The sequence below is a fragment of the Asticcacaulis sp. AC460 genome, from assembly GCF_000495795.1.
GTDB lineage: Bacteria > Pseudomonadota > Alphaproteobacteria > Caulobacterales > Caulobacteraceae > Asticcacaulis.
This window is the reverse complement of record NZ_AWGD01000003.1, coordinates 1-230686: the sequence shown is the minus strand read 5'-3', so window position 1 is coordinate 230686 and position 230686 is coordinate 1. Positions and strand designations below refer to the sequence as shown.

The window sequence follows — 230686 nt, the reverse complement described above, 5'->3', positions numbered from 1 at the left end:
GGTTGTCGCCGACATAGACGCCGTTGCCGTAGACATTATATTCCGTACCCGGAGCACCGTACTGCAGATAGTATTTGCCGTTGACCTTGTTCATCCAGGCGCCCTCGGTGAATGGCTTGATCGGCGTGCCGTTGGCCAGTGTCCCGCTATGATCCTGGCCGAAACGCTCCCAGCCGTGTTTGTCGGGGTCCAGCCAGATGAACTTGTTGGGCTTGTCCTTATAGGCAAAGGGTTCCGGCGTCATCTCGATGCCGTAGATGGGATAGACGTTGGACGAGCCCCAGTACATGTACCACTTGCCGTCGTCATCGATGAACAGGCCGGGATCCCACGGCGACGGCTGGACCTGGTCGGGCTGGATCTTGTACTCTTCGCCTTCGCCGACGGCGGTCGGCACCGGAGGCGTGCGGCGGACCCAGAAGTCGAGCTTGCCCGAAGCCGGGTCGGTGCTTTTCAGCAGGCCGGAGACGCGGGTGTGCGACTGCATGATGTACAGGGTCTCACCGTCGGAAATCACGGCCGGGGCGACGATGCTCTCGAACGGCCAACGCGACGGTGTGACGAAGTCCCACTGGATCAGGTCGTCCGACTTCCAGTAACCGTCAGCCAGGGTCTGGAACAGGTAGTAGGTCCCCTTGTGCAGGACGATCACCGGATCGGCGCCGGTGCGGTACGAGATCTTCTCGTTCATCTGCTCGAAATTGTAACGGTAATCTATGTCGAGCGGATTGATATAGGTCGTGCGTTCTGTGGCTATGACGGGCTGCGCAGCCAGCAGCAGGGCCGCGAGGGCGGCAGTCGTTCTGAACATGATTTCCTCCGTCTTTTGCGGCTGTCTTAGCCTTCGGAGCAATCCATGTAAACGTTTACTTGTGTTAATCCGCCTTGCTTCCCGGAAAGCCCGGCAGGGCCAGGTCGTAGCGGATGGCGGCCGCGCGCAGGGCAAAGGCGGCGGCGAAACCGGCCAGGGCCGAGGGCCAGAAGGCCAGGCCCAGCCCTTCGGCGATGACGAAAACGATGGCCCCCAAAAGCGCGGCGGTGACATAGATTTCACGCCGCAGCAGCATGTTCGGTTCGCCGGCCAGGACGTCGCGGATAACCCCGCCGAAACAGGTGGTCAGCACGCCCATGACGACCGACGATATCGGGTGAACTCCCAGGGACATGGCCTTGGCGGTGCCGACCACGGCGTAGGCGGCCAGCCCCAGCGCGTCCAGCCACAGCAGGGCGCGAAACCGCCAGCCGCGCTTGCCCAGGCTCCAGACGATGATGGCGGCGGCCAGACAGACGAGAAGATAGCCCGGCCGCTGGACCCAGAAGACCGGCGCCCCGATCAGCAGGTCACGCAGCGTACCGCCGCCGACACCGGTAATGGCGGCGAAAAAGGCGAAGGTGATGATGTCGTGCTTGCGTTCAGCCGCGGCCAACGCGCCGGTTGCCGCGAAAACGGCGACGGCGGCATAGTCCAGCCAGAAGAGGGCAGTCGAGAAGGCGTCCATGGCCGCCTCTTACACGGGCAGCGCGGCGGTTACCAGTGGCCGCGATGACCGCGATGGACGTTGTAATGGCCGTAGTGCGGGCGTGAGGTGAAGTAGACGGTGGCGTAGCCGCGCGGCGCCGGCGGCGGGGCGTAATAGCCGTCGTCGTAGCTGTAGTAGGCGCCCTGATAGCACTGCACGCTGTCGTCACCCAGCGACCGTCCCATCATGCCGCCGACCATCGCGCCACCGATCGTATTGCCACCGCGATCCCAGCGGTGGGACAGGCTGTTGCCGAGCAACCCGCCGGCAATGGCGCCGACGATGGTGCCCGTGGTCCGCGACCGGGCCTTGCGCTGATAGCAATAGCCGTCGGCGCGTTCGCCGTCGTCATAGGCGTCTCGCCGGGCATCGGAACGCCCCTGCGCGTAGGCGCGCGCAGAAGCTTCATCGGCGCGGCCCTGTTCGTAGGCGCGTTGTTCCGCCTCGACTTCGCTGTAAGGCCGGGTTTCGACGGATTGTGCGAGAACAGGCTGGGCCAGCGCAAAGGCGGCGCCGGCAATCAGGGTGGCCTTGGCCAGCACCTTGGTCATGGGTACTCTACTCCGGGAGACGCAACTGAGTAGGTACTAGCAGCTGTCTTATGAACGGCGACTGAACGAATTGTGACCGGTTTGGACGCGGTCAAAGCGACAAGCTGACGCAGCGGCGGGCCGTCGCATGGTGCGCGCCCTATTCCCGTAGTATTTCCATGGACATTCCGGCGTGCCTCAGGAGAATGACCATGACTGCCCCGCTCGTTGACCTCAGTGTCCATCACCAGCCCAAGGGTTTTTCGGACCATTTTGCTTTTGGCTTCACGAAGCTGCTGCGCTTTTGCGCCGACACCTTCTTTGCCAGGCGCTACGGTCACCGCGCGGTGGTCCTGGAAACTGTCGCCGCCGTGCCGGGCATGGTCGGCGCCACCATCACCCACCTGAAGTGCCTGAGGCACATGAAGGACGATAACGGCTGGATCCGTACCCTGATGGAGGAGGCCGAAAACGAGCGGATGCACCTGATGACCTTCATCGAGGTGGCCAAGCCAACCATGTTCGAGCGCTTCGTCATCATCGCGGTGCAGTGGGTCTTTTACATCGCCTTCTTCGCCCTGTACCTGATCTCGGCCAAAACCGCGCACCGCGTCGTCGGCTATTTCGAAGAAGAGGCGGTGATCAGCTATACGCATTACCTGGCCGAAATCGATGAGGGCCGCAGCCGCAACGTGCTGGCGCCCGCGATTGCCAGGCATTACTGGAACCTGCCGGCCGAGGCGACCCTGCGCGATGTGGTGCTGGTGGTGCGGGCGGATGAGGCCCATCACCGCGACGTAAACCACGGCTTCTCGGATGAGATCGCCGGCCGGCCCGTGGATGCGGCGAAGGTTGCGCCCTATCCGGACCATGCGCCAGAGCTGAGCCTGAAGGACGCGGCTTAATTGTTTTGGGGTGCAGGGGTCTGAGACCCCTGCCTCTTCCTGTTGACTTCATGAATGCCAAACGCCACCGCCATGCAGAGCAAGAGACCATACCCACCCAACAGCCCTGTCACCGTGATATAGGTCCAGTTGTTGAAATGCGTGATGCCGGCGGCGAAGTGTGAGGCGACGGTGGCGATCTGCAGCGCCGAGGCAACCAGGGTCCAGATCCGGCGCGACCGGAAGGACAGCGCCATCAGCAGCAGCATCGCCACGATATCGATGACGACGACCGGCAGTTCCGGTCCGCCGTAATTGCCCCATTGATGCAGGGCAAGACTCAGGCACCAGGCCACGAGTACGATGCCGGCGCCGACGCGGTTGGCGCCGTCGCCACGCCACAGCCCCCAGCCGCAGATGATCAGGCACAGGACAAATCCACCCCAGACCCACACGGGATTGCGCTCCTTGAAACGTTTCGCGGCGTAAATGCCGGGTTTCGTGGCGACGCGATAGGGAAATCTAACCGACGGCGCTTTTTACCTCGGCGGCCTGCGCCGTCCGCATCCGGCGGGATTCGCGGTTGATAATACCAACGATCAGACACAGCAACAGGCCGAAGGCCCAGATAGGGCCCAGGGTGTCGGCCACGTCGATGTCGCGGAAGGCATAGACGGCCACCCTGTCGATCATCAGGGCCCCCGCCGGCAATGTCCACAATCGCCGTGACCACAGCGACAGGGCCATCATGGCCAGCATCAGGGTGATATCGACGGGGAAAAGGCTCAGGTCTGGCGTCGGAAAGACCAGGCCCAGGCCGGTGGACGCAAGGGCGAGAACCGCCGCGATCCGCAAAACGGCGTCGCCGCGCCACAGGGCCCAGGCGCAAATTATGGGATACACTGCGAATACCAACAACAGCAACGGTGCCTCCCCTGAAACCGAAGGGCGCTGCAGACACCGTCCGTCCGCGTTGCCGCGAACGGACGGACCGCACCCCCATGCCCCCCAAAGGTCCGCCAAGGGCGCAAAACGCCATCGGCGGAATCCCGAATTCCGGCGTGCCTGAGCTGCCTTGACGTTAACGTCAGTGGGGCAGGGTGCGCATGTTCTGAATGCCGTGCAGCAGGACCATCACCGATCCCAGCAGCGCGCCCGCGACCAGGGGAATCAGGATCGCGGCCAGCAGCATCAGTCCAAGCCATTGCAGATGGCTGAGCCGGCGAAGGCGTTCAGCGAAGGTCTGCGCAGGTGTCTCGGGCGGGCGGACCGGCAAGGGATCCGCCTGAGGTGACACTGACGCATCGGCGGCAGGTTGGTCCATTCTCCCTGAAGGGTATCCTCTCTGAAGGGGGATGGCGGTTCCGCTTTCCTGCGCCATCAGAAAACGCGCGGCTTCGCGGCTGGTGGCTATGCCCAGCCGCCGCCGGCCCTCTTCCATATGGGTCTTGACGGTGCTCTCGCTGATATCGAGGAGGCGCGCAATCTCCTTGGCCTGGTGGTTTTGGCCCACCAGGCGCAGGACCTGCTTCTGACGTTCCGACAGGGTCTCGATGCCCATGTCCCTGACTCCCCGGCGCCTTTAAGTAACGCACGTAGTAACGTACCTGGCCATTTACGCCGGGACGGCGGCCGGCTTCAAGGTGAATGGTGGCGATTTGTGTCCGTCATGAAATTAATCTTCAGATAGTTTTATTAAACTGCAAAACGGGTTATGACGGCGCCCGCATCAGCAGGGGTTACAGGTTTATGTCTCGCGATCGTTTGCCGCCGCTGTCGGCGCTTCGGGTTTTCGAAGCGGCGGCGCGGCACGAAAGCTTCAAACAGGCGGCGGAGGAACTGTTCGTGACGCCGGGCGCCGTGTCGCAACAGATCCGGCTGCTGGAAGACCATGTCGGTGTCGAGTTGTTCGTGCGTGACGGCCGCCGCGTCGTCCTGTCCGATGCCGGTAAGGCCTCGGCCCAGATCCTCAAGGAAGCCTTCGAAAAGATGTTCGAGGCGACCCGCCTGATGAAGTCGGGCACCCAGAAGGGTCGGGTGACGGTTTCGGCTGCCCCCAGCTTTGCCGCCAAGTGGCTGATGCCGCGTCTTTATGAGTTTAGCGCCGCTAACGAGGATATCGATGTCTGGGTCAGCGCCGATATGGCGCCTGTCGATTTCGCCGTCTCCGATATCGACCTGGCCGTGCGTTACGGCAACGGCCACTATAACGGGCTGCATGTCGAACACCTGCTGCCGGAAGCCGTGGTGCCGGTGTGCTCGCCGCTGCTGTTTGAAGCCGCGCCGATGCGCAAGGCCGAAGACCTGGCGCATCACGTCCTGCTGCACGATGTCGGCGCCGAAACCGATCCGTCCTGTCCCGACTGGGCCATGTGGCTGAAGGCGCACGGCGTCGAAGGCGTCGACGCCAGCCGCGGCCCGCGCTTTAACCAGAGCTCCATGGTGATTGAGGCGGCGGTTGCCGGCCGCGGTGTGGCCCTGGCCAAGCGCACGATCGCCGAGGCCGACCTGCAAGCCGGCCGTCTCAAGGTGCTGTTCGACGAAAAGGACAAGCCGCTGGACTACGGCTACTGGCTGGTCTGGCCGCAGACGCGCGAGCCCAGCGCCGGGCAGGTGCGCTTCATGGACTGGTTGCGCGCTCAGGCGAAGGCCAGCGCCGACACGGCGCCTAAGGGTGCCGACGAACGACCGGTCTTCGCGGCGCAGGATATTTGATTCTTTACCCGCTTGCCGGGAGAGATAAAATCAGGCCTTACGCCACCTCATACCACGGCGGGGTCGGCAGACCTTTTTCCTTCAGGAAGGCCGGGTTGAAGATCTTCGAGGCATAACGGTTGCCGTAGTCGCACAGCACCGTGACGATCGTCTTGCCGGGACCCAGGTCCTTCGCCATCTTCATGGCGCCGACCACGTTGAGGGCGGCTGATGTCCCCAAACACAAACCTTCCGTCTGGATCATGTCGTACAGCACCGGCAACCATTCGTCGTCCGCCACCTGGTAGGACCGGTCGATGGTGATGCCTTCCAGGTTGGCGGTGATGCGGCCCTGGCCGATGCCTTCGGTGATCGACGATCCTTCCGACTTCAGCTCGCCAGTAGTAAAATAACTGTAGAGTGCCGCGCCGTACGGATCGGCCAGACCGATCTGAATATTCGGGTCTTGCGCTTTGAAATACAGGCTCAGCCCGCCCAAGGTCCCGCCGGAACCGACCGAACAGATAAAGGCGTCCAGCTTGCCGCCGGGCGTGTCCAGAACTTGGGCCAGGATTTCCGGGCCGGTGCCGTCGATATGGGCCTGGCGGTTGGCGACATTGTCGAACTGGTTGGCCCAGACCGCGCCCAACTCCTGGGCCAGGGTGCCGGAATAACGGACATAGTTGTTGGGGTTGGCATAGGGCACGGCATCGACCTCGATCAGCTCGGCGCCCAACTGGCGGATGGCGTCTTTCTTTTCCTGAGCCTGGGTACGCGGAATGACGATGACGCATTTGTAGCCCAGCGCATTGGCGACCATGGCCAGGCCGATGCCGGTATTGCCGGCGGTGCCTTCGACGATGGTGCCGCCGGGCTTCAGCGTGCCGTTCTTTTCGTGGCCCCGGATGATCCACAAAGCGGCGCGATCCTTGATCGACTGGCCGGGATTCAAAAACTCCGCCTTGCCGTAGATCTCGCAGCCCGTGGCCTCGGAGGCGGCCTTCAGGCGGATCAGGGGGGTGTTGCCGATCAGGTCGACGACGGAAGAAACGGTCTTGGCCATGGCAGGGCTCCGCAGAAAGGTTGCGCTTGCTATCAAATCTGGCGGCGCAACCCAAGCGATGGATTCTAATCGCGAGATTTAGCCCATCTGAGAGTGGAAATAACCCTATCGCCTTTTTATATTGCTCCCGCATAAGGTGGCGAGGTTTCGAGGAGAGTGTGTCATGGTGTTTGTGGGGATCGCGGCGGTCGTCGCTGCCTTGCTGTGGTTGGCCTTTTTCTACACCGTCATCCGCGCCAGCCGTTCGGGTAATGGCCTGCGTGAGGAGTTGCGCGGTATCGTGTTCGACGCCTTTTTCGGCTTCCTGACGTCACGCCTGGGTGGCCAGATCGCGCGCACCATCACCGCCGGCCGCGCCTGAAAGCAGTTGTCATTCCGCCTGCGGGTCCGTAATAGCGGTTTTTTCGCCGCTGCTCAGGATTCCCGATGGCCGTCTTTACGCCTGTTTCCGATGACGATGCCCGGGCCTATCTGCGCGCCTACGATATCGGCGAGCTGATCCATCTCGAAGGCATCGAGGAAGGCGTTTCCAACACCAATTTCAAGGTCGAAACCACGACCGGGCTCTATGCCCTGACTCTGTTCGAGGATGCCACGCCGTGGGACGACCTGCCGTGGTTCATGGATTATACGCTCTATCTCGACCGCAAGGGCTATCCAGCGCCCGGACCGGCCCTGAAGCGTGACGGGTCGAGCCTGGGCGAGATCAATGGCAAACCCTGCGCCCTGATCAAATGGCTGCCCGGCCGCTGGCCGCGCAACCCGGATGTCCGCCACGCCGCCTCGGCCGGTGAATTCCTGGCGCGCCTGCACCTGACCGGTGGCGACTTCCCGCAGATTCGCGGCAACAGCATGGGCATCGACATGTGGCCGCACCTGATCGCGCGCTGCGAGCCCAAGGCCGCGAACTCGCCGCGGGCCCAGGCCATACTGGAGGATTTTCGCGGTGAGTTGATCTGGCTCCAGGCGCATTGGCCGCAGGACCTGCCCAAGGGCGCCATCCATGCCGACTATTTCACCGACAATGTCTTGATGGATGACGACGGACGGGTGACGGGCGTCATCGACTACTATTATGCCTGTACCGATTTTTACGCCTACGATCTGGCGGTGTCGCTGAACGCCTGGGGCTTTACGCCAGGCGGCCAGCCCATGCCGCACATGATCCATGCCTTTGCAGCGGCCTATAACGACCTGCGCCCGCTGTCACCGGCCGAAATCGCTGCCTTGCCGCTGTTCGCGCGCGGTTCGGCCATGCGGTTCACCCTGACACGGCTGTACGACCTGTTGAATCACGATCCGTCCTGGGTGGTTAAGCCCAAGGACCCGGAAGCCTTTTACCGCCGGCTGGATTTCCACCGTTCGGTCTCCGGTGGCGCGGACTACTTTGTCTGACACCCATCACGGACGTCAGTCGCCCTGATCAACCGCTGGAAACTATGCCGTGAAAGCCGTCACGGCCTTCAGGGCTTCTGCCTGGTCGTTGGGGATGGCGGTGATGGTTTCCTTCAGCCCATGCAGACGCGCGATCGCCTCGGGTACCTCGGGCTGGAAGCCCAGGGCGCCGGCGACGAAGTGCGGGAACTTGGCCGGATGGGCGGTGGCCAGCGCAATGTGCGGGCCTGAACCCTTGCGCTTCAGCGCCGCGGCGACGGACACCGCCGTATGCGGGCAGATCACCTTGTTCCAGGTCTTCCAGGCGTGCTGGATGGTGGCGGCGGTCTCGGCCTCGGAAATCGTGCTGGCCGTGACCTCCTTCAGGCAGGCGCCCTGGAGCTCGCTGGACAGGCGGACCTCGCCGCGGGCGGCGAAGGTTTCGAAGAAGCCGCGCGTGCCGGCAGCCGAACGGCCGGCGGCTTCGAAGATCAGGCGTTCGAAGTTCGACGGTGCCTGGACGTCCATGCTGACCGAGGCCGATTCGACGGCCTGGCGGCGGATATATTTGCCGTCGTTGAGCGCCTGGCTCAGGGCATCGTTGCGGTTGACGGCGGCATGCAGGTGGCCGACGTTTCCACCGATCTTGCGTGCCACCCAGCCGGCGAAGGCGTCGCCGAAATTGCCGGTCGGCACCACGAAGTTCGGCCGTTCGGCGCCCGAAGCCGCACTCGCGGCCAGATAGTAGGGCACCTGGCCCAGCAGCCGGCCCCAGTTGATCGAATTGACGCTGGAAATCAGGCCGCGCGCTTTGAGGCTTTCGTCACCCAGCAGCGCCTTGACGATGCGTTGGCAATCATCGAAATCGCCTTCGACGCCGATATTGAGGACGTTATCGGCCTCGACCGTCGTCATCTGCAGGCGCTGGACCGGCGAAACGCGGCCCAGCGGATGGAAAACCACCAGTTTCACCCGCGCCGAACCGGCGAAGGCACGTACGGCAGCCGCGCCCGTATCGCCCGAGGTGGCGGTGACCAGGGTCAGGTGTTCGCCGGTCTGGGCCAGGGCGGCGTCAGTCAGCGGGGCCATCATTTGCATGGCCATGTCTTTGAAGGCCAGGGTCGGGCCGTGATACAGCTCCAGCAGCCAGAGATTGTCCTCCAGCTGAGTCAGCGGCGTCTCACCGTCGCGCAGGAAGGCGGCGCTGGTGCGCTCAGCCGCGGCGCGGACGGCCGCAACCCCCAGGACGTCGACGCCGAACAGGTTGAGCAGTTTTTCGGTCAGGTCGGCATAAGGGCCGGCCGCCGCGGCATTCAGGTCGAAATCGGGGGTGGGATAGGCGGCCGGCACGTACAATCCGCCGTCGGGCGCCAGACCGTCCAGCAGAGCGCCGGCGAAGCTCTTGGGGCCGGTGAATCCGCGCGTACCTATATAGTTCATTTTGTTACCAAATTTCCTTAGCGGAGTTACAACTTGCGGCCCGTTGCGCTTGTGCTACAAGCCGCCCCCGATCACTCCGCTTTACTATCGGGCGGCCTATCATTTTCAGGCAGGCGAGAAAAGAGCCTTCATGTCCGCGAACGCCACAATTCCTGTCCTGCCCGATATTCTGTCCGACGCCCGGCGCATCACCATCAAGGTGGGCTCGTCCCTGATCATCGACGCAAAGTCAGGTGAACCCAATGCCGCCTGGATGGCCGGCCTGGCGGCCGATATCGCTGCGCTGAAGGCCCGTGGTTGCGCCGTCATGCTGGTATCCTCGGGGGCGGTGGCGCTGGGGCGGCGCTATCTGGGTTTGACGCGCGCCAAGCTGAAGCTGGATGAGAAACAGGCGGCGGCGGCGGCGGGGCAACCGCGGCTGATGAGCGCGTGGGAAACCGCCTTTGCCGGCGTGGGGCTGAAGACGGCGCAGGTGCTGCTGACGCGGGAAGATACCGAGAAGCGCCGGCGCTGGCTGAACGCGCGGGCGACCGTGGACACCCTGTTCGACCTGGGCTGCGTGCCGATCGTCAATGAGAACGACACCGTGGTGACCGAAGAGATTCGCTACGGCGACAATGACCGCCTGGCGGCGCGGGCGGCGCAGCTGGTGCGCGCCGAGGCCCTGGTGCTGCTGTCGGATATCGACGGGCTGTACACGGCCGATCCGCGCAAGGATCCGAAGGCGGAACATATCGCCGTGGTCGAAAAGCTGGACGCGCGCATCGAAGCCATGGCCGGCGGGGCCAATGCCCAGGCAGGGGTCGGGACGGGTGGCATGGCGACCAAGATCGCCGCCGCCAAGATCGCGGGATCGGCGGGATGTGCGACCCTGATCGCCCTGGGATCGGCGATCCGGCCTTTATCGGGCCTGGCCGGGCCCATGGGGGCGCGGTTTACGCTGATCAAGCCGCAGGCGTCGCTGTCGGCGGCCTACAAGGCGTGGATTGCCGGCACGGTGGTGCCGGCGGGCAAGCTGATGCTGGACGAAGGTGCGGTGCGGGCGCTGCATAACGGCAAGTCGCTGCTGCCGTCGGGCATTGTCGAGATCATCGGCGGCTTCGACAAGGGCGACACCGTGTCGATCATCTCACCGGCCGGGGTGGAAATGGCGCGCGGTATCGTAAGCTACAATGCCGAGGACATCCGCCAGATCCGCGGCCGGACCAGTAAGGATATCGAGGGGATACTGGGCTATACGTCCGGGGATGAGGTCATCCATAGGGATGATATGGTTCTGGTTTAAGTAAAAATCCTGCCAATCCGCTCGGTTTCCCATGAAACCGTCGCCTTTTTTCGCGTTTGCGGTATAAAGCCCGCAAGAAAAGGACAATCCGATGGCCGACCAATCCCGCACCCAGACCCTCAATGACCTGATGTTCGCCATGGCCGAAAAGGCCAGACAGGGCGCCGAGGCCCTGCGTCTGGCGGGACCAGAGGTGCGCACAAAGGCCATCCTGGAGTCCGCCAAGGCCATCCGTGCCCGTGAAGCCGAAATTCTGGCGGCCAACGACGCCGACCAGGCCGCGGCGCGCGACAAGGGCCTGACCGACGCTATGATCGAGCGGCTGATCCTCAATCCCGCCCGGGTCGAAGCCATGGCCAAGGGCCTGGAGGAGGTCGCGGCCCTGCCGGACCCGGTCGGCCGCGAACTGGCGCGGTGGAGCCGGCCCAACGGGCTGGATATCGCCCGCGTCTCGACCCCGATCGGCGTCATCGCCATCATCTACGAATCGCGCCCCAACGTGACCGCCGATGCGGCTGCCCTGTGCATCCGCTCGTCCAATGCCGCCATCCTACGCACCGGTTCGGAAGCGCTGAACTCTGCCCTGGCCATCTATGCCGCCTTCGAGGACGGCTTCCGCGCCGCCGGCCTGCCGGATTCCTGCGTGCAACTGGTGCCGACTTCCGACCGCGATGCCGTCGGCTTGATCCTGGGCGGACTGGGCGGCGCCATCAACCTGATCATTCCGCGGGGTGGCAAGTCGCTGGTCGCCCGCGTCCAGGCCGAGGCCCGTGCGCCCGTCCTGGCGCACCTGGAAGGGCTGAACCACACCTATGTCCACGCTTCCGCCGACCCGGAAAAAGCGGTGGCGGTGACCCTGAACGCCAAGATGCGCCGCGTGTCGGTGTGCGGCGCGACCGAGACCCTGCTGATCGACCGCGCCGTCGCGACCGACTTGCTGCCGAAGATTGCCGAGGCGCTGGTCGCCAAGGGTTGCGAGCTGCGCGGCGATGATGAAGCCCAGGCCATCTTCGCCATGAATGCCGCGACCGAAGACGACTGGAAGACCGAATACCTGCTGCCGATCCTGGCCGTAAAGGTGGTCGATGGGCTGGACGCCGCCATCGGCCATATCAAGACCTACGGTTCGGGCCACACCGAAGCCATCATCACCGAAGATGCCAGGGCCGCCGAGACCTTCCTGAACGAGGTCGACTCGGCCATCGTCATCTGGAACGCCTCGACGCAATATGCCGACGGCGGCGAGTTCGGGCTGGGCGCCGAGATCGGTATCTCGACCGATCGGCTGCATGCGCGCGGTCCGGTGGGTGCTGAACAACTGACGACTTTCAAATATGTCGTCCGCGGCGAAGGCCAGACACGCCCCTGATCGCCGGTTCAACGCAAAACCTGCGCGTTTTCCGAGCGTTTCACGCTTTCCAGGCGAGTCGTCACAGGACTGTCGTCAAATCGCTTTAAGAGCGCCGTTCTTTCATATTATGGAAGTCGTAACGGACTTCGGATGTAGTCGGGCGGATGGACAAGCGCAAATCGGTTTGGAACGTGGTACCGGCGGGCAGCGTGATCGGCATGATCGCGCTGGTCGGCATTGCCGTGATCCCCGTCCTGCGGCCGTTCCTGATCTATGCCGCCCTGCTGGTGGTCGCCTACACCATGTACAAGTACCTGGTGATCATCGGTGACGCCGAGGGCCGCATCAAAGCCCTCAAGCTTCCCGAGAAGCAGGTCAAGGTCCAGCCGCAAGGACCCAGTTTTCAGGAAGTGTTGCGCGGCATTCCCGATCCGGTGATGATCGTTGCCGGCATCGAGCCCGACGACATTGCCGGGCGCTGGATCGTCTTCGCAAATACCGCGGCGCAGGGATTGTTCCGCATGGACGGCGAGGGCGGGCTGCTGGTCAGCACCATCCGCAATCCCGAAGTGCTGGAATGCGTCGATGAGGCCCTGTTCGGCGGTATTTCGACCTCGACCTTCTACGATCTGGCCGGCGGCGCGCGCGACCAGATCTGGCGCGCCTATGCCAGTCCGCTGCCGGTGAGCGGGCCCCAGCGCCTGGCCCTGCTGACCCTGCGCGACGAGACCGATGCCCGCCGCATGGAGCGCATGCGCGCCGACTTTCTGGCCAACGCTTCGCACGAACTGCGCACGCCCCTGGCCTCGCTGGCCGGGTTTATCGAGACCCTGCGCGGGCCGGCCAAGGACGACGAAAAGGCACGCGAAAAGTTCCTCGACATCATGGCCACCCAGGCCGAGCGCATGCGCCGGCTGATCCAGGACCTGCTGTCGCTGTCGCGTATCGAGCTGAACGAACACGTGCCCCCGTCGGGCGAGGCCGACCTGACCCTGGCCGCGCGCGATGTCGTCGATTCGGTGTCGCTCATGGCGCGCGACAAGGGCGTCCGCCTGATTATCCGGGCCCCCAAGCCGGGGCTCTATCCCATCCTTGGTGACCGTGATCAAATCCTGCAGGTGGTTCAGAACCTGGTCGACAACGCCCTGAAATACGCCACGCCCGGGTCGGAGGTCACGGTCGATATCCGCTATGACCTGAGCCTGGAACAGGCCGTGGCCGGCAGCAATACGGGCGCGGCGCGGCTGGTCCTGCTGCGGCCCGACCGCAATGTTCACGACTTCTACGCCCAGGTCATCGTGCGTGATGGTGGACCAGGGATCCGGCGTGAATTCCTGCCGCGTTTGGCGGAGCGCTTCTACCGTGTCGAAGGCCAGAAGAGCGGCGACAAGCTGGGTACCGGCCTAGGTCTGGCCATCGTCAAGCACATCATCAACCGCCACCGCGGCGGGCTGGTGGTCGAAAGCCAGAGCGCCGGTGCGTCCGATGCCGCCGATGTGCTGGAGCGGACGCCCAACGAAAAGGTGGCCACGCTACCGGCGGCCGCGCCGGAGACCTTCACGGCCTTCAGCGCCTGTTTCCCGCAGGCCCGCGCCTATGGCCTGGGCGCCGACACCCCGCGTCTCGTCATTTCCGACGGCGTTCCGCGCGACCTGAAAGACGCAGTTTAGTCTGTAATCCCAAGGATTTGTCCGTTAACCACGGATTATGACGCACCTGCGGCATCACATAATAAAACTGTCACAAAATTCCCCTAAAGGCCCTATAATTCTTGGTTACACTTCAGGTTTAGGCTGGCGAATCACTCGCGGGGCATAACCGTCCGAATGGAACCAGGATAAGGAATTCTCAGGTGGCACAGTTCAAGATGGGCTCACACATCGTCAAAACCTACCAGGAAGAGCTGGATCAGCTCAGCGCCGAGGTGGTGTTGATGGGCGGCCTGGCCGAGGCCCAGGTGGCCGATGCCGTCGAAGCCGTCGCCCGCCGCGATGTCGGCCTGGCCCAGAGCGTGGTCCAGCGCGACCATAAGCTGGACGAGCTGGAAAAGGACGTCGAGCGCAAGTGCATCCGTCTGATCGCCCTGCGTCAGCCCATGGCCGACGACCTGCGCAAGACCGTGGCTGCCATGAAGCTGGCCACCTCTCTGGAGCGCACTGGGGATCTTGCCAAGAACATCGCCAAGCGCGCCATGGTCATCGCCGAGGCCGAACCGATGACGCCGCTGACCCGCTCGATTGAGCGCATGGGCAAGCTGGTGTCGTCGCGCCTGCGTGACGTGCTGGACGCCTACAAGTCGGGCAAGCTGGACCTGGCCCAGAATGTCTGGGCGTCGGACACCGAGGTCGACGAGCACTACAATTCGCTGTTCCGCGAACTGCTGACCTACATGATGGGCGACCCGCGCACCATCTCGGCCTGCACCCACCTGCTGTTCATGGCCAAGAACCTGGAACGGATCGGCGACCACGCCACCAACATGGCCGAACACATCCATTATGAACTGACGGGCGAAGACTATGTCGAAGACCGCCCCAAAGGTAACACCTTAAATTCCATAGAGTGAGCATGCGCCCCTATATCATTATCGCCGAAGACGAGGACGCGCTGTCGACGCTCCTCCATTACAATCTCGAAAAGGAAGGCTATGAGACCGCCATGGCCGCCGATGGGGACGAGGCGTTGATGATGATCAAGGAGCGTCAGCCCGACCTGCTGGTCTGCGACTGGATGATGCCCAAGGTGTCGGGTATCGAGGTCTGCCGCCGGCTGCGGTCGGCGTCGCCGACGCGCAACCTGCCGATCGTCATGCTGACCGCCCGGTCGGAAGAAAGCGACCGCATCCGCGGGCTGGATACCGGCGCCGACGACTATGTCGTCAAGCCGTTTTCGATGGTCGAATTCCTGGCCCGCATCCGCGCCGTCCTGCGCCGCATCCGGCCGGGCCTCAGCGACGACAAGGTCGAGTTCGGCGAGATCAGTGTCGACCGCCTGTCGCATCGCGTTCAGCGCGGCGGCCGCGACATCCATCTCGGGCCGACGGAATACAAGCTGCTCGACCACTTTATGCAGTACCCCAAGCGGGTCTTCTCGCGTGAGCAACTGCTGGATGCCGTGTGGGGCAATGACGTCTATGTCGAGGCCCGCACGGTCGACGTCCATATCGGCCGCCTGCGCAAGGCGCTGAACAAGGGCGACGAGTACGATCCTATCCGCACGGTTCGCAGCGCCGGCTATTCGTTGGACCTGCAAGGTTGATTTGACGTGAAGTGTGGCGGTGGTAGGTTCCCCGCCATGAAACACGCCCTCCTGCTTCTGGCTTTCGTTGCTGCACCGGCCTTGGCCGCGCCGCCGCTGAACTTCTCCGTCGAGGTGACGAAGGACGACGCGCCCAAGGTCGTGACCGTCCTGGAGCGCCAGTTCGATGTCGGCCAGGGCGCCGGCTGGCATATCCATCACGGAATCGAGATGGTCTATATCGCCGAGGGCGAAGTCGAGATGCGTGTCGGCACGGAAGCGCCGCGGATTTTGCGGGCGGGCGAGAGCGTCCAGATTCCGCGTGAAGTGCCGCATACTGCCACCAATATCGGCAAGGTGCCGGTGAAGCTGATCATCACCTATGTGACAGATTCAGGCTCTGACCTGCGCACGCCGGTCGAGGCGCCGTCGGGGCATTAAACCCGTTACATTCGATACGGGCTTGAAATCCCCGCCAACAGATGTTATCTGCCGCCCTATGACCAGCTACGCCTATGAATCGTATTCTACCATCGCATAGCGTCTCTCGTTGACCGGGAGGCGAGGCCTCTCACGTGTTCGTCCGAACCCCTGGCAGGTCTCTCCTCCAGGGATTTTTTATGCCCGCTGCCGGGCGACCACAAGGATCGAACCCCATGCTGACCTCATCGGTCTTCACCACCTTGGATAGCGAACGTGCGCTGGCTCTGCGCGCTGTCGCGGCCGCATGGGCATTCGCAACCTGACGCTCCGTGTCATTCCGACCCGGAGCCGCTGAAACGGACTCCGGGCTTGATCCTGCATCAACCCGCCGGTCCGTCCGGCGGGTTTTTTCGTTTTCAAGCTGCGCGTCCTCGTGCGGCTCACACAGAATTTGGCGCGCCAAAGCCAACAGCCGCCGGGCCCGGATTGATCACCTGGGTTCGTCGGCGCTCTTAAACAAAGGAAGTAAGCGTGTAATTATGACCAAGGTACATGTGAATGTCGGTACCATCGGCCACGTCGATCACGGCAAGACGACCCTGACCTCGGCCCTGACCCAGGTCCAGGCCCTGCGCCTGGGCGGCAAGGGGCTGTCGTTCGATGAGATCGACCGTGCGCCGGAAGAAAAGGCCCGCGGCATCACCATCAACACCACCCATGTCGAGTACGAGTCCGATGCCCGGCACTATGCCCACATCGACTGTCCCGGCCACGCCGACTATGTGAAGAACATGATCACCGGCGCGTCCCAAATGGATGGGGCGATTCTGCTGGTCGACGCCACCAAGGGCGCCGCGAAGCAGACGATCGAGCACATCCTGCTGGCCCGTCAGGTCGGCGTACGCCACATGATCGTGTTCGTCAACAAGCTCGACGCCCTGGCCGCGGATGAGCGCGACGACATGAAGGCGCTGATCCAGATGGAAACCGAAGCCCTGCTGGAAACGCAAGGCTACGAAGGTACGCCGTTCGTCTTCGGCAGCGCGCTGAAGGCGCTGGAAGCGGTGGCGCGTGGCGATCTGGCCGATCCTGCCGTGACGGGCATTATCGACCTGGTGGCGGCGCTGGACGCCTCGATTCCGGATCCGGTGCGGGACTTCGACAGCCCGTTCCTGATGCCGATCGAAGGCGTGCACACCATCGAAGGCCGCGGCACCGTGGTCTCCGGCCGGGTCGAGCGCGGCGTCATCAAGGTCGGCGACAAGGTCGAGATCGTCGGTCTCGACAATGCCGGCCGCGAAGTCGTGGTCACCGGCACCCAGGCCTTCCGGAAGGATATCCCGGAAGCCCGGGCCGGGATGAATGTCGGCCTGTTGCTGCGGGGTCTGAAGCGTGACGGTGTCGAGCGTGGTCAGGTTCTGTCCGTGCCCGGCGCCATCAAGGCCCATACCCGTGGCAAGGCCCAGATCTTCGTCCTGACCAAGGAGGAAGGCGGCCGGCACACGCCGTTCGCCGGCGGTTACCAGCCGCAGTTCTTCTTCGGCGTGACCGACGTCACCGGCGTCATCAACATCGCCGATGACGGTGTTGTGTCGCCCGGCGATCAGGCTGAGATCAGCTTCGACCTGAAGAAGCCGGTCGGTATCGAAAAGGGCATGCGGTTCGCTATCCGCGAAGGCGGCAAGACCGTCGGCGCGGGTCTGGTGACCGAGGTGTTGGCCTGAAACGAAAGGCCCGGCGTTGGGATTCCAACGCCGGGCGTTTTACGTAGCTGAATTCCGACTTCATAGCCCAACCAAAAACGTCTTCGAGCAGTACTCGCACGTGATGTGCACCATGCCGTCGGGCTCCAGCATCTCGTTCTGCTCTTCCTCCGTGAAGGACTGAACCAGGCCCTCGACGCGCTCCTGCGAACAGCGGCACTGTTTGTGGACCTGCTTCAGAGCACTCAAGCGCACGCCGTCCTCATGGAACAGGCGGTACAACAGCCGGTCGGCCGTGACTTCGAAATCGGTCAGTTCCTCTTCACCCAGGGTCTCGAACAGGGCGCGGATATGCTGGAACGACTCTTTCGTCTCGCCACGCGTCTCGTCGCCGGCGATCGCCTGGATCATGGCGCCGGCGGCACGCCAGCTGCGGCCGTTCATCCCGGTCAGCTCCGTGACGGCCAGCTTGATATGGGTCGGCACCTGTTCCGACTGGGCGAAATAGTGCTCGGCGCACAAGGACAGACTCTCGCCCTCGATCGGCGTGATGCCCTGGTAACGCTCGGCATGGTCTTCCGGGTCCAGCGTCATGATGAAGGTGCCCTTGCCCAGCAAAGTCTCCGCTCCCAGGCTCTGGAAGCTGCCTTCATTCTCCTGGATCAGTACGTCCAGCTCTTCCGGATCATAGCGGCAGAAACCGCGCAGGCCGCCCTTGGTGTCGTAATCGGCCACGACATAGCGTACGGCGCCCGACCCCTGCGCTTGGAGGATCAGCCGGCCCTCGAACTTCAAGGAAGCACCGACCAGGGTCGCCAGCACGCAGGCCTCGCCCAGCAGGTTGGCGATGACCGGAGGGTAGTCATGGCTTTTGAGGATCTGGTCGATGGTATCGCCCAGCCGCACCAGACGCCCGTGAACCGGGTGCGTTTCGATCACGAAACGGGCAGAATAATCAGAGGTCGGTTCCGAGGTATCAGGCATGAACGCAGAGAGTTTTTGTTGCACGTTAAACGACTTTGTCAGGGTCGCCGTCAGATTTAAAGGCAATATGCCGCCCTCGCCAATAAGAAATGACGAATACGCCGATAATAGCGTTGTCTGGAGGACATATTTATCTTATCTGCGGCGCAATTGTTGCGGGCAGGGCGACGATATCGTGCCGCCTTTGCCCCCCATATGGGCGCGTACATCATGAATGCAAGCTTCACCCCGCCGAACCTCGCCACCCTGATCCTGGACTTCGACTCGACCTTCACCTGCGTCGAAGCCCTGGATATCCTGGCCGAACAGCTGGCCCTGGCTGACCCGTCACGCACGGACCTGGCCCTGATCAAGCCGCTGACCGACCAGGCCATGTCGGGCGAGATCGGCTTCTCCGAAGCCCTGCAGCGCCGCATCCAGATTCTGAAACCGACCCGCGACGACATCGCCGCCCTGGCCCAGACCCTGAAGGGCAGGGTGTCGGCCTCGATCACCCGCAACAAGGCGGTGTTCCTGGAACATCCCGGCAAGTTCCGCATCATTTCGGGCGGCTTCCACGACTTTATCGAGCCGGTGGTGGCCGACTTCGGTATTCATCCGGAATACGTCCTGGCGAACCGGCTGATCTGGGATGAAAACGGCGTTGCCATCGGCGTCGACCTGACCAATCCGCTGTCGCAGGATGGCGGCAAGATTGTCGCCGTCAACAATCTCGGCCTGCCGGGCACCATCGTCATGATTGGCGACGGCTGGACCGATTACGAGGTCTATAAGGGCGGCGCGGCCGAGCGCTTCTACGCCTTTGTCGAAAACGTCGCCCGTCCCAAGGTCGTCGCGGCCGCTGAGGGTTGTGAGTCGACCCCGGTCGCGCGCTCGTTCGACGAGGTCCTGCACGCCGAAGGCTATCAGGGCCGCTATTCCTTCCCGCGCTCCAAGCTGAAGGTGCTGCTGCTGGAAAACGTCCACCCGGAAGCCGTCCGCCTGTTCCGTGAGGAAGGTTATGACGTCTCGACCGTCAAGGGCGCTCTGGACGAAGACGACCTGATCCAGGCGATCCAGGGGGTGCACATCCTGGGGCTTCGCTCCAAGACGAACGTGACGGCGAAAGTGCTGGAACATGCCGATAAGCTTCTGGCCGTCGGGGCCTTCTGCATCGGCACCAACCAGATCGACCTGAAGGCCTGCTCGCAGAAGGGTATCGCCGTCTTCAACGCGCCCTATTCCAACACCCGCTCGGTGGTGGAGATGGTGCTGGGCCTGCTGGTGGTTTTGACCCGCGACATTCCGGACAAGTCGGCCGCCATGCACAAGGGCGTGTGGAACAAGTCGGCCACGGGCTCCCACGAAGTCCGCGGCAAGACCCTGGGCATTGTCGGCTATGGCGCTATCGGTTCGCAACTCAGCATCCTGGCGGAAGCCTTCGGCATGCGGGTCATCTATTACGACCTGGCGGAAAAGCTGCTGCTGGGCAATGCCAAGCGCTACCGCTCCTTCGACGCCCTGCTGGCCGAGGCCGATGTCATCTCGCTGCATGTCGACGGCCGGCGCGAGAACAAGAACCTGATTGGCGCCGCCCAGTTCGCGCGCATGAAGGACGGGGTGATCTTCATCAACCTGTCGCGTGGCCACATCGTCGATATCGACGCCTTGGCTGACGCCATGAAATCGGGCAAGGTTTACGGCGCCGCCATTGACGTCTTCCCGGAAGAGCCGCGCACCAATGACGATCCGTTCGACTCGCCGCTGATGGGGTTGAAGAACCTGGTGCTGACGCCGCATATCGGCGGTTCGACCGAAGAAGCCCAGGAAGCCATTGCCGAGTTCGCTTCGGAGCGGTTGCTGAACTTCCTGAACCGCGGCGACACGACCTTCTCGGTCAACATGCCGCATGTTCAGTTGTCGGAAGTCGAGGGCCGTCATCGCTTCCTGCACCTGCATCAGAACGTGCCGGGCGTGTTGGCGGCGATCAACGCCGTCATGGCCAAGTATAATCTGAACGTATTGGCCCAGCACCTGAAGACGACCGAATCCTTGGGTTATGTGATCGTCGACGTCGACAATGGCTATCCCAAGGAAGCCCTGGAAGAGCTGAAGCAGGTTCATGGAACCCTGAAGTTCCGCTCGCTGACCTAGGGTAAAAAATCCCCTCTCCCCGTTTACGGGGAGAGGACGAGAGCGGAACGAAGTGAACGCGATCGGGTGAGGGGCTTTTCTGAAAGTTCAACGGCAACCGAGCCTTCAGAAGAGCCCCTCACCCTAACCTCTCCCCGCAGGCGGGGAGAGGGGCTTACTGCCGCATCTTCCGCGCTCTCAATCAAAATACAGGACGTCGTCGTCCTGGTCGGGGTGGTCTTCCTGGCCGGTCAGGCGCTTCCACGCATCATAGACCTCCTGCGGCACCTTGGCGGGCTTGGCCTCACCGGGCTTCAGGGACGAGACGAACGAGAACTTCAAACCCATGCGGTTGGGCATGGACCACGCCGCCTTGCCGCAGCGCACCGAGTTCTGATCCAGGTCGATCAGCCAGATTTCCGCCGGCAGGTCGCCGATCGCCGCCATCGACACCCGCGCACCCGAAGCCGACTGGTCCATGATGCGGCACGGCACCACCTGATGCGTCGACAGGAAGAGGAGGGCGCCACGGTCATCGCAGTTCGTCCGCGGTTCCGAACGCCGGTCGGCATACTGGTCGGGCGTGATGATCTCGGCTTTGGACGGCCGGTGAGGATCGGACATGGTGAGGCGCTCGGCGAAACTTTGATCGTATGCAGACGGACAGCGGCCGGGATTCAAACGCGGTACGAACTTAACTCATGCACCGGATACGCGAAGGCGGCTCAAGGGACAAAACATTAGGCCCTCATGGTTTATAAAACGTTTGCAAACGCGAAGGCAACCAACGATTTCCGGGGCGGAAATTTCTTTCCCTTGACATTTATCCGCTTTGCCGTCATTAAGCGGCCTTCGCATCTGCGAAAACACCTGCAGCGCCGATTTTGGCGCCCGCTGGCCGCGTGAGGTATGGTCGTTTACGACTACATATCGCCAGCTTTCCAAGGCCGCCTTCAGGGCGCGCCTGCTCCACATTCGAAGTCCGTACACGCACTTGCTTCGTCCCCACCCGACCTGAACAGTTCAGGTCCGGGCATGGACTGTTGTTGCATGCCCGCTTTGTTTGAAAGCACGTTACGTGACCAAATTTTCCGATCTGGGCCTGTCGCCCACCCTTTTGATGACCCTGGAACGCGAAGGCTACGAAAAGCCGACCCCCGTCCAGGCGCAAGCCATTCCCCACCTGCTGAAAGGCCATGACCTGCTGGGTATCGCCCAGACCGGCACCGGCAAGACGGCGGCCTTCGCCCTGCCGATCCTTCAGCACCTGCTGTCCAACCGCAAAATGCCGACGCCGAAGACGGTCCGCGCCCTGATCCTGTCGCCGACGCGCGAACTGGCGTCGCAGATCGCCGAAAGCTTCAAGACCTATTCCAAGGGCATGGGCCTGCAGATCGCGACCATCTACGGCGGCGTCAAGTACGGCCCGCAATACAAGGCCCTGCTGAACGGCCTCGACATCCTGGTCTGCACGCCGGGCCGCCTGATCGACCATATCGAACAGAAGACGGTCGACCTCAGCCAGGTCGAATGCTTCGTCCTCGACGAAGCCGACCAGATGCTGGACCTGGGCTTCGTCAAGCCGATCCGTCAGGTCGCGTCGCGCCTGCCCAAGAAGCGTCAGAACCTGTTCTTCTCAGCCACGATGCCGAAGGAAATCGGCGTCCTGGCGTCCGAACTGCTGACCGACCCCAAGCGCGTCGAAGTCACGCCCGAAGCCACCACGGCCGAGCGCGTGTCGCAGCAGGTCCTGTTCATCGAAGCCCAGCGCAAGCGCGCCCTGCTGTCGGAAATGTACGCCGACGCCGTGCTGGAACGCACCCTGGTCTTCACCCGCACCAAGCGTTCGGCTGACCGCGTTGCCGCCTATCTCCAGGCCGGTGGCGTCGAAGCCGCCGCCATCCACGGCGACAAGAACCAGTCGCAGCGTGAACGCGCCCTGCAGGCCTTCCGCGCCGGCAAGGTCCGCGCCCTGGTCGCCACCGACATCGCCGCCCGCGGCATCGACGTCGACAACGTCTCGCACGTCATCAACTACGAACTGCCCAACGTCGCCGAAGCCTATGTCCACCGCATCGGCCGTACCGCGCGCGCCGGCAAGTCGGGTGTGTCGATCACCCTGTGCGCCGACGATGAGCGTCGCCTGCTGAAGGACATCGAGCGCGTGACGCGTCAGCGCATCCCGTCGTTCGATCGCCGTAAGGACCAGGCCCTGAAGCTGCTGGACGAAGCCATCCTGGCCTCGGGTCAGACCGAAAAGCCGACCACGCCGGACCGTCTGCCCGAACACCGCAAGAAGGGCGACCCCAAGCCCGGCCAGAAGTCGCGTCGCGACGACGGTCCGCGCCACAGCGATCCGGACGCCGAATTCGTCCACAAGCGCAGCCGCAACCGTACCGGTTCCGGAGCCCGTGGCGGTGGCGGTGGCCGTCCGTTCGGCGACAAGAAGCCGTTTACGCCGCGCGATGGCGACGCCAAGCCGTTCGTCCGGGCTGAACCCCGTGCCGACCGCTACGATCCGATGTCCGCCGAACGCGGTCCGATCGCGACGACCTCCAACGCCCCGGCCAAGCCGCAAGGCAAGAAGCCGTTCAAGAAGGATTGGTCCAAGGACGCGCCGCGCGGCGATCGCCGTGAGCATGCACCCCGTGAACATGCTTCCCGTGAACATGCTCCGCGTACGGAAGGTCGTAATGACGGTCGTGGCCCCAAGCCCGCCAATCGCGGCCCCAAGAAGGGCGGCTTCAAGGGTAACACCAACCCCGGTCACTACTCCGAAGCCCCCAAGCCCCGCTCCGAAGGCGCTCAGTTCAAGCGCCGCAGCAAGGGCTAAGCTTCAAGTCTAAGTAAAAAAAGAGCCTCCGGCGGCAAGGGTCCAAGGACCCTTGACCCGGGGGCTTTTTTATTGCCGGAATTTCACAGTTGTGTGATGCCTGCTTTATCCGGTACAAGGTCTTTTCGGGTCGCAGTTGCGGGAACTTTGATGAATCTCAAGGCGAGCGGGATACTTCTCAAGCGCGCCGGCATCGTGCTGGCAGCCCTGTGTGCCGCCCTTGCCGTTTCCGCCGTCGTTTCCCTCACCGCCTGCCAGCCAAAGACCGGCGACACCTCCGTCGAAGCCATCGTCAAAGGGACCGTCGACGACCATTCCTACGCCCAGCCCCAGGTCGCCAGGGTCAATCACGTCGATGTCGACCTGACCGCCGATTTCACCAAAAAGCTGTTCAAGGGCACCGCCACCCTGACCCTGACCACCGAGGCCAATGCCAAGCAGGTCATCCTCGACGTCAAGGCGCTGAATATCGAAAAAGTCACCGACGCCTCGGGTGCGCCGCTGACATACAGCATCGGCAAAGACGATCCGATGATGGGCTCACCGCTCAAAATCGAACTGCCCCAGGGCGCCCAGAAGATCATCGTCCATTACCAGACCACCGCCAACAGCGCCGCGCTGCAATGGCTGGAACCGTCGCAAACCGCCGGCAAGACCAGGCCCTTCCTGTTCAGCCAGGGCCAGGAGATCCGCACCCGCACCTGGATCCCGACCCAGGATTCGCCGGCCATCCGCCAGACCTACACCGCCCGCATCGTCGTGCCGTCGGACCTCAGCGTCGTCATGTCGGCCAAGGCCCTGACGCCGGACGGTGAGGCCGTGCCCGGCCATGCCTCCCAACGCGCCTACCGCTTCGAGATGGACCAACCTATCGCCCCCTACCTGATCGCCATCGCCATCGGTGATATCGGCTTCAAGGAGTTGGGCCCGCGCACCGGCGTCTATGCCGAAAAATCGATGCTGGACAAGTCGGCCTACGAACTGGAGGGCATGGAAGACCTGCTGAAGGCGGCCGAGAAGCTGTATGGCCCCTATCGCTGGGATCGCTACGACGTCCTGGTCCTGCCGCCCAGCTTCCCCTATGGCGGCATGGAAAACCCGCGCGTCACCTTCGCCACCCCGACCATCCTGGCCGGTGACCGCTCGCTGGTGTCGCTGATCGCCCATGAACTGGCCCATTCCTGGTCGGGCAACCTGGTGACCAACGCCACCTGGTCCGATTTCTGGCTGAACGAAGGCTTCACCGTCTATTTCGAGAACCGCATCATGGAGCAGGTCTACGGCAAGGACCGCGCCGACATGCTCAAGGTTCTCGGCTATCAGGACCTGCAAAAGACCCTGGCCGAAACCAAACCCGACTTTACCCGCCTGCATCCCAACCTGAAGGGCGTCGATCCGGCCGACTATTTCTCGGATATTCCGTACGAGAAGGGCGCCGCCTTCCTGCGCATGCTGGAGGCCCATTTCGGCCGCAAGAAGCTGGATGCCTATCTGAAGGGTTATTTCGAGCGTTATGCTTTCGAGAGCATGACGACGGATGCTTTTGTGGCCGACCTGCGGGTCCATCTGCTGAAGAACGACCCGGAACTGGAAAAGCAGCTCAAGATCCAGCAATGGCTGTATGAGCCGGGCTTGCCGGACAATGTCGTGGTGCCGAAATCGGCCCTGCTGGACAAGGTAACGGCCGATGCCGAAGGCTTTGCCGCCGGCGGTGACGCCGCGGCGCTGAGTGTCGCCGATTACGGCACGCTGCAGTGGGTCAACTTCCTGCGCAAGCTGCCGGAGGGTTTGACCATCGAGCAGATGGCGGCGCTGGACGCGCGGTTTGACTTCAGCCACTCGAAGAATTCCGAAATCCTGTTCGAATGGCTGCAGCTATCGATCAAGCACCGCTATGAACCGGCTTTGCCGTATGTCGAAGAGTTCCTGCTGGCCCAGGGGCGTAACAAGTTCTGCAAGCCGCTGTACCAGAGCCTGATGGACCAGCCGGGCTGGGGCGTCGAGATGGCCAAACGCATCTACGCGAAGGCGCGGCCGGGCTATCACGAAATGACCCGCACGAATGTTGACAGGGTCGTGGGCAAACCCTGATCGGCCTGCGTGGCCTCCAGAGCTATCGCATATGGAATTTGTAAGCCGCCTGTTCTGCTAAGATATTGAAGTACATAAATTTCTTATACTCCCCCGTTATACGGGGGAGGTGGCTGCAAGCGACAGCGAGCAGTCGGAGGGGGGATTTCTTGGCGCCAAACCCTACAGAATACGGTTGCAGTTGACAGAAACATTGGCAGGCCCAATCCCCCACCGTCTCTTGATGGAAAACCTTACAGCCGCACCAGACCCACGACCAGTAACGCCAGAAACAGCAGCAGCGAGATCGCCTGCCACAGCTTCTCCGGATTGCGCCGCGCCCAGGTTCACGCTGCGCTGGCCTATGGCCAACAAAAGGGGGAATGCTGCTCCTGCCCCGGTGTTCGCGCTGCGCATGCAGGGCCTCGCCAAAAAGTTCATCGACAATAGAATGGACAGAATCAGATGAGAACTCAGCCTTGCCGTTCATCTTAATCTGCTCTCCGCTCGACACGGAAATGCAGAATCATCTTCCCCATTACGTCATCTTAAAAGGAGGGGATGCGTGAGGGCGGACTCTGTAATCGCCAAGTGTTGCACTTCGTCATAGACACCAGCCGTGAGCTGCCCTCCCAAACCACTGTAATTAATAAAATAGGCAATCGCATCTTGCGGTTGAAGGAAATTCATGAGAGAGTGTTTGAGAATAACGCCTCATGGTTGCTTCGTGGGTACCAATGTCGGGCTAAGCAGAGCTGACCCTAAGCCTATTTTTTCCTACTATTGTGGAGCTCGTCGCATTCTCTTACCGCAAACACGCGACAGTTGACGACTTCCTCGCGGCGAGTCGATCCGCAGGAAGCATCCAAGTTTCGGAAGCGTTATTCACTTTAAAATGTAGGAGACATTATAATGCCATTAGATAAAAATCTCATAGAAAATATGAATTCTACGGGTCGCGAAATATACGTCGCCGACCAAGGAGACGAGTACCTTGGCGCTTTGCGTTGGCTTCCTGGTACTTGGGAAAATACATCCGAATTAAAAGGGCATGGATTCAATATGATCGCCCTTCCATTTATCTCAGACCCTAACAATCCTCGGGAAAATGGCTACAGATTATTGATGAATCAGTATGAAGAAATACTAAGTTTCGAGTTAGTTGATAAAGGTGTGCCAAACCGAGGATCAAAGTCGGTTCGAGATCCAGCAACTGGCCAAATTGTTACTCTTCAAGATGATCAAACGGTCGTTGCTTTGACTTATGAGCAGGTAGTGACCCAAATAGATTTCGAAGATTCTTATCTTGAGAATTTTTCAGGTACCACTTCAAAATTATCCAAAACAAATATATCTGCTGTTTTCAATAAAAATCCGATTCATCACGAGCCTGGTCTTTGGCTTCACATGACGGATAAGAATATTTTCCGGGACAATGGTGTAGAATTGTCCATAGCCCGCATGGGAAGCATTCCTCACGGGAATAGCTTTACTGCAGTTGGCTCTTCGAGAGAAATAAAATGGGAGCAAATTCCGGCCGACCAGAAACCAAATTTGATACCAAATATCAACGGTGTCGTCGTTGGTGGAGGATCAGACCCGGACGAGCGCGCTCTTGATCCCTTATTTAATCCAAATACGGGCGATATTGATATCGATTATTTTGCACCTTACAGGTATTTTCATAATAATCCATTCAAAGGGAGTGTAAATATTGATGGATTTAGCGGATTCGAGCCAGTTGATACGACGTTACTTCTCAGGAACAGTTTCGAAAAAATCCTGGATAAGATCGGTACAATCAAGAATGTTACACGTCTCCACGTGGATTCCACTATTGATCACGCTGGAATAAACAGGGTAGCGAATCCCAGCATAGGTAATACGCCATTCATTACTCGGCAGTCCGACGCCACAGCTATGAATTGTACATTTATTATTTATGAAATTGAAGATTCATCGACAGGAAATTTGCGCTATTTCTTGCAATATGCTCAAAACGTTATCCTAGACTTCATCGGACGGCCTGATGGACATCCAGGCAGGGCCAGATGGCCACACGTATCCATAAACACATTGGAGCGTGTATCCGGGGCAAGCCCAAAAGCGATTATGAAGGCTTTTTCGTCGCGACCGGAGTAATCGCCGCCGCGATGGGGGAATACGGTTGAGGGAATAAGGGGAATACGGTGGCGGGAGCTCCTGTAGCCCGAAAATAACGGTAATATGATACCAAATGCGAATATAATTTGGCGTACTGTTTCTGTATTTTATATCATGTCACCGTTATTCCTAGAAAGCGTCTGGAGGAAAAGGGCATTATCCCACAACTGCTTAGCCCTTCGATTGGCGTCCCTCTCTTGGAGGCCGCAAGCATGGAAGAGCAGGAAGACTTGGTGAAGCTTTGGGAGGCTCTTCTTGAAGCTGCTATGGATCCGACGAAAGCCAGGGCGGTCCGCCGGGGGTTTGTTGAAACATTAAAACTGTTCGACCCCGCGGACGCTCTTGTTTTCCAGTTCGTTTCAGCACTCCGGATGCAGAGTCTGAAAGATTTGGTAGGATGCACTCCTGAGCCCGCCAATAGCGTTTACATTTCTATAGAAAACCTAGTTAAGTTGCGCGTTGTAAGAGGCGACACATCGGATTTCATACTCAGCCCGTACGGCGCCGAACTCAAGCGGGCCCTCGGGCTTCCTTCTCTTTAAAGCGCACAAGCTCTCCTGACGGTGTGCCTAGGGCCTACTCCACGACGTCCATGCCACCGGCCTCGACCAAGGCGGCCTCCGCCGGTATCGGTCAGTTCCAACCCGCTCAATGGTGTAGGGCTCGACGCGCAACAGCCCCGGAAGATTGGTTTTTGCTGACCTTAAAAGCAAATACAGGGACAGGAGCAATGTTCCCTTTCGTTCACTTCCTCGTAGCGCAAAAATCTGCCAAGATGCTCCTGATGCCAAGCTTCTGTAATTTTGTGCCTTAACGTAAGGGAATGTTGCTCCTGTCCTTGTATTTCGATCCTCCGGATCCTCACCCCGGAATATCGATGAGCTACAAAAGCTACGCACGTCCGGGGACATCATCCCGGGGACGTCACTGAACGATAGCCGAAGACGAAAAAGCTTTTGGTCTCGAAACCTCGCACAACTAGAGAAGTCGGCAAACAATTTGTAGAGTGCCACAGACAGTACAGCTCAATCGAATTAGACGCGACTTTGAAAGAAATTCTCCCTGTTCGCGCAAATTTTGAGTATCTCGTCTACTTCGGAAAGCGCTTTTGTGCGTTCCTGGATAACAGGCGGCGATTCCAATATCTCAAGAACCTTGGCGGCCGGCGTCACGATTCCCATTCCAACGGGCAGTCGAGCCAACCCATTTTGGAAGGCCTTATCCGCCACATCCAGTTTCTCCCAAGAAGCGGACCACACGCCGAAAAAGAAGACGTTGGAACTGTATGCGAAGAGTTCACCGCCATTCGCCTCATGGCCGCCAAGTCGCACCGACGGTCGGACGAATACAGGCGCGCCGCTCAAGCCGCGTAGATTCGAAATTTCAACGAGGTATGCATCGAGAAAAATTTCTTCCCGTTGGTGGGTACGCCAATTTTTGAAGGGTATTCTTTCAGGAGCGGGCATAGCGGCGATATTGCCGGAATGAATCACTACCGTGTTGGCGCTTGAACCGGGAACCAACCGAAACAGGCCAGCTACCTGGCACATTTCCCCTGCGCTGATGGCCCACGTCGAGATAACATCATCGGTAACTATCAACCCCGTATTCAGTTGGGCTAGGCTAAATACATGATCGTCCAGCCTATAGTGAAACGGGAGAACCGCAACATCTGCCTGTTCTATGGGATGAACAAACCAAGTCACGCCCCAGCCTTCCGGATCGACATGGATTGTGTCTGATCCTCCCTTGATCCTGTTGATGCGGATAAAAAAGGGATCGGAACCCAGTTCATGAGCAATATGGTCGGCCGTTACTAAATATGCGCCTTCGCAGTAGCCGAAGATGAATCCCGTTCCGCATGGTTGAAATGCTTCGCCCTCACCATGGCCAATAAACACAATGGATTTGAGGAATTTCGGGTTTAGTCTCATGTCATTTAGATTATTGCCATTACTTGGCTAGCAACCTTCAAATGTATGTAGTTTACGGCCACTGGGTAGAACAGTTGGCACCAGCTTGCAGGCTTCCTGCGGACGCGCCCTCGGATCGGTCAAGCCATTACTGACAAATGCTAAGAGTTGCCGATTTTCGGCTTTTGTTAAGACTGGAGGGGAGCGCAAAAGCGGATCGATTGTAGCGGCAATCGCTGATCTGTTTTTAGCGACTCGAAACAGATCAGATCTAACCCCAGCGATTCCAGGATCATATTTCATCAGAGCATTTACGGGATCGAAATGGTGGTCGATTGCATCTGATAGACGGGTATATGCGCCGTTGTGCATAAATGTTGGCTGAAGCCCGACGTTTCTTAGCGGACTCGTTCTGAACATGTAGTAATTGCTGACGTCTTGCTCCCCGATAAATTCTGCGAAACCTAGGTCTTCATCCTTATTGGGCCCTTTAAATTCCACATTCCCTTCGCCAGGGTCCTGAGGTTGAGATAACTTTGGGTACAGAGGCGGAACGCCGATATTGTGCATGGCAAAATCGCTATACAATTCTTTAGCGTTTCCACTAACAGCATGACACGAAATGCAATTTCCTTTGCCGAAGAATATTAGAGCACCGGCTTTCTCATCGGGCGTCAGGGCGGATAAATCACCGCGAGCGTAACGGTCGATTGGAGCGTCAGCCATTACTATCTTAAGCTGGAACTCGGCTAGAGCGGTGCCAACCATGGAGAAGTTTATCGGCTCACCTGCTGCGACAGATGGAAATGACCTCTGAAACAAGCGAACATAGTTCGCATCATTCTGGAGACGCTTCAGCACGGCAAGCCGGATTGGCTCGTTGGGACTGGTTAGTGGAGGGCGAGCTTCAGGGACTTGTTCCGCGATTAGACCGCATTTATTTGGCAAAGGGGCCGATAGCAGGTTTTTATGAAACTGAATAACGTTTAGATTGTTGGCTTTCTGCTCCGCATTGTCAGTGTTCTCAGCACGCCGTATTGTGCCATTCTGGACAAGCCCAAACTCGCCGCCAAATTTCGACATCGCGAAAATTAAGCCTTCAGTACCGCCAGTTCCCGCCATTTCGACAAGTTCAGTTGAGGGCATATGGCCTTGTGCAGCCATCAGCGACTTCACATTGCTATCGTAAGGAGCAAATTTTTGGTCGCCTTCAGGTGCAGGGAATAAATATCCTTGGCTATTGTCAAACGGGTTACCTGAGACAGCACTGAAACGCCCGTTCCACATCAATGATGGGTACACGGCAGCATTTGCAGCACTTGGACTTCTCCTCTGGTTATGCAATCCTTCACGGCTTGGTCCGACGACGCAATTGCTACCAACGCCGATAGCAATTGACTGAGTATCGGAAAATGCGGCCTGCGGCGCGTGGCATCCTGAGCAAGAATTGTCATTTGCCAAGGACAGAATTGTGTCGAAGAAGAGGAATTGACCCAATTCGGCCAACTGTGGGTCAATTGGCTTTCCCCTCGCTTTAACATAGTCAGTTTGGAGAGTACCGGTCACTCCCAACTTTGTGAGGATCTGCGTTAGAGCAACGTCTGTCGCATTAGCCTTTTGTTGCTTTTGGCTATATGCGACGCCGCCGAAGATACACGTGCCTACCAAAACCGTTGCTGCGACTAGAGCAATATTCCGCAAATTCGTTGGAAGTTTCATGGCATCCCCGCATGATACGACTCAATCCAAAGTGGGACTTTGTAACATGGTTATCGCCACCTGTGGTAGAGCTTTTTTCGCTGCTTTGATTTATTCCTTACTCTGTGACTTCTCTGCCCATTCCTTCTCCCTTACGATGCCCTGCAACGCCTTTTGCCCGCCGTCGTAGCAGCGACAACATGAAGTTCAACTCATGGAGCGCTGCGATAAGGGGCAATTTGTCCGGGTCCGGAGCCATCGCCGTCCGGATCAAGTTTTCCAACCAAATTTTTCAGCGACATGGCGTAATTCCTAATTCACCAAGGCCTTCTTTTTACCTGCCAGATGCCCCACGCGCCAGGCCGTGTACATGACCAGGATTCCGACACTTGTGCAGACAACCAGGGCCGGCAGAGATGCCTCGGGTCCAAAGGCCCCGCCCGTCAACCAGTCAGCGACACCCGGCCGTGCCGTGCTGCTGGCCATAGCGGGTCCAAACTCACCTCCGGACACGGAAGCTCCAAACACGTAGCCCTGAGTGAAATTCCACGCTGCATGCACGCCGATCGAAGCCCATACGCGGCCCGTCAGGGCGTAGAAGGCCCCAAGCATGATACCGGCCTCGAGTGCGATGCAGATTGCCGCAAAAGCCGTGGCGTTCGGATTGACGATATGCCCCAATCCGAAAAGTGCAGCGGACACCGCAAAGGCAATCCAGGGGCCGAACGCCCGCCAGACCAGGCGCAGCAGGACAGCACGTATCAAAAGCTCTTCGATAACGCCGGACTGTACTGCCTTGCCGAGCGCGATCCAAACCGGCGCCGGCCCGGACGCCTTGATGTCGTAAAGCCCGAATATGGCCATAAAAGCCATGACCAGGGCGAACATTGCGGCACCTGTAAGCAGACCTGTCCCCAGTTCCGGGAGAAGCGACTTTGCGCCCAATTCAGACGGCACGCGCCCTTCGGCGAACCACACTGCCGCGGCGTAGGCGCCAAGCCCTGCCAGTACCCCGATCAGGTTGGCAATGAACTGCGCCACCCCCGAGCTCTTGGGCCACATATGCCCGAAGACTTCGGCCGTTGGCAGGGAGGTCAGGGCGATCAGGAAGAAAAGCGCCACAGCCCAGCCGATAGCCCTCAACCAACGCAGGGGTCCGGGGTGCAGGAACCGCTTATCCCCGAGTTCCATCGGGCGGATGCCCTGTCCACCGGTCAGCACGTGTGTAATTCCGGCCAATGTAGAATTTAAGCGCATGACGTCTTCCATTTCATTATGGTGATCTATTCCCGATCCCGCGACGGCAGAGACGCGGCAGCGGCGCTGATGCGCTCGCCAAACCGTCGTGCGTCCAGCGCGGCCAAGGCTTCCCTTACGATGCTCGAAAGCGGCGCCGACAGCTCCGCGTCCAACTGGTCTGCGGCGGCATTGACGGCGAGCCAGTGGCGTTGAAGCTCAGGAACCATCACCTGCGTCTTCGCCGTGAGAACCAGGATTCGCTCGCGCCCATCGTCACCTTTCCGCAACTCGACAAGACCTTCGCGAGTCATCTGCGACACGGTCTGGCTGACTGCGGAATGGCTGATACCGATTTTGAGTGCGACGGTTTTTATCGATGCCGGACCCAGTTCCATCAGGGCACGCAAAACGGGCGTGTAGCGCGGTCGCCACGCAAGACCTTGCGCCTCATAGGACTTTTCTACCTCACCATCGAGGCACTCGATCAGGTGTCGGACGAGCGCGCCCAAGGTTGCAGATTCTGATATCATAGCCAAGATATATAAGCGCTGTTATATATTGTCAATGGCCATACTCTGCAGGATTATTTTGGGGCACGGTTGTCAATTATCGCGCGTCAAAGGGGTTAGAGTCATGAACATGACGATTTAAGGATGCACGGAAGGCATGTGCCGAAAGGGTCGACGTTGCTTTTACCTACAACCGCCCAAGCCCCACCACGAGCAGCGCCAGGAACAGCAGCAGCGAGATCGCCTGCCACAGCTTCTCCGGATTGCGCCGCGCCCAGGTTTCGCGCCGCGCCGGCGCCTGTGCCGTGCTCAAGGCGCCATTCTCCAATTGATAGGCCAGCTCGAAGCCATCCTGGAACCGTTCGTCCGGGTCAGGCGCCATCGCCGTCCGGATCAGGTTTTCCAGCCAGGCGGGTACATCCTGGCGCTTCGCCGTCAACGGTTCCGCCTTGCCCAGGCGCGGCCGGACAAAGGGTTCGATCTCGCCATAGGGATAGTTGCCGCCGCTGAACATCCGGTACAACGTCACCCCCAGGGCGAAGATATCCGTCTGTTCATCGCCACGGTTGCCGTCGAACATTTCCGGTGCGCGGTAGCTGGCCGTGCCGGGCACGTGATCGACTTCCCGCGCCGTATCGAGATGCGGCAGCCGCGCCACGCCCAGATCGATCACCTTCAACCCGCCGTCCGGCGTCACGATGATGTTTTCCGGTTTGATGTCGCGATGGATGATCCCCGCCCGGTGCAAGGCGGCGATCGCCTTGGCCAGTTTAAGGGCAATGTCCAGTCCGTCCGCCAGCGGCACCGGCGCGCGCAGCAGGCGCTTCTCCAGGGTCTCGCCCTCATAGAACGGCTGGGCGATGTACAGGCGGGTCTGGCGCTTCGGCGGCAGGGTCAACACGGCGCCGATAAAGACGTGGTGGACCCGCGTCGCCACCCAGGCCTCACGCGCAAAGGCGGCGCGCGCCGTGGCCTCGCTGCCGATCGTGTCCTGGCGCGGAAACTTCAGCAGGACCGCCCGATGCTCCTTGGTATCGCGCGCACGGAACACCCGCGAATAGTCGCTGTCCGACAGGATGGCTTCCAGCTTGAAGTCGTCGACCACGTCGCCGACCTTGGGCGGATCATGGATGGGCAGACTGGCGAAGACGGCGTCGAGATCTTCCAGCGTGGTCGGCGGTAAATCGACGATATCGATGACCAGGGCGGTGGCATTGTCCGTCCCGCCGGCGGCCAGGGCGTCGGCCACCAGCTTGCGCGCCGTCTCATCCGGCGCCGCCCGGGCGTTCAGCACGTCCGTCATGTAGGCCATCTTCAACGGCCCGTGGACGCCGTCGCTGCTCAGCAGCAACCGGTCATGGATGGCGACATCGTGGACGCGGTAGTCGATGCGGACCGACTCCTCCATGCCGATGGCGCGGGTGATGTAATGGCTGTCCTCGGCGCCTTCGGGTTTGTGATCCTTGGTCAGCAGGCTGAGTTGGCCGTCGCGCAGGCGATACAGCCGCGTGTCCCCGACATGGAAGCTGTGCATGCGGTGGCCCTTGACCACCACGCCGGTAAATACCGCCGACATGCCTTTCAGCTTCGCGTCCTTGGTGCCCTGGACATGCAGCCAGTGATTGATGCTTTCCAGCGCCCGCGCGGCGGTCTTGCGCGGCGGCAGGGCGTCGCTCTGGCTGAGATAGTCGTCGATAAACGACCGCACGGCCAGTTCGGCGGCGACACGGCCGCCCTTGGCGCCACCAACCCCGTCGGCGACGGCGGCGACCAGGCCGTGGTGGCGCGGCAGATCCTCCAGACAGGCGGCGGCGAAGTCCTGGTTTTCGTCGCGATGGCCGATATCGCTGGCGAACCCGGAGGCGACTCTGAGACGCGGCGCGGCCATCACAAACGATCCAACGGAAGAATATCGACCAGGTCACCCGGCGCTTTCGCCTCGGCACCGGCCGGCAGGTGGATCAGGGCGTCGGTGCGGGCAAAGACGGTGATCAGCGAGGAGTCCTGGTCGGAGAAGGACGTCACCTGCATGCGGCCGTCCGGCGACAGGCTGCACGCCCCGCGCAGGAAGGCTTCGCGCGGGCCATTGGCGGCGATAGCGACCGTCGTGGCCGCATGGGCGTAATCCTTGCGCGCAAGCATGCCCAGGCTGGTCTCCAGCCAGGCTTTCAGCATCAGTTGCGCCATGACAAAGGCCGAGGCTGGATTGCCGGGCAGGCTCAACACCCGGCGGCCGTCCTTTACCACGCCGAACGCCGTCGGCTTGCCCGGGCGCACCTTGACGCCGTCGAAGGCCAGGTCGAGGCCCAGCTTGGCCAGGGCCGGCTTGACCAGGTCGTGGTCGCCGACGCTCGCCCCGCCGATGGTCACGATCAAATCGGCATCGGCCTTCTTGAGCGCATGATACAGCGACTTCTTCTTGTCGCCCGCGACGCCTAGCGACACGGCCTTGCCGCCCCACTGCTTGATCAGCGCCATGATCGCATGGGAACCGGATTCGAAGATCTGGTCGCCGTCCGGCACGCCACCCGGCGGCACCAGTTCGTCGCCGGTTGACAGCACCGCCACCACCGGCCGCCGCGCCACGGTCACCTTATCCAGCCCGGCCGCGGCCACCAGAGACAGCCGCCACGGATCCAGCCGTTCCCCGGCCTTCAGCAGGACCTCGCCGGATTTGAAATCCTGGCCGGCCGGGCGGATATGGGTCTTGGTCAGTTTCAGCCCGTCCGGCTGAATGGTCACCGTGCCTTCGCCGGTTGTGGTGTTTTCCTGGATGACCACCGCATCGCAGCCCCTCGGCACCGTAGCGCCGGTAAAGATGCGCACCGCCTCATTGCGATGAACCACCCCGCCAAAGTCCTTGCCCGCCTGGCTTTCCCCGATCAGCTTCAAGGTCGCCGGATTGACCCGCCGCGTCAGGTCCTGGCTGCGCACCGCATAGCCGTCCATGGCCGAGGCATTGAACGGCGGCTGATCGCGCGTCGCGGTCACATCCTGAGCCAGCACCCGCCCCAGCGCCTTGTTGAGCGCCACCGTCTCGCTCTCGACGGCCAGGGCACCGGCGCGCACCCGGTACTGGGCGTGGGCGACGGTGACAAGGTTGGGTTTCAGCGGCACGTCATCCTCAACCATGTCATCGCTCGTTCAGGCGTGACATCAGCTCGACCATGTTGCACGGACCATGGCGGGAATCGAGCTGCCAGCGGATGACCTTGTCCCAACCGTCCTTGACCGCGCCATTCGAGCCCGGCAGGCAGAAGACGAAGACGCCATCCACAATGCCGGCGGTCGCCCGCGACTGCAGGGTCGACAGGCCGACCGTCTGATAGCTGAGCATATGGAAGATGGTCGAAAACCCATCGATCTTCTTGGACATCAGCGGTTCGATGGCTTCCGGCGTGACGTCGCGGCCAGTGATGCCCGTGCCGCCGGTCGAGATGATGGCGTCGACCTCGCCGGAATTGGTCCAGTTTTTTACCACCGTGCGGATCTTCTCGACATCGTCGCGGACGATCTCACGCGCCGCGACATGGTGGCCGGCGGCTTCGATGCGTTTGGCCAGGATGTCGCCCGAAGTGTCGCTTTCCTCATCGCGGGTGTCGGACACGGTCAGCACGGCGATACTGACCTGTTTGAACGGCCGGTCGCCATTGATGCGCCCTCCGCCCAGCCATTTCAGGTCATCTTCAGCGATATCGGCCATTCTATCCCCCGGTCACGGACATGGTGCGCGCCGGACGGTGGCTCCGTTCGATCGGCGGCAAGGCATGGGAGTTGATGTAAAAATCGTGGGCGCGCGGCTTGTGCGCCAGCGCCCGCTGCAACGCTTCCGCCAACCCGGCATCGCTCGGATCGTCGCGCAAGGGTGCACGCAGGTCGACATGATCATCCTGGCCCAGGCACATATACAGCTGACCCGTGCAGGTGATGCGAACGCGATTGCAGGTGTCGCAAAAGTTGTGCGACAGCGGCGTGATCAGCCCCAGCCGCCCGCCGGTCTCTTCTATGCGATAATAGCGCGACGGCCCGGCCGTGGTCTCCATTGTCGGCTCACACTTCCAGTAACTGCGAAGTGTGTCCAGAACCTCGCCCAGGGACACAAATTGCGCCTCACGGCCCTCAATATCGCCCAGCGGCATGGTCTCGATCAGCGACACATCCATGCCGCGTTCATGGGCAAACCGGATGATATCGGGCAGGTCTTCGCGGTTGTCCTGGGCCAGGGCCACAACATTCAGCTTGACCTTAATCCCTTGATTTTGCGCAGCTTCTATACCTGTCAAAACCTTGCCGAGGTCGCCGCCGCGGGTAATCCGCCGGAACACTTCCGGCCTCAAACTATCGCACGACACATTGATGCGCTTGATCCCCGCCGCCGCCAAAGCCGGCGCCGCACCCTCCAACAGCGTACCATTCGTCGTAAGCGTCAGTTCCTTCAGCCGGCCCGCATGCACCTCTTCGCCCAGCCGCGCGATAAAATCCAAAACCCCTTTGCGAACAAGGGGTTCCCCGCCGGTGATGCGCAGCTTGTCGACCCCGCTAGCAATCAAAAACCGGCTCAGCCGCTCCATTTCTTCCCAGCTCAGCAGGTCCTTGCGCGGCAGGAAGGTCTGGGTCTCGCTCATGCAGTAGGTGCAGCGCAGGTCGCAGCGGTCCGTCACCGACAGCCGGACATAGCTGAGGCGGCGGCCAAAACCGTCGATAAGGGGCGCTGGCGAAGTCATACCCAAACCTAGTCGTGTGACGCGATTATCTCAAGACAAAACCCTGATTTGGCTTTAGTTTAATCCAAAACCATCTGCCAGCAGGGACGCTTTCCATGAACCGCCGCCACGCCCTTACCGGCCTGACCGCCCTCGCTGCGGCCGCGGCCGTGACACCGGTGTCAGCAAAATCCACCGTCTCGCGCGTTGAAACCACCGCCGGACCGGTCACCGGCCAGGTGAAGGACGGGGTCAGCGTCTATCTTGGCCTGCGCTACGGCGTCGCCAAACGCTTCCAGCCACCGGTGAAACCGCAACCCTGGACCAAGCCATTTGCAGCCGTGGCTTATGGTCCCGCCTCGCCCCAGGGCAGCACGCCGGACCCTTACGGCCAAAGCGAAGACTGCCTGTTCCTCAACATCTGGACGCCGGAAGCCAATACCAAAAAGGCCCGGCCGGTGATGTTTTACATCCACGGCGGCGCCTATGCCAACGGCTCGGGCGGCAGCCCGCTCTATGACGGCACCAATCTGGCGCTGCGTGGCGATGTCGTGGTGGTCACCGTCAATCACCGTCTCAATGCCTTTGGCTACCTGTATCTGGCTCGCCTGGAACGTCAGCTCGGCCTCGGCGAAACCCTGAAATATTCCGGCAATTGCGGCCAGCTGGACCTGCACCTGGCACTGGAATGGGTGCGCGACAATATCCGCAAGTTCGGGGGCGATCCCAACCAGGTCATGGTGTTCGGCCAGTCCGGCGGCGGCGCCAAGATCGCCACCATGATGGCCACGCCCTCGGCCAAGGGCCTGTTCCATCGCGCCGCCACCATGAGCGGCCAACAGGTCACGGCCTCAGGCCCGGGCAACGCCACCCTGCGCGCCACCGCCTTCCTGGACATGCTGAACTTGAAACCCGATGCTGACGGCCTGGCCAGGGTGCAGACCCTGCCGAAAGAAGACCTCGTCGCCGCCTTGAAGGCCAAAGACCCGGTCATCGGCTCCGGCGGCGTCTATATGGGCCCGGCGCTGGATGAGACCGTGCTGTTCCGCCACCCGTTCTGGCCCGATGCGCCTTCCCAGTCGCACGACATTCCGATGATGATCGGCAATGCCCACGACGAAACGCGCGCCTTCCTCGGCGGTGATCCGCACAATTTCGAACTGAGCTGGGATGAACTGCCGGCGAAGCTGCCGCCGCAATACCGCGTCGATATCGACCCTTACCTCGTCATCGAAACCTATCGCCGGCTCTATCCAGACATGTCTGCGTCCGACGTCTTCTTTGCCGCCACCACGGCCGGACGGTCGTGGCGCGGCGCCGTCGAGGAACTGGAAGCCCGGGCCAAAGCCGGGGCCGTCACCTACGCCTACCAGGCCGACTGGAAGTCGCCGAAGGACGGCGGCAAGCATGGCGCGCCGCATACGATCGACATTCCACTGGTTTTCCGCACCACGTCGGTGTCCGACAGCATCACCACTGACAGCGACGACGCTCGCCGCATGGCCGACCTGTTCAGCGACGCCTTCATCGCGTTTGCCAAGACGGGTTCGCCGCAAACCCTGGCCCTGCCGCAATGGCGGCCGTACACGATGGCGGGGCGCGAAACCATGCTGATGGACCTGGCGCCGCAACTGGCGCTGGACCCACGCAGCGAGGAACGCGAACTGTTTTCCAAGGTGCCCTTCATTCAGCAGGGAACCTGACCTGACCCAAAGCGCCAATTACGCCAGCGGCGACGCCAGGTGACCCAAATATTACCTCTTCACGTCAAGAACGGGGACAGAGGGGGGTACGCTGCAACGCTTTCGGCGGACAGAAGCCGCTCGTAAGCCGCCTCGACAGCCGTCACAAACACAGCATTCCCCGCCAGGCTTTCCGGGAACACCGCCCGCACGGCCAGGAACGCCGCCACATCGGCGCGGCTATCGGCCAAACCCTTGCCCAGCGCGATCAACTCACCCGCCAGCGGGTCTGTGATCGCCTCACCTGTAACGGCCTTCGTACGCACAAATCGCATCCACGCCGCCAGAGGCACCGCCAGCCGCGAAATGTCGTTCCCGCGCGCCAGAGCCTCCTGCAACGAACTCAGAATCCGGATCGGCAGTTTCTGCGAACCGTCCCAGGCGATCTGCGACAACAGGTGCCGGATGGCCGGATTACGGAAGCGCTTCAGGATGGCCTCGCAATAGCCCGGCAGGTCCATGCCTTTCGGCGTCTCCAGCAGCGGCACCACGTCCTTCAGCATCAGGTCGCGCACCAGACCCGAGAGCTCCGGATCAGCCATCGCCTCCGATACCGTCTCATAGCCCTTGTGCAGACCGGCATAGGCCAGGGTCGAATGCGGGCCGTTCAATAACCGCAGCTTGGCGCGTTCATAGGCCGGGACATTGTCGGTCAGGGTCACGCCCACCGACGCCCAGTCCGGGCCGCCATCGTGGACATGGTCCTCGATCACCCACTGGGTAAAGGCTTCGCGCTGGATCGGCCAGGCATCTGCCAAGATGATGGCGTCCGCCACACGCGTGCGCAAGGCATCGTCGGTCGCCGGCGTAATCGAATCCACCATCGTACACGGACAGGCCAGGCCGGCCTCGATCCAGTCGGCAAAACCAGTGTCAAACCGCGCCGCGAACGCCACCACGGCGCCTTTCAACCGGCGGCCATTGTTGGGCAGGTTATCGCACGGGATCAGCACGAACGGCGCCAATCCGGCCTCACGGCGGCGGCGCAACCCTTCGACGACATAGCCGATAAACGACTTCGGCGCGTGCGGATGGGCCAGGTCATGGACGATATCCGCATGACCGAAATCGAGCGCGCCATCGGCATGCAGGCAATAGCCCTTCTCCGTCACGGTCGAGGTGACAATGCCGCAGCCCAGCAGGCGTTCGAACACGGCTTCGGGGTTTTCCGGCCCGACCAGCACTTCGCGGATCGACCCGATCACCCGATAGCCGATCTGCTCGTCCAGGGTCGCCAGGGTATACAACCCATCCTGCGGGTTCAAAGCATCGCGCACGCCGGTCGAATGCAGCGACACGCCGCAGATACCCCAGCGCGGGTCCGTCGCCGCCAAAGCATCGAGATAGGCCGCCTGATGCGCCCGGTGAAACGCGCCGGGACCGAAATGGACGACGCCAATGGCCAGGGTCGCGGGATCATAGGCTGGCTTGTCGGCCTTCGCGTCCGAAAGGGTGGCAAGAGATAACTTCACAGGGTGACTCCGTTCTTCCAGATGGCGATTTCGCGCTCGTCGTTCTTCTCGTTGCAGCTAGGCTGGCCCGAGGCGGTACGCAAGATCAAATCCATCAGCGAATCCGTCGTGACGTCCAATCCGTCATTGAGCACCTGGCCGGCATCGAAATCGATCCAGTGCGGCTTCTTCTGCGCCAATGCCGAGTTTGACGCGATCTTCAGGGTCGGCGCCGGGAATCCCAGCGGCGTGCCGCGCCCCGTGGTGAACAGCACGATCACTGCGCCGGCCGCCGTCAGAGCCGTCGACGACACCGCGTCATTGCCGGGCGCTTCCAGCAGGCTAAGCCCCTTTTCGTGGGCGCGTTCGCCATAGCGTAAAACCTCGTTCAACGGCGAGGTCCCGCCCTTCTGCACAGCCCCCAGCGACTTTTCTTCCAGGGTCGTAATCCCTCCGGCCTTGTTGCCCGGCGACGGGTTTTCGAACACCGGCTGATTGTGGTCGAGGAAATACTGCTTGAAGTCGTTGACCACCGACACCACGCCGTCGAACACGGCTTCGTTCTTGGCGCGGCCCATCAGAATGCGCTCGGCGCCGAAGATTTCGGGAATCTCGGTCATGATCGCCTGGCCGCCGGCAAAGGCGACACGGTCCGCCACCTTGCCGACCAGCGGATTGGCGGTCAGCCCGGAGAAACCGTCGGACCCGCCGCACTTGACCCCGATGGCCAGGTCCGACAACTCACACGGTTCGCGCACGTCTTTTTCCACGACGGCCACCAACGCCTCCAAAGCCTCCAAACCGGTCTCGGTCTCGTCCTCGACCATCTGGGCGGCGAAGTATTTCAGCCGATCCTCCGGACGCTCGACCTCTTTCAACAGCGCCGACAACTGGTTGTTCTCGCAGCCCAGACCGACGATCAGCACGCCGCCAGCATTGGGATGCATGGCCAGGGCCGCGATCAGCTTGCGCGTATGATCGAGGTCGTCCCCCAACTGCGAACAGCCCAGCGGATGGGTCAGGGCATGGACGCCATCGATACGGCCCTTGAACCGCTCCGACGCCACCCGCGCCAGCCGCTCCGAAGTCCGCGCCACACAGCCGACCGTGCACAGGATCCAGATTTCGTTGCGGATACCGACCTTGCCATCGCTGCGGCGATATCCCAGGAACTGCCCGGACGGCACCAACGGTTGCGCCACAGGAACCGGCTCATAACTGTAGTCTTCCACCCCCGACAAAGCCGTGGCCAGGTTATGACTATGAATGTGCTCACCGGCGGCGATCGCCTGGGTCGCCCGCCCGATTACGAAGCCGAACTTCAGCACCGCCTGGCAGGCCGGAATGTCGTACAGGGCGATCTTGTGGCCCTTAGGCACATCCGTGGTCAGGGTGACCGACACTCCGCCGGTCGTGACGGTTTCGCCGGCGACGAGGTCGCCCAAAGCCACCGCAACATGGTCGTTTTCGTGGACACGCAGGATACCGGGACGCGCAGCATCACGGGCGCCCAAACCGGCGCAACCCGACTGATCGTCGGCCATAATTCACTCCCCAAAAACTACACTTTGCAAAAACGCGTGCAAACCGCGGGCATTTCTTATATGGTAACCGGTGTCATTAGATAAAGCCGGGGGTACAGGCAATATGCCGGGGAAAATAAACGGCGCAAGGGCGCGTACGCACCTCTTTGCGAATTCTGCGAATATCGATAGCACAGAGCGATTCGCATGACCCGTCCCTCGCAGCCCCGCACGCCGCTAAGCTCAGGACAAGACCCCGGCGACCTGATGACTGATGACCGTATAAGCGCCGACCCCGTAGAAGATTTCCTGAAACGCCGTAAGAAGGCGACGATCAACGATGTCGCCAGCCTGGCCCAGGTGTCGAAAAAAACCGTCTCGCGCGTCATCAACAAATCGCCATCGGTGCGCGGCGAAACCCGCGACCTGGTCAACGATATCATTGCCCGCGTCGGCTTCCGCCCGGACCCCCAGGCGCGCGGCCTGGCCTTCCGGCGCTCATTCCTGATCGGGTTGATCTACGACAACCCCAACGCCCAATATATCGTCAACATGCAGATGGGCGCGCTGGACGGGCTGCGCGGTTCTGGTAACGAACTGGTCGTGCACCCATGCGACTGGAAGGCCGAAGGTTTCCTCGACGAGATTCGCGACTTCGTCGAACTGCAGCGCCTGTCGGGCGTGATCATCCTGCCGCCGGTCGCCGAAGATCAAGGCCTGCTGGACCTGCTCGACGAACTGGATGTGCCCTTTATCCGCGTCACCGCCCGCAACAACGACGTCCAGCCGCCGATCGCCGGTTTGCAGGTCGTATCCCGCGACCGCGTCGGCTGCGAACAGGCCGGTGAACACATCGTCGGACTGGGCCACCGCCGCATCGGCTTCATCGCCGGCAACGATCTCTATCCGTCGGCCCACGAACGTCGCGCCGGCTTCGAAAAAGGCCTGGCCAATCACGGCCTGACCTTCTCCACCGTCGAACCCGGCAACTACAGCTTCGATTCCGGCTATGAGGCCGCCCAGAAGATGCTGAACCGGCCCGACCGTCCGACGGCGATCATCGGCTGTAACGACGACATGGCCGCCGGCGCCTATAAGGCGGCCTACGAGCTGGGCCTGCGCATTCCCGACGACCTGACCATCCTCGGGTTCGACGACGCCCCCATCGCCACGCGCATCAATCCGACCCTGACGACGGTGCGCCTGCCGACCCGCGACATGGCGAAGATGGCGTCGGAAAAGCTGACCTCGGCCGACACCCGGCCCGGCGCCAGCTTCGTTTTCGACTCGGCGCTGATCATCCGCGGCTCGTCCGGCCCGGCGCCGAAATAAATCTTTCAAATAAACCCATTAGACCTGAAACCGTTCACTTCGGAACGGTCGTCCCACTTTTTGAGACTGAGTCGAAAAATTCCATTGCAAAAAGGAATGACACCGGTTACCTATCTTGCCACGGGAGCACAGGCAGACATAACACAAGGCGCCTGAAATCGTTGAATCCATTGGTGCTATTGATATGACAAAGCCACTCTCCCTGCACGGCGATCGTCTGTTCTCGTCAGACCCCGTGCAACGCGGCTACGCCCGCGAACTGTATGCCCTGGTCAAGGACTTTCCGATCCTGTCGCCCCACGGCCATACCGACCCGTCCTGGTTCGCGCTGAACGAACCGTTCGAAAACGCCACCGCCCTGTTCCTCAGCCCCGACCACTACATCTACCGCATGCTGTATTCGCAGGGCATCGACCTGGACGATGTCGGCGTCGGCTCCAAGGCTGGCCCGTCGGGCGCCGATCCGCGCGCCGCCTGGCGCATCTTCGCCAAGAACCAGCACCTGTTCCGCGGCACCCCCACCTCGATGTGGATGGGCTATGTCTTCGGCGAGATCATGGGCTTCGACGTCCAGCTCAGCGAAGACAATGCCGACTTCTATTTCGACCGTATCGGCGAGCTTCTGGCCACGGACGCCTACCGTCCGCGCGCCCTGTTCGACCGTTTCAACATCGAGCTTCTGGCCACCACCGAAGGCCCGACCGATACCCTCGAACACCACCGGACCATCAAGGACTCCGGGTGGAAAGGCCGTGTCGTCACCGCCTACCGCCCCGATCCGGTCATCGACCCGGAGCACGAGGACTTCCACGCCAAGCTGGCGCAGTTTGCCGACCTGACCGGAGAAGACGTTTATAGCTGGAAGGGTTACCTGCGCGCCCACCGCAAACAACGCGATGTCTTCATGGAACATGGCGCCACCTCGACCGACCACGGCCATCCGACGGCCCAGACGGCAAACCTGTCGACCGCCGAGACCAAGGCCCTGTTCAAGCGCGTCACCGGCAAGCACGTAACGCCGGAGGATGCCGAACTGTTCCGCGCCCAGATGCTGACCGAAATGGCCCGCATGAGCCTGGACGACGGCCTGACCATGCAGATCCACCCCGGGTCGTTCCGCAACCACAATCTCAAGGTCTTCGAAAAGTACGGCCGCGACAAGGGCTGCGACATCCCGCTGCCGACCAACTACGTCCATGCGCTGAAGCCGCTGCTCGACGTCTTCGGCAACGAGAAGAACCTGACGGTCATCGTCTTCACCCTGGACGAAACCAATTACAGCCGCGAGCTGGCGCCCCTGGCCGGCCATTACCCCATCCTGAAGCTGGGTCCCTCCTGGTGGTTCCACGACAGCCCCGAAGGCATGACCCGCTTCCGCGAGCAGGTCACCGAAACGGCCGGCTTCTACAATACAGTCGGCTTCAATGACGACACCCGCGCCTTCCTGTCGATCCCGGCGCGCCACGACGTCGCCCGTCGCGTCGACGCCAACTTCCTGGCCCGCCTGGTCGCCGAACATCGCCTCGATCTCGACGATGCCGCTGCGGTCATCAAGGACCTGACCTATACCCTGCCCAAAGCCGCGTACAAATTGTAGTACAAGCGACCGGAGCGGATTGCCTTTGAACGTTTTTGATCGTAAGTGATCATAAAGAAAACCGGAGCCTGCAAAGCCTATGTGCCAGAATTCACTGTACCGAAAGATCTACCACGCCACCCATCCCGACATGATGGACGGCGCCGGCACCCAGGACCTGCGCGAAAAGTACCATATGGGCGGACTGTTCGAGGCCGATAATGTCGTCCTCAACTACACCCACTTCGAACGCTTCGTCGTCGGCGGCGCGGCTCCGGTCAATCAAACCCTGAAACTGCCCGACCAGACCGAACCGGCTTCGGCCGCCGGTCACCCCTTCCTGGAGCGCCGCGAGCTGGGCGTGATCAATGTCGGCGGTGGCGCCGGCACCGTCACGGTCGACGGCACGGTCTACGACCTGGGCCTGAAGGACGGCCTCTACATCCCGATGGGTACGGCCGAAGTCCTGTTCGCCTCGACCGACGCCGCCAACCCGGCCCTGTTCTACCTGACCTCGACGCCGGCCCATGCCCGCTATGAGACGGTCAAGATCTCGATCGACCAGGCGGTACCGCTGGAGCGCGGTTCGCTGGAAACTTCGAACCAGCGCGTCATCTATCAATACATCGTCCCCACCACCGCCAAGTCGTGCCAGTTGCTGCTGGGCCTGACCATCCTGGCGCCGGGTTCGGTGTGGAACACCATGCCGCCGCACCTGCACGACCGCCGGTCGGAAGTCTATTTCTACTTCGGCCTCGGCGCCAACGACCGCGTCTTCCACTTCATGGGTGAACCCGACGCCGCGCGCCACATCGTCATCGCCAACAACGAAGCCGTTGTGTCGCCGCCGTGGTCGATCCACATGGGCGCCGGCACGTCCAACTACGCCTTCATCTGGGCCATGGGCGGGGAAAACCTCGACTATACCGACATGAAGGTCCTCGATATCTGCCAACTGGCCTAAGCAAGAACAACAAGCGGGAAAGAAACTTCACATGGCGAACAGCATGTTCGATCTGACGGGCAAGGTTGCCCTGGTTACCGGCGCCAATACCGGTCTGGGCCAAGGCATTGCCCTGGCGCTCGCCGAAGCCGGCGCCGACATCGCCGCAGCCGGCATCGTGCCGGCCGAGGAAACCGGCGACAAGGTCCGCAGTTTAGGCCGCAAGTTCCTCAATATCGACGCCAATCTGATCACCATCGAACCGGTCGAGCGCATCGCCGCCGAGACGGTTGCCGGTCTGGGCGGGCTGGACATCCTGGTCAACAATGCCGGCCTGATCCGCCGCCAGGACGCCGTCGATTTCTCGGAAAAGGACTGGGACGACGTGATGAACGTCAACATCAAGGGCGCCTTCTTCATGGCCCAGGCGGCCGGCCGCCACATGATCGCCCAGGGCAGCGGCAAGATCATCAACATCGCCTCGATGCTAAGCTTCCAAGGCGGCATCCGCGTCCCCAGCTACACGGCGTCGAAGTCGGGCATTGCCGGCATCACCCGTCTGCTGGCCAACGAATGGGGCGCCAAGGGCATCAACATCAACGCCATCGCGCCGGGCTATATGGCGACGGACAACACGGCCCAGATCCGGGCCGACGAAGTCCGCGAAAAGGCCATCCTGGACCGCATCCCGGCCGGGCGCTGGGGCCTGCCTTCGGACCTGGCCGGCACGGCGATCTTCCTGGCGACTTCGGCTTCGGACTATGTCAACGGCGCGGTCATCCCGGTCGATGGCGGCTGGCTGGCCCGCTAAGCCGACCAAATTCTTTTACCTTTAAAACGGCGCCCTTCACGGGCGCCGTTTTTTTATTCGCCGTGCTGTGCGTAGCCAATTCTTCCGTCGGACCCGTTGATTATGACACCGGTTTCCTGTAGTCGGCACCGCAAAGGAGACCGACCATGAACTTCGATGAGATCGCCCAGAAAATTGCTGAGCAATTTGTCACGGCCCGCCGCGCCGGCACGGCTTTGCCCGACTATCCCGGCGATGTGCCCCAGCGCATGGAACAGTCCTACGCCATCCAGGACCGTGCGATTAAACTGTGGGATCGCCCCATTGTCGGCTGGAAGATCGGCCGCCTGAAGCCCGAATTCCAGCCGCTGCACGGCACCGAACGCCTGGCCGGCCCGATCTTCGCCCCCGCCTTCAAGGACTATCAGGGCGAAGAGGTCACCGTCGCCGTCTATGAAGGCGGTTTCGCCGCCGTCGAGGCCGAATACATCTTCCGCATCGACCACGACGCCGACCCGCAAAAGACCGAGTACAGCGAAGACGACGCCCTGCGCCTGATCGACGCCGTCTTCGCCGGCATCGAAATGGCTGGCTCACCGCTGCCGACCATCAACACACTGGGCCCCGTCGTCACCGTCTCCGATTTTGGCAACAATTTCGGCCTGATCCTGGGGCCGCGCCTGGGCGAGTTCGACTCCGACTCGACCGTCGCCCAGCTCGACGCCGAACACCTCAAAGCCTTCTCGGCCCGCACCGAAATCGATGGCGCCGTGGTCGGCGAGGGCGGCTTGTTCACCATGCCTGGCGGTCCGCTGAAAGCCATTGCCTGGCTGGCCGGACATCTCGCGGCCCGTGGCCTGCCGCTGAAGCGCGGCCAGCTCATCTCGTCGGGCGCCACCACCGGCATCCACGACATCGGCGCCAACCAGAGCTCGGTCGTCACCTTTAGCGGCTACCACGACACCGCCGTGTTGAAACTGCGCACCGTCGCTGTCACCGCCGACGTCGCCGAGCTGGGCTGATAACCGCGCGTCAACGTCTCAGAAGGCCCCGCAGACCCCTGCGGGGCCTTCACGTTTGCGGGGTAAGACTAGCTTAAGTCTTCGCGATTACGGTTAAGGCAATGTCAAAGCTAGGAGTCGATTTTTTACAGATGAAAAGAACCAGCGTTACAGCTATGGCAAAAATAACGCAGGTGCGATGAAACCGGAAACGGTTTGTGCCACCGGTGTCATTTTAACCATGACGATGGCTTGTCTCTGTAAAATTTCTATGTTTTAGTTCGGACATCATTCGGTCAACCACCTCACACACGAGAGTGACACCGGTGTCATCAAGTCGCCAAATGATCAACCGCTTAAGCGGTGGCACAAACGGGGAGTAAAATCTTATGACCAAGTCAATTGACGCCACAGGTGCGTCCAAAACCTTCCTGCGCTTCGGGGTCTCCATGACCGCTGTGGCGCTGGCCGCCGGCGCCTTCGCCGTTCCCGCCATGGCCCAGGACACCGCAGCCGCCGCACCGGCCGATGGCGACGTCGTCGTTGTCACAGGCTTCCGCGGATCGCTGCAAACCGCCATCAGCGAAAAGAAGCGCTCGACCGACATGGTCGACGTCATCAAGGCCGAGGATATCGGCCAGTTCCCGGATCTGAACCTGGCCGAAAGCCTGCAGCGCATTCCGGGCGTCTCGATCGACCGCGATGGCGGCGAAGGCAAGCAGATCACGGTCCGCGGCCTGAACTCCGAATTCTCGCGCACCCGCCTGAACGGCCTGGAAGCCCTGGCCACCACGGGTTCCAAGGATGCCTCGGGCGGTACCAACCGCAGCCGCGGCTTCGACTTCAACGTCTTCGCCGCCGACCTGTTCAACTCGCTGACCGTGCGCAAGTCGATGTCGGCCGAGGTCGAAGAAGGCTCCCTGGGCGCCACGGTCGACCTGCAGACCGCCCGTCCTTTCGACTATAAGGGCTTTACCCTCGCTTCGTCGCTGCAGTTCGGCTACAACGACAAGGCCGAGCAGTTCGAGCCGCGCGGCACCTTCATGATCGCCAACCGCTGGGCCGACGGCAAGCTGGGCGCCCTGCTTTCGGTGGCCTATGGCGAACGTCTGGTCATCGAAGACTCTACCAACACCACGCGCTGGGAAAATTCGTCGTCGGCGGGCACCGCCGGCCGCTTCCAGTCCTACAGCGCCAACGGTGGCACCAGCTTCATCAACATTCCGACCGGCACAGCCGCGATCACCGATCCGGAAGCCCAGAAGCTGGTCAATTCGCTGCACCCGCGCATTCCGCGATATAACCACTTCGAAACCCAGCAGAAGCGCCTCGGCGTGACGGCATCGTTCCAGGCCCGTCCCTGGGACGGCGGTACCTTCACCCTCGACGCCATGCACGCCACCTTCGAGGCCGACCGCGACGAATGGGAAATCGAAGCCCTGTCGTTCAGCCGCGCCGGCCAGGGCCTGCCCCAGACCGATGTCTACAACTACACGATCGATGACAAGGGCACCTTGATCAAAGGCTCGTTCAACGATGTCGATATCCGCGCCGAACACCGCTTCGATGACCTGACCACCACTTTCGACCAGCTCAACCTGACCTGGGACCAGAAGTGGGGCGACCGCCTGACCTCCAAGCTGCTGATCGGTTCGTCGACCTCGGACCAGGACACGCCGGAACAGACCACCTTCACCTTCGAGTCCTATAATGTCGACGGTTATTCCTACGACTATACGGACATGACGGCGCCGGTGTTCAACTATGGCAGCTCCTCGACCAACTGCCAGCCGAACCAGGCTTGTTACTGGACCTATTCGACCAGCACCGCCGCCGGCGACGCGTCGCTGATCCGCCTGCGTCCGCAGAACGTGAAGAACGAGTTCAGCACGGCGCGCCTGGATCTGGCCTTCGACATCAACGACAACCTGACCCTGAAGGGTGGCCTGTCGAACAAGAAGTACAACTTCAACTCGTCCGAGTTCGGCCGCTATACCAGCAACGTCAACACCCGCGACGAAAACGCCACCACCACGGGTTCGGCCCTGCTGGCCAGCACGATCAACGGCGACATCGCCAAGTTCTCGCAGGAAGTGACGGTGGGCGGCAACACCTACCTGGTGCCGAACCTGGACCTGATCCGCTCGACCTTCAACTATGACTGCCGCTGCACCAACGCCAACGGCACCTTCACGATGAATTCGACCAACTCGTCGTCGCGGACCAATACCCGCTTCGCATCGGAAGAAGACGCAGGCGTGTGGCTGCAACTGGACTTCCGCGGCGATGTCGCCGGCATGCCCTTCCGGGGTAATATCGGCACCCGCGAAGTCGATACCAGCCTGGTCGCCACCGGCTATATCGGCACGCCGACCGGCTTCCAGCTGACCACGGTTGAGCGCACCTACCACGACTCGCTGCCGTCGCTGAACTTCGTGCTCGAGCCGCACGACAACGTCTATGTCCGCTTCGCGACCGCCAAGACCATGGCGCGTCCGACCCTCCTCAGCCTGATCCCTGGCGGCGGTTCGGTCAACACCACGGCCAACACCATCACGACCGGCAACCCGTCGCTGAACCCGACCCGCGCCGATACGACCGACCTCAGCATCGAATGGTATCCGGACCGCGACACCCTGTTCACGGTCGCCTTCTTCCAGAAGAAGCTGAACTCCTATATCCAGTCGCGGACCCAGAACATCCGCCTGGCCGACCTGGGTTACGATCCGGCCGAGTTCGGCGAAGCCGCCGACGCGGTCTATGCCGTCACCACCCCGGTCAACACCCCGGGCGGCGATCTGAAGGGCTACGAAATCTCGCTGCAGAAGCCCTTCACCTTCCTGCCGGGCTTCCTGTCCAAGACGGGCGGTATCGTCAACTACACCCACGTTGAGTCGCAGATCGACTACTTCACCACGGCGGCGGCCACGACGACGACCAAGGCCAACCTGCTGGGCCTGTCGCCCGAAGCCTGGAACGTCACCCTGTACTACGAAGGTGACGCTCTCGCCGGACGTGTCGCCTTTGCCTACCGCGATGGCTACCTGTCGGCCCTCAGCCCGGGCTCCGGCGCCGATTTCTGGGGCAAGAACGAGACCTTCAACGTCGACGCCCAGCTCACCTGGACCATCAATCCGCAGTTCACCTTCATCCTGGAAGGCGTTAACCTGACCGATGAACCGGATGATCGCTTCATTTCGTACAACACCCCCCAGGGCAATACCGCCTCGGATCTGCTGTACGACTACGGCCATTCGGGCCGCCAGTACTATGTCGGTTTCCGCTATAAGTACTGACCGTCTGGATAGGAGCGGCCATGCCGCTCCAAGTTTTCCGATGTCTTGTGTTTTGGCATGAGGCTCAGAGTAACTGTTTCCTCTCGAGTGACTTGGGGCGCCGGTTCTTCCGGCGCCTCTTTTTATGTAAAGCTAGTGCTTTTTGCTTTTTCTATCGGTTGCGGCTGGCTATAGCCACTACAGGAGATGGCTATGTCTGATGCAAAAACCTTTGTCTGTTTCGGAGAACTTCTGGTTCGCCTGACCGCCACCGGCGGCCGGCTGCTGGAGGAAATCCCGCCGCTCGAGCCCTTCGTTGGCGGGGCCGAAGCCAATGTCGCCATCGGCCTGTCACGGCTGGGCCATGCCACGCGCATGGTCAGCATCGTGCCCGACAATGCCCTGGGCCTGGGCGCGAAACAGGAGCTGCGCCGCTGGGGTGTCGACGTCGACAACGTCACGACCGGCGCCGGCCGCATGGGCCTGTACTTCCTGACGCCCGGCGCCATCCACCGCCCGTCCGACATCCTCTACGACCGCGCCGCCTCGGCCTTCGCCACCGCCAAATTCAACCGCCTGAACTGGCCGCGCCTGCTCAAAAACGCCGGCTGGCTGCACGTCTCCGGCGTCACCGCCGCCCTGGGCGCCAACTGCGTCGCCGCCGCGCTGAAGGCCATGCAGGCCGCGCGCAAGCTGGGCATCCAGGTCTCCTACGACTGCAACTACCGCCCCAAGCTGTGGGAAGCCTGGGGCGGCGATGCGCGCAAACTGATCAAGGACCTGATCGCCGAGGCCGACCTGGTCTTCGGCGGCATCCGCGACATCGAGCTGATCACGGGCGAGGATTTCAAAGGTAAGGCGCAGGACGCCGCCAAACACGCCTTCAAGCTGTTCCCCAACCTTAAGCGTCTGGTCGGCACGCGCCGCACCCAGGTCAGTGTCGACCACAACCGCCTGGCCGGGCTGATGTTCACACCAGGCAAGGTGCTGGAGACCGAGACCTACGACATCGAGCGCATCGTTGACCGTATCGGCGGTGGCGATGCCTTTGCCGCCGGCGTTTTCCACGGCCTGCTGAACGGTGTTTCTGATCGTGAGGCGCTGGACTTCGGCATTGCCTGCGCCTGCCTCAAGCACGCCCAGCCGGGCGATGCCAGCCTGGCGACATCGGCCGACCTCGACGGCTTCGTCAGCGGCGGCGGCTTTGACGTCAAACGGTAAGATTACCGGGAATTCACACCACACGGCGCAGGTTTTGGCTATGGTCCGTCCCAACCACAAGGGGGGATGAACATGGCTTTTCGTGCGACCGTGCTCACGGCGGCTTCGTTGCTGCTCGTCTCACTGACCCAGTGCAATGCCCAGACTCCGGCACCGCCGGTCGCCAATGCTGCCTGCGTGCCTCTAACGGCCTTTTATCCGTCGTGGCGCCATCAGGCCTATCCCGTCGCCAAGGTCGACTGGACGACCCTGGACGGCATCGCCACGGGCTTCGTCCTGCCGCGTGCCGACGGCAGCCTGAACACGGATGAGGTCGCGCCCTACCTGAAGGATTTGGTCACCCAGGCCCACGCCCACAACGATCTCGTCTATGTCTCTATCGGTGGCGCCGCGGGCTATGACGACGCCTTCCAACAGATCGCGCGCGATCCCGTACGCCGCGCCCGCTTCGTCGCCGAGGTCCGCCAACTGGTCGAGACCTACCAGATCGACGGTATCGATCTCGACTGGGAATACTGGACCTGGCAGCACAGCCAGAACAAGGGCGGGCGCGATCCCGATGAAAGCCCTTTGCTCGGCATCCTGCTGAAAGAGCTGCGTGCTGGACTGCCGCAGTCCGTCAAACTGTCAGTCGATATCTTCGCTGGCGATTGGACGGGCGCCCAGTACACCGCCGACATCCAGGACCATGTCGACCACGTCAACCTGATGGCTTACGACTTCACCGGCGCCTGGGCGTCATCGCCGGTCGGCCACCATTCGTCCTTCGACATGGTGCAGAAGGCGGTCGCCTGGGCTGAAAAGAATGGCTTCAAACACGACAAGATCTGGCTGGGCCAACCCGCCTACGGCATCGAATTTCCCGACGGCAAGGCGCTGTCGGCCAAACATGTGCCCTACAACGAGATCGCGGAACGGCTGAAGTACGACCCAACGGCCCTCGCCAAGGGGAAATCCGGCCATCTGTGGTTCGACAGCGCCGACATCAGCCGCCGCAAATCTGCCTGGGCCGCCGAACATGGCCTGTCGGGTGTGTTCTTCTTCGAATTGACCACCGACGCCGATGGCGAGCACAGCTTGATCAGGGCCGCCCGCACCGGCCTCGGCCAGAGACAATGCGCAGGGGACTGAGCGGCTTACCGAAAAATTGCAATCCGGACGCTGGCCCGGCATTTCGAAACGGCGGTGAACGGCTGATCTTCCCGACAATCCATTGGGAGGCTGATATGACCGACATTGCCGTCACCGAGACACCTAACATCGAATCCAGCCAGTCCGCCGTCAACTGGCCGGCCATCTTCGCCGGCGCCGTAGCGGCCACCGGCGTCACCCTGGCCCTTTTACCGCTCGGCTCGGCGCTTGGTTTCGCCTCGTTTACCGTCTGGACGCTGAATGAACGCGACGCCGCCGAATTCACCTTCGGCGCGGCGATCTGGCTGGTCGTCATGCAGTGGCTGTCGTCCTTTATCGGCGGCTATCTGGCCGGACGGCTGCGTGTCAAATGGGCCGGAGTCCATGCCGATGAGGTCTTCTTCCGCGACACAGCCCATGGCCTGCTGAGCTGGTGCCTGGCAACGCTCGCCGTGGCCGTCCTGATCGGCGGCCTTGCCGCCGGCGCTGGTGATACGGCGGCTGAGGTCGCATCCGAAGTGAGCACCGGCGTGGTGGAAAAGGTCCGCCAGGCGGGCGTCGGCTTTTCGACGGCCCTGGCAATTTCGCTGTTTGTCGGCGCCTTTATCGCCAGCGTCGCCGGTGCTATTGGTGGCCGCCTCAGAGATGCCTGATCGGGAGCTGACCATGAACAAGAACACCATCTGCCTGTGGTACGACCACGACGCTGAGGCGGCCGCGCGATTTTACGCCGAGGTCTTTCCCGACACCGCCGTGGCGGCTGTCCACAAGGCGCCGTCCAACTATCCCGGCGGCAAGGCAGGGCAGGTTTTGACGGTGGAATTCACCGTTCTGGGCATTCCGTGCCTTGGGTTGAACGGCGGCGACGTGTTCAAGCAAACCGAAGCCTTCTCCTTCCAGGTGGCGACGGAAGACCAGGAAGAGACCGACCGCTATTGGAACGCCATCGTCGGCAACGGCGGTCAGGAAAGCGCCTGCGGCTGGTGCAAGGACAAATGGGGCCTGTCGTGGCAGATCACCCCGCGTGTCCTGAGCGAGGCCATGACCCAAGGCGGAGAGGTCGCCAAACGCGTCTTCGCGGCGATGATGGAGATGGGCAAGATCGACGTGGCCAAAATCGAAGCGGCGGTTCGGGGCGAGGCCTGAAGCCCTGACGCGTCCGAACGGCCTCTAATTCGTTACGATATCGCGGTGTTGGGGCGCCAGGGCCGCCAGCAGCTTGTTCTGGGCGTGGAAGGGCACGTCGTTCTTGTCCATCGCCTTCTGAAGGTCCTCGACCAGGGCGTTAAAGGCGGCGCGGTCGATACCCAACTGAGCGTGGGATTCCTTCATGCCCTTGCCGGTATAGGTGCAGCCGCCGTTCAACACGACGCAGAACTGTTCCACCAGCATGAGCTTGATATGATCCTGCTTGGCGGCGACGAAGAAGTCGTGCGTTCGCGGATCGTCCAGCAGGATCACCATGAAGTCGTCGACCAGCCTGACCAGGCCGTCATGGCCGCCGAAGGCCTGATACAGACTGTCATCGGCAGCAATGACGGGGGCTATGGCGGCGCTGTCCTTCGCCGGATCGGCGGCCAGGGCAGGGGCCGAAACGGCGGCCAGGGCGAGGGCTATCAGAGCGATTTTCATGATCTAGAATCCGACTTGCAGCGAGGCGTAGAGGCCGGTCTGACGGCGGGTGACGATATTGCCGAGGTCGGCATAGGCAAGGGTCAGCGAGATGTGTTTCACCGGCGCATAGGCAACAAAGACATCGAAAGCTGCGTCTTCCTTCGCCACGGCCAGGTTGTTCGGCTTGGTGCGAATCTCGGCGCCAATGGCAATCTTGCGCGTCAGCAGGTAGGCGACCGAGCCCTCGAACTGGTAGTGATAGTCGTCATCGATCCCGCCGAAGCCCAGGATCCCGAACTGATTGGCCTTGGTGGCGCGCACCGTGCCATTGACCAGCAGCCCCTTGGCCAGGAACAGCTTGGTGGCCGAGACGTAATAGTCGGTGCCTTCGTCGTCGCGCGCACCCAGGGCCTTCACGAGGGCGCCGTTCTGGTTCTTCTTGAACTGGATGCCGGCCGCCACCTGGGGCAGCCAGCTGTCCTGCTCCAGCACGGCATCGCCCAGGATCTTGACCTTCACGCCCAGCACGTCCTGACCGATGGTGTAGCCATGGCCCAAACCTAAGGCCGCACCGACGGCTTCGGTGTCGAAATCCTGGTGCGACCACGAGATTTCCAGTCGGTCGTCCAGCCCGACCAGCCCGCCGTAGGAGCGGATATCGTAATCGGTGGTGTTGACGTCTGTGGCGTAGACATTGGCGCCGAACTGGCCCTTTTCGCCGTAAGAGCCGATGACCGCCCAGGGTGTCAAGCCGCCGCCGGCTGTTCCTTCGACCGTATTGACCCCGCCGGTCAGCAGCAGCTTGCCGCTGGCATAGGTAAAGGGCGTTTCGGCGTGCACGGCAGCCGGCAGGACCAGGGCCACTGCCACACCCAGCAGCCGGATGAGGGTTTTCATAAGGAATGGTCCAGGATCGTTGCTATTGAAAACGATTCCTGAATCGATTTGATTAAGGCTTCGTGACCGGGGCGCGGAATATGTCGGAAATCCGGCCCGGCATCTGCCTTACAAAAACTTAATGTTCGCCGTTTGCAGCCTGTGCTATCGCTGACGGATTGTTTCATATGATCCGGTTAAGATCCATGCGCGCACTCATGCTTGCCCTGTCCCTGGGCGTTTCGGCCCTGGCCATTCTTCCTGCAACGGCGACAACCGTCGCGGCTCAGGCCGCAGCCCCCGCCGCGCCCTATCCCCAGGGCAAGCTGCCCGACACGGCCAAGCCGACCGCCTACCGGCTGATCCTGACCATTGTTCCGTCCAAGCCGCGCTTCTCGGGCCATGCCGAGATCGACGTCCAGGTCAAGGAACAGACCTCGACCCTGTTCATCCACGGCCGCGACCTGAAGGTGGCCACCGCCACGGTGACGCAGAACGGCAAGACCATCAAGGCCAAGTACACCCAGGTCGATCCGCTGGGTGTCGTCCGCCTGGACTTCGCCAAGCCGGTCGCCGCCGGCGCCGCTACGCTGAATTTCGATTATGATGCCGCCTTCGGTGACACGGCCGCCGGGCTGTACCGCATCCAGGTCGACGGCAAGTGGTATGTCTGGTCGCAGTTCCAGTCGATCGACGCCCGTGCCGCCTTCCCGTCGTTCGACGAGCCAGGCTTCAAGACGCCGTTCCGCGTTTCCGTCATCACCGAGGACGGCCTGGAAGTCGCCAGCAACGCCCCGGAGCACATGTCGCAGGACGAAGATAGCAAGCTGGTCCGTCACCAGTTCTATGCGACCGCACCGCTGCCGACCTATCTGCTGGCCTTTGCCGTCGGCCCGTTCGCTGTGGCCCAGGGCATGGTGCCGCCGACGCCGCAACGCCCGACGCCGCTGCCGATCCGCATCCTGGCCACCCAGCCCAATGCCGGCAAGCTGCAGTACGCGCTGAAGGAAACCGGCCCGATCGTTGCCCACCTGGAAGCCTATTTCAACCAGGCCTTCCCCTATCCCAAGCTGGACCAGGCCGCTTCGCCGGTCATGCCGGGCGCTATGGAAAACGCCGGTCTCGACATCTATGGCGACAATATCCTGCTGCTGGATGAAGGCGCCGACACCGAACAGAAGCGCAGCTTCGGTATGGTCGTGTCGCACGAGTTGTCGCACCAATGGTTCGGTGACTATGTCACCCCCGCCTGGTGGGACGATATCTGGCTGAACGAAAGCTTTGCCAACTGGATGGGTTACCGCATCGGCAACGCCTGGCGCCCGGAACTGAACATCGGCGCCGGCGCCAATGAAGAAGGCTTCGGGGCAATGCACATCGATGCACTGAAGGTCGGTCGTCCGATCCATCAGCCCATCGTCAACAGCGCCGATATCGACCAGGCCTTCGACGGGGTGACCTATGGCAAGGGCGGCCAGGTTGTCGCTATGATTGCCGGTTATCTGGGCGACGACCAGTTCCGCGATGGCGTGCGCCTGCACATGTCGCGTCACCCGCACGGCAATGCGACGTCGGATGAGTTCTTCGCGGCCCTGGCCGACTCCGCCCAGGACCCCAAGGTCCTCGAAGCAATGAAGAGCTTCACCAGCCAGCAGGGCGTGCCGGTACTCGAATTCAGCCACCTTAACGGCTATCTGCGTGTCAAGCAGTCGCGCTTCGCGCCGATGGGCGTGGAGCTGGCGCCGCAAACCTGGACCATCCCGCTGTGCCTGCGTCGCGGGGCCGACGAGGCCTGCTACATGATCGACAAGGTCGAAGGCGCCCTGGCCGCCGATGTCCCCGGTGAGATCATGCCCAATGCCGGTGGCCGCGGCTATTACCGCTTCGTCCTGCCGGCCGAGGACTGGGACAAGCTGATCGCCACCGGTGCGACCCTGTCGGGCGTCGAAGGCCTGGCGGCCAATGACAGCCTGTGGGCTCAGTTCGCGGTCGGCAAGCTGGACACCTCCAAGCTGATTTCGGCCGCCCGCGTCATGGCCGCCAATCCCGACTCACGCGTTGCCGTCGACGGCGGCGGCCGCCTGGCCGGCCTGCGCCGCAACGGTCTGGTGGCAGAGGATGCGACGGCCGATTATCGCCGCGTCATGGCCTCCATCTATGGTCCGCGCCTGACCGCGCTGGGCTTCGACCCCAAGGCCGGCGCCCACGCTTCGGATTCGCCGGATACCCAGAGCCTGCGCACCAACCTGGTCGACCTGGTGGCGGACGATGCCCATGACGAGGCCTTGCGTGCCAAGCTGAAGGCCGCCGCCACCGCCTATCTGGGCGGGGACAAGACGGCCCTGGATCAGTCGATCCTCGGGCTGGCGCTGGCTGTCCATGTCGAGGACGGCGGCCTGGCTACGGCCAAGGCGCTTTATGAAACGGCGATGACCTCGAAGGACGAGCTGTTCCGCGCCACCGCCACGTCGGTGGTGACGTCCGGCGCCACGCCGGAGACGGCCAACTGGCTGTTCGGCGTCGTGCTGACCGATACCCGCCTGCGCTCCACTGAACGTCTGCGCCTGCTGGGCGGACTGATGGGGCAGCCGAAGAGCCGCGATATGACCTTCGACTGGTACGTCGCCAACTATGAGGCTCTCAGCAAGGGCGTCGGCATCTTCTCGGCGTCGCGCCTCCAGACCCTGGGTGGCGGCTACTGCTCGGTGGAACGGGCGGCGCAGATCGATTCCATCATGCGGCCCAAGGTCGAAGCGGCCGGTCGTGGTACCCTGGCCTTCGACCGTACGATCGAGCGCGTGCGCAACTGCGGCGTCCTGAAGGACGCCAAGGCGGCGGAAGTGACGGCCGCCTTCAAATCCGCTCAGTAGGGCGGATACGGTATCAAGTATTTGTGCGCCCGGTCGTCATTGACCGGGCGCTTATTTTTTGGTCCTCTTTCGCCCCGGTCTGGTTTTTACCAGGGTGCCGTGTGTAAGCCTTTGTAGCTAGAGCGCTTTTTGGTCCGATAAATCGGATTCGCGCTTTAGGTTTTTGTTTGACGCGCATCCTGGTCCGAAAGTGCGTCACACTTTTCGGGATGCGCTCAGCGTTTTTTCCGCTTCAGAAGGTCCAGCCATGAACGATTCCCCTGTCGAACCTACACCCGCCATCCAGCCCCGGGCCCCGGGCCTGATCGAAAGGGTCCAGGCGATCCTGTTCAAACCCTCGCCGACCTGGGACGTCATTGCTCCCGAACCGGCGTCGGTTAAGTCGCTCTATCTTGGCTACATCCTGCCCCTGGCCGTTATCGGCCCGGTGGCGGGCCTGCTGGGGAGTGTGATTTTCACCGGCGGTTTCGCCCTGCTGATCAGCCCCCTTCTGATTGTCGGCGCAATCTTCGGCCTCGTTCTCAACCTGGCGATCATTTACATCATGGCGTTGATTGTTGACGCCCTGGCGCCCAGTTTTGACGGCCGTAAGAGCTTCCTGCAGGCCTTCAAGCTGATGGCCTATTCCATGACCGCGGCGTGGGTCGCCGCGCTGGCGGGGCTGGTTCCCTTCCTGGGTTGGCTCGCCATGCTGGCCGGCCTGGCCTATACCTTCTATCTGTTCTATCTCGGGGCGCCGAAGCTTATGGCCGTGCCGGCGGGGAAAAGCGTGGGCTACACTGTCGTGGTCGCCGTGATCTCGCTTGTGCTGTGGTTTGTCGCGGCGGGAATCAGCGGCGCGATCGTGACCATGGGTACGCTTGGCGCAGCTGCGACCTACTCGGCAGCGGCGAACAAGGCCGTAAAGGTTCCGGGCGTTGGCTCGGTCGACCTGGGGAAGGTCGAGCAGGCGGCCAACCAGATGGCGGCGGAAGCCTCGGCCCAGGCCAATGGCACCACTACGGTCACGCTGGCCGATCCGCAGGCCTTGCTGGGTCTGATGCCGGCGAACTATCTGGGCGCCGCGCGCAGCGACGACAGCACCCAGTCCGGCGGCATGGGCGGCGTTTCGGTCGCTGAGGCCGAGGCGCACTACGTCATCAACGGCAATACCGTCGAACTGACGGTCACCGACCTGGGCTCAGTCAGTGGGTTGGGCGCGCTGGCGACGGCGGTCAATGTCAATACCTCGTCCAGCAGCGCCGGCGGCTATGAAAAGGTGACGACCAGCAACGGTCAGATGGTGTCGGAATCGTGGAACCGCGACACCAAGCAGGGCAGCTATACCGTGGTTCGCAATGGCCGCATCAGCGTCGAGGCGGCTGGCACGGTCGATTCGATCGATGTGCTGAAGAACCTGGTCAACGGCCTGGATGCCGGCCGGCTGGAGGCGCTGTCGAAGACTTAGAGCGCATCCCAAAAAGTGTGACGTACTTTTTGGATTAAGATGCGCGTAAAAACAAAAACTTAGAGCGCCGATCCGATTCTACCGGATCGAAACGCGCTCTAAGGCGCGCTTTCCATCGCCGGATCATAGTCGGCCGGCGCCAGGCCCAGGAACGTCCAGATGTGTGGGTACAGGCCGTCGCGTGTCAGGGTGTTATGCTCCGAGCCCTTCATGTGGATGAAGGTCTTGGGTTCGTTGGCCAGTTCGAACAGCCTTTGCCCCTGGTGGAAGGGAACGACGCTGTCCCGGTCGCCATGAGCAATCAGCAGCGGCATGTGCACGTCCCCGATATAGGTGCGGCTGCGGAACTGATCCTGCATCAGCAGTGACACCGGCACGAAGGGGTAACGTTCCTGGGCGACGTCCGACACGGCGGTGAACGGCGCTTCCAGCACCAGGGCGTGCGCCGGGCGTTTCGAGGCGACATAGGTGGCAACGCCCGATCCTAAGGAATGGCCGTGGATGATGATGTCCGCGTCCTTGAAACCCTGTTGCCGCAGCCAGTCATAGGCCGCCAGGCCGTCGGTGAAGAGGCCTGTCTCCGTCGGCTTGCCGGTGGAATGCGAATAGCCGCGATAGGCCAGGGCCAGGTAGCCGACACCCTGCTTGTGCATGCGGACATAGCGCCATTTGCCCATGGTCAGGGTGCTGCCCTGGCCATGGAAGAACAGGATGACCGGCTGCCCGGGCTGCGGCGCTTCGTACCAGGCCTGGAGCGTTTCGCCATCGGGGGTTTTGATCCGCATGTCCTGGATTTTCAGCCCTGCAATCGGCTGGTTGGGCTCCGGCCGGATGGAATAGAGGAGGCTGCGCTGGGCGACATAGAGATAGCCGACGATACCGGCATAGGCGGTGACGATCACGATCACCAGGCTGATCAGAAAACGGCGCAGGATAAGCCAGTAGCGGTTCATGTCGGGGCTTTCAGAAGACGGTCGCGGCGACAACGTCGCCGGGCCGGGGCTGGCGGCGGTAGGTCGTGATCAGAACAACGGCTTCCAGGCCGCGCGACAGGACTCCGCATGTCACGACCATGAACATCCATCGCGCGATGTAAGCGCCCGGGTCGGCTGTGACGTGGAGAGAGTTCACCGCAGCGATCATCAACATGACGAACAGGCTGACGGCCGAGCCTGTCAAGGTGGTTACAAGCCGCAAGCACCACCAGGTCATGATGACAAGATGCCGTCTGAGACCGGGCGACAGGTTGCGGTCGTTGAGCGCCATGATCGCTTTTGCCGGAAGCCAGAAACTCACTACTGGCACGACCCAGCCCAGCCATGCCCAGCGTACCGACATGGGAAAGCGCGCCTGGCGTTCCGCATTGGACACCAGACGCCACGTCCATCTCATCATCATCGGCAGGGACGCGGTGCGCAGCAGGATCTGGAGCAGCATGACAATAAAGACGGCGCCGACGATCAGGTTTTCGTTGGTCTTGTCCGGCGACATCGGCCAGCCGCCTCCTGATACACCAATGAAGAGGCCAACTGCGCCGGCAGCGACATCAAGCAGCGCCATAATGACCAAGGCGATCATCCATCCCTGCGCGCTCTTGAATCCTTGTTCCGCTTGCATTTCCGCTCCCCCTTGGCTGCACTAAGCCGGGTTTTGGCGACGCATGCAACCGCATTTTCATCAAACCAGTTTACAAAACAAACTAGTTGGCGTATACGTTGTCATCATCGGACACGGGTCCGAAATCGTGTTTTTTGACGCGCATCTTTATCCGAAAAGTGCCTCACACTTTTCGGGATGCGCTTAGCGGGCAGGGAGACCCCTCATGACCACTTCTGCTTCATCCGGCGGGGAGCGTTGGCACGATCTCGATGCCGTCCGCGCCTTCGCCCTGTTTCTGGGCATCGTGTTGCATGGCGTCATGTCGTTCATGGAGCCGCGAATCTGGGTCGTGGACGATACGGTCACCGACACCGGCGCCAATATTGCCTTCTATGTCATCCACATGTTCCGGATGGTCACCTTCTTCGTCCTGGCCGGCTTCTTTGCCCGTTTGCTGCTGCAAAAGCGCGACAACAAGGTCGGCGCCTTCCTGGGCAACCGCCTGAAGCGGATCGGCATTCCTCTGGTGGCCTTCTGGCCGCTCGTCCTGGCCGCGATTGTCACCCTCATGATCCTGGCCAACATGCCGGCGCCGGGCTCGGCCGCCGCCGCGGCGCCCCCGCCACCGCCGCCGGCCTTTACCGTCCAGACGATTCCGCTGACCCACCTGTGGTTCCTGTACGTCCTGCTGCTGTTCTATGTCGGCACGGCGCTCATCAAGGTCGTCACCGACGTCACGGGCATCGGCGCACCGCTGGGCCGCTTGCTGGACAAGGTGGTCGGACTTCTGACCAAGAGCGACCTGATCAGCGCGGTTCTTATCCTGCCCGTCGCCGCCGTCTTCTTCGTGAACAAGGGCTGGATGATGTGGTTCGGCATCCAGACGCCGGACACGGGTCTGATCCCCAACGCCATGGCCATTGCCGGCTTCACCACGGCCTTCACCTTCGGCTGGTGGCTGCACCGCCGGGCCGACCTGCTCGATCACCTGGCCAGCCGCTTCTGGCTGTACGGTATCTCGGCCGCGGTCGGTACCTGGTGGTGCCTGAACATCGTCGGCAGTACGCCTGCCTTCGTGCCGGTCAATGGCGCCGACCACCCGATCTATTGCCTGCTGTATCCGCTGACGGGGTGGTCGTGGGCCTTTTTCCTGATCGGATTTGCCCGCCTGCTGCTGAAGAAGAAAGTGCCGATGGTCCGCTATTTCGCCGACGCGTCGTACTGGGTCTATATCGTGCACATCCCGCTGGTCATGCTGTTCCAGTGGCAGGTGAAAGACCTGGCCTGGGAGGTCGAATACAAGGCCGCCATCGTCCTGTTCGGTACACTTGCGGTCGGCCTGTTGAGCTATGCGCTCTTCGTGCGGTACACTTTCATCGGCACGATTCTCAACGGCCGCCGCCACAAGGTGAAAAAAGGCGCCGAACCCGTCCTCCAGGAAGCCTGATAGTCCTGGACCACCGCACAACAACGGCCCCCGGGTGGATATCGCCCGGGGGCTCCGTCACAGGAAAGTCGCATGGAAGCGGACGACGCTCATAAGGATCTCGCCTTTCTCAAGACCCTTGTCTCCCAGGGGCCCAAGGCCCAGGTCACTGCCGGCCAGGTCTTTGTCGTCGCCGGCGCTGCCTACAGCCTGCAGTGTTTCCTGTACTGGCTGCAGATCATGCTGGCCTGGACGTGGCCGGTCTGGCTGCACCTCGTGGTCGCTGTGGGGCCGGTCGCGGTGCTGGTGGGCTTTATCGGCTGGGTGTTCTGGCGCGACCGCAACCAGGCGGGGCAGGGTGTGGCCACCCGGGCGCTGAATTCGGCCTTCGGGAGCGCAGGCTTAGCCAACCTGGCCCTGTGTATCGTGTTTGGTTACGTATCGTCGACGCAGCAGAATTTCCTGATCTGGCTGTTGTATCCGCCGGTATCGTGCGCCGCCCTTGGGGCGTGCTGGTATGTCGCGTTCATGGTGCGGCGGAAGTTGTGGTTGCTGGGTGTATCGCTGGGCTGGTGGGCGACCGCCGCGACCCTGGGCTTCCTGATCCGCAATACGGGCGGTTATCTGTTGCTACTGAGCGTGGCCCTTCTGGCTTTGATGGTTGTGCCGGGTTTCCTGATGTCGCGTCCGGAGGCGGCCACGGCCTCTTCACCGGACGCCACGGAAGGCGCGCAAAAGGACTTGGCTTTCCTCAAGGCGCTGGTCACCGAAGGGCCCAAGGCGCAACGCGGCGCCGGGCAGCTCTTCCTGATTGCCGGCGTGCTGTACGGCCTGCAGTGCTTTGGCTTCTGGGTTCAGATCGCGTTTCAACTGACGTGGCCGGGCTGGGTTTACCTTTTTATCGGCTTTGCGCCGACCGCCCTGTTCATGGTGGCGATGTTCTGGATGATGTGGCGCGACCGCAAGGACAGCATGCATGGCGCGGCCACCCGCGCCATCAACGGCGCGTTCGGGAGCGCGGGTCTGGCCAACCTGTCGATGTGCGTCTGCCTGGGGTATGTCTCGGCCACCGAGAAAAGCCAGCTGATCTGGATGCTGTATCCGGCTGTGGTCTCGGCCTTCCAGGGGGCGTGCTGGTACGTCGCCTTCGTCGTCCGGCGCAAGCTCTGGCTGGCGGCGGTGTCGGCGGGCTGGTTCGTGACTTCGGTCGCCATGGGCTTCCTTATCCAAAACATCGGCAACTATCTGTTCGTGTTCGGCATCGCCATGTTCGTTCTGATGGCGGCACCGGGCTATGTCATGTCGCGTACTGGAAGGGGCGGGTAGGGTGTCTGGTTTTGACGTCAACCGGCTGGACGACGCGATCCACGGCCGCCTCAGATTGGGCATCATGGCCTACCTGATGGATGCCGAGGCCGCCGATTTCAACGAGCTGAAGGCGCTTTTAGATGCGACCCAGGGCAACCTGTCGGTCCACCTGCGCAAGCTCGAAGAGGCCGGCTATGTCGAAATCGTCAAGAGCTTCCAGGGTCGCAAACCCCTGACGCGGGCGCATATCACGGCGGCCGGGCGGACCGCGTTTGCGGCCTATCTGGAAACGCTGTCCAAGCTGGTAGAGAAGCGTTAGGCGTCCGGGCGTTCCGACTCGCCATCAGGGGCTTTTGGCGGAAAGACAAGCGAAACCGTCACGAAGCTGATGATCAGCAGCAGGCCCCATGAGCCCATCTTGTGCAGGCTGACCGGAGTCCAGGCGTCGTCCGCGCCGTAATATTGCCAGGTGCGGGTGAAGGTGCCGATATTTTCCGCCAGCCACAGGAAAAACGCTGTCAGGGTTCCGGCCAGGAGGTAGGGCATCGAAAGAACGCGCCGGTCGATGCGGAAGAAGACGAAGCAACGCAGGAACATGGCGGCCGTCACCGCGAACAGGATATAGCGCAGGTCGTAGATGTAGTGGTGGCTGAAAAAATTGACATAGATGGCGGCCGCCAGAAGCCAGGTCATCCACGCTTTCGGGTAGTGGGAGAAGCGCATGTCGAAGACGCGGATGGCACGGGCGATGAAGCTGCCGACGCTGCCGTACATGAAGCCGGTGAACAGCGGCACGCCGGCGATGCGGAAAATCGCCTCCTCCGGATAGGTCCAGGACCCCATATGGGTCTTGAAGATCTCCATGACCGTGCCGGTGACATGGTAGAGGAAGATGACCTTGACCTCGTCGACCGTCTCCAGCCGGGTCCATACCAGCGCCGCCTGGATCAGGATCGCGCACAGCAGCAGGAAATCGTAGCGGTGGATCGGTGCGTTATCGGGCCAGACCAGGCTGGTGACGATGATGAGGAACAGCATGGTGGCGCCGAACAGGCACGACCAGGCCATCTTCAGCCCGAACAGGACGAACTCGGCCAGGGGCTCGGGCAGGCGGCGCAGGGTAGAGCGTATCCACCGCCGGGCGGGTTGCAGGAAGGGGGCGAGGGGGTGATTTGGCGCTGTCACCAGGGCTTGAAGTGCTTGGACAATTTCAGGCCTTGGCGCTGATAGGTCGAGCCGGTTTCACCGTACAGCTTGATCGGCCGTTCAGTCAGGGGCTCATAGACCAGGCGCGCCACCGTCTGGCCGTCTTCCAGCAGGAAGGGGGTCTCGTGGCAGCGCACTTCCAGAACGCCCTTGGAACCCAGGGCGTCGGCTTCCTTGGTGCCGAAGCCCGGGTCGAAGAAGCCGGCATAGTGGACGCGGAACTCGCCAACGCTGGGGTCGATCGGCAGCATTTCGGCCGCTTCCAGCACCGGAATTTCGACATTGCCTTTCGACGCCAGGATGTAGAATTCGCCCGGATCCAGCAGAAGCTGGCCGGCGTTCTGGTACAGGGGCTCCCAGTATTTGCGCGGATCGTGGCCTTCGATATGGTCCAGGTCGATGATGCCGGCGTGGCGGCGGGCGCGGAAACCGACCAGTTCGCCCGTCAGGTCGACGCCACAGTCGAAGGTATAGAGCTTGGGCGAATGGCCGCGCTTCAGGCGTAACTGGTTCAGCCGCGTGCCGGTGCGCGCCAGCACGGAAAAGGTCTGGGGGGCGATTTCGACATAGATCGGGCCGCTGTAGCCTTCCACGACATCGTCGAACAAGGCGCCACGGTCTGAAAGCAGGCGCACGAACACATCGACGCGGCCGGTCGAGGATTTCGGATTGGCGCGGGCGGTGACGCCGCGCGGCAGGTCCAGCCGCTCCTGCAGTTCGGCGATATAGACGCAGCCCGATTCGAAGACGGCGCCCTTGCTCAGGTCCATTTCGTGCATGACCACGTCGGGCAGGCGTTCGCTGACCGTGCGGCCGCGCGGCAGGTAAGAGGCGCGCACCCGCCAGGCCTTCGCACCCAGGCGCAGATCGATGCTGGCCGGCTGGATCTGGTCGTGGTCAAAGGGGGTGTCGCTGGAAACGACGCCGGCTGCGACCAGTTCCGCCAGATGCTGCATCGGCAGGATGCCTTGCGGCAGCGGAAGGTCGGCGACGGCGGGATTGGCACTCATGAAAGGCTTGTCTCTTTTCTTTACGGGGTTCAATCTTTAAGAGAGGTCGCCGGTATCAGCAAGAAGATAAGCATGCCCTATCAGCACACCAGTCACGGCATTACCGTCAGCGTCGAGGTCGATTACGTCCCGCAGGAGGAAAGCGGCCACGACGACCGCTATCTGTGGGCCTATCACATTACGCTGATCAACGGCTCGGACGAGGTGGTGCAACTGAAAACGCGCCACTGGACCATCATGGACGGGCTGGGCCGGGTGCAGGTGGTCGAGGGACCGGGCGTGGTCGGGGAGATTCCGATTTTGCGGCCGGGCCAGACCTATACCTATTCGTCGGGTTGTCCGCTGCCGACACCGTCGGGCTCGATGGGCGGCTATTACATGTTCGAGCGCGATGACGGCGTGGCGTTGCGGGTGACGATTCCGGATTTCTCGCTGGATTTGCCCGATATCAAGCGTGTGCTGAACTGAGGGTGCATGGTGGGCCGGGCCGCTTGACTTGAAGGACCTTCCGTTATCTGGTGGTCATGCGGCGCGGACGTGAGTCCTGTGTCCGGCCGCAAGGGGCAGTGCCGTGAGCGACGAAACCACACAAACGGCGCCTGCGCCCCTGGCCGGGGTTTGGCTGATCATGGCCCTGGTGCTCACAGCCTTCATTTTCGCTACCAACAGTAACAATATGACCGACATGGTCACGCGCTATCCCGGCAGCACCGGCGGCTTCGCAGCAACCTGCCAGTCCTGGCAGGCCTGTACGATCGTCGAGGTCGCGCCGGGCGGTCCGGCGGACAGGGCCGGATTGAAAGCCGGCGACACGGTCAGATTTGATCGGGCGACGGATGTAAGCCGTTGGCCAGCGGTCGGAGAAAAGATTGGGTTGACGGTTCACGCAGGTGATACGCTCAGGCCCATCGACGTGAAATTCGAGAAGGCCGAATGGCCGCCCGAGGCCGAGCAAAACCGGGCCGCAGCACTGGTCGCCTGGGTAATATCCCTGATCGGGCCATTGGTGGCGATCTTTGTCCTGGCGCGCAGCGGCAGGCGGCGTTCGGTCTTCGTTCTGGGCCTGGCTCTGGCCTGCAACAGCCTGACGTCGGCGACGGCGACGACATGGTTCAATGCGCCCGTCATCTTTCCCATGGCGACGGTTCTGACGGCCATCCTCTATTCGGCCATACCGTTGTTGTTCCTTTTGTTCGCTCGCTACTTTCGGCGCGAAACCGCAGGTCGCGATGGCCCCCTAGCCCAATGGACCACGCGCATCTACGCCATTCTGATGGCTGTCGCGACCGCGGCGGATGTTTTCAACTTCCTGTTCCGGATTGACGCGCCGGTGTTCGGTGGGGGCTTCTTGACGTCCGTTCTGGCCTTTCCTGGGTTCGGCTTGGCCCTGGCCACATTGTTCGCCGGCTGGCGCGACAGCACGCCCGAGATGCGGCCACGTTATGTCCTTCTGTTGGTTGCTGTCGCGCTGATAAGTTTCTATCAGGTCTTGGCTGGAGTCATCTTCCTGACACGAATTCCTTGGCTGCTCACCGACCCGCTGATCGTCGCCGCCGTCGTCATGCCCACGGCCGGGTTGTTTCTGTTCGCCTATGCTGTCCTGCGTGAGCGCGTTCTCGACATCGGTTTCGCCATCAACCGGACAGTCGTCTATACGGTCCTTTCGATCATTCTGCTGACCGCGTTCGGCATCACCGAATGGCTGGTCGGCCAGCTCACCGGTCTGCTGGGCGTCAAGGCCAATGTCCTGATGGATGCCGGGGTGGCGCTGCTCATCTTCTTCGCCTTCCACAACATCCAGGGTTTTGTCGAAAAGTCGGTGGAGACCTTTCTGTTCCGCAAATGGCATGACAACGAGGCCAGGCTGAAGCGCTTCATGGTCGAGGCGGGCTTTGTTCATACGCCGGATGCGCTCGAAAAGGCGACGGTGACGGAACTGACGCGGTTTTCGGGCGGCGCCGGAGTTGCCATCTATCGTGTGGCGGGGCGTGATTATCTGCGTACCGAGGATGGCCTGTCAGGGGCGCCCGAGCAGGTGGATTCCGACCTGCCGGGCGTGGTGCGCATGCGGGCCGACCGTGTTGCCGTCGAAGGCGAGCTTCTGCGCGATGTCCTGCCGGAGCTGGAGGGCGGCCTGGCCCTCCCTATGCTGTACCGGGCGGACGTATCAGGCTTTGTCCTGCTGGGGCCCAAGCCGTCGGGCGAACTGTACCGTCCGGACGAACGTGAGGCGCTGGAAGCGGCGATCCGCAAGATCGGCCTGGACCTGCATGCCCTGCGCGTTGAAGAGTTGGAACAGGAGGCCGCCGGCCTGCGCCAGCGCGCGGAGGTCCTGGAAAGCCAGATCCAGCAGGCGCTTATGACATCACCGCCGGTGGCGAAACGTACCGGGCGGCAGGCCAAATAAAAACCCCGCCATCCGTGATGGCGGGGCTGTTCTGTGATTTCAGCGAAAATCTTACAGGTAGCGGCGCAGGCTGCGCGAAAGATCCGTGCCGGTGTCGCGCTTTTTGGTCTTTTGCGACGGCTGGTAGGCCACACGGGCGTGTTCAACGCAGTAGGGCGTGCCGTCGTCGGCGCGGCGGCCGCAGAAGGAGAAGCTGTCCGACGACGGATCGCCGATCGGCCATTTGCACATCTTGGCGCCCAGGGTCAGGACAGTCGCCGTGCCGGGCGCTTCGACATAGGGCACGATCGGGGTCGAGATGACCGGGCGCGAAATCACCGGCTCGGTACGGCGCGGCTGCGGCGCGGCATGGCTCGGCGCCGGGTTGTGCCCAGAGCCGTGGGACGTCACCGGACGGGCGGGACGCGACGGTTTGTACAGCGGGCGGGTCGGCTGCGACGGCGCGGCGCGCCCCGACAGGCCGAGACGATGCACCTTGCCGATCACGGCATTACGGGTCACGCCGCCCAGCTGCTTGGCGATCTGGCTGGCCGAATGGCCTTCTTGCCACAGCTTCTTCAGGGTTTCGACGCGTTCGTCAGTCCAACTCATGTTTCACTCTCCCATAGCCACTTCCGGGCCATCATCGTGGCAACGATCACTTGCGGATCGCAAGGTAACGCACCACAATATGTAGACATGTCCGTGTGGACCTGCTCCCCAGCCACCCACAGATAGTAAACGAAGGGTTAAAAACCGCAATATATGGTGTGAGGGGAATTTACGACTGTCCACATATATCTATATGTTGTGTTCGGATGATCCACATATGTGGATAAATTAACCCTTTTGATTGGGTAGGGATGGCGCTTGACCTTATTGGGGAGCGTGTGGCATCTGACGGCTACGCCTTGAAACGCGGGTGTAGCTCAATGGTAGAGCAGCAGCTTCCCAAGCTGAATACGAGGGTTCGATTCCCTTCACCCGCTCCACCTTTTGTCGGACGTGCGCTTTCCGTCTCGGCTGCACGGCTTGGGCGGAATGCCTTGATCGAGGTCAAAGACTGCCCGCAAAGGTTCGGGTGAAGTCAGGCTATGTCCCATAGTTTTTTCGAAGCCTTTCGTCCGTTTCAGGGTCTGGTTCTGGCTTTGGGTCTTGGGCTGCTGATCGGGGTCGAACGTGGCTGGTCGCGACGTGACGATCCCGCAGGGGCGCGTGTCGCGGGCATCCGCACGTTCGGCCTTTTGGGCCTGACTGGCGGGATTGCGGGCCATCTTATGGCGAAGGCGCCGTTTGCCGGCCTTGTTCTGGTTGCCACCACCGCCCTGGCGCTCGTGGTCGGATATGGCCGGCATTCAAAGGCGAGTGGAAATGTCAGTATTACCTCGACGACAGCCGGCATCGTCACCCTGGCCATAGGCGTTAGCGCTGGCATGGGCGAGATGGTGCTGGCCGCTGTCGCGGCCGCCCTGATGACGGTGTTGCTCTCGTCGCGGCGGCAACTTCACGACTGGCTAAGAGGGCTTAGCGAAGCCGAGGTCCGGGCGATTGCGCGATTTGCCGTCATTAGTCTGGCAGTATTGCCGCTGCTGCCCGACACTGATTTCGGCCCTTTCGGCGCCTGGAATGCGCGTCACATCTGGATGGTGGTGGTTCTGGTGTCCGGCCTTTCGTTCGCCGGTTATATGGCGGCAAAGCTGCTGGGACCGTCGCGTGGGATACTGGCCACCGCTGCTGCCGGTGCCGTGGTGTCGTCGACGGCCGTCACCGTCGCGCTGTCCAGCCGCATCCGCCAGCAAGAAGGCCGGGAAGGCGTGCTGATCGCCGGCATCGCAATCGCGTCCGCGGTCATGTTCCTGCGCGTTCTCATCCTGACTGCACTTCTGGCGCCTTTCGCTTTGCCTGCTTTGGCCGTTATGGTGGTGCCGGCGGCTCTCACCGGGGTGATCTGCGCTGGCTGGCTGATCTGGCGGACGCGAACTGGGCAAGTCGAGACGCCCGCGAATCTTGAGGTACGTAACCCATTTGACCTGTGGCCGGCGCTGTTCCTGGCCGCACTGGTCGCCGTCCTGTCCCTGGCTGCCCGCTGGCTGATGGCCGAAATCGGCGAGGCCGGTTTGGCGGCCGCCCTGGCCGTATCGGGCATGGTCGATGTCGATGCGGCGATTATCACCATGGGCGGCTTGCCTGACCATGCCTTGCCCGGCGTGACGGCCGGCCTGATTCTGGCGATGCCGGTCATGCTCAATACGCTGGTCAAGACCGGTGTGGCGGTCGTAGCCGCGGGCGGAAAAGCTGGCTGGCGCGCGGCTGCGCCCCTGTTTCTCAGCCTGGCAGCCGGGCTGGCGGGGGCTCCGTTGCTGCTGGTGTTCGGTTGAGGTCGGCGCGCAAGCGGCGCATGGGTCCATCTGTCCGGCACCTAGAATTACAATTGCTGTAAGGCAGGACTTGCTGCTTGAAGTCAAAAAGTAACACTGTTACGCCGTCTTTCATATTATCCGAAATGCGCAAAATGGGTTGGTTCGATGAAACTTTACGTCTTGGCCTTTATCGGGTTTGTCCTTGCCAGTTTTGCCGTACTGCCTGCTGCCGCACAAACCAGCGAGGCCGAAGGCATCATGAATTCGCTTCAATCGGATTACGATTACGCCATGGCGGTAGGAAAGACGGCGGCGGACGCCTATGATAATGGCGACTATGTCCAGGCGTGCAACGGGTTCCGGTCGGCGGCCAATATGCTCCAGTCCGTCGCAAATCGCGCCTACAACACGTCCTTCAAGCTGATCCCCGGTATCGATTCTCGCGCCCTCCTCGCCATGTCGGAGGAGGTCGAGTCCTTCGCCAACGACACCTACGTTCTGGCACATGATGTCTGTGAAATGGCCGGCACGTAATCCCCTTTTCTGCGGCCGGACATCGTCTTCCGGCGCAACATTCCGTCCTTGAGAGAGGTTGCTCATATGCGTCGATTCATGCCTTTGTTGTTCGTCGGTTGCGTTCTGATCAGCGCCACGCCGGCTTTGGCCTATCCACCCAAGCCCCAGGACTGGCAGGCGCTTTCAGCCAACAACGTGGCGTTTCTTGCGGCCTGGGATGGGTTTGTGTCCAATTACAAGCCTGGAGGTGGCAAAAGCCTCGACGAGGTTCAGGACGACCTGGCCAGCCAGATGGTGTCCGTCAATGCTGCCTGCACGCAGATTCGGGATCAGATCGGCTCAGGTATGACGTTTGGTCCGGAACAGTGGACCAAGGGCTTTGCACATACCTGTTGGGCCCTCGCCAGCTTTCAGAAAGCGGGTTCGCGTAACCTGGCTGACAAGGTTTGCGGTGAAACCAAGGACGCACTGAACTTCTTTACAGCCTTCAAACCCAAAAAATGGCCCCAGGATTATCCCGAAGCCCAGGATCACATCGCGCAGTTTACGCAAGCCAACCATCTGCTGCGTGAGGTCCTGTTCGAGGCGGGCGCAAAACAGTGCAAACCCTTGAAGTGACCTCTGGGTGGGATTGAGGTGGCCGTCGCGCCTCGGCCAGGGTTCGGCAGGTGAAAGCCTCGCGCGATTTACATTCTCCGCACGGTCTTTGTACCGACGCATGCCCGGCATGCATTGACAGGCATCAACGGCGCCGTACCTGTGTGCGGCGCCGTTGAGTCATCAGAAGCGATAGCCAAGTCCGACGGATATGACCGACGGATCCAGCGTTACCTCGGACTTGAGCGCGCCGTTGTTGATCCTGGCGTCGGTGCCGTAGAACACCTTCTTGTAGTCGATGTTCAGTACCAGATTCTCCTTCAGCCTGACGTTGGCGCCAGCCTGAATGGCGGTGCCGACGCTGTTCTTGAGCCGAACCTTGAAGCCGTTGAGATCCTTGCCGCCGTACCAATTCATGTAGTTGATGCCGGCGCCGACATAGGGGCTGACCTTTCCGCCGGTGTTGAAATGGTATTGCGCGGTGACGACTGGCGGCAGGACCCAGGTTTCATGAACCGCAACATCGGTTCCTGTGCCGACGGCCTTGATGGTGTGCTTCGATGTCCCGAGGATGGCCTCGACCGCCACATGATCGGTGACGAAGTAGGTGAAGCCAAGCGTGGGTACAGTGCTGTCATTAACCGCCACGTCCAGTCCGCTGTCGGCGCCGGCGGCGGTCACAATCGCGCCCGATTCGTCGGGAGCCACGGTGGTCAGGCGCGCGGTCACCTGCCAGGTGCCCTTCAAGCCAGTGTCCTGAGCCATGGCGGCTCCGCCAAATCCGGCAAGAGTCATAACCCCTATAAAAATTGTGGTTTTTGCGGCATCCATCATGGCTTTCTCCTTTGCGGCCGTTGAGAGCCCGGCAATTAGTCCCCGTCGTTTGCAAATGCACCTGCACAACATGTCGCGCGGCAGGTTGACGCAGACGTCGTGAAATTAAGGCAGCACTTCTTTAAGTATTTGGAATTTCAAATCCGCCGAATTCGCTGAGGATTCTGCGTTTTGTCGTAAAAATATAAAGTTAATGCTTCTGTTTGATTTAGATCAATCCGGTTGCGGATTGAATATGCTATAGACGGGTGAGTTTTTTCGACCGTGCGCGGGGCTCGGCGCAAGTGCGACTGATATGGCGTGGCGCGGGTGTGCGTCTCACGCCGGATTCGGACGTGGCGGGTCGCACCTCCTGGACTGCGTCTGAAATGACCCGGCTTAATAACCACGTCATCGTCCTTGCCGTTGGCCTTAGTGCCTTGGCCGGCTTTGTCGATGTCCTGGGTTTTCTCGAACTGCACGGCCGCTTCGTGGCTTTCATGAGCGGCAATTCGACCCTGTTGGCGCTCGCTATGGCGCGACAAGACGTCATGGCACTAAGTATCGCGGGCGGAATTATCCTGACCTTTGTCACCGGCACCTTCGTCGCGACTCTGATTGCACATTTTGTTCCCAGACACCTGCATATTCGTGTGGTCTTGTGGCTGGTGGCCGGGCTGCTGTTGGCCGGCTTTTTCAGCCATCTCGCCGGCTGGCCCGTCGTGGCGATCGCCGGGATGACCCTGGCCATGGGTGCCGCGAATGCCGTGCTGCAACGCGATGGGGAAGTGGTGGTGGGCGTCACCTATATGACGGGGACCCTGGTCAAGATCGGCCAGAAGGCCGCGCAAGGACTGACGGGCGGCGCCCGTTTCGCCTGGCTGCCGTACCTGCTGCTGTGGGCGGGCCTGGTTGCCGGAGGCATCATCGGCGTTTTGATCTATGACAAGGCAGGTCTCAACGGATTGGCTATAGCTGCGGTCTGGGCGGCCATTCTCAGCCATTACGCCGTCTGGCTCCGCATCGCGATTCCGTCCGAAGCGGCAAGGGACAGCTGAGATGGAATCGAGCCAATGATCCTGGCAAGAGCACAATCATCTGCAGTGCCTGGCCTGGGAAGCCCCGCGCTACGCCAGCTATCAGACCGCGGCGACGGCGGGTTTCCTGTCCACGGCGCGGGGCTGGACCTAACGTGGCGACAACAGCGTCATTACCTTCGACAATCCGCTGAAAAAGCTGATGCGGGCATTCGCCTGCACCTTCGACCGTTACGCCGGCCGGCAGGATGGCCCGCAGCGGTGTTCGACAGTGGCATGACCGGTCATGAATTATTAAGACGCTTCTGCAATCCTTTGCACGATCAATCGGGGATTGTGTGTGAAGCGGTTGTATAGGCGCGTGAAGTCCTGGCTCGATCCGATGGCCATGGGAATGGGCCTTGCCATTTTCACCGTATCCGTTGTGGCGGGCCTGTTCATCTACCAGAAAACGGTGGAGCAGCTCGATGGCATCGTGGACGGACGTTTGCGCAACCTGGCCGTTATGGCAGCCGACATGACCGATGGCGAGCGGCATGCCACCATGGTTCGCCCCGACCAAAAGGGCAGCGCGGACTACCAGCGTCTCATTGCGCCTTACCTTAGCATCCTCAGGGCGAACGACCGATATCGTGGTTTCCTTGTCGTTCCACGACCCTTGCATCTCGACGACGCCATCCATGAGAACGTAAAGGAAGTCGACCGTGTCGCCTTCGTACAGAAGCGTCGTGCCGGCGGGGAATTTCTGCATGAAACCGCCGGACGTAAGGTCGGCGAAACAGGCTTCGGCCATGGTCGAGAACACTCTCAGGCCGCGAACCCGCTCCAGGTCGCTATCCTTCATGCTCTCTCCAATACCCCTGTTCTCGAATCACGGGGGAGGGTGATCCGAACCGGTTGGGGTGTCAAGGCGCGGCATGGCAAGACTATAAAGCGGAATTTGCAGTCATATATTAGCAATTCAGCGATGTTGATTGACTTTATTCGGATATGCGTTCGACAATAAACAAGAATTTTAGTGAAGATATAAGGATGGCATTTTGTTATAAGTAGATATTTTAATACCCATCGCGTTGGCCGGATTTGTGTGAGAATTTCTATCTCATGCCTGCCTGTTATCGCGTAATATTTATTTTGATCGTCGACTTAAGTATTTATGATTGTGAGATCAACCCTGGCGAAAGAAATTGGCTTTGGCACCACATAGCGATGATTTGGCGGCTGAATTATTTTCGCCCATCGATTTTATGTCCAAGGGCTGCGATCGCCTGAAGCTAATTTGTGCGCTTATGGTCGTGCCGAAATCCGGCCGCAAATTAAATTCTGATGATGTGGCCAAAATGCTTGGCGCACTTCGCAACGATTTTCCGTTACAGTTTGCCGATGAGGCGCAGGATCTGATCCCTATTCTGCAACTGCGGGCCCGCCCCGGCGATGAACTGGTTGCCGTTCTGCGAGATCTCGCAACCCTGCACGCCGCCGCGGGTCAACAACTCGGCCTCTGCGCGGCTGACCTGGAAACTTTGTGGAAGAGCAATGTCTCGCCAGCGTCGTTCCAGGCGATGGGCGAAGAACTTTCGGCCGTAGCGGCCGGGCTACACCGCCACCTTGCCCTGGTCACGGCGGTCGTGCTGCCGATTGCCCGTTTGCGCTTTACTGACGGCGATCTGGCGGCGCTGAGGCAGGGACTGGCTGCGCGGCGCGGCATCGCCTTGCCTCACTCCCAGAATTGACCGGTATCAAGGTCCCGGTGCGCGGTCCAGGTAAGTGTGAACCGGCGGCGCCCGTCACCGCGGCGCATTGGCGAAGGAGACGTCTGTGACAAAGCGCATTTTGATCGTGAACGGCAATCCGGCGCGCCGGCGCCGCAGCTTCAGCGAGGTCTTGGCGTGTGCCTACGCGGAGGGCGCGACATCGGCGGGCCATGAGGTGCGAATGGTCAAGCTGGCTGATCTCGACTTTGATCCCATCCTGCACGAAGGTTATCATGCCGACCAGGAGCTCGAGCCCGATCTGGCCGCCGTTCAGATTTCGATCCAATGGGCGTCGCATCTCGTTTTGGTCTATCCCATGTGGCAGTTCAACATACCGGCGCTCCTCAAAGGCTTTTGCGAACGTGTCTTCACGCCGGGATTTGCTTATAGCACCAACGCGGAGAACCCGCTGGATGCCGCATTGCTCAAAGGCAGGTCGGTGCGTCTTATCCAGACGATGGGCATGCCGGGGGCTGTTTACTGGCTGGCTTTTCGCGCCCACGGCGGCAAGGCCTTCAGGAACCTGTTCGCGTTTTGCGGCTTCAAGCCTGTCCGGCTGAGCGTTCTCGGTCTCGTCGAGGACGGCGCCGATACCCGGCTGAACCACCTCGACCGGGTCGAAAATCTGGGTCGCAAGGGTATATAGTCGAAAAGAGCGCGGACTTTATCGTGGCGGTGCCATAAGGAGGGCATAGGTTACGATGACTTGGCTAAAAAGTTTCAACACGACGTCGAGCGCCGCCGCCGTTGTTTTAAGCGTGCGTTTCTGAATGACGATAAGCTCTTCGGTAGACCGGCCGGCCAGGGCGTCGAGAGTGCTTAGGCGCACGGGGGCGGTGTTTTCGGCAATGCCCCCGGTAAACACGACGGCGTCCAGTGCGTCCCCTTGACATCGAGTCCGGTGTTTCCATCGCAACCATTTAAAATCGTTGATCTCCTTCGCCTTCCCTTATAGATGGGGCCATGGGTGAACGGATCTATCTTTATGACTCGACCCTGCGCGACGGGGCGCAGGCGCAAGGCATCGATTTTTCGGTGGCCGACAAGCAGGCCATAACCGAGGCGCTGGATGCGTTCGGCATCGATTATGTCGAAGGTGGATGGCCCGGCGCCAATCCCACCGACGACGCCTTTTTCGCCGCCCAGCCGGCCGTAAAGACCACCCGGATTTCCGCTTTTGGTATGACCCGCCGCTCGGGCCGGTCGGCGTCCAACGATCCGGGATTGCAGGACCTTCTGGCCGTCAACACCCCCACCATCTGCATCGTCGGGAAGAGCTGGGACTGGCAGGCCGAGACGGCCCTGAAAGTGTCGAAGGCCGAGAACCTGCGCATGATCGCAGACTCGATCGGTCATATCGTCGCCAATGGCCGCGAAGCCGTCTTCGACGCCGAGCATTTCTTCGACGGCTACAAGGCCAATCCGGGTTATGCACTGGAGGTGCTGAGCGCTGCCCATGCCGCCGGCGCCGAATGGCTGGTGCTGTGCGACACCAACGGCGGTTCGATGCCATCGGAGGTTCGTGAGATTGTCGCCGCGGTGAAGGCGCATTTGCCCGAGGCGCGACTGGGGATTCATTGTCATAACGACACCGAGCAGGCGGTGGCCAATTCTCTGGCCGCGGTCGAGGCCGGGGTGCGCCAGATCCAGGGCACGATCAATGGTATCGGTGAGCGCTGCGGCAATGCCAACCTGATCGCGCTGATCCCGACCCTAATGCTCAAGATGGGTTTCGATACGGGCTTGAGCGATGAGCAGTTGACGCGCATCGGCCAGTTGTCGCGCCTGGTCGACGACCGGCTGAACCGCGCACCCAACCGTCATGCCGCCTATGTCGGCGCCAGCGCCTTTGCCCACAAGGGCGGGCTGCATGTCAGCGCCATGAACAAGGACAGCCGGTCCTACGAGCATATCGACCCGGCCCTGGTGGGGGCGACGCGCCTGATCCTGGTGTCGGACAAGGCCGGCCGTTCCAATATCGTCAACCGGCTGCATCAGATGGGCATTGCGGTCCGTGAGGATGACGACCGCATCGGCGACCTGGTCAAGGCGGTGAAGGAGCGTGAGGCGTTGGGCTATGCCTATGAGGACGCCAGCGCCAGTTTCGAGCTGATGGCTCTGCAGAAGTTGGGGACGTCGCCGTCTTTTTATGAGCTGCAGAGTTATCGGGCGTTGGATGAATGCCGCATCGACTCGCACGACAAGCGGTTTACCGTGGCCGAGGCGACAGTAAAGCTGAAGATCGGCGGCCAGTCCGTCATGACCGTGGCCGAGGGCAATGGTCCGGTCAATGCGCTGGATGCGGCTTTGCGCAAAGCTCTGCTGCCGCACTATCCGGAGCTGTCGGCCATGCACCTGAATGACTACAAGGTGCGCATCCTGACGCCGTCGGACGCCACGGCCGCCTTGACGCGGGTGATGATCGAAAGCCGTGATGACGATGGTCACAAGTGGAACACGCTGGGGGTGAGCCATAACGTTATCGATGCGTCGTATCACGCATTGTTCGATGCCATCACCTACCATCTGATGAAGGCACGCAGGGCGTAGCGCTTACGGCGCCACGCCCCAGTCCGGGAGTTTCAGGCGTGCCTTGTCGCCGCCTGTGACCTGGATCCGGGCGATTTGCCCATCTCTCAGGCTCGCTTCGACCACGGTGTTGCGCGGTGCGTGCAGGCGGAAGTCGACATCCCAGTCGCGCGGCCAGGCCGGGAACAGGTAGATGTCGTCGCCCACCGTCTGCATAAGCATTTCCTGCAGCCCCACCATGCCGGAGCCGCCCCAGTTGTGGTCCGGCATCCAGTCATGACCCGGCCCCCAGAAGGTCGGATAGCGCCGCCCGCTGTCGTCCAGCTTGGCGACGATACCCGTTTTCGCCTCCTCCGTCAGGCCCAGCCGGGCGCAGAAGATGGCGTCCTGGTGCCAACTGACATGGTCCTTCTGGGCGGCCGTCTCGATGCCGTAGCGCCAGGTGTCGATGGCCAGCTGCAGGTCCGAACGGCCGATACCGTATATCCCATAGGGGAATACGGGATACAGTTGCGGAATTTCGACATTTTGGATGCGGTCGAACAGTTCCGCCGGCGCCAGGGTCTTATGCCCTTGCATGATCCGCGTCGGCAGCGGCGGCAGCCGTTTCAGAAAGCCCTGATAATAGTCCCGGCGTTCGCCATCGACATAGCGCCCCGGCAGCTCCAGCATGCGCGACGTGACCGTCTTCAGCGCGGAAAGCGTCACGGTCGAATTCAGTGTCGTCTTATAGGTTTCCGTCGCTGTGCCGGGATACAGGACCAGATGGCCGTTTTCGTCGACCGGCTGGCCCTTCATCAGCCGCGTCTGGCGCGTGTAGTGTTCATCGAAAAAGACCAGGCAACTGTGGATCAGCGGCAGGTAGGGCGAGATGTCCTCGCTGCTGAAGCGTTCGACGTCCAAAATCATCAGGCAGAATTCAAAGACTGTGTCCCATTGCCGGTCGACCCACGCGCTGTCCTCGACGCCGGGATCGCGGCTGCCCGCCTGGGCGAAAAACCGCCGCCAGCCATAGTCGAAGCCGCACGGCAGGCCGAAATTTTCGATCTGCTCGGTGAAACTGGCGCCCTTGTGCTTCCAGTAGATCTCAGTGCGCAGCTCGGCATTGCCCAGGGCGCGGGCGTAGAACAGGAACTGCGAGTCCATCAAATCGAAATCGCCGCTCTTCAGCATCGGCCAGTAGACCAGCCGCTGGTTCTGCGCTGTAAAAATCCCGCCGCCCCATTTGCGAAAGTCCGGGCTTTCCTTGATCGAGGGATCGACAAACTCCGGGTCGGTGGTGAAGTTGCCGCCGTTGAACTTGGTCGGATACAGGCCATAGGCGTTTGTCCCAAGCTGATGGCGGAACAGCTGATAGTTCCGGCTGATGCGCCAGCCGGCATCCTCCGGGCCCTTGCCGGGATTGATCCGGATATGGCTGCGGTCCTGGAAGGCTTGCCACCAGGCCTGGGTCTTGCGCTGCGCCGTCGCGCGGCCGCTCAAGGACTTGGCGGTCAGGGCATTGAGCCCCTTACGCCAGGTTTGGGCGTCGTCAGTATTGGCGATGTGACAGTGGATGCGCAATTCATGCCGACGCTTCGGCCTCCGGCTTTTCAGCCGCCAGGCGGTGAAATCGGTGCTGGCATAGCGGCCGGCTTGCGTGCCGGCGGGAACCAGGCCTTCGCCCTGCATCAGAACGCCGAATGTGAGGCCCTTCAGCGGGTTCCACATCCGGTCTTTTACGCTTTCCAGGCCTTGCTGTTTGACCAGCAGGTCGAAGACCGTATCGCTGTCGCGGTTGCGATGGAAGGACACCACGTCGTTGCCGTTGAACGCCGTCGTATCGGCAAAGGCGGTCGGGACAACGGGCGCATCGTCATAGGACCGGTGCATCCCCAATTCCTCCGGCCGATAGGGCCGGTCGGCGGTGCGCCATGTCTCGTAATGGGCGGTCAACTCGACCGGTTTGGCGCTGTCGATCTCGACATGAACGACGGGGGAAAAGGCATCGACCCAGAGGACCAGACGCATGCCCTGGCCTTCGATCACCACATGGCCCTTATCGAGGTCGAGGGTCTGGCGGAAGGAGACGCCGAAGGGATCGGGGTTTAGCTTTAGCCGTATCCGCCCTAGCTTGAGGTAGGCATTGGTTTCGTCGAAAGCGCCGCTGCGCGAGACGTAGAACAGCACGTCATTGTCCTCGACCCAGACATTGAGGCCGATATCGCCGCCGCCGCACGGCATGGACTCCAGCGCGTTGCGGCTTTGCGACGTCCACACCGGATTGTAGGACGGAACCTCCGCCGCCTGTACCGGAAAAAGCGGTGCCATGGCACCCGCCGCCGCCAATCCGACTGCGCCGCGACGTGTGTAGTTGGCCATGATCTTCCCGGTCCAGATTTCTATTTTTACAGGCGAAACTTTGACCGATTTCGCCGCCGGGCGCAATCGATCGCGCGTTGACAATTGCGTAAGGCGGGAGCCTAGATTGTCGATGGCTTCCAAAGGCTTTCTCGACCTTCATGTCATCCGCTACCTGCGTCAGAAGCCGCAATTGCTGCAGTCGGTGGCTGCGGCCCTGGTGGTGCTGGCCGGCTGTCATGCCTTCACGGCGGTCACGGGGCTGACCGCGGCGCTGGTGGCGTGGAACACGTTCACCTGCCTGTATATCGCCATCGCCTTGTTTCATATGCTGCGCGCCAGCTACGCCACCCTGGAAAGCCGGGCGCATCTCTATGACGACGGCGAGGGGGTGATCCTGATCCTGTCTGTGGTTGCGGCCGGTTTGAGCTTTGCCGCCATTGCCGGCGAACTGGCCACGTCGTCGGGTTTGCCGGCGGCGGAGAAGGCCTGGCATATCGCCTTATCCGGCCTCACGCTTCTGTCGTCGTGGACCTATATCCACCTGGCCTTCGCCTTTCATTACGCCCACGGTTATTACAGCGGGCTGGCGCGCGCCAAGGGTGTCGCGGGCCTGATCTTTCCCGGCAAGGAGCAACCGCATTACAGCGACTTCCTGTATTTCGCCTTCGTCATCGGGACCTCAGGCCAGACGGCGGATGTCGCCTTCGCGACGCGCGAAATGCGCCGTATCGGCACGGTCCACTGTATTGCTGCCTACCTGTTCAATGCTACCGTGCTGGCCCTGACGATCAATATCGCCGCATCACTGATTGCGAAATGATCAGCGTGTGTACAGCATCTCGGCGACCTTGACAGCATAGCGGTCGGTCATGCCCGAAACGAAGTCGGCCAGGGCATGCAGGGCGTCATAGGCATTGTCGATATCGTGCAGTTCGAGGCTCAGCGCCCGAGCCAGTTGAACGTGATAGGACGACAGCGCGTCGGCCTGCCAGCCGGCGCGCGCCAGGTCGTCGAACAGCGGTATCAGCCCGTCCAGGGTACGGTAGATGACATTGCGGCCGAAGACTTCCAGTTCGGTCTTGCGCGGCGCCTTGAAGATGCGGTCGCGGGCCAGGTCCTTGATGGCCTGGAATTCGATGGCCTTGGATGAGGCCTCGATCAGCGAACCCGAAAAGGTGCCGTTCATCAGGGTATCGTAGTGAGCCTTGAAGGCTTCGACACAGGCAGCGATGGCGCCGGTGACGGCCAGGGCGCGGTAACCGGAGATCTGTGCCGCTTTGGAGCGGTAGACGGTTTCGCGGTTGCGCTTGAGGAACAGGGCCGACAGCAGGCTTTCGGCCTGGTCGAAGGCGATGTCGCCGCAGGTAAAGGCGTCTTCCAGGTCCATGATGTTGTAGCAGATGTCGTCGGCGGCCTCCATGAGGAAGACCAGCGGATGGCGCCGCCACCAGATGCCTTGCGGGCTTTGGATTTCCGGCAAGCCCAGGGCGGTGGCGGCTTCGGCGAAGAGGGCGACATCGTTGTCGAACAACCCGAACTTCTTGAGGCCGCAATAGGGCTCGGACCGGTGGGCGCTGATATTGGCGGTCGCCGGATATTTGGTGAAGGCGCCCAGGACGCTGAGGCTCAGGCGCATGCCGCCTTCGTTGGTGTACATCTCGTTGCGCGCCAGGATGCGAAAGCCTTGGGCATTGCCTTCGAACTTTTTGAATTCCTGGTGATGGCGGCGGTCGAGGTCGGCGAAGATGCCTTTGGGGGTTTCGAAGCGCTCGGCAAACCAGCGGCCGATGGCCTCCTCACCGGAATGGCCGAAGGGCGGATTGCCGATGTCGTGGGCCAGGCAGGCGGCCTGGACGATGCCGGAGACCTTGTCGCGTTCGGCATCGGTGAGGACCTTGTCGTCGACCAGCCACTGGCCGACCTCGATACCGAGTGAGCGGCCGACGCTGGAGACCTCCAAGCTGTGAATCAGGCGGTGGTGGATGTGGTCGTTATCGTAGAGCGGGTGGACCTGGGTCTTGTTGGCCAGCCGGCGGAACGGCGCGCAGAAGGTGATGCGGTCGATGTCCTGCATGTACATGGGCCGGCCGGGCCGTTCCTGATAGTCCGGCGCCATGAGACGCGTGGTGTTGAGCAGGTTGGTCCAGTCCATGGCGGCTCCGGCACAGGTGAGTAACGGGGTGTGGGGCCCGAGGCCCCACAAGTCTTCTTTTCCTTAAAATCCTTCGCCCTCAAAGGGGGCGAGGGATTTTAAGGAAGGGAAAGACTTGGGGCCGCAGGCCCTAAACCCCGTTACTTGCCTTTGGCCAGATCGTCAAACGCCCGCAGCACCCCGATGAGTTCCTTCATCTGTTCGATAGGGATCATGTTCGGGCCGTCCGACGGGGCGCAGTCCGGATTCTCGTGCGTTTCGATAAACACCGCCGACACCCCGATCGCACAGGCTGCCCGCGCCAGGACCGGCGCGAACTCGCGCTGGCCGCCCGAGGTCGTGCCCTGGCCGCCCGGCTGTTGCACCGAATGGGTGGCGTCGAACACGATTGGATAGCCCGTCTGGGCCATGATCGGCAGGCCGCGGAAATCGGTCACCAGGGTATTGTAGCCGAATGATGTGCCGCGATCGCACAGCATCACCCGCTCATTACCGGTCGAGGCGATCTTTTTGGCGACATTGGCCATGTCCCACGGCGCCAGGAACTGGCCCTTCTTGACATTGATTGCCTTGCCGGTTTCGCCGGCCGCCAGCAGCAAATCGGTCTGGCGGCACAGGAAGGCCGGAATCTGGATGACGTCGACCACTTCGCCCACGGGCGGGCATTGATGGGCATCGTGCACGTCGGTCAGCACCGGGCAGCCGAACTGTGCGCGCACGTCCGCAAGGATCTGCAGGCCTTCGTCCATGCCGATGCCACGCGCCGTACCGATCGAGGACCGGTTGGCCTTGTCGTAGCTGGACTTGTAGATGAACCGGGTGCCAGTCGGCGCGCAGGCCTCGGCGATCCTTTCGGCCATCATCAGCGCGTGGTCGCGGCTTTCGATCTGGCACGGTCCGGCGATCAGGGCAAACGGTTCGTCGCCGCCGATCTTGATGCCGCCGACCTCGATCACCTTGGTTTTCACATGTTGCGCGTTAATCATGGCAGTACACTCTCAATTCTTTCGACATCGACCGGATTGTTCAACTCCCAGAACACCCGGCCGCGGCCATCGACCTCGACGCAGCGGATGGGCACGCCGTTTTCCAGGAACCGCAGTTGCTCCAGGCCTTCATGCTTCTCCAGCGGCCCGGTGCTCCAGCCGACATAGGCCTCCAGCGCCTCGGCACGATAGGCATAGACGCCGACATGGTGGAAGACCGGGATCAGGTCGCCCTCGGCAAAGGTCTTGCCCGTATAGGGGATGACCTCTTTCGAGAAATATAGGGCGTTCATGCTGGAATCGAACACCGCCGTCGTCCCGCCGACGCGGCCGTGCAGCCGGTCCTCGACGAAATTGGCATGGGTCACGGCGTCGCACCGCAACACCGGCGTCGCCATCCGGACCTCGGGGTGCTTCTTCATCTCGGCGATCAGGTCCTCTACGAACCAGGCCGGGGTCAGGGGCGCATCGCCCTGCAGGTTGACATAGAGGTCGTAGGCGTGCGGTAGGCCGGGCAGAGCATCGGCCACCCGCTCGGTACCGTTAGCGCACAGTTCCGACGTCATGATCACCTCGGCGCCGAAAGCCTCGGCCGCGTCCTTGATGCGGTCGTCGTCGGTGGCGACAAAGACGGCGTCAACGCCCCGGACCGCCTTGGCGGCTTCCCAGGAACGCTGGATCAGCGACTTGGCGACGCCGTCACGGCCCTTCAGCATAACCAGAGGCTTGCCGGGATAACGGCTGGAGGCGTAGCGCGCCGGAATGATGACGACAGTTTTCATGCTACACCCGCGCGCAAACAGTCATGGATATGGATCAGGCCGACCGGCGTATTCGCCTCGTCGACGACGAACAGGCAGGTGATCTTGCGATCGTTCATCACGCCCAGGGCTTCGACCGCCAGGTGGCCGGCGGCGATGGTGCGCGGGCCGCGGTGCATGACCTCGGCGGCCTTGCGCGACATCAGCCCGTCCATGTGCCGGCGCAGATCGCCGTCGGTGATGATCCCGGTCAGGACGCCGCCGTTGCAGACACCGACCACGCCGAAGCTTTTGGCGGTCATGACCAGCAGGGCTTCGCTCATCGGGGCGCCTTCGCCGATCAGCGGCAGTTCTTCGCCCTTATGCATCAACGCCGAGACGGTCAGAAGCTGCGCTCCCAGCTTGCCGCCCGGGTGGAAGACCTTGAAGTCGGTCGGCTGGAAACCGCGCTTTTCCATGACCGCCACGGCCAAAGCGTCACCCAGGGCCAGGGTCATGGTGGTCGAGGTGGTCGGCGCCATGCCGATGGCACAGGCTTCCGGCGCATTGGGCAACAGCAGCGGCACATCGGCCGTGGTCAGCAGGGTCGAACCCGGCCGCGACGCCACCCCAATCAAAGGAATGGAAAAGCGGCGGGTATGGGCCAGGATGTCGCTCAGTTCCGAGGTCTCGCCGGAATTGCTGAGCACGATGCAGACATCGTCCGGGGTGATCATGCCGAGATCGCCGTGCGAGGCTTCGGCCGGGTGGACGAAGAAGGACGGCGTGCCGGTGGAGGCGAGGGTGGCGGCGATCTTACGCCCGATATGGCCTGACTTGCCCATGCCGGACAGGATGACCCGGCCGATGCAGGCATGGATCAGTTCGACGGCGCGGACAAAGTTATCGTCCAGCGAGCCGGCGAACAGCAGCAAGGCCTCGCCTTCGGTGCGCAACACGCGCGCGCCGGTGGCCAGGACGGCGGTCTGGGCATTGATATCGGAAACGGGCGCGGTGTCGGACATTCTGGCTCGCATATGGGAAGCGCGCCCCTCTTAGCAAGCTTGTTTCGTCGGAACAATGATCGTGTTGGCTCAGCCGGCTGCCGGGCCGGCAGCGCAGTCATAGTCGATCCAGCGATAACCCAGGGCGCCCTTGTGAAGGCGCAGGCATAGCGCCTGTCCGGTTGTGGCGCGTTCATATACGGCGTAATCAACCTTAAGGGACGCTGGCATATCGGCAGGACCCCAGGCGGCGACATCGACATAATAGCTTGTGCTTCGGCGCCCCTCGTTGATGCGTTTGTCGACAACGACGGTCCGATAGACCGTTGGTGGCGTGGTGTCCTGAGCTTCGTTGTACAGCAAAACCCCGCCCCAGGCGCCGGCGCCGACGATGGCGGCCGTCCACAGCACGGCGGGGAAAGCAATTTTCCGGTCAATGAGAATCACCAGCCCCATCACGACAGCCGCCATGGCCAGGCCTGGTGTTGCCGCCGCCATCTTGTCCAGGACGTCATCGTTTACGAAGAAGCTGAAACCCAGGGCGAGGGCCGGAACCAGGAAGGCCGGGGCCAGTTTAAGCTTGGGATTCTTGATGTCCCACATCAGCGCCCAGCGGCCGTTGGACAGCGCGGCCATTACCAGAACGGCGACAAAGACAGCGGCGCAGGCCAATCGCGCGTAGAGCAGGGGATGGGGATAGAAGGCCAACCACGCGCCGCAGGCACAGCCGGCTATGTTGATACCGGTCAACAGTTGGCGCTGAAGCGCGATCGCGCGCTTGCGCTGGGCGGGATCGCTTCCGAAAGCGTCATTGGCGATCAGGCCGGCTTCGTATTCCGCCTTGTCCCGGGCGTCGAGATCGGTGACGTCCGCCAGCCAGGTACTCAGGCCCGCCTGACTGCGATAGTCGGGCAGGGTGAAGCGTCGGCCGTCCTTGAGATGAAAATGCAGATAGCTGCCGTACCGGGAACTGGTAGTGCGGTAGCCCAGAAGTTCGTCCCGGCGGCCGGAAAACCGGCGAAAGAGCCCCTGGAACTCGAATCGGTCAGGCCAGACGCTCAGCCTGCGCCGCAGGACGGCGCCGGCTCCACACATGACGACAACGGCGACGATCGCCAGGAATGACAACAGGGTGGTGTCGCCGCTCAGCCAGACAAGGCCAAGGACAACCAAGCTGCCGATCAGGGTAATACCCGCAAGGACCCTGACCCATGCGGCGGCACGGTAGACGTTGGGCCGGCCGCTGAGGTTATTGCCGAAAGCGTTTTTCATGACCGGGTCCGCGCGGCAGGGTCACCGCGGCCGGGTGCGATGTAGATGAACAGCGGATAGTGGCTAGGGTCGAACATGGCTCCCCCCTCGGGACGGTCCGATCCTGCCTCGTCTTTGCGCCTTTGTCAAAATCACGCCGCCTTTTTGGCCTCCGGGGCGATGAAGGGCTTGGCGCCGTCGTCGTACAGGATTTCGCCCGGGCGGGCCGGATCCATCGAAAAGCGCTCGACCAGCGGCGTCTTGTTGCCCTTGAAGCCGCCGAACGCCTTGGCGATGCGCGCCAGCACGATCTTGAACGGTTCCAGCACCTTGGGCGATTTCGCCACCGACGGGTTCAGGCCGAACCAGCGCCGCAGCAGTCCGTTGGCGTACAGCACATTGGCGTGCCACAGCGATTTCGGCGTCATGAATTCGATCGACAGCGAGACATTGACCATGTCGCCATTGACGATGCGGTGCGGGGCGTTCTGGGCCCAGGTCAGCATCTCGCCGGGCTTCAGGTCGTGGATCAGCGCCTTGGCATCGAACTCGGTGGCGTAGGGCAGGTTCTCATCGGATTCGCGCAGGGCGATGCCTTCGATCTGGGCGTCGGTGAAGAAGCCGGCATCGACGGGATAGAGGTAGACCTTCTTCACGCCGCGGATCTGCCACAGCATGACCATCGGGATGTCGAGGTGGTAGACGACGTGGGCGTTGGGCGAGGAGATCAGCAGGCCCAGGTCGTTCTTCAGGTTGGTCTGACCGGTCTGGTCCTTGACCTCGGCGAAGATGCGGTCGCACAGAAGCTTGACCGCGCTGTCGGCGTGGTTGACCCGGCGCAGGTTCAGCCAGAAACGGCCGGCCTTGACGCCTTCCATCAAAGCGCGGCCATCCATGTTGTCGGACCGGCCCAGGTACCACTCGCCGAACACGGTCGGGTCGTAGCCCATGGTGAAGACTTCCAGGCTTTCGCGCGGATAGCGGTCGATCAGTTCGATCAGCGCCTCTTCGGTGAACAGCTCGCTGTCGGCCAGGTCGTGGTTGAACAGCAGGTTTTCCTTGCCGAATTTGCGGGCCTTGTCCTCGTTCCAGTGCAGAAGCGTCATCGGTTATCCTTTGCGTTTGGCCGGCTTCAGCAAAGCCTGGCCGTAGAATTTCATCTTGAAGGGCGGGAACCACAGGGTCTTGCCCAGACCCCGTGCCGCCTTGTCGATCAGGTAGGCCGCCTTGGGGGATTTCGTCGCGAACGCCGCGCCCGCCATGACACCGAAGACGGCGGCCTGGACCAGGCCCTGCATCATCCATGCCGCGCACTTCAGGTACTTGCCGTTGACGCCGGTCGAATGGGACGGGCCCTGGCCGTAGGCGAAGCCGCGCCGCAGGGTGTAGTCGAAGGTGGCGCGTTTGGGCGGCACGTCTTCCCACACGGGGGCGTCGGCGGCCCAGCTCATCACCTTGCCCTGGGCTTTCAGGGCGGTGAACAGGATGTCGTCCTCGCCGCCCATCTCGTTCTGGGTGGTGGCGAAGGGTAGGTCATCCTTCGGGAAGACGGCGGTGCGGATCAGCGAATTGCCGCAGCCGTAATAGTGCGGCAGGACGCCGGACTCTTCGGGCCCGAAGCGCGAGAAGAAGGCTTCGAAATAGGGGCGGTACTGTGCGACATCGTGGGGGATGCGGGCGGTGACGGGACCGAAGACGACATCAGCCTTGAAGCGCGCCTGGTTGGCCAGCATGCGCCACAGCCAGTCGGCGGGGGCCTCTTCATCGTCATCGAGGAAGGCGATGAACTGCGCCTGCGTGGCGGCCACCGCCGAATTGCGGGCATTGGCGACGCCGGTCTTCGGTTCATGCACGAACAGGACCGGAAACGGCGCGTTCAGGGCGAAGGCCTCGACCTGGGTGCGGGCGGACCCTTCGGGGCTGTTGTCGCAGACGATGAGATTGAGCGCTACGCCGGCCAGGCCAGTCTGGGCCTTGATGGAGGCCATGGCGCGGTCCAGGCCTTCGGGTCGGCGGAAGGTCGGTATGATGGCGCTGACGGTTTTCTCGGTCACAACGGGTTGGCTCATGTCAGGCATCGGGGGATCCCTTGCGTTTGGGCGCGGTGACCACGGCGTGGGTGAAGCCACGCAGGCGGTCGACCGTGCGTAACTCCAGGCTGGCAATCACATCCATGCGGCGGTCAATGCGGTTCAGCAGGTGGTCGACTGGACGGATGGCGCGCTGCAGGCGGCGGCCGGCTCTGAGGAAGCCCTGCTTGAAGCGGCCCGCCGGCGACGAACTGAAGACCATGGCGTTGTGGACGATGCTGTGGTGGTTACAGAAGGCGGGCTTGTAATGCTGCTGGCCGGTCGACAGGTCGTACCAACTGATGCCGGCGTCCTTCAGCGGGATGCGGCAGTCGTTGAGGAATATCTGGCCGGGCGAGAAGGCGCCGAAGGCCGGGTCGTAGCTCGAAATCCACGGGTGGGCGCGGTCGCCCAGGCGCGGGCCAAACTGGTACATCAGCGGGGTGTCGCCGGCCATAAGGGTCACCAGGCAGCCGTGCAAACCGTCCTTCGGCGCCGCCAGCAGGTTATCCATCAGGCGCTGGACCCAGGGGGCCGCCAGGAAGTCGTGCAGGCCGGTCTGGCGCACCTGGGCGCGTTTCAGGGCGATCATGGCGTCGAAATGGCGGCGGCTGTCATCGCCGATGAGAAAACGCGGTTCGCCGACCTGGTCGGTCAGTTGCCGGCGCAGACGGTTGATGTTCTTGGCCAGCTTCTTGACGACATTGTTGCCGGGATCGTCGCCGCGCAGATCGATGGCATAGGCGTCGTCCGGGGTGGCGTCGGCGATGGGCTCGCCGAAAATACCGTAGGGGTCGACAATGCCCGAGACATGGAAGCGGTCGATGCCGGCCAGTTCCAGGGCCTGGTCGATGGTAAAGCCGGGGTCGGGCGCGGTGATGATGGTGCTGTAGTCGGAAAACGGCGCGCCGACAGGACGGGCAAACCGGTTCGGCCGGCGATGGTGGGCCAGGAAGCCGATGGTCTGGGCACCGCGGCGGTAGACGGCGACGTAAACATCGTCGCGCACCTGGGCCACAGCCTGCATGAAGTCGGGCGACAAAAGGGGCGAGGCGAAGTCGGGCGTCACGGTGGCCAGGTCGCGCCAATAGGCGATCTCGCTCTGGGGCAGGTCGTGGGCCTTGTATAGGGTGCAGGTCAGCATGGTCGCCTTCGGATCAGAAACTTACGGTCCCGACGGTACCTGCAAGCCTCATGCCGGAAAAATAGCGCAAACCTAGTAAATATAAGGTTTTGAAACATATTTAACCGGTATTAACTTATGGGTTTTGTGACAAGCGTCCGCGTCATTATGACAAGGTTGCTTGACAATGCCGTAACGGCATGTAAAGTCTCCTTGTCATCGGAGTTCGAGGGAGGTTTTCACAATGACACAAACGGCAACACGAGCGGACAATCCGGTCGGGACGGGCAAATACGTCGTCAAGGTGCTGTTGGGCCTGGTCTACACGGTCGCCTGCGCCGTGGCTGAGCGCATATCGCCGCTGCAAACCGGTCAGGTTGAGATCGGCGTGGTGGTGACCGCGATCGTTGCGGCGCCCCTCCTGGTGTGCGCGGGACTGTATGCCCTGTGGTGGCGCCGGGCCGATGAGTTTCAAAGGCTGATCGAATACAAAGCCTCGTCGTCCGGCGCCCTGGGCGGGGTGCTGTTTCTGGTGCTGATAAAGCTGGCCGGTTATTTCTGGCCGGCCGTGGATCACGTCCCGTCCCTAGCGGTCGTCGGCATGGTGCTGCTGTACTGGGTCAATAACAGCCACCGGCTGAATGTCCGGGCGGCCATGCCCTGAGGGGGCGGGTTTTCATTTTTTGGAGGGTTTATCATGACAGCGACACGCGGCGCATTCATCATCGGCATCGTCGTTCTGGGGGCGATGGCAGGCCTATTGGGCGGGTTCAATCTGCACTGGTCTCGCGAGGCGGTGTTTCCGTTATACGGCATCCTCATCGATGTCCTGGCGATACCCGCGCTGATTTACGTGTTCCTGTATGTTCGCCGACTGAAAGTGGCGGTGACGGATGAATTCGCTGAAACCAAAAAGCGCCTGGCGGCGCAAACCGGCTTTGTCGTCGGTTTCGGTCTGTTTGCCGTATCGGGAATCGTGCCCATGGTCTTTCCCGAAGCCTACAATACGTTTATCGGCACGCTGGACGGGGCGCACGAAGGCTTCCTGATGGGCCGGGTCCTGGGCATGGCGCCGTTCGTCATCGGGCTGGTCATCGGCCAGGTTGTCGCCTGGACTAAATATCGCTGAAGGTCGGATGAACAATCGTCTCAAGGTCCTGCGCGCGGAACGCAACTGGTCCCAGGCCGACCTGGCCGACCGGTTGAAAGTGTCGCGCCAGACCGTCAATGCCATCGAAACCGGCAAGTACGATCCGTCCTTGCCCTTGGCCTTTCAGCTTGCCAGGCTGTTCGGCCTGCGGATAGAAGACATTTTTACGCCTGAATGAACATGTCCAGTGGGGGGATGATGATAGAGACTGTTTGTAAATCCGTCAGGCTGGCCTGCAAAGTGCTGTTTTCTGCGCTTCCGGTGCTCACGTACTTGAGTTTTCGTCGTGCTAACGCTTCGCTCCTTGAGCACGGGACGCTCCGCTCCGGTTCTCGAAGCCAGCCCTTTTCGGCTCAGCCCGTCGAATTTTCAAAACAGTCTCCGAGAGCTGTTTTGGCCGCCTTGGTGGCCCTGTTGCTGACAACCGCGCCCGAAGCCTGGGCCGAAACCAAGATCCCCGCCGCCCAGGCGGCGCAGATCTCTCCCCGCCCGCCGATGTGGGTGATCCGTGACAAGGACTCGACCGTCTATCTGTTCGGCACCATCCACGCCATGCGTGACGGCGTGGAGTGGATGACGCCGGCCGTTCGCGAAAGCTTCGACGCAAGCGCGGACCTGTGGCTGGAAATCGCCGACATGGACGACACCGCCAAGCTGCAGGGCGTGGCCATGAAGTATATGCTGGACCCGGCGGGCCAACTGACGGCGGGTCTGACGCCGGAAGAGGTCGCCGACCTGGACCGCCGGCTGCAGGCCTGCGGCGTCAGCGCTCAGCAGTTGATGATGCTGCGCAAATTCGCCGTCGGCCTGTTCCTGGTCCAGTGCCAGTTCAAGGCCATGGGGTTGGATCAGCAGCAGGGGATCGACATGACCCTGCTCAAGCGGGCGCGCGGTGCCGGCAAGCCGGTGCATGGGCTGGAAACCATGGAAGAGCAGATGGAGGCCCTGACGCCCGACACGCCCGAGGACGATCTCAAGGCGTTGCGTCTGACGTTGAAGGAACTCGACCGCACGCCTGAGATCATCGATCCGATGATCACTGCCTGGCTCGCGGGTGACCTGAAGGGGTTGGAGGCCCCCCTGGTCAGTGAAATCGCCATGGAAGACCGCGAGGGCTATGAGCGGCTGATCGTCGGCCGCAACCGCAACTGGGTGCCGCGCATCAAGACGATCCTGGACGGCAAGGGCACGGTCTTCATCGCCGTCGGCGCAGGCCACCTGGTCGGCGAGGACAGCGTCATCGTCATGCTGCGCCACGAAGGCATCAAGGTCGAAGCTGTAAAAACCGGCAACTAGCGCGCCGGGCTTAACCTTGCGATAACACTGTTTCAAAATGATCCTTAACAAAGGGTAAAAACGCGGCCCGCGACTTGCATGGCGTGGACATTCGTCCTGTCCAGCAAGGGGTCGTCATGACCAAGCTCACCCATATCCAGGAATATCAAGGGCCGATCGAAAAGACCGGCCAGCTGAGCTGGGCGCTTGATCTTGGCCTGTTGTCGGCGGCCGCGGCCTGCGTCCTGGTCACCACGGTGGTTGGCGGTTTGTGGTTTCATGGTTCACGTGAGGCGCCGGCGGTGGTGCTGAACGTGGCGCCGGGCGTCGATCCGGATCTTGCCGAAGCCCATGCCGGACCGATGGGGGCGCCCTTGCTATGGGTCGCGACGAAGGGCGACGCGACCGTCTATCTGTTCGGCAGCGTCCACCTGTTGCCACCGGGAACGGCCTGGATGGACCAGCGCCTGTTTGTCGCCTTCGACAGCGCCGACCAGGTGTGGTTCGAGTCGCGCAATCTCGACCGGTTGCCGCCGGTGAGCGACAGCCGGGTGACGGCAGGCGCCGATGTGGCGCTGTTCCGCCGGGCCAGGATGATGGACAAGTCGGTGGGGGGCTTCGAAGCCGACCGGTCGCCGCGCGGCCGCTACGGCACGGGCTTTTCCGATGACGGGGTCAATGTGACGGTCAAGGCATGGCAGAGCGGCGACCAGAAGGCCATGACCGCCCACGTGAAGGCCTTGGCCAAGTCGGATCCGGAGATTTATCGCTGGCTTTTGAGCGATCGGCACAAGGCCTGGCTGCCACGGATCGAGGCGATGATGGAGGGGCAGGGGACATCGTTCGTGACACTGGGCGCGGCACATATGATCGGGCCGGATGGCATCGTGGCGGAACTGCGCCGGCGTGGCTATGACGTGGCACGGATGGACGTGAAAAAAAGCCGCCTTTAAGGAAAGGGCTTATTGACGCTCACAATCCATAAATTCTCGAATTCGGAGGCTTCGATTTCCTCAAGTGGCCAATCGATCGTCAATTCTCCGAAGGGGCCATGCACTAACGATGCGCAGGCAAAGCCGTCCCTTTCTTCAAGGGAGAGACTGTTGCGGACGTGAGTGCCGTCGGTAAAGGTCTCAACTGTGCGAAGAACGACTTCGTCGTCGATATTGACTTCGTAGTAGAGCCAAACAGGCGTGTCCGCTGGGACAACAACTTCCGGCCATTTACCTCGAACATATTTTCGCACTCAAATCCAATCTGCTAATTTTAAAGTCCCAGCGCCACGCCCAGCAGGATCTGGTTCTGCAGGATATTGCCCTGCATGAAGCGGTCGTTGTTGACCAGGTCGGTCTGGCGGGTGGCGTCACGCGCCTCGGCGGACTCGTCGCCCTTTTCGGTTTCGTATTTAGCGGCAATGGCCGCCCGCAGCGCCGTCATGGCCTCCGGCAGCGACGCGCCGGTCGCACTGACGCCGTTAGTAGTGACACGGAAACCCACACCCGGAATGATATCAATGACAGGTGTTGCAGCGGTTTCCATGACTATCCCCTACGCCTTTGCGACCCCCAAATAATATTGACATTGCGGGCATATGTCTACAAAAGGCAGGCCTGATTTTCCGGCGGGTGTACCTCGTCCGGAACCCACGTCCTCTTCGCCGTCAGCGAAGAGGATTTTATCTTTTGGAGGAGTCCATGACCGCGTCCAACGATCATCTGTTCGGTGTCTATGCCCGTGCCCCCATCGAGGTGGAACGTGGCCAGGGCGTCCGACTGTATGACCGACATGGCCGCTCATGGCTCGATTTCGTCCAGGGGATCGCCACCAACGGGCTGGGCCATGCCGCCCCGGTTCTGGTCGAGGCCGTGCGCAAGCAGTCCGAAAAGCTGTGGCATGTGTCGAACATCTTCACGATCCCGGAACAGGGCGAACTGGCCGACAAGCTGTGCGCCGCCTCGTTTGCCGACAAGGTGTTCTTCACCAATTCCGGCACCGAAGCCGTCGAATGCGCCCTGAAGCTGGCGCGCAAGTACCATGCCGCGCGCGGTAACGAAGAGCGGATCGACATCATCGGCTTTGAAGGCGCCTTCCACGGCCGCACCTATGCCGCCGTCACCGCCGCCGGCAACGAAACCTACCTCAAGGGCTTCGGTCCGCGCCTGCCGGGCTTCGTTCACCTGTCGCTGGACGACCACGAAGCCATCCGCGCAGCCGCGGAAGCCCCAACGGCCGCGGCCATCCTGGTCGAGCCGGTCCAGGGCGAGGGCGGAGCGCGCGCGCTGACCGACGCCGAACTGACCTTGCTGCGCGAGCTGTGCGACGCCAACGGCCTGCTGCTGATCTTCGACGAAATCCAGTGCGGCATGGGCCGTTCGGGCAAGCTGTGGGCCTACGAATATTCCGGCGTCACCCCCGACGTCATGTGCGTCGCCAAGGCGCTGGGCGGCGGCTTCCCCGTCGGGGCGTGCTTGGCCACCGAAGACGCGGCGTCCGGCATGGTCGTCGGTTCGCACGGTTCGACCTTCGGCGGCAATCCGATGGCCATGGCCGTCGGCCTAGCCGCGTTCGGCGAAATCTCCAGCCCGGAACTGCTCGACAATGTCCGCAAACAGGCGGGCTATCTCAAGCAGCAGCTGGAAGGCCTGAAACAGACCTGGCCCGACATGATCGAAGAGATCCGCGGCCGCGGCCTGCTGGTCGGCATCAAGGTCAAGCCGAACAACCGTGAGATCATGACCCTGGCCCGCGATAACGGCCTGCTGATCGCCGGCGGTTCGGACAATTGCGTGCGACTGCTGCCGCCGCTGAACGTCACCGAGGACGAATGCCGCGAGGCCATCGGTCTTCTCGAAAAGACCTTCGAGGCCGCGCGCGCCGCCGCCAAACAAAAAGAGCAAGCCTGAATGTCGTAAGCGAGGGGCGACCGCGCCCCTCCCGTCTTCCCGGGGGAAGGAAACAGCCATGACCCGCCATTTTCTCGATATCTGCGATCTCGACGCCGCAACCCTGCGCGCCATTGTCGATGACGCCCACCGCCGCAAGGCCGCCCGCAAGGGCTGGACCCAGGGCCGTGTCGACGCCGATGCCCCAGCGAAGGAACGCGTCCTGGCGATGATTTTTGAGAAGAACTCGACGCGCACGCGCTTCTCGTTCGACGCCGCCATCCGTCAACTGGGCGGCAGCGCCATCATCTCGACCGCGTCCGACATGCAGTTGGGCCGCGGTGAGCCGATTGAGGATACCTCCAAGGTGCTGTCGCGCATGGTTGACGCCATCATGATCCGCGCCAACCGCCATGAAGATGTCCTGCGTCTGGCCGCCGTCTCGACCATTCCGGTGGTCAACGGGCTGACCAACCTGTCGCATCCATGCCAGATTCTGGCCGACATCCAGACCATCGAAGAGCATCGCGGCCCCATCGCCGGCAAGGTGCTGGCCTGGGTCAGCGACGGCAACAATGTCTGTAACAGCCTGATCCACGCGGCGGCGCGCTTCGACTTCGAACTGCGCATCGCCTGTCCGGAGGGCTACAAGCCGTCGATGGACGCCATGGTCTTCGCCGCCCAGCATGGCGCGAAGGTGACGGTCGGTTCCGATCCGCGCGCCGCCGTCGAAGGCGCCGATGTCGTGCTGGCCGATACCTGGGTGTCGATGGGCGACCTGGATCACGACGAGCGCCTGATGGCCTTTCATGCCTATCAGGTCGACAACAAGCTGATGGGCCTGGCCAGGAAGGATGCGGTGTTCCTGCACTGCCTGCCGGCGCACCGCGGCGAGGAGGTGGCCGACGAGGTCATCGACGGTCCGCAATCGCTGATCTGGGATGAGGCTGAAAATCGCATACATGCCCAAAAAGCCATCCTGGCCTGGTGTTTTGGCGCGTCATCCTTGGTCGATTAGTGCGTTGGCTGCGCTTGGCTGTATGAAGAATAAAGCCGACGCTTGCCGCCTGCTATTCGACTCAAAGCTGACGGCCAAAAGGCGGGAAGGTTTAGAAAAATTAGTACCTCGGCTGGGCTTGCTGGCCCAGACCGAAATGGTGCATCAATATCGACAGCATGATGACGGTAAAGGCGCCCGACAGCAGCATCAGGAAGCGCCACGGCACCATGCGCGGCCCCGGCCGGCGCAGGTCGGGCGGACGCGATCCGCGCCATCCCGTCAGAACGGTTAACAATACTCCCGCTATCAGGAGAATCACGTTAAGGCCTACGTCGATGTCCATGGTGTCTCATGACCGGAAATGGCCGCCCAGGCAAGGGGCGGGTGGCCCAAGGGTTCGGGATTATGTCCACAGAAACCTGATCGGACGCCATATGTTGTGGTTAACAATGGGTTTACACCCCAGATTATGCGGTCTACGCTCGCGTACTGGACGAAATTGGGGAGTCGCATGAGCGCGAACGCACCTTGGAGTGTTAAGGGCATCGATGCCAAGGCCCGTGAGGTCGCCAAGGATTTGGCGCGCCGGTCCGGAATGACGCTTGGGGAGTGGCTGAACCAGATGATCCTCCAGGGTGAGGATGTCGGCGCCCTGATTTCCCAGGAGCGTCAGCGCAGCGAACGCCCGGCCCAAAACGCCGCAGCCCGTCCCGCGCCGCGCCGGATTCCGGAAGCCGCCTATGACGACGAAGACGTTTACGACGACTATGAAGAGGAAGAGGAGCGCTTTGCCCCCCGTTCCCGTCGTCCGGCCCAGATATACCGCGACACCGCCTATGCCGAACCCACGCCCAGAATAAAGCGACCCGAACCGCGCGTCGAACCCCGGGCGGCCTATGCCCCCGCTCGCGCCCAAGATTCGCGTCCTCTTTCGTCGCGCGACCTGCGCCGCAGCTCCATCTTTTCTGATCGTCCGCGTGCGGATGTTTATGAAGAGCAGAACTATGCCGTCGCCTCGGACGACCTCGGCCGCGTCGCCCGTGCCCTGGAAGGCCTGGGCTCGCGCATCGAGTCGTCGGAAACCCGTTCGGCGACCGCCGTGCGCAGCGTGTCGAGCGCGGTCGAATCCCTTCTGGGTCGTCTCGAACGTTCCGAAGCCGCCTTGGAAGCGGCCACCAGCCAGACCCGCGACGAACTGCACGGCCGCCTGGACGAGCAGTCGCAGGAGGTCATGTCCTCGTTCGAGCAACTGGCCCGCCGCAGCGAGGAAGACCGTCGTCGCAGCGAAGAGGATCGCCGCCGGATCGAGGAAGACCGTCACCGCCTGGAAGAGGACCGTCGCCGCACCGAGCAGGATCATGAGCTGTTCGTCGACCGCCTGGAAAAGGCCGAGCGTCTGATCGGCGCCCAGGCTGAGCGTCTGGAAGGTCTGTCGGGCCATGTGCGCGAAGAGCGCGAACGCATGGGCAAGATCGAGGCCGGCCTGAAGAACACTCAGACCATCGAGACCGTCAAGGCGGTCGAAGGCGCCCTGGGCAAGCTGGCCAACCAGCTTTACGAAGGCGATGTCCGCACGCGCGAAACCGTCAAGGACATCCGCACCGACATGGTGACGCTGTCGCACCGTCTGGCTCAGATGGAGACCCGCGACCCCGAGCGCGCCGCGCAAGGCGTGATCGACAAGGTCGTGTCGCGCATGGCGGAGCGTCTCGAAGCGGCTGAGGCCCAGACCTCGGGCGCTATCAAGACGCTGGAAAACGCCTTCCGCAACCTGGAAGGCCGCCTGTCGCGCGCCGAGGAACGCGGTGACGTCTCCGACCCGGAAGCCGCCCGGTCCCTCACGGAGCTGGCGTCCGAGCTGTCGCGCCGCGTCGAGGAAAACCGCCAGGAATTGCTGAGCGTGCTCAACACCTCGGGCAAGGAGGGCGTTGAAGCCCTGGCCGCCCGTTTTGACGCCCGCCTGGAACAGGCCGAGCGCCGTCAGGCCGCGGCTCTGGAGCGCATGGGCCAGGAAATCGTCCGGATGGCCGGCACGTTCGACCGTCGCGTCCGCAGCGTCGAGGAAGCCAATTCGTCCGGCCTGACCCGCCTGGGCGCTGAAGTCACCCGCGTCGCCGAAACGGTCGAGACCCGCGCCAACCGCACCGAATCCAGCCATGCTCAGGCGCTTGAGCGCCTGGGCGGCGAGATTGCCCGTATCTCCGAGCGCCTGACCGCAAAGCTGGTGGAAACCGAGCGCCGCACCACCCAGGTGCTCTCCGGTATCGGCCAGGAGTTCGAGCAGCAGCGCGATCATGCCCGTTCCGACCTGGCCGAACGTATCCGCCAGAGCGAAGAGCGCACGGCGAAGCTGCTGGACGAAGCCCGTGGCCGCATCGACCAGAAGCTTGCCCAGGTCCAGAAGCAAACCCTGCTGCAGGAAGCCGTCGTCAAGCCGGCGCCTGCGCGTGATGAACTGCCGAGTGCCTTCGCACCTAGCCCATTTGCATCGGCGCCTGCGGCTCCGGCGGCTGAAATCGAGACCCGGCCGTTCGGCCAGTTTTCGGGTGGGTTCGAGGATGACGCCGAAGAACCCGTCGCGACGCTGGCGCCAGTCTCGGCCGCACCCCGGCCGGCGGCCGGCGGCAATGACCAGGTTGACATCACCGGTCGTCTGCTCAGTTCGGTGACCGATTTCAAACCGGAGTTCGACCCGTTTGAAGACGGCGACGACGAGGATTTCAGCGCCGAACTGATGAATTCGCCGCTGCGCCAGAAGGTTCAGGCGGCGCATGCCGCGGCTCCGGTTCGGGCGCAGGTGGAAGAAGATCCTACCGGCGATGATCCGTTCGCCGATATCGATATGTCGCGCAAGACCGCGCCGCGCAGCCAAGCCTATGCCGCCCAGACGCCGCAAGCCCAGGTTTCGGCGCCGAGCTTTGACGAACACGACGACGATGATGGCGGTGTATCGGTCTCCACGCGTGACGCCCTGGCTGCGGCTCGCGCCGCCGTCCGCGCCAGCATGGAAAGCGACGACAAGCCGCTGGGGGGCCTGCGCGCCGGTACGTCGCGCATCAGCGCCGCCCAAGCGCGCGCGCCCAAGCCGAAGACTGGTGGCGAAAGCACGCTGATGAAGGCCTTCAAGGCCTCGTCGCTGGCTGTTTTCGTGGTCGGTGGATTGGCAGGCGGTGGACTACTTCTAAGCCGTATGGTCGATGAGAAGGTTGACGATGCCACGACAGAGACTGCTCCTATCGTCGCCGCCGCTTTGACGCCGGAAGCCGCCGCCGCGGACAGCCAGAACCAGCAGAACCTGGCGGCGCGCTATGACCTGGCCATGCAGCAGGTGACCGCACGCAAGCCGGGATCGGTCGACGTGCTGAAAGAAGTCGCCAACCAGGGCTACGCTCCGGCCCAATATGTGCTGGGTCAGGTCTATGGCGGCGACAAGGCCTATGCCGGCCTGGTCGCGCCGGACAAGAACGAGAAGCGTAAGTGGATCCGCCGCGCGGCCGAAGGCGGCGTCACCGAGGCGATGTATTCGCTGGGCCTGCAGTATTACAACGGTGAGGGCGGCGCCCAGGACCGCAGCGCCGCAGCCATGTGGTTCCGTTATGCGGCCCAGCGCGGCCAGCCGGACAGCCAGTATAATCTGGGTGTGTTGTATGAGACCGGGGTCGGCGCGCCGATGTCGCCGGGCGAGTCCTACAAGTGGTACTCCCTGGCCGCCAAGGACGACAGCAATCCGCGTAATGCCGCCGAGGCACGCAAGGCAGCCGATCGTCTGCGGGCGCAGCTGAGCGATACGCAGTTGCAGCGTCAGGACGCAGCGGTGGCCAGCTTTACGCCGATCACCGACGACGGCCCGCCGATGGCTTCCAGCGCCGAACCGCGCGGCTGATCCGGACTGGATGTGTTCCGAAAGCCGTTGTCGTAGCAGGCGCCATGGCGTAGGTTAACGCCGTGAGTGACGCTGTATCCCAACCCGCCTGGCGCGACCTGACCCCGACCCATGCCCTGGGGCTGACACCGGCGCGTGCCTTCGTCGCCGGACCCGAAGGCGGCCGAATCGTCGGCCTGCCGGAAGTGCGCGAACTGTGGGGCCGCGAAGCCCTGATCGTCGCCAATGCATCACTGATGCGCACCCGCCTGTTCGGTAACCGCCAGGCGCGCGAAGCCCGCCATTTCGATGTGCTGGAACTCTACGCCTTTATCCGGCCGGCCCAATTCTGCGCCCCGTCCGCCGCCGGCCTGGCCCTGGCCTGCGGTCACAGCGAACCGGAAACCCCCGACGACCAGGCGAAGATTCTGGTCCAGGTCATCCTCGACCTGTGCGAAGAGCTGCGCGCCGCCCCGCTGGGTTTCCGGCTGGCGGCGCAGTCGGGCAACCGGCTGATGGACCGCCAGGGCTGGGTGTGGGCGCCGCTGGTCCAGGCGGTGCTGGACCACACCGAGATGCCGGCCGACTATGTCCCGCCGCCGGCGCTGGATATTTGGTCCTTGCTGGAGGAATGGGAAGAACAGCCGCCCGAAGGCCCGGCCCGCGCCGTCGCCATGTCCGAGGAGGAAGTCACCCAGCATCTGGGACGCGGCCTGCAACGCGCCGGACTGGACGAACGCCGCCCGGAACAGCTCGAGTTCGCGCTCAAGGCCCGCGAAATCTTCGCCCCGAAATGGATGAAGGATCAGCCCAATATGTGGCTGCTGGAGGCCGGGACCGGGGTGGGCAAGACGCTCGGCTATCTGGCGCCCGCCCATGCCTGGGCCGAACGTGCGCAAGGCCAGGTGTGGATTTCGACCTACACCAAGGCGCTGCAAAAACAGATCCATCACGACACCCGCGCCCTGTTCGACAGCCCGGCCGAACGCGCCGACAAGGTGGTGGTGCGCAAGGGACGCGAGAACTACCTCTGCCTGCTGAACTTCCAGGAACGTATGGCGGCCATGCATTCGGCGCCCGAGCTGATCATGGCGGTGCTGATGGCGCGGTGGGCGCTGTATTCGCGCGACGGCGACATCATCAGCGGCGATTTCCCGACCTGGCTGCCGTCGCTTTTGCCGCCCGGCACACCGGCCCAGGTCTTCGGCACCCTGACGCCGCACAGCCTGGTCGACCGGCGCGGCGAATGCACCTATGCCGCCTGTCCGCACTACCGCGTCTGTTTCATCGAAAAGTCGGTGCGCAAGGCCAAGTCGGCCTCGCTGGTCATCGCTAACCATGCGCTGGTCATGGCCCAGGCGGCCTACGACCTGCGCGACACCGCCCGCTCTCAGATGCAGGCCGAGATGAACGGCGAGGACGTCCAGGGCGACGTTGATGCACCGGCCCTGTCGCGCCTGGTGTTCGACGAGGGCCACCATCTGTTCGAGGCGGCCGACAGCGCTTTTGCGACCCGGCTGTCCGGCCTGGAAGCCTATGAGCTGCGGCGGTGGATCCGAGGCAATGAAGGCCGGTCGCGGCGCGGCCGCGGGCTGGAAGCGCGGCTGGGCGACCTGATCGCTGGCCAGGAAACGGCCCAGACGGCGATGAAGGAACTGATCCGGGCGGCGCATGTCCTGCCGTCGGACGGCTTCTCGCAGCGGCTGGGCGTGCGGACTCAATCGGGCGGCGGGCTGGACCCGGTCGGACCGATCGAAGCCCTGCTGGTCGAGGTCTATCGCCAGATCGACATCCGCCAGGGCGAGGCGCGGCTGCGTTCGAAATTCTCGCCCGATGCCGAACAGGGCGGCGAGTGCGAAGCCCATCCCTGTATCGACGGCGTGGCGGTGGCGGCCAAGCTGGCGGCGCGCGCCCTGGCTGGTATCGAGGCGCCTTTGCTGGCCCTGGTGCGGGCTTTGGAAGACCGTCTGAATGAGGGCGCCGAGCTGGAGCCGGCCGATCGCATCCGCATCGACGGTGCCCTGCGTGGGTTGGAGCGGCGGGCGCGGCTGCTGTTGCCGGCGTGGCGGTCGCTTTTGCAGCAACTGGCGCTGGAAGAGGGCGATGTCACCGAAGACGACGGCACGGCGCACACGATCGACTGGTTCTCGACCGAGGTCCTGCGCGGCAAGGTGGTTGATGTCAGCCTGAACCGCCACTATGTCGACCCCAGTTTGCCCTTGGCCGAGTTCGTTCTGAAGCCGGCTCATGGCGTACTGGTGGCGTCGGCGACCTTAAGCGACGGCGCGGCCGACACTGACCGGTTTGCCCTGGCCAAACAGCGGACGGGCGCCAATCACCTGGTCATGGGCGCCAAGACGGCGCGAATCACCTCGCCGTTTGACTATGCCCGCCAGGCACGGCTGTTCGTCATTACTGACGTCAGCCGCGAAGACCCGCGCGCCGTTGGGGCGGCCATGGAGGCGCTGTTCAAGGCGTCGAAGGGTGGGGCGCTGGGGTTGTTTACGGCGATCCGCCGGCTGAAGGCGGTGTATGAGCAGATCAACCGCCCTCTGAGCGAGGCGGGGGTATCGCTGTACGCCCAGCACGTTGACCCGCTGGATGTGTCGGATTTGATCAGCGTCTTCCGCAGTGAGCACCATTCGTGCCTGCTGGGGACGGATGCGGTGCGTGACGGCGTCGACGTGCCGGGCCAGGCCTTGAGGCTGATCGCGTTCGACCGGATTCCCTGGCCGCGGCCGGATTGCCTGCATCGCGCCCGACGCCAGCATTTCGGCAACAAGATCTATGACGATGCCCTGACGCGGGCGAAGCTGGCCCAGGCCTTCGGGCGGCTGATCCGCAAGGCGGACGATCGCGGGGTATTTGTCATGCTGGATTCGGCGGCGCCGACGCGGCTATTTACGGGCCTGCCTGACGGGGTGGTGGTGCAGCGATGTACCCTGGCCGAGGCGCTGGAATCGGTGGGTAGGTTCCTGCATGGCGAGCCGAATGCGGCACCGGAGGATGAGGTGCGGGTATAAAAAGCTGTTACCTCCCGCGAGCGGTGAGATATCAGAGAACTTTGTTGTACAGCCGATAGGTCTCGTCCGTGATGGCCATGAACGGCTTGAGCTGAATTTCGCCGGAGTCCATGGCCACCGCCCATGTGTCGGACGTTTGCTGTTTCGCCGACAGCCACACATCTCGCGGTAACGCCCCCTCCGGCGCGGCAATCGGGAACAGCACCAGCGGCCCCGTCATCACCGCCACCATCTCCGGATACGCCGCGTTCAGCGCTTCCAGCCGCAAACCCATGTCGAAGGTCACATCGATGACATCGCCGGCTTTCCAGGTGCGCGAAATCTTCACAAAGCCGGGTTTTACACCGCGAACAGCCTTACCGTTGATGGTGACGCGCGTCGCCGGCCCGGCCCACTCCGGTATCCGCAGAGCCACCTTGAACTTCCCGGCGTCGTGCACCTCGATCCGGCTGGTATTGGCTAGCGGGTACTGCGTCGTCTGACTCAGCCGCACATCCTGGCCGCCGATCTGCGCTGTGACCTGCGACGGGACATAGAAGTTAACCCAAATACTATCGTCCTCGACCAGATAGGCGCTGATGCCGTAGTCCGCCGCCAGCTGGATAAAGGTCCCCGAACAGCACGGCCATTTTTCGCCGCGGAAGAACTTAGTCGCCGTCTGGTGATAGTCCGAATAGTAGAAGGTCTCACCTTCCGGCGTCGTCGGTTTGGCGCCCAGGATGGTGTTGTACAGCACGCGCTCCATGCTGTCGCCGTAACGGCTTTCGCGGGTGATCTTCAGCAGAGACCGGGTGATCTTGAAGTGACCATAGGCGCCGCATGGTGTCTCGAATGTACGGTGCGTTTCGGTCAGCATGTTAAACAGGGTCTCGGAATCGTCAGGGGCGACCAGTTCTTCGTTCGGCCCCCAGCCGCCGGTGGCGTAGGACTGGTGCGAGACGAAATCGAAGCCGTTGATCGCGGCCTTGAGATACTTGTCCTCGCCTGTCGCCAGATAAGCTTCAACCGCCGAATTCAGCGCATTGACATGGCTATAGGCGTGCTTGCCCTTCAACGGGCTAACACCGTGGGCCAGCGGATCGAACAGGGCTTCGTTCTGCAGATATCGGATGGCCAGATCCTTGTAGCGTTCGCCCATGCCTGCCTTCCAGGCCAGGAACAGATGTTCGGGCAGGGTATAGGGCTCGTCCCAGATCTGGGCTTCGCGGTCATAGGGCCTGGCGCGGCGTTCTTCGCGCGTCAGGGCTTTTTCCGGCAGGAAGGGCAGGACGGCATCGGTGGTTTTATCCAGCGCGTCCTTCGCTTCGGCGACGCCCGCCAGATGGTAGGCGTCGACCAGGCCAATGACGGTCTTATCGTAGGTATAGGCCGGCAGGTTGTAATCATCGAAGAACTTCGGCGAGATGGTCGGGATATAGGCGCTCACCAGGCTTTGCACCTTGGCCTTTGTGGCGGCATCGCCCGTAATGGCGTAGATCCGCGCCAGGCCCGACAGGTACTGGCCGAAGCTGTGGCCGGGGATATAGCCGTGCCAGTTGGCGGTGCTCCAGTCGTTGGGATCGATATGGAAGTCGTTGGAGGCGTCATACCACCCGCCCATGTCTTCACCCGGCGCCGGCTGGCCGGCCAGGACGCGGAAAGGTTTCAGCAGCCGGTCATCATCGATGCTCATGAACAGGTGGTGCTGATGTTTGAACTGGACATCCATCGGACCATGCGTCAGGCGCACATTGGGGTAGGCCGGTTGAGCCAGGGCGGGGAAGCGGCCCTGCTTTACTGCCGCGCCCGCCGGCAGGGCGCAGGTGCAAGCCAAAGCGGAACTGGCGCCCAGAAAGGTGCGGCGTGAAACGGACATGCGGCTTCCCGGTCAATAAGACTATTTGAAATAGGAATTATCACGAAGATGGCCTCGGCGTCCACGTATTACCCGGACAATTCCGCATCGCTTTTTTGCGCCCTTGCCGGTTCCCAAGCGCTCCCAGGTCTGGCATGAGTGCGAATGGTTAACAGGAGACCGCCATGGACGATATCGCGCTGAACCGGCCCGTCAAGAAGCGCAGCCGTATCGGCCTGTTCGCGCCGATCACCATCGTCGTCCTGCTGGCTCTGGGCTGGACCGGCTACTGGTTCTATGTCGCCCATGACGTCGAAAAGCGTATCTCGATCCACCAGGCGCTGCTGGTCGCCCAGGGCTACCAGGCGACCGTCGACCGCCAGAAGGTCTCGGGCTATCCCTTCCGCATGTATGTCGACTTCGACAACATCACCGTCATCGCTCCCACCGGCAAGGGCTTCGCCGCCAAGGAGCTGAAGGCCGAGGCCAATGCCTATGCCCTGGACAAGTGGGTGTTGGCGGCGCCGCAGGGCGTGACCCTGTACCGCGGCCGGGTCAACGGCGTCGACTACGGCAAGGCCGAGGTCACTGGCCGGTCCCTGCGCGCCAGCGTCTCCGGCCTGTTCAGCCCGATCTACAATGTCGCCATCGAAGGCACCGGCATCACCATGACGCCGTCCGACGCGACGCGGCCGTTCGCCTTCACCACGGCTGACAAGTTCGACGCCTATCTGCGCCCGACCCCGGATGCAGCCGACTCCGCCGATTTCCTGGTCCGGGTCAGCGGCGCCCATGGCCAGCCCAAGAGCCTGATCGGCGATTTCTCGCCCGAAAAGCCGATGAGCCTGCATGTCGAAGGTACACTGAACCACTATTCGGCCTTCAACGGCGGCCCGCGCGCCTGGGCGGCCGCCGGCGGCACGGCCACGGCCGTCAAGTCGCAGGTGACGGCCGGCGACCTCAACCTGCTGCTCAACAGCGACAGCCTGACCTCGAACACGGCCGGTAACCTGACCGGCAAGGCGCATATCGAGATGACCGGCACCTTCAACCCGATCGACGTGCTGGGGGCGCTGCGGCTGATCTCGCCCGAGAACATGACCCTGGCCAAGCCGCTGCTGAACCTGACCCTGGCCACCCAGGGGACGCAAAAGTTCGACATCGACTTCCATGACGGCGGCGCCTATATCGGCCCGCTGAAAGTGTCGGACGCTCCCGTACTTCCGTGATTTTGGCTTAACTGGTTACGATTGCGTGCAATTTTTTTGAAATTTGCGCGATAGACTGACCATGCGGGCGGTAACGGCATAAACCCGGCTTGTTCACGCGCCCGTGAGGCCCTAAGGTCGCCGCTTTCAGCGCCTACTGAAAAGACGAGTGCGACCGTGACCACATTGACCGACTTGAGAGCGCAGATCGACGCTCTGGATGCCGACCTGTTGCGCCTGGTTGACGCCCGCGCGGCGCTGGGCAAGGCCATCGGCGAAGCGAAAGCGCGCGAAGACACCTCCACCGAAGCCGTCTCCCTGCTGCGACCCGACCGCGAAGCCATGCTGATCCGCAAGCTGCTGGCCATGCCGCGCGGCGCTGCCTCGAATGAGGTGGTGGTGCGGGTGTGGCGCGAGCTGATCTCGGAAAACCTGCGCATCCAGGGCCAGGCGCGCGGTGGCCTCCACCTGAATTTCAGCGCCAAGGAACACAGCCGCGAAGTGCTGGTCTGGGCACGTGAGCGTTTCGGAATCGCCCCGTCCTTCGGCTATGTCGACGACACGACGGCGGCTGTGGCTGCAGCGCGCGATGTGCGCAACATTTCGATCCTGAGCCTCGATCCGCGCGGCGGCGCCTGGTGGGCGCGGCTGCTGGCGGAAAAATCGGTACGGATTATTGCGGCCTTGCCCGAGATGTCTCAGGCGAGGCCGCATGCTGTTGCGGTGGCCTCCATTGCGCCGGAACCTACGGGCGACGACCTGACCTTCTGGGTCAGCGACTCGGGCGAGCGCGAGGAACGGATCATTGACGACCTGTCGCAACGCGGCTTCGCTGCCGACTGGGTCTGTTCAGCCCAAGGTCTGAAGCTGTTTTCGCTGATCGGCTTCGTCCAGGAAAACGACGCCCGCCTGCATGGCGCGCTGGGCAGCCTGACCGGCATTATCGGCGCCGCACCGCGGATTTAGACCCGCCTGGCGTTTCCGCAGTTGAAAATCGGCGCCCGGCGCAATAAGCCGCTGTCGAAAGCAAAGAGTTAAGTGATGGACAAGCCCGTGACCACCGATGCCCCCGCGCCCAAGGCAGGTATTCTCGATATCGCCCCCTATGTCGGCGGCAAGTCGAAGATCGACGGCATCGCCGAGCCGACCAAGTTGTCGTCCAACGAAAACGCCCTGGGCTGCTCGCCGAAAGCCGCCGCGGCCTTTGCGGAGGCGCAGGCCAAGCTGTTCCGCTATCCCGATGGCCATGCCAATCCGCTGCGCACGGCGGTGGCGGCCTATCATTGCCTGGAGCCCGAGCGGCTGATCTTCGGCAACGGCTCGGACGAGGTCTTCGCCCTGTTGAACCAGACCTATCTCGAAGCCGGCGACAATATCGTCACCGGCGAGCACGGCTTCCTGGCCTACCGTATCAGCGCCCTGGCCTGCCAGGCCGAGGTCCGCCTGGCGCCCGAGCCTGAGCGGCGCATCGAGATCGATCGCCTGCTGGAGCTGGTCGATGGCCGCACCAAGCTGGTCTATATCTCCAATCCGGCCAATCCGACGGGCACCTGGAACACGCCGGAAGAATTGTCCGAACTGCGTGAGCGCTTGGCGCCGGACGTCATCCTGGTGATCGACGAGGCCTATGCCGAATTCGTCGATGAGCCGACCTGGGAGTCGGCTTTCGACATGGCGCGCGGGCACGACAACATTGTGGTGACGCGGACCTTCTCGAAAATCCACGGCCTGGCCGGTTTACGGGTCGGCTTCGGCTATTGCCCGAAGGACCTGGTCGACGCCATGGACCGCATCCGGCTGCCGTTCAACATCAACCTGCCGGCCCAGGCGGCGGCGATTGCTGCCCTGGCCGACCAGGCCCATATCGACGCCTCGAAGGCCCAGGTGACGTCGTGGCGGCCGCGCCTGATCCAGGCGATCCGCAGCTTCGGCCTGGAGGTCGGGGTGTCGGCGGGCAACTTCGTGCTGATCCGGTTCAGGGACGGCGATGAGGCGGCGCGGGCGAATGAATTCCTGATGACCCAAGGACTGATCGTGCGTCATGTCGCCAATTACGGCCTGCCGAACTGCCTGCGCGTCACAGTCGGCAAGGACGCCGAGAACGAAGCCTTCCTGGACGCGCTTCATAAATTTGTCGTTCAAAGGTAGATTTGGACGCAAATATTGATCTGGGACAATGACCGGGCGGTCAGCAAACTTAGTTTTTCCGTTCGCCCCCGATGTCAAAGGGTCGCACTGTGTCCCAGAAGGCGGTATGCTGAGACTGCCGCTTAGAATTGTCCTTGAGTTGCCATGCCCGATCAGACGCCTACATCCGCTTCCCGTGCCGAAAAAACCGAACGCGTCGCTTTCGGCCAGGGGTTCCTGAAGGACTGCTGGTGGTTTGCTGCGCTGTCGGGCGACCTGAAACCCGGCAAGCTGCAGCGCTATGTCTTCCTGGGTGAGCCGGTTCTGCTGGGGCGTGATCTCGACGGCAAGGTCTACGGCATCCGCGACATCTGCCCGCACCGCGCGGCGCCCCTGTCGGCCGGCCAGATGGTGCGCGATGGTGCGGCCTGCGTGGTGCAATGCCCCTATCATGGCTGGACATTTAACACAGAAGGTACCTGCACCTCGGTGCCGTCCCTGACGCCTGACCAGGAGATGGACGTCAACCGCATCCGGGTGCGCAACTATGCCGTCCGCGAACAGCAGGGCATTGTCTGGATCTACATCACCGCCGACGCCCGGCGTCCGGCCGAGCCCGATCATGAGCCGCCGGTCCTGCCCGGCGTGGTTGGCGGCAAGCCGATCATCGTCGAGACCATGGATTTCGAGTCGCACATCGACCATGCCGTGGTCGGGTTGATGGACCCGGCGCACGGGCCTTACGTACATCAGCAATGGTGGTGGCGTTCGGCAAAGTCGCAGCTATCCAAGATCAAGCAGTTCGAGCCGCGCGATTACGGCTTCTCGATGGTCCGCCATGCGCCGTCGAAGAATTCCCGCGCCTATAAGATCCTGGGCGGTGCGCCGGCGACCGAGATCACCTTCCGTCTGCCGGGCATTCGCTATGAGCACATCGAGGTCGGACCGAAACAGGTGCTGGGCCTGACCTGCCTGACGCCGATCGACGACAAGACGACGCGGATCACCCAGGTCTTCTGGAGTGACCACGGCCTGTTCCGGTTCATCTCGCCGCTGTTCCGGCTGGGGGCCAAGGCCTTCCTGAAGCAGGACGGCGACATGGTCAATCTGCAGAACGAAGGGCTGAAATACGACCCCAGCCTGCTGTGGATCGACGATGCCGACACCCAGGCCAAGTGGTATCAGCAGCTCAAGAAGGAATGGATGTCGGCGCGCGGCGAAGGTAGGGTCTTCGCGAACCCGGTAAGGCCGGCCACGCTGAAGTGGACTTCCTGACTGACCGCCTTTTGCAAGGACCAGGCTTTTGGCCGGCCTTGCAAAAGAGAAGAATGCAAAACTGCCACGCAGGGCCGCCCCGCGTGGCAGTTTTTCGATTCAACACCAAGAAAAAGTATACTGAGCGAACCGAAGGACTTTTTCTTGAGATGATTACGCGTTCTGCAGGCCGGCGATGACCAGCTTGACCTGAAGCGTGACGCTGTCCGACAGGTGCTTGACGTCGAAGGTGGCCGGTTCGTGGCTGTTCTGGAAGGCGCGGCGCATATTGGCGAAGCACAGGTCTTCCAGGATTTCCGCCGCCGCCTCGATCGGGGCATTGGCCGGCAGTTCTTTGCGTTCCACCGCCGCCTTCAGCGTATCCAGCAAGGCATAGCGCACCATGTCGCTCATGCGGGCAATCTCGTTCAGCCCGGTCTGAGCGGTCTGGCCGGCGCTCCACTTCATCACGAAGGCCGACAGGATCAGTCGGGCATTGACCTGGGCATATTCATAACCGCGCATCAATTGCTGATGCAAGCGGCCCGGAAGGTCCAGGGTTTCGTCGTAGGCTTCGCGCATCACATTGATGACACGGGCATTTTCCTGTTCGACGACGATCAGGAAAATCTCGTTCTTGTCGGCGAAGTTGGCAAACAGGGCGCCGGTCGATAGACCCGCAGCCTTGGCGATGTCGCGCAGGGTGGCGGCTTCGAAGCCACGCTCGCGGAAGAGCGCCATGGCGGAGTCGAGAATCTTCTGGCGATTACGTTCCTTGGAACGGGCGCGGCTGACAACGGGCAACGACGTGTCCTGAGAATCTGGGGAGGGGGAGGTTTGGGGCAAGCTACTGACTTCGTACATTATACCAGTTACACACATAAAAGTTGACGTCACGGAAAACTTTCCGTGGTCTTACCTTTTCTAATAGTATGACGACTCTTACGTTTCAACGGTAAAGGGATTAATTTTTATCGGTTGAAAATAGCGACGGACTCCTTTGTAACTTAAGGAAAATGTTTGCATATGGGGTGACATCGATTGCATGCAAGCCCCTCGACTTTTGCCGTCAAAAGCGCGATGAAGCGGACATGAGCCTTTTTGTCCTTATCCTGTCGCTTCTGGCCATGCTGGCCACCACGGTCGTGCTCGGTTTCGGCCTGTACAGCCTGTTCAAAGGCGGCGAATTCGGCCGCAAGTGGTCGAACAAGCTGATGCGGATGCGCGTCCTGTTTCAGGCGATCGCGATTGTGTTGCTCGTCCTGACTGTCTGGCTGATCCAGCACGGAAAATAATGGTCAAGCTCAATAAAATCTACACGCGTACCGGCGACGACGGCACGACCGGCCTGGCTGACGGATCACGCCGGCCTAAGGACGACCCGCGCCTGATCGCCATCGGCAGCGTCGACGAAGCCAATGCCACCCTTGGCCTGGCGCGGTTGCACAGCGACGGTGATCTCGACGGCCTGCTGGCCCGGGTGCAGAACGACCTGTTCGATCTGGGCGCCGACCTGGCCACCCCCAGCGACCACATCGCCTGGACGCCCATCCGCATCACCGCTCCTCAGGTGGCGGCGCTGGAACAGGCCCTGGATCGGCACAATGACGAGCTTTCGCCCTTGACCTCCTTCATCCTGCCCGCCGGCAGCGCCTTGAGCGCACACCTGCATCTGGCGCGGACCGTTGTGCGTCGTGCCGAACGCGACGCTGTGACCCTGAACTGTTCGGAATCGGTCAATCCGGAGGCGCTGAAATATCTCAACCGCCTGTCCGACCTGTTGTTTGTCCTGGCGCGCCACGCCAATGACAAGGGCCGGGCCGATGTGTTATGGTTGCCAGGCGCTACACAATGAGGGGGAGCCGCATGAAAGCGATTGTGACATTTGCCGCTATGACGGCACTGCTGGTCCTGACCGGCTGCGACGACGGGCCCAAGGCCGTCGCCAAAGGCAAGCCGTGGACCGGTGCGCCGCTGCCGGTGCATGAGATTGGCATCGAGCTCGACGATGCGGCGACGAAGGCCCTGGACGCGGCCGATGACAAGTTGCGGATCACCGTCAAATATTACGGCCTGCCGACCGCGCAGTCGGCTTCCAAGGCGAACGCGCTGCACGAACTGGAGATGGGCGTTGAGTCCTACGTCATCGACCGCAAGGCCAAAAGCTTCACAATAAAGGGTGATGGCGTGGACGTGACCCTGTTGCCCGACACCGCCGATGGCCAGATTCAGTACAAGGCTAACGCCATTGGTACGAGCCAGTCCAACCTCTTTCACGACATTATCGACTGCAGCATTCCACGCGGCGTCCTGACCCAGCCGCAGGCGGCGCCCAAGGTGATGACCTGCACCATTAAGAAGCCGTAATCCGTAATCGGACGGATGTTGAAATCGCCGAGGCTGGCGAACCGGTTCGGCGATCAGGTCAATTACTGACTGGCGGTGGTTTCCGCCGCCGGTTTTTCCGTGCCGGGTTTACGTCCCGTCATGTCATAAATCCGCAGCGGCACGGCGCATTGCCTGTATTTGTAAGACCACCAGTTGCCGGCGTCCTCGCACTTCTTGCGCGGGAACTCATACATCAGTTGCCAGACCACAATGCCCAGGCTGATGACGACGAACAGGCCGAGAAAGTAGTATTTGAGCGTGGCGATTTTACTTTTCATGGTAACGCGAAAACTTGACCGTGGGTTAGAAATTCGCCCGTTTTATGCGCTAAACCTTCCGCGAGGGCAATGAAAAAACAGCCTTTTTCGGCCTAAATTCGCAAGCTTACGCAGCGTGACTGATTGACTTTGGCGGTGCACGTCGTAGAGATCGCGTCAAAAGACGGCGCAGGCGAAAACAGGGATCTGCGCCACCTCAAGAGGTGACTAGGCCATGAAGCTTTTGGTGCCCGTCAAGCGGGTTCTGGACTACAATGTCAAGGTTCGCGTCAAAGCGGATCAATCGGGTGTCGACCTGGCGAACGTCAAGATGTCGATGAACCCCTTCGATGAAATCGCGGTCGAGGAAGCGACCCGCCTCAAGGAAAAGGGCATTGCCACGGAAGTGGTCGCCGTTTCCATCGGGCCGGCCCAGGCGCGCGAGACCGTCGTCACTGCCCTGACCATCGGCGCCGACCGTGGCATCCTGATCCAGACCGACCAGGACATCGAACCCCTGGCTGTTGCCAAGCTGCTGAAAGCCGTCATCGAGCAGGAGCAGCCCGACCTGGTCATCATGGGCAAGCAGGCCATCGACGGCGACAACAACGCCACCGGCCAGATGCTGGCCACCCTGCTGGACTGGCCCCAGGCGACCTTCGCCTCGAAAGTGGTGATTGAAAACGGCGAAGCCCAGGTCACCCGCGAAGTCGACGGTGGCCTGCAGACGATCGGCGTCAAGCTGCCGGCGGTGATCACCACTGACCTGCGCCTGAACGAGCCGCGCTACGCTTCGCTGCCCAACATCATGAAGGCCAAGAAGAAACCGCTCGACGTCAAGACGGTCGCCGACTACGGCGTCGACGTGACGCCGCGCCTGACGGTGGTCAAGGTCACCGAGCCGGCCAAGCGCCAAGCCGGGATCAAGGTCGCCGACGCCGCTGAACTGGTCGCCAACCTCAAGACCGCGGGAGTGCTGTGATGCCAAATAACCAAAGTGTCCTCGTTATCGCCGATCACGACGGCGCCCACCTGCGTGACACCACCAATAAGACCGTCACGGCCGCTCAAGGCCTTGGCGGTGATATCGACATCCTGGTTTATGGCGAAGGCGTCGCTGCCGTGGCCGCGCAGGCTGCCAAGATCGCCGGTGTCCGAAAGGTCCTCACCGCCGAATCGGCCGAGTTGAAGCAGGACCTGGCCGAGGCTGTATCGGCCCTGGTCGCCGGCCTGGCCGCCGGCTATGACGTCGTCGCGGTTCCGGCTTCGTCGGCGGGCAAGAATTTCGCCCCACGCGTCGCCGCCCTGCTGGATGTTTCGCTGCTGTCGGACGTCATCGAAGTCGTCGATGCCAATACCTTCGTCCGTCCGATCTATGCCGGCAATGCGCTGGAAACCGTCCAGACCTCCGAAGCCAAGAAGGTCCTGACCGTGCGCACCACAGCCTTCAAGGCGGCGGCCGACGGCGGCAGCGCGGCGATCGAAAGCACGGCGGCGCCTGCGGCTTCGGCCAAGGTGCGCTACATTTCCGAAGAAAAGGTCGTCTCCGACCGTCCGGAACTGGGCGCGGCCAAGATCATCGTCTCCGGCGGCCGTGCGCTCGGTTCGGCCGAAGAATTCCAGACGGTCCTCGATCCGCTGGCCGCCAAGCTGGGCGCCGCCGTCGGCGCCTCGCGCGCTGCGGTCGATGCCGGCTATGCCCCGAACGACTATCAGGTTGGTCAGACGGGTAAGGTCGTGGCGCCGGACCTGTATATCGCCATCGGCATTTCGGGCGCCATCCAGCACCTCGCCGGGATGAAGGATTCCAAGGTCATCGTCGCCATCAACAAGGACCCCGAAGCCCCCATCTTCTCGGTGGCGGACTACGGCCTGGTCGGAGACTACAAGACCGTTTTGCCGGAATTGATGAAGGCGCTGGGTTAAAACCAGCGTTTCTTCTCCGCATTGCAAAAAAATACGGAAGCCCGCGTTGTGATACGCGGGCTTGCCGCGCTATATGAGTCTTAAACCTTACGGGAATCTCCGCATGATCACCATCAAGACAGTCGGCATTATCGGCGCGGGCCAGATGGGGGCCGGTATTTCTCAGGTCTGCGCCCAGTCGGGCTACGACGTCCTGCTCTTCGATCAGTCGGCCGATGCCGTCAAGGCCAGCCTGGCCCGGATCGAAAAGGGCCTCAATCGCCTGGTCGAAAAGGAAACGATTACAGCTGAAGATGCCCAAAGCGCCAAGGCGCGGATGATGCCGGCGGCTTCGGTCCAGGATCTCAAGGACTGCGACCTGGTCATCGAGGCGGCGACCGAGAACGAGCAGGTCAAGAACGCCATCTTCCGGTCGGTGTGCGAGCATCTGAAGCCCGAAGCTTATCTCGCCTCCAACACCTCATCGATTTCGATCACCCGCCTGGCGGCGGCAACCGACCGCCCAGGCAAGTTCATCGGCCTGCACTTCATGAATCCGGTGCCGATCATGAAACTGGTCGAGATCATTCGGGGCATCGCCACCGACACCTCGACCTACGAGATGGGCATCGAATTCGCCCGTTCGTTGGGCAAGACCACGGCGGTGGCCGAAGACTTCCCGGCCTTTATCGTCAACCGCATCCTGATCCCGATGATCAACGAGGCGATCTACACCCTGTACGAAGGCGTCGGCACGGTCGAGGCCATCGATACCGGCCTGAAGCTGGGCGCCAACCACCCGATGGGGCCGCTGGAACTGGCCGACTTCATCGGCCTGGACACGGTCCTGGCGGTGATGAATGTGCTCTATGACGGCCTGTCGGATTCCAAGTATCGTCCGTGTCCGCTTCTGGTGAAATATGTCGAGGCCGGTTGGCTGGGCCGCAAGGTCGGGCGCGGCTTCTACGATTACCGCGGCGAAAAGCCGGTGCCGACGCGTTAATGGTTCAGGGGGCTCCGCTGCATTTCCGCACACCGGAACGGACATGGCTGATCCTGTCCGCGGTGGCGGCGCTGTGCCTGCATGGCGCGCAATGGTATCTCGCCGCTTCGTTGATGGGCGGCGAAGACGCCCTGGCTGAGGCCCAGCGCCAGATGGTCTTGGCCGCCTTCTGGGTGGTGGCGTCGCTGGTCCTGTGGAAGCTGTCCTTTCCACCGTCACGCCTGCACGGCCTGCTGCTGGCCCTGTGCGGCGCCCTGTTCATCACCCTGGCCGGCAATATCGCCGCCCTGCTCAACTACATGATCAAGGGCGTGACTCTGACCCAGGAACTGGTGTCGGCCTTCGCCCTCTATCGCGGGCTCAAGGGGCTGGGCGAACTGGCCCTCTCAATACCCACCGCGGTCCTGTTGCAGGGCCTGGCGCTCAGTCGCAAGAGCGCCTGATATGACCGGGCCGCGCGAGGGGGAACGTTTCGCGGCGCTCGACCATATTCGCGGCCTGGCGATCCTGGGCATTCTCATCGTCAACGCTATCGCCTTTGCTCAACCGTTCGACGTCTATGTCGACCCGACGCGGTCGCCGGTGGTGATGAGCGCCGCCGACGACTGGACCTGGTGGGCGATCGAGACCTTTGCGCGGGAAAAGTTCATCACCCTGTTCTCGCTTTTGTTCGGGGTCAGTGTCTTTCTGGTGGGCGAGACCGGTGAGCGGCCGTTGCAGCGGCGGCTGATCTGGCTGATCCTGTTCGGCCTGATCCACGGGGCCCTGATCTGGCACGGCGATATCCTGTTCCTGTATGCGGTGACCGGGCTGATTTTCATGCAGTGGCGCCACCGGCCGGCGGCGTGGCTGATCGGTGTCGGTGCGTTGATCTATGCCGTTACGGCCGCCGCGTTTGTCGGGATCGACATCCTGTCGCAATATATGCCGACGGGGCTGGAAATGCCGCCACGTGATCCGGGCTATGTCGACCAGATGCGGGCCGGATTCTTCAGTTCGCTGGCCGGGAATGCCTGGCAATGGGCCCAGGACGTCATCGCGGCGGTGATCGTTTTCGGTCCCCATACCCTGGGCCTGATGATGCTGGGCCTGGGGTTGTTCAAGGCGGGCTTCCTCAAGGGCGAAAGCCCGAACGGCTGGTACTTGCTGGCCTGGGCGGTGGGGCTGCTGGGCCTGGTGCCGTTGGCCGGTATGAACCTGGTTTTCATGCAGGGCGGCTATCAGCCGGTGGATTTCTGGCTGGTGTTCAACATCGTGGACAGGGCTTTGCCGCTTCTGATTTCGCTGGGCTATGCGGCGCTGCTGATCCTGGTGGCGCGGTCCGGCGGCGGATGGCTCTTGTATCCGCTGGCCTGCGCCGGGCGGATGGCTTTCACCAACTACCTGACCCAGTCGGTGATCATGACCATGCTGTGCTATGGCGGCCGGGCACCGGCCGGAACGGAAGTGGCGGGTTATGATCTGCCGCTGTACGGGACGCTGAACCATGCCGGCCTGGTGCCGATCGTGGTCGCCATCTGGATCGGGCAACTGCTGTTCAGCATGCTGTGGCTTCAGGTCTTCCGCTATGGCCCGTTTGAATGGGGCTGGCGGTGTTTGACGTATAAGCGCTGGATGCCGATTTTGAAGTGAGGCTAAACCTCGCCCCACATGCGCAGCAGATTCCCGATGGTCTTGCGCAGCATCAGCACATGGTCGCGGTCGGTCGCCGACAGCAGCATCCGCTGCAGATCGAACAGAACATCCCGCTCATCCTCATGTTTCGTGAGGCTCTGGATCCAGCCGATACAGGCCAGCCGCTCGCCGCGCGTCACCGGCGCTACCTGGTGAAGTTGGCCGGTCTTGTGGATCACCATGTCGCCGGCTTCCAGGCGAATGTCGCGCGTGCCGTCATTGGCTTCCAGGGTCAGGGCGCCGCCGTCGTAGTCCACCTTCGGCGTCAGGAACAGGGTGAAGGCCAGGTCGGTGCGCATCGGATTGCCGTTGTCGTCCTTCATCAGCGGATCGACCGGATGCAGGCCGAATCGTTCGCCGACGGCATGTTTTGTCAGGATAATCGGTGAAAACCGCGCCGGCTGGGCATAGGCCTGGACCAAGGGATGGCGGGTGACGATCGACTTGACCCAGCCCATGACGGCGCGCGCCTTGGAGTCGTTATGCTGCGGCTCGCCGGGCTTGCCGTGGCGGACGGCGCCGGCGGGCAGGGCCTTCAGCCGGGTCGTGACCTCGGTCAGCTCGTCCTTGTCGAGGGCGGATTGAATGAACAGCATGGGGACTCGCAGGCCAAATCACAAAGGAGGCGGACCTTGCCTCCGGGCGGCGGGTTTGTAAACCGCTCACGCCCGGCGCAGGGCTAGGGCGGCTTTCAGGCCCTTCACATCGACCTGCCAGGCGGGCACGACCAGCATGATGGCCATGGCTTCCAGTTGCGACACGATGCCCACAGCCAGGGTCAGCCAGAACAGCCAGCCGGTCTCGCCGGTCAGGTAGATTTGCGACGCAAGCGCCCACAGGAAAAGGCAGAAGATTTTCGACAGCAGGTGATGGGTCGAGGCTTCGCGGCCGAAGCGTACATAGCTGATCAGATGGGTGGTCGCTTCCATGAGGCCGAGAGCTGCCAACATGATACAGGTCACCTGCCAGATATCGGGATGCAGCATGTGCAGGCTGATCGCGACCGACAGCCAGAAGACGACGTCGCAGCGGCTGTCCCAGAGGCGCAGGCTGTCGGTGACGATGTTCAGGCGACGGGCGATGACACCGTCGAAGATATCGGACAGCACGCCCAGGGCCAGAAGAACCGCGCAGATGACAGCGGCACCGGCCGGCTTGAACCCGGCCACGGCCAGCAGGACCGGTCCGGCCACCAGCCGGAACAGGATCAGGGCAAACGGCAGATGCCGCATTACTCCGCCCGCAGCTTGTCCAGCAAGGCCTTGACTTCGGGCGTATCCCACGAGGCTTCGCCGTCCAGGCGGGCAACGATGTCGCCGTTCTTGTTCAGGATCAGGGTCGAGGGCAGGCCGGCCACATCCAGCTTCGATGTCTTGCCGACCAGATCGTGATCAACATAGACGTCCAGCGGCTGCTGCACATCGATGAACGACTTCACGTCGGCGAACTTGTCCTCGGTGTCACCACTCAGCGCCACCACGGCCACGCCCTTGCCGGCGTAATCCTTTTGCAGGTTGGCCAGGGTCGGCATTTCGTAACGGCACGGCGCGCACCAGGTCGCCCACAGGTTCAGCACCACGACCTGGCCCTTGAAGTCGGCCAGGTGCATTTCCTTCTTGTCCCGGTTGATGAAGGCCAGGTTGTCGATCTTCCGCGGCGTGGCGAAGGTGACCATATGGGCGATCGAGCCCTTGACGTAAGGCGCCAGCGGGCCTTCGGCCTCGGCCTTGACCGCGCCTTCGACGCCCTTGGTCTGTCCGCTCGTCAATTGCGGGAGCAGTTTCCAGCCGGCAAAGCCCAGGACACCGACCGCCGCCACGCTGGCCACGATGATGGCGATACCCAGCCCGCTGAGACCGCGCTTTTTATGTGCTTTTCCGGTGTCGCGCCACTTGGGTTCGCCACCGTCCTCGGCTATAGGCTGCGCAGGCTGATCGGGCTGCGGCGCAGGTTGCGCCGCCTTCAGGTCATCACTGTCCAAAGGGTTATCCATGAGCGATCATACCGACGAAGCGTCCCCCAAACCCCAACAGGGTCAAAAGATGTGGGGTGGACGTTTCAGTGCCCGACCCGATGAAATTATGCAAGCCATCAATGTTTCCATCGATGTCGACAAACGCCTGTGGCAGCAGGATCTGCGCGGATCGCGCGCCCACGCCGCCATGTTGGCGAAACAAGGTATCATAAGTTTTAACGATGCCAAAACCATCGACGACGGTCTGGCGAAGATCGAGGATGAGATTCAATCGGGCGTGTTTCCTTTCCGCCACGAATTCGAAGACATTCACATGAATGTCGAGGCCCGGCTGCGTGAGCTGATCGGCCCGGTGGCCGGGCGGCTGCACACGGCGCGTTCGCGCAACGACCAGGTGGCGACCGATTTCCGTCTGTGGGTGCGCGACCAGGTCGACCTGACCCTACAACAACTGATCGCCCTCCAGGACGCCTTGGTCCAACGTGCCGAACAGTATGCCGACGCCCTGATGCCGGGCTTTACCCATCTCCAGCCGGCCCAGCCCGTGACCTTCGGCCATCACCTGATGGCCTATGTCGAAATGTTCGGCCGCGATCATTCGCGCTTTGCCGATGCCCGCGCCCGCATGAACGAGAATCCGCTGGGCTCGGCCGCCCTGGCCGGTTCGCCGTTTCCGATCGACCGTTTTGCCACCAGCGAAGCGCTCGGCTTCGATCGGCCCATGGCCAATTCGCTGGACGGGGTGTCGGCGCGCGACTTCGCCCTGGAATCGCTCAGCCACGCCGCCATCTGCGCCGGCCACCTGTCGCGCCTCGCCGAGGAAATCGTCATCTGGACCACCCCGATGTTCGGTTTCGTCAAGCTGTCGGACGCGTTTTCGACCGGCTCTTCGATTATGCCGCAGAAGCGCAATCCCGATGCCGCCGAACTGGTCCGCGCCAAGACCGGCCGCATTACCGGTTCCCTGATCGCCCTGACCACCGTCATGAAAGGCCTGCCGCTGGCCTATTCCAAGGACATGCAGGAGGACAAGCCACCGGTGTTCGAAGCCTTCGATGCCCTGGATCTGGCCCTGCGCGCCATGACCGGAATGATATTGGATCTTGACGCCAATACCGACAAAATGCGCGCGGCGGCTGGCGCCGGTTTCTCGACGGCCACCGATCTGGCCGACTGGCTGGTACGCAACCTGAACATCCCGTTCCGCGATGCCCACCATATTACCGGCTCGGCCGTGAAGCTGGCCGACGGCAAGGGTGTGGATTTGGCGCAACTAGACCTCGCTGATCTGCAAAATCTGGAAGCCAGGATTACGGAGGATGTGTATAAGGTGTTAACACCCGAGGCTTCGGCCGCTTCCCGCCAGTCCTATGGCGGTACGGCGCCCGACCAGGTACGTAAACAAATCCAGAGTTGGAAGGATCGCCGCCTATGATGACCGTCAACAAGACCCGCTTCGTCACCTCGGCCGCCGTTACGGCGACGGCCCTGCTGGGCGCGGCGCTGCTGCTGTCGGCCTGCGGCAAGCTGGGGACGCTGGAACAGGCGCCACCGATGGTCGGCGATGACGCCAAGGCGTCGTGGTCGGCGTCCAAGAACGCCAATGGCGGTTCAACGGCGACCCTGGAAGACAGCAGCGCCTCCAACGAAACCGAGCGCGCCCTGCCCCAGGCGGACGACGACAACAAGATGGAAGACCCGTACCGCGGCAACAAGAAGGTGCAGGACGCGCCGCTGGAAGGCTTCGGCAACGCCACCATTTTCAACAACAACGGCCCGAAGTAGGGTTACGCGTGAACCATTTCGACTATCAGGACGGCGAGCTGCATTGCGAGGGCGTGTCCCTGACGGACATTGCGCGCGAGGTCGGCACCCCCGTCTATGTCTATTCCTCGGCCACCTTGGAACGGCATTATAATGTCTTTGCCGGCGCGCTGAACGCGTCTCCGGCCCTGCGCAGCCCCAAGGGCGAGGCGCCGCTGGTCGCCTATGCCATGAAGGCCAATTCCAACCTGGCCGTCGTCCGCACCCTGGCGCTCCAGGGCTGCGGCGCCGATACGGTCAGCGAGGGCGAGATCCGCAAGGCCTTGACCGCCGGTGTTCCGGCCGAAAAGATTGTCTTTTCCGGCGTCGGCAAGACCGATGCCGAGATGGCCTTCGCGCTCAAGACTGGCATCTACCAACTGAACGTCGAGTCGCGGCCCGAGCTGGACCGGCTGGCCCGCGTGGCGGCGTCGCTGAACATGATCGCCCCCTTCGTCATCCGCATCAACCCGGGTGTTGGCAGCGGCGGCCACGCCAAGATCACCACCGGCGGCGCGCGCGACAAATTCGGCATATCGGCCGAAGAAGCGCTGAAGCTTTATGCCGAGGCTGCGGCCCACCGCAATCTCGCGCCGGTCGGCATCGCCTGCCATATCGGCTCGCAGATCACCGACCTGACGCCGCTGCAGGCGGCCTTCTCGCGTATGAAGGGCTGGGTCGAAGCGCTGCGTGCTGAGGGCCTCAGCGTTGAGCGGCTGGATCTGGGCGGCGGGCTGGGCGTGCCCTATTTCAACCAGCCTGAACCGCCGCACCCGGTCGATTTCGCCGAGATGGCGGCCCTGACGGTCGGGACTCTTGGTGTGCGCTATACCTTCGAGCCCGGCCGGGTGATTGCCGCCAATGCCGGTGTCCTGGTGTCGCGCGTGGTCCATGTCCATGAGCGGACCGACAGCGGCCAAAAGTTCCTGGTGCTGGACGCGGCGATGAATGACCTGATCCGCCCGGCGCTGTATGACGCCTATCACGACATCCGTCCGGTGGCGCAGCCCACCAACGACGACAGCGACATCTATGATGTGGTCGGTCCGGTGTGCGAGACGGGCGATACCTTCACCCGTAATCGCGAACTGCCGCGGCTGCGGGCGGACGAGCTGGTCGCCTTCATGTCGGCCGGCGCGTACGGCGCGGTGATGGGAAGCGAATATAATTCACGTCCGCTCGCCCCTGAGGTGTTGGTGCGTGACGGTGGCTTCGCCGTCGTGCGTCCTCGCCCCAGCTATGATGAGATGATGGCGCGCGAGCCTCTGCCCCAATGGCTAGAATTGGGGTTGGAGCCGCAAGGTTCGCGGCCGCGGGCGGCATCGGCGTGAATACGAGAGCGGGAAACCCTGGGGGAGTTATGTCGGGCAGAAAGCCATCCGCCTTATCGCCTTTGAACCGCGCCCTGTTCTGGACGCAGGTGGTGATGGTTTGGGAACGTATCCTGCCGGCTCTGTTTCCCTATGTCCTGCTGGTGGCCCTGGTCGCGGTGGCGGCCCAGTGGGGTCTGTTCCTGAATATGCCGAGCTGGGCCCATGCCGGGGTTCTGTCCGTCGGCCTGCTGGTTGCGATCTTCGCGTCGATCCGGGCGGTGTTCCGTTTCCGCGCGCCGACCTTTACCGAATACAATACGCGCCTGGCGGTCGATAACGGCGTCAAGCCGGAACGGCTGTTGGCCATGCGCCATGAGGTCGATCAGCCGCCACTGCGGGTGGGCAAGGCCAAGGCGGGTATCGCCGAATCCGACCCCTATGCCCTGCGGTTCGTGGCGCTTGTGGCGGCGCTGTTGGGTTTCCTGGTTCTGGGGCCGGTACCGTGGAGCCGGGTGCAGCACGGTTTCATGCCCTTCGCCCAGCTGGACGCCAAGGCGGACATGCAATTGGCGCGGAAATAGGCACTGTCTGATAACACTGCTGCGCTGAAATCGGAAAAGTTCAGTCCATCGCCCCGACATAGGGCAGGCCACGGTACTTGCCGCCATCGTCCAGGCCGTAGCCGACCAAGTAACGCGCCGGGGCTTCCCAGGCCGTGAAGTCCGCATCCGTCTCGCGCGGGGCACCGTCCTTCAGCGGATCGGGTTTGCGCGCAAATACCGCCGTCAGAACCTCGGCGGCGCCGGCTTCGCGGACGATCTCAACCGCGATCTTCAGCGATGCGCCGGTATCCAGGACATCGTCCATGATCAGCACTTGGCGGCCTTCGACCGAGCGCTGTAGCGGCGCGCGAATCAGCATGGCGCCGCCTTCGTGAGCGTCGCCATAGGAAGACAGCCACAGGGCGTCGAAGGCGATGTCGCGGCCGGCTCGGTTCAAAGCCCGCGTCAGGTCGGCGGCAAACCAGATGCCGCCCGTCAGCAGGCACACCCCGACACAGTCCGGACGGACATAATGCACCAGCAGATCGGCCAGGGCCTGGACGCGGTGCTGGACCTCGGCCTCGTCGATAAGGACGGCAGGTAAAACCGGATCAGTGATGGGCGGGAGCGGGTTTGGTGGCGTGGTCGTCATGGTGACTGGCGGGCAGATCGGGGCGGAGAGCGGGAGCATGACCGCCCGCGGCTTCGGCATGATCTGCCGCCGCCGGAGCCGCCGCGCCGTGGTCCGGCGCAGTTTCCCCGGTTAAGGCCTCTTCGGGGCCGTGTCCAGCCGAATCGTTTGCAGGCGCCGCAGGGTCGTCGCCATGGCCGATGTCACCGTGATCCTCGCCTTCGGACGCGGGCGCGGCGCCATCCGCATCGCCGTGTTCCTCGTCGCCATGGCCGGACTTTTCATCGCGCAGCGCCACGCCTGGCTTCTGCTTCATGGCTTCCAGGTCGAAGCCCAGTTGCAGCGAACCGCCCGCGGTGAGGTTCTTGGGATCCTTGACGTCGAAGGTCAGGGTACGGGTCGCGCCGGGCTCGACCATCAGGCCACCCGACGGGATCAGGATGGTGTCGAATTGCTCGCCGGTTGCGTCGTACAGCTTGACCTTAACCGGCGGCACCTTGGTCGGTTTTTTGACCAGGTTGGTAATCTTCGCATTGACGGTCACGACGAAGCGGCCATTGCGGAACGCCGGGTCGGCCGTGTATTCGTCGATGCTCAGATTGGAAGCGTTAACCGGCAGATTGACCATGGCATAAGCGCCGGCGACGCGCGGGAAGGCGCGCACAATATCGACCCGGAAGAAGAAGCCGATGGCCAGGAAGGCGATAACCGCCGCGCCCATGGCGCCCCAGACGATCATCTGGGCCGTAAGTTCCTTGCTGCGCTTCTTGTCCTCGACCATGGCGCGGTACTGGCCCGGCAGTTTGCGCGGTTTGATATCCTGAAGCTCTTCGGCCCGCGACGGGGCGGACTGCGCCGGCAGCGGCAGCTCGATCGGATCTTCCTGGCGTTCGGCATGCCAGGTCATCCGGCAGGCAGCGCACCGCACCGTGCGGCCGCCGGTTGGCAGCTGCGAATCCTGCAGAGTGTAGCGCGTCGAACAGCTGGGACAGGTAAGAATCATAACCGGAACTGATCTGGGGACCGCAGCCAAATCATGCACAGAATAACCGGCACTTTTTGGCATACGGCGTGTCTTCGCCCGACAAATGACGAAGTTTCTTAACCATATGTCGCTAAAAAGTCTTAACAACCGGTCAAGCCTGACCGTCACTTGGCGCCATGGCTCAAATTAACGAAAAAAAGCAACTGGCCAGCTCCGTCACCGGCTTCCTGCCGGGCGACGACGCCGTGGTGTCCTTCGACAATGTCAGCCTGGGTTATGGTGCGACGTCCGAAGCCGACTACATCCTGAAATCCCTGTCGTTTCAGTTGCCGGCCGGGTCGTTCCACTTCCTGACCGGGCCGTCGGGCGCAGGCAAGACCTCGCTGCTGAAGATGATCTACCTGGCCCAGGCGCCGACGTCCGGGCGGATTTCCCTGTTTGGTGAAACCGTCAGCAGCGGCGACCGGGCCCAGGTGGCGCGGCTGCGCTCGAAACTGGGCATCGTGTTTCAGGAATTCCGCCTGCTCGAACATCTTAACGTGTTCGACAACGCCGCCCTGCCGCTGTTCGTCCACGGCCAGAGCTTTCGCCAATACCGCGATGACGTCACAGAACTGCTGACCTGGGTAGGGTTGAAGAACCAGCTTCAGGCCATGCCGCATGTCCTGTCCGGCGGCGAGAAACAGCGCCTGGCCATTGCCCGCGCGGTCGTCACGCGGCCGACCCTGATCCTGGCCGACGAACCGACCGGCAATATCGACTACGCCATGGGCCTGCGTATCATGCGGCTGTTCGTCGAGCTGAACCGGCTGGGCGCGACAGTCCTGATCGCCACTCACGACGAAAGCCTGGTTCGCGCCTCCGGCATGCCGGTGCTGGAGCTGAAGGACGGCCATATCGTCCGGCGCGACCTCAACACCACGGTCGGAGGGCGGCTATGACCGTCGTCTCGCGCCTGTCATCGATGAAGGCCCGCCACCTCCTGCCGGAACAGGATCAGCGTGAAATCGCCCTGCACTATGTCATCGGCGTGCTGTGCGTCCTGGCCTGCCTGGCGGCACTGATCGTCATGGCGTCGGACCGGGCGGCGCGTGGCTGGGCGCGCGAAATCCGTGCCGAGGTGACGGTCCAGGTGCGTCCGACCGGCCTGGAGAGCGGTTCGGTCGCCGCCGCCCGCGCCGCCGAGGTCCTGGCTGGCGTCAAGGGCGTCGGCCAGGTCACCGCCCTCGAACCGGAAAAGGCCAAGGCGCTGATCAAGCCGTGGCTGGGCGACGCCATCCTCGACGACCTGCCCATCCCCAACCTGGTTTCCGTCCGCCTCGACGATAAGGCGCCGGCCACGGTGAAGGCGCTGACGGATGCGCTGATCTCACACGATATTGATGCCTCGATCGACGATCATTCGGTGTGGTTGAAGGATGTTGAACAAAGCGCCCTGACCATCCGGCTGATTTCGATCGGTATTTTCTTCATTATTTTCACAGCGACCGCCGCCGTGGTCGGTTTTGCCACCCGGGCCGGATTGACCGCGCGCGCCACCATTGTCGAGGTCCTGTCGCTGTGCGGCGCGACGGATCTGTTTATCGCGCAACGGTTTCAGTACCGCTTTGCCCGCATGGCCTTCGAGTCCGGCCTGCTGGGTGCCGCCATCGCCGCCGGGGTGATGGCGGTCATAAAAGCCACAGGTTCCTCACAAAGCTTCGCCCTGGCTCTTCCCTTCTCATGGCTTGATCTGTTAATCTTATTGCCGTGTCCGTTCCTGGTGGCGCTGATCGCTGCGGTAACGGCACGGATCGTGACCTTGAGGTTGCTGGGAGGGAAGGGGTAGGTGCGTAGTCTTATCGCATTCCTGGTTGTGGTGTTGCTGTGGGCGGCGGGCCTCCTGGTCTTTGCCGATCGCGTCATCGAATCGACTCCGGCGACCGAACCCGAAGAAGCCGCCGACGCTATCGTCGTCCTGACCGGCGCTTCCGACATGCGGCTCAAGGAAGGCATGCGCCTGCTGGAGCGGCGCAAGGGCGAGCGCCTGTTCATTTCCGGCGTCAATCGCGACGTCAAGCGCCCCGAACTGATGGACGTTACCGAAGGTTCCAAGCGGCTGTACGAATGCTGCGTCGACCTGGGCTACCAGGCCGAAAACACCGTCCAGAATGCCCGTGAAATCGCCGAGTGGGCGCGTGGCCACGACTTCGACACCCTGATCGTCGTGACGTCGGACTACCATATGCCGCGGTCTCTGCTGGAGCTGAAGGCGGACATGCCCGATGCCCATTTCGTGGCCTATCCCGTACCGACAGCCGAACTCAACGCCCGCGACTGGTGGAAATCGCCCAAGGGCGCGCGCCTGATCGTGCTGGAATACTGCAAGTATCTGGCGATTTTGGGCCGCGATGCCGTGCTGAGCATCTCGCGCTCGATGGGCGACAAGGGCAAGAAGACTCCACCACCGCCGGGTTCCGAAACGGCTGCCTCGGCGATGAGCGTCGGGTAACTGACCTAACGGCATTCTTGCTAATTGCTGCGTCTGCGTCTACGCCTGAGGGCATGACCCGACTGCGATCCCTGATCTTCATGCTGTGGCTGTATGGTTCGATGGCCTTCTACGGCATCTTCTGTTCGCCTTTTATGCTTCTGCCGCTGCGCTATGCCATGCTGCCGATCCGCTGGTGGGGGCACACGGTGTTATTCGGCGCGCGCTGGATCGTCGGTATCAAGGTCGAATTCCGCGGTCTGGAACACATGCCTGACCAGGGCGCCCTTATCGCCGGCAAGCACCTCAGCATGCTGGACACCATTGCGCCCTTCACCGTGCTCAAGTTGCCGGCCTATGTCCTGAAGCAGGAATTGATGTACCTGCCGTTCCTGGGCTGGTTCGCCGCGCGCACCCGGATGGTGCCGGTGCGCCGCGACGAAGCCGCCAAGGCGCTGAAGTCCATGGTTGCCGGCTGCCGCGCGCGGCTGAAGGAAGGCCGCCAGATCCTTATTTTTCCAGAGGGAACGCGTTCGGACATCGGCCAGGACGCGGCTTACAAGCCGGGCGTGGCGGCGCTATATCGCGACCTGGAGGTTCCGTGTCATCTGCTGGCGACCAATTCCGGCCAGTTCTGGCCGGGCCATGGCATCGACCGTAAGCCGGGCACGGTGGTGTTCGAGTTCCTGCCCCCGCTGCCGCCCGGCCTGAAGCGCGCCGAATTCATGGCCCAGCTCAAGGAACGGCTGGAGACGCGCTCGAATGCCCTGATTGCGGAACAGACAGCAAAATAGTCCTCGGAGAAATATCGCCCGAATTCGCTTTTGCCCTTAGTGCGCAGGACTACTTGGGTTGGCTGGTAAAGATGATGGGGTGATGTAATTGGCTTACGTCCCAGACACTGTTGCTGATTTCCGGAAGCGTGGGCTCCTTGCTCCGTGCTATGGCAATGTCTCGCTCTGACTGATCCGAAATGACGAAATAGCCAAGATAATCGTAGACCGACTCGGACGGAACTCCGTTACGTACGCACCAGCATCCTCGGGCGAAGTTTCCTATATAGGTCGCTTTTCCGGGTTCAATCTTAAAGGGTATCGAGAGGGGTGTCTTGGAGGACCAGGTTATCGTTGCCAACGTCATCGTCATGCCGTTAATCGCATAATCATAAATCTCGTACTGGCCTGGAGGCAGTTTTCTTATCACAACAAAGCCGGACCCGTTGTCGCTGTAGTCTATGTCCTTTGGAAAATCCGCAGCTCTCGACCAGTTTATTTTTTCGCAACCGCAGTACATGCGATCTATCCACTTGGGCGCAACTTCCGCGGGAATTTTTCTATACAGGAACGAAAAGGTCATGGGTGTGTACGACCCAATGGAGTAGACGAGATATCCGGCGTCGGCGCCCTTATAGGCTTTTTCCGCCAGCGCTGAATTTGGGTAGGCGAGTGCTGCGTAGCAAAGCAACGCGCCGATCAATAGTCTAAACAGCTTCACCTGTGCCCCCTTGTCCTGTGGTGAAAACCGTAATCACATATCACGCGATGCCTTCAAGTCCTACCGGATATTGTCCTTCTGAGCAGCGGATTTGCCATGGGAAAACGCTAATCTAGCCCGATCCTCCGACTTTGAAAAGCCGCGGAGCCTATGCCCAAATCCCCTTGACTCCCCATACTGCTTATCATACACTGTATATCACACAGTATGTGTTATACAGTGTATGAGGCAGGGTATGGATGAAGAGGGCGACCTGTATGAAAGCCTGCGCGCGGAACTTCGCCGCGGTTCGCTGGGCCTGGCCGTTCTCGCCCGGCTGCGGGTCGAGCGTTACGGCTACACCCTGCGCCAGGCCCTGGCCGACGACGGGCTCGAAATGGAGGAAAGCACCCTCTATCCCCTGTTGCGGCGGCTGGAGAGCAAGGGGCTGCTGCTCAGCGAATGGCGCGAGGAGGAGAAGCGCAAGAAACGCTTCTACATCCTCTCACCCGCCGGTGAGGCCATGCTGCAACGTCTGATCCAGGAATGGCGGACCATCAATATATCGCTCGAGAAAATAACCGGGGAGCGTTGAACATGCTTGAAGACTATCTGCGCGCCGTATCGCGCCTTCTGCCGCGCTCGAAGCGCGACGACATCATCGCCGAGTTGCGCGACGAGATCCTGACGCGGATCGAAGCGAAGGAGGCCGAACTTGGCCGGGTCTTGACCGACGCCGAGACCGAGCAGTTGCTGCGCGATTTCGGTCACCCCATCGTCGTGGCGGCGCGTTACCGCGACGGCCCGCAATATGGCGTCGGACCGGCCCTGTATCCCTACTGGGCCTTTGCGGTCCGCTTTGCCGTCATCATCCAGGTCTGCGTCTCGGTGATCGTCTTCGCGGCCCGGATCTTAAGCGGCGGCGATATCGCCGAGGCCTTCGGTTCGGCGATCGGTTCCGGCGTCACCGGGGCCATGACCCTGATCGGGTTCGCCACGGTGGCGGCCTGGCTGGTCGAGCGCAAGGGTATCAAGGTCGACTATCTCAACGCCTGGCGCGTCCAGGATCTACGCTTTCTCGATTTCGCATTTTGGGACTGGACCGATGTCCAGGAATGGATGGCTCAAATGAACAGTTCAAAACACGGCACCATGACGGCCGGCTTCGATTTCAGCGATGACTTTCGGGCTATCGGGCGCTCGACGACCGGGCGCGGCATCGGCACCATTGTCGGCGGGGTGGTGCTGCTCCTGTGGTGGGTCGGGCTGCTGCGGTTCGGTTTTTCGTCGATTTCGTTCGATTTCGGCACCCTGGGCCTTGATCCCGGCGCCCTGGCTCAGGTCGACTGGCCGGCGTTCAAGGCTGAGGTCTTCGGACCGTTCGTCGCCTACTTCGCCGCCCTGATCACCTATGGCATGGTGGTGCTGGTCCACCCCGCCGGTGTCCGCCTGCGCGGCGCGATCGACATCGTCATCGGTGTGATGGCCATCGCTATCTCCGCCTGGATCGGTATGAGCTCTTCGATTGCGCCGGTGGTCGGGGTCGATAGCGTCGCCGAACTGATCGAACGCACCCTGGCCATGGCGGCGCATCCCGTGCCGGTTCCCCTGACTACGGTCGTGACCCTTATCCTGACCTTTACGGCGATCGGCGGGTTCTTCCGGGCCCTGCGGGGCCTGTGGGCTGTCGTGGTCGGCGCCTATGCTGAACGCTACCGCCTGGCAGGCCAATCAGCTTGACAGGCCAATCAGCTTGACAGGTAGGTCCGCTTGACAGGTCGGGGCGAAGCGGCGTTTTGATACGGCATGGAAAACCGGATCATACTTGACGAAGGGTTGAGCCCGGAGCAGATCGTCGCCGGTCAGCTGGCCGCCTACAATGCCCGCGACATCGAGATGTTCATGTCGTTCTGGGAGCTGGACGCCGAGATCTACCAGCATCCGGACACCCTGCTGTCCAAGGGTTATGGCGATATCCGTGCCCGCCACGTGGTGCGGTTCCTCGAGCCCGACCTGAAGGCGGTCCTGGTCAGCCGGACCGTGATGGGCAACAAGGTGGTCGATACCGAGCGGGTGACGCGCAACTTCCCCAACGGCAAGGGCGAGGTCGATGTGGTCGGGATCTATGAGATTCTGGACGGCCGGATCAAGAAGGCGTGGTTCCTGACCGGCCCACCGCGGATGGCTTCGGCGTCCTGAAACCGCTGCCGCGCTGGCCTCAGTTGTCCTTGACCATCTCGACACTGGAAGGACAGCCATCGGTCTTGCAGGGCAGGGCGTCGTTCCAGCGCAAAATCCGCACGACATTCTCGCCGGCATCGGTGCGCGGATCGACCGGCACGACGATGACCCGGCCATCGACCGGCGCCTTCAAAGTCGCCGTGACGTCACCGAAAGCATTGGTGATCACCGCGACCACGTCGCCCGTCTTGACGTCCTGGTTCAGCTTGACCTTGGTGTTGGCCCAGCCGCCATGGGGCGACTTGACCTCGTAGCTTTCGTTGCCGACGAAGGGCGCCGGGCCGGTCGTCGTCACCTGCCCACCCAACATGCCGGCGTCGATCATGACATTGCGGATGCCGGCCATGGCGCGGCCGATATAGGCCTCGTCCCAGACCTCGGCCGTACCCAGTTCATAGGTCACGGCCGGAATCTCGACCCCGTTGAGCATGTTCTCGACCGCACCTTCGATGCCCGGGTCCATATGGATGACGTCGGGGCGCAAAAGGTCGCCCAGATGCCGCGCCGCCCGGGTCTGGGCGAAGACGAAGGCGCCATAGGTGCCGCCGCGCGACTGGGTATGCAGGTCGATGGCGAAGTCGGCATTACCCATGAACAGTTGTGACCACAGCCGGGCGGCAAAGCGGGTCGCCGCGTCGGTATCGCCGGCTACGGCCTCGGGGTCCGACGGGATCAAGCGGTTGAGGTTGCCGCCGGCACCGCCATGGCTGGAGGTATAGGTCCGCGTCGAATGCAACAGGCCCGGCGTGTTCAGGCCCGGAATGGTCACCACCGTGCCGCTCAGGGTCTTAGGGTCCAGGTCCTGGGTCAGGCGCTGCAGCACGCCAATGCCGTTCAGTTCATCGCCGTGGATGCCGGCGGTCAGCAGGAAGTTGGGGCCGGGCTTCTCGCCCTTGACCACCACCACAGGCACGTACCAGGCCTGGCCGGTCGGGTTGTCGAGTGCCCGGAACCACAGTTTCGTACGCCCCACGGGCAAATCGGCGGCGTCCAGCTTTTCGATCACCCGCGCGCCGTCGATGCGATCACCGGTATAGAGGGTAGCGGCAGGGCAGGCCGTGGCAGCCATCAGGCTGGCGGCGATCAGGGGCAGAAGCAGTTTCATGGAACGTCCGGGGCAAGGCAGGACGGTACTATGCCCCGGTATGTTCGTGATCACAAGGGGCCATGATCAGGCCGGTTGCTGGGCGCGCCAGGCCAGGAAATCGGTGACGGCTTGTAGGGTGATGGCTTCCAGGTCGGGCTTGATAGCATCGAAATCGAGGTTGTCGGCCAGACGGGTGACCAGATCGCTGTTGGAATACTGGTCATAAACCGCCTTGTCGTCGGCGCTCATGGTCGACGGGTCGGCGTTTATGGACGGATCGCCGCCCTGGGCGACCAGTTGCTGGATGTATTTGATCTGCGACAGGCGCAGCAGCACCTTTAGTTCGTCCGCCGTGAAATCGTCGGCGCAACTGGCCGCCAGCTTGCGGTTAAGGGCGCTTTCCTCGGCATGCAGGCCGTCGGTGTAGAACTGCACAAGGCGGTTCTGTTCCGTCGGCGTGAAGGACTTGATGGTCTCGTCGGCCAGCAGCGTCTGGGCGCCCGCGCGGGCCATGACGTCGACGATCTTCAGATTGCCGAGCACCCGTGCGGTCAGGTCCAGCTTGACCGGATCGGTGGCCTGGGCGGCGGCCGGCGTGGCGATGGTGGTCACGGCCATGGCGCTGAGGGCCAGGGCGGCGGCGGTGAAGAGGGCTTTGAACGACATGGTGTAAGTTCCCTGAAGTGATTATTGGGCCTGAAAACGGGCCAGGGCGGCGTTACCGGCTTCGAGGACCAGTGACTCGGCAGGCTCTATCTGTTCCTTGCTAAAAAGTCGCGCGATGAAAGGCTGGGGCACCAGGCGGCTGAACAGGGCGCTTTCGGATGGCGTCATAGTGGCCGGGTCCGGCCGCGGACCAGAGGGGTTGACCCCGGCAAGGACAAGGTCCTGCACATACTTGATTCTGGAAAACTGGGCCGCTTGTTCCCATTCCTCGGCGGTCAGACGGTTGATATTCCCCTTGGCCATGACATCGATGATCGCAACGCGGCGGATTTCCATTTCCTCGACAGCCAGCGCGAAAAATCGCTTTTGTTCGGTTTCGGACAGGCCGCGGTAGTCATCATTGCCCTCGAATCCGTTACGCATACCGATCAGCATCAGGTCGAAATACCGCAGGTTTTCCAGGACTTCGCGCGAGAGGGTCAGACTTGCTTCGGACACCTCCGCAGGGGGTGTCTGCGCCGTGGCCGGGCTCAGCGGGAGGATGCAAAGCGAAACCCCAAAAAGGCCGGCCGCGAAGTTACGCACGAAGGTTGGGCGCATGGCGGCTGGTCCTTCCCGGACGGCTTACTGGCCGGATTCGAACTGCTTGACGATGGTGTATTGCGCCAGGCGCAGGTCCAGTTCGGCGGCCCGGTCGATCTTGCCGTCGTCGTTCAGGCGCATCCGCGTCATCTTGCGTTGCGGATCGATGTCGAAGGCGACGATCAGCTGCATCAACTCGGGCGAGGTCAGGATATTGGCCTGGTTGCGTGCGTTCAGATCGAGAATCTTGTCTTCGAGTTCGGTCTGGGCCACGGCGGCGATGGTCGCCAGGCGGACGCGGTCGGTTTCACTCAGCTTGCTGAAGTCGATATGGCGGGCGACTTCCTGGATGATCAGCTTCATGTGTTCGCGCGCCACGAAGTAGCGCACCAGCTCCTCGGTGCCGTCGACGCGGAACAGGGTGCGCGCCAGGCCGACGCGCTCTTCGAAGGCGGCATTGCCCGCCGGGACGGCGGCGAAGGTGGCGACCTCATCGGCCGTGCCGTGGTCGGGCTTGGCGAAAGCGGCGACGATGGCGCGGCCGGCTTGCTGGTCCCAGGTGGCGACTTCGGGCAGGGCTGTCTGGACGCCGAAGCCACTGGCCATGCCGAACGCCATGCCCGTGGGCTCGGCGTCAGGCGCAGTCAGCGCCAGCAGGTTGTCGAGGGTGCGTTGATCCGGGGCGGTGACAGCCGCGACATCGTTGCTGGGAATCATGCCGGGGGTGATGATGGCGTGACCGGTGTCCGGCTGCGACTTTTTCGAAGCCTGGCTACGGCCCAGGTTCTGCATGTAGGCGCCCAGTTGCTTCGACTGATCGGCCGACAGGGGCGCCGATCCTTGCGTTGACTGGGCGTGAACACACCCTGCCGCCATGACCAGGGCAAGAGAAGCAGCGATGAGACGAAAGCGTACGGACAAAATCTACTCCCCCGGAGGTATCGGAAAACTGCGGATCAGCTGGCCATCGATTCCTGGAAGGTCTTGATGATCTTGATGACGGCCTCGACCATGTACTGCTGGATCTGCTGGGTATTGGACTGGCTCTGGGTGAACTTGCCGGCATTGTATTTGGCGGCGGCGACCGAGGAGTTGGCGGCGATCAGCTGCTGGATCTCGTCGGTGCTGAAGGAGGCCGACTGGGCGACCGCGATGTCGTTGATCAGGGTGGCTTCGGTCTGGCCCAGGATGGTGCTGGCGATCGACTCGTAGCGGGCGCCGTCCGTGGCGGACAGGGCCGCCTGGCCGGACCGCTCGATCACGATCTGCAGGGTCGTCGACTTGGTATTACCGATGACGTTGCGGATGTTGCGCGACTGGCCGTTGATTTCCATCAACTGCTTGTACAGCTCGACCTTCTGCGCGGCATTGGCGGAGTCGGCGGAGTCGTTGAGCTGGGCCAGGGCGGGCGTGGCGGTATCGCCGGCGGCGACCGCGTACAGATTGGACGGCGCAGCGTCGACAATCTCCTGCGCCAAGACCGGCGAAGCAAGGACCGTAAATAACACAGCGGCGGCAGCGACGCGGATCGTCTTCATGACGAACATCCCCCGAAAGCCAAAAAGTAAACGGACGATAAACCGGGGGATGGCGGGTGGCAAGGCTTGAATCCGGGAAACCGCCGCATTCCCGTCACGACTGTGGCGGGAATGCGAAAGACTCGCTTTTTACGCTTATTCGCCGCGCGGCTCGACATATCAACGGCGGCGTGCGGTCGCACGCTGCGCTGCCCGAACGCGCCAGGCGCATTTCTGGGCCTGCCGGCGCTCAGCGTAAGCCAGGATTAAACCAGAGTGCCGTGGCAGTGCTTGAACTTCTTGCCCGAACCACAGGGGCAGTCGCCGTTGCGCGCGGTCCGCTCCCAGCCGGCCGGCAGGGCCGAAACCGGCAGGTCGGCGCGCTGATCCGGCGTCAGGTCGTCGCTCAGTTGCGGACCGCGGGCGTTCTCGCCGGTCAGCGGGTCGAGATGGACCTCCTGGAATTGGCGACGGGCATGTTCGAGTTGCTGCGTGAAGTCGGGCTCCGGTTCGGGCTCAGGCGCCTGGAAACGGATTTCCATGGTCATCAGCCAGCGGGTGACCGATTGGCGCAGATTGACCAGCAGCGCTTCGAACATGGTGAAGGCTTCGGTCTTGTACTCGTTCAGCGGGTCGCGCTGGCCGTAGCCGCGCAGGCCGATGACGGCGCGCAGGTGATCCAGGTGCATCAGGTGTTCGCGCCAGTGCATGTCGATCATCTGCAGCAGGAACTGCTTCTCCAGCGACTTCATCTGTTCGGAACCCAGCAGTTCCAGGCGCTCTTCCATCTTGCGGGCGGCAAACGACTGCAGGCGTTCCTCGAACTCCTCGTTGGCGATGCCTTCCTCGCCCGCCCAATCCTCCAGCGGCAGGTCCAGGCCGGTCAGGGCCAGGACGCGTTCCTTCAGGCCGGCAATATCCCACTGTTCGGCATAGGCCTTGGGCGGCAGGTGCTGATGGACCAGGTCGTGGATGGTGTCCTGGCGGAACTCGTTGATCAGTTCGCTCAGCTCGTCCGCGTCCATGAACTCCTGGCGCTGCTCGAACACGGCCTTGCGCTGGTCGTTGACGACGTCGTCATACTTCAGCAGGTTCTTGCGGATTTCGTAGTTGCGGGCTTCCACGCGCTTCTGCGCCGTGGCGATGGCGCCGTTCAGCAGCTTGTGGGTGATGGCTTCGCCTTCTTCGACGCCCAGCGACTTCATCATGGCGTTGAGGCGGTCGCCGGCGAAGATGCGCATCAGGTCGTCTTCGCACGACAGGAAGAACTTGGAACGGCCGGGGTCGCCCTGACGGCCGGTACGGCCGCGAAGCTGGTTGTCGATACGGCGGCTTTCGTGACGCTCGGTGCCCAGGACGAACAGGCCGCCGGCGGCCAGCGACTTCTGCTTCAGGTCGGCGACCTGGGCTTCGATCTCGGCGCGCTTGGCCAGCAGTTGCTCCTGGTGAACCTCGGCGCCGGCGGCGTCCTGGTCGGACAGCCACTTCTGCACACGCATGTCGACATTGCCGCCCAACTGGATATCGGTACCGCGGCCGGCCATGTTGGTGGCGATGGTGACGGCGCCCGGGACACCGGCGTCGGCGACGATCTCGGCTTCCTGTTCGTGGAAGCGGGCGTTCAGCACGTTATGCGGGATGCCCTTGCCGGACTTCCACACGATGTCATAGGCGTCTTCGCCGGCCTTCAGAAGTTCCTTCTTGTCGGCCTTGGCGAAGGCGGGCTTGAGGGTGCGCGACTGCTCGACCCGGAAGCTGTAATTGTTCAGGAACTGCGACAGGGTCTCCGACTTCTCGATCGAAGCGGTACCGACCAGGATAGGCTGGCCCTTGACGTAGCAGTAGGCAACCTGCGCGGCGATGGCGTTGTATTTCTCGACCTCGGTGCGATAGACCTCGTCGTCGTCGTCGATACGCTGGATCGGGCGGTTGGTCGGGATTTCCAGGACATCCATCTTGTAGATGTCGCCAAATTCCTGGGCTTCGGTGGCCGCCGTGCCGGTCATGCCCGACAGCTTGCCGTACATGCGGAAATAGTTCTGGATGGTGACCGAGGCCAGGGTCTGGTTTTCCGGCTGGATCTCGACCTTTTCCTTGGCTTCGATCGCCTGGTGCAGGCCTTCCGACAGGCGGCGCCCGGTCATCATGCGGCCGGTGAATTCGTCGATCAGGATGATTTCGCCGTCCTTGACGATATAGTCCTTGTTCAGGGTGTACAGCGTGTTGGCGCGCAGGGCCTGGTTGGCGTGGTGGACCAGCGAGACGTTGATCGGATCGTAGAGGCCAGCCGAATCCTCGGCCAGGTGGCCGCCGGCCAGCAGCATTTCTTCCAACTGTTCCGAACCCTGCTCCGACAGGAGAACCTGGCGCTGCTTCTCGTCCAGTTCGAAGGTCGCCGGATCCTGGATCATCTCCAGGATGGTGGTGTTGAGGATCTTGTACAGTTCCGACCGGTCCTCGGTCGGGCCCGAGATGATCAGCGGCGTGCGGGCTTCGTCGATCAGGATCGAGTCGACTTCGTCGACGATGACGAAGTTGTGGCCGCGCTGGACCATGTCGGTGCGGCTGTAGGCCAGGTTATCGCGCAGATAGTCGAAGCCGAATTCGTTGTTGGTGCCGTAGGTGACATCCGAACCGTAGGCCTGCTTGCGCTGGGTCTGGGACAGGCCCTGGACGATGACGCCGGTCGTAAGGCCCAGGAAGCGGTAGACGCGTCCCATCCATTCGGCGTCGCGCTTGGCCAGGTAGTCGTTGACCGTGATCAGGTGGACGCCCTTGCCGGTCAGGGCGTTGAGATAGACCGGCGCGGTGGCGACCAGGGTCTTGCCTTCACCGGTGCGCATTTCGGCGATACCGCCCTTGTGCAGGATCATGCCGCCGACCAGCTGGACGTCGTAATGGCGCTGGCCGATGGCGCGCCAGGCGGCTTCGCGCACGGTGGCGAAGGCTTCGTCCATCAGGCTGTCGAGCGAGGCGCCCTTGGCGATGCGTTCGCGGAAGAGAACCGTCTGGTTGGCCAGCTGTTCGTCGCTCATCGCCTTCATTTTCGGCTCGAGGGCGTTGATCTTCTGGACGCGGGTCATATAGCCGCGAACCTTGCGATCGTTGGAGGAGCCGAAAAGCAGTTTGGCGATAGCCAGCATTGGTAGACCTTGTTTTACTTGTGTCCTCAAGGCCTGCCGTCCCTGTGCGGCGGCAAATTAGCCCATTGGATGTAGAGGGTTGAGTCGAGCGGCGCGAAGTTTCTTGTATGTGACCTGACGTTCACCGTAATGAAACGGGTTCTGGGTCAAATAAGCCGGAAAAAGCGCTTTTCAAGCACGGGCACTGACTTAAGCGGCAGAATGGTGTATGTCAACGCAGCCGCCCCGTGTGAACAATATTTAGGGGCCCTGGAGCGGGATGGCGTTGGTAGAATCGCCATCGGGCTCCAGATTTTTTGGTTTGGCGCGCAATTTACCCGAAAAGTGCTGCACACTTTATCGGATTGCGCTCTAGGGGATAGTTTATGATCGGACGCCGCGGTTTCCGCCTCGCCTTGACCTTGCTCGCCGCCGCAACCCTTGGCCTGGCGGCCTGTAACAAACCCACCGTTACCGACCGGCCGCCGGAACCCGGCGACATTGCCGTGGCCAAGATCGACAGCGAAACGGTATGGGCGTCCGACGTCCGCGCCGAAGCCGTCGCCCAAGGCGCCATCGGCCCGGGCGAGCCGCTGGACCCGACCTCGGACCTGTTCGCGCGCACGCTGGAAGAGGTGATCGACCAGCGTCTGCTGGCCAAGGCCGCCCGCGCCAAGGGACTGGACAAGTCCGTTGCCGCCCAGCGCCGCCTCCAGGCCGCGGAGGATCGGATCCTCGGCGACATGCTGGTTGAAAACACCATCGATCGCGACATCGATGAAAAGGCGATCAAGGAACATTACGACGAACAGGTAAAGCTGTCGAAGCAGTCGGAGGAGATCCGCACCCGCGTCATCCTGCTGAAGAGCAAGGATGATGCCGACAATGTGCTGAAGGCCGTTCAGGGCGGTTCGCTGTTCGAAGCCATGGCCATGGAGCGTTCGATCGACCAGACGACGCGTTTCTCGGGTGGCGATATGGGCTATTTCACCACCGATATCATGCCCCAGGCCTATAAGGGCGTCCTGTCGACGGCCAAGGTCGGCGATACGGTTGGCCCGGTCCAGACCGACGGCGGCTGGGCCATCCTGCGCGTCGAGGACCGCCGGCCGGAACAATTGCCGTCGCTGGAGGAAGAGCGTCCGATTATCATGCGCTACCTGATCTATAACCAGGTTGCCGGTTTGCTGGACGGCCTGCGCAAGGGCGCCAAGGTCGAGAAGCTGATCGAGAAGTCGGCGCTGAGCGACACGGCGGGCCAGGAGCCGGCCAATGCCCCGGCACATGCGGCTGAGGATTCGGCCAGTGCCGGCGAAGAGGCGAGTGCGTCGGCGTCTTCGGGCGGCAAGGGCAAACCGGTGGCCTTGTCGGTGCCGATGGGGGAGGCCAAGGGCGGCTCGTCGAAGCTGATCGGTACGGCCCGGGGCGGGTAGAGATAGTCTGATACCTCCCCACGCCTCTTTGCGTGGGGAGGGGGACCGCACGAACGCGCCCCGCCGAAGGCGCAGCGCGTGAGATGTGGTGGTGGGGCGACTTTCTTCCGGAAGCGCTGAAGCCGGCTACTCCGACAGCAAGTCGCCCCACCACCATTTCGCTACACTTCGCTTTGCTTCGTTCCGCTTATGGTCCCCCTCCCCACGCAAGAGGCGCGGGGAGGTATCAGAGATTTCTAATTACCGCCTCGCCTCACCGGATTGCTGGTTCTGACCTGACCCTTGCCGGTCTGGTGCTTGCCCGTGTGCTTGCCGTCACCCTTGGTCTTGCCGCCGTTACCCGCCTGGCCATCCTCCGTCGGAGTGGCCGCCGGATCGGACGGATCGGCCCCTCCGCCACGCGGACCCACGGCCTGATCGAAGGCACGACCGCCGATATCGGGCCGTCCGTCCGTGGCCGGCGTGACCCGTCGACGGTTGCCACCTTCCTCCTGGTCTCCGCCATAGGAACTGCCACCCTTGTCGCCGTCGACATCGCCGCCCGAACCGTCGTCACTGTCGTCCGAACCGCCCTTGCCCGGCTCGACCACCACCTTGACTTCGTCGAACACCACCCCGCCCTGGGGCTCGGCCTCTTCCACCTGGACATCGATCTCATCGACCCGGACGCCGCCGCGGCCCTGGTCGCCGCCCTTGCCCGTATCCACCGTCGCCTGGAAATCGCGGACTTCAACCCCGCCGCCGGAGCCCTGGGCCGGAGCGCCACGCTCTTCAACCTGAGCATCGAAACTGTCGATGACGATGGCGCCGGCCTGTCCCCGCCGGCTCCCCGGTCCCGGCGTTCCCTGGCGACCGCCGGGACGATCCGGCGCGCCGCGGCTACCCGGTGCATCCGCCGGCGTCGCCGAGCGATCGTCGCCGGTCCGTGCCGGGGCCTGACGGGGCTTGCCGACCTTTGCGGTTTTTGTCGCCGGCGGGTCCTTGTCACCAGCCACAGCGCATGGCGCCGCTACGGCCACGGCCAGTGTAAACATCAGTGCGAACGGTTTCATGTCACAGCCCCTCAGCCACGCCCCACCATAACGCGGTTTTACCCTCAGGGTAAGGTGCCGAAAAGCGTTGGCGAAGCGGACGCTGTCTGATAAGGCCACCCGGAGTTTTCAGCCTAGTTTTTTGGGAGACGCGCCATGACCAAGCCGCCAGCCTCATCGTCCAACCCCATGGCCAGTCTGGCGGCGCAGGGCCTGGAGCGCGCGCTCGATCCGTTCACCACCGCGATTTCCCGTGTCGTCCAGAAAGGCGCCGAATTGACCTCCAACCTCGTTCATGGCCCAGAGTCGCCTAAAGAACCGGCGAAGCCGGCGGCTGCCGCACCGGGCAAGCCCGGCCTGGCTGTATCGCCGTTGGCCGTACCCCTGCCCGACATGCCGCCCGTCGGCGGTGTCACGATGGCCACCGACCGTGCCGGCTTCTACAAGCATGAGCGCAAGGACGTTCTGCTGATGCAGTTCGCGCAGGGCACGACCTGTGCCGGCGTCTTTACGCGCCACACCATTGGTTCGGCGCCGGTCGATTGGTGCAAGAAGCAACTGGATGCCAATGAAGGTCAGGATGTCCGCGCCCTGGTGTGCAATGCCGGCTGCGCCAATGCTTTCACCGGCAAGCTGGGTGCCGACGCGGCGCGGCGGACAGCGTCGGCCCTGGCGCGGCGGATCGATTGCCGCCAGCGCGACATCATGCTGGCTTCGACCGGGGTGATCGGCGTGGTGCTGGACGATTCCAAGATCGCGGCGCGGCTGTACGAGCTGGAAAAGAACCTGCGCGCCGATGCTTGGCATGAGGCGGCCACGACCATCATGACCACCGACACCTTCCCAAAGGGCGCTTCGGCGGTGGCCGAGATCGATGGCGTCAAGGTGCGCATCAACGGCATCGCCAAGGGCTCAGGCATGATCGCGCCGGACATGGCGACCATGCTGGCCTTCATCGCCACCGACGCGACGCTTTCGCCGGGCGTGCTGCAAAGCCTGCTGGCTCTGTTCACCCGGACCACCTTCAATTCGGTGACGGTGGACGGCGATACCTCGACCAATGACACCTGCCTGCTGTTCGCCACAGGGGCGGCCGGAGCGCCGCGCATCTCACGCGCCGGCGACAAGCGCCTGGCCGACTTCAAGACCAAGCTGGAAGCGGTCATGCACTCGCTGGCGACCCAGTTGATCCGTGACGGCGAGGGCGCCACCAAGTTCGTCAAGGTCAATGTCACGGGTGCGGCCAATCCGGCCTCGGCACGGAAAATCGCCAAGTCGATCGCCGAAAGCCCGCTGGTCAAGACGGCGCTGGCCGGCGAAGACGCCAACTGGGGCCGGATCGTCATGGCGGTCGGCAAGACCGAGGAACCGGTCGACCGCGACCGGCTGGGGATACGTTTCGGCGACCTGGTGGCGGCGGAACAGGGCGCCGTGGCGCTGAACTATTCCGAAGCCGCCATGAGCGCCTATATGAAGAATGCCGAGCTGGAGATCGGCGTCGATGTCGGTGTTGGCCGGGCCACGGCGCATGTCTACACCTGCGACCTGACGCACGGCTATATCAGCATCAACGGGGATTACCGCAGCTGATCAGTTGCCGACAATATCTTCCGGCTTGAGGTCTTTCATCGTCACGTACTGGCCGAACCAGCCGGTTGACGTCTTGAACATCGACACCCGGATAAAATAGGGCACCTTATCGGTGTAGATGATGTAGTCGCGGACGACCAGGCGGTTGCCGGCGGTCGTCGTCTTGATCAGATCGTAATCGAACGGCACTTCATAATAGGTGCGCAACTGGTCCATGGTTCCGGCCAGTTGCGAGATGAGGTCCGGTTCGTTGACAGTTTCGGGCAGCATGAAGGCTGTAAAGGCTTCGGTGGTCTTGCCCTGGTTGGCCGTCTTGAAGAAAATGTCGACCTTGGTGTCGATCGCCTTGAGGTCGGCCGCCGTTACCTCGGCCATGGCGGTAACGGGAAGAGCCAGGATGACGGCCAGAGATATCAGTATTGCGCGCAGCATCGAATGCCCCCTCGGTTGACTGACTCGACTATGGACGCGGCCCCGCGGCGGCGCAAGCCCTTCCACAGTGCCGCAATCGCTGCTAGATCGGCCTTTTGCCGGATCGCCTGTCATGAAAACCGTTCTTGTCGTTGCCGCCGCCCTGGTCGATTCCGAAGGCCGGGTGCTGATCGCCCAGCGGCCCGATGGCAAGCAACTGGCCGGTCAATGGGAGTTTCCCGGCGGCAAGGTCGAACCCGGCGAAACACCGGAAGACGCCCTGATCCGCGAACTGGACGAGGAGCTGGGCATTACGGTCAAGCGCGCCTGCCTGGCGCCGTTCGTCTTTGCCTCGCACACCTATGACGACTTCCACCTGCTGATGCCGCTCTATCTGATCCGGCGCTGGGACGGCGAACCGGAAAGCCGCGAGCACAAGGCGCTGAAATGGGTGCGGCCAAACCAGATGCGCGACTATCCCATGCCGCCGGCCGATGTGCCGCTGGTGGCGTGGCTGTGCGACTTCATATGACGCCGCTGGAGGTCTCGCTGTCCAGGATCGTCGCCGCCGCGCCCGATGCCGGCGACTGGTGGCTGATCGGCAGCGTGGCGGCCAGACTGTTGGGCATCGATCTCGAACCGCAGGACGTCGATGTGCTGGGCTCGCGCGCCACCATCGAAGCCTTTGCCGGTAATCTCGGTGGCGGCGTGGTCGCGGGGTCCGGCAGCGACCGTTTCCGCTCGACGCCGTTTGTGCGGGTCGAGATCGACGGCGGACTGCCGGTCGAGCTGATGGGCGACCTGCATGTCAACAGCGACGGATGGCTGCCGTTAAAGGTTAAGACGCGCGTCGCTGTCGCGACGGTTGCGGGCGTGGTCTATGTGCCGTCGCTTACCGAGCAAGCCGAGATCTTCGAGACCTTCGGCCGGCCCAAGGATCTGGAGAAGGCCAGGTTGATAAGGTTGCCGCCGGTTAAGGATTAATCTTCAGGTAAGGTTGGTTAATTTTAACCGCATTTACACACTTTCCGTTAGGGCGGGCGTGGCAGGATAACCGTGTTCAGGGAGATACCCTATGCTTCACGGCCCAGAATTCCGGTCCGGCATGAGCCCGGACGTCGCCGATTATCGCGCCCGGCGCAAACACGGCCGCCATCGTGGCGACCAGGCCGTCAAGGGCGGCCGCAAGGGCCTGTCCGGCCTTATTTTCATGGCTGTCCTGGCCATCGCCTTCATGGTGTGGACGCACAACGGCACGCTGAACAGTTTGATGCAGGTGGTGATGGGGACGGGCTGTGCGGTGGCGCATCACCTGGGCCGGCCGCGCACCGGCGACACCAACTTCTGGGCCGACGGCAAGTTCAACGAAAACGGCGGCTGTGAAGGCGCCGGTTAAAGTTTGCCTTCCTTGACGCCCAGCGCATCGGCCAGGCGGGTTTTCGCCGAACCCGGCCGCAGCGGCTTCTGCTGCGATTCATGTGCCTTCCAGCCGGACAGGGTGATGATCTCGAAGGTCGCCGTAATGCGGCCTTCGTCGTCGGCAAAGTGCTCGAAATAGAGCTCGGTCATGCGCTGGAGCAGGGCGCGGTTCAGCCCCTTGCGCGGCCGGTCATGCAGGATGTTGCTCTCGGCCATGGCGCGCAGGTCGGCCATCAGCCGCAACGGATGCTCGTAGGACACCGTCACCCGGTCGGAATCGACCACCGGCATCTGGAATCCGGTGCGCTTCAAAAGGTCGATCAGGTCGGCGCCCTCGGCAAACGGCGCGATGCGCGGGCCATAGCCGCCGCGCACCTCGATTTCGGCCTCCATCAGGCAGGCGCGCAGCTCTTTCAAGGTCTCGCCACCGAACAGGGTGCCGATGAACAGGCCGTCAGGTTTCAGCGCGCGGCGGATTTGCACCAGGACACCCGGCAGGTCGTTGACCGTATGCAGCGACAGGGTCGATACCACCAGGTTCAGGCTGTCGTCGCCGAAGGGCAGGGCCTCCTCGTCCAGGATCAGCCGCGCCGGGCCGGATTGCTGCGCCGACAGGGAAGGGGACAGGTCGCTTTCGATCAGCAGATCGATCTTGCCGGCGGCCGGCGTCATGACCAGTTCCCGACCGAAACGGCCATCGCCCGAACCCAGTTCGAGCGCGACGTCGAACTGCCGGTTGATCGCCGACAGGGTCAGCAGGCTGTCCTCGATCGCCCGTTCACGCAAAAAATGGGCTTGCGCGAAACCGCGTGCGGCGCGATTTCTACGTGCGGCCAACAATTGGCGGTCAAAGAGGCGGGGCGGGGAATCGGACATGGGCACGCAGGCATGAGGAGACTGTCGAGCTATGTAGGTCAGTTCCGCTCCGAGGTTAAGGCCTTCGGTGAAGATCATTTGAGCTGGGCGCATGTCAGCGGCGTTGCACGCCAAGCCATGGACTTGGTGTTTCCGCCGCATGGCCTGGGCGAAACCGAGGAGGCTGACGCCGGAGGGATCGGCATGGAGGCCGGGCGGTGGTCGCGCATCCGTTTCCTCGACCGCGACGGCTGCGACATGTGCGCCCGGCCGTTCGACGGCGGTCTGCACCTGGGGGTGGACGGACGGTGCTCGGCGTGCGAAAGCGACCCTTTTCCGTTCAGCCGCGGTCGGGCAGCCTGTCTCTATTCCGAAGCGTCGAAGGGCGTCATCCTGGGGTTCAAGCACGGCGATCGGCTGGATGCCCGCCCGATGCTGACGCGGTGGCTGGAACGCGCCGCTGCCGATATCCTGAGCGACTGCGATATCGTGGCGCCGGTACCGTTGCACTGGCAGAGGTTGCTTGAGCGGCGTTATAACCAGGCGGCGGAACTGGCCCGGCCCTTGGCGCGGCGCTTCGGCAAACAGTATCTGCCCGACGGCCTGAAACGCGTCCAGATGACCAAGTCCCAGGGCCATGCCTCGGCCCAGATGCGTTGGGACAATGTCCGCAAGGCGTTTGCCGTCAGTCCTTCCGGCGCCAAGGCGGTCGCCGGTAAACGCGTGGTGCTGATCGACGATGTGTTTACCACGGGCGCGACCCTGAAGGCCTGCGCCCGCGAACTGCTGACGGCCGGCGCCACCCAGGTCGATGTCGCCGTGCTGGCCCGTGCCGTCCAGGAGAAGTCCTAAGGGCTCACCGCACACGCGTACCCTTTAAGTTTAGCAACCATTTTCCTATATAGTCTTGACGAAAGCCGTGACATCATCCGGTATGTCTATGTGTTTGTGAGTTTTGCATGGCCAAGATCGAAATCTATACCAAGCCCTACTGCCCCTATTGCGAGCGCGCCAAGGCGCTGCTCGAAGACAAGGGTGCCGAGTATAAGGAGATCGTTGCTTCGAACGATCCCGACCTGCGCGCCGAGATGAACAGCCGCTCGGGCCGCTATACCTATCCGCAGATTTTCATCGACGGCCTGCATGTCGGCGGCTGCGACGACCTGATGGCGCTGGAGTCGCGCGGTGGTCTCGATCCGCTGCTGGCGGCCTAAGTGACCCTCGCGGTTGCACTGGTCCAACTGACCACGCCGGCGGATGCGCAGGCGGCGCAGTACCATGCCGAACCGTTGATCCGTGAGGCGGCGGCTACGGGCGCGCAACTGATCCTGCTGCCAGAATGCGCCAACCTGGTCGAACAGCGCAGCGAGTTCAAGGCCGGCAAGGTGGCCACCGAAGATGACGATGTCTTTGTCCTCGGCGTGCGCGAGCTGGCGAAAGAGCTCTCGGTCGCCATCCTGATCGGTTCGGTCATTGTGGCCTCGGGCCGCGATCACCGCGCCGCCAACCGAACCCTGCTGGTCGGACCGGACGGCGAGATTCAGGCGCGCTACGACAAGATTCACCTCTTCGATGCCGACACCCCGGACGGTAAGTCCTATCGCGAAAGCGCCACCATGTGCCCGGGCGACCAGGCGGTGGTCGCCGACACGCCGCGGGGCCGGCTGGGCCTCAGCATCTGCTACGACGTCCGCTTTGCTTACCTTTATCGCGAGCTGGCCAAGGCCGGTGTCGACATGATCGCGGTGCCGGCGGCCTTTACGGTGCCGACCGGGCGGGCGCACTGGGAAATCATGCTGCGGGCGCGGGCTATAGAGACCGGCGCCTTTATCCTGGCCCCTGCCCAAGGCGGCGCCCATGAGGATGGCCGCCACACCTGGGGCCATTCGCTGGTGGTCAATCCGTGGGGCGAGGTTATCGCCCGGCTGGATCACGACCGGCCGGCCGTGCTGACGGCGACGCTGGATCTGGCGGAGGTGACGCGGGCGCGTCAGGCCCTTCCCCAACTGCGGCATGACCGTGCTATAGGTCGTTTATGATCAGGTATGCGTTGAGATGTGAAGTCGATCACGAATTCGAGGCGTGGTTTGCCTCGTCGGACGGCTATGACGAACAGGTCCGCCAGGGCCTGGTGCAGTGTCCGATGTGCGGCACCCAGAATGTGACCAAGGCGATCATGGCGCCGCAGGTGCGTACCTCCAAGGGGGCAGACGCCGGCCTGGCCGAAGCCCAGAAGGCGGTGGCCGAAGCCATGCATCGCCTGCGCCAGCATGTCGAATCGACCCACGACTATGTCGGTTCGTCGTTTGCCAGCGAAGCACGCGATATCCATGAAGGCCTGGCGCCTGACCGGCCGATCTATGGCGAAGCCACCCCGCAGGAGGTCAAGTCGCTGGTCGAAGAGGGCGTGCACGTGGCGCCTTTGCCGGTGTTTTCGCCCAAGACCGATGATGGTGCGCCCAAGCCCGTGCCGGCCGGGCAGGAGACGACCACGCCGGCGAACCGGAAGTTGAACTGAGGGCGCTGTAGAATCCCCTCTCCCCGTTTACGGGGAGAGGTTAGGCGCGGGGCGGCGAGCCTGAGGGGCGGGGCGTCTTCGGAGCGCTCCGTCCTCTGAAGGCCCCTCAGGCTCGCCGCCCGCCCCGTCGCGTTCACTTCGTTCCGCTCTCGTCCTCTCCCCGCAGGCGGGGAGAGGTAAAGTAAAAAGGCCTCCGTCACCGGAGGCCTTTGATATTTTAAGCTTCTTCCGTCGCGGCGTCTTCCTTGCGCTTGCGGGTGCGCTTGGGCTTGGCCGGGGCCTCGTCCTCAGCCGCCGCGGGCGGTTCGGCCGCCGGAAGCGGCGTCGGACGCGACAGGAAGGCCGGGAGCTGGCTCGGATCGACCGCCTGCGGCTTTTCACGGCGTGCGCGCGGCTCGCGGGCCTCGCGGACCGGCGGCTGGGCGGCGACCGGTGCTTCCACCGTCGGGGCGGCTTCCGTCAGCGACGACGGGGCGCGGCCGGCCGGAACCCCCAGGGGTTCGGTCGATGCCACAAAGGCCGCAGCTTGAGGCTGGGTCGGCGCGTAGGAGCCGTTCAGATTGGCTTCCTGTTCGGCAAAGCGCTGCAGACGGCGGCGCTCGTAACGTTCGCGGCGGGTTTCGCGGCGGCCGTCCGGACCGATTTCGCCCTCGTCGCGTGAGTCGCGCGGTTCGAAGGTCCGCGGCTCGGTGCGTTGGTTGTTAGGACGTTCGGTATTGGGGCGATCGCCGTTGGGACGTTCGTTGTTGTTACGGAATTCGCGATCACCGTTTTGGCGGTCACCATTGTTGCGGAATTCGCGATTGCGCTCGCCATTTGGACGGTCGCGATCGCGGTCGCGATTTCCATTACCATTGGGCCGGTCGCCGTTCCCGCGGTCACGTTCGCGTCCACGCTCATAACGTGCCTGCTCTTCGGCCTGGGCCTGGTCTTCGACAACGGCCTCGGCTTCGACTTCGGTGTTTTCGTTCTCGATATCGTCGTCGTAATCGTCCCAGGCCGAGGCGAACGGATCGCGCTGCACGAACTCCGACACCGGCCGCTGGGGCTGCATCTGGCGGATCATGCGGAAATAGTGTTCGGCATGCTGCAGGTGGTTTTCCGCCAGCACGCGGTCGCCGGACGAATTGGCGTCGCGCGCCAGCTGCTGGTACTTTTCGTAGATGGTCTGGGCGTTGCCGCGAACCTTGGTGCCTTCGGGACCGTTGGACTCGTAGGCGCGGTTCGGGTTGTTCTGGTTCCCCGACGAAGGCTTGCGGTTACGGTTACGTTGCCGCTTCATGCCCCTGAAATCTTTCATGTGTACGTACGTTCTCTCTTGCGCCCGCCTGGTGTCTCAGGGTTCGGCGGCGCTGTGCTAAAAATCTTGCCGTGAAGCCGCGCGAAAAACTCAAAGGTCGCGGTGATCAAGCTTGCAAGTGTGTCCTGGCTATCATGGCCGGCGCCGGGGCCGTTGTGGCCCTGCCAGCGCGCCTTCGCCGGTATCCCTGACGCGATAATGCCCGGAAGGACTTAAGAAAGTTCCAAGGCGCGTTCACGGTGGGAGGAAGACCTCTATCTGTTAGCGCCGTTTATACGCCCTGCCAAGTGTTTTTTTATGACGGCTTTGTGGCGGTGACGACACGCGGCAGGTTGGACAGGTCCAGCCAGGTCGCCACATCCAGGAATCCGGCGTTTTTCATAAGGTTTTCAACGTCTTGTGACTGGTCGAAACCGATTTCAAGCCAAGCCTTGCCGCCGGGCTTCAGCAGGCGGAAAATTTCCGGCGCCAGTTCTTCGTAGGCCGTCAGACCCGTCGGGCCGCCGTCCAGGGCCAGCATCGGGTCGTGATTCCGCACTTCGGGGTCCAGGGTGGGAATCACATCGGACCGGATATAGGGCGGGTTGGAGGCGACGATGTCGAAGCTTGCGTCGGCCAGTCCCGAGCCCCACGAGGTGCGCAAAAAGGCGGCGCGGCTGTCCAGGCCAAGATTGGCAGCATTGTCGCGGGCGACCGCCAGGGCCTCCTCCGAGATATCGGTGCCCAAGCCCCTGGCCGCCGGCCGTTCGGCCAGGACCGAGAGCAGGATGGCGCCGGAGCCGATGCCGAGATCGGCCATGGTGAAGGCATCCGATGGCTGGCTCTGCTTGAGGATCATGTCGACGATGACCTCGGTTTCCGGCCGCGGGATCAGGACGTGGTCGCTCAGGTTCAGCAGTAGCTTCCAGAACCCCTTGCGGCCCAGGATACGGGCGACCGGCTCACGCTTTTCGCGGCGGGTCAGGTAGCTGTTCAGCGTCTCTTCCTGCTCGGCGGTCAGTTCGCGGTAGGGGTCGGTGATGATATCGGTGCGCGTGGCGTCGGTGGCGGCTTCGAGCAACAGGCGCGCATCGATGGCGGGCGAGTCGATATGAACGGCTTTCAGGCGCTGCTGCGCGCCGGTCCAGGCTTTGACGAGGGTAATGGGCATGGCGCTGCTTTACGCCGCACGAGGGCGGATGTGAACCTCAAAAAACGGCCGTTACCGGATATCGGGCGACCATCATGTAGTTGACCTCGGTATCGTCCGACAGTCCCCACTGCTGGGTCAGCGGGTTGAATTCGACCCCCACCGCCGGATCGGGCAGCAGCGGCGTGCCATCCAGAAACTGGCGAATCTCGGACGGTGACAGGAACTTGGTCCAGTCGTGCGTCCCCTTCGGCACCCAGTTCAGGATATATTCCGCCCCGATAATGGCCAGGGCGTAGGCCTTCAGGCTGCGGTTCAGGGTGGCGACGAACAGAAGACCACCCGGCTTGACCAAGGATGCACAGGTTTTCAGGAAGGCGTCCGGATCGGCGACGTGCTCGATGACCTCCATGGTCAGGACGACATCGAACAGGACCTCGCCCGATGCGGCCAGTTGTTCCACCGTTTGATTGAGATAACGGATGTCCAGACCGCCGTCCTCGGCATGGGCCTTGGCGGTGCCGATGTTCTTGGCCGACGCGTCCAGGCCGGTAACATTGAAGCCCATCCGGCACATCGGCTCTGACAACAACCCGCCGCCACACCCGACGTCGAGCAAACGCATGCCCTCAAATGCGCGCCGCGGATTTCTTTTTGCGCTAACGCTTCGCTCCTTGAGCGCGAGGTCGTCGCGCCCAAAATGGTCCAGGCATGTCTCACGGATAAACCGCACCCGGGTCGGGTTGAAACGGTGCAGCGGGGCGAACTCGCCCTTGACGTCCCACCACTTGGCGGCCAGGGCGCTGAAGCGCGCAACCTCGCCCTCATCGATCGAAAATCCGCTGGCCGTTCCGGAATTGTTTAGCGATTCCGCCATTTTGGACGCCTATTTCTTATCTGTCATGCGCGGATAAAACCTTGCGATGACGCGGCTTCGACGTTAGAGAACCGCGCAAGATTTATGGGCGCCACGTCAGGATAGGCGCGCGTCCGCAAGAAGGAAAGTGGCGAAATGACGCGTCTGGTGATGAAGTTCGGCGGGACCTCGATGGCCGACCTGGAACGCATCCGCCGGGCCGCGCGCCTGGTTGCGGCCGAATACGACGCGGGTCACAAGGTGGCGGTGGTGGTTTCAGCCATGGCCGGAAAGACCAACGAACTGGTCGCCTGGACCGATGGCGCCGGCCGCCCGACCGGTGATGCCGCCGGTAATGACGACCTCAGCGATGACGAATACGACGTTGTCGTCGCCTCGGGCGAACAGGTCACCGCTGGCCTGCTGGCCATGACCCTGCGCAACATGGGCTATCGCGCCCGCTCGATGCAGGGCTGGCAGATCCCGATCAAGACCACTGACGTCCACGGCAAGGCGCGCATCGCCGACATCCCGCCGGAAAACCTGACCCGCGCCATGGATTCGGGCGAGATCGTGGTCGTGCCGGGCTTCCAGGGCGTGACCGACGACGGCCGCATCACCACGCTGGGCCGCGGCGGTTCGGACACCTCGGCCGTGGCCGTGGCCATCGCCGCCAGCGCTATCCGCTGCGATATCTATACCGATGTCGACGGGGTCTATACGACCGATCCGCGCATCGAAAACAAGGCCCGGCGCCTGGACAAGATCAGCTTCGAAGAGATGCTGGAAATGGCGTCGCTGGGCGCCAAGGTGTTGCAGACGCGCTCGGTCGAACTGGCCATGGCCTATCGGATGCCGGTGCGCGTCCTGTCGAGTTTTGTCGAGCCGGGTGAGGCTACGGATCAGGGCACCATCGTGTGCGACGAGGAAGAAATCGTGGAAAAGCATATCGTTTCCGGCGTGGCCTACAGCCGTGATGAGGCCAAGATCACCCTGTTGGGCGTGCCCAACAAGGTCGGTGTCTCAGCCGCCATCTTCGGCCGCTTGGCCCAGGCCAGTATCAATGTCGACATGATCGTCCAGTCGGACGCGCGCAGCGGCGAAGTCGCCAACCAGCTGTTCACCGTCGGCCGCCGCGATGCCAAGCTGGCCAAGGAACTGATGGAAGCCGCCCAAGGCGATATCGGTTTCGAGGACCTGCGCGTCGACGAGAACGTGTCGAAGGTGTCGATCGTCGGCGTCGGCATGCGTTCGCACACCGGGGTCGCCCAGACCATGTTCCAGGCGCTGTCGGAAAAGGGCATCAACATCCAGGTCATCTCGACCTCGGAAATCAAGATCTCGGTTCTGATCGACGAAGCCTATACTGAACTGGCCGTCCGCGCCCTTCATGCTGCCTATGGCCTGGACAAGATCGGCGCCTGATCGTGTGCCTGCCGCGTAGTGGTGAGGGCGGTAAAGAGTTGGTCCACAGATAAGCCAGATAAGCCAGATGGGCGGTGTTTGCGTACCTGGTTCTCGCGGTTCGATCTCTGTTTTTGAAGGCGCTTGGCGCGGATATGCAAGTCATTGCACATCCGTGTTCATCCTGCGTTTGAAACTCAGCGCTTTTCGTAGAAATCGACCGCCGCATGGGCCGCCACGTCGTAGGCCTCCAGTTCGACGCGCGCCTCCGCCGTCTTGCCGTCCCGGCCCAGGTAGAAGTAGCGTTCATAGTGGGCATAGGCCTTCTGGCACAGGACATCGCGTTCGCCGTCACGGTCGCCCGTGTCCAGGCGGTAGGTCTTGTAGGTCTCCCAGCTATAGCCGGCGCACGCCGTCTCGTTCTCCAGCCAGTCGACGATACCGCCGTGTTCGCGCATCAGCCGGCCGGTCACGTCGTTGGGATCCTCGACCGGCGCGGCGGTGTTGAAGGCCCCGGCCTTGATCTGGGCCTCGATTTCATCCGCCGAGCGGCGCATCTCGGCAATGTCCTCGGCCGGAAGCTGGCCTTCCATTTTCGTCGCCGTTTCGCGCATCTGGCGCACGACTTCGGTCATGGCCGCGCTGTTGTCCTGGGCCTGCGCGGCGGCAGGCGCCAGGGTCACCATCACGGCAGCCATAAGGGCCGCACAACGGCCACGCATCTTCGACATCTCAATCTCCTGAGGGTACGCGCACAGTCACCGCTCAGGCGGGGTCCGGGCGCGGGTATGATATTGGGGATAAGCCACTGGCCGCGGGCAGGGATAACCGGCGACCGGTCGTTTCTTCTGCCCGCAAAGGTGGCGGCTGATGCACCAGATGGTTTCATTTGTCAAGCACATGTGAACACAGTTCAAGAGCGCCCGGTACCCTTCCGTCATCCCCAGACAGCCATATCCCATCCCGCCATGGCATCAGGGACGGCCATCGCCATCTGTTCGTCGGCACCGGCAATGGTGAGGGTCACCGTCGCCGTCGACTGACCGCCGTAGCCGTCGCTGACCGTATAGGCGAAGCTGTCGGTCGCCCACTCGCCAGCCGCCAGGTACTGGAAGGCGCGGCCCGGATCGTAGGACAGGGTGCCGTCGCCGTTGATCGTCACCGCGCCGAAGGTCGAACCGAGATCGAGCCCCGAGACGAACAGATGGGCATTGGCATCGGGGTCGCGGTCGTTGGCGAGGACGTTGATGGTGGTCGGCCCGGCGTCTTCGCCGATACTGCGGGCGTCGTTGGCCGCTTTCGGCGCGTCATTGGCGCCGGTGACGATGATCGACAGGGCCGAATGGCCGGTATTGCCGTAGGGATCCCGGATCACGACATCGGCCGTGGTCAGCAGGCTCTGGCCGGCGCCCAGGGCTTGATAGGCCGCGCCCGGCGTTACCGTCACCTGCCCGGCCCGGGTGAAGGCCACGGACAGATTGGGATCGGCCGCGGTGACCGAGACCACGGACAGGGTATCACCGTCATCGTCGCTGTCATTGGCCAGGACATTGACCTTCGCCACGCCATCCTCGGACACGGTAACGACGTCGGCCTGGGCCACCGGTGCACGGCCGCGCGCCAGCATGTGCGCCATGGTGACGGTGCCGTCGGCAAAGGCCAGCCGGTCGACCAGGACCAGGGTGTCGGTCCCGTCTGCATTCGGTCGCAGGTCGCGCAGGACCACGTCGCCGTCGCCGCCGCGATAAACCTCATAGTCGGCCTTGTTGCCGCTATAGACGGCCGTGTCGATACCGGCGCCGCCGTCGATCCGGTCGTCACCTGCCCCGCCGGTCAGCAGGTCTTCGCCGCTGTCGCCGGTCAGGATGTCGTTCTGCGCGCCACCGGCGAGGGTATCGTGACCCAGGCCGCCGTTCATGTGGTCGTCGCCATTGCCGCCCTGGATCAGGTCGTTGCCCGCCTCACCGTAGAGCAGGTCGTCGCCGTGCCAGCCATCGAGCGTATCATTGCCGGCGCCGGCGAAGTAGGTATCGTTGCGGGCGCCGCCGATCAGGCTATCGGCGCCACGGCCGGTAAACAGCGACACCATCTCAATATTGACCACGCTGGCGCCGTTGTCGAGCACCTGCGCCACCGAAGTGTCACGCAGGTCGAAGCGAATGGCCGCCGTCGCCGCACCACGGAACAGGATGGCGGTATCCAGGCCCGCACCGCCATCGAACCGGTCGGCGCCCCAGTTGGTCATCAGGCGATCACCGTCGAAGCCGGCGCAGAGATAGTCCTCGCCATCCCCGCCGTTCAGCGTGTCGTTACCGGTGCCGCCGATCAGGATGTCGGTGCCGCCGTCACCGTCCATCCGGTCATGGCCCGCGCCGCCGTCCATGGCGTCGTGGCCGTAACCACCGCTGAGGACATCATTGCCTGTGCCGCCGTCAATTATATCGTCGTTACCGCCGCCATAGACCGTATCGTGGCCGGCGCCGCCCAGGATTTGGTCGGCATCGTCGCCGCCGTCGAGGCGGTTGTGGCCTCCGGTTCCCAAAAGTATCATGGTGTTTACCCCTGGACTTCAACGGCCAGCACGGCAGCGCGCTCGGCCGGGGTCAGGGCCGGCATGATCATCTCCATGAAGGCGGCCATGTTGTCAGGGCTGACCGAGTTCATGATGGCGCCTTCGACGGCGCCGATCTGGGCGTCGGTCATGGCGGCCCACAGATGCGGCTGGGCAACGGTCTCTTCCTCGTACATGTGCAGCAGGTCCTGCGCCACATAGTGACCGAAGGCGAGATACAGGCGGCGAGCATGGGCAGGGACCAGGGCCGACGGCGCGCCTTCGATGCCGCGGATCAGGTTTTCCAGACGCTGGAAGGTGGTGCGGTGGTGGTCGTGCTGGCGCTCCAGCAAACCGGCATCCTCCATATGCGGATGGACGAAGGTCTCTTCGTGTTTGATGTGCAGCGCCGCCAGGGCCAGCAGCCGGCGCAGGTCGTTGAGGGTGCGGCGGCCACCTTCGGTGACCATGTCTTCGTTGCCCAGGCGCACCAGCATCTCGGCCTGGGCCTTGCGCAGGCCCTTATGGATAAAGCCGTACAGGTCGTGGCGGCCATTCAGGTCGCACAGACCCGCTTCCAGTCTCAAATCGTTCATAGATCGTCTCCTTTTATGGTGGAGGCGGCTCTACGGCGGACGGTTTCCCTAAGCTTCCTAAATCTTTCCTAAGCGGTTCTTCCTAAACGAAACGCGCCGTCGTAGGGTGCGGCAACGGTACGAGGCAACCTTGCAACTGACACCCGATATCGTCCGCCACGTCGAAGGCCAGGTCATGATCATCGCCGCCGTGCGCCGCGGCGACGGCGCGGCGATTGCGCGGTCGGCCGGCAGCCGCGTCACCCCGGACGGCGAGGTCGAGTTGTACATCAGCCGGCAATGGGTGAACGCGGTCGAGGCGGCGGCGCCGGGCGGGCTGATCGCAGCGACCTTTACGGCGCCGGCGGACTACAGGTCCTACCAGATCAAGGGACGGATTGTGTCCGTCACGCCGGTTGCGGCGGACAGCGGTCCAGCCGCCTATGTCGACGACATGCTGACCGTGATGGCCGGATTGGGCGTGACCCTGGAGCCGCTGTCGCACACCTTTCCCCTCGGGGGTTTGATTTGTGTCCGCTTCCGGCCCGACTCGCTGTTCCTGCAGACCCCCGGCCCGCGCGCCGGCAGCGCCGTAACGGATGTCGAAGCATGAGCCCAGGTTTGCATCTCGGGGATATCCGCAGCAGCCTGGAAGGCATTATCCCCTCGGTCATCGCCACGCTGGATGAGGCCGGGGTGCCCAACGTCTCGTATCTGTCCCACGTCCACTATGTCGACGAAGGCCATGTCGCCCTGTCGAACCAGTTCTTTTCCAAGACGACGCGCAATGTCCGCCGGCTGAATACGGCGCAGTTGATGGTGGTCGACGGCCGCAGCGGACAGCAGCATCTGCTGGACATCGCCTATGTCCGGTCGGAGGAGGCCGGACCGCTGTTCGCACGTATGTCTGCCCTGCTGAAGGTCAATGACGGCCTCGCCATCATGAAACTGCGCAGCGCCGACATCTATCGCGTGCTCAGCCTGGCGCCGGTCGAACCCGTCCTGCCGCTGACCGGAACGCCGCCCCGGCTGGCGCCGCGCGCCGATCTGGCGCGGTTGAGCACGGTTTGTCAGGTCCTGTCCGGACTGGACGATGCCGACGCCCTGCTGGAAGCGGCTCTGGACGGGCTCGAGCAGGTGTTCGGGATTGCCCAGGCGCTGATCCTGACGCCCGGCGAAGAGGGCACCCTGAGCGCCATCGCCCATCGCGGCTATGGCCGCGAAGGTGTCGGCGCCGAGGTTGCCATAGGCGAAGGTCTCATCGGTTTGGCGGCGGCGGTGCGGCAATCCCTGCGCATCAGCGATCTGCGCCGCGCCCAGCGTTATGCGTCAGCCGTGGCAGCGGCGCACGCGGCCGATCCGCGCCACATTCCCCTGCCGGGTCTGGACGACGCGCTCAGTCAGATCGCCGCCCCGATGATCTGCCAGGGACAACTGGCCGGCGTCGTCTTCATCGAGTCGGAAACGGCTTTTGCCTTCCGGCATGAGGACGAAAGCGCCCTGGCGATCCTGGCCGCGCATCTGGCGGCGGCGCTGAAACTAAGCGACCAGCAGGCGCAGCAGAGTGTCGCCGGGCCGGCTTCACGGGCGGTCGTGGCGCACGGACCGGTCATCCGGCTGAAGTACCATGCCTATGACGACAGCGTGTTTATCGATGACGCCTATGTCGTGCGCGGGGTGCCGGGCCGGCTCCTGCACAGTTTCGTCAGCGCCTGGCAGGCGACCGGACAGGATGTGTTTTCCAACCGCGAGATCCGCCGCGATCCGGCGCTGAAACTGCCGGAATGGAAGGACAATCTCGAGACAAGGCTGATCCTGCTGAAGAAGCGCCTGGATGAGAAGGCCGCGCCGATCCGGCTGGAACGGCTGGAACGCGGGCGGCTGCGGCTGGTGGTCGACGGCCGGCCGGAGATCGAGACCGTGTGATCGTCGCATCGGCGCTTGGATGCTAAGAAGGGAACACGGAAAACACTGAAGGCCGCTACGCGGCGACACGGAAAACACTAAAATTCGCGCGAAAGACTGAATTACCGGAATTCCGTGCCTTCAGTGTTGCCGCGTAGCGGCCTTCGGTGTTTTCCGTGTTCCTCTTAAAACTTACACCCGCCCCAGCCGTTTGAGGATGTCGTCACGGTAGGTCCGGCTGACCAGGATCTCGGCGCCGCTGGTCATCGCCAGGACCCAGCCGCCGTCGTCCAGGGCCCGCGCCGACGCCACCCGCGCCAGGTTGACCACCGCACCGCGATGCGCCCGGGCAAAGACCACCGGGTCCAGCCGCTCCAGAACCGCGGTCAGGGTCTCACGCACCAGGCCTTCGCGGCCGTTCCAGTTGACCACGACATAGTTGGCCGCCGCCGCGAACCATTCGACCTCCGCGACCGCGACGGGCACGCGTTTGCTGCCGGCCGACACCAAGAGAGGCGTTTCACCGCGAGGCGCCGCGGCGCGGGCGGCCTCCAGGGCCCGGTTCAGCTCGGCCGCCCGGGCCGCTTCGGCCTGGGCCAGTCGCCAGGCGGCGACCGCGATCACCATGGCGGCAATGGCCGTGGCGATCAGGACATCGATCGGCAATCGATGCAGCCAGCCCTGCCCAACCGTGCCCGACGCGCCGAAGCTGTGGTCGATCCAGGCCGCCAGCAGCGCATGGCCGGCGACATAGACCAGACCCGCCGGATGCAGGATGGCGAACAGCTTCGGCTTCAGGCCCAACCGGGCAACCATGACGCTCACAAGACCGGCCAACGGCCACCAGGTGCCGTAAATCAGGCCCTGCCACAGCACGGCGTGGGTCCACGGCAGGTCGACACCCGACTGGCGCCGGATGGCGATGATCGCCAAAGAAGCAAAGCCGACGGTCGTGAGGAAAAACGCTATCCCCATCGCCGCCGGCCAATGCCGGATTATCATGGAATCATCCCTGTCCGCGCCGTGCCTTCCTTATATGGAGCACCAAAAACAGGATCATCACAAGCGTTCCAACCGCCTGGGGCAGGATCTGGCTCCACGGCTGCCCGTCGCGCAGCAGGCTACCGGCCCCGGCCGACATCATGGCGAAATAGGCGCCGGTCATCTTCAGGCCATGGTCGATCTCCCGGACATGGGTGCGCCAGGTCTGGGCCCACAGGTGACGGCTGAGGTCGTAGATGGCAATCGCCGAAAGCATGCCCAGGATGGTGTAGCCCAAAACCGGCGGCCACGACGCGTTGCCGCGCCCCATGGCCAGCATCAGCCAGGCGCAGGCTGTCAGCGCCGCCACGGCCAGGACGGCATCGATCACGCCCGGCGCGGTCCGGAACCGCGGCAGGGCGCGCAGGGCGCCAACGAAGTTGTACCCGGCCGAAAGCGTGGCGATGACCAGAGGTCCCGGTTGCGGCCAGAACAGAATGCCGGCCAGCGCGGCGCCCAGGAGGCCGGTGCCGGCGATGACGAACAACCAGCCGAAAAGGCGGTGGAGCCTGCGCCCCTTGGGCGACAGCAGCGGGACGAGGCCGAGCGCCAGGGCCAGGCCGCCGCAAACGATATGAATCTGGGTATTGAGACTGTGCATGGCGCCACGATGACGATGGCGGGGTAGCCGCGCCAGCGCGCCGGGACGAACGCCCGGCCCCAGGGATGAAATAAGGAAGCTGTAAATGTGACTGGCGGTTTTCGCCCGTTTGGGGTATGGCTGCGTTGTTTTCCGGCGCCTGTTAAAGGTTTAACAAGGGCGTTGTGTTAACACCTTCCCTTATCTCTTTCTTATGTTCACAGCAGAGTACGCGTAGATGACCCTTGTCGAAAAACTGGTGAAGCCGAGACGCCTGATCATTGCCGGCTGCATTATGGGCTTTGTCCTGGCTGTCGCCATCCTGGTCGAACACTATACGGTCTATGATACGGTCCGTTATGTCCGCACCGCCTTCTATTTCCTGGTTCTGGAATATATCTGGGCGTCCGTGCGCCGGGAATTCCTCGACGACAAGGTCTGAAAAACCTTCTTCTTTTAAAGCCCCCCAAAGCGTGGCAAGCTCCGGTACGGGGCGATACCAACCCCGGTCATCCGCCGGGCGGAAAAGCCCTGCATAATTTCAAGCCGTAAAAGGGGGCTGTGCCATGGGTTTCGTCGAAGCGGTCAAGGCCTGTTTCAATAATTACGCCAATTTCGAAGGCCGCGCCTCGCGGTCCGAATTCTGGTGGTTCCGCCTGTTCCAGATTCTGGTCGCAATTGGCTTGTTCATCCTGGCCGGGATCATCGCCGCGATCGTCGGCAGCGCCAGTGATGACAGCAACGCCGCCGGCGCGGCCACCGCAATCCCGATCCTTCTGATCGCCATATTTTACCTCGGCACGCTCCTGCCCGAACTGGCCGTGGCGGTTCGGCGCCTGCACGACACCAACAAGTCGGGCTTCTGGCTGCTGATCGCCTTCATTCCGTTCGGCGGCATCGTCCTGTTGGTCTTTTTCTGCACCGGAAGCGAATACGGGCCCAACCGGTACGGTCCCAATCCGCTGCGGCCGACCAATATCGCCAAAACCTTCGAGTAGGTAAGACCTTCGAATAGCCATCGCCACGGGCACGCCCGCCTTTGCAACAGCGTGGTTGCGGGCGTGCCCGAAATTGACCATAAAGCCCACCTAGACCTACCCCGGTTTTCCCCGAGTCCCAGATCTTCCTAGAGTCTATGTGAGCTGTCAGATGCGCCTTTTTGCCGCCACCGCCCTTCTTGTCCTCGCAGCCGGCGCCACCACGACTCAGGACGTCATGGCGCAGAACGCCCTGGTGCCGGCGGGCCTGAACATCTTCTTCTCGCCCTCGGGCCAGCCCTTCCGCGCCAAAACGGGCGAGGCCTATCCCAAGGCGGCCTGGTTCGCCCAGGCCGACCGTGACAAGGACGGAAAGATCAGCCACGAAGAATTCCTGGTCGACAGCATGGCCTTCTTCATCCTGCTGGACCAGAACAGGGATACGGTCGTCAACAGCCCGGAAAATACGCGCTACGAGACGCAACTGGCGCCGGAAATCACCCGGGTCGATCCGCGCATCCGCCAGCCCAAGGTCCTGGCCCGCAAGGCCGATCCGACCATGGATATCGAGCGCAACCCGATGCAGAACCGCTACGTCAAGACGGTGCAGGGCGCGTCGCAATACAGCCTGATCGACGAGCCCCAGCCGATCCGCGCCGCCGATTCCAACCTGGACTTCAAGGTGTCGGACGCCGAATGGGTGGCGGCCAGCGAGCAGCGCTTCGCCATCCTGGATGTCAATGGCGATGGCGGGATCGCGGCCGACGAACTGATGAACACCCCGGCCCAGGTCGCGGCCCAGGCCCCGGCGGACACCAAGCCGAAGAAGAAGCGCCAGTACCGCGGTGACGACCGTTCGTCGGAATAGGCTGGAAATCTTTTCCCCGCTCCGGCGGGTCCCGAGGCACGTCTTCGCGCCTGGTCTGATAATTGCGCAAGAAACATCCCGAAATCGCGCCCGTGCGGCGTGTTTTGTCTCGCCACGCCTGACGCCGTGTGTTAAGGGGCGCGCTTTCCAAAACAGAGGCCAGGTGGGGCAGTGCTGAAAAAAAGGGTCGACAAGCTGGGACTGTTCGGATTGGGGGCGTTCGGCCGCCTGATCGTCAAGCATCTGGCGCCCTATTTCGACATCTATGCCTACGACCCGAGCCCCGCGGCCCGCGCCTTCGCCCGCCGGCACAATGTCTACATGGCCAGCCTGGAAGAGGTCGCCGCCTGCCGCATCGTCATCCTGGCCGTACCGATCCGCGCCATGAAGGCCATGGCCGAGAAGATCGCGCCGCTGGTCCATCCACGCGCCCTGGTCATCGATGTCGGCTCGGTCAAGATGAAGCCGGCCGTGTGGCTGGAAGCCGCCCTGCCCAAGAGCACCTACATCCTGTGCACGCACCCTTTGTTCGGGCCGCAATCGGCGCGCAAGGGCATTCATGACCTGGAAATCGTCGTCTGTCCGGTGCGTATCCGCCGGCTGAACCCGATCCTGCGCTTCTTCCGCGAGACCCTGGACCTGAAGGTTTCGGTGGCGACGCCGGAACAGCACGACAAGGCCCTGGCCGCGGTTCAGGGCCTGACCCACCTGATCGCCAAGGTCATGTCCGGGCTGGAGCCCCTGCCCACCGTGCATACGACGCGGTCCTACGACCTGCTGATGCAGGGCATCGGCCTGGTCGCCGGCGATTCCGACGAGCTGTTTCTCAGCATCGAACGCGACAATCCCTTTGCCGCTGAGGTCCGTCGCCGCTTCTTCCATGAGATCGACGGCCTGCGCAATCGGCTGGAAGCCCACGATGGCAACGGGAAGTAGGCTTACAGGCTTTGTCATTCGCCGCCCGGGCGGTGGAGTGCTAAGCTGCCAAATGACTCTCGCCGCACTCGGATCGCCGTGTTAGGCTGAGCACAACCAGGTCCCTCACCGACAGCGGAGCCACCATGCGCCCGATAGCCATCCTTATCCTGCCCCTGGCCCTCGGCCTGTTCGCCACCGCCGCCGTCGCCGACGACCGCAGCGACATCGAGGCCGAGACACTGGCGCATCTGGAAGCCAGCAACACCGCGCTGGATGCCGCATCGGCCGCTATCGACGGCGGCAATATCGCCGACAGTTGCCCGCATCTGCGCACGGCCGGTGATGAACTGGGCGGCGCTTACGAGTCGCTGGGCAAGTACCGCGAAGTTATCCTTCAGGATTCCGAACTGACGTCATCGGAACGCGACACGCAGGTCGGCGAACTCAATGAACTGCAGGAGCAGATCCAGCAGCAGTCCGACGATATCGACGGCCTTCTGGACCAGTACTGCATCTAAGCCTTTAAGTGCACGTCGTCGATCTCGACTCCTGGATGAAAGACCACTGTACTACGGCGCCGGTTCGGCGACCGCCTCATCCTTGCCGGTGACCCGCGCCTGGGCGGCGCGCAGCACCGACGTGCCGCCGCCGCCGCGGATGCCGAACATCTGGCGGAAGACATCGCGGCGTTCGTGCACCGACGCCAGGACCAGGCCCATGGGCACGCCCAGGTCGATCAGGGTATTTTCCGCCAGTTGCAGCGAGGCTTCGATGGTTTCCGGCACCGCATCTGTCGCACCCATCTGGTACAGGCGCTGAGCGTGATCGGCGTCACGGGCGCGGGCGATGACGTGGACGTCGGCGCGGACTGACCGTATGGCCTTGACGCACTGATCGGTAAAGGCCGGATTGGACGCCGTCACCACCACGCCGCGGACTTTTTCTATCCCCATCCGCGCCAGGAAATCCGGCACGGAAGCATCGCCGTACCAGGCTTCGATGCCAGCCGTACGGGCGCGCTGGACGACCTGGGGGTTGAAGTCGACCACGGTGAAGGGGATCTTGTGCTCCTTCAGCATGTCGGCCACCAGGGCGCCGACGCGGCCATAGCCGACGACAATGACCCGGGCTGCGGTTTCACCTTCGGAGATGACCTCGGGCGCCTCGGCCGTCTTTTGCGGCTGAACCTTCTTGCCGATACGGCTCGCGATCGCCGCCAGGAAGGGAATGGAGAACATCGACAGAATGGCCGCCAGGATCACCGCCTGGCCGAAGCCGGAATCGAGCACCTTATGACCGATGGCTTCGTCGATGATGACGAAGGCGAATTCCCCCGCCGGCCCCAGCACGGCGGCGGTTTCGACGGCGCTGCGCGGCGACAGGCCGAACGCCCGCGCCAACGGATAGACCAGGACCGCCTTGATGGCGATCAGCGCGAACATCAGGCCGATCACCAGGGTCGGATTGGCCAGGATGACCGAGACGTCCAGCCGCGCCCCGACGGTGACGAAGAACAGGCCCAGCAGCAGGCCTTTGAACGGATCGATCATGACTTCGATCTCGCGGCGGTATTCGGTTTCGGCCAGCAGCACGCCGGCGACGAAGGCCCCCAGCGCCATGCTCATCCCGGTCATGACCGCCACTTGGCCCGACAGCACCACGACCAGCAGGCAGGCGGCCATGAACAGCTCGCGGCTGTTGGAGACGGCGGCGGTGTTGAACAGCGGCCTCAGCAGCCAGCGGCCGCCGATGACCAGGATGGCCATGCCGATCAGGGCGGGAATCAGGGCCAGCAGGCCTTCCAGCCCCTGGGACGCGCCATTGGCGGCGCCGGCCAGCATGGTGACGGTGATGAGGATCGGGGCGACGCTGAGGTCCTGGGCCAGCAGGATGGCGAAGACCGAGCGGCCCGACGACGTGCGCAAGGCTTTTCGATCCGCCAGGACGGGGATGACCACGGCGGTCGAGGACAGGGCCAGGGCCATGCCCAGCATGGCGGCGCCGATCCAGCCGACCCCCAGAAGCGCGAACAGGCAGGTCAGGACGATGCCCGACAGGATGACCTGGGCGCCACCCAGGCCGAAAATCAGCCGGCGCATGGATTTCAGACGTTCAAACGTCAGTTCCAGCCCGATCGAGAACAGCAGGAAGACCACACCCAGCTCAGCCAGCTGATGCACCGCATGGGACTGCATGACCGAGAAATCGTCGAGCCAGGGTACGTTGGCAGCAATACGGCCGAAGACATCCGGTCCCATCATCACCCCGACCAGAAGGAAGCCCAGGACGGACGAAATCTTGTAACGCTGGAAGATCGGTACGATCACCGCCGAGGCCAGCAGAAACAGAATGATGAACAGGTAGGCGCCATTGCCGTCCCCCGCCGTATGGCCGGCCGTTTGCGCCACGGAAGTGGCCATATCGGTCAGGTCAGGGGTGGAAGAGATCATGCGCATTCCTTTTGAGTTTTCCGTGGATTTTCAAGTTATGGGGGAAGGCTCACACGAATGTAACCCCAAAAGTGGCGAAAATTGAAAAAACATGCCCCATCCCGCCACAAGATGAACAAAATTTCACATTGCACCCGACGGCAAAGGCGATAGGGTGGCGGGAAAGTTTCAATTCCAACCGGAAGTGCCTCGCATGCGTATCCTCAAGCTTCTTGCCGTGACCACCGCCCTGGCCGTCGTCACCGCCGCCCCGGCTTTTGCCGTCGACAACAGCCTCGCCGCCGAACGCACCCAACGGCCGCTGCACGGTCTGGAGGCGTTTCTCGCTCAGGATGCCGGCGGGACTGACCTGACCGCGGCGCCGCGCTTCGGCGCCTGGGGTGTCGACCTGGAAGGCATGGATACCTCGGTCAAGCCCGGCGACAGCTTCTTCCGTTACGCCAATGGCAAGGCGCTGGACTCTATGGAAATCCCGGCCGACAAGACGTCGTACGGCGTCGCCTACAAGCTGCTGGACCTGGCAGAAGCGCGGTCCCAGGCGATCATCGAAGGCCTGGCGACGCGCGGCGACCTGAGCGGCGACGAGGCCAAGATCGCCGCCATGTACAAGTCGATGCTGGATACCCAGGCCGTGGAAGCCCGTGACGCAGCCCCCCTGGCGCCGCTGCTGGCCTCGATCCGCGGCGTGAAGACCCGGTCGGACATGGCCGCCTGGATGGGCCGCAGCGCCGGCACCTTCGGTTCGTCCTTCTTCGGCGCCTATGTCGCCGCCGACGAAAAGAACCCCAACGTCAATGTCGTCAATATGGGCCAGTCGGGCTTGGGCCTGCCCGACCGCGACTACTACCTGAAGGACAACTTCGCCGACAAGAAGGCCAAGTACGAGATCTATGTCGCCGACATGCTGCGCCTGGTCGGCTATCCCGACGCGACCCAGGCGGCGAAGGACATCGTCGCCATGGAGACGAAGATCGCCGAAGTGTCGTGGACGCGCACCGAACGCCGCGACTCGACGAAGATGTACAACCCCTTCACCCGCGCCGAACTGGCCAAATATGCGCCGGGCTTCGACTGGGCGGCCTATTTCAAGGGCGCGCAGCTGGACACCGCGTCCAAGGTGGTGGTCGGTGAAAACACCGCCTTCCCGAAGATCGCCCAGGTCTTTGCCGACACGCCGCTGGAAACCCTGAAAGCGTGGGAAACCTTCCGCACCATCGACCAGGCGGCGCCCTACCTGTCGGAGCGTTTCGTCCGCACCGCCTGGACCTTCCGGTCCAAGGAACTGGGCGGCCAGCAGCAGCAGCGTCCGCGCTGGAAGCGGGCCATTTCGGCCGTCGAAGGCTCGCTGGGCATGGCCCTGGGCCGCGCCTATGTGGCGGAATATTTCCCGCCGGAGTCCAAGGCCAAGATGGAGGCCCTGGTCAACGACCTGCTGGCCGCCATGAAGGTCCGCATCGGCAACCTGACCTGGATGTCGCCGGACACCAAGGCCAAGGCTTTGGAAAAGCTCTCCAAGTTCGGCGTTAAGATCGGCTATCCCGACAAGTGGCGCGACTATTCCGGCCTGACCATCGACGCCGGCGACCTGTACGGCAATATGGCGCGCTCCAGCGCCTTCGACTGGGCCTTCCAGGTGTCGAAGGTCGACAAGCCGGTCGATCCGCTGGAATGGGGCATGCTGCCGCAGGAGGTCAATGCCTACTACTCGCCGACCTATAACGAGATCGTCTTCCCGGCCGCCATCCTGCAGCCCCCCTTCTTCGATCCGAATGCCGATCCGGCGGTCAATTACGGCGCCATCGGCGGAGTCATCGGCCACGAAATCAGCCACGGCTTCGACGACCAGGGCCGCAACTATGACGGCGACGGCGTACTGACCGACTGGTGGACCGCCGAGGACGCCGCCAAGTTCACCGAGCAGGCAACCAAGCTGGGCGCCCAGTACGATGCCTATGAGCCGGTGCCGGACCATAAGGTCCAGGGCGGGCTGACCATGGGTGAAAACCTGGCCGACCTGGCCGGGCTGCTGATCGCACTGGATGCCTACCATATCTCGCTGAAGGGCGCGGAGGCACCGGTTCTGGACGGGTTTACGGGCGACCAGCGCTTCTTCCTGGCGGCCGGCCAGGTGTGGCGTTCCAAGCGCCGCGACGCGACCATGATCCAGCTTCTGTCGGTCGATCCGCACTCGCCGGCGGAGTTCCGCTCCATCGGTCCGTCGCGCAATATCGACGCCTGGTATGAAGCCTTCAAGGTGGTGGACGGCAAGTATTACCTGAAGCCGGAAGACCGCGTCCGCATCTGGTAGCAGGCAGGGTCGCGGACCCTGCACCCGGAAACCTGACAGTGCCGGTCGGTGCGGAACCCCGCGTCGGCCGGTTCTTATTGTGTGGGAAGAGGATTGCATGTTAGGCTCAAGACATGCAGGGGGAGCTAATCATGAAGATCCGTTCGGCCGTATTGGCCCTGGTTGTTGCGATGACAGCTGCGTCGGAGGCTTCGGCGTTCGATCCGCCGCCGGACGCCAGGATTTACACACGGGCGGATTTTCCGGCCGACGCGCCTCAGGCCGCGCCTTACCTGGATAACGGAACGCAGACAGGTGCGGCGACCGTCAGTTGCCTCATCGCGGACGACCGGCGCTACAGCCAGTGTTACATAGTTGAAGAAACGCCCGCGGGTGCGGGCTTTGCCGAAGCGGCGATGAAAACGCTCCTGACCCAGGGCCGTTGGGGCGGCTTGCCCGGATTGTGGCGGGAACAGAGCTTCGAATACAGGCCGCCCAATCCCGAGCTGAAATACTATACCCTGGCGGACTTTCCAAACCTGCCCGAGACTCTGGATACAACGAACCTTTATCCGCCAAAGGCCCGGACGGAGGAAATCGAAGGTACGGTTACCATCGACTGTCGTGTAGGGGAAAACGGCCGCTACGAACGGTGCGCCGTCCTGTCCGAAGCCCCTAAAGATTATGGCTTCGGTGAAGCGACGGCAGCCTGGTTCCTGTCGGGTATGCGCACCACGCAACCTCGCGGTGCTGTGCAGAAGATGACCATGAAGTGGGCGTTTTGACGTGTCGTCGCGTCGGCTGAAAAGAGGTTCGCCCATGAAGCTGCCTGTCGCCCTCCTGGTGATGGGGTTGTCCGGCCTGGTATCCGCCGGCGCAGCCGAGACCTTACCGCCGCTGCCCGCCGACGTGCGCTTTTATACTGTGGCCGATTTTCCCGACCTGACCGAGAGTGCGACCTATAACGACCTGATGCCGGAACGGGCGCGAGAGGATGAGGTCGAAGGGATGGCCACCGTCGAATGCGTCGTCGGTGAGAACGCGCGCTATTCCGCCTGTGCGATCGTCAGTGAAAACCCAAGAGGCTATGGTTTCGGCGAAGCCTCCGTCGCTTACCAACTGTTCACCCAGAAGGCCTATGGTGAGCCCGGCCGCGTCGGCCGCTCCACGGTCAAGTGGTCGCCTTAGACAGGCGCTCCGGTCTTACCGGCACGCCGCCCGGGTCAGCCAGGCGATTTCGTCGCTCAGCTTCTGCACCGGCACGGCGATCAGGCGCTCTTCCAGGCCGATCGAGATAATGCCGTGCACCGCAGCGAACAGGGTCCGCGCCCGGATCGTCAAACCCCGCGCGTCTAGGTCGGGCATGATGACGCTCAACGGCTCGGCGATATGTCGAAACAGGCGTAACTGGTCCTGAGCCGCCCATTCCGGCAGGGGCGAATCCAGCCGCAGCTCGAAAATCATCCGCCACAGCGGCAGGTTCCTGCGCGCAAAGTCGAGATAGGTGTGCGCAACCGCCACCAGCCGTTCGATCGCCTCCTCGCGCGTCGCCAGGGGTAGATGGCCGGTGCGTTCGGTCGCTGCCTCACCCAGGCGTTTCAGGGTCTTGGACGATACCAGCAGCAGCAGGGCGTCCATGTCGGCGACGATGTTGTAAAGCCCGCCCAGCGCAATGCCGATATCGGCGGCCAGGTCGCGCGCCTTCAGGCTTTGCAGGCCCGAGTCGCAGATGCGTTTTTCGGCGGCGGCCATCAGCGCTTCGAGCTGGGCCTGGCGCTTGGACAGGGTGGTGGGGGTTACGGTCGAAAGTGTGGCGGTTTTGGGGGCCATGATCGTGGGCTCTTCTGTGTAATTTTTTTTGAACGACGTTCATTTTTTCTATTGAACGCAGTTCAAATTATGCTACAAGACAATTGTGAACGACGTTCATATCACCAAAAGCCCCGGTGATGAAGCGGTTTGTTCACACCCCCGGGGGGATCTGGGGGGGATTTCTAAAAACCAGGAGGGGTGAAGGTGGCCACGTAAGCCTTCATCCCTCCAATCTTCACACCTTCCGCAGGAGGCGGAGCCATGAAGCGTCTGATTCTGATCGTTGTGTCCGTGCTGGCCTGCGTTGCGTCCTATCAGGCCATGGCTCACGGCATCGAAGCCAACCCGCAGCTGAAGCAAAACGCCGACAAGCTGACGGCCGACCTGGCCAATCTGTTGAACTACAAGCCGACCGACGGCGCGTCGGACGCGGGCCGTATCCGCCGCGATATGGATCCGGTTTAAAGGCAGATAGTCGGCAAAATTCTCCACCCCAGGTCGCCTATCGGATTCACACATCTCAGTGGCCGTGCCCTCCGAGTTGGCGTCTGATGACGAACCCTGAAAAAAGCCAGAAATATAAATAACTTATCCCTCCCCGTTATACGGGGAGGTGGATCATTTGCTGTAAGCAAATAAGACAGTGGGGGATTTGGCCCTCCGGTGCTTCCGTCATCTACGCCTATATTCTGCAAGGCTTGGCGCCAAGAAATCCCCCCTCCGACTGCGCGCTAACGCTTGCAGCCACCTCCCCCGTATAACGGGGGAGTATAAAAAATAAGGCATTCTACGCGTGGTGAGATGTGAGATCCGAAAGCCCCGCCACAAGTGGAGAAGAGGAGTTGGGTCCTCTCCGGTTTTCTCACCCCTGCTTCTGCTGCGCCATCAACAGGCCGCCGACGCCGGCCAGGCCCGACAGCACGCTGATCACAAACGCCGCCAGCAGGCCCCCGCCCCAGGGCGAGTCCAGCAATAACTCAAGCCCGTCCGGCCGGCTGGCCAGCCAGCAGAACAGGGCAAAGGTCACAACGGTCACGGCCAGACCGCCAAAGGTGGCGGCCAGGCTGACCACGGTCCACAACCGTTTCACAGGTCCTCAACAGGCTCTCCGGGCGCCACCGTCCTAGGCGGGACGGTCTGTTGGGGGAATCACCAGATTTTTACACGATCCTCGGGTTTGACATAGTAGGTATCGTCCGCCTTGACCTTGAACAGGTCGTACCAGGCGTCGACATTGCGCACCGGCCCGATGGCGCGGAACATGTCCGGCGAGTGCGGGTCGGAGGCCACGATGAATTTGATCAGGTCGGGCTGGTACTTGGTCTGCCACGCCTGGGCGAAGCCCAGGAACACCCGCTGTTCGCCGGTAAAGCCGTCCAGGACCGGCGACGGCTGGCCCTTCAACGACAGCTTGTAGGCGTCCAGGCCCAGCAGGATGCCGCCCAGGTCGGCGATGTTTTCGCCCATGGTCAGCCCGCCCTGAATATGGATGCCCGGCAGGGGCTCATAGGCGTCGTACTGGGCGCCCAGCATCTTGGCCTCGGCGTCGAACTTGGCCGAATCCTCGGCCGTCCACCAGTCGGTCAGCACGCCCTCGGCGTCGTAGTGGCGGCCCTGGTCGTCGAAGCCGTGGGTGATTTCGTGGCCGATCACGCCGCCGATGGCGCCGTAATTGACGGCCGGATCGGCCTGCGGATCGAAGAAGGGCGGCTGCAGGATAGCCGCCGGGAAGACGATCTCGTTCTTGGTCGGCGAATAGTAGGCGTTGACGTCCTGGGGGTTCATTTCCCACACGCCCGGATCGATCTTGTTATCGATGCGGGCGAGCTGGTAATCCCATTCGAACGCCGACGACCGTTCGATATTGCCGTACAGGTCGTCGGGCTTGACCTCCAGAGCCGCGTAGGAGCGCCATTCGTCGGGATAGCCGATCTTGACGCCGAAGGTGCTGAGCTTCTCCAGCGCCTTGGCCTTGGTCGGGGCGCTCATCCAGGTCAGGTTTTCGATGCGGATCTTCATGGCGCCCAGCAGGTCGTTGACCAGGCCCTCCATCTTGGCCTTGGAGTCGGCCGGGAAGTAGTCGGCGACATAGGCCTTGCCCAGGGCCTCGCCCATGCGCTCACCGGTGATCGAGATGGCGCGCTTCCACAGCGGCCGCTGTTCCAGGACGCCGTACAGCTCGCCGGAACGGAAGTCGAAGCGGCGGGAATAGAAGCGGTCCGACAGGTAGGCGGCGGCCTGGTCGGCGGCGCGGAAGGTTTCCCAGGCCTTCAGGGTTTCCAGCGGCGTATCGGCGTAGATCCTGGCGATCTTCGGCACGGCGGTGTTCTGGCCGACCACCACCTTTTGCGCCTTGTCGACGCCGGCGGCCTTGAAGAAGCCATCCCAGGCAAAGCCCGGGGCGTAGGCGTTCAGGTCTTTCAGCGCCATCGGGTTGTAGGTCTTGGTGTCGTCGCGGCTCTCGATCGCGGTCCAATGGACCTTGGCGATCTCGGTTTCCAGGGCGACGATATCGGCGGCCGCCTTTTCGGCGTTCGGATAGGCCACCATGCGCAGCAGGTCGGTGATGTAGCTCTGGTAGGCCGCCTTCTTGTCGGCATAGGTGTCCGACAGATAATAGTCGCGGTCCGGCAGACCCAGTCCGCTCTGGGTCATCTGCAGGGCATAGTAGCCGGGTTTTTTGGCGTCGTCATAGACGAAGACATTGAAGAAGGACGAGCCGAAGCCCTTGGAGGTCCACCCCATATAGGCGGCCATCTCGGCCTTGGTCTTGATGCCGGCGATCTGGCGCAGTTGCGGCGCGAACGGCGCCACGTCCCGCTGGTTCTTCAGGTCCCGGTTCATGGCGCTGCGGTACATGTCGGCGATCTTCAGGTCTTCGCCCGTCACGTCGGTGCGGCCCGCCAGACCGGTGATCAGGGCGTTCAGTTGCACTTCGGACAGGTCGTACAGGATGTTGAAGCTGCCGTAGCTGGGCTGGTCGCCCGGAATCTGCATGTTCTTGAGCGCGGTGCCGTTGGCATATTCGAAGAAGCTGTCACCCGGCTCAACCGCGGTGTCCATGCCGTCGATCGCGAAGCCCCAGGTGCCGTAGCGCTTGGCTTGCGGCGGAGTGGCAGGCTCGGCGGCGCCGGGCATGGGATCGGCCACCAGGCGGTGGGAGATTTCGGAGGTTGGCGGCGAGATTTCCGCCAGGGCCGGCAGGGCGGTCAGCGGCAGAGCGAGGATCATCGCCGAGGCGAGCAGGCGGGTACGAAGTGTGCGCATATTGGGTCTTTCGGAATAGGCGCACTCAGGGTCCCCGGCGCCAGGATAACAGCCGGTGACGACATTGATACAAATCCAACCAATTGTATCATGAAATTTTCTTAATGCGTTGAAGCAGCGGTTTTTGGGAAAGATTTGACCACGCCACCAAATTTGACACCACAGTCAAAATTGGCCGCATTTAGGCGCAAAAAAAAGCTCGCCGAGGGGGATACCGCGCGGCGAGCTTTCTGTTTTGTTTTAAGCGAGCGTTTCCTCCCCGAAACGCCGGAACTGACTTCTCTCTACGGGAGAAGTTCCGTTCTCTTGAGACGGCAATAACCAGATTTTTGCCTACCATGTCAACTGCGATTTATCACATCGTGTCAAAATTATTTTGACCCTACGGCAAGTTGGTAACAAGCTCAACAAAATCGGTCAAAAATCGCTCACAAATTGACAGCGGTGTCAGTCGTTTTTCACGATGGATTTCAAATGGTTGATAGCCTCCGCGCGAGGCAGGGTCACCTGCCCTGGACGGCCTTCGCGCCAAGCCTTGTTGTCACTAATTTGCAACGCCAGATCCCGGCCCAAATCGAGATCTTTTATGGTAACGGTACCATTATTCAGCTCGTCTCCGCCGATCATCACCGCCGCCGGCGACAGCCGCCGGTCGGCGTACTTCATCTGGGCCTTCATGCCCGACCGGCCGAGATAAACCTCGGCCGCCATGCCCGCCGCGCGGATCTCGGCAGCCAACTGGAAATAGGCGCCCATGTCCGATTCGGAGAAGTTGATGATGACGATCGGACCGCGCGCGGCATTGGCCTTTTCACCTTCGACCAGGCGCAGGGCCGCGGCCAGACGCGAAACGCCGAAGGAGAAGCCGGTCGCCGGCACGCGCTCGCCGGTGAAGCGCGCCACCAGGTCGTCGTAGCGGCCGCCGCCGCCGACGCTGCCGAAGCGGACCATCTCGCCCTTTTCGTCGCGGGTTTCCAGCAGCAGTTCGGCTTCGAACACGGCGCCGGTGTAATATTCCAGCCCGCGCACGATCGACGGTTCGAACACCGCCGCTTCGTCCGAGACCCCAAGCGCCGTCAGCGCCGTGTCGATGCGCGTCAGGTCTTCGAGGCCCGCCTGGCCTTCCGGCGAGTTGGCCAGGACGTTACCCAGGCGCTGCAGCACCAGCGAACGCGCCGCGCCGCCTTCCGCTGCCATGACGAAGTCCAGCACCGGGCGGATAGCCGAATCGGCCAGGCCCGCGCCCTTGGTAAAGTCGCCGCTGTCGTCCTTGCGGCCCTTGCCCAGCAACAGTTCGACGCCGGGAATGCCTAAGCGGTCCAGCTTGTCGATGGCGCGCAACACGGCCATTTGCTGATCGGCGCCGGCGACGCCGAGACTGGTCAGCAGGCCGTTGAGCAGTTTTCGGTTATTGATGCGCAGCAGGGCCGGCACGCCGGCGGCCTTGAAGCCGGCCACGGCCAGGGCGATGATTTCGGCATCGGCCTCGGGCCGGTCGGTGCCGACGGTATCGGCGTCGCACTGGATGAATTCGCGCAGGCGGCCAGGGCCGGGTTTCTCATTGCGATAGACCGGGCCGAAGGCATAGCGGCGGAACGGCTTGGGCAGGCCGTCCCAGTTTTGAGCGGCGAAGCGGGCCAGGGGCGCGGTCAAGTCGTAGCGCAGGGCCATCCACTGGTCGTCATCGTCCTGCAGGGCGAACACCCCGACATTGGGGCGATCCGAATCGGGCAGGAACTTACCCAGCGCATCGGCATATTCGAAGGCCGGCGTCTGCAGCGCTTCGAAACCGAAGTCTTCATAGACCTTCGTCACCGTCTCGACGAGACGGCGTTCGAGCGCGATCTGGCTGGCGCGTTTGTCGGCGAAACCACGCGGCGAGCGCGCTTCGGGGCGGAATTCTGATGTTGGTTCGGGAGCTTGATCGGTCATGCCTGCGCCTTAGCCCATACCGCCTTAAAGAACAAGGTAAGGCCGCAGGTTCGCCGTAGGGGCAGCGCATCGCAGGCGCCGCAAACGGTTCGCCTTAAAGGGGAATTTGTCGGAGCATCGGTATTTTGACACCGGCGTCAAAAATTTTCGTTAACCGCTGTTAAATGTGGCGGAAAGGTGGTATAAATAAAGCTTCCCTAAAGGAGGGCAAAACTATGAGCAAGCGTTCCCATGCAATGGAAAGTGCACAGCGTTTTGTAATTGCCACACTTGGCGCCATGGCTCTCATCGGAGCTGTCGCCTGGGCATTTATGGCTTTTGACAACGGCGGTTGCAGCGGCGGCATCGAGTGCCGGACCGAAGCGCAACGCGCGGCTGGCAAGTACTGACGGCCTGATTTCCGCCAGACAGCGGCCGTCCTGGACGGCCAACATCGCTTTTCCGATCCCGCATCCATTGCCGGGACATGGGAAGCTGCGTGTTAACGCTTTCTTGGCTGGATATTTGCATCATGCGTTCCAATCATCGTGGAGGAGCGCATAATGAAACGTGCCATGTTCCTGGCGGCGCTGCTCGGTCTTACGGCTGTCGCAGTGCCTTCATGTGCCAGTTCACCGGATACGCCGGTGGCCAGCGCGATTTCGCGTGAGCCTTTCTATGCCGGTCTGGTAAACCGGGCTGAGCAGTTGAAGGCGCAAACCGACGGGTTTGCGCCGGCCTTGGCCGTGCGCGACCGGCCGGGTTTTGATGTCTATGTCCGTGATATCCGCGCCCTGGCCGAGGACGACATGAAGGCGCACCTGGACCTGAAGGTGCGCGGCACCGACAGCGACCTGAAGTGCATCCTGAAGGGCGTGTCCCTGGACTTGAACATCAAGATGGACGCCATCCTGGCGGCGAACACCGATCGTGACGCCGCCAAGGCTTATCAGGACATGTCGTTGCTACTGAGCGACAATATCGACGTCATCACCACCCCGGCCACGGCCGAGTCCGGCCTCGACTGCGTGATCGAGTTCGGCCCAGCGACCTGATTATTTCGCCGACTTCAGCAGCTTGACGATGTCGCCCTGGTCCAGCATCTGCGGCAGGACCTTCGGTTCGGCCTTGTCAGGTCCGTAATAGACGTAGAGCGGCACGCCGGAACGGCCGAACAGGCTGAGATAGCGCGAAATCGCCGGATCCTGGTTGGTCCAGTCGCCAACCATATAGGTCGTCCCGGTCGCCTTGAAGGCGTCGGCAACCTCAGGCGTATACAGCACCCGCACCTCATTGACCTTGCAGGTGACGCACCAGGCGGCGGTCATGTCGACCAGGACCGGCTTGCCTTCCGCGCGCAGGGCGCTGAGCTGGTTCATATCGAAGGCGACGTGATCGATCGGCGCCGCGGCCGTCGATTTGGTCGCCGGCGGCAGGCCTTGTGTCGCCGCAAAGGCCGTGACCACCACCGCCGTCACCACCATGGCGATCCGGGCCAGGGACGGCAGTTTCGCAACCGCCAAACCGACCGCGATCAGCACCACCGCCGCGATCAGCAGACCCAGGCCCAGGCCGGTGACCTGCTGGGCGAACACCCAGATCAGCCACAGGGCGGCGCCGTACATCAGCACCGACAGGCCGCGTTGCAGCCAGCTCATCCACGGGCCGGGCTTCGGCAGGGCGCGGGCCACGGCCGGCACCGAAATGATCAGGAAGGTCAGGGCGACGAACGGCAGGGCAAAGCCCAGGCCCAGGGCCAGGAAGATGGTCACCGCGCTCAGTCCGCCCTGGGTCAGGGCGACGCCGATCGCCGGCCCCATGAAGGGCGCGGTGCAGGGCGCGGCCACCACGACCGCCAGGACACCGGTCAGGAAGGCCGACAGGATGGGACGGTTCTGATCGAGCTGGACATTGCCGCCCAGACGTTGCAGCGAGGCACCGACGGAGAAAACGCCAGACATGTTGAGCGCCACCAGCAGCATGACCACAGCCAGGGCCGCCGTGACATAGGGCGACTGGAGCTGGAAGCCCCAGCCGACCTGGGCGCCAAACGACCGCGCCAGCACGATCACGCCGGCCAGGGCCAGGAAGCTGAGGATCACCCCGCCGCCATAGGCCAGGGCTTCGGTGCGGGCCAGTTTCTGATCGTGGCCGGCGCGCGACAGGGCCAGCAACTTCATCGACAGGACCGGGAAGACGCAGGGCATAAGGTTGAGGATCATCCCACCGACCAGGGCGCCGAGTGCCGCCAGCAGGATACCACCCGCCGAGGTGTCGGCGCCGCTGGCACCGGCGCTACCCAGGCCATGAACGCCGGGTGCCAGGGGGGCGCGGGTCAGGCTGACCTCATAGGCCTCGCCGTTCCTGAATTTCAACACCCCCTTGATGTCGCCTTCGGGGAGCGGCCCCTGGGCCGCGGTGCGGATCGAAAAGCCGTCGGGACCGCTATCGACGGTCTGTGGCGCCGCCGCCTTGACCACCCGGTCATGGGCGACAAAGAGATAGGCGCCCTGAGGCGACGGCAGGTCCTTGCCGGCAAACCCGAACTCAGCGATGCCATCATCGGTCACGGCGACCGTGCCGGTAAAGGGCGCAGGTTTCGGCAGAGCCTTCGCGGCCTTGGCAAGGGTCTTGGCGTCAGCCCCCGGCGCGATCGCACCGACCGTCAGGCGCAGCGACACCTCCAAGCTTTCCGGAATACAGATCTTTTCGCAAACCAGGAAGTCGACCCTGGCTTTCAGCGGCAGGGCCTCGCCGGCGCCGAGTTTTGAGCGGTTGTGCAGCGGCAGAAGCAGGACGGTGCGGTCCTGGTAGCCGTAGCTCATCAGGCCGAAGGTCGGGATGGTTTCGGGCGTCGGGAACTGCGGCGCTTCGACGGTGACGTCGTCGGGCAGGCTCCAGGTGAATTTCGGCGGCAGGCCGGTATCGCCGGCATTGATCCAGTAGGTATGCCAGCCGGGCGCGGTCTTGTAGTCCAGCGCCAGCATAACATCGCCGCCCTGCGGCACGCTGGACGAGACGGCGATCAGCTTGGCCTCGATATGGGCGGACTTGCCTTCGGCAGCATGGGCCTGGGCGGTAACCAGACCCAGGAAAAGCACGATGGATGTAACCAGACGAACCAGAAAAGACACGTAAAACGACCCCTGCCGAGAGAACCCGGTTAGTCTATACGATCCATGCCGTCATTTGGTGACAAAAAATCTGCGGCAGTTTCAAAGGAATTTTTCCGGCACCTATTCAGCCGGCTTAAACATACTAATTTTCACCACGGACCACACGGACCACACGGACTTCCGAATAAAACTGCCGCCGCGCAGCGGCTTTAGATAACTTTAGACTGCCGCTGTGCGGGGGGGAGTTTGTACACCCCGAAGTCTGTGTGGTCCGTGTGGTCCGTGGTAAAAAACTACAAGTCCACGTTCAGCTTGCGCGCCAGGCTCAGGATTTCGTTACGCAAGGAGCCGTTCGACGAGCCCATCATCTTGGTGATGGCCCTGCCCGCGGCATCGCGGTCACACGACAAAATCATCCGCTTGACCTGGCCCATGCCGGCGGGCGGCATGCTCAGCCGGTTGAAGCCCAGAGCCACCAGCACGAACGCCTCCAGAGGCCGGCCGGCGATCTCGCCGCACACCGATACCGGCGTGCCCGACTCTTCCGCCGCCTTCTGGATGCTGGCCAGGGCCCGCAACATCGGCGGCGACAGCGGATCGTAGCGGTCGTTCATCCGCGGATTGGTGCGGTCGGCAGCAAACAGATACTGGGTCAGATCATTGGTGCCGACCGACGCAAAATCGACCAGCGGCAACAGCGCATCCAGGTGCCACAGCAGCGACGGGCATTCGATCATCGCGCCGACGCGCAGCAGCGACGGCAGGGGCCGGCCGCGCCGGCGCGCCCAGCTGCATTCGATATCGACCATGTCGCGCGCCTGGCGGAATTCGTCGATCGAGGCCACCATCGGGAACATGACCCGCAACTCGCGTCCGCGCGCCGCCGTCAGCAGCGCCCGGATCTGCATGCGCAAAAGCGCCGGCCGGTCCAGCCCCATGCGGATGGCGCGCCAGCCCAGCGCCGGGTTCTCCTCGCGCTCCATCTCCATATAGGGCAGGATCTTGTCGCCACCCAGGTCCAGGGTGCGGAAGGTCACCGGCCGGTCGCCGGCGCCATCCATGATGCGCTCATACAGCTCGGTCTGGCGCTTCAGCCGCGGCAGATCCTCCGACACCATGAACTGGAACTCGGTGCGGAACAGGCCGATACCCTCGGCGCCCGTCTCGTTCATGATCTCGATGTCGAATTCCAGGCCGGCATTCATCAGCAGGGTGATGCGCTGGCCGTCCTTGGTGACCGCCGCCGTGTCCTTGATCTTGACGAACTCGGCGCGGCGCTGAGCGCGGACATCCATCCGCGCCATGGCGGCATCGATGATGTCGGGCCGCGGCCGCAGATAGGCTTCACCGGTTTCGCCGTCGACAATGACGGCGTCGCCCTGGCTGACCCGGTCGCGCAGGTTTTGCAGCCGGCCGACGCAGGGAATCTGCAGCGCACGGGCAACGATCGCCGCGTGGTTCGACGACGAACCCTCCTCCAAGAGGATGCCCTTCAGCTTGGTGCGGTCGTATTCCAGCAGGTCGGCGGGACCCAGGTCACGCGCCACCAGGATGGAATTGTCCGGGATCAGCCGCTGGGCCGTGTTCTTGCCGGCCAGGACGCGCAACAGGCGGTTGGCCAGGTCTTCCATGTCGTGCAGGCGTTCGCGCAAGTACGTGTCGCGGGCATTGTTCAGGCGGGCGCGCTGTTCGTTACGGACCCGTTCGACCGCGGCTTCAGCGGTCAGGCCCGACTTCACAGCCTCGGTCAGGGCGCGCACCCAGTTCCGGTCGTGCGCGAACATGCGGTAGGTTTCCAGCACGTCGAAGGTCGGGCCGGCCAGGCCGTGCTGGCCTTCGAACATCTGGTCGATCTGGTCGCGCAGGGCGTCGATGGCGGTCAGCAGCCGCAGTTCTTCGGCCGTGGCGTCCTCACTCAGCAGGTGTTCCGGCGTCACCGGCACTTCGTGCAGCACCACCACGCCCAGGGAGATACCGTCGGCGAAGACGCTGCCCTTGAGACGTTCCGGCCGCGTCGGGGCCAGTTCGATGTCCTTGAGTTCCTCGATCCCGACCAGGTCGCCCGCGGTGACGATTTCGGCCAGCACCATGGCGATGATCTGAAGATCCTCGACCTCTTCTTCTTCGTAACGCCGCGCCGCCATGTTCTGGACGACCAGAACGCCGATGGTGCGGCCGCCGCGCAGCAGCGGCACGCCCAGGAAGGATTTGTAGGGATCTTCGCCGGTTTCCGGCCGGTACGAGAAGCTGGGGTGCGACAGCGCATCCATCAGGTTCAGCGGCGCGCCGGCGCGGGCGACCTCACCGACCAGGCCTTCGCTGAGCCGCATCCGCGTCTTGTGCACGGCCTCGGCCTTCAGGCCCTGGGTGGCGAACAGTTCCAGTTCTTCCGAAGTGCGACGCAGATAGATCGAGCAGACCTCGGCGACCATCGAATTGGCGATAATGCGCACCACCATGTCGAGGCGCGACTGGGCCGACTGGCCCTCTTCCATGGTCTCGCGGATCTGGCGCAACAGGCCGCGCTGGCCGGGCGCAGCCAGCTTCGATTGTCCCTTGATCCCGGGCCTGGTGGTCACGCTCGTCACGCCTTCCCCATATACGCCATAAAGCCAAAGACTGTGCGGCGGATTTCGTCTGCTGTCTAGCCGTGCGGGGCTACCCGCCGCAAGTCACGGAACCGTGTATAATCACAATGACTTAACATCCGGATACAATTGAGTGCTCAAGCGCCGCAGGGCTCGCGCAAACGTGCGCGGCGGGCAGTCGCCCGCTAAAGAGTAAGAAAGCGCCCCTTTGCTCGAATTCAGGCCGCCATGTCCAGCAGGGCGGCCGACAGCTCGATCAGGTCGCTGGCCTCGAACGGCTTGCGAATCTGGGCGTCGGCGCCGATGCGGCGGGTCGCGTTCAAAGCGTCATTGTCCGAGACCTGTTCGTCCAGCCCGGCGGACATGGAGATAAGCTGCACCTTCGGCCAGGTCGTCTTGATCGTGCGCATACCCTTGAAGCCACCCATGCCCGGCATGAACACATCGCACAGCACCAGGTCGACATGGGCGATGTCGACATTCGAGAAGGCCTCTTCCATCGAGTCCGCACAGGACACACGATAGCCGGCGGCGTCATAGGCACGTTGGGCGATGGTGCGGATGGTCGAGCTGTCGTCGATAACCAGGACGTGGCGGCGCTTCTTGCCCGTCGCGACGTCGGGGGTGACCGAGGTAAAAACATCGCGCAGCATGGCTTCGTTGAACGGCTTTTTCAGGACATAGTCGGCGCCGGTCTTGCGCGCACTTTTCAGCGTTTCCTCGATGGCCTCGCGGCTGGAGCCCGCCGTCATCAGCATCATGGGAATATGCGGCGCCAGGGTGCGGAAGCGATCGACGTGCAACAGCGTGTTGTGGGCGCCGACAAAGACGTCCAGCAGCATGGCCTGGACCGATATCTGGCTGAGGGTTTCGGTCGCGTCGCGCAGGGTTTCGCAATGCACCGCCGACCAGCCCAAGCGGGACAGCATGGCGATGATGATATTCGCCTGTGTCTTGCTGTCTTCCAGGATTAACGCGGTCTTGTCCATAACGCTTACCTTTACGTTAGGGCAAACCTGACTCACAAACATTTGCAAACGCTTAAGCGTTCATGAAAATATGGAGTAAATCTTTGGATTTCCTCATCTATACTACCGTTACGCGAAATTTCAGGCCATTTTACGCACCCTGCCGTCGACCCTGCCCGCAGGGCTTCGTCGACGGCTGGTGTTAAGGAAAAACGGTCTGGCACCTTCGTCGGCGGTACCGGAACACGATGTGGTCTATGCCGCCCGCAACTGGCTCACAAAGTCTTCAACCGCACTCTGCAAATCATCGGCCTGGCTCGACAGGTCGTGTGACAAAGACATGAGTTGGGTCGATGCCGCGCCCGTCATTTCCGCTGCGCGTCCCACCCCGAAGATATTCTCAGTGACTTGGCCCGCACTGTCGGCGGCGTGGCTGGTGTTGGTGGCGATCTCGCTGGTCGCAGCCCCCTGCTGCTCGACAGCGGCGGAGATAGCCGCCGAGATCGCGCGAACATGGTCCACCCTGCTCACAATGCCGTCAATCGCGTCAACGGCGCTGTGGGTCGCCTGCTGAATTTCGGCGACCTGGCGGCTAATGTCGTCAGTCGCCCGCGCCGTTTGCGTGGCGAGCTGTTTGACTTCCGAAGCGACAACAGCAAAGCCCTTGCCGGCATCACCTGCGCGGGCGGCCTCGATGGTTGCGTTAAGCGCGAGAAGGTTGGTCTGTGAAGCGATGTCGTTGATGAGGTTGACGACGTTGCCGATCCGAAGTGCCGCATCTGACAGGGCGCGAATGTCACTCTGGGTGCGCGTGGATTCCGACACAGCTGATTGCGTTGCGCCGTTCGCGGCTTGCACCTGCCCTCCGATTTCGCGGACAGACACACTCATTTCCTCGGTTGCCGCGGCGACGGTGTGCACATTGGCAGACGCCTCTTCCGCGGCACCGGCCACGACCTGAGCCTGACGCGCCGTCTCCTCCGCCGAAGCGGCCAGGTTCTGCGCGGCTGAAGAGACTTCCCCGGAGGAACGAACAAAGGCCTGAGCCAGGCGCATCATTCTGGTCTGGAAATCAGAGACGATTTTCCGCTCTCGCTCGGCGCGTACCAGGTCGGCCGCCTTGGCCGTTTCCGCGGCCGCCCGCAGGGTCACCCCTTCGGCCAGGCCCGCACGGAAGGTTTCAAGCGTGTTGGCCATAGTCCCCAGTTCGTCTTTGCGCGTCATGCCGGGAACCTGCTGAGCGAGATCCCCCTTGTCCATGGCCTGCATGACCCGGGTCAAGGCTTGCATGGGGCGCGTAATGCCCGATTGGGTCAGAAAGATCGCGGCCGCTCCGGAGAGAAGCATACTGCCGATAGCGATGATAATCAGAGAGGTCACCGCGCCACGCGCAGCCGCCTCAGCCTTATCGGCCTCCGCATTGAGGTCCTGCGTTACCTGATCGCCAAAGGCACGAAGATCCGTCGAGAGTTGATCCAATGCCGGGTCGCATTGCGAAAGCATCAGGGACATCCCCGTAACATTATCGTTCGCTGCCATGGCGGCCTCCGCTTCACCGCACGCCTTGGCCGTCACCTGATCAAACCGCGCCAGAAACTCGGATATCTTCTCTGAATGTTCAGGCAGACCCTTGCGGGTAATCTCCATTTGCTCCTTGTAAGCCGTCTTGGCGCCATCGATACTGGCCTGCGCCGCAGAATTGTCGGTGTCGGAACTCACGACGGCGAACTTATAAAGTCCGCCTCTGAGAATTTCCGCCTGACGATTGGCCCGGGCCTGAGCCAGCACAGCGGTTTCCGAATTATCGATAATGTCGGAATAGATGGCCGATTGTTTGTTCAGATTGAACCCGGCGATTGCCGAGATTACGACCGTCGCCGCCGCCATGACCGACAGCAACGACAACACCTTAGCTTGAATTGGCAGATTATTAAACATTTGGCACCCGATTTCGCCAGAACTCTTCACAATCGATTGAATCGCCGCTTCCAGCGACGCAATCAGCTCAACGCTTGGCGTAATTCGGACAACAAATTGTTAAGGTCGCACGCGATGCGGCAACTTTTGCGAGCAAGCTTTGGTCAACCAGAGTATCGTCGTTTCGAATGCTTAATTCGTCAGGCGCCGATCTTGTCCAGGCCATACGCCGCGTGAAGGGCGCGGACAGCCAGTTCGGTATCGGCTTCGTCGATCAGCACCGAGATCTTGATTTCCGAGGTCGAGATGACCTGGATGTTGATGCCCTTTTCCGACAGCGCCTGGAACATGGTCTGAGCGACACCGGTGTGCGAACGCATGCCGACGCCGACGATCGACACCTTCGACACGGTCTCGTCGACGCGCAGGTCCTCGAAACCGATGTCGCAAAACTTCCCCAATAGGAAGCCCAATTCAGGTCAGTGCGCATCAATTCCCTCCATCCGTGCCGAACGTCCTTGGTTTTGCATGGCTGAGCAACAAAAAAGAGCGGGCCTTGCGACCCGCTCTTTCCGTTGTTCAGATAGGTGCCTGAGGGCTGGATCAGAAATCCATACCGCCCATGCCGCCCATGCCGCCGCCGCCCATTTGGGGCTGCGAACCGGAGTCCTTCTTCGGGGCTTCCGCCACGGCCGCTTCGGTGGTGATCAGGATGCCCGCGACCGAAGCCGCGTCCTGCAGAGCCGTACGCACAACCTTGGCCGGGTCGATGACGCCATCGGCAACCAGGTCGACATACTTTTCGGTCTGGGCATTGAAGCCGAAGTTGGCGTCAGCGCTGGCCAGAACCTTGTTCACGACGACCGAACCTTCGACGCCCGAGTTTTCGGCGATCTGACGCAGCGGCGCCTGGATAGCCTTACGGACGATGGCGATGCCGGCGTTCTGATCGGCATTGGTGCCTTTCAGGTTGATGAGGGCCTTCGAAGCCTTCAGCAGTGCGGTGCCGCCGCCCGGAACGATGCCTTCTTCCACGGCCGCGCGGGTCGCGTTCAGGGCGTCGTCGACGCGGTCCTTCTTTTCCTTCACTTCGATTTCGGTCGAGCCGCCGACGCGGATGACCGCAACGCCGCCGGCCAGCTTGGCCAGACGTTCCTGCAGCTTTTCCTTGTCGTAGTCCGAAGTGGTTTCTTCGATCTGCTTCTTGATCTGCGAGATGCGGGCTTCGATCTCGGACTTTTCACCGATGCCATCGACGATGGTGGTGTTTTCCTTGGTGATCGTGACCTTCTTGGCGCGGCCCAGCATGTCGAGACCAACGGTTTCGAGCTTGATGCCCAGATCTTCGCTGATGACCTGGCCGGCGGTCAGCACGGCGATGTCTTCCAGCATGGCCTTGCGGCGGTCACCGAAGCCCGGCGCCTTGACGGCGGCGACGCGCAGGCCGCCACGCAGGCGGTTGACGACCAGGGTGGCCAGGGCTTCGCCTTCGACGTCCTCGGCGATGATCAGGAGCGGACGGCCCGACTGGACCACGGCTTCCAGGATCGGCAGCATGGGCTGCAGCGACGAAATCTTCTTGTCGAAAACCAGGATGTACGGGTCTTCGAGGACCGCTTCCATCTTGTCCGGGTTGGTGATGAAGTAGGGCGACAGGTAGCCGCGGTCGAACTGCATGCCTTCGACGACGTCCAGCTCGGTTTCGGCGGTCTTGGCTTCTTCGACGGTGATGACACCTTCGTTGCCGACCTTTTCCATGGCCTTGGCGATCATTTGACCGACTTCGGCATCGCCGTTAGCCGAAATGGTGCCGACCTGGGCGATTTCTTCGTTGCTGGTGACCTTCTTGGACGACAGCTTGATCTGCTCGACGACGACGGCGACAGCCTTGTCGATGCCGCGCTTCAGGTCCATCGGGTTCATGCCGGCGGCAACCGACTTGAGGCCTTCCTGGACGATGGCCTGGGCCAGAACCGTCGCGGTGGTGGTGCCGTCACCGGCCTTGTCATTGGTCTTGGACGCGACTTCGCGGATCATCTGCGCGCCCATGTTTTCGTACTTGTCTTCAAGTTCGATTTCTTTGGCGACGGAGACGCCGTCCTTGGTCGAGCGCGGGGCGCCGAAGGACTTTTCGAGGACGACGTTGCGGCCCTTGGGGCCCAGGGTGACCTTCACCGCGTTGGCGAGAATGTTGACGCCGCGCAGCATCTTGTCGCGCGCGTCGGAACCGAAATAAACGAGTTTGGCAGCCATTATGGATGTTCCTTTTGGTTGCTTGGATTACGATTTAGCGTACGAGGACGCCGAGAATGTCGGATTCTTTCAGGATCAGCAGGTCGTCACCGTCGATCTTGACTTCGGTGCCGCCCCACTTGCCGAACAGGACGCGGTCGCCGGCCTTGACGTCGAGCGCGACTTGCTCGCCCTTTTCATTGCGGGCGCCGGGGCCGACGGAGACGACTTCGCCTTCCTGCGGCTTTTCCTTGGCGGTGTCCGGGATGATGATGCCGCCCTTGGTCTTGGCTTCTTCTTCGACGCGCTTGACCAGGACTCGGTCGCCTAACGGGCGAAAGCTCATGGATATCTCTCCAGATTATAATGGCGATGTGCCTGTTAGCACTCAGCACACGCGAGTGCTAACGACAGCTGGCAGATAGTGGCCGCGCCATAGTGAGTCAAGGGCAGGCCTTGCAAAATTTTTGCTGCCCCTGCGGCGAAGGCGCGCATGAATTCTTTATTTGCGATGCGCTATAGTGGGGCATATTTCCACCGAGGGAGACCCGTCATGCTGTCCGACAAGGCCCAGGCCGCCGCCGCCAAGATCACGTCGCTGAACGAAGGCGATTTGAAATCTTTGTCTGAATCGATCCGTCATGAGGTCGAACACGCCACCCATGTTCTGGCTGAACGTGCCAAGGAAGCCGAGATCAAGGTGCGTGAGTTCGCCGAGAATCCCGACTTCGACAAGCTGGGCCGCGACGCGCGCCGCACGGTCGAAGAGCATCCGGTCCCGACGGCCCTGGTGGCCCTTGGCGTTGGCTTTGCGCTGGGCCTGCTGATCGCGGGCACGTCGCGGCGCTGACCAGGTTCCGCTCTGCCGGTAGAATCTAACGGCGGAACACACGAAAAGACGCGGAATTCCGGTTTTGAAACCTGCCGCGCGAAGCGCCTTCATGTCTGAAAATGAAGAAGCTTTGCACTTGCGGTTCATCCCCCTGAATTCCGTGTTTTCAGTGTCGCCGCACAGCGGCTTCCGTGTGGTCCGTGTTGCCCTTCTTCGCTTCAGAAAGCTCGGTGCCAGCCGGCCTGCCGCTGGCATTGAAGAGGAACACGGAAAACACCGAAGCGCCGCCAAGGCGGCGTACACTGAAGACACGGAATTTAGGGTCTCAACTCGGTGGGCGGCTAACTTGAACGTGTTAGAATGAAGGCGCTTCGCGCGCGAGCAGTGCCCCCCATCGTTTGATTCTACGGGCTGTGGGGATTCAGGCGCAAATCCGCCACGACGGGAAAGTGATCCGAGATCACCTTGCCGCCGAACGAATCCGTCAAAACGCCATAACGCGTCACCGTCATACTGCGTGGCACGAAGATATGATCGATGGCTTCGCCCTGCGTTGCCGTTACGTCAAAGCCGTTGAACGTCCCCGGCGGGCCGAAGTCGACCGCCGCCGCTTTGCGCGCATCCTTCAGACCCAATGCGTCGCCGCTTAAGACCTGATACGGCGCGCTGTCGGGACCGGAATTCATATCCCCCAGCACCACCACCACAGCACCCGGTTCCGCCGCGATCCCGGCGACCTGCTTCGCACAGTTTTCCCGCGCCACCGCGCCTTCGTTGTCGAGATGGGTGTTGCGCACATCCAGCACCTGGCCGCTCAGACGATCGCGCAGCACCACGCGGGTGATGGTCCGCGGCCAGGCGGCGTCCCAGCCCTTGCCCGGCCGGTCGGGCGTCTCCGAACACCATTGGTTCGACTTTGATACCGCCTCGAACCGGTCGCGGCGCCAGAATACTGTCGTGGTCTCGCCATTAACGCCATCGTCGCGGCCCAGGCCGTAGTGGTCATAGCCCGGCCACTGCGCCGCCAGATACGCGACCTGGACCGGCTGGGCCTCCTGGACGCCCAGGATACCGGGATCTGTAAAGGCCACCTGCCTGGCCAGGGCTTCGCGGCGCTCGCCCCAGTTCGGCCGGTCGCTGTCATTGGCATAGCGGATATTGTAACTCATCACGCGCAGGGTTTGCGGCGCCACTTGCGGCAATGACGCGCAGGCCGCCAGGCAGGTCAGGGGCAGAAGGGCGAATATTTTCATGCCGCCCTTATAGGCCGTTGCGGCCGGACTGTCGCTCTTGAATTGGGCCGCGGCCGTCCCGATGTCCGGTCCATGAACATACTTCTGAGCCTTGTGGCGATTCTTGTGGCCGGCATTCTGGCCGGTGTGGTGGGGCGCCTGTGGGGCCGGTCGATACGCCGGGGCGTCGGATTTGCATCGGTGATGCTGGGCTTTGGGATGGTGCTCGATCCGCCGGCGCACAAGGGCGTCGAAGCCGCCGACCGTGAACGCAAGCGCGAGTCTGGCAAGGACGAGGACATCTAATCCTCGCCCTTCGTCAGGTCACCCTGATCCGCGTCATATTCCATGATATCGCCGGGCTGGCAGTCCAGCAACAGGCACAGCTTCGACAGGGTATCGAAGCGCATGCCCTTGACCTTGCCTGTGCGCAGCAGGGACATCTGGGTTTCGCTGATGCCGACCTGGGCGGCCAGGTCCTTGGCGCGGATCTTGCGCCGCGCCAGCATGACATCGAGGGTTACGCGGACGGGCATCTAGACGAACTGTTCCAGTTCCGCTTTCAGCGCCTGGCCCTGCCGGGCCAGCAGATACAGCACGATCCCGACCAGCCCGATCGTTACGCTCTCGATTTCGGGATTGTAGCGCACGCCGCGGAAGTGCTCGCTCAACATGGGGTAGAGGGTCGGGATAATGACGATGGCCAGAACGGCGCCGTACACCAGACAACTGCCGGTTTCGCGTAAGCCCTTGACCATGGCCGGCCCGAAGGCGTCGCCGCGGCCGATACGGCCGAAGACGTTGGACGCCGCCCATACGGCGCAGAGGTAAAAGCCCTGCGGCAACAGGGTCAGCCAGAACAGCGAGACGACCTTCATATTGGCCCAGGTGTCACCGGCGGTAAAATCAAGCGTCCCCAGCTCACCCGATTTTTCGGAGATGAAGGCGAGGGCCAACACGACGACCACGATCTTGATGACGATCGACAGGGCGGGAAGAGGAATGGGCAGTTTCGACACGACAAGCCTCCAGATAAAAGTTCAATTTCTTTATCCACAGAGCATATAAATTTAAATCAGACTTAAAGTCAAACTACCTTTATCCTCCACCGCGAGCGGGGGAGGTGGCGAGCAAACGAGCCCTTCTATTGGGCGAAGTGCGTCGAGACGGAGGGGGAGCCGGGAGCTCGGAACGCTATCAGGCCGCCAGCCGCTTCTCATTGACCAGATGCAGCAACTCCGCCGCGGCACGGGCATCATCCAAGGCCCGATGATGGTTCTCCAGCCGGATGCCATACTCCTTTGTCAACGGCCCTAACCCATACGAGCCATGGCCGGGATAATATTTTCGCATCCCGGCGCAGGTACATAGCTTCGGCGCATGGAATCGCCGCTCCAGCCGGCGATACTCCGACGCGATGAAACTGTGGTCGAACCCGACATTGTGCGCCACGAACACCGCGCCACTCAGAAACGCCGCCAGATCATCGGCGATCTCAACGAACTTCGGCGCCCCGGCCACCATCTCATTGGTGATGCCCGTCAGCTGCGTAATATAGCCCGGAATCCGCCGCTCCGGATTGATCAGCGACGACCATTCGGCGATGATTTTCCCGCCCTGGACCTTGACGGCGGCGATCTCGGTCACCCGGTCATTGCCGGCCCGGCCGCCGGTGGTTTCGACATCGACGACGACATAGGTGGTGTCGGGATCGGTGCGATAGGCGACCTTCAGGATCGAAGCGTCGAACCCGGCCTCCTGCAGCAACTTCAACCGCGCCAACTGGCGCCGCCGGACCTGGTCGCCCTCGGCCTTGATCTCGACGAAACGAATCTCGCTGTCCCGCGTCAGCATCAGGTCCGGAAAGCCATCACGCAGAGCATAGAAGTCCTTGCTCATCTCCGCCAAAATCCGCTGCAAAGCCTGAGGCGGCGCGGCGCGGACGAACTGCAGCATCCGGCCGCGCAACCCGGCATCCCAGTAAAACAACCCGTTGCCCGCGCCCTCGTGGCGGCGGAAGGTGCGCAGCACCAGATCCTCGACCCAGCCATCGGCCACGCCGGCCAGCTTATGCTCCACGGCTTGCGCAAACTTCACATGAAAGGTCCGGTCCTTCAGCGCCTGCGGCACGGCGTCGAAACCGCACGACAGCGCGCCCGGGCCTTCGAACAGCTCGTCCCAGAAGACCAACCCGAACAGGGCCGGCCACAGGCCGTTCTCGCTGTGATGACACGACCAGCCCTCGGCCTCGAAGTGATGCATGGCGGCGGCTTCCGGGAAGCCGCGATACAGCTCATCGACGGTGATTTCGCTCGCCCCCCGCAGCAGGTCGGTAAACACCGAGGTCCGCCGCTTGCCGAACTTGCGCGCCAGGAAGTCCTGGGCGAACAGGCAGGCCTCGTCGTGATCGGGCGCCTCCAGCATGGCTTCGAGACGACCACGAACGTCATCATGATCGCCCCGCGCATACAGCAACCGGACACTGCGTTCCTGACTGTCGAAGGCGTTTGATAACCCGTAAAGCTCTAAAGCCCGCTCGCCATCGCCGCGCTTTTCATGATGCTGACCCAGTTGAAACAGCAGGTCGTTGCGCAGCCCCTGGCTGAACTCGGTCGGCGCCGGCGGCAAGGCGTCAAGGTCGATGCGCTCCGGATGCTCGCCGTGCCGTAACCGGCGCAGGGCGTGGCTGTAGACAAAGCCGGCCCGGGCCTCGTCGATGGAATCGAACCGGGCGGTATAGGCTTCGCGCGCCTTGACCGAGACCATGCCCAGATCGCGCAAGGTAAAACTCAACAGATTGTCATTCAGCCGGCCGAAATAGAGATAGAGCAGAAAGCCCAGCGTCTCCTTGTGACAGGGGACGACCAGCCGCGACAGCCCGAACACGGCGTCCAACTCGTCGGGCTCCAGCGCTTCGACCAGCCACCCAACCAGCTCCGGCTTGGCCCACGACGCCTTGAAGCCCTCGACACCGCCCTGACGCGCCTGGGCGACCAGGTCGGTCTTGCTCAGCTCATTGAGGCAATGGCGAAAATCCTCCGCCTCGGCGGGACGTATAAACCCCGCCGCCTGCAACCGCTCCAGCCCGCCATCAACCCCGCCGATCTCGGCATAGCTCAGATCCGCCGCGGCAAAGGCCTGCTTCTTGCGATTGCACATCCGCACGAACAGGCACTGGGCGTCGTCATCCAGCGCCGCGAACTGTTCCAGGAACGCTTTCTCAGCGCCTCCCAAGACGTCGCCATACAGGCGGGCGACAAAGCCGGTCATTTCGACGAAATGATCGCGGTAATAGGTCGGCGGCAGGACAAGCGTACGAGACATGCGGCATTTGTTCTATCTTCGTTCCCGCCGCAAAGCAAGCCCGTGCGGTATCACAAGCCTGTTTGACCCTTCTTCTTCGCGCCTTCGCGTCTTCGCGTGAAATTTTTTCTTTTCGGATGGAAACGCCGCGCCGAACCCTCGCAAGAAGGTTTCACGCGAAGACGCGAAGACGCGAAGAAAGATTTCAGATATCGTCCCCTAGCCCCATGCGTGGCGGATTGCATGCCTTGGCCAGGTAATTCTTGACCTCGGCATAACCGTTGGTACGGTCAGTCTGGCTCAACTGCCCACGCGCGGCCAATCCCTCCCAGGCCTCGCGCGTCTGTGTCCAGGTGACACAGGCCTTGTCATATCGACCCGCATTGTAGAAATTACCCCCGCGCGTGGCCAGGGTCGTCGCCAGCCCGCGCACGGCAAACGGCGCCCCGTCGGAAATCTCGATCCTTTTGCGCTGGGCGGAAATGACATCGTCACTGACCCGTTCCGCTTCATCATACTGTTTGCGGTCGGTCAGCACCTGGGCATAGACATCGCCGACCGCCGCGACCAGTTCCAATGCGCCGGTATCGGCCGGATCGCGTTTCTGTAACGCCTGGGCCAGGCTGAAGGCCTCGGAAATAGCGGCCTGGGCTTCAGCATCGCGCATATTGCTACGATGAACGATGGCATTGTAGCGCAAAGCCAGGATAAGCCCGCGCGTCACCTTGGGATTTTGCAGATCGCGGCGGACACGCTCCCGATTTACGGCGATGTTCTCCGCCAGGGCAGCCCTGGCTTCCTCGGGCTGCTTGAGTTTGTGATAGGCCTCGCCCAGCAATCGCAAGGAGGAACTGCGACCGGCCAGGACGGAAAGGTCGTTGCGGAACTCCGGTTTCAAACCCTTGTAGAAAGCATCCGCCCGCAGCAGAACCGCACGGGCCTTGTCGAACTCATCCACCCACAGCCAGGAATCGCCCTCGGCCTGGATTGCCATCAGGTAGGTCGCGGCCAGCCTGACGTCGGTCGTGGCGCGGTCCTTGAGTAGGGCCTGGGCCTGGAGCGCCTGGGCCCGCGCCTTGTCCGGGTCGTTGTCATTATAGAGATTGTTGCCCGACTGCTCGACCAACAGCCCGGCATAGGCCGCCGCCGCCTCGGCGTTGTCCGGATTTTCCTCATGAACGGCCTTCAGCACCGCTTCGCCGCGAGCCAGCAGGGCGGTCGCATCCTTGTAGCGTCCCAGGGTTGCCTCCTGACCACCGCCCATCACCTGGGACAGCCGGACGAAACCCTTGCCGGCCTCGATGCGCACCCCGACAGGCGCGCTGCGGTCCCCGGCCAGCTTTTCAAGATAATCGACACCCGTCTGCGCGATCAGCACGCGCGCCTTGGTCGTGCCCGGTACGGCGCTGACCTCGTCATAGACGTCGAACAACAGCCTGTTGGCCAGTTCCCGCGTCTGAGCATAGCGGGTCTCGGCCTCGGCGCGGGCCAGTTGCGCCTGATGATTGGCGCTCAGCACCAAGCCAAACGCCGTAACCACAGCCGTCGCCGCTATTCCCGCTACCGCCACACCGAAACGATGCCGCATGACGAACTTGCCGAAGACATAGCCCCGTCCACCCGCCATAGCAATAACCGGATAGCCCTTGCGATACGCCTCGATATCGCTCAGCAAAGCCTCAGCCGTCTCATAGCGATCGCCGGGCTTTTCCGCCGTGGCGCGGGCAAGGATGGCGCGCAGTTCCTCATCACCGTCGGACACTAGCTTATCCAGCAAGCGCCCCAGCGAATAGATGTCGGCCGCCGTCGTCACGTCCGAACTGGTCAGCCGCTCCGGTGCCGCAAAGCCCGGCGTCAGGCTCAACTGCCCCGACGCGACCGACGCCTTCGTCGTCCCGCCTCCCCCCTCGCTCTCCGTAAGCTTGGCGATGCCGAAGTCGATCAACTTGACCACGCCGTCGCGCGTCACCAGCACATTCGACGGCGTCAGATCGCGGTGCACGACCAGGCTGCGGTGGGCGCAGCCGACCGCGCGGCACATATCGCCGAACAACGCCAATCGCCGGTCCAGCGGTGGTTTCTCATCTTCGACCCACGCCATCAAAGGCAGACCGTCGACCCACTCCATGACGATATAGGGCGCTCCGCCGTCGGTTTCGCCGCCGTCATACAGGCGCGCGATGTTGGGATGGCTGAGGCTGGCCAGGGTTTGGCGCTCGCGCCGGAAGCGCTCGACCAGCGACTCCGACAACAGCCCGGCCTTGATCACCTTGATCGCCACGGTGTGGGCGAAGTCCCCCGTCGCCCGCTCGCCGCGATACACCGAGCCCATGCCGCCGCGCCCGATCAGCCCGGTGATGCGATAGGCGCCGATGCGCTCCGGTTCGTCCTCGGGCTCGACGGCTTCGGTCGCGCCGCCGGTCCGGAGATTATGTAAGGTGTCGGCCTGCAGCATGGCCAGCAACCGCTCGCGCACCTTGGGTCGCCCGGCCGTATGCTCGTCGATCCAGGCCATACGGTCGGGTGACGGCACGTCCAGCAGGGCTTCGAAGAGCGAGATGGCTTCGCGTTCGTCCCCTAAATCCGTCATGGGTCGACCGGATGCATCAGGGCGTCGGTCAGCCAGGCGCGTGCCACCAGCCACCGCCGCTTCACCGTCGCCTCGGACAGTCCGGTCACTTCGGCTATGTCCTCCACCGTCATGCCGCCGAAATAGCGCATCTCCACCAGCTCCATCAGGCTCTCGTCTATGGCCTTCAGACGGATTAGCGAGGATTCCAGCGATTTCAGGTCAAGCCTCTGTCCACCCTCGACCTGGGTGGTCAGCTCGACCTTGTGGTGTTTGCGTTTGTCGGTCGCCTTCAGCCGGGCATGGTCGACCAGGATGTTGCGCATCAGCCGCGACGCCAGGGCGATAAGGTGGGCGCGGTTGTCGCCTTCGATACGTTCGACCTGCATCAGCCGCAGCACGGCGTCATTGATCAGGTCGCCGGTCGACAGCGACGAATTGTATTCCCGCCGCAGCCGCGCCGCCGCGATCTGGCTCAGCTCCGGATACAACCGGCCGATCAGTTGGTCGCGCGCGTCGGGTTCACCGTCGCGCCAGCGGCCCATCAGGATGCGTGTCTGCGGTTCGTTTTCCATAACCTGCCCCATCTTCTCCCCGGAACAGTGGTATCTGCAAGATTTACACCATGAAATCAGGTGCTTGTCGAAGCCTTTCCAATCTGTTGTGTGACAAATCATGCTCGAAAATGAAAAATGGTGATTGATTTCCGTATCCGCGGGGTCCACCATGGCCAAAAAGAGGGAACATCGATGAAGCTTGCCCTGCTTACCGCCCTTTTTGCGGCCGCGGCCCTGCCGGCCGTGGCCCAAAACCTAACTCAGGACAGGCCCCTGCTGCACTCGATGTTCCAGGACCATGCCGTGCTTCAACGCGGCCGTCCCGTTCCGGTATGGGGCTGGGCCGCGCCCAAAACCAAGGTGACGGTGACCTTTCTTGGCCGCACATCCACCGTCACCGCCGACAAGACCGGAAAATGGATCCTGAACCTGCCGGCCGCCGCCGCCGGCGGCCCCTACGACCTGACCGTCGCCTCGCCGACGCAATCCACGGCCATACATGACGTGCTCATCGGCGATGTCTATCTCTGTTCCGGCCAGTCCAACATGCAGTTCGCTGTGCGCCAGGTCCGCAATGCCGACACCGAAATCACCCATTCCGCCGACGACCGCGTCCGCCTGCTGAGCTTCGAGCGCAAGAGCATGCCGGCGCCGCAGGACCTGCCCGTCACACCCATCGCGTGGAAAGCCGCAACGCCGGCGACGGTTACCGACTATTCCGCCGTCTGCTACTTTTTCGGCCGCGATCTGGCCAAACAAAAGAACATCCCCATCGGCCTGATCCATTCCTCGTGGGGCGGCTCCCCCATCCAGGACTGGACACCGGCTGCGGGTCTTCACGCCCTGGGCGCCTACGAAGACGGCCTGGCCACCCTCCAGGCCTATGTCACAGACCCGGAAGCCACCGCCGCAAAGGTCGCCGCCGCCACTGACGCCTGGGCCGACGCCCACGACACCGGCACGAAAGCCCAATGGCAGACGGCCGACCTCGACGATGCCGCCTGGGGCGAAATCGCCCTGCCGCGCGTCTGGGAAGAGCAGGGCAGGGCCGACCTGGTCGATCTCGACGGCGTGGTGTGGCTGCGTAAACATGTCACCCTGACACCTGAACAGGCCGCCAAACCGGCCACCCTGACCCTGGGCACGGTCGATGAGCGCGATGTCACCTGGGTCAACGGCGCCCGTGTCGGCGCCACTGTAGACTACCGCACCGAACGATCCTACACCCTGCCGTCGGGCCTGCTGAAAGCCGGCGACAATGTCATCGCGATCCGCGTCGTTGACGAAGTCGGCGGCGGCGGACCGCGTTCCTCGGCGGACAAGATGGCGCTCGACCTCGGCGGCGAGAAACTCAGCCTGGCCGGCGCCTGGACATACAAGGTCTCGGGCGACTTCAAGAAAGGCCTGCCCAAACCGCCCTTCGTTCCGTGGCCGGGTGGCAAGGGCTATTCCACGCTTTATAATGCCATGATCGCGCCGATCGGCCCCTACGGCCTGAGCGGTGTTCTGTGGTTCCAGGGCGAGCAGAACACCGCTGAGCCCGAAGCCTATGCCGGCCTGCTGCCGCAGATGATTGCGGACTGGCGCGGTCAGTTCGGCAAGGACCTGCCGTTCCTGATCGTGCAACTGGCCGGTTACGGCGCGATGACGGATCAGCCGGCTGAGTCCGGTTTTGCCGCCATCCGCGACGTCCAGCGCCGCACCGCCGCCGCCGTACCCCATACCGGCCTGGCCGTGGCCATCGACCTGGGCAATCCGCGCGACATCCACTCGCCGGAAAAGCAGGAGGTCTCCCGCCGCCTGGAACTCGAAGCCTCGCGCCTCGTTTATGGCGATGCGGTGTCGCCACGCTCGCCGTCACCGGTTTCGGCCGTGCGCGATGGCGACACCATCCGCGTCACCTTCGACCGGCCATTGATCACCTATTCCGGCACGCGACCGCTGAGTTTTGAGCTGTGCGCGGCGACCTGCGCCTGGGCCGAAGCCCGGCTCAATGGCGACACGGTTGTCCTCGACACCCAAGCCGGCGCGATGAAGGTCCGCTACGCCTGGGCAGGTTCGCCGGTGGTCAATCTCTATTCAAAAGACGGCCTCCCCGCCGGCACCTTCGAACTTAGTATTTCAGCGGAAGGACAAAACTGATTTTCGTTTTCGTCTCCCGCCCCGTTTACGGGGAGGGGGGACCGCGAAGCGGTGGGAGGGGCTTTACCGTCAGTAGAATAGCCCCTTCCGTCTCAGTGCTTCGCACTGATCCACCTTCCCCGTAAACGGGGCAGGAGGAAGCGCTTCGAGCTAAATTTTAACGCTCAAGTTGTTCAAGCCATAAACCAAGAGGAACCGTCACATGAACAAGCGCCAATTCCTGCTCGGCACCGTGGCCCTGACCGCAGCCGCCGTCACCCCGGCTCTAGCCCAGACCGACGCGCCGGCCACACAACCCGACCCGAAAACCCTACCCAAGGACTGGATCGACCCCGATACCGGCCACCGCGTTATCCGCGTCTCGACCGAGAACGACTCCAAGTCGCTCTATTTCCACGACAACGCCTTTACCGCTGACGGCCAATGGATGGTCTACGATGCCCCCTCCGGCCTCATGAAGGTTGACCTGAAAACCTGGACACCCTCGCTGCTGACGGCCGCCAAGGGCTGGCGCAGCCTGATGGTGTCGCGCACCAAACCCATCCTTTACGCCCGCAAATTGACCCAGGGCCCCGACGGCAAGCCTTCCGGCCAGGAGATCGCCGCCATTGACATCGCCAACGGCAAGCTCACCGTCATCGCGAAAGACATCAAGGGCGGCATCACCACGGTCAATGCCGACGACACGCTTCTGGCCGGCACCTGGGCCGAGCTCGTCTACGACCTGCAGCCGGGCCCCAAGGTCGCCGGCACCGATGGCGGCTACAATGCCGTGGGCGCCGACGGCAAACCGCTTAGTTTCGCCGCCGCCAAGGAGGTCCGCATGGCCGACCGCCTGGCCCAGAACATCCCGATGGAGATCTTCACGCTGGATATCAAAACCGGCGAGCGCAAGGTGGTCACCGCCTCGACCGACTGGCTGAACCACGTCCAGTTCTCACCCACCGACCCGCAGCGCATCATGTACTGCCACGAAGGTCCCTGGCACAGCGTCGACCGCGTCTGGACCATCCGAACGGACGGCTCGGGCCAGGAGAATGTCCACAAACGCACGATGAACATGGAAATCGCCGGCCACGAATTCTTCAGCCCCGATGGCCAGCAGATCATCTACGATCTGCAGACTCCGCGCGGCGAGGACTTCTGGCTGGCGACCTACGACCTGAAATCCCGCAAACGCATCTGGTACCATATGGACCGCGACGAATGGTCGGTCCACTACCAGATCACGGCCGACGGAACCCTGTTCGCCGGCGACGGCGGCGACGAGGAAATGGTCGCCCGGGCCAAGAACGGCAAGTGGATGTACCTGTTCCGGCCCGAAATCATCGACGACCTGGGCGTATCGGCGCCCAACGCCGCCGACCTGGTCCGGCCGGGTGTCCTGCGAGCGGAAAAGCTGGTCAATATGAAGACCCACGACTACCGCACCGAGCCCAATCTGCAATTCACCCCGGACGGGAAATGGCTGGTTTTCCGCTCCAATATGCACGGACCGATCCACGTCTATGCCGTCGCCATAGTGCGCGCTTGAATTTGATCATAAATGACTAAATTAGCCTGAATTGTGATCGCAATGGCGATCCAAAGGCCGAATTGTTGCGGTTAATGTGCTATTTGTGTTACTTTTGCGGCGCAATATGATCGAAGTGCGGTCAATTCTGACATAATTGGACAGGTATTGGCTTGACTTGTCAAATTCAATCAATGAGGATGTAGTCTGAGTAATAGGGCAGGCGCGTCCGGCGACCTCCACCTTTCAATAAGGTCCGCAATCAATGCGGGCAGCTCAGGGATCATCGGCGAACGCCGCCACAACTAGAAAACGGGTTGCGTCGAAAGCCGCATCAGGAGGGTTACTAATGACTAAGCGTAATGCCAGCGTTCTTCACCGCCATCTCAACAAGGGGACCGCGCTTGCTCTGGTCACCCTGTTCGGCGGCCTGGGGATAGGCCAGACCGTCGCCGCCCAGGACACGCCGCAGGCCGATGCCGCCGCCACGGAAGGCGATACGGTGGTTGTCGTCGGAACCCGCGCCTCGCAGCGCTCCTCGATCGACCGTAAGAAGCGCGCCAAGACGGCGACCGACTCGATCGTGGCCGAAGACGTCGGCAAGTTCCCGGACCGCAATATCGGTGAAGCCATTTCGCGCATCGCCGGCGTGGCGCTGAACCGCGGCGACTTCAACGAAGGCGTCGACGTCACCGTCCGCGGCAACAGCTCGGACGTCACCAATGTCGAAATCGACGGCCTGGGCGTTCTGGAAAACTCGACCACCGGCGGCCTGTGGGCCGGCGGCTCCGGCCGCAGCAAGGACTTCCGCGAATTCCCGGCGGAAATGATCAAGAGCGTCGACGTCGTCAAGGGTTCGACCGCGGCCATGACCGAAGGCGGCCTGGGCGGCTCGATCGTCATCAAGACCCGCACCGGCCTGGACTTCAAGGAGCCCTTCTACTCGTTCCAGGCGGCCGAGACCCGCAGTTCGGTCAATGAGACCTGGACGCCGTCCTTCAACTTCATCGGCGCCCGCCGCTTCATGGATGGCCGTCTCGGCGTCCTGGTCAACTATTCGCAGTCAACGGTCAAGAACGACGCCCACGTCACCGAAGGCGCCACCAGCGCCAATGCCGGCCACCTGCGCCTCGTCGATTTCGACAACTCGCCGAACAAGACCTATTCGCTCGATCCCAACCTGTTCCGCGACGGTACGATCAATACGCCCTTCGCCAACAGCACGGCGTTTGGCGCCGGATCCCTGCCTTTCAGCGGCCAGGCCAAGACGCCCCTGACCCTGGCTCAGGCGTCCCAGGCCGCCCAGACCAAGGCGGACTGCTACGCCTACTTCCCCGCCCTCGACGGCAACGACGCCGCCGCGGCGCAGCGTGTCCAGGAACTGCAAACCTGCCTGAACCAGTGGAACGACTATACGCCGTCGCTGCAGCGCTATCTCGTCAAGCGCGACGTCGAACATCGCAAGGCCCTGGACCTGCGCGCCGACTATCGCCTCACCGACAACCTGACGGTCTTCGGCAAGATCGCCTACAGCGAACGCGACGTCGACAACCACCAGCTGACCTATACCCGCGGCACGGTCAATATCAACACGTTGAACGTGGCGACGCCGAACTATGTCGGCCGCACCTATACAGACTCGACGACCTTCCCACGTCAGCGCACGGCCATCCCCGGCTCCGGCTATTACCTCTATAACGGCGCCAGCCAGGGCACGGTTCTGGCCAACGGCAACAACGAAGCCAGCCGTTATGTCAACGGCGTCGTCGCCAATATCAATCCTTCCAGCATCACGGTCGACGCCAGCCACCACCTGACCAAGTTCACCATCTCGGACGGTGTGGCGGGGATGGATCAGATCCAGAATACCAACAACTGGAAGACGATGACCTTCTCCACCGGCGGCAGCTACAACGGTGAACGCCTGAACGCAGACCTGGTCATCGGCCGCAGCCATACCGAATACAGCCGCTATGACCGCCGCATGGGCCTGTCCTATGCCTATGGTCCGGCCACCTTCGAAATCGACCCGACCTCCGGCTTCTGGAACATTACGCCCGCCAACGCCTATGACGACTCCAACCCGGCGCTCTACACCATCATGAGCCCGCAGACGGTCGCCCAGAACGCGGTCCCGGCCGGCGGCGCCGTCGCCAGTGGCACGTCCAACGGTCTGAACCCCAATGCGGTGAGTGCCTATACGGTCGCTCAGCGTCCCTGGGTCAGCCCGACCATCGGCATCCAGTATTCGCCCAAGCTGCAGGAAACCAACGAGACGACCATCCGTTTCGACGCGGACTATGATGTCGAGGACGTCCTGCCCATCGTCACCAAGGTCTATGCCGGCTTCAACATCCGCGAATTCGACCAGAAGGCCTGGGCCGGCGGCGCCTATACCGTCTCGCCCGCCATCAACCGCAACACGACCACCGGCGCGGCCATTCCCTATGGCCAGCCCGGCTATGTCAACCCGATCGTGGTGCCCGACTCGACCTTCCGCGGCCAGGTCCGCGCCTGCGACGACACCCGTTACGGCCTGACCGGCACTGCCGCCCCGGCCGGCGCCGAATCCTGTAACTACGGTTATGTGCCGTTCAACGACCTGGCCAACAACCAGGAAGGCGTCTTCACCCTGCGCCAGGCCGACCTGACCAGCATAATCGGTGAGGTCCTGCAGGAACCGTGGAACCAGTTCTACAACAGCTACCCGGACCGCGGGGACCTGTTCGACGGCTGGACCCAGATCGACGTCGAAAAGTTCTACAGCCTGCTGAGCGACTATTCCAGCAAGCCGGGCTATAACGGCGGCGACCCGCTGGCCAAGTACAATTTCGAATGTCTGAAGGTCTGTAAGGGCAGCGACGGCAAGGACTACACCATGCCGTTCTCCTACGCCTGGGAGCGCAACTCGGCGGCCTACCTCATGGCCGACTTCGAAATCGACCTGCCCTGGTCGATGCGTTTCGACGGCAACGGCGGCTACCGCTTTGTCCATACGGACACCAAGGGTAACGGCTTCATGACCTTTACCGCCATCCGCAAGACCTCGGCCTTCAACCCGGCCGCGCCGAACGCGGTGGGCGGTACGGTCTCGGCCAGCGTCACCAAGCAGGTGGCCATCGAGTCGAGCACCGACGACATCACCCCCAGCCTGAACCTCAACCTGTGGGGCTTCAACGACAAGGTGGTGGCGCGCTACAACTGGGGTGAAGTCATCGCCCGTCCGCCGCTGAACCGCCTGCTGCCGTCGGGGACCTGTACCTATGACCAGCGCGACGTCGATACCGGCACCACCAATGACTGTACCACGGTCGGCAATCCGGGCCTGGAGGCGTACCAGTCGCTGAACCAGAACTACAGCCTGGAAGTCTACCCGAACCGCGACACCATGTTCTCGCTGGCCTACTTCAAGAACAAGATCGTCCGCGGCGCGCCGATCGTCCAGACCACGACCGCCAAGGTCCTGGAAGGCACCGGTGCGACCGACCCGCTGACCGGGGAATCGCTGGAGGATACCGACTTCGTCTTCCCGACCTACTTCAACAGCCAGGGCCTGTCGCGTCACGGCATCGAGGCTTCGACCAAGATCGCCTTCACCTTCCTGCCGTGGAAGTTCAAGTATCTCGGCTTCGACGGCAACTACGCCAAGATCGAATCGTCGCTGACGGCCGATGGCTGGTACGACCTGATCACGGGCGCCGAATTGCCGCCGGTGAACGAGCCGTCCTACTACTATAACGCCTCGATCTGGTATGACGACGGCCGCACCACCGCCCGTCTGGCCATCCAGGGCCGCGACCAGGTGTTCGACTGTATTTCGGCCTGCGGCGCCAACACGGTCAACAACTACCCGAACCCCGCCGGTGGCCGTACCAACGTCCTGCCTTATGGTCCGGGCGCGCCGAACTTCACCGAAAAGACGACCTATGTCGACTTCAAGATTACGCACGAATTCAAGAAGGGCATGGAAGGCTTCTTCGAAGTGCGTAACGCCAACAACGAAGTGGTCATGAAGTCCCAGGGCGAGTCGGCCAACTTTGCCGACGGCACGCCCAGCGTCCTGTCGAACACCTGGCCTGGCTACCGGATCACCACCGGCATCACCATCCGCCACTAAGCGATACTTCCTCCCTGAAGTGTACCTGGACGCCGGCTCCTCATGGGGCCGGCGTTTTTTTCGCCCTTTTCTGATACCTCCCCGCGAGCGGGGAGGGGGACCGCCTGAAGCCGTAGCAAAGCGAAGGCGAAAGGGGGTGGTGGGGCGACTTTCTTTCAAAAGCGGTGTGCTCGGCTAATAAACTCCATCCCATCTGATTGAGATTGACAAATATTGCTCGAAAGTGTTCATTTCTCGAAACGCGCCGCGCCGGGGACAGCGCCAAGCTCATAAGCGAGGAAACATGTCTGAACTCTCCCGGCGCCAGCTCCTGACCGCCACGGCCGCGCTCGGCCTGGCCACCGCACTTCCGGCCATGGCAGCGCCCAAGACCACGCCCGACACGCCGGTGGTCTGGCTGGACGGCGAAGCGCCGGGCTTCAGCGAAGGCATGACCTTCGGCCTGCCATGGCCGCGCGGCGTCGTCAAACCCAACACCCAATTCGCCCTGGGCGACGTCCCGGTCCAGTCGTGGCCGATTGCCTACTGGCCCGACGGCTCGCTGAAATGGTCGGCCCACGCCACCGCCGCCGGCAATGCCACCACCAAGACCCAAGGCCTGACTGCAGGCACCCCCGCCGCACCCACCGCACCGGTCAAGACCACCCAAACCGCGACCGTCATCACCGTCAACTGCGGCGACCGGCAATGGACCATCCCGACCTCGGGCGAAGTCCTGATCTCCGGCGCCACCATCGCCGGCCGTTCCGTCATGGGCCCGGTCGCCCTGACCGTCCTGACCCAGGACACGCCTGGCCTGGACGACGCCGACGCGGTGAAACAGACCCGCCATCGCGGCATCGTCACCAAGGCCACCGTCGAACAATCCGGCCCCATCCGCGCGGTGATCAAGCTCGACGGCCACCACAGCGACGGCACGCGGCAATGGCTGCCGTTTTCGATCCGTCTCTACGCCCACGCCGGTGCCGAATCCCTGCGCATCGTCCACAGCTTTATCTGGGACGGCGACGAGACCAAGGACTTCATCCGCGGTATTGGACTGACCGCCGCCGTGCCGATGGCCGACGAACTCTATAACCGCCATGTCCGCTTCACGGGACAGGAGGGCGGTGTCTGGGGTGAAGCCGTCCGGCCACTGACCGGCCTGCGCCGCGACACCGGCAAAGCCAACAAGGACGCCCAGGTGGCCGGACGCGCCATCCCCGACCTCGCCGGCATGACGCCCAATGTCCGCGACAACATCGTCAATATCCCGGCCTGGGGCGACTTCACCCTGTCCCAGACCACGGCCGACGGCTACACCATCAAAAAGCGCACCGTGCCCGGCCATGGCTGGATCGACGTCATCGGCGACCGCCGCGCTTCGGGCCTGGTTTATGCCGGCGGCGCCACCGGCGGGGTCGCTCTGGGCCTCAAGGACTTCTGGCAGCGCGCCGCCACCCGGCTGGACGTGCGCAATGCCGCGTCCGACCAGGCGACCGTCACCGCCTGGCTGTGGTCGCCGGACGGCCCGGCCATGGACATGCGCACCTACCGTCCGGTCTGGGGCATGGACACCTACGAGGCCCAGAACAAGGGCCTCGACATCACCTACGAAGACTACGAACCCGGCTATGACCGGGCCTATGGCGCAGCCCGTACATCGGAGCTGATGCTGTGGGCCGTCGCCGCCACACCGGAACGCCCGCGCCTGGCCCAGATGGCGACCGCCACGGCCACGCCGCCGCGCCTGACCACCACGCCCGCCCGCCTGCACCAGGCCGGCGTCTTCGGCGAATGGAGCCTGCCCGACAGCACGACCCCGGTAAAGGCCGCTATCGAAAACCGCTTCACCTACCAGCTCGACTACTATCTCAGCCAAATCGAGCAGCACCGCTGGTACGGCTTCTGGAACTATGGCGACATCATGCACACCTATGACGGCGACCGCCACGCCTGGCGCTACGACATCGGCGGCTTTGCCTGGGACAATTCCGAGCTCTCGACCGACATGATGTTCTGGTACGGCTACCTGCGCACCGGCCGCGCCGACCTGTTCCGCCTGGCCGAGGCGATGACGCGCCAGACAGGGGAGGCGGATGTCTACCATCTCGGGCCCTGGAAAGGCTTCGGCACCCGCCACGGCGTCCAGTTCTTCAGCGATTCCTCGAAACAGCCGCGCGTCTCGCAAGCCGCCTATCGCCGCTTCTACTACTACCTGACGGCGGACGAACGGGTCAGCGACCTGATGCGCGACCTGGTCAATTCCGAAGACAGCCTGCAGAACGTCTATATCGAGCGCAAGGTCGGCGCCGCCGGCGGCTCGGGGATGAACATCCGCGAAAAGGTGCCCGGCACGGTCGACTGCAGCTTCGGCACGTCGTGGGGTTCATTCATCGCCGCCTGGTATACCGAATGGGAGCGTACCGGCGACACGAAATGGCGCGACCGCATCGTCAACGGCATGAACTCGATCGCCAAGCTGAAATACGGCTGGTTCGCCGGTGGCGCACCGTTCGACCTGAAAACCGGCAAGTTCCTGGGCGCCGGCGACAAGGTCAGCATCTCGCACCTGAACGGCGTGTTCGGGGTCTACGAGATGCATATGGAGCTGCTGCCGCTGCTTGATGTTCCGGCCTACAAGAAGGCGTGGCTGGACTACTGCAAATATTACAACGCGCCGGAAGAGGAACTTGCGGCCTTCTTGGGCCAGAAGCCGCGCGGGGTCAGTCTGCGCGAAGGCCATTCGCGCTTCACGGCCTATGCGGCGCGCGAACTGAAGGACGAGGCCCTGGCCAAACGCGCGGCGCAGGAGTTCTTAGGGGGCGACAACCCGCGCTGGCGGACCAACCTGAAGCCCGCGACGACGCGGGTAGCGGGTTCGGACGTGTTGCATCCCTTGGACGAGGATCCGGCGATTTCGACGAACGGCGCGGCGCAATGGGGCCTGGCGGCGACAGCCAACCTGGCCCTGATTCCGCAAGCCCTCGAATCCGAAGGCGCGGCGTACCTATAACCTCATCCTCCACCGCTTGCGGGGGAGGTGGCGAGCAAGCGAGGCCCCCTATGGGCCGAAGCGCGTCGAGACGGAGGGGGCGTTACAAACTCCGGTTTCCCCTCCCTCTCGAGCTATATCCGCCGGTGTATCCAGGTCCATCAACCCGCCGTTCCCCTCGACCTCAACCCTCACCGCCTGATACCGTCCACTCTCAATCAACCGCTTCCCCCCAGCCTGCCCACTCAACCGTCCCAACGCCTCAAAACACGCCCGCCGGAACAACACCGGATGCCCTTGCCGTCCCTCATAAACCGGCACCACGATATCCGCCTCCACAGCCGCCAAAGCCCCAAACACTGAAGCTTCTACAAACGGCATATCCCCCAACACAACAAACGCCGCCCCCACTTCGGGCCCTAACGCCTGAACCCCCAAGGCAATCGACAAACCCATCCCGGCTTCCGGATCGGGATTGACCACGACATCGAACCCCTCGGCCAACGCCAAAACCCCACTTCCGGCCTTGGTCACCACCACCCTCTGACTCGCCTCAACCGACCGCACCATGTCGAAGACATGCGCCACCATCGGCCGGCCGGCGACCTCCGCCATCAGCTTGTCGCTCTCCCCGAACCGCCGCGACAAGCCGGCCGCCAATACGATCACTGCCGGTAGCATTGCACGATCTCCGCCAGGGCCGACAAGGCGATCTCCGGCGGCGTCCTGGCCCCGATATCCAAGCCCACCGGCCCGCGTATTCGCATAGCCGCATCACCCAGCGCCGCCAGTCGCTCCAGCCGCATGGCCTGCGCCCGGCGACTGCCCAAGGCCCCTACGTAAAACGCTTCCGACGCCACGGCTCGCGCCAGCACCTGCGCCTCGTGATCATGATCATGGAACAGGGTCAGCACGGCGGTATGCCGGTCAAACGCCACACCGTCATACGCCTCCAAAGGCCGGGCATCGAACCCCAGCCCCTGCAGCACCACCAAAGTATCCAGGTCCGGCGAAAACGCCACAGCCTCCATCTCCAACCCCATCGCGAACTGCATCGCCGCGGTCATGATCGGGCCCTGTCCGACCACGACCAACCGCAGCGCCGGCATATACACCCTTCGAAACCCACCGGTCTCCAGCACCGCCTCGCGCCGCGCCGCTCGCGCCGATACGACCGCTTCAACCGCGGCCATCTCCAACCCAACATCGAAAGCAATATCGATCCCCGAACCGCACGGCAGGCGCAGATCGACAAACCGCGACCCTTCGCCATAGCGCTCCGTATGGTTCTCACCCCGTTCGATCGCCGCGATCGCGTCCAGCACCAGCGCCTTCTCGATACAGCCGCCGCTGATCAAGCCGACATGGCGGCCGTCCTCGCACACGGCCATCTGGCTGCCGACCGGGCGCGGTGAGCCGCCATGGGCCACCACCAGCGTCAGGAGGGCGCATCGCTCGCCCTCCCGCCGCCAGTCCAGCCAATGTTGCAGCACGAAGTCCCGATAGTCGGGCGCCGCTACGATCAAGCCAGGCTCCCCGGCCGGATCGGCAGGCTGCGCACCCGCTTTCCGCAGGCCGCGAAGATGGCATTGGCCACCGCCGGCACGACCGGCGGGAGGGCCGGTTCACCCACCCCCGTCGGTGAAAACCCGGTGATGTGGAAGTGGACATCGATCTGCGGCGCCTGAGGCATGCGGATCATCGGGAAGTCGTGGAAGTTCGACTGCTGCACCGCGCCATCAACAAAGGTGATCTCGCCGGACATCTCGCCGATGCCGTCGATGACCGAGCCTTCGACCTGGTTGATGGCGTGGGTCGGATTGATGATGGTCGAACCGATATCGCCGACCACCCACACCTTCTGGACGTGGAAGAAACCGTCCGCCACCTTCACCTGGGCGACCTCGGCAAAATGGCCCTGGTGGCTGAAATAACAGCCGATGCCCAACCCGACACCTTCCGGCATCTTGCGTCCCCAGCCCGACCGTTCGGCGACGATCCGGATCACGTCGCGCATCCGCTCGGGATTATAGTTCCACGGATTGCCGGCTTCGGTAACAGGGTGCGCCGCCAGGTGCGCTTCGATCTGCGCCAGCCGGAACGCCACCGGATCCTGACCGGCCGCATGGGCCAGTTCGTCGACGAAGGCCTCGCTGACATAGGCCAGCAGGTTGCTGGCCGGGGCCCGCAGATAGCCGGTGGTCACCGGCGTCTCGATATAGCTTTCGCCCATACGCACATTCGGCGCCACGATCGCCGCAAAGCCGCGGGCATCGACATTGGCGCCCTGGGCGACCTCACCCCCGCGGCTGTAGGTCACGGCATGCTGGCGAAAAGCGGTGATCCGCCCCGTCTCATCCAGCCCGCCTTCCATCCGCAGATTGGCGCCGGAGCGGAAATAGTCGTTGGCGATATCGTCCTCGCGCGTCCAGGTCAGCTTGACCGGTACGCCGGCCTTTTTGGCGATAACCGCCGCCTCGACCATATAGTCGTTTTCCAGCCGCCGCCCGAACCCGCCGCCGCAACGTTCCATATGGATGACCAGGCTTTCCGGCGCGACGCCCAAGGCCTTGGCGACCAGATCCCGCCCGGCGCCCGGCAACTGGGTCGGCGCCCAGATTTCCACCTTGTCCTTTTGCACATGTACGGTGCAGTTCTGCGGTTCCATATTGACGTGCGGCAGGAAAGGCGCCGCGTAGTCCGCCGTCACCTTGGTCTTTGCCGCCGCGAAAGCCTCGTCGGCTTTGCCCTGGTCGGTGGTGACCTTGACTGGCGCGCCGTTCATAAGCTCGGCCGCGCGGGTGGCATAGAGCTCGGTCGTATGTCCCGCCGCGCCGCTCAGGTCCCACTCGACCTTCAGCGCTTCACGTGCCTGCCGGGCATACCAGGTGTTGCTGGCCAGGATAGCCACCCCGTCCTTCAGCCCATGCATCCAGTCGTCGCCGTAATCGGCAGCCTTGAGCACGAAGACATCCTTAACGCCTTTCATCGCCCGGGCAGCCTCGATATCGGCCGAAACCAGCTTTGCCCCGAAGGCCGGCGGCCTGACGAAGACGGCGTGAACCATGCCATTCACGCGGGCATCGATCCCGAAGATTGGCTCGCCCCGCACGATCCGCGGGCTGTCATAGCCCTTGTGCGTCCGGCCGATAATGGCGAAATCCTTGGCGTCTTTCAGCTTCAGCGTTGCCGGATCGGGCACCGGCAGCCTGGACGCCTCCGTGGCGACTTCGGTGTAGCTCAGGGTGCGGCCGCTGTTGGAGATCACCCCGGCCTTGACCGTACAGTCCTCCGGTTTCACGCCCCACCGGTTGGCGGCGGCGGTGACCAGCATCAGCCGCGCCGCTGCGCCGGCCTGGCGCATGGGCAGCCAGTTCATCGGGGTCGCCATGCTGCCACCGGCGAACTGCGGCTCATACTTCACAGCCCCTTCGCCCTGGACGATATCGACCTGGTCCCAGGTGACATCCAGCTCCTCGGCGATCAGCATCGGCATCATGGTCTTGATGCCCTGGCCGATTTCGGGGTTCTTGGAGACCAGCCTGATCCGCCCGCTGCTCGGCACAATGACATAAAGACCCAGGGGCGCATCGGGAATGACGGTCAGCGCCTGCGCTCCGAACCCGATCCCCAGCATCAGCCCGCCGCCGGCGGCCGCGCCGGCCTGAAGGAACAAGCGGCGCGACGGTTGAAAACGATCATCCATCTCAGACCTCCCGCGTGTCGGCGGTCGCCATGCCGGCGGCCTGTTTGATCGCCTGACGGATGCGGGCATAGGTGGCGCAACGACAGATATTGCCTTCCATAGCCTCGTCGATCTGGGCATCGGTCGGCTTGGGCATCTGCGTCAGCAAAGCGGTCGCCGACATGATCTGGCCGGCCTGGCAGTAGCCGCACTGCATGACGTCGACCTCCAGCCACGCCGCCTGGACCTTCGCGCCGATCTTCGACGCCGAAATCCCTTCAATGGTGGTGATCTTCGCGCCCTCGACCGAAGACACCGGCGTGATGCAGGCCCGAGTCGCCTCGCCGTCCAGGTGGATGGTGCAGGCGCCACACTGCGCCACACCGCAGCCGAACTTGGTGCCGACCAGGTTCAGTTCGTCGCGCAATACCCACAACAGCGGCATGTCGCCATCGACATCCACCTCACGCGTCTTGCCATTGATGTTCAGTTTGTAAGCCAAGTCACCCTCCTGCTTCGGCGTTCGTCCTGCGCCAGAAACCCCCGGATGGTTTCGCATGTGAAACTAGCCGAACTTTATCGCTTCGTCCACGGTCACATTTGCGCCCTTGACACATGACATCATCCACTCTTCAATCAGTCGTATAAATCACGGAAGGAAGCCCATGTCGCGTACTCGAACTCTTGCCCTTGCCGCCCTGGTTGCCGTTATGGCCTCGCCGGTGCTGGCGGATGACGTTGCCGACGGGCAGGTGGTGTTCAAGCAGATGTGCGGCGCCTGCCACACCGCGACGGCGGGCGGCAAGGCCGGCATCGGCCCGAACCTGTTCGGCGTGGTTGGCCGCAAGATCGGCTCGGCGCCGGGCTTCAAATATTCCAAGCCGCTGACGGCCGATGCTGCTGCGGGCACGAAATGGACCAAGGACTCGATCTCGACCTTCCTGGCGGCGCCGCAAAAGGCCAAGCCGGGCACGGCGATGGCGATTTCGGTGAAGGACGAGGCCAAACGCGCCAAACTGGTCGCCTACCTCAACAGCCTGAAGTAAGTTCCTAAACGCGCAATCCCTTAATTCTTAATCCCTCCCCGTTATACGGGGAGGTGGATCATTTGCGATCAGCAAATGAGACGGTGGGGGATTTGGCCCGCTGCTACCTTGAAACCTGCAGCAACACTTCCTGCGTCCCATTCGCCACACTTTACCGCATCTTTGCATCCTCGACACTGCGACGTCTTTATTACGCCGTCATTTTTTTGCATGGCCTGAAGACGGTTTTGCGGTGCACGCGCGTTGATTGGTACGACAATTCAAATCAACGCGCCCAAATGAGAGCGGTAATGAAATTCAGTAAGTCCATCCGGTCGACCACAGCCCTGTGCGGCGGCGTGTTCCTGAGCCTGGTCGCGCCCGCCCTGGCGCAAACGACCGAACCGCCCGCCGCGCCCGCTCAGACTGCGCCGGCCGAAGCCGCCCCTGCGGACGCGGCCCCAGGCACCAACCCGGTCACCATCACCGGCAAGAAGCAGCAGAACCGCATCGACCGCCAAAGCTACGACGTCAAGAACGACATCGACGCCCAGACCGGCACGGCGGCGGACGCGCTGAACAAGGTGCCGTCGGTCAATGTCGACCCGGAAGGCAATGTCACCCTGCGCGGCAATTCCAACGTCCAGGTCTATGTCGACGGCAAGCCCTCGGCGATGATGAAGGGCGACAACCGCGCCGCCACCTTGCAATCCATGGCGGGCGGCGACATCGACTCGGTCGAGGTCATGAACAACCCGGGCGCCCAGTTCTCGGCCGAGGGCTCGGGCGGCATCATCAACATCGTCATGCGCCGCAACCGTAAGCCGGGCAATTCCGGCACCATCATCGCCAATATGGGCAGCCAGGGCCGCTACAACGCCACCTTCTCCGGCGCGCGCAACTCCGGCAAACTGACCCTGTCCGGCGGCGCCAGCTTCCGCCACGACGGCCGCGACAGCCGCAGCTCCTCGACGCAACAACGCTTCAACCAGGCCGGCGCGGTCGTCTCCGAACGCGACCAGTCGGGCGTTGGCTCCAACCGCTTCGACAACCTGTCGCTGACCGGTGGTGCCGACTACAACATCACCGACACGGATACCGTCAGCACCCAGCTCGGCTACGGCAAGCGCACTGCCGACAGCGATGGCATCGACATCTACACCGGCTACGACAATTCCGGCTCGACCCCGAAAAACATCGACCGTACCCGCAGCTCGCTGGGCGAGAACGACCGCGAAGACACCTCCTTCTCGGCGCGCTGGGACCACACCGGCGACTCCCCGGCCGAAACCCTGAAGGTCGATCTGCGCGTCAGCACCTCGAACGGCAAGAACCTCAGCACGGCCTTCACCGACTACGTCACCGGCACGGATTTCGAGGAAGCCCGCACCTCCGACCAACGCTCGGCCAACGGCAATTTCAGTGTCGACTACCAACGCAATGTCGGCAGCGGCCAACTCTCGCTGGGTACCCAGACCACCTATGACGACAACCACGTCATCAACACCTCGCAAAGCGGCGACCCCGACGCCCCGGCTGACGCCCTGCTGAATAACGACTTCGCCTACAAACAGATCGTCAACGCCGCCTATGTCACCTACCAGACCCCGATCGGCGAAAAGTGGACGGTGATGAGTGGCCTGCGTTCGGAAACCATCGACCTGAAGACGCGCCAGATCACCACCGGCACCACGGGCACGACCTCCTATACCAAGCTGGTCCCTAGCGCCTTCGCCACCTACACCCTGTCGGACAATTCGAAACTGCGCTTTTCCTACTCGCACCGCCTGCGCCGGCCGAACCCCCAGGACCTGAACCCCTACGTCATCTACATGGATCCGCAGAACGTCATGGCGGGTAATCCGGATCTGGTGCCGTCCGAAAGCGACTCCTACGAAGTCGGCTATGAGTACCAGAAGGAGCAGACCTCCTATTCGGTGCGCGCCTACTACCGCAAATCGACGAACCAGATCACGGATGTTTCGACCTTCATCAGCCCGGGCGTTCTGCTGACGACGAAACAGAACCTCGGCGAAGGCCAGCAGGGCGGCCTGGAGTTCAACTATAACGGCAAGCTGTGGCAAAAGCTGACGGTGAGCGTCAACGGCAATGTCGGCTACGAAGAGCTGGAGACGCCGAACGGCGGCACGGATTCGGGCATCACCACCCGCGGCCGGGTCAGCCTGGACTACCAGGTCTCGACCAAGGACCGGGTACAGCTGTCGATGTTCACCTCGGGCCAGCAGCTGACAGGCCAGGGCTATCGCTCGCCGTTCAGCCGCGGTCAGTTGTCGTATCGCCGTCAGATCAATCCGAAGCTGGCCTTTGTGGCGACGGCGGACGACATCTTCCGCACGGCCAAGGTGCGCAGCGTGACGGACACCAACACGGTCTACAGCGAATCCTTCCGCAGCATGAGCGCGCCGACGTTTTACATCGGCCTGAACTACATCCTGGGCGGCGGCAACAACAACAACCAACAACAGAACCCGGACGGCCAGCGCTGGCGCGAAGGCGGCGGCAATCGCGGCAATTGGGGCGGCGGCGGCCCTGGCGGGGGGGGCATGGGCCCCGGCGGCGGGTTTTAAACTCCCCTTATCTTATACCTCCCCGCGCTTGCCTGGGGTGAGCGCAGCCGAGATATATCTCGGCAAGCGCAAGGACCATGTGCGCAACGAAGTGACGCGAAGTGGTGGTGGGGCGTCTTTCTTTTTTCACACCAATCTATTGTGCTGATGCTCGAGAGCGGCGTTTTGGTAGACTCAAAACGCCGCTCTAGATGTTTGTTTTGACGCGCAATTTATCCGAAAAGTGCGGTACACTTTATCGGATCGCGCTTTAGAAAGAACCTCGCGCGCTGGCCGGGGAGTCAATTGTCGAATCTGACCCCTTTATCTCCAGTCTGCCGATATCGACTCTGACCGCTTTTTTTTGATCTCCGGCCTTGGAGATTTGGCTCTTGATCCTTCCTCCCCGATTGGTAACCGTCAAAACGGCCGCGACCGATACGAAGGCAGGATAAATCCGTTACGCCATGTCACCGAAATCGCTGCGCCCTCCCTTCTACAAGTTATAGACTTGACAACAGGCTTCATGCGCTGACTGTTTGAACCTGCAACGATAGAAGGCGGAGCGCCCGATCCGGCGCATCCCTTAGCCTATACCGGCGGGCAGACGCGCGCCGGATTACAAAATTTTGGAGCAGGGTTGTGATTTCATAAAGCCCCTGCGCTAAGGACATTTCGCAGAGGGGAATGCCGACATGAAGCTTTGGCGAGGTTTGGCGTTGGCACTGACGTTTGCCGCTTCGCCGGCATGGACACAAACCGCGGCGTCGCCGCTGGCGGATGCAGAAGCCACCGCCATCGCATGGATCAATGCCGAGGGCCATCCACTGAGCGGCGCCGATGCGAGCCCGGCGGAACTGGCGCCGCTGGCCGCACGTCTGGCCGGCGGCCGGGTGATCGGCATAGGCGAAGTGACCCACGGCGACCACGAATCCCAGCATTTCAAGGCTGGCCTGATAGAGGAACTGGTGCGTCAGGGCGCCATCGACGCCGTGGCCATAGAGGCCAATCGCGACGTTGCGCGCACCTTCGACCTCTATATCCGCGAAGGTCAGGGTGACCCGATGGCGCTGATGCGCTCGACCAGTTTTTTCCGAGTTTTCCGCAATGAGGAGTTCGCCGGCCTACTGGTGTGGTTGCGCGCCTGGAACCAGGTGGCGGCCAAGCCCGTGCGCATCTTCGGCATCGACGATCAGGACGCCGGCCGCGATGCCGATTTCGCGCTGAAGTTCGTGGCACGTTATGACAAGGCGCTGGCAAAAAAGCTGCGCGCGCCGTTCGGTTCGCTCATTGCCGGCAAGGACGGCATATGGCCGAAATCCTTTACCTGGATCGGCGCGATGACGCCCGACGAGATCGCCGTCGTGAAGGCCAATGCCCGGTTGCTGGCCGACACAATTGCCGCCCACGAGGCCGACTGGGGCAAAGACCCTGACTATGCAGAGGCTGCCTATGCCGCGGAGGTGGCGTGGCAGAATATCCATATCTTCGAGCTGGACGGCAAGGGGACAGAGCGCTTGAGAGACCGGCCGGCCGGCTACTTCGAGCGCCGCGACATTTTCATGGCAAAAAATCTTCTCGGGCGTCTGGGGGCCGGTGAACAAGCCGCCCTGTGGGCCCATAACAGTCACATCGCCGCCGGTCTGCCGCAGGCCTATATCGATCAATCAGGCACCACGCTCGGCCACGAACTGAAACAGGCCCTTGGCGACGGCTATCATACGCTGGGTTTTGTCTATTCGACCGGTGATATCATGGTTGTTGTCGGTGACATGAACAAGCTGTCGTCACTGGCGCAGGAGGAGGTCTATACGGCCCTGAACAACCGTCCGGGGGAACTGGGTTACGTCTTCGGCCAGGCCAGCAGCGACGCCCTGTGGATCGACATGACTCAACGTCCCGCCTCGCCACTCATGGATGCCTGGGTCAAGACCGCCTATTGGGACGGTTCGGCAGGATGGGGTGTCGATCCAAACGATTGGCAAAAAGGACCGATCCCGGTGGAATACGCCCCGCCGCAACTCGATACCGCCTTCGATGTCATGGTGTGGTTTCGCCAACTGACGCCATCGCGGCGATTGCCGGTGGCGCCTTAGAGAGTTGCCCGGCTGGATTTATTTTGATGACATCTGTTTCATGAGAGCGCGTATCGATCCAGTAGATTCGGATCGTCGCTCTAAGCTTTTGTTTTGGCGCGCATCTTAATCCAAAAACGGGATCGCCCGCGCGGTGGTCACACTTTTTGGGATGCGCCCTAAGGTAGTGGTTCGAAGCGCAGCGTCTTGAAAGTCAGCAAATCTGATGTCGAGAGATTTTTTTTGCTGTACCCTGTCGAATTGCCGCGGTGCCAGACGATTAGAGCGAGTCCAGCGTCAAAAAGGAGCACGCGCATGCAATATCACTGTCTCGTCTATTTCGATCCCAAGTTGGCCTTCAATGGCAGCCCAGAGTCCAATGCGGTCATGGCCGATATCGGCCCCCACACCGCGGAACTGAAAGCCAGCGGTCATTTGATCTCGCACTTTCCTTTAAACATGCCATCCGAAGCCATCACCGTCACAACCCGCGACGGCAAGATGTCGACCACGGACGGGCCTTTCATCGAAACGCGGGAGATGCTGGGCGGATTGGTCGTCATCGAGGCGCGCGACCTGAATGAGGCCCTGCGCATTGCCGGTGACATGCCCCACGCCCGGCTGGGCCATATCGAAGTGCGGCCGGCTATCGACTTTACCAAACCACGACCGAAACTGTGACACAGGGCGAGGTCGGCAAGAGACTGGATGTTATCTACCGTCAAGAGGCCCGGCGTGTCCGGGCCATACTTATTCGACTGCTCGGCAGTTTCGACGCGGCGGAGGAGGCGTTGCACGATGCCTTCACCGCCGCCGCCGCGCAATGGCCGCGGGATGGGATACCGGCCAATCCGTCCGCATGGCTGGTGTCGACCGGGCGATTCCGGACATTGGATCGCTGGCGCCGGCAGGCACGGTTTGAAAAGATTATGCCATACCTGGCAATGATGGCCGAACCCATGCCAGATACTTTTCCAGCCGAGGCGATAGCTGACGATGAATTGCGATTGATCTTCATATGCTGCCACCCGCTCCTGCCCCCGGATGCCCGTGCTGCGCTGACCTTGCGGGAAATCGGAGGACTGACCACGGAGGAAATCGCCCGTGCCTATCTTGTCTCAGCGGCGACGATCGCCCAGCGTATTGTCCGCGCCAAGGCGCGTATCCGTGACGCGGCCATAGGCTATGAAGTGCCGGGTGCCGCCGATTTGCAGGAACGGCTGAACAGTGTTTTGCAGGTCATTTATCTGGTGTTCAACGAAGGTTACGCGACCTCACACGGCCCGGACCTGATGCGGGCGGACCTGTGCGCCGAGGCCATCCGTCTGGCCCGTTTGATTGTCGATCTGACGGGAGATGTCGAGGCCATGGGGCTCCTGGCCCTGCAGTTGCTGCATGACTCACGACGTTTCACGCGGCTTGACGGAACAGGCGACATCATACGTCTGGAAGATCAGGATCGCACACTTTGGGATCGCGACCAAATCACTGAGGCGCAGTCATGGATTGCCCGGGCATTGTCGCGAAACCACGTCGGCCCATACCTCGTCCAGGCGGCGATTGCGGAGCTTCATGCGCGTGCACCGTCTTTGCAGGAAACGGACTGGACGCAAGTTGTTGCTCTTTACACGACGCTGGAGCGCCTTGAAATCTCTCCGGTCGTGGCGTTAAATCGCGCCGTCGCCATAAGTATGCGGGATGGTCCTGAGGTTGGTCTGGCAGCCGTCGAGGCGGTACTTGCGGCAGGCGGTTTGGCCGAATACCCGCTGGCACATGCGGCACACGCCGACCTCCACCGGCAGCTCGGCAATACCTCTGCGGCTGGTGACGGCTATCGGTCGGCGCTGAGGCTTACGCGGCAACCAGCGGAACGCCGCTTTTTGCAGATGCGGTTGGATCAGTTGGTCGAATAGAGCGGATGCATGACGCTGTCATCGCTGAAGCAGGTCGTTTCACGTGGCTTTGTCATCACGAGACGCTGAACGTCCTGGCCGAGGGCCTGATACAGCCGGCCAGGGCCGAAGCAAAGCCGGCGTCGAGACGCTGTCGCGCTGGGACAGGTTTGCAACAGAGCCTTGGCAGACGGTATTTTGTGCATTGTCAGAAACCACGCGCCGTGGCACTCCTTTGCCTATTAGGAAACGATGTTATTTTGGGTCGGGCCGCCCAGCCTGCTGCCGACCTGTCACACAGGGCTGATCGGGTGCCCCATGCGCAAAGACTTCTCGCTCGACGACGCGGCCGAAAAGACCTCGGTCCTCGATACCAGCCCCGCCAACGGACAGGTGCTTTTGAACGCGGCGGCCGCGACGCCCGGCTGGACCGGCGCTGCCGTCAGTCTCCCGGATGTCGACGCCACGGCCATCGCAACCTTTGCCGATGCGCTTCTGCACAACGACGATATGCGCGGATGGATGGAAAGTTTCAACCGCTCCAGTTTCGTTGGTGATGCCGGCGACAACAGCCTCACAGGCGGGAATGGCAACGACTACCTGTACGGGAATGACGGCAATGACACCCTAACCGGTGGCAATGGCTTCGACTACCTGTACGGCAACAACGGGAATGACCGGCTGGTCGATGTGTTCGACGGGTCCTACGGGGCCGTTATGGTTGGAGGTGCGGGCAACGACACCTACTGGATCTTTGCGGGATTTGATTACACCGTCATTGAAAACGATGCGGAAGGCATAGACGAGATCGGGGTAGTCGACAGAAATAGTATTACTTTATTCGACAACGTCGAAATCCTGCGGATGAGCGGGGCTTCCTTCACTGGTCGGGGCAACGCTTTGGACAATAAGATTATTGGCGGCACGCGTGACAATAGTCTTTTTGGCGAAGAGGGTAACGATTCGCTCATCGGCGGCGAGGGCGCCGACACCATGGAGGGCGGGATCGGCGATGATACCTACGTCGTCGAGCCCGATGGCGATGTGATCGTCGAAGACATCAATGCCGGTACCGATCTGGTCAGGACCACAGGCAGTTTCGACTATACCTTGTCGGCCAATGTCGAAAACCTGATCATGGGAGGCGCTGGAATAGGTCGCGGCAACGAGACGAACAACCATCTTACCGGCTCGAACTCTGACGATATTCTGGTTGGTTTTGGGGGCAACGACAAGCTGGACGGAGGGGGGGGCGGCAATGACACCTTGGACGGGGGGCAGGGCAACGACAGCTACTATCTCAACCACACCAGCGTTTATATGTTTGAAGCGTCCGGCGCCGGGATTGACGAGGTCTTTACGACACTCAGCCTGACCCTGGCGGCTAATTTCGAAAACCTCAACCTGGTAAGCGGCCATATCTATGGCTACGGCAATGGCCTCGCCAACTATATCCAGGGCAGCACAGGCGATAATACGATCAACGGCGGGGACGGCAACGACACCCTCATCGGTGGTGGCGGCCATGACCTTTTCTGGGGCGAACTCGGCAACGATTCGATGTCAGGCGGCACCGGCAATGACACCTACCATGTCGAACAGGCGGGTGACATCGTCTTCGAAGCGTCCGGCAACGGAACGGACAAGGTCCGCGCTGACCTGGCCACGACCTACACGCTGCCCGACAACGTCGAAATACTGCAGCTGACGGGGAGCGGCAATGGCACGGGCAACGCCATCAGCAATTGGTTGACCGGTTCGCATGTCGCCAACATCCTGAGCGGCCTGGGGGGCCACGATACCCTGACCGGCGAGGAGGGCAACGATACCCTGGCCGGAGGCGACGGCAATGACGACCTCAACGGCGGCACGGAAGTCGATAGCATGTCGGGCGGGCTGGGGAATGACACCTACCATGTCGATTCCGCAGGGGAAGTGGTCGACGAGGCCGCCAACGCCGGCATCGACGACGTCTTTACCACGGTTACCCTGGCCCTGGCAGCCAATGTCGAGAACGCAACCCTGGTGATCGGCGGGCTGGGCGCTTTGGGCAACAGTCTTGCCAACCGCCTCACAGGCAGCAGCGGTAACGATCAGCTCCTCGGCCAGGACGGCAACGACACCCTCGCCGGCATGGAGGGGAATGACACCCAGCTGGGCGGTAACGGCAGCGATAATCTCAGTGGCGGCGACGGCAGCGACGTCCTGGACGGCGGTGCGGGCATCGACACCTTTGCCGGCGGCCTGGGCAACGACACCTTCGTGATTGACGTCACGGGCGAGGTTATTTCCGAAGCCGCCGACGCCGGCCTGGACGAAATCTATGCCGCCGTCACCGTGTTCATGGGCAGCAATATCGAGAACCTGACCTTGCTGGCCGGCAATCTGGCCGGTTTCGGCAACGACCTGGCGAACCGCCTCATGGGCAGCACCGGCGATGACTACCTCAGCGGGCAGAACGGCAACGATACCGCCTACGGCCTGGGCGGCAACGATACCCTGATCGGCGACAGCGGCGACGATGCCCTGGACGGTGGCGAAGGCAACGACCAGTTGACCGGAGGCCTGGGGACCAATCAGGTCTATGGCGGGCTGGGTGACGACACCGTCTATGCCGGCGACGCGGTCTTCGGTGTCACGGGAGGCGTGCTGGACGGTGGCGATGGCAATGATTGGCTCGACCTCAGCGTCAATACCGCCGCGATCAGTCTGAACCTGGCAACCGGGGCCAACGGTTTTTCGGCCACGGTGACGGCCTTTGAACATCTCAACAGCGGTTCCGGCAACGATTTCATCGGCGGCACGGACGGCAATAACGTCCTGGCCGGCAATGGCGGCGCGGATACAGTCCTGGCCGGATTGGGCCACGATTCGGTCACCGGCGGCGACGGCAATGACTGGCTGGACGGCGGCGACGGCGACAACACCATCGTCGGCGGGGCCGGCAATGACACCCTGATCGGCACCATCAACGGCTACAATGTCGTGCTGGACGGCGGCGACGGCTACGACCTGGCCGATGTCTCACCCTACGGCGGCGATTACATCATCGATATGGTGACCGGTGAGACCGGATTTGGCGGCGAGGCCATCATCAATATCGAAGCCCTGGTCACCGCCGGTGGTAACGACCATATCGTCGGCAATGCCGCGGCCAACCAGATCTCGGTCAATGCCGGCAATGACACCGTCCTGGCCGGTGCGGGCGCCGACTTCGTCACCGGCGGTGACGGCATGGACCAGATCTTCGGCGAAGGCGATGACGATAGCCTTTACGGTCTCGACGGCGATGACGAGCTGAACGGCGGGGCCGGGCACGACGCGATATATGGCGGCAGCGGCAATGACACGGTGACGGTGGCCGACGGCGACGACGGGTTCGATACGGTCGACGGCGAAGACGGCATGGATTTTCTGGACGCCAGCGCCCTCACCTATGACCTGTCGCTGACCCTGGTGGACGGATGGACCAATGTCGCGGCCAGCTTCGCCGGCTTCGAAGGCGTGATGACCGGTTCCGGCAACGACACGATCATCGGCACCGCGGCGCTGGACTATATCCAGACCGGCGGCGGCAATGACTGGCTGAACGGCGGCGCGGGCGCCGACATCCTGTTCGGCGAGGCCGGCAACGACGTCTATTTCTTTACGACGGGCGATCTCCTGATTGAAATGGCCGACGGCGGCACCGACGGCGTCTACAGCGCCGATAGCATCAGCCTTTCGGACAATATCGAGAATGTCTTCCTGACTGGGGTGGACGCCGTCAACGCGACCGGCAATGCCGCCGCCAACAGCCTCATCGGCAATGCCAACCACAATGTCCTGGACGGCGGCGGCGGGGCCGATACCCTGGCCGGCGGATCGGGCGACGACAGCTATTATGTCGACTCAACGGGCGACAGCGTCGTCGAAGCCAATAGCGCCGGCACCGACAGCCTGTTTTCGAGCGTCACCTATAGCCTCAACGGCCGCTATATCGAATTCCTGACCCTGACCGGCGCCGCCAATATCAACGCCACCGGCAACAGCCTGGGCCAGACCCTGACCGGCAACAGCGGCAACAACAGCCTGACAGCGCTGGGCGGCAATGACCGTCTGGATGGCGGAAGCGGCGGCGCGGACACCCTGATCGGCGGCATTGGCGACGATACCTACGTCATCACCACCCCCGGAGATACGGTCACCGAAGCGGCGAATGAAGGTTCGGACCTGGTCGAATCGGCCATCACCTACACCCTGGCCGCCGAGGTCGAGCGCCTGACCCTGACCGGATCGGCCAATATCAGCGGCACCGGCAACGGGCTGCACAATATCCTGATCGGCAATGCCGGCAACAACACCCTGACCGGCGGCGACGGCAACGACACCTACTACGTCCAGAATGCGGCCGACCACGTCTCCGAAGCCAGCAATGCCGGTCTCGACACCGTCATCTCTTCGGTAACCTACAGCCTGGCGGGCAAGCAGGCCGAGGTCCTGATCCTGACCGGGTCGGACAATCTCAATGCCACCGGCAATGGCCTGCTCAATGTGCTGACCGGCAACAGCGGCAGCAATGTGCTGGACGGCGGGGCGGGTCACGACAGCCTGGACGGCGGGGCTGGGGCCGACAGCCTGATCGGCGGTACCGGCAACGACACCTATGGCGTCGACAATGCCGGCGACACGATCACCGAACTGGCCGGCGGCGGCGCGGACCTGGTCAATGCGTCGGTCACCTATACCTTGTCGGCGGATGTCGAGGCCCTGACCCTGACCGGGGCGGCGGCCATCGATGGCACCGGCAATGCCGGCAACAACACCCTAACCGGCAACGGCGCCAAGAACGTCCTGGCCGGGGGCGCGGGCAACGACACCTACTATATCCAGACCGCGACGGATAACGTCGTCGAACTGTCGGGAGAGGGAACCGACGTCATCTACTCGACCGTGAGCTATAGCCTCAACGGCCGGTACGCCGAAACCCTTATCCTGACCGGATCGGCCGGTGTCAGCGCCACCGGCAATTCGCTGGGGAACACCCTGACCGGAAATGACGGGATCAACACGATCAACGGCAAGGGTGGCAAGGATATCCTGGCCGGCGGGCTTGGGGCGGACGTCTTCCTTTTCGAAGCGGCATCCGGTCTCGACACCATCACCGATTTCAACGCCGCCCAGAACGACGTCATCAATGTTAATGCCTATACCGGCGGCGTGGCCAATAACGGCATGCTTGCCCAGGTGGGCGGCAATGTCGTCATCACGCTGAGCGCCGGCAATGTCATCACCGTCAACACGGCTCTGGTTGCCGACGTGCTGAGCCATATGGTGTGGTAGACCCTTAGGCCGGCCGGGAGGCGCGCGGGACGGGGCCGCAACCTGCGCCAGATTACCGTGACACCATATGGAATCCCAAAACTTGGCCTTAGAGCGCATCCCAAAAAGTGTACCGCACTTTTTGGATTAAGATGCGCGTCAAAACAAACATCTAGAGCGGCGTTTTGAGTCTACCAAAACGCATCTCGCTCTAGCGCCAGCGTTCAGAGCAGGATGACGCGCCTATCCAAAATCATCGTGCTCTACGCACACGACCTGTTTTCGGCCGGTCGCGCGTGCGGCCATACGGGCGCCGTGACCGCCCCGAGCGAAGGGCGGCCGAGGAAATATCCCTGCATCAACTCGACACCCATATCGCGCAGAACCTCAAACTCTGCGACGGTTTCGATGCCCTCGCAAATCACCCGGATGCCCAGGTCCTTCAGCATGTTCAGGGTATGGCTGAGAATCCTGCGCTTCACACCATCCGTGTCGATATCGCGAATGAGGTCCATATCGATCTTGACCAGATCGGGTTGAAATTTAGCCAGCAGGCCCAGTCCAGCATAGCCCGAGCCGAAATCGTCGATCGCTGTCTGGAAACCCATGGCCCGATACGATCGCAGAATATTCAACAAATGACCGGTATCCAGCTTTTCCGACTCGGTGAACTCAAAGATGATCCGCTTGAGCGGGAAATCATACTTCATCGCCGCCGCGAGGGTGAGGCGAATACAGGCTCTGGGCTCGTAGACGGCATTGGGGAGAAAATTGATCGACAGGCTGGTGCCCTCACCGGCGAATTTCAAACCCGCGGCCATCTCTACCGCCTTGACTCGGCAGGCCTGATCAAAGGCATATCGGTTGTGATCCGAAACCTGCCCCAGAACGTGACCCGCGCCTTCACCGTTGATGCCACGAACCAGCGCTTCCTGGGCGAAAACGGTACCATCTGCCAGATTTAAGATGGGTTGAAACGCCATAGTGATCGGCAGCTCAAAGCCCGCCCCGTCGCGACAGCCGCTGCACGTGTTTACGCCGCTCATGTTTTCAACTCCAACCCAATCCTGTCGCGCGAACCTACAACAAGGAAGTTGAAGAACTCTGAAACGATCGCGTCGGCAGGTGCGGATGCCAGTGACTTCGACGGATTGTGCGTCGCCATGAAGTCGATCACGGCCGGGGCGACGGTGCCCCGGATTCCAATTCATGTCCGCACCCGGTCAGTTCGACATAGGTGTTCGACTTGCCGGCGGCGTCCAGTCTGTCGCGCAAGGTCCGGCTCTGTTTCCTCAGGGCTTGTCGCGGTATTTCTGACGCAGCGACCCTATTCGCTTGACCTTGCCGCGAAACAGGCGGCACGTGTTTTCATCAGTTAACGAAGCGGGATTGCGGCACAAGCCCCATTGATCTTTTTCGCCTGCATCGCGAGCCCGCCCTGGGTCGGATCCAGCCTTGAGACATCCTTGAAGCGGAAAAGCAGCGCTTGGACGATCAAGGATCAGCCGTGGATATCGAACAGGACTCCAAATCTCTTTACCGCGCGATCGAAAAGGATCGCTCGACCCTCCTCCAGGAATGGGTCAAGGCGCAGCAGCTGGCGCTTAACCGGCAAAGCGTCATCAAGGAAAAGGAGCTGACCGAACAGTGCAACCTGTTCCTTCAGCACTTCATCGCCGCCAGTCGCGACGGCAATCTCGACGATATGTCAACGCCGGAATGGCAGGCCGCCTACAAGGTCCTCGATGACGTTTCGCGCAAACGCAGCGAACTGGGCCTTTCGCCTTCCGAAATCGCGACCTTTGTGTTTTCGTTCAAGAAGCCGCTGTTTGCCGCGATCAACACTGCCAATGAAGGCTCGTCCGCCGACCTGATGACCGCGATCTGGCTGGCTACCCTGCTCCTCGACCGTCTGGGCCTCTATACCATCGAAGTCTACATCAAGACGCGCGAAGTCATTATCAAGCGCCAGCAGGAGGACATGCTGGAGCTGTCGACCCCGGTCGTCAGCCTGGCCGACGGCATACTGGCCCTGCCCCTGATCGGTACGCTGGACAGCGCCCGCACCCAGGTCGTCATGGAATCGCTGCTGCAACGCATCGTCGAGACCGGCTCGACGGTCGCCATCATCGACATTACCGGCGTTCCCACTGTCGATACCCTGGTCGCCCAACATCTGTTGAAAACGGTTACCGCGGCGCGGCTGATGGGGGCCGACTGCATGATCAGCGGCATCCGTCCGCAAATCGCCCAGACCATTGTCCACCTGGGCGTCGAACTCGGCTCGGTGGTCACCAAGGCGACCCTGGCCGCGGCCTTCTCGGCCGCGCTCGAACGGCTGGGCCTGAGCATTACCCGTACCCGGGCCAAGGTGTAGGGCACGGCGTCATGGAACGTATTCCCATTCTGCGCCTGGGCAGTCATCTGCTGGTTACCATCCAGGTCGACATGCATGACCGGCTGGCCATGGCGCTGCAGGACGACCTGACCAACCGGATCGCCAGGACCGGGGCCAGGGGCGTGCTGATCGATATTTCCGCCCTCGAAATCGTCGATTCCTTCATCGGCCGCGTCATCTCCAACATTTCCGGTATGTCGCGGATCCTCGACGCCCATACGGTGATTGTCGGCATGCAGCCGGCGGTCGCCATTACCCTGGTCGAACTGGGCCTGACCCTGCCCGGTGTCCTGACGGCGCTGGACGTCGATAAGGGGATGAACCTTCTGAAAGGTATGTCCGGCGGTTCCGGCGAAGGGATTCTCGATGACAGTGAGGACGCCTGAAACCCTCATGCTCATCGTCGAGTCCGACATTGTCCTGGTCCGCCGTGAGGTCAAGGCCTGGGCGGTGGACATCGGCTTCGGTCTGGTCGACCAGACAAAGCTGGTCACCGCCTGCAGTGAACTGGCGCGCAACACCATCATCTATGGCGGCGGCGGCAGCGTGACTCTGGAACAGATTGAAGATTTTCCCCGGCGCGGCCTTCGGCTGACCTTCGAGGATCGCGGCCCGGGAATCGCCAATCTGGATCTGGCCCTGAGCGATGGCTACACGACGGGTGGCGGCATGGGCCTCGGGCTCAGCGGCGCGCGCCGTCTTAGCAACGAGTTCGACATCGTGACGGCACCTGGCGAAGGCACCCGCGTCACGATCGCGAGGTGGCGATGAGCGTGTTTCGTCAATCCATCGCCATCGCGATCGACAAACTGCACGATGTCGGCGACTGCCGGCGTCAGGTCGCAGCCCTGGCCAAGGCGCTCGATTTCGGTGAAACCACCGAAGGCAAGACGGCCCTGGTTGTGACCGAACTGGCGACCAACCTCGTAAAACACGGTGGCGGCGGCAGCATCATCGTCAGGGGGCTGCCGTCAGCCGAATACGCCGGCATCGAAATCCTGTCGCTGGACAAGGGCCCCGGCATGGATGTCGAACGTTGCCTGCGCGACGGCTATTCGACGACCGGAAGCCCCGGAACGGGCCTGGGCGCGATCAGCCGGCTGGCCAACACCCTCGACATCTATTCACTTCCCGGCAAGGGGACGGTCCTGGCGGCGTCGCTATGGCAACTGCCGTTCGGCAAGGTGGCGCCCGAACTCGATACCGGCGCCGTCTGCCTGCCGATACACGGCGAGCACCGCTGCGGCGACGGCTGGGGGCTGCATCAGAGCCACAACCGTGTCCGCATGATGGTCAGTGACGGACTGGGACACGGCGACCTGGCGGCCGAAGTCAGCGACCTTGCTGTCGCAACCTTCATCGCGCGTGACGACCTGGGGCCCGGTGAGCTCCTCCATGCTTTGAACCTTGTGTTGAAACCCACCCGTGGCGCCGCGATGGCCGTCCTGGACATCGATCTGGAAACCGATATCCTGACCTTCGCCGGCATCGGCAATATCGGAGCCTGTCTCTTCACCGGGCCCAGGTCGCGCGGCATGGTGTCGATGAACGGCATCGTGGGCCACCAGATGCGCCGGGTGTCTGAGTTCACCTACCCCTGCGGTCCGGACGACGTTGTCATGATGCACTCCGACGGTGTGTCGCCACGCTGGCGGATGGAGGACTATCCCGGCCTGGCCTTCCGTTCGGCCAATCTGATCGCCGGTACCTTTTACCGCGACTTCGGCCGGCTGAAAGACGATGCGACCATCCTCACCTTTCGCAGGCGTCGCCCTTGAACCTTCCTCTTCTCACCGTCGCCATCCGCTTCGAACAGGACGTCGTCCTGGCCCGGCGCCGCGCCCGGCAAATCGCGAAACTGCTGGACTTCGGCGGCCAGGACCAGATCCGCATTGCCACGGCGGTTTCCGAGTTGGCGCGCAACGTCTTTCAATACACCAGCGGCGGCCGGGTCGAGTTTTCCGTCGAAACCGGCTCACCGGACAGGTTCAGGATTCGGGTGACCGATTCAGGCAAAGGCATCGCCGACCTGGACCTCATCCTGTCCGGGGGGTACCAGTCCACAACCGGCATGGGCCTGGGCCTGCTGGGGGCAAAACGGCTGGTCGACGACTTCGACATTACCACCCATCCAGCGACCGGCACCGCCATCGTGCTGTGGCGCAGCCTGCCGCCGGGGACGGCTTCGCTGTCTCCTGCGCGGGTCGATCATATTGTTCAGGCGCTGATGCGCGAAGAAGCCCAGAATCCGTTCGAGGAGATGCAGGGCCAGAACCAGGAACTTCTGGCCGCGATCGACGAGGTGCGGCGCCACGAGCAGGCCTTGACGGAACTCAATCTCGCCCTGGAAGCCGCGTTGGCCAGGGCCGAGACCGCCAGCAACGCCAAGACCGAGTTCCTGGCCAATATGAGCCACGAAATCCGCACGCCGCTGAACGCCATTGTGGGGCTGACGACCCTGTTGGCGCGGACAGACATGTCGCCGCAGCAGCAGAAGTACGTTTCGGTCCTTGGCCAAAGTGCGTCGTCCATGGCGATCCTGGTCAGCGATCTGCTCGATATCGGCAAGATCGAAGACAACAAGATCGTGCTCGAAGCCATTGCTTTCGACATTTCGGACGTCGCCCGGCGCGTCGTTGAGATGGCTGCGATCGGGCTCGGCAAGACGGACGTCCAGGTGACGTTCGAGTCAAGTCTTGACGAGGGTGCACACTTTATTGGCGATCCCCAGCGCATCCACCAGATTCTGCTCAACCTGGTCAGCAACGCCATCAAATTCACCATTGAGGGCACGGTTTCTGTCACCGTCGCCATCCGGTCGCAGGACACCCACGGGGCCGTTCTGGAGATCAAGGTTTCGGACACCGGCATTGGCATTGCGCCGGACGCCGTGCTCAGGATATTCGACAAGTTCGTTCAGGCCGACAGCTCGACGACGCGGCGGTTCGGCGGCAGCGGACTGGGCCTTTCGATCGCCCGCAGCCTGGCGGAACGGATGGGCGGGGAGCTTTCCGTCACCAGCACGGTCGGCCTTGGTTCGGTGTTTTCCTTCACGCTGCCCCTGCCGCGCGCCAGCGTGGCGCTGCCCCTGAACGCGCCTGTTGTGGTGGATTCGATCCGTGCAATGCCCGATGTCAGCGTCCTCGTCGTTGAAGACAACGAGGCGAATATACTGGTCGCCACGGCCTTTCTGGAAGATCTCGGCTGCCGGGTCCGCGCGGTTCGCAGTGGGATGGAAGCCCTGGCGTGTCTGCAGCGGCAGCCGATCGATATCATCCTGATGGACATTCAGATGGAGGGTATGGACGGCTTTGAGACCACCCGGCAGGTGAGGGCCTGGGAAGCGCGCGAGGCTCAGAAGCGACGGCCGATTATTGCCATGACGGCCTATGGCGCCCAGGGTGACCGCGAAAAGTGCATCGCCGCAGGTATGGACGATTATCTCACCAAACCTATCGATACCAAGCTGTTCGGCGAGGTTCTGAAGCTCTATGGCTGAGATAACTTGCCGGTAGGCGCAAGGCGAAGCCCCGAAACTTCAGCGTCGACAACATGTCACCGAAAATACCGAGCGTGAAGTTACGAATGAGGAGGCCGGAAGGTCCAGCCGACAGGATACTGCTAGGAATCTCCAATCCGAAAACAGAATGACACCCAAGGGGAACAGTCTGAAGCCACTCCGCTACAAATTAGCACCAGCGCTGACGCTGTCCGCGCCAAGTTCGAGCAAGGCCTTCTCTTACAAGATTGTCACCAAGAGAATGCCCTCTACGAAAAACGACGGCGAGTTTGCGCCCATATCGATCTCGCGGATTGGTCATATCCGACCTCAAATCAAAATCTCCGGAATTCAATAGCACGATCAACCGTGACGCCGCCCGTGTTCCAAGATCACGTTCGTACGAGCATTTAGGTTCATGGATTTCAGGAGCGTCTATGTCTGCGATTCTGATTTTCTCGCCATGAAGCCAGAATGTATCTCCGTCAACAACGCAGTTTTCCCGGACATCTCCGCATCTGTCGAAAGTGGGAGCCTCTGCGATATGGATAAAGTCATATTCGGAAGCGTCGTGTCCCGACGTAGCATCGGGCTCTTGTGATCCTCGGAATCGATCCGTCGAGGCGGGCAAGTCCGACTTAGACACTTGTTTATGGTTATCTTTGCTCAGATCGTGCAGCAGCCACACGGTAATCACCGCCGCGGCACCGGCTATCACAAGTACTATGTCTCTAAATTGAAATCGCGGCATTTTTAAGCTGTTACGTAAGTGTGTCAAACTGGGGGCGGAGTTACTCGCGCCTATTGGTCAGAGATCCAAACCATCCCACAATATAACGAACAACGGACTCCAATCCCAATTTACGAGTTGTCGTTGCGCTTGGCGTTGGTCCAGGTTCCGTTATGTGATGTTGTGGTTCATCTGAGTGAGGGGCTGGAAAAAAAATAGCATCGGCTGGGGGCATTGGCGATGGCTCCACGTCGAGTGAGGTCTCATCCTGCTGAATAGCCCAATCCGAGGAAGTGATCGCCTTCTGCTCAAGTGGTCCAACTGATGCTTGAGTCGGTGCCGGCCGACTACGGCCTTCCTGAATCAAGCCGCGACGTTCAAGTGATAGTCTCAGGCGCCTCAGATTTGCATCAATGTCGTCCATCACTTTTGCTCCAGTGACTTAACCTGTTCAGTTGAGCGTCTCAGGCGAATTTCAATACGCCGTCTGGTCTGGTCGCTTTTGGTAGAACTGCCGTCTGCGGCCTTGTCCACCGGTACGATCATTTGCGCGCCGGACAATGGCAAGATGGTTAAGCCTTTGAGCTTTGGGTCAGCTCGTAGAATACGAACGACCGCAACTGCACGCGCGGTCGCGAGACCAGCATTGTCGGTGGAGTGCAGAGATTCAATGGGCGTGCCGTTGTTTGATGCCGAAATCAGCAGCTTGTCCAAATTACTTTGGCCAACCATAGGCACTTCGTCCGTGTGGCCAATGACTTCCACAACGTCGACTCCATAGTCATCGATATACTGTCTAAGCAGCGGAATAATGGTCGTATGCAGCTTCTTTTCGAAGTCCGGGCGCAGCGTCGCTTTTCCACTCTCGAAATAATAACCACCTGCCTCGCTCAAGCTGAAGAATGGCGGCCATTCCCCTTTTTTGCCAAGCGTCGCTCTCGAAACTGCCTTTTCAGCAAACTCGTAAGGGTTGTGTGCACCATTTTGCTCGGCGGCTTCACGTACTTTTTTGCCAAGTTCGGCGTCTTTCGCCAGGGTTGCTGTCGCACCTGCCAGGCCCGCACTTTCGACGGCTTTGCGATCTTCGATAGCCCGCACTAGCTCCTTGTAATAATCATCAGAAGTTTTGGCTTCGGGGTAAGCTTGCTGAATAGCTTCGATCAACCGGCTGCCAGTTCCGTCGCTTATAGCCTGAATCTTCTTGTCGCGATTGGCCAATGCGGCCGCTAGTGCCATTAGGAGGAGGAAAATCAGCAGAATCATAATTTCTGCGATCGTTAATCCCAGAATTAGGCCTCGCCGGTAGGTCTTATCCTGACGGATGTCGTACTGCGACATTACGCACGACCTTCAGCGACATTGGCGAGTTTCTCAGTCATGTCGGCTAGAGCACTATGAACCTTCGTAACCAATTCTCTGGATCGGTCCAGTTCGGTCTGCAAACCTTCATTATGTCTTTGGGATAGCTCCAAGGATGACTGCGTTTCCCTAGTAAGTCGAGCGTGTACCTGATCGTGAAGTTCCGATATTTTTTCTACCTGACGGCCGAGCACCTCGCCGGCATCTGTCAGCTTAGAAATTGCGTTTTCCACGGATCGCGCGGGGCCAGTTTTTAGTTCGGATAGTTGCCGGTCCGTCTCTTCTCTAATGGAGCTGAGGCTTTTTTCGAAACCTGACACCGCGTCCGCGAGGCGTTCCGAGGCTCGCGTTGCCGCTTCGCTTGCATTTCCCGCAGATGTTGCGGCGACCGTGGCACTATCGGCGCTGCGCTGCAATGCTATAGTTGAGGTTAACGCGCTCTCGGCAACGTCCTTAGCTGCGACCGCGGCGCTTCCCAATGAGTTATGTGCCGCGCTCAGCTTTTCCAATGACTCCCCGTGCTTTTCCAACTTTGTTACGAGGGAGTTGAAGGAATTGGAAAATTGCTTAGAACGCGACGAGAAGTCATCCGATTCCGTCCTGATGGATTGGTTTGCTGTTTCGACAAGATCCTTCAGGCCTTCGATCGATGTTTTGGTAAAAGCTTCCATATTTGAGGTCGCCGCTTCATGCATTTCCTGCATGGATTGCTGCAATTGGCGGCTGAAGTCGTTCATTTGAACGACCACTCCATTCAATTCGGCTTTTAGGCGCGTCGAGGCCTCGGTTAACTCAAGCCGTGCCTGTTCCTCCACATTTTCGAGATCTGGTCGCCCCTGATTAAAAAATACTCTCAAAATGAGACCGACTACTGTGGTGGCCAAGGCGATCCCAAATCCACTGACTATCGTCGCGGCGGTGTTATTAGGATCGAATGTAAATATTGCGTAGGAAAGGCTAGCCAATGTGTAGATGAGGCCGAGATAGTAGCAATTGTCTCCCGCCTGATCCGCTCTGACACGGCCGGTTCCCATTCGGCTAATAAGTAAAGCATAAGCGCTCATCGTAGCGACGGCCGACAAAGCAACAATAATCGGATTCACGCCTAGATACTTCACCAAAGGAATGACAAGAAAGCCAATCACAGCGAAAGCCATGAAGCCCCACTGATCGATAAAACCTCTATCTCTCAAACGATCTAAGAATCTTATTTTACTCATCATTACCCACTCACCGTATAAACGCGTTTCAGTTTTCCGCCTTCTTTGTCGATAATTTTCTCCCAAAGCTCCGGGAGAGCTCTCGGTTGGGTCTGATTCGAGTCCGATCGTTGCAGCATCCATAGTTCGACGTCTGTGTCTCTCAAGTCAGTGCGAACACGGCTGAAATCTTGACCGTTAGTGAAGGGTACTGGATCGGGAAGTGCCTTGTAAAAGCTCACCGATGACGTGTTTTGTAGAAGGTCGGAAGCAACAACCAACCGCTTAGGGATATCGCCAATAGACGGCTTATTCAGCTCGGTAAGCGCAACAGACTGAATGGATTCCAAAATCGGCGATTGGTCAGCTCCTGAGGCAGTCAAGAGTTGGTCATAAGCGGCTTTTAGGGGGGCGACGAACCTTTCATCATGGAGCTTTTCAAGCCGAGCCGGGTTACCGTTCATTTCCGTTTCGTCTTTCGCCGATCCCGGATTGCAGCGAACAATCACAGGTACGAGCAACCTGTCCGAAACCGGATCGACCTTTACTACGACTAGCTTACCGTAACGTGGAATGTCATCAACCAACCTGTCCAACTGATTGAGGAAATCCTGTCTCTGGGGCAAGTTCATGGGGTCTGTCACATCCACAAGCAGAACGGTAACGCTTTTGGGTCGTGCTGGGCATTGTGTCTCTGGGTCAAGTGGGGGGTGAGACATAACCGTCTTGAAATAGAAGAAGCCTACCAATCCGAGAATCGCGATAACACCGCCGATATTCCGGACGGCTTTGAACATCTCGTCCTGTTTCCGCTTCTTACTTGTTGATGCCGGCTTGGCCATGCGCTAAACTCTCCTTAATTTTGTCTAGATGCTCAAAGCTTTTGATCGCCTCCTGATAAGCTTCCCCAATGGTCTTAATAGAGGCTTCCAAAACTTCCTGAGCACGCACGACTTCAGCATCAATCGATGCCTCAACCTCATCTGCCGGTAATTCGGTTCGGCGCAGCTGCCACTTTTTTTGAAAGTTTTTTGGCGTATTTCCATCGGAGCGAGAGCGCACGTTTTCCGCTCTATAGAGCCCCAAAAGGAAATTCCCCATTTCCTCGAGATATGTCTGGTGTTCGCGGTAGCGCATTCTATGGGTCTCGCGCGCTACGAGTATTTGTCCTCGTTCCCGAAACTGCGCTCCCAACTGGCTCCGAATGGCAGTTGCTGAAGCGGTGGCTTCGTCACGAATTTCCTTCAGTTCGTCCAGCGATTCCTTGATGGCATCAGCATACGCTTCACAGCGGTCCTCGTGCCGCCTGTAAATGGGACCGTATCCTGGATAGGGATCATCCTCTTTGAAGGCCACGGTCGCCGATACCATGGCGAACAGTAGACCTGCCGCAAGCAAGCCGTAAGAATATAAGCTGTCAAACAGCAACGGACGCTGGACGAATAGACCAAGCGCTGCGGTCTCCGGCGTCGAAAGCCCATCCGCCTTTGCATCCCGGTAGTGACCAGCGACCAAATTCCAGGTAATCAGGAAGGTGATCCAAAGAGAAATGACTACAATACCAATAATTTTTTGTTGGACGTCTTTATGAAGCAGTTTTGGCCAGAATGCACGACCCACAAGCGCCGAGGTAATAATGTTAATTGCAGCTACGATACATGCTGCGACAAAACCGCCTAATAGTCCATAATCGTCGTTGACTCTGAGAAAGCCTGTGTTGAAAGCCGCTTCCACGAGCCAAAAAATGCCAACTATAGACCACGCGTAAACTGGACCGATAGCTCTGTGTGCGGGACGCTTTAGTCCGTGATCTTCTTTGAACCTCGCAAG

The 230686-nt window shown here is 62.2% G+C and carries 208 protein-coding genes, 1 tRNA gene and 1 pseudogene (1 of these 210 cut by a window edge); 116 read left to right on the top strand and 94 right to left on the bottom strand.

What is annotated here, in order from left to right; translation table 11 throughout:
- The 3 genes from ABAC460_RS27615 to ABAC460_RS27605 all read right to left on the bottom strand — a co-directional run.
- On the bottom strand, nt 1-811 hold the beginning of the coding sequence (locus tag ABAC460_RS27615; protein WP_023451825.1) for a family 43 glycosylhydrolase. The gene continues 992 nt to the left of window position 1, outside the view; 811 of the gene's 1803 nt are visible here — the first part of the coding sequence; the start codon lies at nt 809-811; its stop codon lies beyond the left edge, outside the window.
- A gap of 64 nt (nt 812-875) precedes the next feature.
- Nucleotides 876-1499: a trimeric intracellular cation channel family protein gene (locus ABAC460_RS27610; RefSeq protein ID WP_023451824.1), complete on the bottom strand. Its 624-nt coding sequence runs from the start codon at nt 1497-1499 to the stop codon at nt 876-878.
- A gap of 29 nt (nt 1500-1528) precedes the next feature.
- Nucleotides 1529-2071: a glycine zipper 2TM domain-containing protein gene (locus ABAC460_RS27605; RefSeq protein ID WP_023451823.1), complete on the bottom strand. Its 543-nt coding sequence runs from the start codon at nt 2069-2071 to the stop codon at nt 1529-1531.
- 191 nt (nt 2072-2262) lie between these two features.
- Here ABAC460_RS27605 and ABAC460_RS27600 point away from each other — a divergent pair, with 191 nt between their 5' ends.
- The gene (locus ABAC460_RS27600) at nt 2263-2955 is read left to right on the top strand and encodes an alternative oxidase (RefSeq protein ID WP_023451822.1); all 693 of its coding nucleotides are present in this window, start codon (nt 2263-2265) and stop codon (nt 2953-2955) included.
- Here ABAC460_RS27600 and ABAC460_RS27595 read toward each other — a convergent pair.
- The 3 genes from ABAC460_RS27595 to ABAC460_RS27585 all read right to left on the bottom strand — a co-directional run bounded on the left by ABAC460_RS27595 (nt 2952) and on the right by ABAC460_RS27585 (nt 4495).
- Entirely contained in the window at nt 2952-3389 is a 438-nt protein-coding gene (locus ABAC460_RS27595) for a hypothetical protein (RefSeq protein WP_023451821.1), read from the bottom strand. The genes ABAC460_RS27600 and ABAC460_RS27595 overlap by 4 nt on opposite strands.
- 67 nt (nt 3390-3456) lie before the next feature.
- On the bottom strand, nt 3457-3858 hold the full coding sequence (locus ABAC460_RS27590; RefSeq protein WP_023451820.1) for a hypothetical protein: 402 nt from the start codon (nt 3856-3858) through the stop codon (nt 3457-3459).
- Nucleotides 3859-4021: 163 nt separating this feature from the next.
- A complete protein-coding gene (locus ABAC460_RS27585) occupies nt 4022-4495 on the bottom strand; it encodes a response regulator transcription factor (RefSeq protein ID WP_023451819.1) in 474 nt (157 codons plus the stop codon).
- Between the two features lie 188 nt (nt 4496-4683).
- Between ABAC460_RS27585 and gcvA the strand changes: the two genes are divergently transcribed.
- The gene (gene gcvA, locus ABAC460_RS27580; protein WP_023451818.1) at nt 4684-5649 is read left to right on the top strand and encodes a transcriptional regulator GcvA; all 966 of its coding nucleotides are present in this window, start codon (nt 4684-4686) and stop codon (nt 5647-5649) included.
- Between the two features lie 37 nt (nt 5650-5686).
- On the opposite strand, the gene ABAC460_RS27575 is transcribed toward gcvA, so the two are convergent.
- Entirely contained in the window at nt 5687-6691 is a 1005-nt protein-coding gene (locus ABAC460_RS27575) for a cysteine synthase A (RefSeq protein ID WP_023451817.1), read from the bottom strand.
- Between the two features lie 163 nt (nt 6692-6854).
- On the opposite strand from ABAC460_RS27575, the gene ABAC460_RS27570 reads away from it, so the two are divergent.
- Together ABAC460_RS27570 and thrB are read left to right on the top strand one after the other, a co-directional pair.
- Nucleotides 6855-7052 (top strand): hypothetical protein, encoded by a 198-nt coding sequence (locus tag ABAC460_RS27570; RefSeq protein WP_023451816.1) that lies wholly within the window; start codon nt 6855-6857, stop codon nt 7050-7052.
- A 65-nt stretch (nt 7053-7117) separates the two neighbouring features.
- Nucleotides 7118-8086, top strand: a complete 969-nt coding sequence (thrB, locus tag ABAC460_RS27565) for a homoserine kinase (RefSeq protein ID WP_023451815.1) — start codon at nt 7118-7120, stop codon at nt 8084-8086.
- A gap of 42 nt (nt 8087-8128) precedes the next feature.
- Here the strand turns inward: thrB and thrC are convergent, their stop codons facing one another.
- Nucleotides 8129-9505, bottom strand: coding sequence for a threonine synthase (gene thrC, locus ABAC460_RS27560; RefSeq protein ID WP_023451814.1), 1377 nt, complete (start codon nt 9503-9505; stop codon nt 8129-8131).
- A gap of 130 nt (nt 9506-9635) precedes the next feature.
- Between thrC and proB the strand changes: the two genes are divergently transcribed.
- The 7 genes from proB (at nt 9636) to tuf (ending at nt 17525) form a co-directional block, all read left to right on the top strand.
- On the top strand, nt 9636-10790 hold the full coding sequence (gene proB / locus ABAC460_RS27555; RefSeq protein ID WP_023451813.1) for a glutamate 5-kinase: 1155 nt from the start codon (nt 9636-9638) through the stop codon (nt 10788-10790).
- Nucleotides 10791-10881: 91 nt separating this feature from the next.
- The gene (locus ABAC460_RS27550; protein ID WP_023451812.1) at nt 10882-12159 is read left to right on the top strand and encodes a glutamate-5-semialdehyde dehydrogenase; all 1278 of its coding nucleotides are present in this window, start codon (nt 10882-10884) and stop codon (nt 12157-12159) included.
- 146 nt (nt 12160-12305) lie between these two features.
- A complete protein-coding gene (locus tag ABAC460_RS27545; protein WP_023451811.1) occupies nt 12306-13811 on the top strand; it encodes a sensor histidine kinase in 1506 nt (501 codons plus the stop codon).
- Nucleotides 13812-14008: 197 nt separating this feature from the next.
- Nucleotides 14009-14707, top strand: coding sequence for a phosphate signaling complex protein PhoU (gene phoU, locus ABAC460_RS27540; RefSeq protein WP_031236325.1), 699 nt, complete (start codon nt 14009-14011; stop codon nt 14705-14707).
- Between the two features lie 2 nt (nt 14708-14709).
- A complete protein-coding gene (gene phoB / locus ABAC460_RS27535; protein WP_023451809.1) occupies nt 14710-15399 on the top strand; it encodes a phosphate regulon transcriptional regulator PhoB in 690 nt (229 codons plus the stop codon).
- Between the two features lie 36 nt (nt 15400-15435).
- Entirely contained in the window at nt 15436-15819 is a 384-nt protein-coding gene (locus ABAC460_RS48060) for a cupin domain-containing protein (RefSeq protein ID WP_023451808.1), read from the top strand.
- Nucleotides 15820-16340: 521 nt separating this feature from the next.
- The gene (gene tuf, locus ABAC460_RS27530; RefSeq protein WP_023451806.1) at nt 16341-17525 is read left to right on the top strand and encodes an elongation factor Tu; all 1185 of its coding nucleotides are present in this window, start codon (nt 16341-16343) and stop codon (nt 17523-17525) included.
- 60 nt (nt 17526-17585) lie between these two features.
- On the opposite strand, the gene ABAC460_RS27525 is transcribed toward tuf, so the two are convergent.
- Nucleotides 17586-18488 carry an Hsp33 family molecular chaperone gene (locus tag ABAC460_RS27525; RefSeq protein ID WP_023451805.1) on the bottom strand — a complete coding sequence of 301 codons (903 nt, stop codon included), beginning with the start codon at nt 18486-18488 and terminating at the stop codon, nt 17586-17588.
- Nucleotides 18489-18698: 210 nt separating this feature from the next.
- Between ABAC460_RS27525 and serA the strand changes: the two genes are divergently transcribed.
- Complete coding sequence (gene serA / locus ABAC460_RS51005; RefSeq protein ID WP_031236323.1) at nt 18699-20621, top strand: phosphoglycerate dehydrogenase; 1923 nt, start codon at nt 18699-18701, stop codon at nt 20619-20621.
- 177 nt (nt 20622-20798) lie between these two features.
- Here serA and ABAC460_RS27515 read toward each other — a convergent pair whose 3' ends face one another.
- Nucleotides 20799-21224, bottom strand: a complete 426-nt coding sequence (locus ABAC460_RS27515; RefSeq protein WP_023451803.1) for a hypothetical protein — start codon at nt 21222-21224, stop codon at nt 20799-20801.
- A 454-nt stretch (nt 21225-21678) separates the two neighbouring features.
- On the opposite strand from ABAC460_RS27515, the gene ABAC460_RS27510 reads away from it, so the two are divergent.
- From ABAC460_RS27510 to ABAC460_RS0124100, 4 genes are all read left to right on the top strand, one after another.
- The gene (locus ABAC460_RS27510) at nt 21679-23433 is read left to right on the top strand and encodes a DEAD/DEAH box helicase (RefSeq protein WP_023451802.1); all 1755 of its coding nucleotides are present in this window, start codon (nt 21679-21681) and stop codon (nt 23431-23433) included.
- Nucleotides 23434-23583: 150 nt separating this feature from the next.
- Nucleotides 23584-25524 (top strand): M1 family metallopeptidase, encoded by a 1941-nt coding sequence (locus tag ABAC460_RS27505; RefSeq protein WP_023451801.1) that lies wholly within the window; start codon nt 23584-23586, stop codon nt 25522-25524.
- An 891-nt stretch (nt 25525-26415) separates the two neighbouring features.
- Nucleotides 26416-27645: a heme-binding protein gene (locus tag ABAC460_RS48800; RefSeq protein WP_081716413.1), complete on the top strand. Its 1230-nt coding sequence runs from the start codon at nt 26416-26418 to the stop codon at nt 27643-27645.
- A 107-nt stretch (nt 27646-27752) separates the two neighbouring features.
- Nucleotides 27753-28208 carry an Abi-alpha family protein gene (locus ABAC460_RS0124100; protein ID WP_031236321.1) on the top strand — a complete coding sequence of 152 codons (456 nt, stop codon included), beginning with the start codon at nt 27753-27755 and terminating at the stop codon, nt 28206-28208.
- Between the two features lie 492 nt (nt 28209-28700).
- Here ABAC460_RS0124100 and ABAC460_RS27500 read toward each other — a convergent pair whose 3' ends face one another.
- The 8 genes from ABAC460_RS27500 to moaA form a co-directional block, all read right to left on the bottom strand.
- A complete protein-coding gene (locus ABAC460_RS27500; RefSeq protein ID WP_023451798.1) occupies nt 28701-29600 on the bottom strand; it encodes a hypothetical protein in 900 nt (299 codons plus the stop codon).
- Between the two features lie 27 nt (nt 29601-29627).
- Nucleotides 29628-31298 (bottom strand): cytochrome-c peroxidase, encoded by a 1671-nt coding sequence (locus ABAC460_RS48795; protein ID WP_081716412.1) that lies wholly within the window; start codon nt 31296-31298, stop codon nt 29628-29630.
- Between the two features lie 291 nt (nt 31299-31589).
- Nucleotides 31590-32546, bottom strand: a complete 957-nt coding sequence (locus tag ABAC460_RS27495; protein ID WP_031236319.1) for a CPBP family intramembrane glutamic endopeptidase — start codon at nt 32544-32546, stop codon at nt 31590-31592.
- A 14-nt stretch (nt 32547-32560) separates the two neighbouring features.
- On the bottom strand, nt 32561-33025 hold the full coding sequence (locus ABAC460_RS27490) for a MarR family winged helix-turn-helix transcriptional regulator (RefSeq protein ID WP_235075744.1): 465 nt from the start codon (nt 33023-33025) through the stop codon (nt 32561-32563).
- A 187-nt stretch (nt 33026-33212) separates the two neighbouring features.
- Nucleotides 33213-34913, bottom strand: coding sequence for a bifunctional protein-serine/threonine kinase/phosphatase (locus ABAC460_RS27485; RefSeq protein ID WP_023451795.1), 1701 nt, complete (start codon nt 34911-34913; stop codon nt 33213-33215).
- Nucleotides 34913-36157, bottom strand: a complete 1245-nt coding sequence (locus tag ABAC460_RS27480) for a molybdopterin molybdotransferase MoeA (RefSeq protein ID WP_023451794.1) — start codon at nt 36155-36157, stop codon at nt 34913-34915. The genes ABAC460_RS27485 and ABAC460_RS27480 overlap by 1 nt, the downstream gene beginning before the upstream one ends.
- A 1-nt stretch (nt 36158) precedes the next feature.
- Complete coding sequence (gene moaB, locus ABAC460_RS27475) at nt 36159-36728, bottom strand: molybdenum cofactor biosynthesis protein B (protein ID WP_023451793.1); 570 nt, start codon at nt 36726-36728, stop codon at nt 36159-36161.
- 1 nt (nt 36729) lies between these two features.
- A complete protein-coding gene (gene moaA / locus ABAC460_RS27470) occupies nt 36730-37749 on the bottom strand; it encodes a GTP 3',8-cyclase MoaA (protein WP_023451792.1) in 1020 nt (339 codons plus the stop codon).
- Nucleotides 37750-37844: 95 nt separating this feature from the next.
- Here moaA and ABAC460_RS27465 point away from each other — a divergent pair, with 95 nt between their 5' ends.
- Nucleotides 37845-39431, top strand: coding sequence for a carboxylesterase/lipase family protein (locus tag ABAC460_RS27465; RefSeq protein ID WP_023451791.1), 1587 nt, complete (start codon nt 37845-37847; stop codon nt 39429-39431).
- A gap of 59 nt (nt 39432-39490) precedes the next feature.
- On the opposite strand, the gene ABAC460_RS27460 is transcribed toward ABAC460_RS27465, so the two are convergent.
- Together ABAC460_RS27460 and ABAC460_RS27455 are read right to left on the bottom strand one after the other, a co-directional pair.
- Nucleotides 39491-40942 (bottom strand): mannitol dehydrogenase family protein, encoded by a 1452-nt coding sequence (locus ABAC460_RS27460; protein WP_023451790.1) that lies wholly within the window; start codon nt 40940-40942, stop codon nt 39491-39493.
- Nucleotides 40939-42465 carry a UxaA family hydrolase gene (locus ABAC460_RS27455; protein ID WP_023451789.1) on the bottom strand — a complete coding sequence of 509 codons (1527 nt, stop codon included), beginning with the start codon at nt 42463-42465 and terminating at the stop codon, nt 40939-40941. The genes ABAC460_RS27460 and ABAC460_RS27455 overlap by 4 nt, the downstream gene beginning before the upstream one ends.
- Before the next feature lie 246 nt (nt 42466-42711).
- Here ABAC460_RS27455 and ABAC460_RS27450 point away from each other — a divergent pair, with 246 nt between their 5' ends.
- The 10 genes from ABAC460_RS27450 (at nt 42712) to ABAC460_RS27405 (ending at nt 54859) form a co-directional block, all read left to right on the top strand.
- Nucleotides 42712-43776 carry a LacI family DNA-binding transcriptional regulator gene (locus tag ABAC460_RS27450; protein WP_023451788.1) on the top strand — a complete coding sequence of 355 codons (1065 nt, stop codon included), beginning with the start codon at nt 42712-42714 and terminating at the stop codon, nt 43774-43776.
- 184 nt (nt 43777-43960) lie between these two features.
- Nucleotides 43961-45373, top strand: a complete 1413-nt coding sequence (uxaC, locus tag ABAC460_RS27445) for a glucuronate isomerase (RefSeq protein ID WP_023451787.1) — start codon at nt 43961-43963, stop codon at nt 45371-45373.
- A 94-nt stretch (nt 45374-45467) separates the two neighbouring features.
- Entirely contained in the window at nt 45468-46316 is an 849-nt protein-coding gene (kduI, locus tag ABAC460_RS27440; protein ID WP_200863652.1) for a 5-dehydro-4-deoxy-D-glucuronate isomerase, read from the top strand.
- 31 nt (nt 46317-46347) lie between these two features.
- On the top strand, nt 46348-47106 hold the full coding sequence (gene kduD, locus ABAC460_RS27435) for a 2-dehydro-3-deoxy-D-gluconate 5-dehydrogenase KduD (protein WP_023451785.1): 759 nt from the start codon (nt 46348-46350) through the stop codon (nt 47104-47106).
- A 146-nt stretch (nt 47107-47252) separates the two neighbouring features.
- Entirely contained in the window at nt 47253-48107 is an 855-nt protein-coding gene (locus ABAC460_RS27430; protein ID WP_023451784.1) for a 2-keto-4-pentenoate hydratase, read from the top strand.
- A gap of 368 nt (nt 48108-48475) precedes the next feature.
- Nucleotides 48476-51382 (top strand): TonB-dependent receptor, encoded by a 2907-nt coding sequence (locus ABAC460_RS27425; RefSeq protein WP_023451783.1) that lies wholly within the window; start codon nt 48476-48478, stop codon nt 51380-51382.
- Nucleotides 51383-51574: 192 nt separating this feature from the next.
- Nucleotides 51575-52582 carry a sugar kinase gene (locus ABAC460_RS27420; protein ID WP_023451782.1) on the top strand — a complete coding sequence of 336 codons (1008 nt, stop codon included), beginning with the start codon at nt 51575-51577 and terminating at the stop codon, nt 52580-52582.
- 72 nt (nt 52583-52654) lie between these two features.
- Entirely contained in the window at nt 52655-53713 is a 1059-nt protein-coding gene (locus ABAC460_RS27415) for a glycosyl hydrolase family 18 protein (RefSeq protein ID WP_162150289.1), read from the top strand.
- Nucleotides 53714-53808: 95 nt separating this feature from the next.
- The gene (locus tag ABAC460_RS27410) at nt 53809-54366 is read left to right on the top strand and encodes a hypothetical protein (RefSeq protein WP_023451780.1); all 558 of its coding nucleotides are present in this window, start codon (nt 53809-53811) and stop codon (nt 54364-54366) included.
- Nucleotides 54367-54379: 13 nt separating this feature from the next.
- A complete protein-coding gene (locus tag ABAC460_RS27405) occupies nt 54380-54859 on the top strand; it encodes a VOC family protein (protein ID WP_023451779.1) in 480 nt (159 codons plus the stop codon).
- Nucleotides 54860-54883: 24 nt separating this feature from the next.
- On the opposite strand, the gene ABAC460_RS27400 is transcribed toward ABAC460_RS27405, so the two are convergent.
- Both ABAC460_RS27400 and ABAC460_RS27395 read right to left on the bottom strand, forming a co-directional pair.
- The gene (locus ABAC460_RS27400) at nt 54884-55345 is read right to left on the bottom strand and encodes a group I truncated hemoglobin (RefSeq protein ID WP_023451778.1); all 462 of its coding nucleotides are present in this window, start codon (nt 55343-55345) and stop codon (nt 54884-54886) included.
- Between the two features lie 3 nt (nt 55346-55348).
- On the bottom strand, nt 55349-56224 hold the full coding sequence (locus ABAC460_RS27395; protein WP_023451777.1) for a DUF3034 family protein: 876 nt from the start codon (nt 56222-56224) through the stop codon (nt 55349-55351).
- A 185-nt stretch (nt 56225-56409) separates the two neighbouring features.
- Between ABAC460_RS27395 and ABAC460_RS27390 the strand changes: the two genes are divergently transcribed.
- Nucleotides 56410-59073 (top strand): M1 family metallopeptidase, encoded by a 2664-nt coding sequence (locus ABAC460_RS27390; protein ID WP_023451776.1) that lies wholly within the window; start codon nt 56410-56412, stop codon nt 59071-59073.
- Between the two features lie 247 nt (nt 59074-59320).
- Nucleotides 59321-60520, top strand: a complete 1200-nt coding sequence (locus ABAC460_RS27385) for a Yip1 family protein (protein WP_023451775.1) — start codon at nt 59321-59323, stop codon at nt 60518-60520.
- 98 nt (nt 60521-60618) lie between these two features.
- Here ABAC460_RS27385 and ABAC460_RS27380 read toward each other — a convergent pair whose 3' ends face one another.
- Entirely contained in the window at nt 60619-61473 is an 855-nt protein-coding gene (locus ABAC460_RS27380; RefSeq protein ID WP_023451774.1) for an alpha/beta hydrolase, read from the bottom strand.
- Between the two features lie 10 nt (nt 61474-61483).
- Nucleotides 61484-62137 (bottom strand): DUF4328 domain-containing protein, encoded by a 654-nt coding sequence (locus ABAC460_RS27375; protein WP_023451773.1) that lies wholly within the window; start codon nt 62135-62137, stop codon nt 61484-61486.
- Between the two features lie 205 nt (nt 62138-62342).
- Here ABAC460_RS27375 and ABAC460_RS27370 point away from each other — a divergent pair, with 205 nt between their 5' ends.
- From ABAC460_RS27370 to ABAC460_RS27360, 3 genes are all read left to right on the top strand, one after another.
- The gene (locus tag ABAC460_RS27370; protein ID WP_023451772.1) at nt 62343-63566 is read left to right on the top strand and encodes an acyltransferase family protein; all 1224 of its coding nucleotides are present in this window, start codon (nt 62343-62345) and stop codon (nt 63564-63566) included.
- 72 nt (nt 63567-63638) lie between these two features.
- Nucleotides 63639-64871, top strand: a complete 1233-nt coding sequence (locus tag ABAC460_RS50690; RefSeq protein WP_023451771.1) for a hypothetical protein — start codon at nt 63639-63641, stop codon at nt 64869-64871.
- Nucleotide 64872: 1 nt separating this feature from the next.
- Entirely contained in the window at nt 64873-65172 is a 300-nt protein-coding gene (locus tag ABAC460_RS27360) for a winged helix-turn-helix domain-containing protein (protein ID WP_023451770.1), read from the top strand.
- Here the strand turns inward: ABAC460_RS27360 and ABAC460_RS27355 are convergent.
- Together ABAC460_RS27355 and ABAC460_RS27350 are read right to left on the bottom strand one after the other, a co-directional pair.
- Nucleotides 65169-66038, bottom strand: a complete 870-nt coding sequence (locus tag ABAC460_RS27355; RefSeq protein ID WP_023451769.1) for a DUF817 domain-containing protein — start codon at nt 66036-66038, stop codon at nt 65169-65171. The two genes, ABAC460_RS27360 and ABAC460_RS27355, sit on opposite strands and share 4 nt — an antisense overlap.
- Nucleotides 66035-67069 carry a 2'-deoxycytidine 5'-triphosphate deaminase gene (locus ABAC460_RS27350; protein WP_023451768.1) on the bottom strand — a complete coding sequence of 345 codons (1035 nt, stop codon included), beginning with the start codon at nt 67067-67069 and terminating at the stop codon, nt 66035-66037. The genes ABAC460_RS27355 and ABAC460_RS27350 overlap by 4 nt, the downstream gene beginning before the upstream one ends.
- Nucleotides 67070-67141: 72 nt before the next feature.
- Between ABAC460_RS27350 and apaG the strand changes: the two genes are divergently transcribed.
- The gene (apaG, locus tag ABAC460_RS27345; RefSeq protein WP_023451767.1) at nt 67142-67537 is read left to right on the top strand and encodes a Co2+/Mg2+ efflux protein ApaG; all 396 of its coding nucleotides are present in this window, start codon (nt 67142-67144) and stop codon (nt 67535-67537) included.
- Between the two features lie 103 nt (nt 67538-67640).
- Nucleotides 67641-69476, top strand: a complete 1836-nt coding sequence (locus ABAC460_RS27340; RefSeq protein ID WP_023451766.1) for a hypothetical protein — start codon at nt 67641-67643, stop codon at nt 69474-69476.
- Between the two features lie 51 nt (nt 69477-69527).
- On the opposite strand, the gene gcrA is transcribed toward ABAC460_RS27340, so the two are convergent.
- Nucleotides 69528-70067: a cell cycle sigma 70 cofactor GcrA gene (gene gcrA / locus ABAC460_RS27335; protein WP_023451765.1), complete on the bottom strand. Its 540-nt coding sequence runs from the start codon at nt 70065-70067 to the stop codon at nt 69528-69530.
- A gap of 306 nt (nt 70068-70373) precedes the next feature.
- Here gcrA and ABAC460_RS27330 point away from each other — a divergent pair.
- From ABAC460_RS27330 to ABAC460_RS27315, 4 genes are all read left to right on the top strand, one after another.
- Nucleotides 70374-70447, top strand: a tRNA-Gly gene (locus ABAC460_RS27330).
- 102 nt (nt 70448-70549) lie between these two features.
- Nucleotides 70550-71833: an MgtC/SapB family protein gene (locus ABAC460_RS27325; RefSeq protein WP_023451764.1), complete on the top strand. Its 1284-nt coding sequence runs from the start codon at nt 70550-70552 to the stop codon at nt 71831-71833.
- A 147-nt stretch (nt 71834-71980) separates the two neighbouring features.
- The gene (locus ABAC460_RS27320) at nt 71981-72349 is read left to right on the top strand and encodes a hypothetical protein (RefSeq protein ID WP_023451763.1); all 369 of its coding nucleotides are present in this window, start codon (nt 71981-71983) and stop codon (nt 72347-72349) included.
- A 78-nt stretch (nt 72350-72427) separates the two neighbouring features.
- Nucleotides 72428-72949 (top strand): hypothetical protein, encoded by a 522-nt coding sequence (locus ABAC460_RS27315; protein WP_023451762.1) that lies wholly within the window; start codon nt 72428-72430, stop codon nt 72947-72949.
- Nucleotides 72950-73111: 162 nt separating this feature from the next.
- Here ABAC460_RS27315 and ABAC460_RS27310 read toward each other — a convergent pair whose 3' ends face one another.
- Nucleotides 73112-73759, bottom strand: a complete 648-nt coding sequence (locus tag ABAC460_RS27310) for an OmpW/AlkL family protein (protein WP_031236314.1) — start codon at nt 73757-73759, stop codon at nt 73112-73114.
- Nucleotides 73760-74130: 371 nt separating this feature from the next.
- On the opposite strand from ABAC460_RS27310, the gene ABAC460_RS27305 reads away from it, so the two are divergent.
- The 5 genes from ABAC460_RS27305 to cimA all read left to right on the top strand — a co-directional run bounded on the left by ABAC460_RS27305 (nt 74131) and on the right by cimA (nt 79082).
- On the top strand, nt 74131-74799 hold the full coding sequence (locus ABAC460_RS27305; RefSeq protein ID WP_023451760.1) for a YoaK family protein: 669 nt from the start codon (nt 74131-74133) through the stop codon (nt 74797-74799).
- Between the two features lie 319 nt (nt 74800-75118).
- The gene (locus tag ABAC460_RS50335) at nt 75119-75784 is read left to right on the top strand and encodes a hypothetical protein (RefSeq protein ID WP_200863650.1); all 666 of its coding nucleotides are present in this window, start codon (nt 75119-75121) and stop codon (nt 75782-75784) included.
- 187 nt (nt 75785-75971) lie between these two features.
- Entirely contained in the window at nt 75972-76511 is a 540-nt protein-coding gene (locus ABAC460_RS27295; protein ID WP_023451758.1) for a hypothetical protein, read from the top strand.
- An 85-nt stretch (nt 76512-76596) separates the two neighbouring features.
- Nucleotides 76597-77178 (top strand): NAD(P)H-dependent oxidoreductase, encoded by a 582-nt coding sequence (locus ABAC460_RS27290; RefSeq protein WP_023451757.1) that lies wholly within the window; start codon nt 76597-76599, stop codon nt 77176-77178.
- Nucleotides 77179-77495: 317 nt separating this feature from the next.
- A complete protein-coding gene (gene cimA, locus ABAC460_RS27280) occupies nt 77496-79082 on the top strand; it encodes a citramalate synthase (RefSeq protein WP_023451755.1) in 1587 nt (528 codons plus the stop codon).
- Between the two features lie 3 nt (nt 79083-79085).
- On the opposite strand, the gene ABAC460_RS27275 is transcribed toward cimA, so the two are convergent.
- On the bottom strand, nt 79086-81422 hold the full coding sequence (locus ABAC460_RS27275) for a DUF5703 domain-containing protein (RefSeq protein WP_023451754.1): 2337 nt from the start codon (nt 81420-81422) through the stop codon (nt 79086-79088).
- Nucleotides 81423-81534: 112 nt separating this feature from the next.
- On the opposite strand from ABAC460_RS27275, the gene ABAC460_RS27270 reads away from it, so the two are divergent.
- Nucleotides 81535-82224, top strand: a complete 690-nt coding sequence (locus ABAC460_RS27270) for a DUF1345 domain-containing protein (protein WP_023451753.1) — start codon at nt 81535-81537, stop codon at nt 82222-82224.
- Here ABAC460_RS27270 and dgt read toward each other — a convergent pair whose 3' ends face one another.
- The 8 genes from dgt to ABAC460_RS27230 all read right to left on the bottom strand — a co-directional run bounded on the left by dgt (nt 82225) and on the right by ABAC460_RS27230 (nt 90750).
- Nucleotides 82225-83556 carry a dGTP triphosphohydrolase gene (dgt, locus tag ABAC460_RS27265; protein ID WP_023451752.1) on the bottom strand — a complete coding sequence of 444 codons (1332 nt, stop codon included), beginning with the start codon at nt 83554-83556 and terminating at the stop codon, nt 82225-82227. It abuts the gene before it with no gap.
- A gap of 140 nt (nt 83557-83696) precedes the next feature.
- Nucleotides 83697-84542, bottom strand: a complete 846-nt coding sequence (gene kdsA / locus ABAC460_RS27260) for a 3-deoxy-8-phosphooctulonate synthase (RefSeq protein ID WP_023451751.1) — start codon at nt 84540-84542, stop codon at nt 83697-83699.
- Nucleotides 84539-85324 (bottom strand): 3-deoxy-manno-octulosonate cytidylyltransferase, encoded by a 786-nt coding sequence (locus tag ABAC460_RS27255; RefSeq protein ID WP_023451750.1) that lies wholly within the window; start codon nt 85322-85324, stop codon nt 84539-84541. Before ABAC460_RS27255 ends, kdsA begins: the two co-directional genes overlap by 4 nt.
- Nucleotides 85321-86307 (bottom strand): KpsF/GutQ family sugar-phosphate isomerase, encoded by a 987-nt coding sequence (locus ABAC460_RS27250; RefSeq protein WP_023451749.1) that lies wholly within the window; start codon nt 86305-86307, stop codon nt 85321-85323. Before ABAC460_RS27250 ends, ABAC460_RS27255 begins: the two co-directional genes overlap by 4 nt.
- Before the next feature lie 69 nt (nt 86308-86376).
- On the bottom strand, nt 86377-87558 hold the full coding sequence (locus ABAC460_RS27245) for a hypothetical protein (RefSeq protein WP_023451748.1): 1182 nt from the start codon (nt 87556-87558) through the stop codon (nt 86377-86379).
- A gap of 131 nt (nt 87559-87689) precedes the next feature.
- Nucleotides 87690-88643 (bottom strand): hypothetical protein, encoded by a 954-nt coding sequence (locus ABAC460_RS27240; protein ID WP_023451747.1) that lies wholly within the window; start codon nt 88641-88643, stop codon nt 87690-87692.
- A 3-nt stretch (nt 88644-88646) separates the two neighbouring features.
- Nucleotides 88647-89606 (bottom strand): glycosyltransferase family 2 protein, encoded by a 960-nt coding sequence (locus ABAC460_RS27235; RefSeq protein ID WP_031236310.1) that lies wholly within the window; start codon nt 89604-89606, stop codon nt 88647-88649.
- A gap of 1 nt (nt 89607) precedes the next feature.
- Nucleotides 89608-90750 carry a GNAT family N-acetyltransferase gene (locus ABAC460_RS27230; RefSeq protein ID WP_023451745.1) on the bottom strand — a complete coding sequence of 381 codons (1143 nt, stop codon included), beginning with the start codon at nt 90748-90750 and terminating at the stop codon, nt 89608-89610.
- Nucleotides 90751-90973: 223 nt separating this feature from the next.
- Here ABAC460_RS27230 and ABAC460_RS27225 point away from each other — a divergent pair, with 223 nt between their 5' ends.
- The 5 genes from ABAC460_RS27225 (at nt 90974) to ABAC460_RS27205 (ending at nt 94107) form a co-directional block, all read left to right on the top strand.
- Complete coding sequence (locus tag ABAC460_RS27225) at nt 90974-91393, top strand: hypothetical protein (protein WP_023451744.1); 420 nt, start codon at nt 90974-90976, stop codon at nt 91391-91393.
- 33 nt (nt 91394-91426) lie between these two features.
- Nucleotides 91427-91858: a hypothetical protein gene (locus tag ABAC460_RS27220; protein ID WP_023451743.1), complete on the top strand. Its 432-nt coding sequence runs from the start codon at nt 91427-91429 to the stop codon at nt 91856-91858.
- A 7-nt stretch (nt 91859-91865) separates the two neighbouring features.
- Entirely contained in the window at nt 91866-92057 is a 192-nt protein-coding gene (locus ABAC460_RS27215) for a helix-turn-helix transcriptional regulator (RefSeq protein ID WP_023451742.1), read from the top strand.
- Between the two features lie 215 nt (nt 92058-92272).
- Entirely contained in the window at nt 92273-93175 is a 903-nt protein-coding gene (locus ABAC460_RS27210) for a TraB/GumN family protein (RefSeq protein WP_023451741.1), read from the top strand.
- Nucleotides 93176-93291: 116 nt separating this feature from the next.
- Nucleotides 93292-94107 carry a TraB/GumN family protein gene (locus ABAC460_RS27205; RefSeq protein ID WP_023451740.1) on the top strand — a complete coding sequence of 272 codons (816 nt, stop codon included), beginning with the start codon at nt 93292-93294 and terminating at the stop codon, nt 94105-94107.
- Here ABAC460_RS27205 and ABAC460_RS49500 read toward each other — a convergent pair.
- A complete protein-coding gene (locus ABAC460_RS49500) occupies nt 94104-94400 on the bottom strand; it encodes a hypothetical protein (protein ID WP_155914554.1) in 297 nt (98 codons plus the stop codon). The genes ABAC460_RS27205 and ABAC460_RS49500 overlap by 4 nt on opposite strands.
- Before the next feature lie 20 nt (nt 94401-94420).
- A complete protein-coding gene (locus tag ABAC460_RS27200) occupies nt 94421-94693 on the bottom strand; it encodes a hypothetical protein (RefSeq protein WP_023451739.1) in 273 nt (90 codons plus the stop codon).
- A gap of 155 nt (nt 94694-94848) precedes the next feature.
- Between ABAC460_RS27200 and ABAC460_RS27195 the strand changes: the two genes are divergently transcribed.
- Both ABAC460_RS27195 and argF read left to right on the top strand, forming a co-directional pair.
- Nucleotides 94849-96057: an aspartate aminotransferase family protein gene (locus ABAC460_RS27195; RefSeq protein WP_023451738.1), complete on the top strand. Its 1209-nt coding sequence runs from the start codon at nt 94849-94851 to the stop codon at nt 96055-96057.
- 58 nt (nt 96058-96115) lie between these two features.
- A complete protein-coding gene (gene argF / locus ABAC460_RS27190) occupies nt 96116-97054 on the top strand; it encodes an ornithine carbamoyltransferase (protein ID WP_023451737.1) in 939 nt (312 codons plus the stop codon).
- A gap of 100 nt (nt 97055-97154) precedes the next feature.
- On the opposite strand, the gene ABAC460_RS48780 is transcribed toward argF, so the two are convergent.
- Nucleotides 97155-97379: a hypothetical protein gene (locus ABAC460_RS48780; protein WP_155914553.1), complete on the bottom strand. Its 225-nt coding sequence runs from the start codon at nt 97377-97379 to the stop codon at nt 97155-97157.
- 168 nt (nt 97380-97547) lie between these two features.
- Here ABAC460_RS48780 and ABAC460_RS27185 point away from each other — a divergent pair, with 168 nt between their 5' ends.
- Both ABAC460_RS27185 and ABAC460_RS27180 read left to right on the top strand, forming a co-directional pair.
- Nucleotides 97548-100919 carry an SEL1-like repeat protein gene (locus ABAC460_RS27185; protein WP_023451735.1) on the top strand — a complete coding sequence of 1124 codons (3372 nt, stop codon included), beginning with the start codon at nt 97548-97550 and terminating at the stop codon, nt 100917-100919.
- A gap of 62 nt (nt 100920-100981) precedes the next feature.
- Nucleotides 100982-103921: an ATP-dependent DNA helicase gene (locus tag ABAC460_RS27180; protein ID WP_023451734.1), complete on the top strand. Its 2940-nt coding sequence runs from the start codon at nt 100982-100984 to the stop codon at nt 103919-103921.
- 31 nt (nt 103922-103952) lie between these two features.
- Here the strand turns inward: ABAC460_RS27180 and ABAC460_RS27175 are convergent, their stop codons facing one another.
- Nucleotides 103953-105776 carry a beta-L-arabinofuranosidase domain-containing protein gene (locus ABAC460_RS27175; protein ID WP_023451733.1) on the bottom strand — a complete coding sequence of 608 codons (1824 nt, stop codon included), beginning with the start codon at nt 105774-105776 and terminating at the stop codon, nt 103953-103955.
- A 164-nt stretch (nt 105777-105940) separates the two neighbouring features.
- Here ABAC460_RS27175 and ABAC460_RS27170 point away from each other — a divergent pair, with 164 nt between their 5' ends.
- The 4 genes from ABAC460_RS27170 (at nt 105941) to ABAC460_RS27155 (ending at nt 110365) form a co-directional block, all read left to right on the top strand.
- Nucleotides 105941-106984, top strand: a complete 1044-nt coding sequence (locus ABAC460_RS27170) for a DUF2125 domain-containing protein (RefSeq protein ID WP_023451732.1) — start codon at nt 105941-105943, stop codon at nt 106982-106984.
- Nucleotides 106985-107140: 156 nt separating this feature from the next.
- On the top strand, nt 107141-107929 hold the full coding sequence (locus tag ABAC460_RS27165) for a chorismate mutase (RefSeq protein ID WP_023451731.1): 789 nt from the start codon (nt 107141-107143) through the stop codon (nt 107927-107929).
- Between the two features lie 75 nt (nt 107930-108004).
- Nucleotides 108005-109111, top strand: coding sequence for a histidinol-phosphate transaminase (gene hisC, locus ABAC460_RS27160; protein ID WP_023451730.1), 1107 nt, complete (start codon nt 108005-108007; stop codon nt 109109-109111).
- A 144-nt stretch (nt 109112-109255) separates the two neighbouring features.
- The gene (locus tag ABAC460_RS27155) at nt 109256-110365 is read left to right on the top strand and encodes an aromatic ring-hydroxylating oxygenase subunit alpha (protein ID WP_023451729.1); all 1110 of its coding nucleotides are present in this window, start codon (nt 109256-109258) and stop codon (nt 110363-110365) included.
- Nucleotides 110366-110518: 153 nt separating this feature from the next.
- Here the strand turns inward: ABAC460_RS27155 and ABAC460_RS27150 are convergent, their stop codons facing one another.
- Nucleotides 110519-111148 carry a TetR/AcrR family transcriptional regulator gene (locus ABAC460_RS27150; protein ID WP_023451728.1) on the bottom strand — a complete coding sequence of 210 codons (630 nt, stop codon included), beginning with the start codon at nt 111146-111148 and terminating at the stop codon, nt 110519-110521.
- 287 nt (nt 111149-111435) lie between these two features.
- Here ABAC460_RS27150 and ABAC460_RS0124095 point away from each other — a divergent pair, with 287 nt between their 5' ends.
- The 3 genes from ABAC460_RS0124095 to ABAC460_RS27140 are packed head-to-tail and all read left to right on the top strand — an operon-like array spanning nt 111436 to nt 112711.
- Nucleotides 111436-111639, top strand: a complete 204-nt coding sequence (locus ABAC460_RS0124095; protein ID WP_031236306.1) for a twin transmembrane helix small protein — start codon at nt 111436-111438, stop codon at nt 111637-111639.
- Complete coding sequence (locus tag ABAC460_RS27145) at nt 111639-112199, top strand: cob(I)yrinic acid a,c-diamide adenosyltransferase (protein ID WP_023451726.1); 561 nt, start codon at nt 111639-111641, stop codon at nt 112197-112199. The genes ABAC460_RS0124095 and ABAC460_RS27145 overlap by 1 nt, the downstream gene beginning before the upstream one ends.
- A gap of 11 nt (nt 112200-112210) precedes the next feature.
- Nucleotides 112211-112711: a hypothetical protein gene (locus ABAC460_RS27140; RefSeq protein ID WP_023451725.1), complete on the top strand. Its 501-nt coding sequence runs from the start codon at nt 112211-112213 to the stop codon at nt 112709-112711.
- Nucleotides 112712-112773: 62 nt separating this feature from the next.
- On the opposite strand, the gene ABAC460_RS27135 is transcribed toward ABAC460_RS27140, so the two are convergent.
- Nucleotides 112774-113010, bottom strand: a complete 237-nt coding sequence (locus ABAC460_RS27135) for a hypothetical protein (RefSeq protein WP_023451724.1) — start codon at nt 113008-113010, stop codon at nt 112774-112776.
- 214 nt (nt 113011-113224) lie between these two features.
- Here ABAC460_RS27135 and ABAC460_RS27130 point away from each other — a divergent pair, with 214 nt between their 5' ends.
- The 5 genes from ABAC460_RS27130 to ABAC460_RS27110 all read left to right on the top strand — a co-directional run bounded on the left by ABAC460_RS27130 (nt 113225) and on the right by ABAC460_RS27110 (nt 117529).
- Nucleotides 113225-113971 carry an electron transfer flavoprotein subunit beta/FixA family protein gene (locus tag ABAC460_RS27130; RefSeq protein ID WP_023451723.1) on the top strand — a complete coding sequence of 249 codons (747 nt, stop codon included), beginning with the start codon at nt 113225-113227 and terminating at the stop codon, nt 113969-113971.
- Nucleotides 113971-114915: an electron transfer flavoprotein subunit alpha/FixB family protein gene (locus tag ABAC460_RS27125; protein ID WP_023451722.1), complete on the top strand. Its 945-nt coding sequence runs from the start codon at nt 113971-113973 to the stop codon at nt 114913-114915. The genes ABAC460_RS27130 and ABAC460_RS27125 overlap by 1 nt, the downstream gene beginning before the upstream one ends.
- Nucleotides 114916-115018: 103 nt before the next feature.
- Complete coding sequence (locus ABAC460_RS27120) at nt 115019-115897, top strand: 3-hydroxybutyryl-CoA dehydrogenase (RefSeq protein ID WP_023451721.1); 879 nt, start codon at nt 115019-115021, stop codon at nt 115895-115897.
- Complete coding sequence (locus ABAC460_RS27115; RefSeq protein ID WP_023451720.1) at nt 115897-116340, top strand: hypothetical protein; 444 nt, start codon at nt 115897-115899, stop codon at nt 116338-116340. The genes ABAC460_RS27120 and ABAC460_RS27115 overlap by 1 nt, the downstream gene beginning before the upstream one ends.
- 1 nt (nt 116341) lies before the next feature.
- On the top strand, nt 116342-117529 hold the full coding sequence (locus tag ABAC460_RS27110; protein WP_023451719.1) for a DUF418 domain-containing protein: 1188 nt from the start codon (nt 116342-116344) through the stop codon (nt 117527-117529).
- A gap of 2 nt (nt 117530-117531) precedes the next feature.
- Here ABAC460_RS27110 and ABAC460_RS27105 read toward each other — a convergent pair whose 3' ends face one another.
- The 3 genes from ABAC460_RS27105 to ABAC460_RS48055 form a co-directional block, all read right to left on the bottom strand.
- On the bottom strand, nt 117532-118167 hold the full coding sequence (locus ABAC460_RS27105; RefSeq protein WP_023451718.1) for a Fe2+-dependent dioxygenase: 636 nt from the start codon (nt 118165-118167) through the stop codon (nt 117532-117534).
- Nucleotides 118168-118233: 66 nt separating this feature from the next.
- Nucleotides 118234-118803, bottom strand: a complete 570-nt coding sequence (locus ABAC460_RS27100) for a CDP-alcohol phosphatidyltransferase family protein (protein WP_023451717.1) — start codon at nt 118801-118803, stop codon at nt 118234-118236.
- On the bottom strand, nt 118803-119564 hold the full coding sequence (locus ABAC460_RS48055; RefSeq protein WP_081716407.1) for a TlpA family protein disulfide reductase: 762 nt from the start codon (nt 119562-119564) through the stop codon (nt 118803-118805). Before ABAC460_RS48055 ends, ABAC460_RS27100 begins: the two co-directional genes overlap by 1 nt.
- Here ABAC460_RS48055 and argH point away from each other — a divergent pair.
- From argH to ABAC460_RS27080, 4 genes are read left to right on the top strand one after another with little or no spacing between them, the layout of a single operon-like run.
- On the top strand, nt 119563-120981 hold the full coding sequence (argH, locus tag ABAC460_RS27095) for an argininosuccinate lyase (protein ID WP_023451715.1): 1419 nt from the start codon (nt 119563-119565) through the stop codon (nt 120979-120981). The two genes, ABAC460_RS48055 and argH, sit on opposite strands and share 2 nt — an antisense overlap.
- Nucleotides 120978-121331, top strand: a complete 354-nt coding sequence (locus ABAC460_RS27090) for a hypothetical protein (protein WP_023451714.1) — start codon at nt 120978-120980, stop codon at nt 121329-121331. Before argH ends, ABAC460_RS27090 begins: the two co-directional genes overlap by 4 nt.
- An 8-nt stretch (nt 121332-121339) precedes the next feature.
- On the top strand, nt 121340-122680 hold the full coding sequence (gene lysA / locus ABAC460_RS27085; protein WP_023451713.1) for a diaminopimelate decarboxylase: 1341 nt from the start codon (nt 121340-121342) through the stop codon (nt 122678-122680).
- 29 nt (nt 122681-122709) lie between these two features.
- Complete coding sequence (locus ABAC460_RS27080) at nt 122710-123243, top strand: DUF4175 family protein (protein ID WP_031236300.1); 534 nt, start codon at nt 122710-122712, stop codon at nt 123241-123243.
- 40 nt (nt 123244-123283) lie between these two features.
- Here ABAC460_RS27080 and ABAC460_RS27075 read toward each other — a convergent pair whose 3' ends face one another.
- Nucleotides 123284-123856 (bottom strand): phosphoribosyltransferase, encoded by a 573-nt coding sequence (locus tag ABAC460_RS27075; RefSeq protein WP_023451711.1) that lies wholly within the window; start codon nt 123854-123856, stop codon nt 123284-123286.
- Complete coding sequence (locus ABAC460_RS27070) at nt 123816-124838, bottom strand: zinc-ribbon domain-containing protein (RefSeq protein WP_162150288.1); 1023 nt, start codon at nt 124836-124838, stop codon at nt 123816-123818. The genes ABAC460_RS27075 and ABAC460_RS27070 overlap by 41 nt, the downstream gene beginning before the upstream one ends.
- A gap of 158 nt (nt 124839-124996) precedes the next feature.
- Here ABAC460_RS27070 and ABAC460_RS27065 point away from each other — a divergent pair, with 158 nt between their 5' ends.
- Genes ABAC460_RS27065 through ABAC460_RS27050 form a run of 4 tightly spaced genes read left to right on the top strand, consistent with a single transcriptional unit; the run spans nt 124997 to nt 128084 of the window.
- On the top strand, nt 124997-125761 hold the full coding sequence (locus tag ABAC460_RS27065; RefSeq protein WP_023451709.1) for a cell division ATP-binding protein FtsE: 765 nt from the start codon (nt 124997-124999) through the stop codon (nt 125759-125761).
- Complete coding sequence (locus ABAC460_RS27060) at nt 125758-126648, top strand: cell division protein FtsX (protein ID WP_023451708.1); 891 nt, start codon at nt 125758-125760, stop codon at nt 126646-126648. The genes ABAC460_RS27065 and ABAC460_RS27060 overlap by 4 nt, the downstream gene beginning before the upstream one ends.
- Nucleotides 126649-127311: a YdcF family protein gene (locus ABAC460_RS27055; RefSeq protein WP_031236298.1), complete on the top strand. Its 663-nt coding sequence runs from the start codon at nt 126649-126651 to the stop codon at nt 127309-127311.
- Nucleotides 127312-127364: 53 nt separating this feature from the next.
- Nucleotides 127365-128084: a lysophospholipid acyltransferase family protein gene (locus ABAC460_RS27050; protein ID WP_023451706.1), complete on the top strand. Its 720-nt coding sequence runs from the start codon at nt 127365-127367 to the stop codon at nt 128082-128084.
- Between the two features lie 49 nt (nt 128085-128133).
- Here the strand turns inward: ABAC460_RS27050 and ABAC460_RS27045 are convergent, their stop codons facing one another.
- Nucleotides 128134-128784 (bottom strand): hypothetical protein, encoded by a 651-nt coding sequence (locus ABAC460_RS27045; RefSeq protein ID WP_023451705.1) that lies wholly within the window; start codon nt 128782-128784, stop codon nt 128134-128136.
- A 235-nt stretch (nt 128785-129019) separates the two neighbouring features.
- On the opposite strand from ABAC460_RS27045, the gene ABAC460_RS27040 reads away from it, so the two are divergent.
- The 3 genes from ABAC460_RS27040 (at nt 129020) to ABAC460_RS27035 (ending at nt 130962) form a co-directional block, all read left to right on the top strand.
- Complete coding sequence (locus ABAC460_RS27040) at nt 129020-129358, top strand: PadR family transcriptional regulator (RefSeq protein WP_023451704.1); 339 nt, start codon at nt 129020-129022, stop codon at nt 129356-129358.
- A 2-nt stretch (nt 129359-129360) separates the two neighbouring features.
- Nucleotides 129361-130503: an HAAS signaling domain-containing protein gene (locus tag ABAC460_RS48050; protein ID WP_023451703.1), complete on the top strand. Its 1143-nt coding sequence runs from the start codon at nt 129361-129363 to the stop codon at nt 130501-130503.
- 66 nt (nt 130504-130569) lie between these two features.
- Nucleotides 130570-130962: a nuclear transport factor 2 family protein gene (locus ABAC460_RS27035; RefSeq protein ID WP_023451702.1), complete on the top strand. Its 393-nt coding sequence runs from the start codon at nt 130570-130572 to the stop codon at nt 130960-130962.
- Nucleotides 130963-130981: 19 nt separating this feature from the next.
- Here ABAC460_RS27035 and ABAC460_RS27030 read toward each other — a convergent pair whose 3' ends face one another.
- From ABAC460_RS27030 to secA, 6 genes are all read right to left on the bottom strand, one after another.
- A complete protein-coding gene (locus ABAC460_RS27030) occupies nt 130982-132109 on the bottom strand; it encodes a succinylglutamate desuccinylase/aspartoacylase family protein (RefSeq protein WP_023451701.1) in 1128 nt (375 codons plus the stop codon).
- A gap of 66 nt (nt 132110-132175) precedes the next feature.
- Nucleotides 132176-132757 carry a hypothetical protein gene (locus ABAC460_RS27025; protein ID WP_023451700.1) on the bottom strand — a complete coding sequence of 194 codons (582 nt, stop codon included), beginning with the start codon at nt 132755-132757 and terminating at the stop codon, nt 132176-132178.
- A 21-nt stretch (nt 132758-132778) separates the two neighbouring features.
- Nucleotides 132779-133357 carry a hypothetical protein gene (locus ABAC460_RS27020; RefSeq protein ID WP_023451699.1) on the bottom strand — a complete coding sequence of 193 codons (579 nt, stop codon included), beginning with the start codon at nt 133355-133357 and terminating at the stop codon, nt 132779-132781.
- Nucleotides 133358-133381: 24 nt separating this feature from the next.
- Complete coding sequence (locus tag ABAC460_RS27015) at nt 133382-134260, bottom strand: hypothetical protein (protein ID WP_155914552.1); 879 nt, start codon at nt 134258-134260, stop codon at nt 133382-133384.
- Between the two features lie 35 nt (nt 134261-134295).
- Entirely contained in the window at nt 134296-134877 is a 582-nt protein-coding gene (locus ABAC460_RS27010; protein WP_031236294.1) for a hypothetical protein, read from the bottom strand.
- A gap of 245 nt (nt 134878-135122) precedes the next feature.
- Nucleotides 135123-137999 (bottom strand): preprotein translocase subunit SecA, encoded by a 2877-nt coding sequence (secA, locus tag ABAC460_RS27005; protein WP_023451696.1) that lies wholly within the window; start codon nt 137997-137999, stop codon nt 135123-135125.
- A 365-nt stretch (nt 138000-138364) separates the two neighbouring features.
- On the opposite strand from secA, the gene ABAC460_RS27000 reads away from it, so the two are divergent.
- Nucleotides 138365-139411 (top strand): peptidylprolyl isomerase, encoded by a 1047-nt coding sequence (locus ABAC460_RS27000; protein ID WP_023451695.1) that lies wholly within the window; start codon nt 138365-138367, stop codon nt 139409-139411.
- Nucleotides 139412-139647: 236 nt separating this feature from the next.
- Here ABAC460_RS27000 and ABAC460_RS26995 read toward each other — a convergent pair whose 3' ends face one another.
- Nucleotides 139648-140463: a hypothetical protein gene (locus ABAC460_RS26995; RefSeq protein WP_023451694.1), complete on the bottom strand. Its 816-nt coding sequence runs from the start codon at nt 140461-140463 to the stop codon at nt 139648-139650.
- A 135-nt stretch (nt 140464-140598) separates the two neighbouring features.
- On the opposite strand from ABAC460_RS26995, the gene argJ reads away from it, so the two are divergent.
- Complete coding sequence (gene argJ, locus ABAC460_RS26990; protein WP_023451693.1) at nt 140599-142032, top strand: bifunctional glutamate N-acetyltransferase/amino-acid acetyltransferase ArgJ; 1434 nt, start codon at nt 140599-140601, stop codon at nt 142030-142032.
- On the opposite strand, the gene ABAC460_RS26985 is transcribed toward argJ, so the two are convergent.
- Nucleotides 142033-142464 (bottom strand): hypothetical protein, encoded by a 432-nt coding sequence (locus tag ABAC460_RS26985; protein ID WP_023451692.1) that lies wholly within the window; start codon nt 142462-142464, stop codon nt 142033-142035. It lies immediately after the preceding gene.
- 112 nt (nt 142465-142576) lie between these two features.
- On the opposite strand from ABAC460_RS26985, the gene mutT reads away from it, so the two are divergent.
- The 3 genes from mutT (at nt 142577) to ABAC460_RS26970 (ending at nt 143839) form a co-directional block, all read left to right on the top strand.
- The gene (gene mutT, locus ABAC460_RS26980) at nt 142577-142975 is read left to right on the top strand and encodes an 8-oxo-dGTP diphosphatase MutT (RefSeq protein WP_023451691.1); all 399 of its coding nucleotides are present in this window, start codon (nt 142577-142579) and stop codon (nt 142973-142975) included.
- Nucleotides 142960-143427, top strand: a complete 468-nt coding sequence (locus ABAC460_RS26975; protein ID WP_155914551.1) for a hypothetical protein — start codon at nt 142960-142962, stop codon at nt 143425-143427. The genes mutT and ABAC460_RS26975 overlap by 16 nt, the downstream gene beginning before the upstream one ends.
- Nucleotides 143428-143518: 91 nt before the next feature.
- Nucleotides 143519-143839 carry a hypothetical protein gene (locus tag ABAC460_RS26970; protein WP_023451689.1) on the top strand — a complete coding sequence of 107 codons (321 nt, stop codon included), beginning with the start codon at nt 143519-143521 and terminating at the stop codon, nt 143837-143839.
- On the opposite strand, the gene ABAC460_RS26965 is transcribed toward ABAC460_RS26970, so the two are convergent.
- On the bottom strand, nt 143836-144738 hold the full coding sequence (locus ABAC460_RS26965) for a methyltransferase domain-containing protein (protein ID WP_031236292.1): 903 nt from the start codon (nt 144736-144738) through the stop codon (nt 143836-143838). The two genes, ABAC460_RS26970 and ABAC460_RS26965, sit on opposite strands and share 4 nt — an antisense overlap.
- 12 nt (nt 144739-144750) lie before the next feature.
- Between ABAC460_RS26965 and ABAC460_RS26960 the strand changes: the two genes are divergently transcribed.
- The 4 genes from ABAC460_RS26960 (at nt 144751) to ABAC460_RS26945 (ending at nt 147235) form a co-directional block, all read left to right on the top strand.
- Nucleotides 144751-145569, top strand: a complete 819-nt coding sequence (locus ABAC460_RS26960) for a ComF family protein (RefSeq protein ID WP_023451687.1) — start codon at nt 144751-144753, stop codon at nt 145567-145569.
- 107 nt (nt 145570-145676) lie between these two features.
- Nucleotides 145677-145931: a glutaredoxin 3 gene (gene grxC, locus ABAC460_RS26955; protein WP_023451686.1), complete on the top strand. Its 255-nt coding sequence runs from the start codon at nt 145677-145679 to the stop codon at nt 145929-145931.
- Entirely contained in the window at nt 145932-146756 is an 825-nt protein-coding gene (locus tag ABAC460_RS26950) for a carbon-nitrogen hydrolase family protein (RefSeq protein WP_023451685.1), read from the top strand.
- On the top strand, nt 146753-147235 hold the full coding sequence (locus tag ABAC460_RS26945; RefSeq protein WP_023451684.1) for a DUF1178 family protein: 483 nt from the start codon (nt 146753-146755) through the stop codon (nt 147233-147235). Before ABAC460_RS26950 ends, ABAC460_RS26945 begins: the two co-directional genes overlap by 4 nt.
- Nucleotides 147236-147452: 217 nt before the next feature.
- Here the strand turns inward: ABAC460_RS26945 and ABAC460_RS26940 are convergent, their stop codons facing one another.
- From ABAC460_RS26940 to ubiG, 3 genes are all read right to left on the bottom strand, one after another.
- Nucleotides 147453-148517 (bottom strand): DUF4167 domain-containing protein, encoded by a 1065-nt coding sequence (locus ABAC460_RS26940; RefSeq protein WP_023451683.1) that lies wholly within the window; start codon nt 148515-148517, stop codon nt 147453-147455.
- Between the two features lie 313 nt (nt 148518-148830).
- A complete protein-coding gene (gene prmC, locus ABAC460_RS26935) occupies nt 148831-149685 on the bottom strand; it encodes a peptide chain release factor N(5)-glutamine methyltransferase (RefSeq protein WP_023451682.1) in 855 nt (284 codons plus the stop codon).
- 37 nt (nt 149686-149722) lie between these two features.
- Entirely contained in the window at nt 149723-150541 is an 819-nt protein-coding gene (gene ubiG / locus ABAC460_RS26930; protein WP_023451681.1) for a bifunctional 2-polyprenyl-6-hydroxyphenol methylase/3-demethylubiquinol 3-O-methyltransferase UbiG, read from the bottom strand.
- Nucleotides 150542-150676: 135 nt separating this feature from the next.
- Here ubiG and ABAC460_RS26925 point away from each other — a divergent pair, with 135 nt between their 5' ends.
- Nucleotides 150677-151945, top strand: coding sequence for an aspartate kinase (locus ABAC460_RS26925; protein WP_023451680.1), 1269 nt, complete (start codon nt 150677-150679; stop codon nt 151943-151945).
- A gap of 176 nt (nt 151946-152121) precedes the next feature.
- On the opposite strand, the gene ABAC460_RS26920 is transcribed toward ABAC460_RS26925, so the two are convergent.
- The 3 genes from ABAC460_RS26920 to ABAC460_RS26915 all read right to left on the bottom strand — a co-directional run bounded on the left by ABAC460_RS26920 (nt 152122) and on the right by ABAC460_RS26915 (nt 155071).
- A complete protein-coding gene (locus tag ABAC460_RS26920) occupies nt 152122-152655 on the bottom strand; it encodes a hypothetical protein (protein WP_023451679.1) in 534 nt (177 codons plus the stop codon).
- Between the two features lie 206 nt (nt 152656-152861).
- Nucleotides 152862-154475, bottom strand: a complete 1614-nt coding sequence (locus ABAC460_RS48045; RefSeq protein ID WP_023451678.1) for an Ig-like domain-containing protein — start codon at nt 154473-154475, stop codon at nt 152862-152864.
- 5 nt (nt 154476-154480) lie between these two features.
- Nucleotides 154481-155071 carry a hemerythrin domain-containing protein gene (locus ABAC460_RS26915; protein ID WP_023451677.1) on the bottom strand — a complete coding sequence of 197 codons (591 nt, stop codon included), beginning with the start codon at nt 155069-155071 and terminating at the stop codon, nt 154481-154483.
- A 130-nt stretch (nt 155072-155201) separates the two neighbouring features.
- On the opposite strand from ABAC460_RS26915, the gene ABAC460_RS26910 reads away from it, so the two are divergent.
- Together ABAC460_RS26910 and ABAC460_RS26905 are read left to right on the top strand one after the other, a co-directional pair.
- Nucleotides 155202-155663 (top strand): hypothetical protein, encoded by a 462-nt coding sequence (locus ABAC460_RS26910; RefSeq protein WP_023451676.1) that lies wholly within the window; start codon nt 155202-155204, stop codon nt 155661-155663.
- Entirely contained in the window at nt 155660-156976 is a 1317-nt protein-coding gene (locus ABAC460_RS26905) for a GAF domain-containing protein (protein ID WP_023451675.1), read from the top strand. The genes ABAC460_RS26910 and ABAC460_RS26905 overlap by 4 nt, the downstream gene beginning before the upstream one ends.
- A 171-nt stretch (nt 156977-157147) precedes the next feature.
- On the opposite strand, the gene ABAC460_RS0124075 is transcribed toward ABAC460_RS26905, so the two are convergent.
- Both ABAC460_RS0124075 and ABAC460_RS26900 read right to left on the bottom strand, forming a co-directional pair.
- Nucleotides 157148-157957 (bottom strand): LytTR family DNA-binding domain-containing protein, encoded by an 810-nt coding sequence (locus ABAC460_RS0124075; protein WP_023451674.1) that lies wholly within the window; start codon nt 157955-157957, stop codon nt 157148-157150.
- 4 nt (nt 157958-157961) lie between these two features.
- Entirely contained in the window at nt 157962-158597 is a 636-nt protein-coding gene (locus ABAC460_RS26900) for a hypothetical protein (RefSeq protein ID WP_023451673.1), read from the bottom strand.
- 217 nt (nt 158598-158814) lie between these two features.
- On the opposite strand from ABAC460_RS26900, the gene ABAC460_RS26895 reads away from it, so the two are divergent.
- The 5 genes from ABAC460_RS26895 to ABAC460_RS26875 all read left to right on the top strand — a co-directional run bounded on the left by ABAC460_RS26895 (nt 158815) and on the right by ABAC460_RS26875 (nt 161857).
- A complete protein-coding gene (locus ABAC460_RS26895) occupies nt 158815-159018 on the top strand; it encodes a hypothetical protein (RefSeq protein ID WP_023451672.1) in 204 nt (67 codons plus the stop codon).
- A gap of 124 nt (nt 159019-159142) precedes the next feature.
- On the top strand, nt 159143-159574 hold the full coding sequence (locus tag ABAC460_RS26890; RefSeq protein ID WP_023451671.1) for a DUF805 domain-containing protein: 432 nt from the start codon (nt 159143-159145) through the stop codon (nt 159572-159574).
- 151 nt (nt 159575-159725) lie between these two features.
- Nucleotides 159726-160421: an EF-hand domain-containing protein gene (locus ABAC460_RS26885; protein WP_023451670.1), complete on the top strand. Its 696-nt coding sequence runs from the start codon at nt 159726-159728 to the stop codon at nt 160419-160421.
- Nucleotides 160422-160592: 171 nt separating this feature from the next.
- A complete protein-coding gene (locus ABAC460_RS26880) occupies nt 160593-161357 on the top strand; it encodes a prephenate dehydrogenase/arogenate dehydrogenase family protein (RefSeq protein ID WP_023451669.1) in 765 nt (254 codons plus the stop codon).
- Nucleotides 161358-161482: 125 nt separating this feature from the next.
- A complete protein-coding gene (locus ABAC460_RS26875; protein ID WP_023451668.1) occupies nt 161483-161857 on the top strand; it encodes a hypothetical protein in 375 nt (124 codons plus the stop codon).
- Between the two features lie 51 nt (nt 161858-161908).
- On the opposite strand, the gene ABAC460_RS26870 is transcribed toward ABAC460_RS26875, so the two are convergent.
- Nucleotides 161909-163789, bottom strand: a complete 1881-nt coding sequence (locus tag ABAC460_RS26870; protein WP_023451667.1) for a cation:proton antiporter domain-containing protein — start codon at nt 163787-163789, stop codon at nt 161909-161911.
- 193 nt (nt 163790-163982) lie between these two features.
- Between ABAC460_RS26870 and ABAC460_RS26865 the strand changes: the two genes are divergently transcribed.
- The 3 genes from ABAC460_RS26865 (at nt 163983) to ABAC460_RS26855 (ending at nt 167264) form a co-directional block, all read left to right on the top strand.
- Nucleotides 163983-166097: a M13 family metallopeptidase gene (locus ABAC460_RS26865; protein ID WP_023451666.1), complete on the top strand. Its 2115-nt coding sequence runs from the start codon at nt 163983-163985 to the stop codon at nt 166095-166097.
- 131 nt (nt 166098-166228) lie between these two features.
- On the top strand, nt 166229-166861 hold the full coding sequence (locus tag ABAC460_RS26860; protein ID WP_023451665.1) for an energy transducer TonB: 633 nt from the start codon (nt 166229-166231) through the stop codon (nt 166859-166861).
- A 34-nt stretch (nt 166862-166895) separates the two neighbouring features.
- Nucleotides 166896-167264 (top strand): hypothetical protein, encoded by a 369-nt coding sequence (locus ABAC460_RS26855; RefSeq protein ID WP_023451664.1) that lies wholly within the window; start codon nt 166896-166898, stop codon nt 167262-167264.
- 15 nt (nt 167265-167279) lie between these two features.
- Here the strand turns inward: ABAC460_RS26855 and ABAC460_RS26850 are convergent, their stop codons facing one another.
- On the bottom strand, nt 167280-167906 hold the full coding sequence (locus tag ABAC460_RS26850) for a TetR/AcrR family transcriptional regulator (protein ID WP_023451663.1): 627 nt from the start codon (nt 167904-167906) through the stop codon (nt 167280-167282).
- 243 nt (nt 167907-168149) lie between these two features.
- Between ABAC460_RS26850 and ABAC460_RS26845 the strand changes: the two genes are divergently transcribed.
- Nucleotides 168150-168353, top strand: coding sequence for a hypothetical protein (locus tag ABAC460_RS26845; RefSeq protein WP_023451662.1), 204 nt, complete (start codon nt 168150-168152; stop codon nt 168351-168353).
- A 397-nt stretch (nt 168354-168750) separates the two neighbouring features.
- Here ABAC460_RS26845 and ABAC460_RS26840 read toward each other — a convergent pair whose 3' ends face one another.
- The 3 genes from ABAC460_RS26840 to hisS form a co-directional block, all read right to left on the bottom strand.
- Nucleotides 168751-168978: a hypothetical protein gene (locus ABAC460_RS26840; protein WP_155914548.1), complete on the bottom strand. Its 228-nt coding sequence runs from the start codon at nt 168976-168978 to the stop codon at nt 168751-168753.
- A gap of 59 nt (nt 168979-169037) precedes the next feature.
- On the bottom strand, nt 169038-171155 hold the full coding sequence (locus tag ABAC460_RS26835) for a M13 family metallopeptidase (RefSeq protein WP_023451660.1): 2118 nt from the start codon (nt 171153-171155) through the stop codon (nt 169038-169040).
- Between the two features lie 447 nt (nt 171156-171602).
- Nucleotides 171603-173087, bottom strand: a complete 1485-nt coding sequence (gene hisS, locus ABAC460_RS26830) for a histidine--tRNA ligase (RefSeq protein WP_023451659.1) — start codon at nt 173085-173087, stop codon at nt 171603-171605.
- Between the two features lie 215 nt (nt 173088-173302).
- On the opposite strand from hisS, the gene ABAC460_RS49495 reads away from it, so the two are divergent.
- Both ABAC460_RS49495 and ABAC460_RS26825 read left to right on the top strand, forming a co-directional pair.
- Nucleotides 173303-173476 carry a hypothetical protein gene (locus tag ABAC460_RS49495; RefSeq protein WP_023451658.1) on the top strand — a complete coding sequence of 58 codons (174 nt, stop codon included), beginning with the start codon at nt 173303-173305 and terminating at the stop codon, nt 173474-173476.
- Between the two features lie 153 nt (nt 173477-173629).
- Nucleotides 173630-174121 (top strand): hypothetical protein, encoded by a 492-nt coding sequence (locus ABAC460_RS26825; RefSeq protein WP_023451657.1) that lies wholly within the window; start codon nt 173630-173632, stop codon nt 174119-174121.
- Here ABAC460_RS26825 and ABAC460_RS26820 read toward each other — a convergent pair whose 3' ends face one another.
- The 7 genes and pseudogenes from ABAC460_RS26820 to groES all read right to left on the bottom strand — a co-directional run bounded on the left by ABAC460_RS26820 (nt 174122) and on the right by groES (nt 184233).
- A complete protein-coding gene (locus ABAC460_RS26820) occupies nt 174122-176200 on the bottom strand; it encodes a protein-disulfide reductase DsbD family protein (RefSeq protein WP_023451656.1) in 2079 nt (692 codons plus the stop codon).
- Between the two features lie 275 nt (nt 176201-176475).
- Nucleotides 176476-178677 carry a phosphoenolpyruvate--protein phosphotransferase gene (gene ptsP / locus ABAC460_RS26815; protein ID WP_235075747.1) on the bottom strand — a complete coding sequence of 734 codons (2202 nt, stop codon included), beginning with the start codon at nt 178675-178677 and terminating at the stop codon, nt 176476-176478.
- A gap of 311 nt (nt 178678-178988) precedes the next feature.
- Entirely contained in the window at nt 178989-179759 is a 771-nt protein-coding gene (locus tag ABAC460_RS26810; protein ID WP_023451654.1) for a response regulator, read from the bottom strand.
- 234 nt (nt 179760-179993) lie between these two features.
- Entirely contained in the window at nt 179994-181676 is a 1683-nt protein-coding gene (locus ABAC460_RS26805; protein ID WP_023451653.1) for a methyl-accepting chemotaxis protein, read from the bottom strand.
- A gap of 179 nt (nt 181677-181855) precedes the next feature.
- Nucleotides 181856-182101: pseudogene (locus ABAC460_RS26800) on the bottom strand (ACT domain-containing protein); the annotation flags it as partial.
- Nucleotides 182102-182258: 157 nt separating this feature from the next.
- Nucleotides 182259-183908 carry a chaperonin GroEL gene (gene groL / locus ABAC460_RS26795; protein ID WP_023451651.1) on the bottom strand — a complete coding sequence of 550 codons (1650 nt, stop codon included), beginning with the start codon at nt 183906-183908 and terminating at the stop codon, nt 182259-182261.
- Nucleotides 183909-183942: 34 nt separating this feature from the next.
- On the bottom strand, nt 183943-184233 hold the full coding sequence (gene groES, locus ABAC460_RS26790) for a co-chaperone GroES (protein WP_006271773.1): 291 nt from the start codon (nt 184231-184233) through the stop codon (nt 183943-183945).
- A 207-nt stretch (nt 184234-184440) separates the two neighbouring features.
- On the opposite strand from groES, the gene ABAC460_RS26785 reads away from it, so the two are divergent.
- Nucleotides 184441-184737, top strand: coding sequence for a DUF883 C-terminal domain-containing protein (locus ABAC460_RS26785; RefSeq protein WP_023451650.1), 297 nt, complete (start codon nt 184441-184443; stop codon nt 184735-184737).
- 386 nt (nt 184738-185123) lie between these two features.
- On the opposite strand, the gene ABAC460_RS26780 is transcribed toward ABAC460_RS26785, so the two are convergent.
- Nucleotides 185124-185972 (bottom strand): endonuclease/exonuclease/phosphatase family protein, encoded by an 849-nt coding sequence (locus ABAC460_RS26780; RefSeq protein ID WP_023451649.1) that lies wholly within the window; start codon nt 185970-185972, stop codon nt 185124-185126.
- Between the two features lie 72 nt (nt 185973-186044).
- Between ABAC460_RS26780 and ABAC460_RS26775 the strand changes: the two genes are divergently transcribed.
- A complete protein-coding gene (locus tag ABAC460_RS26775; RefSeq protein ID WP_155914547.1) occupies nt 186045-186257 on the top strand; it encodes a hypothetical protein in 213 nt (70 codons plus the stop codon).
- On the opposite strand, the gene ABAC460_RS26770 is transcribed toward ABAC460_RS26775, so the two are convergent.
- From ABAC460_RS26770 to ABAC460_RS26750, 5 genes are all read right to left on the bottom strand, one after another.
- Nucleotides 186254-186487, bottom strand: a complete 234-nt coding sequence (locus tag ABAC460_RS26770) for a helix-turn-helix domain-containing protein (RefSeq protein ID WP_023451647.1) — start codon at nt 186485-186487, stop codon at nt 186254-186256. The genes ABAC460_RS26775 and ABAC460_RS26770 overlap by 4 nt on opposite strands.
- Nucleotides 186488-186970 carry a DUF2975 domain-containing protein gene (locus ABAC460_RS26765; RefSeq protein ID WP_023451646.1) on the bottom strand — a complete coding sequence of 161 codons (483 nt, stop codon included), beginning with the start codon at nt 186968-186970 and terminating at the stop codon, nt 186488-186490. It lies immediately after the preceding gene.
- 178 nt (nt 186971-187148) lie between these two features.
- Nucleotides 187149-189275 carry an exonuclease domain-containing protein gene (locus ABAC460_RS26760; protein WP_023451645.1) on the bottom strand — a complete coding sequence of 709 codons (2127 nt, stop codon included), beginning with the start codon at nt 189273-189275 and terminating at the stop codon, nt 187149-187151.
- 184 nt (nt 189276-189459) lie between these two features.
- Nucleotides 189460-191844 carry a serine/threonine protein kinase gene (locus ABAC460_RS26755; RefSeq protein ID WP_023451644.1) on the bottom strand — a complete coding sequence of 795 codons (2385 nt, stop codon included), beginning with the start codon at nt 191842-191844 and terminating at the stop codon, nt 189460-189462.
- On the bottom strand, nt 191841-192398 hold the full coding sequence (locus ABAC460_RS26750) for an ECF-type sigma factor (RefSeq protein ID WP_023451643.1): 558 nt from the start codon (nt 192396-192398) through the stop codon (nt 191841-191843). Before ABAC460_RS26750 ends, ABAC460_RS26755 begins: the two co-directional genes overlap by 4 nt.
- A gap of 174 nt (nt 192399-192572) precedes the next feature.
- Between ABAC460_RS26750 and ABAC460_RS26745 the strand changes: the two genes are divergently transcribed.
- The 4 genes from ABAC460_RS26745 to ABAC460_RS26730 all read left to right on the top strand — a co-directional run bounded on the left by ABAC460_RS26745 (nt 192573) and on the right by ABAC460_RS26730 (nt 203147).
- Complete coding sequence (locus tag ABAC460_RS26745; RefSeq protein WP_023451642.1) at nt 192573-194522, top strand: sialate O-acetylesterase; 1950 nt, start codon at nt 192573-192575, stop codon at nt 194520-194522.
- 202 nt (nt 194523-194724) lie between these two features.
- On the top strand, nt 194725-196056 hold the full coding sequence (locus tag ABAC460_RS26740) for an oligogalacturonate lyase family protein (RefSeq protein ID WP_023451641.1): 1332 nt from the start codon (nt 194725-194727) through the stop codon (nt 196054-196056).
- A gap of 328 nt (nt 196057-196384) precedes the next feature.
- Complete coding sequence (locus ABAC460_RS26735) at nt 196385-200152, top strand: TonB-dependent receptor (RefSeq protein ID WP_023451640.1); 3768 nt, start codon at nt 196385-196387, stop codon at nt 200150-200152.
- Between the two features lie 283 nt (nt 200153-200435).
- Nucleotides 200436-203147 carry an exo-rhamnogalacturonan lyase family protein gene (locus ABAC460_RS26730; RefSeq protein ID WP_023451639.1) on the top strand — a complete coding sequence of 904 codons (2712 nt, stop codon included), beginning with the start codon at nt 200436-200438 and terminating at the stop codon, nt 203145-203147.
- A gap of 48 nt (nt 203148-203195) precedes the next feature.
- On the opposite strand, the gene ABAC460_RS26725 is transcribed toward ABAC460_RS26730, so the two are convergent.
- From ABAC460_RS26725 to ABAC460_RS26710, 4 genes are read right to left on the bottom strand one after another with little or no spacing between them, the layout of a single operon-like run.
- The gene (locus tag ABAC460_RS26725; protein ID WP_023451638.1) at nt 203196-203807 is read right to left on the bottom strand and encodes a nucleotidyltransferase family protein; all 612 of its coding nucleotides are present in this window, start codon (nt 203805-203807) and stop codon (nt 203196-203198) included.
- On the bottom strand, nt 203792-204652 hold the full coding sequence (locus tag ABAC460_RS26720) for an XdhC family protein (RefSeq protein ID WP_023451637.1): 861 nt from the start codon (nt 204650-204652) through the stop codon (nt 203792-203794). The genes ABAC460_RS26725 and ABAC460_RS26720 overlap by 16 nt, the downstream gene beginning before the upstream one ends.
- The gene (locus ABAC460_RS26715; RefSeq protein ID WP_023451636.1) at nt 204649-206832 is read right to left on the bottom strand and encodes a xanthine dehydrogenase family protein molybdopterin-binding subunit; all 2184 of its coding nucleotides are present in this window, start codon (nt 206830-206832) and stop codon (nt 204649-204651) included. Before ABAC460_RS26715 ends, ABAC460_RS26720 begins: the two co-directional genes overlap by 4 nt.
- A gap of 1 nt (nt 206833) precedes the next feature.
- Nucleotides 206834-207313: a (2Fe-2S)-binding protein gene (locus ABAC460_RS26710; protein WP_023451635.1), complete on the bottom strand. Its 480-nt coding sequence runs from the start codon at nt 207311-207313 to the stop codon at nt 206834-206836.
- Nucleotides 207314-207476: 163 nt separating this feature from the next.
- On the opposite strand from ABAC460_RS26710, the gene ABAC460_RS26705 reads away from it, so the two are divergent.
- From ABAC460_RS26705 to ABAC460_RS49490, 6 genes are all read left to right on the top strand, one after another.
- On the top strand, nt 207477-207857 hold the full coding sequence (locus ABAC460_RS26705) for a c-type cytochrome (RefSeq protein ID WP_023451634.1): 381 nt from the start codon (nt 207477-207479) through the stop codon (nt 207855-207857).
- Nucleotides 207858-208147: 290 nt separating this feature from the next.
- Nucleotides 208148-210424: an outer membrane beta-barrel family protein gene (locus ABAC460_RS26700; RefSeq protein WP_023451633.1), complete on the top strand. Its 2277-nt coding sequence runs from the start codon at nt 208148-208150 to the stop codon at nt 210422-210424.
- A gap of 674 nt (nt 210425-211098) precedes the next feature.
- Nucleotides 211099-212499: an erythromycin esterase family protein gene (locus ABAC460_RS26695; protein WP_023451632.1), complete on the top strand. Its 1401-nt coding sequence runs from the start codon at nt 211099-211101 to the stop codon at nt 212497-212499.
- Nucleotides 212500-212793: 294 nt separating this feature from the next.
- On the top strand, nt 212794-213159 hold the full coding sequence (locus ABAC460_RS26690; protein ID WP_023451631.1) for a YciI family protein: 366 nt from the start codon (nt 212794-212796) through the stop codon (nt 213157-213159).
- Complete coding sequence (locus ABAC460_RS26685; RefSeq protein ID WP_023451630.1) at nt 213156-214391, top strand: RNA polymerase sigma factor; 1236 nt, start codon at nt 213156-213158, stop codon at nt 214389-214391. The genes ABAC460_RS26690 and ABAC460_RS26685 overlap by 4 nt, the downstream gene beginning before the upstream one ends.
- Before the next feature lie 297 nt (nt 214392-214688).
- Entirely contained in the window at nt 214689-219692 is a 5004-nt protein-coding gene (locus ABAC460_RS49490; protein WP_023451629.1) for a beta strand repeat-containing protein, read from the top strand.
- 242 nt (nt 219693-219934) lie between these two features.
- Here the strand turns inward: ABAC460_RS49490 and ABAC460_RS0124070 are convergent, their stop codons facing one another.
- Nucleotides 219935-220717: an EAL domain-containing protein gene (locus ABAC460_RS0124070; RefSeq protein ID WP_035425825.1), complete on the bottom strand. Its 783-nt coding sequence runs from the start codon at nt 220715-220717 to the stop codon at nt 219935-219937.
- A gap of 461 nt (nt 220718-221178) precedes the next feature.
- Between ABAC460_RS0124070 and ABAC460_RS26675 the strand changes: the two genes are divergently transcribed.
- From ABAC460_RS26675 to ABAC460_RS0124065, 5 genes are read left to right on the top strand one after another with little or no spacing between them, the layout of a single operon-like run.
- Complete coding sequence (locus ABAC460_RS26675; RefSeq protein ID WP_023451625.1) at nt 221179-222048, top strand: STAS domain-containing protein; 870 nt, start codon at nt 221179-221181, stop codon at nt 222046-222048.
- Between the two features lie 11 nt (nt 222049-222059).
- Complete coding sequence (locus ABAC460_RS26670; protein ID WP_023451624.1) at nt 222060-222455, top strand: STAS domain-containing protein; 396 nt, start codon at nt 222060-222062, stop codon at nt 222453-222455.
- Nucleotides 222436-222840, top strand: a complete 405-nt coding sequence (locus ABAC460_RS26665; RefSeq protein ID WP_031236270.1) for an anti-sigma regulatory factor — start codon at nt 222436-222438, stop codon at nt 222838-222840. Before ABAC460_RS26670 ends, ABAC460_RS26665 begins: the two co-directional genes overlap by 20 nt.
- Nucleotides 222837-223847 (top strand): ATP-binding SpoIIE family protein phosphatase, encoded by a 1011-nt coding sequence (locus ABAC460_RS26660; protein ID WP_023451622.1) that lies wholly within the window; start codon nt 222837-222839, stop codon nt 223845-223847. The genes ABAC460_RS26665 and ABAC460_RS26660 overlap by 4 nt, the downstream gene beginning before the upstream one ends.
- Nucleotides 223844-225568, top strand: a complete 1725-nt coding sequence (locus ABAC460_RS0124065; protein WP_023451621.1) for an ATP-binding protein — start codon at nt 223844-223846, stop codon at nt 225566-225568. The genes ABAC460_RS26660 and ABAC460_RS0124065 overlap by 4 nt, the downstream gene beginning before the upstream one ends.
- Nucleotides 225569-225758: 190 nt before the next feature.
- Here ABAC460_RS0124065 and ABAC460_RS51160 read toward each other — a convergent pair whose 3' ends face one another.
- The 5 genes from ABAC460_RS51160 to ABAC460_RS26640 form a co-directional block, all read right to left on the bottom strand.
- Nucleotides 225759-226319: a thermonuclease family protein gene (locus ABAC460_RS51160; protein ID WP_081716400.1), complete on the bottom strand. Its 561-nt coding sequence runs from the start codon at nt 226317-226319 to the stop codon at nt 225759-225761.
- Nucleotides 226320-226721: 402 nt separating this feature from the next.
- Nucleotides 226722-227636 carry an OmpA family protein gene (locus ABAC460_RS26655; protein WP_023451620.1) on the bottom strand — a complete coding sequence of 305 codons (915 nt, stop codon included), beginning with the start codon at nt 227634-227636 and terminating at the stop codon, nt 226722-226724.
- Nucleotides 227636-228880 carry a hypothetical protein gene (locus tag ABAC460_RS26650; RefSeq protein WP_023451619.1) on the bottom strand — a complete coding sequence of 415 codons (1245 nt, stop codon included), beginning with the start codon at nt 228878-228880 and terminating at the stop codon, nt 227636-227638. Before ABAC460_RS26650 ends, ABAC460_RS26655 begins: the two co-directional genes overlap by 1 nt.
- On the bottom strand, nt 228880-229698 hold the full coding sequence (locus ABAC460_RS26645) for a hypothetical protein (RefSeq protein WP_023451618.1): 819 nt from the start codon (nt 229696-229698) through the stop codon (nt 228880-228882). Before ABAC460_RS26645 ends, ABAC460_RS26650 begins: the two co-directional genes overlap by 1 nt.
- The coding region (locus ABAC460_RS26640; protein WP_023451617.1) for a hypothetical protein at nt 229673-230686 on the bottom strand (1014 nt) is incomplete at its 5' end. The genes ABAC460_RS26640 and ABAC460_RS26645, both read right to left, overlap by 26 nt.

Excerpts from the sequence above, each read along its gene's own strand:
- ABAC460_RS26865 (WP_023451666.1), top strand. The coding sequence starts at position 163,983 with ATGCGTATCCTCAAGCTTCTTGCCGTGACCACCGCCCTGGCCGTCGTC.
- ABAC460_RS26670 (WP_023451624.1), top strand. The coding sequence starts at position 222,060 with ATGGAACGTATTCCCATTCTGCGCCTGGGCAGTCATCTGCTGGTTACC.
- ABAC460_RS27105 (WP_023451718.1), bottom strand. The coding sequence starts at position 118,167 with ATGCTGTTCATTCAATCCGCCCTCGACAAGGACGAGCTGACCGAGGTC.
- ABAC460_RS27130 (WP_023451723.1), top strand. The coding sequence starts at position 113,225 with ATGAAGCTTTTGGTGCCCGTCAAGCGGGTTCTGGACTACAATGTCAAG.
- ABAC460_RS27195 (WP_023451738.1), top strand. The coding sequence starts at position 94,849 with ATGACCGCGTCCAACGATCATCTGTTCGGTGTCTATGCCCGTGCCCCC.
- ABAC460_RS26735 (WP_023451640.1), top strand. The coding sequence starts at position 196,385 with ATGACTAAGCGTAATGCCAGCGTTCTTCACCGCCATCTCAACAAGGGG.
- ABAC460_RS27120 (WP_023451721.1), top strand. The coding sequence starts at position 115,019 with ATGATCACCATCAAGACAGTCGGCATTATCGGCGCGGGCCAGATGGGG.
- ABAC460_RS27485 (WP_023451795.1), bottom strand. The coding sequence starts at position 34,913 with ATGGCCGCGCCGCGTCTCAGAGTCGCCTCCGGGTTCGCCAGCGATATC.
- ABAC460_RS26890 (WP_023451671.1), top strand. The coding sequence starts at position 159,143 with ATGGGTTTCGTCGAAGCGGTCAAGGCCTGTTTCAATAATTACGCCAAT.
- kduD (WP_023451785.1), top strand. The coding sequence starts at position 46,348 with ATGGCGAACAGCATGTTCGATCTGACGGGCAAGGTTGCCCTGGTTACC.
- ABAC460_RS27110 (WP_023451719.1), top strand. The coding sequence starts at position 116,342 with ATGACCGGGCCGCGCGAGGGGGAACGTTTCGCGGCGCTCGACCATATT.
- ABAC460_RS27455 (WP_023451789.1), bottom strand. The coding sequence starts at position 42,465 with ATGGCCGACGATCAGTCGGGTTGCGCCGGTTTGGGCGCCCGTGATGCT.
- ABAC460_RS48780 (WP_155914553.1), bottom strand. The coding sequence starts at position 97,379 with ATGGACATCGACGTAGGCCTTAACGTGATTCTCCTGATAGCGGGAGTA.
- ABAC460_RS48060 (WP_023451808.1), top strand. The coding sequence starts at position 15,436 with ATGAAACACGCCCTCCTGCTTCTGGCTTTCGTTGCTGCACCGGCCTTG.
- ABAC460_RS27245 (WP_023451748.1), bottom strand. The coding sequence starts at position 87,558 with ATGAAAAACGCTTTCGGCAATAACCTCAGCGGCCGGCCCAACGTCTAC.
- ABAC460_RS27255 (WP_023451750.1), bottom strand. The coding sequence starts at position 85,324 with ATGAAAACTGTCGTCATCATTCCGGCGCGCTACGCCTCCAGCCGTTAT.
- gcrA (WP_023451765.1), bottom strand. The coding sequence starts at position 70,067 with ATGAGTTGGACTGACGAACGCGTCGAAACCCTGAAGAAGCTGTGGCAA.
- ABAC460_RS26695 (WP_023451632.1), top strand. The coding sequence starts at position 211,099 with ATGAAGCTTTGGCGAGGTTTGGCGTTGGCACTGACGTTTGCCGCTTCG.
- ABAC460_RS27240 (WP_023451747.1), bottom strand. The coding sequence starts at position 88,643 with ATGACGCTTCTGCACTGGAACGAGGACAAGGCCCGCAAATTCGGCAAG.
- ABAC460_RS26870 (WP_023451667.1), bottom strand. The coding sequence starts at position 163,789 with ATGATCTCTTCCACCCCTGACCTGACCGATATGGCCACTTCCGTGGCG.
- ABAC460_RS27430 (WP_023451784.1), top strand. The coding sequence starts at position 47,253 with ATGAACTTCGATGAGATCGCCCAGAAAATTGCTGAGCAATTTGTCACG.
- ABAC460_RS27065 (WP_023451709.1), top strand. The coding sequence starts at position 124,997 with ATGGCTCAAATTAACGAAAAAAAGCAACTGGCCAGCTCCGTCACCGGC.
- argH (WP_023451715.1), top strand. The coding sequence starts at position 119,563 with ATGAGCGATCATACCGACGAAGCGTCCCCCAAACCCCAACAGGGTCAA.
- ABAC460_RS26940 (WP_023451683.1), bottom strand. The coding sequence starts at position 148,517 with ATGAAGCGGCAACGTAACCGTAACCGCAAGCCTTCGTCGGGGAACCAG.
- ABAC460_RS27425 (WP_023451783.1), top strand. The coding sequence starts at position 48,476 with ATGACCAAGTCAATTGACGCCACAGGTGCGTCCAAAACCTTCCTGCGC.
- ABAC460_RS27325 (WP_023451764.1), top strand. The coding sequence starts at position 70,550 with ATGTCCCATAGTTTTTTCGAAGCCTTTCGTCCGTTTCAGGGTCTGGTT.
- thrB (WP_023451815.1), top strand. The coding sequence starts at position 7,118 with ATGGCCGTCTTTACGCCTGTTTCCGATGACGATGCCCGGGCCTATCTG.
- ABAC460_RS27550 (WP_023451812.1), top strand. The coding sequence starts at position 10,882 with ATGGCCGACCAATCCCGCACCCAGACCCTCAATGACCTGATGTTCGCC.
- ABAC460_RS26810 (WP_023451654.1), bottom strand. The coding sequence starts at position 179,759 with ATGGACAAGACCGCGTTAATCCTGGAAGACAGCAAGACACAGGCGAAT.
- ABAC460_RS27315 (WP_023451762.1), top strand. The coding sequence starts at position 72,428 with ATGCCTTTGTTGTTCGTCGGTTGCGTTCTGATCAGCGCCACGCCGGCT.
- ABAC460_RS48050 (WP_023451703.1), top strand. The coding sequence starts at position 129,361 with ATGCTTGAAGACTATCTGCGCGCCGTATCGCGCCTTCTGCCGCGCTCG.
- ABAC460_RS0124070 (WP_035425825.1), bottom strand. The coding sequence starts at position 220,717 with ATGAGCGGCGTAAACACGTGCAGCGGCTGTCGCGACGGGGCGGGCTTT.
- ABAC460_RS27010 (WP_031236294.1), bottom strand. The coding sequence starts at position 134,877 with ATGAAGACGATCCGCGTCGCTGCCGCCGCTGTGTTATTTACGGTCCTT.
- ABAC460_RS27585 (WP_023451819.1), bottom strand. The coding sequence starts at position 4,495 with ATGGGCATCGAGACCCTGTCGGAACGTCAGAAGCAGGTCCTGCGCCTG.
- ABAC460_RS26895 (WP_023451672.1), top strand. The coding sequence starts at position 158,815 with ATGACCCTTGTCGAAAAACTGGTGAAGCCGAGACGCCTGATCATTGCC.
- ABAC460_RS27115 (WP_023451720.1), top strand. The coding sequence starts at position 115,897 with ATGGTTCAGGGGGCTCCGCTGCATTTCCGCACACCGGAACGGACATGG.
- ABAC460_RS26875 (WP_023451668.1), top strand. The coding sequence starts at position 161,483 with ATGCGCCCGATAGCCATCCTTATCCTGCCCCTGGCCCTCGGCCTGTTC.
- ABAC460_RS48045 (WP_023451678.1), bottom strand. The coding sequence starts at position 154,475 with ATGATACTTTTGGGAACCGGAGGCCACAACCGCCTCGACGGCGGCGAC.
- ABAC460_RS27575 (WP_023451817.1), bottom strand. The coding sequence starts at position 6,691 with ATGGCCAAGACCGTTTCTTCCGTCGTCGACCTGATCGGCAACACCCCC.
- ABAC460_RS27250 (WP_023451749.1), bottom strand. The coding sequence starts at position 86,307 with ATGTCCGACACCGCGCCCGTTTCCGATATCAATGCCCAGACCGCCGTC.
- ABAC460_RS27185 (WP_023451735.1), top strand. The coding sequence starts at position 97,548 with ATGAGCGCGAACGCACCTTGGAGTGTTAAGGGCATCGATGCCAAGGCC.
- ABAC460_RS27495 (WP_031236319.1), bottom strand. The coding sequence starts at position 32,546 with ATGGAAGACGTCATGCGCTTAAATTCTACATTGGCCGGAATTACACAC.
- ABAC460_RS26785 (WP_023451650.1), top strand. The coding sequence starts at position 184,441 with ATGCTGTCCGACAAGGCCCAGGCCGCCGCCGCCAAGATCACGTCGCTG.
- ABAC460_RS26660 (WP_023451622.1), top strand. The coding sequence starts at position 222,837 with ATGAGCGTGTTTCGTCAATCCATCGCCATCGCGATCGACAAACTGCAC.
- phoB (WP_023451809.1), top strand. The coding sequence starts at position 14,710 with ATGCGCCCCTATATCATTATCGCCGAAGACGAGGACGCGCTGTCGACG.
- ABAC460_RS26755 (WP_023451644.1), bottom strand. The coding sequence starts at position 191,844 with ATGACGGATTTAGGGGACGAACGCGAAGCCATCTCGCTCTTCGAAGCC.
- tuf (WP_023451806.1), top strand. The coding sequence starts at position 16,341 with ATGACCAAGGTACATGTGAATGTCGGTACCATCGGCCACGTCGATCAC.
- ABAC460_RS27200 (WP_023451739.1), bottom strand. The coding sequence starts at position 94,693 with ATGGAAACCGCTGCAACACCTGTCATTGATATCATTCCGGGTGTGGGT.
- prmC (WP_023451682.1), bottom strand. The coding sequence starts at position 149,685 with ATGCCCATTACCCTCGTCAAAGCCTGGACCGGCGCGCAGCAGCGCCTG.
- ABAC460_RS26715 (WP_023451636.1), bottom strand. The coding sequence starts at position 206,832 with ATGGATGATCGTTTTCAACCGTCGCGCCGCTTGTTCCTTCAGGCCGGC.
- ABAC460_RS26845 (WP_023451662.1), top strand. The coding sequence starts at position 168,150 with ATGAAGCGTCTGATTCTGATCGTTGTGTCCGTGCTGGCCTGCGTTGCG.
- ABAC460_RS26655 (WP_023451620.1), bottom strand. The coding sequence starts at position 227,636 with ATGTCGCAGTACGACATCCGTCAGGATAAGACCTACCGGCGAGGCCTA.
- ABAC460_RS27135 (WP_023451724.1), bottom strand. The coding sequence starts at position 113,010 with ATGAAAAGTAAAATCGCCACGCTCAAATACTACTTTCTCGGCCTGTTC.
- ABAC460_RS26985 (WP_023451692.1), bottom strand. The coding sequence starts at position 142,464 with ATGCTGCGCGCAATACTGATATCTCTGGCCGTCATCCTGGCTCTTCCC.
- ABAC460_RS27395 (WP_023451777.1), bottom strand. The coding sequence starts at position 56,224 with ATGAAAACCCTCATCCGGCTGCTGGGTGTGGCAGTGGCCCTGGTCCTG.
- ABAC460_RS26700 (WP_023451633.1), top strand. The coding sequence starts at position 208,148 with ATGAAATTCAGTAAGTCCATCCGGTCGACCACAGCCCTGTGCGGCGGC.
- ABAC460_RS27125 (WP_023451722.1), top strand. The coding sequence starts at position 113,971 with ATGCCAAATAACCAAAGTGTCCTCGTTATCGCCGATCACGACGGCGCC.
- ABAC460_RS26945 (WP_023451684.1), top strand. The coding sequence starts at position 146,753 with ATGATCAGGTATGCGTTGAGATGTGAAGTCGATCACGAATTCGAGGCG.
- ABAC460_RS48055 (WP_081716407.1), bottom strand. The coding sequence starts at position 119,564 with ATGGATAACCCTTTGGACAGTGATGACCTGAAGGCGGCGCAACCTGCG.
- ABAC460_RS27305 (WP_023451760.1), top strand. The coding sequence starts at position 74,131 with ATGACCCGGCTTAATAACCACGTCATCGTCCTTGCCGTTGGCCTTAGT.
- ABAC460_RS26850 (WP_023451663.1), bottom strand. The coding sequence starts at position 167,906 with ATGGCCCCCAAAACCGCCACACTTTCGACCGTAACCCCCACCACCCTG.
- ABAC460_RS0124075 (WP_023451674.1), bottom strand. The coding sequence starts at position 157,957 with ATGATAATCCGGCATTGGCCGGCGGCGATGGGGATAGCGTTTTTCCTC.
- ABAC460_RS27385 (WP_023451775.1), top strand. The coding sequence starts at position 59,321 with ATGAACGATTCCCCTGTCGAACCTACACCCGCCATCCAGCCCCGGGCC.
- ABAC460_RS27050 (WP_023451706.1), top strand. The coding sequence starts at position 127,365 with ATGACCCGACTGCGATCCCTGATCTTCATGCTGTGGCTGTATGGTTCG.
- ABAC460_RS26740 (WP_023451641.1), top strand. The coding sequence starts at position 194,725 with ATGAACAAGCGCCAATTCCTGCTCGGCACCGTGGCCCTGACCGCAGCC.
- ABAC460_RS27275 (WP_023451754.1), bottom strand. The coding sequence starts at position 81,422 with ATGGCCAACTACACACGTCGCGGCGCAGTCGGATTGGCGGCGGCGGGT.
- ABAC460_RS26860 (WP_023451665.1), top strand. The coding sequence starts at position 166,229 with ATGAAGATCCGTTCGGCCGTATTGGCCCTGGTTGTTGCGATGACAGCT.
- ABAC460_RS26920 (WP_023451679.1), bottom strand. The coding sequence starts at position 152,655 with ATGTCGAAGATGCGTGGCCGTTGTGCGGCCCTTATGGCTGCCGTGATG.
- ABAC460_RS27605 (WP_023451823.1), bottom strand. The coding sequence starts at position 2,071 with ATGACCAAGGTGCTGGCCAAGGCCACCCTGATTGCCGGCGCCGCCTTT.
- dgt (WP_023451752.1), bottom strand. The coding sequence starts at position 83,556 with ATGGACTGGACCAACCTGCTCAACACCACGCGTCTCATGGCGCCGGAC.
- ABAC460_RS27035 (WP_023451702.1), top strand. The coding sequence starts at position 130,570 with ATGGAAAACCGGATCATACTTGACGAAGGGTTGAGCCCGGAGCAGATC.
- hisS (WP_023451659.1), bottom strand. The coding sequence starts at position 173,087 with ATGACCGATCAAGCTCCCGAACCAACATCAGAATTCCGCCCCGAAGCG.
- ABAC460_RS27100 (WP_023451717.1), bottom strand. The coding sequence starts at position 118,803 with ATGCGGCATCTGCCGTTTGCCCTGATCCTGTTCCGGCTGGTGGCCGGA.
- ABAC460_RS27310 (WP_031236314.1), bottom strand. The coding sequence starts at position 73,759 with ATGGATGCCGCAAAAACCACAATTTTTATAGGGGTTATGACTCTTGCC.
- ABAC460_RS27220 (WP_023451743.1), top strand. The coding sequence starts at position 91,427 with ATGACAGCGACACGCGGCGCATTCATCATCGGCATCGTCGTTCTGGGG.
- ABAC460_RS51160 (WP_081716400.1), bottom strand. The coding sequence starts at position 226,319 with ATGCCGCGATTTCAATTTAGAGACATAGTACTTGTGATAGCCGGTGCC.
- ABAC460_RS48795 (WP_081716412.1), bottom strand. The coding sequence starts at position 31,298 with ATGAAACTTCCAACGAATTTGCGGAATATTGCTCTAGTCGCAGCAACG.
- ABAC460_RS27505 (WP_023451801.1), top strand. The coding sequence starts at position 23,584 with ATGAATCTCAAGGCGAGCGGGATACTTCTCAAGCGCGCCGGCATCGTG.
- ABAC460_RS27545 (WP_023451811.1), top strand. The coding sequence starts at position 12,306 with ATGGACAAGCGCAAATCGGTTTGGAACGTGGTACCGGCGGGCAGCGTG.
- ABAC460_RS26835 (WP_023451660.1), bottom strand. The coding sequence starts at position 171,155 with ATGCGCACACTTCGTACCCGCCTGCTCGCCTCGGCGATGATCCTCGCT.
- ABAC460_RS27030 (WP_023451701.1), bottom strand. The coding sequence starts at position 132,109 with ATGAAACTGCTTCTGCCCCTGATCGCCGCCAGCCTGATGGCTGCCACG.
- ABAC460_RS27270 (WP_023451753.1), top strand. The coding sequence starts at position 81,535 with ATGGCTTCCAAAGGCTTTCTCGACCTTCATGTCATCCGCTACCTGCGT.
- ABAC460_RS27525 (WP_023451805.1), bottom strand. The coding sequence starts at position 18,488 with ATGCCTGATACCTCGGAACCGACCTCTGATTATTCTGCCCGTTTCGTG.
- ABAC460_RS27405 (WP_023451779.1), top strand. The coding sequence starts at position 54,380 with ATGAACAAGAACACCATCTGCCTGTGGTACGACCACGACGCTGAGGCG.
- ABAC460_RS26855 (WP_023451664.1), top strand. The coding sequence starts at position 166,896 with ATGAAGCTGCCTGTCGCCCTCCTGGTGATGGGGTTGTCCGGCCTGGTA.
- ABAC460_RS27370 (WP_023451772.1), top strand. The coding sequence starts at position 62,343 with ATGACCACTTCTGCTTCATCCGGCGGGGAGCGTTGGCACGATCTCGAT.
- ABAC460_RS27070 (WP_162150288.1), bottom strand. The coding sequence starts at position 124,838 with ATGATTCTTACCTGTCCCAGCTGTTCGACGCGCTACACTCTGCAGGAT.
- ABAC460_RS26745 (WP_023451642.1), top strand. The coding sequence starts at position 192,573 with ATGAAGCTTGCCCTGCTTACCGCCCTTTTTGCGGCCGCGGCCCTGCCG.
- ABAC460_RS27600 (WP_023451822.1), top strand. The coding sequence starts at position 2,263 with ATGACTGCCCCGCTCGTTGACCTCAGTGTCCATCACCAGCCCAAGGGT.
- ABAC460_RS26905 (WP_023451675.1), top strand. The coding sequence starts at position 155,660 with ATGAGCCCAGGTTTGCATCTCGGGGATATCCGCAGCAGCCTGGAAGGC.
- ABAC460_RS26705 (WP_023451634.1), top strand. The coding sequence starts at position 207,477 with ATGTCGCGTACTCGAACTCTTGCCCTTGCCGCCCTGGTTGCCGTTATG.
- argJ (WP_023451693.1), top strand. The coding sequence starts at position 140,599 with ATGACCAAGCCGCCAGCCTCATCGTCCAACCCCATGGCCAGTCTGGCG.
- ABAC460_RS26730 (WP_023451639.1), top strand. The coding sequence starts at position 200,436 with ATGTCTGAACTCTCCCGGCGCCAGCTCCTGACCGCCACGGCCGCGCTC.
- ABAC460_RS27155 (WP_023451729.1), top strand. The coding sequence starts at position 109,256 with ATGCCCGATCAGACGCCTACATCCGCTTCCCGTGCCGAAAAAACCGAA.
- ABAC460_RS27075 (WP_023451711.1), bottom strand. The coding sequence starts at position 123,856 with ATGACGACCACGCCACCAAACCCGCTCCCGCCCATCACTGATCCGGTT.
- ABAC460_RS26960 (WP_023451687.1), top strand. The coding sequence starts at position 144,751 with ATGAGGAGACTGTCGAGCTATGTAGGTCAGTTCCGCTCCGAGGTTAAG.
- ABAC460_RS27420 (WP_023451782.1), top strand. The coding sequence starts at position 51,575 with ATGTCTGATGCAAAAACCTTTGTCTGTTTCGGAGAACTTCTGGTTCGC.
- ABAC460_RS27610 (WP_023451824.1), bottom strand. The coding sequence starts at position 1,499 with ATGGACGCCTTCTCGACTGCCCTCTTCTGGCTGGACTATGCCGCCGTC.
- secA (WP_023451696.1), bottom strand. The coding sequence starts at position 137,999 with ATGCTGGCTATCGCCAAACTGCTTTTCGGCTCCTCCAACGATCGCAAG.
- uxaC (WP_023451787.1), top strand. The coding sequence starts at position 43,961 with ATGACAAAGCCACTCTCCCTGCACGGCGATCGTCTGTTCTCGTCAGAC.
- cimA (WP_023451755.1), top strand. The coding sequence starts at position 77,496 with ATGGGTGAACGGATCTATCTTTATGACTCGACCCTGCGCGACGGGGCG.
- ABAC460_RS27025 (WP_023451700.1), bottom strand. The coding sequence starts at position 132,757 with ATGTCGTTCAAAGCCCTCTTCACCGCCGCCGCCCTGGCCCTCAGCGCC.
- ABAC460_RS27500 (WP_023451798.1), bottom strand. The coding sequence starts at position 29,600 with ATGAGACTAAACCCGAAATTCCTCAAATCCATTGTGTTTATTGGCCAT.
- ABAC460_RS26760 (WP_023451645.1), bottom strand. The coding sequence starts at position 189,275 with ATGTCTCGTACGCTTGTCCTGCCGCCGACCTATTACCGCGATCATTTC.
- apaG (WP_023451767.1), top strand. The coding sequence starts at position 67,142 with ATGCCCTATCAGCACACCAGTCACGGCATTACCGTCAGCGTCGAGGTC.
- ubiG (WP_023451681.1), bottom strand. The coding sequence starts at position 150,541 with ATGGCGGAATCGCTAAACAATTCCGGAACGGCCAGCGGATTTTCGATC.
- ABAC460_RS26925 (WP_023451680.1), top strand. The coding sequence starts at position 150,677 with ATGACGCGTCTGGTGATGAAGTTCGGCGGGACCTCGATGGCCGACCTG.
- ABAC460_RS27040 (WP_023451704.1), top strand. The coding sequence starts at position 129,020 with ATGGATGAAGAGGGCGACCTGTATGAAAGCCTGCGCGCGGAACTTCGC.
- ABAC460_RS26650 (WP_023451619.1), bottom strand. The coding sequence starts at position 228,880 with ATGATGAGTAAAATAAGATTCTTAGATCGTTTGAGAGATAGAGGTTTT.
- ABAC460_RS27175 (WP_023451733.1), bottom strand. The coding sequence starts at position 105,776 with ATGTCCGTTTCACGCCGCACCTTTCTGGGCGCCAGTTCCGCTTTGGCT.
- phoU (WP_031236325.1), top strand. The coding sequence starts at position 14,009 with ATGGGCTCACACATCGTCAAAACCTACCAGGAAGAGCTGGATCAGCTC.
- ABAC460_RS26690 (WP_023451631.1), top strand. The coding sequence starts at position 212,794 with ATGCAATATCACTGTCTCGTCTATTTCGATCCCAAGTTGGCCTTCAAT.
- ABAC460_RS27080 (WP_031236300.1), top strand. The coding sequence starts at position 122,710 with ATGTCGGGCAGAAAGCCATCCGCCTTATCGCCTTTGAACCGCGCCCTG.
- groL (WP_023451651.1), bottom strand. The coding sequence starts at position 183,908 with ATGGCTGCCAAACTCGTTTATTTCGGTTCCGACGCGCGCGACAAGATG.
- gcvA (WP_023451818.1), top strand. The coding sequence starts at position 4,684 with ATGTCTCGCGATCGTTTGCCGCCGCTGTCGGCGCTTCGGGTTTTCGAA.
- hisC (WP_023451730.1), top strand. The coding sequence starts at position 108,005 with ATGGACAAGCCCGTGACCACCGATGCCCCCGCGCCCAAGGCAGGTATT.
- ABAC460_RS27230 (WP_023451745.1), bottom strand. The coding sequence starts at position 90,750 with ATGCTGACCTGCACCCTATACAAGGCCCACGACCTGCCCCAGAGCGAG.
- ABAC460_RS27090 (WP_023451714.1), top strand. The coding sequence starts at position 120,978 with ATGATGACCGTCAACAAGACCCGCTTCGTCACCTCGGCCGCCGTTACG.
- ABAC460_RS27205 (WP_023451740.1), top strand. The coding sequence starts at position 93,292 with ATGACCAAGCTCACCCATATCCAGGAATATCAAGGGCCGATCGAAAAG.
- ABAC460_RS27020 (WP_023451699.1), bottom strand. The coding sequence starts at position 133,357 with ATGCGCCCAACCTTCGTGCGTAACTTCGCGGCCGGCCTTTTTGGGGTT.
- ABAC460_RS27145 (WP_023451726.1), top strand. The coding sequence starts at position 111,639 with ATGGTCAAGCTCAATAAAATCTACACGCGTACCGGCGACGACGGCACG.
- ABAC460_RS26805 (WP_023451653.1), bottom strand. The coding sequence starts at position 181,676 with ATGTTTAATAATCTGCCAATTCAAGCTAAGGTGTTGTCGTTGCTGTCG.
- ABAC460_RS27410 (WP_023451780.1), top strand. The coding sequence starts at position 53,809 with ATGACCGACATTGCCGTCACCGAGACACCTAACATCGAATCCAGCCAG.
- ABAC460_RS26645 (WP_023451618.1), bottom strand. The coding sequence starts at position 229,698 with ATGGCCAAGCCGGCATCAACAAGTAAGAAGCGGAAACAGGACGAGATG.
- ABAC460_RS27350 (WP_023451768.1), bottom strand. The coding sequence starts at position 67,069 with ATGAGTGCCAATCCCGCCGTCGCCGACCTTCCGCTGCCGCAAGGCATC.
- ABAC460_RS26665 (WP_031236270.1), top strand. The coding sequence starts at position 222,436 with ATGACAGTGAGGACGCCTGAAACCCTCATGCTCATCGTCGAGTCCGAC.
- grxC (WP_023451686.1), top strand. The coding sequence starts at position 145,677 with ATGGCCAAGATCGAAATCTATACCAAGCCCTACTGCCCCTATTGCGAG.
- ABAC460_RS26965 (WP_031236292.1), bottom strand. The coding sequence starts at position 144,738 with ATGTCCGATTCCCCGCCCCGCCTCTTTGACCGCCAATTGTTGGCCGCA.
- ABAC460_RS26780 (WP_023451649.1), bottom strand. The coding sequence starts at position 185,972 with ATGAAAATATTCGCCCTTCTGCCCCTGACCTGCCTGGCGGCCTGCGCG.
- ABAC460_RS48800 (WP_081716413.1), top strand. The coding sequence starts at position 26,416 with ATGCCATTAGATAAAAATCTCATAGAAAATATGAATTCTACGGGTCGC.
- ABAC460_RS26915 (WP_023451677.1), bottom strand. The coding sequence starts at position 155,071 with ATGAACGATTTGAGACTGGAAGCGGGTCTGTGCGACCTGAATGGCCGC.
- ABAC460_RS27515 (WP_023451803.1), bottom strand. The coding sequence starts at position 21,224 with ATGTCCGATCCTCACCGGCCGTCCAAAGCCGAGATCATCACGCCCGAC.
- proB (WP_023451813.1), top strand. The coding sequence starts at position 9,636 with ATGTCCGCGAACGCCACAATTCCTGTCCTGCCCGATATTCTGTCCGAC.
- ABAC460_RS27225 (WP_023451744.1), top strand. The coding sequence starts at position 90,974 with ATGACACAAACGGCAACACGAGCGGACAATCCGGTCGGGACGGGCAAA.
- ABAC460_RS26775 (WP_155914547.1), top strand. The coding sequence starts at position 186,045 with ATGAACATACTTCTGAGCCTTGTGGCGATTCTTGTGGCCGGCATTCTG.
- ABAC460_RS27215 (WP_023451742.1), top strand. The coding sequence starts at position 91,866 with ATGAACAATCGTCTCAAGGTCCTGCGCGCGGAACGCAACTGGTCCCAG.
- ABAC460_RS26900 (WP_023451673.1), bottom strand. The coding sequence starts at position 158,597 with ATGCACAGTCTCAATACCCAGATTCATATCGTTTGCGGCGGCCTGGCC.
- ABAC460_RS27380 (WP_023451774.1), bottom strand. The coding sequence starts at position 61,473 with ATGAACCGCTACTGGCTTATCCTGCGCCGTTTTCTGATCAGCCTGGTG.
- kdsA (WP_023451751.1), bottom strand. The coding sequence starts at position 84,542 with ATGATTAACGCGCAACATGTGAAAACCAAGGTGATCGAGGTCGGCGGC.
- ABAC460_RS50690 (WP_023451771.1), top strand. The coding sequence starts at position 63,639 with ATGGAAGCGGACGACGCTCATAAGGATCTCGCCTTTCTCAAGACCCTT.
- ABAC460_RS27415 (WP_162150289.1), top strand. The coding sequence starts at position 52,655 with ATGGCTTTTCGTGCGACCGTGCTCACGGCGGCTTCGTTGCTGCTCGTC.
- ABAC460_RS27480 (WP_023451794.1), bottom strand. The coding sequence starts at position 36,157 with ATGGTTGAGGATGACGTGCCGCTGAAACCCAACCTTGTCACCGTCGCC.
- groES (WP_006271773.1), bottom strand. The coding sequence starts at position 184,233 with ATGAGCTTTCGCCCGTTAGGCGACCGAGTCCTGGTCAAGCGCGTCGAA.
- ABAC460_RS26825 (WP_023451657.1), top strand. The coding sequence starts at position 173,630 with ATGAAACGTGCCATGTTCCTGGCGGCGCTGCTCGGTCTTACGGCTGTC.
- ABAC460_RS26725 (WP_023451638.1), bottom strand. The coding sequence starts at position 203,807 with ATGCTACCGGCAGTGATCGTATTGGCGGCCGGCTTGTCGCGGCGGTTC.
- thrC (WP_023451814.1), bottom strand. The coding sequence starts at position 9,505 with ATGAACTATATAGGTACGCGCGGATTCACCGGCCCCAAGAGCTTCGCC.
- ABAC460_RS26770 (WP_023451647.1), bottom strand. The coding sequence starts at position 186,487 with ATGCCCGTCCGCGTAACCCTCGATGTCATGCTGGCGCGGCGCAAGATC.
- ABAC460_RS27170 (WP_023451732.1), top strand. The coding sequence starts at position 105,941 with ATGGACGATATCGCGCTGAACCGGCCCGTCAAGAAGCGCAGCCGTATC.
- ABAC460_RS27320 (WP_023451763.1), top strand. The coding sequence starts at position 71,981 with ATGAAACTTTACGTCTTGGCCTTTATCGGGTTTGTCCTTGCCAGTTTT.
- ABAC460_RS49490 (WP_023451629.1), top strand. The coding sequence starts at position 214,689 with ATGCGCAAAGACTTCTCGCTCGACGACGCGGCCGAAAAGACCTCGGTC.
- ABAC460_RS27465 (WP_023451791.1), top strand. The coding sequence starts at position 37,845 with ATGAACCGCCGCCACGCCCTTACCGGCCTGACCGCCCTCGCTGCGGCC.
- ABAC460_RS49495 (WP_023451658.1), top strand. The coding sequence starts at position 173,303 with ATGAGCAAGCGTTCCCATGCAATGGAAAGTGCACAGCGTTTTGTAATT.
- mutT (WP_023451691.1), top strand. The coding sequence starts at position 142,577 with ATGAAAACCGTTCTTGTCGTTGCCGCCGCCCTGGTCGATTCCGAAGGC.
- ABAC460_RS27060 (WP_023451708.1), top strand. The coding sequence starts at position 125,758 with ATGACCGTCGTCTCGCGCCTGTCATCGATGAAGGCCCGCCACCTCCTG.
- serA (WP_031236323.1), top strand. The coding sequence starts at position 18,699 with ATGAATGCAAGCTTCACCCCGCCGAACCTCGCCACCCTGATCCTGGAC.
- ABAC460_RS27450 (WP_023451788.1), top strand. The coding sequence starts at position 42,712 with ATGACTGATGACCGTATAAGCGCCGACCCCGTAGAAGATTTCCTGAAA.
- ABAC460_RS0124095 (WP_031236306.1), top strand. The coding sequence starts at position 111,436 with ATGAGCCTTTTTGTCCTTATCCTGTCGCTTCTGGCCATGCTGGCCACC.
- ABAC460_RS26885 (WP_023451670.1), top strand. The coding sequence starts at position 159,726 with ATGCGCCTTTTTGCCGCCACCGCCCTTCTTGTCCTCGCAGCCGGCGCC.
- moaA (WP_023451792.1), bottom strand. The coding sequence starts at position 37,749 with ATGACTTCGCCAGCGCCCCTTATCGACGGTTTTGGCCGCCGCCTCAGC.
- ABAC460_RS26995 (WP_023451694.1), bottom strand. The coding sequence starts at position 140,463 with ATGAAACCGTTCGCACTGATGTTTACACTGGCCGTGGCCGTAGCGGCG.
- ABAC460_RS27235 (WP_031236310.1), bottom strand. The coding sequence starts at position 89,606 with ATGAGCCAACCCGTTGTGACCGAGAAAACCGTCAGCGCCATCATACCG.
- ABAC460_RS27570 (WP_023451816.1), top strand. The coding sequence starts at position 6,855 with ATGGTGTTTGTGGGGATCGCGGCGGTCGTCGCTGCCTTGCTGTGGTTG.
- ABAC460_RS27375 (WP_023451773.1), bottom strand. The coding sequence starts at position 62,137 with ATGCAAGCGGAACAAGGATTCAAGAGCGCGCAGGGATGGATGATCGCC.
- ABAC460_RS27400 (WP_023451778.1), bottom strand. The coding sequence starts at position 55,345 with ATGAAAATCGCTCTGATAGCCCTCGCCCTGGCCGCCGTTTCGGCCCCT.
- ABAC460_RS27000 (WP_023451695.1), top strand. The coding sequence starts at position 138,365 with ATGATCGGACGCCGCGGTTTCCGCCTCGCCTTGACCTTGCTCGCCGCC.
- ABAC460_RS26750 (WP_023451643.1), bottom strand. The coding sequence starts at position 192,398 with ATGGAAAACGAACCGCAGACACGCATCCTGATGGGCCGCTGGCGCGAC.
- ABAC460_RS27140 (WP_023451725.1), top strand. The coding sequence starts at position 112,211 with ATGAAAGCGATTGTGACATTTGCCGCTATGACGGCACTGCTGGTCCTG.
- argF (WP_023451737.1), top strand. The coding sequence starts at position 96,116 with ATGACCCGCCATTTTCTCGATATCTGCGATCTCGACGCCGCAACCCTG.
- moaB (WP_023451793.1), bottom strand. The coding sequence starts at position 36,728 with ATGGCCGATATCGCTGAAGATGACCTGAAATGGCTGGGCGGAGGGCGC.
- ABAC460_RS27390 (WP_023451776.1), top strand. The coding sequence starts at position 56,410 with ATGCGCGCACTCATGCTTGCCCTGTCCCTGGGCGTTTCGGCCCTGGCC.
- ABAC460_RS26970 (WP_023451689.1), top strand. The coding sequence starts at position 143,519 with ATGCTTCACGGCCCAGAATTCCGGTCCGGCATGAGCCCGGACGTCGCC.
- ptsP (WP_235075747.1), bottom strand. The coding sequence starts at position 178,677 with ATGGAAGAGGGCCAGTCGGCCCAGTCGCGCCTCGACATGGTGGTGCGC.